This window comes from Phormidium tenue FACHB-1052 (genome assembly GCF_014696675.1).
Lineage (GTDB): Bacteria > Cyanobacteriota > Cyanobacteriia > Phormidesmidales > Phormidesmidaceae > Nodosilinea > Nodosilinea tenuis_A.
Map to the genome: position 1 here is coordinate 57,672 of NZ_JACJQN010000009.1, position 185,545 is coordinate 243,216.

Genomic DNA, 185,545 nt, shown 5'->3' on the forward strand with positions numbered 1-185,545 from the left:
CCGCAAATGCACCCTACAGCACTCGCAGCACACTCGCCACACTGTGAATCTCAGCGTAGTCCCGCAGCTCATCCAACGCCGTCTGAAAGTTCGCCTCCGTCACCTCATGGCTAACGATCACAATCTCCGCCCGCGTCTCGTGCTGACCAATCTGCACAATCGACTCCAGACTCACCCGGTGGCGGCCAAAACACGTCCCCAGCTTGCCAATCACCCCCGGCGCATCCTCCGCCAGCAGCCGCACATAAAAGCGGCTGACGATATCAGCCATGGGGCTGACCTTGCAGTAGTGCTGATGACTACAGGCCAGCAGCGGATTGGTGGCTTTAGGCGTCGTCCCCGCCCGCAAGTTTGCCGCCAAATTCAGCAGGTCAGACACCACCGCGCTCGCCGTCGGCCCCTCCCCAGCCCCTGGGCCAAAAAACATCACCTGACCAACCGGGTCGCCCTCAATCAAAATGGCATTGTAAACATCGTTCACCGACGCCAACGGATGGCTTACAGGCACCAGGGTAGGGTGTACTCGGAGTTGCAACTGATCCAGCGCCTGGTCAGAGGTCTCATCAAACTCGCCATCGCGGCGGGCGATCGCCAGCAGCTTGATCACAAACCCCAGCCGCTCGGCGTAGGCAATATCCGCCGCCGTCACCTGACGAATGCCCTCGCTGTAGACCTCCGACAGCTTGATCCGCCCCCCAAAGGCCAGCGATGCCAAAATCGCGATCTTGTCAGCGGCATCCAGCCCGTCCACATCGGCGCTAGGGTCGGCCTCGGCATAGCCCAACCGCTGGGCATCGGCCAAAATCGCCTCAAAGTCGCCCTTCTCCCGCTGCATGCGGGTGAGAATGTAGTTGGTGGTGCCGTTAATAATCCCCGTCACCGCACGAATGCGGTTGACCCCCAGCGCCTGCTTCAGCGGCTGGATGACGGGAATGCCTCCCGCCACCGCTGCTTCCAGCATCACATAGATCCCTGCCTCATTGGCGGCAGTAAAGATCTCATCGCCGTAGCGAGCAATCACCGCCTTGTTGGCCGTCACCACATGCTTACTGTGGGCGATCGCCTTGAGAATCAGCGATCGCGCCGGCTCCAAGCCCCCCATCACCTCCACCACCACATCGATAGTGGGGTCGCTGACAATGCTCTCTAGATCAGTGGTCAGGCGATCGCCCTCAATCGCCACCGACCGGGGCTTATACAGACTGCGCACCCCCACGCGGGCCAGCTCTATCTGCCCTACAAGGGGATGACGATGGGCCGGATCCAGCAAAATCTTGGCCGTCCCCGACCCCACCGTTCCTAACCCCAGCAAACCGACACGCATCACCAATGGTCTGACTTCCTTAACTGCGATCGCTAGCCCAATTGTAAAGGGATAGTTGTCCCCCCTGGGTGCCGATACCAACGGCCACAAAAAAAGGAAGGGTTTTGCCCTTCCTTTTTTTGAGAGGGCGAACCAGCGATCGCCCTCACCAGATATTGACCGACACCAAGAACCTTAGTAGGTCTCCACGTGCCAGCGGTGCTCTTTCTTCATCTGCTTGCGAAACTCAACCCAGTCAACGCTGTGCTTGCTAGCTTCCGCCGCCATGGCTGAGTCAATGCCATCTTCCATACCCTTCAAACCGCACATGTAGGTGTGGGTATTGGGCTTTTGCATCAGCTCCCACAGCTCGGCAGCGTGCTCGCCCACCCGGTGCTGAATGTACATGCGACCACCTTCAGCATTCTGCTGCTCGCGGCTGATGGCGTAAGTGAGCTTCAAGTTGTCAGGGTACTGCTCCTGCATCTGCTCCAGCTCCTCTTTGTAGAGGACGTTGCCACTGTAGGCCACCCCAAAGATCAGCCAGGCTAGGCCCTTGAACTGGTAGTCGGGGTTTTTCTTGCGCTCAGCTTCCTTAAACATGCGCCACAGGTAGGCACGGAAGGGGGCGATCCCCGTCCCCGTCGCCAGCATGATGATGGTGGCCTCAGGGTCGTCAGGCAGCAGCATTTCCTTGCCTACCGGCCCGGTGATCTTTACACCAGCCCCGGGCTCGATGCCACACAGGAAGGTTGAGCAGGTGCCGTAGACGGTCTCACCACTCTCAGGGTGCTTGTACTCTAGCTGGCGCACGCAGAGCGACACGGTTTTGTCATCCATGTTGTCGCCGTGGCGAGTCGAGGCAATGGAGTACAGGCGCAGCTTGTGGGGCTTGCCCTTGTCGTCGGTGCCATCGGGGATAATGCCAATACTCTGGCCTTCCACGTAGTGCAGGTTGCCCTCAGACAGATCGAAGGTAATGTGTTGCACAATACCCGTTCCGCCTTCTCGAACCAGGGGCTCATTCGACAACACCTTGCCGACATAGGGGGCATTGGGCTTATAGAGGTTGACGGGCACGCTGGCACCGGGCTTGGGCGCGGCTTGAGTCATGGGCTTACCGTTGGTTTGGGTGGGCGCGGTCTCAGCTGGGGCAACAGCTTCGGCGGGCGCAACCACAGGTGCAGCGATCGGCGTGGGCACAGCATTGCTAGCAGTCCCCACTTCTTCAATGGGGCGAATGCTCACAATCTTGCCGCCCATGCGGGTGATCCGCTGCATCTCCTGATTCATACGGGTGTAGGGCACCGTAATGAAGACGCTGCCACTCTTGCGAATGGGGCTGGCCATCTGGTCATTCTCTACGCTCTGGCGCAGACCCTGCACCTCATATAGAAACAAGCGGCTTCCGGCCTCAGTACTGGCGTTGCCGCCGCTCACACTTGGATTGTACATATCTAAATTTCAGTGACTCTCTAGACCCAACTAAGTGCGACGGAGGCACACCGTCATGACCCGTCGCGCGTTCTCTAATGAACCTACTCAGATAACCCTAAGGCCAATCTCAAGGCGGCAGCACTAGAAATACTTTTAGTTTAGGGTATCACTGTAAGACGGTGTAATGCCGTGAGCTAGGAGATAGAGCGCACTGCAACTAATCCCCACGCTCAGCCTTTGCCCCAGTGAACACTTGCACTCTAACCACCTCCGGCGGGAAAGATTGTGTTCTTTGCAGCAGCGGGCGTTAAGTTAATCTAAAATCTCTGCTTAGCTCTAAAAACGTTGGGTTGTTGCCTTGCCACTCCCCCACTGAAAACTGTTGTGAAGGATACTAGCTTCTGATAGGATGAGACTAATTGCGGTAGAAATACTTATCCTCTAGAACGGTTTTGTGCCTAAGGCGGTTTAGCCGCTCCGAGGAGTATAGAAAGAGTCAGCGCTTGGGCTGTAGCTTGTTCTCAGTCAGGCAAGTGGCGGTGACCTGAATGTCAGGGAAAAATTTCGGTACTCCCTCTATTCAGAAGTCCTAAGCTTCACTGGCGCGACATTCGCAAGGTATTCACTCCCTTGGCCGATTGGTTCTGGGATGTTGGGCAACGGCTAAACCAGATTCACGTCTAGGAATGGCTTTCTTTTGCTGCGCTGCAGCGCTGGATTCTATATATACGGTTGTTTTAGGGGGAACTTATGATCAGCAAGCCAGGTAAGGTAGTTCTAATCGGTGTTGCCGGTGACTCCGGATGCGGCAAATCAACCTTTCTGCGTCGCCTGAGCGATCTGTTTGGCGCTGAGCTCATGACCGTCATCTGCCTAGATGACTACCACAGCCTCGATCGCAAGCAGCGCAAAGAAGCCGGGGTCACCGCCCTCGATCCTAAGGCCAACAACTTTGATCTGATGTACGAACAGATCAAAGCTCTGAAGGAAGGCAAGAGCATTGACAAGCCGATCTACAACCACGAAACTGGCGAACTCGATCCCCCTGAGCGGGTTGACCCCAACCGCATCATCGTCATCGAAGGTCTGCACCCCCTCTATGACGAGCGTGTGCGCGACTTGATCGACTTCAGCGTTTACCTCGACATCAGTGACGAAGTCAAAATCGCCTGGAAGATCCAGCGCGACATGGCCGAGCGTGGTCACACCTACGAGGACGTGCTGGCTTCCATCAACGCTCGCCGTCCCGACTTTGAAGCCTACATCGACATTCAAAAGCAGTATGCCGATGTCGTAATTCAAATTCTGCCCACCCAGCTGATTCCCAACGACGAGGAGAAGAAGGTGCTGCGGGTGCGCCTGATGCAGCGCGAGGGCATCGAGGGCTTCGACCCCGTCTACCTCTTCGACGAAGGCTCTACCATCGACTGGATTCCCTGCGGGCGCAAGCTCACCTGCTCCTACCCCGGCATTCGCATGCACTACGGCCCCGATTCCTACTACGGGCACGAGGTGTCGGTGCTAGAGGTAGACGGCCAGTTCGATCGCCTCGAAGAGCTGATCTATATCGAGAGCCACCTCAGCAACACCTCGACCAAGTACTACGGCGAAATGACTGAGCTGCTGCTCAAGCACCGCGAGTACCCTGGTTCGACCAACGGCAGTGGCCTGTTCCAGGTGCTGGTGGGTCTAAAGATGCGCGCTACTTACGAGCGCCTGATCGCCGCCGATCGCGAAGTGGCAGCTACGGCCCAAGCGTAAAAGGGTTTGGGAGTTAGGTCTAAGTAAGCCTTACTTGTACCTAACTCCCGAACCTCAAATCTGTCCAATTGAGTTTATCTGGCTTAATCGGGAGAGGATATCGATCAAGATGTCCTCTCCTTTTTTGCTATGGAACTAACTACCCCGGCGCTGCTTTTCCCCGCGATTTCGCTGCTGCTGCTGGCCTATACCAACCGTTTTTTGGTGCTGGCCCAGCTAATTCGTCAGCTCCACAGCTCTGAGCGCGACTACTTTCAAAGCTTGGTGCAGCGCCAAATCGCTAACTTGCGTCAGCGGATTGCCCTAATTCGCCTGATGCAGGCCCTAGGGGTATCGAGCTTTATTGTCTGCACGCTATCAATGCTGGGGCTGTTTTTAAATCAGCAGCAGCTAGCGGAAGTGCTGTTTGCTCTCAGCCTGCTCTTGCTGGTGGCCTCGCTGCTGACGTCACTTTACGAAATTGCCATTAGCACTCGGGCGATCGAGGTCGAGCTGGCCGACATCGATGCAAAATCTCGCTATCCCAAAAGCTAAGCCGATTGGGGCACAGCAGCTTAGACTGTGCTCAACCAGCAGGAAACTACATGATCGTTGAGCAGAGTCGTTCAGTCATTGTCCTGTGGGGAAAAGTTACTGAGAGGTCAAGGTGAGGGTTTGGTTGGGCTCCACCACCACCACCCGTTGGGCAGTTGTATTGCCGATAATGGCCCCGGCTGCGGCTCCGCCGATGATGCTGCCCACCGAAATGCGCCCGCTGAGAATGCCGCCTACAGCAGCACCGCCCGCTGCCCCAATGCCAGCATCGGTCAGAATGGCACCAGTGCTGGTTTCTCTGGGGTCTTTAATGTCGCGCAGCAGTTCAGAAACGGCGTTGACGGCGTAGACCTGGTTGCCCACCTCTACCGCTGTGGCGACGTAGCGTACGCCACCCTCGGCAGGCTCAAACCGACCGCGCACAAGGGAACCAGCGGGAATGCTGCGCCCGTTGAGGTTGGTGGCGGCTCCCACCCGAAGGGTCTGCTCGACTGTGGTGTCGGTGTTGAGGTAGAGGGGCTTGCTGTTAGGGGTAACGGCCTGAATGGGCGACGACACAAACAGCTGGGCTTGGGCAACGGGAGCCTGCCCCAGGGCTATGACCGGCATGACCGCTAGCGCTAGAGCGGCTAAGTGACTGACTTTCATCACGACCTCCAGAAAAATGCTTGAGAATGTAGGGATACCCTTGTTGCGGGTCGGGCTCAGGGGAGAGTGGTAGGGTGACTTAAGCCTGCGATCGCCCTAATACCTCTAGTTCTTAGAGGACGAGCCGCCCCTTAAGATGTTCCTGTGAGTTCTGAGCCACTGTTACCTATGGAATCTACCGCCGAGTACGCCTGCGCCTTTTGCGGCGAGATCAGCACCACCTTTGTTGATCTCTCCGCTGGGCTTACCCAGTCCTACATTGAAGACTGCCAGGTGTGCTGTCGCCCCAATCAGTTCTACGTCACGGTGGATGATGTCTCGCTGGAGATCGAAATTGCCACTGACTATGTTGAGTAAGCGCGATCGCCCCCCTGTTTCAAAGCACTTCTGTGTTAGCTAAACAGTCCATTGCTACCGCTTTTTAAGCTGAAAAAAGTTTCTCTGGCAAGGGCCTAGGGGGCCTCGTTTTTGCTGCCTTGAGTGGTAAGCATCGACTGGCGCGGTCGAGAAATGCCCTTGCTGAGCAACAGCGCTTCGATTTGCTGGAGCAGTTCAAAATCGGCTGCGGGTAAAGCGGCGCTGGCTTCAGCAGCGGGGTCACCATGCAAAAAATCAAATGCCTCTAGAAACTGCTCTGGGGTAGCGGCAATGGGGGCCGATAAGTGAGCCGGAACAATGCGCTCGAATTGCCAGGTGGCGACTGTTTTTGCCCAGTCTAAAACGGCTTCTGGGCCTCGGTTAAAGATTAAGGTTTTGAGAATCGGCGCTACCTGAAGCTGCCCATTGTTGTGCAGTGCCTCAAAGGATTTGGGCCAGTCAGACCGCCAGCGAAAGGGATAGAAGCCGAAGTAGTGCTGGCGCGATCGCACCGGAGCCTGCTTTGCCTCCTGCCACATGTCCCCCGTGGTGGCCACATCCAGAGTGCTGGGGCGAAAGTAAAAGGCAAACAGGGCAATGCGTTGCCAGCCCTTGCAGCGATTTTCAGGGGTATCGACGATCGCATCGGTAGCCTTGTCTCTAGCGTGAAACAGCAGCGGAAACGGGTCGATCTGCACGATCGCCGGCGGCTCTGCTGGGATGGCCACGATCGCGTCGGTCAGCAGCAGCGTACGACTGGCCCGGTGGTAGCAGGCCGTCTCGCCGAATGGCCCCAGCCCCAGATCGATTGGGGGCAGTAGAGCGTAGTCAACCTGGTCGGCAAAGGGAGCCTGGGAGCTATCAGCGGGGAGAATGTGGGTGCGATCGCGCGGTAGCCCCAGCCACGGCAGCGGCAAGTTGAGCGGAAAACTCCACTGGTTCGGCGTCACATATACCTGCGCCCGGGGAAACTGGCGGGCAAAGGGGCCGACAAACACCTTGTGCTCAATGCCCGTCACGGTAGACATGACGATGTAGGCCACCGGGCCGTAGCGCTCTTCTAGCTCGCGCACTAGAGCCACGCACTCCGGCGTGGGGGCCACTGGGGAATAGACTAGCAGCCCAGCAGGTTCCAGCCGCACCACCGTCATGCGAATCGGCACGACCACGTAGAAAATGCCCTGGAACTGCTCAAAGGTCCACACTTGGTCTTTGACCACCTCTACCCGCTGGGTCGGTCGCTGGCCGTAGGGGTAAAGGGGCACTAGGGGCCAAAAGGGCCAGGCGCGATCGCCCCTACGGGAGGGTTTTGAACCATCGCGGCGAGTAGATGAGACAGAGGTAACAGCTGACATAGGGCTCGACGGCAATCCCTAAAGGGAATCAATCCTAGTCATAGCCTACTAAAGAAAAGGGATTCAGGGGAATTGCCACTAATTCTCGAAGCGCTATCAGCGTTGCCTAGGAGAGATACGTTAAGTTAAATAAAACAAGGTTCTGACCACGGCATGCTTTGCGATCGCCAGTCCTTACCCCCTATCGTTAACCCTGTCATGAAGCGACGCAAGCTATTGGAAGCGGGCACCGCCATTGTCGGCGGCACCTGGCTGTTGAACAATTTCACCGCTGAAGTTTTCTCTAATCAACTGGATACTATGGCTACCACCAACGAACAATTTACCGTCAACAAAACCGATCAAGAATGGCGTGACCAACTCACCCCAGAGCAGTTTCGCGTCCTGCGCCAGCACGGCACCGAGCGGGCAGGTTCTAGCCCTCTAGACAAGGTCTACGAGCCCGGCACCTACAACTGCTCGGGCTGCGGCACGCCCCTGTTTACCTCCGACACCAAGTTCAACAGCGGCACCGGCTGGCCCAGCTTCTACGCGCCTATCGAGGGTGCCATTGCCACCACCACCGATCGCTCCTTCTTTATGACGCGGGTTGAAGTGCACTGTGCCAACTGCGGTGGTCACTTGGGCCACGTCTTCCCCGACGGGCCTGCTCCCACCGGCCAGCGCTACTGCATGAACGGGGTCTCCCTGGAGTTCGTGCCCAAGTCAGCCTAGACCGTCCCTCAGCTCATCTCTGCCCCCGTTGTGAGTCACAACGGGGTTTTCTGTTGCAAATCTTGCAACCCAGATGGTTGCTCCTGGTAGCTTTTCTAGAATGGGGCAACAGTGATAAGAGAATGCCATGAAGACACAGACAGGATTATCGCGGTGGGTTGGGCTAGCGGCTAGCTTCGGTCTACTGGTTACCGGTGGGGCCACCATTTCAATGGTCGCCCAGGCAGAACCAAGCCTGGCTCAACCGGCGGAAGCATCAACCTTGCCAGGGGTGTGGCGACCCGCCAGCGCAGCGGATGAAGCATTAATTTGGCGCTTTGTGCTGCAAAGCCCCATGGGGGTAGCCGCGCTCAACCAGCTGGCCATTGAAGGCTTTATCAGCCCCCTCTGCGAAAAGACGTTTTACACCCACGCAACCTACGAATCGTTTCAAACCCTATTGCAGGTGCAGTGCCCCACGCCAGGCGGCGTCTCTACGGCCCGAGCCTACGACGAAATGCGCATTACCTTTAACCGTTTCGAAGACACCATTGATACCTTCTCGGTAGAGCGTGTTTATACCGACTGACCCCTGCAATCTCGTCATTTGAGCAGATGAGTCGGCATGTCGGCTTAAATCAGCCCTGTCGTGCGGTGTGTTGCGCTGTAAGCCTGTGACACACCGCTAAATCTGAACCGATGCGTTAGCGCGCCAGCTTAACGCATCCTCATAAAAATTTGGACATTTCTATGGTTCGCTAGCTTGCTTAATTACTGATGACAATTGCTTCTTTGAGCGACAAAATATTGCCCAGCTTTTTTCCTAAGAAATACATCTAATGAAGGAAGCCGCTGCTAACTGAGCGCCATACCATTTATTCATGAATCGTTTTTTTAGTATTAGCGCTAAAAGTCTGTTTTTCTTTCCGCCAGTTCAAAAGTTACTGAAGAGTGAATAGGGCGATAAATACAGCATTAAATCAGATAAATGCCTGATCAACCACACGTTGTGTGTCCCAGTTATCTGGTCATACTTTATTGAGTTCAAGGTCATGCTTTTTCAAAATAGAGTTGATGCTGGGCAACGATTGGCCAACCTCTTGCAGCCCTACGCTAATCGGCCCGGTGTAATCGTTATTGCGCTACCCCGAGGTGGCGTGCCGGTCGCAGCCGAAGTTGCCAATGCCCTTGAGGCTCCTCTGGATGTACTGGTCGTTCGGAAGCTAGGTATACCGGGGTTCAGGGAGACCGCTATGGGGTCGATCGCCTCGGGCAAGTTCATATATTTCAACCACGATTTAATTCGACGTTTGGCGATTACGTCTGAGGAAATTGATGTCGTGGTGCAGCACGAACAGGAAGAACTGCGGCGGCGAGAGCAGGCCTATCGCGCCGATCTGGCTCCTCTAGATCTGCGCGATCGCATCGTGATTTTGGTTGACGACGGCCTAGCTACCGGGGCGACAATTCAGGTTGCTATTGAAGCCGTTAAGCAGCAGCGTCCTCGGCAATTGATCGTAGCCGTCCCGGTGGCTGACCGCGAGGTTTGCGATTCGATTGGAACCGTCGTTGACCGCATCATCTGTGCCGAGACTCCCCAACCGTTTTATGCGGTGGGGCTCTGGTATGAGGAATTTGCTCAAACCTCCGATGACGAAGTGCGATCGCTTCTGCACCAGGCCCAACACCGTTCCCTAGAGACCGCCAGCCAATCCCAATAATGCCGAGGCGATCGCTCTTTCTAGGCTGTCCGTTAAAGCCCAAAGCAGCGGAATCTTCGCTAGGCCGCGCTCGGCGTTCACCTGTCGCCCCAACCATAAACGTTGCTGGCCAGCCATTAGACTCAACCGCTGGCGGCGATGCCTTGATCGACAAGGGGCGTTTAGGCCAAAAACGTTTCCTTTAGCTCGGTAGAGTTCCATAAAGCTGTCATAATGGCTTGGCAATTATTAAAATAAGTAACGTGAGGCTGGCCCTCTAAGGCTAATTGTCCGTACCCTCGGCTGCAAAGTTGAGGGGGTTTTGTGCTTCTAATTTTGCCCTGTCGCGCGTCCTATGGCCTTTTCTTCCATTACCCGTGCCCTGCAACGCTCTCCTTTAGCTAAAGAACTGCTGGCTAAGCTCGATCAGCAGGGCCAACTGGTGCTCAACGGCGTGGCTCGATTGCCCAAGGGGCTGGTGTCCTCGGCTCTGGCCCTAGCTCAGCAGCGCCCTCTGCTGGTGATTACTGCCACCCTAGAAGAAGCCGGACGCTGGGCCACCCAGCTCGAAGCCATGGGCTGGGACACGGTACATTTTTACCCTACCTCCGAAGCCTCCCCCTACGACCCCTTTGACCAGGAGTCAGAAATGACCTGGGGGCAGCTCCAGGTATTGGCGGATCTGCTGGCACTGCGGGCTGCCGCGGCAGACTCTCCCCCTCGCAAGCTGGCGATCGTGGCAACAGAACGGGCCTTGCAACCTCACCTGCCGCCGGTTTCTGCCCTAGAACCCTACTGCCTGCGGCTGGAGCTGAAGCAGGAAATTAACTTCAAGGCGCTGGGTCAGCGATTGGCTACCCTTGGCTATGAGCGCGTCACGGTGGTTGAAACTGAGGGTCAGTGGGCACAGCGGGGTGACATTATTGACGTGTATCCAGTGGCGTCGGAGCTGCCGGTGCGGCTAGAGCTGTTTGGTGACGAGCTGGAGCGCCTGCGGGAGTTTGACCCGGCCACCCAAAGATCCCTGGACGCCGTTGACCACCTGGTGCTCACCCCTACTCAGTATGGCCCGGTAATCATCGAGCAGTTGAGGGCGCAGGGCAAGCTGGAGGGGTTGCTGTCCGAAGCCGCCCAGGAAGGTTTGGAAAGCGGCATTCTCCCCGAAGGTACCCGTCGCTGGCTGGGGCTGGCGTTCTCACAACCCGCTTCTCTATTGGACTATCTGCCCGAAACCACCTTGATGGCGGTGGATGAGGTAGATCAGTGCCAGGCCCACAGCGATCGCTGGCTGGAGCATGTTGAAGACCACTGGAACGAGGTCAGGAGTGGAGAGTTAGGTGTAGGGAGTGGGGGAGATGAGGAAGATGGGGAAGTCAAAAGTCAAAAGTCAAAATTCAAAACTTTAGAACTTCCTAAAATTCACCGTTCCTTCCTTGATGCCCTGGGCGATGCCGAGGTATTTCCTCGCATTGATCTATCTGAAATCGCCGAGGCCAACAGTGGCTTAAACCTATCGAGCCGACCAGTGCAGGCGATTCCGCACCAGTTTGGCAAGCTGGCGGAGACGATCCGCAAGGAGTGCGATCGCAAGTACACCGTTTGGCTGGCCTCGGCTCAGCCTTCGCGATCGGTATCGCTGCTGCAAGAGCACGACTGCCCGGCACAATTCATTCCCAACCCCAAAGATTTCAATGCGATCGACAAGCTGCACACCCAGCACGTGCCTGTGGCGGTCAAGTATTCGGGATTGGCAGAATTAGAAGGCTTTGTGCTGCCCACCTTCCGCATTGTGGTGGTGACCGACCGCGAGTTTTTTGGTCAGCACACCCTGGCAACCGGCGGCTACGTGCGCAAGCGGCGGCGAGCCGCCTCCAAACAGGTTGACCCCAACAAGATGAAGCCGGGGGATTTTGTCGTCCACCGCAGCCACGGCATCGGCAAATTTATCAAGCTCGAAAGCCTGGTGCTCAATAACGAAACCCGCGACTACCTGGTGATTCAGTACGCCGACGGGCTGCTGCGAGTGGCCGCCGACCAGGTGGGTTCGCTTTCTCGTTATCGGGCCGCCAGCGGCCAGGCTCCGGTGCTGAACAAAATGACCAGCACCGCCTGGGAGAAAACCAAGGGCCGGGCCAAAAAAGCGATCCAAAAGGTGGCGGTGGATCTGCTCAGGCTCTACGCCCAGCGGGCCAAGATGGAGGGCTTTTCTTACCCCGCCGACATGCCCTGGCAGCAGGAACTCGAAGACTCCTTTCCCTACCAGGCCACCCCCGATCAGCTCAAGGCGGTGCAAGATGTCAAGCGCGACATGGAGAGCGATCGCCCCATGGATCGCCTGGTCTGTGGCGACGTGGGCTTTGGCAAAACCGAAGTTGCCCTGCGCGCCATCTTCAAAGCTGTCACTGCCGGGCAACAGGTGGCCCTGCTAGCTCCCACCACCATCCTCACCCAGCAGCACTACCACACGCTGAAGGAGCGCTTTGCCCCCTACCCAATCCAGGTGGGGCTGCTCAACCGCTTCCGTAGCCTGACCGAGAAAAAAGACATTCTGCAACGGCTCAAGACCGGAGAACTGGATGTGGTGGTCGGCACCCACCAGCTGCTGGGCAAAGGCGTCACCTTCAAAAGCCTCGGCCTGCTAGTGGTCGATGAAGAACAGCGCTTCGGCGTCAACCAAAAAGAGCGGATCAAATCCCTTAAAACCCAGGTGGATGTGCTCACCCTCAGTGCCACCCCCATTCCCCGCACCCTTTACATGGCCCTGTCTGGGGTGCGCGAGATGAGCCTGATCACCACGCCGCCGCCATCACGTCGCCCGATCAAAACCCACCTGTCGCCCCACGACTCCGAAGCGATTCGCACTGCCATTCGCCAGGAGCTAGACCGGGGTGGTCAGGTGTTTTACGTGGTGCCCAGGGTAGAGGGCATCGAGGAAACCTCCGCCAAAATTCGCGAGATGGTACCGGCGGCGAGAATCGCGATCGCCCACGGTCAGATGGACGAAGGCGAGCTGGAATCGACCATGCTCACCTTCAGCAACGGCGACGCCGAAGTGCTGCTTTGCACCACCATCATCGAGTCGGGGCTGGATATCCCTCGCGTCAACACCATTTTGATCGAAGACGCTCACCGCTTCGGCCTCTCCCAGCTCTATCAGCTGCGGGGAAGAGTGGGGCGGGCAGGCATTCAGGCCCACGCCTGGCTGTTTTACCCCAAAAAATCTCTTACCGATAAAGCCCGCCAGCGCCTGCGCGCCATCCAAGAATTTACCCAGCTTGGCTCCGGCTACCAACTCGCCATGCGCGACATGGAAATTCGCGGCGTCGGCAACCTGCTGGGGGCCGAGCAGTCAGGCCAGATGGATGCGATCGGCTTCGACCTCTACATGGACATGCTCGAAGAAGAAATCGCCGAAATTCGCGGTCAAGACATTCCCAAAGTGGAAGACACCCAGGTGGATCTCAACGTCACCGCCTTTGTGCCCAACGACTACATCCCCGACCTGGAGCAGAAGATGGGGGCCTACCGCTCTCTGGCGTCGGCCAACAGTAAGGTCGAGCTAATGCAGATTGCGGCGGATCTGAGCGATCGCTACGGCCCCATCCCCTACGCCACCGAGCAGCTCGTACGCATGCTGCAACTCAAGCTGGTGGCCAAGCACGCCGGTTTCTCGCGCATCAAACCCGAGGGCAAGCAGCACGTGGTGATGGAAACCCCAATGGAAGAACCCGCATGGAAGAAGATCAGCGAGAACCTGCCCAGCCACCTAAAGACGCGCTTTGTTTACAGCGGCGGCAAAGTCGTGGTGCGCGGCCTGGGCGTGCTCAAACCCGAAAAGCAGCTAGAGAGCCTAACGGAGTGGTTGGGGTATTTGCAGGGGGCGATCGCAGAGCCGTTGGCTAGCTAGCAAAGAGTTAAAGGAGATCAGGTCAAAGCCATCCAGCAGAAATTAGGTGCGATCGCATAGCCTCAAAACCGCTGACTTTGTTTATTTCAGCGAGTATTCTGACATTTCGCTCTTGGCTGTGAGCGGCATTTATCCTCCCGTACAACTCTACCTAGGCTAGAGCCAGCAGGCCTTGAGCCTGCCTAAGCTAAAGGGATTACCAGACCAGTACATGCATCGCTGTTGGGCAATGGCTGGTTTGCTCAGCCCAAAACGCAAATGCCCAAAGCTTCGCCTCAACTTATAACTAGTGCCTCTTCAGTCACAATTGTGGAACCAGTTCAGTCAGCTCGGGCTGCTGGGCTGCGCTACGTTTGCGACGATCGCCCCGGTTGGGGACGGCGGCGCAGCGGCAAGGGATTCATCTACTTTGACGAAAAGGGCGATCGCATCTCTGACCGAGACAAGCTCAAGCGAATCAAGGCCCTGGTGATTCCTCCGGCCTGGGAAACGGTGTGGATCTGCCCCTCTGCTAACGGTCATCTGCTGGCTACCGGGCGCGATGCCAAAGGTCGCAAGCAGTACCGCTACCATCCCAACTGGCGCACCGTTCGCAACCAGACCAAGTTTGACCGGCTGATTCCCTTTGCCTATGCCCGCCCCCTGATTCGCGAGGTTACCGATCGCGATCTGCGTCAGCGCGGCCTACCGCGAGAAAAGCTGCTGGCGGTTGTCGTGCGGCTGCTCGATGCCACCGTAATTCGGATTGGCAACGACGAGTACCGCGAGCAGAACCAGTCCTTTGGGCTCACCACCCTACAAGAACAGCATGTGGAGGTGGGAACGAGTAAAATTCGCTTTCACTTTGTGGGCAAAAGCGGGGTAGAGCACGAGATTGAGTTGAGCGATCGCCGCCTGGCCCGAGCGATCAAACTTTGCCAAGATCTCCCCGGTCAACAGCTGTTTCAGTACCTAGATGATGAAGGGCAACCCCAGGCGATCAATTCCGACGATGTCAACCGCTATCTGCAAACCATTACCGGTGAAGACTTTACCTCCAAAGACTTTCGCACCTGGGCCGGTACCGTCTACACGGCTCGGATTCTCAACGAACTTGGGGAGCCCACCTCAAAAACTCAGGCTCAGGCCAACATTCGTGAGGCCATCAAAGGTGCTGCGCAGCACCTGGGCAACCGGGTTGCCACCTGTCGCAAGTTTTACGTGCACCCCACTGTCACCCAGGCCTACGAAGAGGGCTGGCTGTTAGACATTTGGCGAGCAGCAGAACAGGCTCCCAGCGATCTGGATTTAACTGCCGAGGAAAAAGCCATAGTTGCGGTGCTGAGCTATACCCAGCAACAAGAATAAACTGTCAGAGGACGGGATTTAGTTGCCTCTCTTTTAGTTGCCTCTCTTGATGTCGCTAAGCAGACTCATTTTCTAAGCCCCGGCGAGCAACGATTAGGTCTTTCTCCCCTTGATCAAGGGGAGAAAGAGAGATTTTCTAACGTCTTTATGAGTGTAGACGGTGCTCTAAGCGACGCTAGATTAACCGTTGCAAAACCATCAGCGATCGCGCCACTACCGGAATAGTTTCGTCCCCCGTGACGATACGTTTTTCAGTAACAAACCGAGGTTCTGTCGTATCGATGACCACCGACCACTCATAGGGTTGAAATAGCTCAGCTAGCCTAAAATCAATTGTTTCGTAGTGGGCATTGAAAAACATCAAAAAGTCGTTGTCGCTGATGCGCTCTCCCTGCTTGCCGGGACTGGGGATCTTGTCGCCATTGAGAAAGACTGCGATCGATTTGATATAGCCAATTTCCCACTGATCTTGGCTCATCTCAGTGCCATCGGGGCCGTGCCAGCTAATATCAGTGACCCCAGAACCGTGAATGGCCTGCCCCTGAAACCACTTGCGCCGACGAAACACCGGGTGCTGCCGCCGAAAGAAAATCAGCTCTCGGCAAAAATTAATCAGGTCTTCATTGCCTTGGGGCAGGTTCCAGTCAAACCAGGAAACCTCATTGTCCTGGCAGTAGCCATTGTTGTTGCCCCCCTGGGTGCGGCCAATTTCGTCGCCCCCGAGCAGCATGGGCACCCCCTGCGACAGCATTAGGGTCGTCAAAAAGTTGCGGCGCTGCTGCTCTCGTAGCTGCAAGACTTCGGGGTCGTCGGTGGGGCCTTCTACCCCACAGTTCCAGGATGAGTTGTTGCTTTCTCCATCCTGACTGTTTTCGCCGTTGGCTTCGTTGTGTTTGTCGTTGTAGCTCACCAGGTCATTAAGCGTAAAGCCATCGTGGGCGGTGATGAAATTAATGCTGGCATTGGGCTGCCGTCCATTCATCTGAAAATAGAGGTCAGGGCTACCGGTGAGGCGGTAGGCAAATTCGCCCAGGGTTTCATCCTGGCCGCGCCAAAAGTCGCGCACGGTGTCGCGATAGATGCCGTTCCACTCAGACCAGTTGACCGGAAAGTTACCCACCTGGTAGCCGCCCATGCCCACATCCCAGGGCTCCGCAATCAGCTTTACCCCGGCCAGCAGCGGGTCTTGGTGAATCAGGTCAAAAAAGGCCGACAGGCGATCGACGTCATACAATTCTCGGGCCAGGGCCGACGCCAAATCAAACCGGAAGCCATCGATGTGCATTTCGCCCACCCAATAGCGCAAGCTATCCATAATCAGCTTGAGCACCTGGGGGCTACGCATGTGGAGGGAGTTGCCGCAGCCGGTGAAGTCCATGTAGTAGCGCGGATCATCTTCCATCAGGCGGTAGTAGCTGGCATTGTCAACGCCGCGCAGCGATAGGGTTGGCCCCATGTGGTTGCCCTCGCCCGTGTGGTTATACACCACGTCGAGAATGACTTCGATGCCCGCCTTATGAAGAGCTTTCACCATCTCCTTAAATTCCGTCGCTTGCTCCCCTAAATTGCCGCTGGAGCTATAGCCCGAAAAGGGAGCAAAAAAGTTGATCGAGTCGTATCCCCAGTAGTTGCGCAACCCCTTATCAACTAAGTGACCAGGGCGGGAGAGATAGTGGTGAATTGGCATTAGCTCGACGGCACTAATGCCGAGCCGTTGCAGATGTTCAATGGCGACGGGGTGAGCCATGCCCGCATAGGTGCCCCGCAGCTCTTCAGGAATATCAGGGTGCTGTTTAGTAAACCCTTTGACATGCACTTCGTAAATGACGGTTTCGTGCCAGGGAGTGCGTAGTAAAGTGTCGTCTTCCCAGTCAAAGGTTTCGTCGATAACGACCGACTTGGGCATTAGGGCCGCGCTGTCGAGATCAGAAAAGGAGAGATCTTCGTCGGGGCTTTCCCAGTCGTAGCCAAAGATTTCAGGCCCATTTCCCACTTCTCCCGAAATCGCTTTGGCGTAGGGATCGATTAACAGTTTGTTGGGATTAAAGCGGTGACCTTCGTGGGGGGCATAGGGGCCATGCACTCGATAGCCGTATTCTTGGCCAGGGCCGATGCCAGGTAGGTAGCCGTGCCAGACAAAATTGCTGACCTCTGTGAGGGGAATGCGGGTTTCTTTGCCTTCTTTATCAAACAAGCAAAGCTCAACCGCGGTTGCATGCTCAGAAAATAACGCGAAGTTGGTGCCTTTGTGGTCCCAATGGGCACCCAGGGGATAAACGTCACCGGGCCAAACTGCAACGTACATAGAGGTAGAAATTAGGTATAGAGGGGTAAAAGGCGATCGGCTAACCCGGTCTTTCCTAGAGTAGTCAGCTAAAAACCGACATCTAGGAAAAACCTGGACAACCGTACTAGCACACTAGGCCGAGTGCAAATCAGGGAATGCCTTGAGACGCGGTTTTAAGCAGAACAAAACAACCCCTCCTCGCCACTAATTGAGGGAGTCAAGGGCATTTTGGGTCGGCTTTTTAACTGAGTCCGAAGATTATCAGACCTTAGCAAAATCTTTTCGGCTCAGAATCTATCTAGGGAAAGACCGCAGCCTCGGCGATCGCTACCCACCGCACTATTACAAGGGATCCCTGATATCGATGAAACCATTACTAAAAGGGGGACGGCCAACTCAAATCAGCCATCCCCCTCATATGTTTTTTAAATTAACAGGTTGCCCCCAGGTTGTAATTAGGCGGCTATGTCACTGGTTTTGGAGCGGCGTTTGCCCATGGCTTTGAAACGTTCGCCTAGCTGGTCGGCTACGCTCTTGAGGCCGGGGGAGTGGCGGGCGGCGGTTTTAACGTAGTCGTAGACCAGCAGGCTACCGGTCATCGATTCGCTGCCGACGGCGAGCAGGGTGTCGTCGACGGTTTCGGTGAGCTGCTCTAGCAGGCCTAGCACTTCGCTGAGGGCGACGGTGAGCTGGTAGTCGCGGTTAAGCTCGGCGATATCAAAGTTGCTGGGCACAATGCCGGGATTGTTTTGGGTGGTGGTGACGCTGTTGCGAACAAAGGCGAGGCTTTTGTCGCCCATTTTGAAGCGCTTGCGGCGTTCGTCGGGGGTGAGGTTGATGAGGAAGGGCAGATTGTTTTGAATGACGGCGATCGCCCCTTTGATCTCGGCCATGGCCTGGTCTGAAACGGTGGCACTGATGGTGTCGTACGGCATACCCTGATGTCTCCTTATTTAATAGATGCGGGTAATGGTGGTTTGAGCGGGCAGAACGGTTGTATGGTTCGCTCGGTCATAGGTGAAACATGCCCTGCGATCGAACGGGGAGATCGAAATGTGGCTCAGAGCTAGGGCAATTCAGCCATTAAGCTTAGGGGCAACTGGATAAAGCTTGCCTTTGCTTGAAAAGCTGCTTTCGTCGTTCTAGGTGTGTGAGTTCATTGGGAATGTCGAGAGTGACTTGCATGGCTCAGGGCAATGGAGACATGATTCAAGGATAGCGGGCTTAGTTGAGGGCTTCGGCAAATTCGGTTTTGGAGGATCGCTGGGGAATGGTGCACGCCCCTAAAAGCTGATTGAACTGCCAGTAGGCTAGGTTGGCCATAGTTTACTGGCTTGAACCGAACAATAAATATCCTTCCAGCCTGCTGATGTCCAGCTTGAAATTCGAATACATTCTCTCAATATAGCCAAAGATAATTGTGGTTTGGCCTTATCAAATGCAGGAATCCATGAACCCAACTCCTCAAGAAAATCTTCGATAGCCGATGAATGAGTTAACGCAGGTCTTCTCGAAAAGGTGCTTAGAGCTTCTGAGAACTTTTGACTAAAAGCGAGTTCTAAAGCCTCTTGCGTAACTTTTTTATTTTGCTTCACTTCGTTTTGCCAGGAAAATGGGCTTATGTCTAAACCAAGTTTCAGCTCAGTATGTCCATCCACATACTCTTCAAATAAATATTCTTTGTCAGATTCATCCTCGATCTGGTCTATAGCACTTCTGACTTCAAAAAACACATCATCCATTTCACCTTCACAGAAGTCAAGTTTCATCATGGTTTTTGCTAACTCAACCAATGCCATTGACTTATCTATTGGCTTCTCAATGCCTGGAATAATACAATCTCGAATAGTAGATAGAAACAAATACATCTCTTCAATTGGCTCATCATCTATCATTTCATTTGTTAATTTGATAAAAGCCATAGCTTTATGATGACAATCTCCAACAAGATCTATTAAAGATTTTGCATTATCAAAATCTTTAATTTTCGCCAATTCTTCGATCAGTTCAGTTAAAAGTCGATTTCTAAAATCATCGTCCTCAACAGCTTCTATAAGACTTTTAGCATCCTCAACAAATCCGCACTGGGCAAAGACTTTAACTAGATCCCATTTATGCTCTCCCGCTTCAGAAATTTTTCTGATTTCGGAAAAAACTTGATTTGCTAATTCTTTATAATTTGCGCGCGTCAGGGAAATTGCTATTCTTCCCAAGCCCCACATCTTTTTATGCTCTTGAGTAACTGACTGAATAATTTGCATGGACTTGTTAAAGAATAAGTCTGCCTCTGCCAAATAATCATTCTCCACTAATGAAGCCGCAATTCTACTAAGAGTTATTGCTAGCTTAGAGCTTTCATTTGAAGTTGCAATACTATTAATCTCAGTCATTAAGTATCTTGCTTCTGACTCGTGGTTGCATCGAGCCAAAGAAACAGCTAGATCACGTAAAATTGAGAGTTTTATATCGTATATTTCAGTTTGATTAGCAATATCCCTAACTTTGTCAAATATTTCATTTGATTCTGGATCAAGCCCAAGTTGCGCTAAAGTTTCTGCTAAGTCACACAAAACTTTTGTCTTCGATGTATCGCCAATGTCCTCAATCCATGTAAAAGCCTCCTCAATAAAACCTAAGCTTGCTAATGCTTTTGCCCATTTACTACAGACAGAAATAATAGGTTCGTAAAAATCTTCTAAATCAGCAATTTCTTGAGCTACACTCACAGCTCCTTCAAGTACAATATTTGCCTCCTCACCGAAACCAGACAACAGCAGACTAGCTGCTAAATCTCCCATGGCTTCCGACTTAGCCCATCCATCTTGAATATCATGAACGAGGGCAGTTGCTTGTTCTAAAAAGAGCATTTTTGATAGTGCAGAGACGACTTCGGCAAGTGCCTCATTTCGACCAGAACTATAACGTGCTAGATATGCAAAATTCTCAGCTTCAGCGATAACTGACTGAGCTTTAGTCTCTTCCCCTGCCTTGTAAAGTGCAATCGCTAACTCACAAAAATAGCGCGATTTAAGCTCTTCAAGAGTTTTGGCAATTTCATATGCCTCTTCAAGAAGAGAAGAAAGTATGGTATTTCCTTTGTCTAAGGCATTGATTACTGCTAGAAGACCATGAAACCTTCTAAAAGGTAAAGCACGTAGCCGAGCGTGATTGATAGCTTCATCTACATACCCTAATAAAGCTAATGCTTCCAATTCTTCATCACTATAGTTTTGTGCTCTATGGTTGATAGCTTGTCGAGCCGCGTAAAGTTGAGTAAGAGTCAAAATTTCTTTTGAAGTCAAAGGATCATGGAAGTCTTCAATTGCAAAATCCAGATCGAACAGATAAGATGCATCACTTGAAGAAGCGATGAACTTGGCTTGCATCCAATCCTTGGATGTGAGCAGTAAATTATGAAGCTCCGCCTTCCTATTAGACAGCTTTAAATGATACGCTAAATTCCCAAAGAAATAATTGTCTTTTTGAGAGCATGTATGCCAACCATTAGCGCAACAACTAGAATAAGCATCTAAGAATCGAGCATGAAGAGTAGATAAATTAGAAAACTGTTTCCTTACATAATCGTATTGCAGATCATGAAGAACAAGATGACCAGTTTCACTGCGTCTTGCAAGTGAACGTTCCACTAGTAGATCAGTAATATCTTGAATATCATATTTATCTAGTCCCTCTGGCCTCCAAAATATCATTAATGTAGTCTCAGGGATTTCTACATTTTCAGGAAAAACAGCAAAATCTAGATAACGTAGTCGAGTATCTGGCTCTAAGACTTCTAAGCTAACTTGAATTGCCTTAAATAAATCTGGATATGGATAATCAGGGAACTGATACTTAAGCTTATCGAGGTCAGCATTTCTCAATTTTTGTAAAAGGTTATCCCAACGATTAGGTCGAGCTTTCGCGATCGCTCCGATCATAGATAAAGCCAGCGGTAGATTGGCACACTCTTTTGCTACTTCATAAGACTCAGGAGGTAAATTTTCTTTAATATTTCCTGAGCTTATTGCAAGCAAATCCAAAGCTTCATCATCGCTTAAAAGTTTGACCTGGAACTCAATCGCATCAAGGGCTTGAATGATGCCATAATCTCTTGTAGTAAATATAATCTTGCTTTGTTTATCTAAGATATTAAATGCAGAGACTTGATGGACTTTCCAGACATCATCTAGAATGAGCAAACATTTCTTATTTGCCAGTAGACGGCTTAGATATAACTTTCCCTGCTGGATATCTTGGAAAGCAGGATAAGAATCGCCTAGCATTTTTGCAAAGTCTGATTGCCTCAGAGTTAGATTTGGTTCTTGCCCCAAGGAAAACCAAAAAATACCGTCTGAGAATAGAGAATGCACTTCCGAGTCTCGTGCCAAATAATTTGTTAATACCGACTTGCCAATTCCACCCATTCCATATATACCAATCTTGCAAGCAGAATGTGTATCCTTTTTTAGAGGAGTTGAATGAGAAAAGAGTACTTCTTTGAGTTCATCCAGTGCTTCAGGACGAGGAAGGAAATGAGGAGGTAATTTTGGTAGATGGCTTTGAGTGAAAAATATTTTTTCTGGCTTCTGAAAAAATGTTTCTTTTCTAGATAGATCTTCACTCCCAAAATTAGCTTCTAAAATTTCTCGGATTTTAGTTACTCTTTCGATTTGAAAGCTGGCAATCTCCTTAAGCAGGTTTCGATAATCTAAAATATCTCTTCCTATCTCAAATTCAAATCTTTCTTGAATAATCTTCTGAATTGTCTTGACAGGGTAGCTCTGATTCTTTTCTTTCAAGAAAAATATAATTAGGCGATCATATTCAAGAAACTGTTTGTGCTTAATGAACTGCTCTAAAGTATGCTTGACTTTATCAGAGGTGGTGGTGGCAGTAACTTGAATGCAAATCTTAGCTGCTTTGTCCGCTAAATCAATGCCAGGCTTATTGTTATCATTCTCCGCATAGTTTAAATTTTCTAAATTCCAGCCATAAATCTCATTTAGTAAAGGTATTAAAATTGTCTCGGAAGCTTTGTTTAGATCTGTTCGACCCATTGATGCTTCACATTTAATCTCAGTTACAAAGATGGCCATCAACTGGGTGATACGCTGTCTGGAAAGCTCAAGATTCATCAGCAGCTGCAACCTAAAAAATGGATTTGAAAAGACTTACTGGTATATCTAATGGCCTCAAGGATGCTCTTCTTGTATCAGTATGTGCCGATCTGCAATCAGCTCATTCACTAGAGAACCCCCTTCAGGAACATATCCCCGAACTGTTGCCTGAACTCTCGCAATGACGCCTAGTACTTGCTGTGCGCTCTCAGCTATTTCAGGGGGTTGACCTACTTCAGTTTCAAAGGCCAAGTTTTTAGAGATAGCAGCACAATGACATATACATTCAATCCCTAAGGACATTCAGGAGCAATCAACTCAATTTCGCTGCATGCCCCCACATCGACCGTTTGTTGTAGTGCTTTCAGCATGACCATCTTCAGATGCCATCATTTTGGAAGTCTATAGTTTAAACGACTCAAGCCGCATAACGGCGAATTTCAACCTCTGCACCGCTGGTAATGGCCTCTTCTGCCCGTTCTAGCAATTCCCCTGTTACCTCATCACTGAGGTAGTATTCACCGCAGTTTTCACAGACATCAGCAGGCACCCGCTTAAATACGACGATCGCCCCCTCCCGTTCCAAGGTGACCGTTACCAGCCCCGCTTGAGTTTGTCCTTGCTTGCAAATGACACAGTTCATGGTTGCTTCCGAGTTTTAAAGTCAGGTTGCCACAGGTCTAAATCTGGTTCATAAGCAGTAATGACATAGACAGTCAGGGTTTCGTCATCCCTTGCCGCGACCACATGAATGGGCCGCTGATTCACTACCCCCAGCATAAGGTAGCTAGGATAAGGGCGATCATCAGGATATTCAGCGATCGCTTCCCCACTAGCAAGCACTGTCTTCACATCGTCTCGGCTGATGCTGCGCTGAAACATCTGCTTAACAGCATGACCTGAGAAAACAAGCTTTTGATAATCCACCCTGACCGATAGTCCTGAACTTAATTCATCATTACCGAAAAGATCCCTGGATTCTCGAAGAATCCAGGGATCTAATTCACCACTAACCTATCTGTCGATATCGCAGCAGCAAGCTAAACACCTCCCCCTGCTCCGGGGTAATCAAAATCCCCGATTCAGGAATCGTAAACTGGCGGCTCCATTCCAGCCGCTCGGCGTATTGCAACAGATGCAGGTGGTTAATCGCCCCCTGCACCCCCTCCGGCGAACCAATCACCAGATGGCGCAATCGCTCGCGCCCCGGCTGAGCATCCGGATTTGCTAGCAGCAGCGGACTGGTCGTCACACCCCTACGGGCCGACGACGCCAAAAATGGCAAACACAACATGAGGAATTCCTCCAAAACAATGGTGGGTAGGAAATTCCCCAAAAATTTGGCCGCCCCAGACTTTGTGCAGTTCGGGACGGCCTTGGGTAATAATCACCTTAGCCTCCGAGACAGCTTGCTCTGTCGACGGGGTTAGCTGCTGGTTGGTGTTGGCGCACCCTCCAGCGGCGCTTGACCAAATTTTCGGGAAGACAAGCTGCACTCACACAGCCTTAGCTCAGTAGAGTATCCCATTTGGCCCACACAGACAAGTTAAATTTGTTACAGCTTGGGCATTGCGATCGCTAGCAGCAAATTGCACCTGGGTACAGGTACTCGCGAAGATCCCCCCTTGATCCCCCCTTAAAAAGGGGGGTGAAGACACTACCCTAATCTATAGCTCGGCCAAAAAAGACTTCCCCCTTTTTAAGGGGGTGACGGATAGCACTAAGACCACGAGAAACTGGGGGATCCCCTTACCTAGCTGAGTAGTCTCTAAATCTAGGTGAGTAGTCTCTGAACCTAGTGCAAGCTCTCTCCGAGCCTAGTCGAGTAGTTTCTAAACCTAGCTGAGTAGTCTCTGAGTTTAGTCGAGCAAGCTCTGAGCTTAATGCAAGCACTCTTTGAGCTTAGTCGAGTAGTCTCTGAACCTAGCTGAGTAGTCTCCGAGCTTAGTCGAGCAATCCCAAAGCCTAGTCGAGTAGCCTCTGGGCCTGGTCAAGTAATATTTGAGCTTACTGACCAACCAATAGCCGCTATTGCACCACCTGACGCATATAGTTGCCCCACACCGCCGCCGCCTGACCGCTGCTGCCCTGGGTAGAGGTGTTGTCGTCATTGCCCAGCCAGACGCCTGTAGTGAGGTCGCGGCCTGGCACAAAGCCTATAAACCAGAGGTCGCGGTTGTCGTCGGTGGTGCCGGTTTTGCCCGCTTCTCCCAGGCCCAAAAAGGCGCTGCGACCCGTGCCCCCCTGCACCACGCCCTGCATCAGCCCCGTCAGGGTGCTGGCAATGCTAGAGTCGATCGCTTGGCGATCGGCGTCTCCGGCCTGGCCAAACTCGTAGATGACGCGGCAGGTGTTAATGTCGTTGGGGTCAGTGCAGTCGCTGCTGTCAAGCACTCGCAATACGCCATGGGGTCGGTTCCACACGCCGTTGTTGCCCACGGCAGCAAAGGATCCGGTGATTTCCAGCGGGGTGACGACACTTTCGCCCAGGGTGAGACCCGGCGAGGCCACCAGCTCAGACTCGATGCCCAAGCGCTGGGCGACGTTAATGACGTTCCGCAGCCCTGCCTCCTGGGCAATGCGCAGCGCCACCACATTCTCAGAACGGGCCATACCGGCATACATATCCAGTGAACCCGAACCCGACCGGCAGCCCGCAAACCGCTGCCCGCTCCAGTTCATTGGTTCACAGGAGAACGATCGCCCTGGAGAAATGCCCTGTTCTAGGGCTGCCCCGTAGGCAAACAGCTTAAAGGTTGAGCCCGGCTGGCGCAGCGCCTGGGAGGCCCGATTGAACTGGCTTTGGGCAAAATCCACGCCACCCACCAGGGCGCGAATGGCTCCGGTACTGGTTTCAAGGGTGACCACGGCCCCTTGGGAATAGGCCAAGGCGGCTCCCTGGGTGGCGATATCCTGGCTGAGAGTTTCTTCTGCCGCCGATTGGAGATCTAGGTCAACGCTGGTTTCCACATAAAAGTTGCCCTCCCGCGCCAGGGAGGTGCCGAGTACGTTGTCGAGTTCTTCAAAGACATAGCTGTAGAAGTAGGGGGCGCGGGTGCTCTGGAGCTGGCGGGTGGCATCGGGGCTGATTTCAATGCGCGATCGCCGCGCCCGCCGCGCTTCTTCTTGGCTGACCATGCCCAGGGCCACCATGCGATCGAGGACGCGATCGCGGTAAGACACCGCCGCATCGTAGTTTTGCACCGGGTTAAAGGCGTTGGGGCCGGGCAAAATGCCCACCAGCGTCGCTGCCTCCGACAGGGTGAGATCGCTGGCGGGCTTGTCGAAATAAAATTGAGCGGCATCCTCAAAGCCGTAGAGGTTTTCGCCCAGATAAACGCGGTTGAGGTAGGTGAGCAGCAGATAGTTTTTGCTGTAAAACGTTTCTAGCTTAAGAGCCGTGATCGCCTCGCGAATTTTGCGTCCCGCCGAATCGTCAGTGCCCGTATACTCGCGGTAGACGCTGCGGGCTAGCTGCTGGGTAATCGTGCTGCCCCCCTGGCGAATCGACCCATCCTGCACGTTGATCAGCACCGCCCGCGCAATGCCGAGGGGGTCTACCCCCAGGTGCCAATAGAATCGTGTGTCTTCGGACGCGAGCAGAGCTTGGGGCAGGTAGGGCGAAAAGTCGCCCATGCGGCGCAGTTCTTGGTGGGTCTGGGTGTGCTGCTCGCGCAGGGGCACAGCGGCACCACCTTCTTCGCCATAGACGACCACCGGCCCCTGCACCGAGTCGGGCAGAGGCCGCATCGGAATTTTGGGCCACTCCACTCCCACAATCCAGGCACCTACGGCCAAAGAGAGGCCGGTGAAGCCATAGAGGGTGTAGCGGGCGGTTTTGACGTACCAGGGAGGTGGCTCGCTAAACCGCAGCTTAACGGCATCCTCCAGCTCTGGCGGGCCGAGGGTGTAGACATCGCCGTGGTTCATCACCACCTGGGTGAGCCGCTTTTTGCCCCGATAAATGCCGTTGGTGGAGTTGCGATCCTTCATCACGAAGGGCTGGCTGGGGCGGTTGGTGTCGCGGGTGAGGGTGGCATGCACCTGGCTGACGATGGGACTGGGGGCCACAATGTCGCACTGGGAAGTGCTGCGCCCCATGATGTAGTGCTCGCCCAGCAGCGGGTAGGTGGTGGGGTTGCCGTTGACGGTAACCTCTAGCTCGGCAGCGCGAGCCCCCGGCTTGACCGCCAGTTTGCCAAAGTCAACCTTAGCTTGCACGGCCTGAAAGGCCTGAGTAACGGTTTTGAGCAGGGTGCGAGGCGGGGATGGGGGTGAGGGCGACATGGCAAGTGGCAATAAGCCCAACCGAAATACTGCCCTATTGTAGTCATAACCTTCGCGATCGCTCTAGCAAATAGACCACTTTTAAGGATGGCCCCCAAGCCAGAGGATGCTTTTAGCCCAACCAGCCACTATTGTTTCAGGTGCTTGAGAATACAGTCACAATAATCTAGAGGCATGTAGGCACCCCCTTAAACATTGCTGTAGCTTGCTAAAAGTGTTGACACGTCGTTCTTGGCAAGCTGATTAAAGTTGGACGACCATATTGGTTTACTCCAGCGACACCCTAGTTAGAGTTCATAATTTCTTTCACCCGTATATTCACTAGCATAAGCAACTGTTTGTACCATTACGTGCCCGTCCATAACTTGACGCATAGCATCCCAAAGAGATTCAAGCGAAAGTTCTGCCTCGACTTCTACTTCTACATCGGGGAATGGTGAGATATTCACAATAGTGATTTTGTCAATTTTTATACCTAGAACTTGACGTAGTTCGTCAACATCGGGCTGGCGTTCAGCTCTGAAGCGATACAGACAGCTAGTCTTTTCCCCAAAGCACGTTGTAAATCTATTCCTAGGTCGCGACAAAAGAATGGGTGGATGCTCATCAGAATAGCTGAGTAACTGAATAGCATTACAGCCAAAATCAAAGGCTTCATCAATTGATCTTCCCGCACCAAGGGCATCATAAAACCCTACAGAAGACTCAAGAGCGGCCTTATCCGCGATTTCTTTTTCCATTCCAATAACGTACGGAATTCTCTTGGCAATTGCAGTTGCTTGAGCTTCTGAATAACAGGCGTTTAGAAGAACACACTCCAGATTTTCTCTGAAGAGATTGAATAGACCCTCAAGGGCTTCTGGAGAGATAGTAAGGGCTTCACCTATGGAGTTCTCTAATGCAAGACCTTCTGGCGATCCATGTCCACTAAAATGTAAGATGTGCGGCTGTTCATCCAGCAACGTACGTCGAAGGTCCTTCAGGCGTAACGCCCATGCCGACTTTACAGTGAATTGCTCCCAAAGCTTTGAGCGCCGTAAGCCCTCCTCGATTTCTCGAACTTCTTCATCAAGCCGCAAACGGCTCGTATTCTTTGGGTTGGCTGAGACGATGAGGATTTTGGTCTTTTTCATAGTGCAAAAGATTTTTGCCTTACTATGGGCCGCTGGGTGCGACAGTACTGCACTAGGGCAATGAAGATTACTGTTCCTACAACGTACTTAAACTCGTTAGGAATCCAGGTTTGAGGGGAGAAAAACCCCTCAATTAGCCCCGCCAGCACCAGCATGGGGATGATGCCATAGAGCAGTTGGGCAGCCTGTAGACCATACAATTTCAGTGCATCGATGCGGCGGTAGGGGCCGGGCAGCAGAATGCCTCGGGCCAGCAGCAGCCCACCTCCCCCAGCCATAAAAATAGCCGGTAGCTCCAGCGCCCCGTGGGGAAACACAAAGGCCCAGAGGTCGTAGGCCAGGTTGGCCTGGGCCACCAGCACGCCAACGCAGCCAATCATCAGCCCGTTGAACACCAGCATAAACACTGTAAACACTCCTGGTGGTGTGATCAGGGGTACCTCAGGCATAAACATTGTGACGCCCCCCACCAGCGCCCGCAGGGAAACCCCAATGTTGTTGATCATGATGCCGCTAGAGGCAACAGGCTCAATGCCCATGATCGAAACCGTCCACAATTCCTGACTGGTTTTGACCTCTTCGACAAACTCCTGGCCCAGCACCAGTGTCAAAAAAGCCGGGTCTTGCCAGGCAAACCACCAGCCCACCAGTCCACCGATCGCAAACATGCCCGTGGCCACGGCAATGTAAGCCCAACTCCGCTGCACTACCGCCGGAAAGCCGTAGCGGCAAAAATCCCAAAGCGCTTGCCATTCTTGTCGGCGAGAGCCCTGATAAATTTGGCTGTAGCTGCGGCTGGTGAGCCGCTGCAAATCTTTAATGACAGCCTGACCCACGCCGTGCCCCTTGGCCCGAGCCAAATCTGCCGAAACCGACCGATAGAGACTGGCCATTTGCCGCACCTCGACAGCAGAGAGCGACCTGAGCCCGCTTTTCTCGGCCTGGGTGAGCAGGGTTTCGAGCTGTCGCCAGCTGGCTTCTCGCCGGGCCATCCAACGCTGAATATTCATGAAGTAAAGCCAGAAAAACGGGCATTCTACAGAGAAGTGTAGGCTAACCTCGAAATGAACGCACACCGCTGTAATACCTCTAGGAGACAGAGCCGATGACCTCATCTGCACAGCAGGGCAGCCAGCTCGGCCCCCTCAATCCCGGTGACGTGGTGAGCGCTGCGCTGCGGCTCTACAAAGACCGATTCAAAACCTTTTGTCAGCTAGCAGCGATGGCTACCCTATGGCTTGTGGCTGGAATTTTCGGCATGGGTCTGGTCATTGCAATTCTGGCCGGCATCGGTGCTGGGGTTGGCGGTGAGGTAGGAGCTGTGATTGGTGGCTTAGTAGGAGCGCTGGTGGGATTTCTGCCGCTGCTCTATGGTTTTGCCAAGTACTATGCGCTCTCCGGCGTCATCGGCAGGCTGTCGTTTCGAGAGTTGATTAGCCAGCCCGAAACAGCTTTGGATGCCCGGCGTCAGGTGGCCCCTCGCTTAGGGCAGTTTTTGTTCCTGGGCTTCTTGCTGCTGCTGGCTTACATAGCCGCCTACTTGGGGGCAGCTATACTGGCGTTGATTGCCGGAGGTAGCATCGGTTTTTTGACGGCAGGCATTCTATCGGCGCTGATCAACGAAGCGGTCGGCAGTGTAATGGGCATTTTCTTAGGCGGGCTGATCGGTCTGGGAATTTTGCTCGTAGCGCTAATTTGGGTGGCCTCGCGGCTGTTTATCGCTGAGGTGGTGTTGGCCATCGAGCCTCAATCCGATGCTGGCGGCAGCATGAGCCGCAGTTGGGAGCTCACCAAGGACTCAATTGTGCGCATTCAGGTGGTGTTTCTGGCCACGTTTCTAATTCAGCTACCTATTTTGGCTGTAACTAACTACATCCCCAGCATTTTGCTAGAGCTGGTACCCGCCGATGACACGGTCTATGGCATTGCCGCTGTGCTCAGCCTGGTGCTGAGTCTGGTAGGCAGCCTGGTGGTGCTGCCCCTATGGCAAGCGGTTAAAGGCGTCCTCTACTACGATTTGCGCAGCCGCCGCGAGGGCCTAGATCTCGCCCTGCGCCACGATGACGGACTAGGTCTTGATGAGGGGATGTAAACGCGCAGCGGCTTCCCAACGGGTGAGGATGGGGAGTAAATGAATTCATGATTCAAAATTGAGAATTCAAAACTTTGAACTTTGAACTTTGAACTTTGAATTTACTTTCCTCACCCCCTACTCCCTCACCCCCCAACCCCCACTCCTCCATGCCCCTCTTCAACACCGTCACCATTCGCACCCCCGAGAGCATTGAACTAGAGTTTGTGCTGGCTGGGGTGGGCAGTCGGGCGGTGGCGCTCTCCCTCGACTACCTATGTTTAGGCACAGGACTGGTGGGGTTGACGGTGGTTTACAGTTTTTTGCTGGTGCGGCTGCTGGAGATAGATACGCTGCTGACGATTCCGAGCGAGACGGTGCAGTTGTGGATCACGGCGATCGCCGCCGTCTTGGCCTTTGCCCTCTACATCGGCTACTTTGCGCTGTTTGAAACCTGGTGGTACGGCCAAACCCCCGGCAAGCGCTACGCCAAAATTCGCGTCATTCGCGACGATGGCCAGCCCGAGCGATTGCCCCAGGCTACCCTGCGATCGCTGCTGCGCCCCATCGACGATATTCTCTTCATCGGCTTTTTTTGCGTGCTGCTGAGCAAAACCGAGAAGCGGGTCGGCGACTGGCTGGCTGGCACCCTGGTGGTGCAGGCCGACCCCGTGAGCAGTGGCGAAATTCAGGTGTCTGAGCGATCGCAGGCGATCGGCAAAGATTTGCTGGCCCTCATCGACATCACTCGTCTCTCGCCCGACGACTTTGCCACCGTGCGCGAGTTCCTGCAGCGGCGGCAGGCCATGAGCCCCAAGGCCAAAATCCTGGTCAGCGACCAGCTCGCTCGCCGCTTTAGAGACCAGCTGGCCATAGAAACTCTGCCCACCGAAATGACCACCGACACGTTTTTAGAAGCTCTCTATTCTGCTTACCAGCAAGGGAGATAAAGGGGTGGGAGTGGGGAGTGGGGAGTGGGGAGTCGGGTGTGAGGCATGGGAAATGTACCCGGCACCCATCCACTTCCTATTCCTAACTCACTCACTCCCTACTCTCCCAATTCTTAGAAGCACCTTAAAGCCTAGAGAATGCCTACAGCGTGGCTGCTATCATTCCCAAAATACAGTTCGTCAGTCATCCTTACCCCTGGGCCAGGTCATGTTTTTCGACCCCATCTACATCCTCCTGGTTGCTATCCCTACGGCCATTCTCACCTTTTGGGCACAGAACAAGGTTCAAGGCACCTATCGCAAGTATTCCCAAGTGCATTCCACCATGGGGATGACCGGTGCTCAGGTGGCCCAAACCATTTTGGTTAAAAAGGGTGTGCGCGACGTTAAAGTTGAGCCTATTGCGGGCGAACTCACCGATCACTACGACCCCCGAGCTAAGGCCGTCCGGCTTTCCCAGGGTATCTACGGATCGGGTTCTCTGTCAGCAGCGGCGGTGGCGGCCCACGAGTGCGGCCACGTGCTGCAAGATGTTGAGGGCTATAAATTTATGAACCTGCGGGCAGCCCTAGTGCCCGCAGTCAACCTAGGTTCTCGTCTGGGGCCGATGCTGATCTTTGTTGGTCTGTTTTTTAATCTCAGACTCTTTGGAGTAGATTATGGCCTTGCCTGGCTGGGAGTGATTTTCTTTGCCGCAGTGCTACTGTTTCACGTAGTTACCCTACCAGTAGAGTTTGATGCGTCGCGTCGTGCCCTGCGGTTGGTCGATGAGTTGGGCATTCTTCAGGGTGAAGAGAACAAAGGGGCGAGAGCCGTGCTCAGTGCTGCCGCCCTCACCTATGTAGCCACAGCGTTTACCGCGTTTCTCAATCTGCTGTATTACATCGTTTTGATCAATCGCCGCCGCTAGACGCGTACTGTTATGGCCGGGCCAATTCTCACCTAGAATGCACCCTGGTCATCGATCGCAACGATCCCAGCCGGTTTGAATGGACTTTAATAAAGCGTTGCGTCGAGACAAACAACGTGGCCCAGAGTGAATCGTCCTAGGCAGATGGTTTATCCTAGACCAAGCCCGCTTCGATGGCAGGGTCATGCAGCAACCACCCCCAAAGATGGTGCTGTCAGTCTGAACCTCAGGCGATTGGAGCCTGCTAGCTGTCCTGATTTTGGGCAGCGATTCCGGAACGGATCGCCTTGCGAATCGCCCGTTGGCGTCCTGAGCTAGCGGGTCAACCCTATCCTTACCCAAAATCAGGTGCCCATGAAAATTGCAATTACTGGAGCCACAGGTTTCGTCGGTAGCCGCCTGGTAGAACGGCTTCAGGCCGATGGCCATACGGTGGTGGTGCTCACCCGCAGCATCGACCATGGCCGCCGGGTATTCCCTCAAACTGCCTTCCCCAAGGTAGAAGTGGTGGGCTACAGCCCTTTAGAATCAGGCACCTGGCAGACAGACCTACTCTCGGGCTGTGATGGCGTGGTCAACCTGGCCGGGGCACCGATCTCAGAGCGCTGGAGCGATGAGCATAAGCAGGCCATTCTAGACAGTCGCAAGGTCGGCACTGAAAAGCTAGTCGAGGCCCTGGCTAAGGCCGACCCTAAACCCAGGGTGTGGGTAAACGCTTCGGCCATTGGCTACTACGGCACCAGCGAAAGCGCCACCTTCGACGAAACCAGCACCCCCATCGAAGATGACTTTCTCTCTCAAGTTTGTCAGGCTTGGGAAGGGGCAGCCCAGTCAGTTAAAGACCACGGCACCCGCCTGGTGATTCTGCGCTTTGGCATTGTGTTAGGCATGGGCGGGGCGGTGGCCAAAATGCTCACCCCCTTTCGCATGTTTGCCGGTGGGCCGATCGGTAGCGGTCGCCAGTGGTTTTCGTGGATTCACCGCGACGACCTGGTGAATCTGATCGTGCAGGCGCTCAACAACCCGCAGATGGAAGGCGTTTACAACGCTACCGCCCCCAACCCCGTGCGCATGGCCGAGTTTTGCAAAACCCTGGGCAAAGTTCTCAATCGCCCGTCTTGGTTGCCGGTGCCTGACTTTGTGCTCGAAACCATTTTGGGTGACGGAGCCCAGGTGGTGCTAGAAGGGCAGCAGGTCTTACCCAAGCGCACCCAAGCCACCGGGTTTACCTACCACTATGCCCAGGTCAAAGACGCCCTGGACGAGATTGTTTAAGTTAGAAATTCAAAATTCAAAACCCCAACCACGCCATGGATATTGGTGAACTGCGCCGTGACTACAGTCAGCGGGGATTAGACCTAGCGGATCTCAACCCCGACCCCTTTGCCCAGTTTGAGCTGTGGTTTCAGCAGGCCCGTGAGGCTGAGTTGTTAGAGCCCAACGCGCTGGTGCTGTCGACGGTGTCTCCAGCAGGGGCTCCCTATCAGCGCACGGTGCTACTCAAGTATTTCGATCGCGACGGCTTTGTCTTCTTCACCAACTATGGCAGCCGCAAGGCCCAGCACATGGCTGAGAATGCCCAGGTATCGATGCTGTTCCCGTGGTACTCGTTGGAGCGGCAGTTGGCGATCGCAGGCACCGCCAGCAAAATTTCGGCGGCAGAGTCGTTGCGCTACTTTTCGTCGCGCCCCCGTGGCAGTCAGTTAGGAGCCTGGGTATCGCAGCAGAGCAGCATTATCTCCTCGCGGCAGCTGTTAGAGATGCAGTTTGAGAAAATGAAGGAAAAATTTCTCAATCAGGAAGTCCCCCTGCCCATTTTTTGGGGGGGGTACCGGGTCAAGCCCACCAGCTTTGAGTTTTGGCAGGGGCGACCCAGCCGCCTCCACGACCGCTTTTTGTATAGCTGGAAGGATAGTGAGTGGGCGATCGCCCGCCTATCCCCCTAAACCAGCAGGCTAAAATCTACCCGCTCATAGATATCCATCATGGGCAGGCGGGCATCGGTAATTGACAGTTCTACCACAGAGTCGAGCCCGCTCTGGGTAGTCATGCCCCACAGGTGCTCCTCCGCCCGATAAAACTGCTCTACCCGAGCCTCGGTCTGGTGTACAAACAGGTAGGTTTGCAGATAAGGGATCGCCCGGCACTGACGAAACATGCCGCTGCGTTGGCCTTTGGCCAGTCTTTGACTATCGGGCAGCGTAGCGGCTTTTGAGTCATAGCCTGGGGTCGGCTCCGATAGGATTTCAAAGATGACGCAAGGGTTAAGCAGCTTATCGTCCTGACCATCGTGGAGCAGAGGTTCACCAGCTACCACCAACAGGTCGGGGTAAACCCCCTTACCCTGCTCTGGCAGCCAAACCTGCACCCCACGAGGCAAGACTTCATAGAGGCTTTTGCCACAGGTAACATCCATCAGGCGCATCAGATTGCGTAAAATGCGCCCCTGATTCACCGAACTGTCACTCATACTCAACTTCGGCCTCGCCCCCGATCACCACATTGCGAATGCGTAGGCTGGGGCCGCCACAGCCTACGGGTAGCCCGTTCTGCCCACCCTTGCCGCAGCCACCCGACTCATCCCAGTAAAAGTCGTCGCCGATCGCTTCAATATCAGCCAGGGTGCGAAACACATTGCCCGACAGGGTGACATCGCGCACTGGCTCCGCCAGTTTGCCGTTGCGAATCATCCAGGCTTCCCCGGCGGTAAAGGTAAACATTTCGCCATTGGTCATGCCCTCTAGCCAGTTGCGGGCATAGACGCCTTCTTTGATATCGGCAAACAGGTCGTCAACCGGGGTGGTGCCGCGCTCAATCCAGGTATTGGTCATGCGCACCAGGGGCGAATAGTGATAGTTGAGGCAGCGGGCGTTGCCCGTGGGCTGCTCACCCAGCTTGCCCGCCGTTTCACGGGAGTGCAGCCGCCCCACCAAAACGCCGTTCTCAATTAGCTGCGTGGTGGTGGCGGGGGTACCCTCGTCATCGTAAAAATAGCTACCTCGGTGGCCTTGGGGTGCAGCGCCATCAAAAATTTGCAGGCTGTCGGGGCCAAAGCGTCGGCCCAAACTCATCGACTCCAGCAGGTCGGGGTTCTCGTAGGCCATGTCAGCTTCCGATAGGTGACCAAACGCCTCGTGGACAAACAGCCCAGTCAGAATAGGATCAATCACCACATCGTAGGCTCCTCCCCGCACGGAGGGTAAGTCTAGAGCCGCAACCGCCCGTTGGGCGGCTCCCATCACCTGATCATCTAAGGTTTCTAAATCTTCGTAAGCCTTCCGCGAGCCAGTGGTTTCGCGCCCGGTCTGTACGGTGTCGCCGTCGCGGGCGGTGGCGGCAAAGCGCATTTCCATATCTGACCAGGCCTGATCGATCAAAGTGCCTTCGGAGGTGGCCAGCAGCACCCGCTGGGCCACATCGTTGTAGCGCACAGAGGTGGTGGCTATCCGATGGTCGATGCTTTGGAGCAGGTCAGCGTAGTGGTTGCAAAGGGCCTTTTTGCGGGCTAAGGAGATTTGGCGTGGGTTGGTGCCAGTAAGGGGCAATTGGCGAGTGATTTGTACGGGGTCTACGGGTGCCAGTAGGGTTTCGTCATGGCCGACTAGGCGGGCGGCAGCGACGGCGGCTTCTACACAAGGGGCCAAGCTCTCCAGGTCGTTAAAGCTAGCAAAGCCCCAGCCACCTCGGTAGCAGGCCCGCACGTGCCCACCGATCGCGATCGCCTCGCTCAGAGTTTCTGCCTGCCCACCCCGCAGAAAAATATCGGTGCCCTCCGACTGTTCTAGGCGAATGGCTAGGTAGTCTACGCGGGAACCCCAGCGATCGCACAACTCCTGTACCCGAGTCTTTGCCTGGTCAATCGCTTCCACCATATCCATGCCCCCAAGCCTTTCCCCAAATGTATCATTCAGAAGACCTTGCCCCCAGGCTAAAATCACAGGCTAAAATCACAGGTATGACTACAGACTTTGACTACACCTTACCGCCCGCCGTACGGCGGATTTCAGGCTCCTTCCGCGTGGTGGGCTGGATCAGCTTTTGGGTTCAGATCGTGCTAGCGGCAATTTCTAGCTTGGTGCTGATGTTTGCCCTGGTCAATCTGGGGGCGCGATCGGGAGGGACAGCAAATCCTGGCACTGGCGTAGGGCTGCTGTTTGCCGCCCTAGGGTTGGTAGCCGTCTATTTCAGCGCCTTTTGGGCCTTTCGCTACACCCAGCTAGGGCGACGGCTACGCAGCCGCGACATCGCCAAGCGCCCCAGCCCCAAAGACGCGCTTCAGGCTCTGCGGCTGGGCACCGTCGTCAGCATGGTCGGTATGTTAATCACCCTGTTTGGCAGCCAGGCGCTGATTGGCTCACTGCTGGGCAAGGCGCTGTCTCAACCCCAGGGCGGCACCGTGTTTACGCCAGGCAACATCAATCAATACGTTGAAGCCTTCGATATTTTTGTGGTGCAGGCCAACACCAACACGCTGCTGGCCCACTTTGTATCCCTGGCGGCCACCCTGTGGCTGCTGAGAACCGTAAATCGAGCTTAGGTGAGTTTTGAGTTTTGAATTGCTGCCCAAATTCAAAACTCAAAACTCAAAATTAAGCACTCAAAACTTTTGAATCTAAGCCATCACCATGCCGCCATCTACGTTAAATACTTGACCGGTAATGTAGGAGGCCGCCGGATCTGCGGCTAAAAATCGCACCATGCCTGCAATATCTTCAGGCTGGCCAAACCGCCCGAGAGGAATAAACTTGCGGATATCATCGGTGTTAGACAGGTCGTCAGTCATGTCGGTTTCGATAAAGCCAGGAGCCACGGCGTTAACGGTAATGCCTCGGCTGGCCAGCTCTTTGGCCACGGTTTTAGTAAACCCAATTACGCCAGCCTTGGCAGCGCTGTAGTTAGCCTGCCCCGGGTTGCCCATCTGGCCAGCCACCGAGGCAATGTTGATAATTCGCCCCGATCGCTGCTTTAGCATGATCTTAGCCACGGCCCGAGTACACAAAAATACCCCGGTCAGATTGAGGTCAATGACGGCCTGCCAGTCTTCGAGCTTCATGCGCAGCAGCAGGGTGTCGCGGGTAATGCCAGCGTTGTTGACCAAAATATCAACGCGGCCAAATTTCTCTAGGGTGCCGCTAATTAGCGCGTCTACCTGATCTGCCTGGGAGACATCAGCCTGGATGGCTAGGGCGCTGCCACCTGCCTCTGTAATTTGAGTGACCACCTCATCGGCGGCGGTGCTAGAGCGAGCATAGTTCACAACAACTTGAGCCCCTGATGCGGCTAGGGCGATCGCCACAGCCCGACCAATTCCCCGCGAAGCCCCTGTGACAACAGCAACCTGGCCCTCAAGGGATGGGGAAGATGCAACCATGGGATACCTCACTTAGCTCGCAAAACACGGCAAAACATGCCCATTGTTTTTATCACAAAATGAGTTCGGTTCGGTTGCCAGGGGAAAATTAATTAACGGCCACGCTAGGATTGTCGCACTGGGCATTTTTAGCAGTTTTAAGGCTTCCCAGCAGGCTAGCCACAATGACACACTGTTTAGCATTAGCATTTTCAGCATTGATGCTAATGACAAAAGGAAGAGCATCACTAGTAGGGGCAGTTGTTGTAGTGCTTCTCGCAACAGTTGGCATACCGCGATGATCAAAAACCACAGTGTCGAAGGTGGTATCTTGGACGCCGGTAGAACTTACGGAGTAGGTTCTTAGCCTGACGTTACTTGGGTTGTTATTATTTTCGCCTAAAACTTGAGCATTGCCATTGACAGCCAAAGTGGGCAAAGTGGCGGCATTATTGACTACTACTCGTACTGATAACCGTCGCTGAATGGCATCTTGCTGAGCATTTTTCAGGGTTTGAAGCAGATCGCTTTTAACCGCACTTACCCGTTGGCGATTAAGAAAGCCTTGCCAACTTGGGGCAGCGATAGCAGCCAGTACCGCCGCAATAACGATAACGACCAAAACCTCTATCAATGTAAACCCTGCGGCTTGGTTTTTTTTGTGGGAAGTTAAGCGTTTCATTTTGAACAACACCTGCAAGGAATTGAATGCTTAGAATACTAGAGCGTAATTGCTCCAGCTTATTCACTTTTTTCAATAATGCCGCGAACTTGGACTTCGGTATTGATGGTTGGCAAGCGGCTAGCTCGACTACTAGGGCCAAACGTTAAGGTTGTGCCAGAACTGGCCTCAACCGTGCTGCCTCTTAGAAAAACATACAAGCTTTGGTTTAGAGAATCACCAATGTCGCCACCATCTCTAACGCAGGCAAAGAAATTGTTGGAGACATTAGGGCCATTTGCAGGTGATGGCAGTAGTGCTGTCGGGCAGGTGACGGCTGTAGTTGCGTCGTGATTGTCAATAAAATCAGTTAAAACAACCGCCCTGCCTTGAGTATTGCCAGCTCCTTTTTGCCAATCTTCAAAGTCATTACCAGGTTTAGATGGATCACTATAGCCCGATGTTGGGGTCAAATTACCGAGATTAGAATAGTTGGTCAACTCGTAGCGAATGATGCGTCCAGGGCCAGACCAAAAACTGCTGTCTGTATTGTTTCTGTATAGATAAACTACCAAGTTGTAGACGTTGTGCCGTATTTTTAGCGTATTACACTCCTCGGCTGTAGTACCAGCACAAGTGGCTGGTAGAGCGCCAACATTAATGGGTTGAAGCCGCCAAAAAGCCAATATAGGTGTAGTACCTGGTGGCTCATCTGTTAGTTGGTTAATTACGTTAGCGGGGGTTGAATATACGTAGACGGCTTCGCGTACATCTCTGCTGATATAGTCTAATGCTCGTCTGACATCTTGCTGGGATTGGGTGAGTCTCTCTTCTCTAGCATTAGTGCCAAGTAGCTCGACTACTAGGTATAGCAAACTGCCGATGATTACAGAGCCCACTGCGATAGCCACCAGTAGCTCAATCAACGTAAATCCACGATGGGCTGTTTTACTCTTTGCCAAGAACCAGCGGGTGAAGGTGATAGAAACGAGATTGGATGACATGGGAGTACACACCCATAAAAGAACAAAATGGTTAAGGCTAAAAATAGCTTGTTAAGCCGAGGTAGGAATTAGCAGCGACCCTTGTGCTATGGAGCTACCGTACAGATGGTGGGCACATTCTTTCTACTTCCAGAAACAACGCCGCTATTGACATAGGTAATAAGATTGCATAGCGACTCTCCTTGGTTGCTGGCGGCGATGGTTGTATAGAGTGTTGCTAGGGGGCGTTCGTTACGTCTGCCATTGGTGCTAGTCATGACCAAAGATGCTGGGGCAGTAGATAGGTTGCCTGCGCCTGAGGCGTCGCGATCGTAAACCCGCACCCCCATGGCAAATGCCACTGGGGTGCCATTTACGACCTCTCCCACAGCCCGAAACCTCTGCACTAAGAAATCGGGCTGACCATTGCCATCAATATCCACTGGTTGTGCGTAGGCAAAGTTAGTGGGATCGGTAACTCCCAGGTTGGGGCCGAGGGCCATCGCTACATCTTTGTCGGCTCTGCCAGTGTCAAGGGGGGGCAAATCAGCAACAGTGTACTCACCGCGCTCGACCAACACGCGAGTGCTATCGATTTGGCTTTGGGCCAGCGCTAGCGCCTGCTCAGCTTTTTGGCTATGCACCCGCGTTGCCACTGAAAGAACCAAGGCTGGAGCAATGGCGCTAGAGACTAGCCCCACGACAACAATGGCGACTAAGCACTCAATGAGAGTGAGGCCCTGTTCCTGTGCTCTAGGATTTACCTTTTGGGGAGGCATAAAACGGGGGCTAAGCCTGAGAATGCATTGCCTGAACTGGTTGACAATCATGGCGCGTATCCTGGGTGGTGAGATGACTTTGCTGTTCCAAAGAAGCGATGTAGAACCTAGGCAGGGCAGGTGCCTCTGACGGTTGGATCATTGAAGACAAAGGCTCCACCGGTTCTAGTAGCACAGCGCAGATTGACGATATAAGGGTCGTCGGAAGCTAGCTCACGAAAGTACTCACTGCGAGGGGTATCGACCGAGACAAAACGCCGAGCTGCCGCAGCTGGAGGATAGTAGAGCAACCCCGGATCGTAACCCCAGCGCCGAGCCGGTGGGCGGTAATAGCCAAGACCCTCGTCGTTGTTATTAGGGGGGGCAGCGCCGGGTTCCCAAGCATCGTGCTCAAAGGGGCCAGTAGCTGCTGTAGAAAAGTTGAGCTGGAAGAACGCGCCTGCAATTTGTAGGTTGCGGTTGGTGTTGCCGACTGACCACACCTCGTTTAGGCGTGGGAAGTTGTGTAACCCACCGTAGGACTGCCGAGGGCGGCTGGGTACAATGCCCGCGATGACGACAGCATTGACGTAGTCAGTGGTGCCGTCCTCGACGAGACGAGCATTTTGCCGGCGATCGTCTTCGCTATCGCCTAGCCCAGTCCAATCGCTAGCAGCCACCGCTGTGTTGATCGGGTTAGTACCAATAAAAGCGTTGTTGTTGCGGTTGATCCAAACTGGAGAATTTGCTGGAGTGGATGCGCTAACTGGTGGACTTACGTCTCGTACAACGTTTTGAGCAGCGTTGGGGCGGCTCTGGTTCATATACGAGGTTGTGTTTGACGCAGCTGAACCAGGTCTAGGTTGAATGAAGGCATCTTCTACAGCACCATCAAGGAAATTGGCAGTCAGGATGTTGAAGGAGTCGGATAAGATTTCTACCGGTCGCCAGGTATCGGTGGTTGGCTGAGAGAACCTAACGTCAATGCCGTTGGCATTAGTGGGGTCTTCCACTCGGTTGTTGTAGAAGTTGGCCATAGTCCAATCTATGCCGCCGATTTTCGATTTGAACTCTTCAATGATTGTGGCTACTGTACCGCCAGTGCTGTGGAGGTTGAAGTTGCCCAAGACGTAGACGCTGTTGTCGGTAACAAAGGTCATGCCGACATCTCGAGTTAAAAGTTCGCTCATGTCTGCACCATTTAGCAGCCGGAACCCGTTGGGGCGACGATCTGGGTCGCCATAAAAGTCCACAGGCTTGAGGCTGATTCGAGCACCAGATAGCGGTGGGTCTTGCTCAGAACCTGGAGTGGTGATCATCCGGCAGTTAGTGGATATAACATCAGCAACTGTGAGACAGTTGTCAATAGTCTGTCCTGCTCTTGCCGGTCGCACAATTTCTTCTTCGCGAACAGCGTCTTCGCGATAGGCGTAGACAATACCTTCTGTAAATACATCGCAATCTTGAGTATCAGGATCGCAGGCAATGTCTGAGAGCCAGGTGTCGGTGCCACCCCTCACCGTTGTGCTGGTGAGCCGTTTTAGATCAATATCGAGCACTCGAATGCCCATTTGCTCTCGGCCATCAAACATGCCTTTGTCGAGAAAGGCTACTTCCCTGACGTTACCAATGCCACCAATGATGTGGTTTGCTTGGGGGTTGTAGGATGTGGAGGCCAGGGGCGAGCCAGGCGGAGGAGACTGCCAGTCGGCAATTAACCGAGGGGCCAGGGCTATAGTGCCAGGTTCTACGGGTTGGTATCTACTAGCCCCAACGTTGACTCCGGCTGTTCCGGCAGTATCTAAGATATACCCAGTTCTAGTTGGGTTAATGAACTCTTCTGTGAGCGGTTGACCATCTCTTTGGCCGTGGGCGGTTTTAGGGAAAAGGTAGAAGAGGGAGGGGTACTTGGGCCGTGAGGCACAGATGAGAGCTACGCCAGCTTTTTGGTCGGTTGTACCCCCAGAACCAGCGGCGGCGTTGAACAATGGGCCAAGCGTTCCAGCTGTATTGTTGGGGTGACAGTTGTCTGGGAACCTAAAGAGATAGCGTTGGTTGCCTCGCTGAACCTCGTAGGCACCAAAGGTTGTGGATTCTGGTGACTGTTGAAATCCATAAGTTCTATCACGCTCAACTTGAGTCAGATCGCTAAGCATATCTACATAGCGACTTTGATTGGCGTTAAAACCAGCTAGAGCAATGAGCTGTTCTTTCGTTGGTCTGACATTTGTGCAATCGTATCGATTAGCGGCGATTAAATTGCACTGAGCAGCTAGGCTACCAGCGGCAGGGCCGCCGTTACCACCCCCAAAGGCATCCCAAATGGGCGTGCCGATTTGGTTAAAAATCTGACCCTGATTGCTGATTCCGCCTACCGTGTTAGCCCAGGTCAAAAGCTTAGTTGTATCTGAAGCAAATTGTAGATTGTAACCCAGCATACCTAGAGTACAGGCCGCGGAGTGCAGGGTAGCTTTATCCGCTGAACTCAAGTTGGCGTAGGTGACGGCCCCTGTGGTGGCATCTAGGTAGTCATCAAAGATTCTACGCAGGGGGGAAAAGTCGCCCCACATGGCCATGTAGGGGAAAGGATGCACAACGGCATCTTGCACAGGTGGAAAGAACGGGGCACCGCCTCTGGGGTCGCCAGCGAAGTATGCCAGGTTTCTAAGCGCTTTGCCCAGATCGCTAGTCTTATCTTGGACTGAAGCTCCAAAACCAGTCTCTGCATAGAACCCAAACTCCCAACCATTGGTACCGGTACCGGTCAAGAAATTGGGGTAAGGCGCGTTTGTACCCGGAAAATTGCGGAAGTCGCGGCTGTTGCGAATGGTTTGTAGGGTACCAGGGTGGGCCGTCATGGCCATACAGGCAGCTGGATATGCTCCACCAGTGGGATGGTCGTAGTGGTAAACCACCATGCTCTGCACAGCCGCCAGGTTGTCGCGCAGGCTGCGCTTTTGGCGGTACTCGTTAGCACCAATTTTGCTCCCTACCGATGGAGCCGCATTAGGCGGATATAAACGGTCTTGGAGAGTTGTATCAATAGCGTTAGTGGCTGGGTTGTAGTTCCACCCGCTGGGGTTACCCAATTCTAGGCGCTCTCCAACGACGAGGCGCAAACCGTATTCTGTCGCCTGCCGTTCCCAATAGCCATCTAGCCCTTCTACCGGGTCGGTTAGCTGGTCAAGAGAGTTGTCAATTCTGCTACCTACGGTCAAGCCGTTGAGGGTTAGGTCTAGGGCATTGTTGTTGTCGCTGTAGCGAGGCTTAGGACCCCAGCGATTGTCTGCTCTAGAAAAGTCATCCACAAAGGGCTTTGGCACCCTTTGGTTAAAAACGCGACGCTCTGTGGTAATTGGGTTGGTATCCCAGGCATTATCACGATTCCAAGTTGAGTTGTTGGTGTGTACGTGCCTGTCTAGACCAAAGAGGATGATCGGATTTGTTGCCACATCGCCGGGTACACCCCCGCTTACAGAATCATTATCTGTCTCAAGAGTTCGGTTGGCGTTGGGGGCAGCGTTGTCGTTCGTCCAAGTGTGGAAGGTGGTAGTGCGACCGCCGTAGACGTTTCTACCCATGTCGCCCTTGACGATTTGGCCCTGAAAGGTACCACTTGGTGTAGTGATTGTGTCAGCTACGGTGATTTCTGACGACTGTCTGCCATAAACACAGGAATTGTGGGAGCTAATCATGTAGGAGGTAAAGCTGCCACTGCCGTTGCCACCGTTGACAATCAAATTGCCGTCGGTGTGCATAGCCCCGTTGATATTGAATACAGGGCCCGCAAAAATTTCCATATCGTAGCGGAACCAAGCGGCCCACTTGTTGCCCCGGTTGGCAATACGCGACTGCTGAAGCTCAAAGGACTCTACGGTGCGGTTGGCGCTGTTTGCGTTAGGCACAAACACGTTGATCTGATAATTCTTTTGCAGGGTGGCTGAATCGCCATTGTTAACTACCTGCCAGCCGGCCTCAGATCGAGCGTTTGAGCAGTTGGAGGTGGCCTCAGTGGTAGCCAAAGGGCCGGTACGCGTTACCAGGGCATTGGCTTTTGCCTGGTTGACGGGGGATTGTACGACTACTGTATTGCCAGTTCCTGGGCCTTGGTCGTCGGCCAAAATAGAGTAGACAATAGTTTCGCCGTTGGCACTACTGACAAACGACCAGGCATTATCAAGGACGTTGTCGCGGTTAATGTCTAATCGGGTCTCGTCGGGGAGAGTGAAGGGATCACCAGGTAGGGCCACTACCCCTGTTTCGTAAGGCACTGTCAGCATCATGCTGGCCAAAAAATCGCTGGTGGGTAACCCACTCGGCAGGCGAGTATCTTTGTTGAACACAAACTCGATTTTGGCTTTGGCTCGGTCGAGAGCCGGAGTGGCAGCATTAGCAATCACCTGCTGCTCGCGCTGGGAAATGGCCATATCGCTGCGGGTAAAGGAGCGATAGGTAAGAGCGGTGGCGGTAAGCACCACCATAATTACCAACAACACCGTGGTAGGCAACACAAAACCCGACCGGGCTAAGCGGGCCGGTCGGTTAGCCAAAAGCACAAGTTGTAGCAGCCCGGTAACCAAACGCTTGATTGCTGCTTGAGGAAGCCGCAAAGCCTTTCGCAGTAGATGACGACTCATGTTTCTAAGACCGATATGCCGAACAACAAAACTGATAACGCGCATGGGGTAAGGCTTAGCTTGAAGGCTAAACCTTACAGCAACAAATAGATGAGCCTAAAGCGCGATCAAGTGCCTAGTTAGGGCCGCTACGCCTAGGATGAAAACGGGGGTGCTCCATGGGCCTTGGGTAATAGCTAGTCAACGTCGAGGGCACTTCTACGGAAGTGACCAGTGTTTACCTACTAAAATACCCAGCTATTGTAGCCAAGCGATCACGGGTGTAAAGTCGCTGGGACGACTGCGGCGATCGCCTGTGATGTTTTTAACCGTTCTCCAGGTGTGTCGGGGGCTGACAGTAACTATGGGGTGTGCACCTCAGGTTTCTATCTTAGTGAGAACTTCATATTGTGTACTGAGTATTTTTTCGATACTTAACCGGATTTTAGTAACTTTTTTATGCGGGTACTAGCTAAATACTTAGATGGCATTGTCTAGAGCGGCCATCTAAGCTGGGGCTAGTTAAGGGTACAGCCTCCGAGACCGGCGCTGAGGTCGCCGGGTTCCGGGCGCAGGGTTGGTTCTAGCTTTCAGCCTTTTTTATGTAGCGCAGGACTTTTATAAGTTGACGGCGTCAACCGTGATGGGGCGATCGGGCATGTCTAGCCCTCACCCCACAGGGCCGGTTTTGGGCTGAGAGTACGGTGATCATCCGAGCAAGGTCGTAAGCACCGTATAGCTAGCGTTTGGCCCTTCGGTAACTACACCTGACTTAGGGCGTTTTCCCCTCTGGGGCAGCGGTAGCAGGGTGCCTCAGAATCAAGACAGTGAGCGGTCGGCGGGGAGCTTCCCCAGCGCCTCGCACGTTGAACTCGCCCCTATAGGATTTACCCAATGAAAACGGAAACTCCCTTGCAGTCGGCCTACAGCACTTTTGTAGAGCAGGTCAATAATGCCCAGGTGCAGCGGGTGACGATTGGGCGCGATCGCATTGACTATACGCTCAAGCCTGAGTTTGGCCGCCGTCGTTATACGACACAGCCGGTGGGCTCTACAGACGAGGTGGTGAGCCAGCTTAAACGTCAGGGGGTGCAGGTTGCGATCGCCCCTGAACCTTTACCGCCAGCGAGCATCGCCGGGTTGATCATTTCGTCAGGCCTGCTGGTCGGAGCCTTAGCCCTGGCCGCAAAATTTAGCAGTGCGGGTGGTGGGGTCGGCACCGCTGTAGGCATGGGCAAGAGCAAAGTCCGTAGTTATAGCAAGAGCAAGACCGGCGTCACCTTTGCCGATGTGGCTGGAGTAGACGAGGCCAAGCAGGAGCTGCAAGAGGTGGTCGACTTTTTGGCCAATGGCGACAAGTACCGCAAACTGGGGGCAAAAATTCCCAAAGGGGTGCTGTTGGTGGGGCCTCCGGGCACCGGCAAAACGTTGCTGGCCAAGGCCGTTGCGGGCGAGGCCGGGGTGCCTTTTCTCAGCATGGCGGGCTCAGAGTTTGTGGAAATGTTTGTAGGAGTGGGTGCTTCACGGGTGCGCGACTTGTTTAATAAAGCCAAGCGCCAGGCCCCTTGCATTGTGTTTATTGACGAGCTAGATGCTGTCGGTAAAACCCGTGGTGGCAACCCTGTAGGTGGCAACGACGAGCGTGAGCAAACCCTAAATCAACTGCTCACCGAGATGGATGGCTTTGACGGCAATGACGGTGTGATCGTAATTGCTGCCACCAACCGCCCCGAAACCCTAGACCCGGCCCTGCGCCGTCCAGGCCGGTTTGACCGTCAAGTGCTAGTCGATCGCCCCGACAAGAGTGGCAGGCTAGAGATTTTGCAAGTGCATGGTCAGGGGGTGGCCCTGGGTGAAGATGTGAACCTGACAGAGATTGCGGGTCAAACCGCTGGTTTCGCTGGAGCCGATTTGGCCAACCTGGTCAATGAAGCGGCGCTGATGGCCGCCCGCCACAATCGTCAGGCGGTGCTGATGACCGATTTTATGGAGGCGATCGAGCGGGTGATCGCCGGGCTAGAGAAGCGGTCTAGGGTGCTCACGCCGATAGAGCGGCAGACGGTCGCCTACCACGAAGTGGGCCATGCTCTGGTGGGGGCACTGATGCCGGGCGGCAATCGGGTTACCAAAATTTCGATTGTGCCCCGGGGGCTAGGAGTCTTGGGCTACACCCTGCAAATGCCGGAGAATGACCGCTTTTTGATGCTCGAAGACGAATTGCGGGGGCAGCTCGCCACCCTGCTCGGCGGACGTGCCGCTGAGGAAATCGTTTTTGGCAAAGTTTCCACGGGCGCTAGCGACGATATTCAAAAAGCAACCGACCTGGCGGAGAAAGCGGTGACCGAGTACGGCATGAGCGCCAGCCTCGGGCCGGTGGCCTTTGCTAAAGCCTCGGCGCAGTTTTTGGATGGGGGCAGCGACAGGCGGGTGACCAGCCCTGAAGTGGCAACCGAGATCGATCGCCAGGTAAATCTGCTGCTCAATGGGGCTCGCACCGTGGCGATGGCCATCCTTCAGCTCAATCGGGGGCTGTTGGAGTCGGCCACGAAAACGTTGCTGGAGACTGAGGTGCTCGACGGTGAACAGCTTAGGGCAATCTTGGCTCAAGCTCAGGCCCCTGCGGAGCTAGACACCTGGCTGGCGAAGGGACACAGCGTGGTGTAGCAAGGTTCATAGCTGCTAAGGATCACTCATTGATGGGGGCGGCAGGATGATCGTGCCGCCCTTTCCTATAAATCAATCGGGCAGCTTGTACTGGCTGACAATGCGCTTGGCAAATTCGGGCACATGGGCGGCCAGCTTTTGCGGATAGTTGCGCTTGACGTAGAGATAGTTGCGGGTGAAGTGGGAATCGATCGAAAAGCGGGCGTACTCTAGCCCCTTGGGGCCAATGCGCTCGATCACCACACCCATGAGCTTGGCGGCCCACATGGGTAACGTGACGGCCTTGTCGTAGGCGGGAATGCTTTGCTGGACGGCAGCTTTGCGATCGCCCACCGACATTACCGGCTGGGTATCGAGCTGATCCATCACGGTGTCGAGCATGGCCTGGCCGCGATCGTTGCGCACCACGATCCACTGCCAGCCAAAGGGAGCACCCATGTAGCCCACGACTAAATCAGCCAAACCATTCACATAGTCAAAACAGCTCATGCAGGAGGGGGCAAACACGTCCTTGAGCTGGTTGGTCTTGAGGCCAAAGAAGGGCACTGTTTCAGTGGAGCCGTCCTCATGCTTGAAGTGTACGCGGAAGTCCTGCATGAATTCGTAGTGAACCACGGTGTCGGGTGACCGGCTTGTGGTTTCGAGAAACTTTTGTAGCCCAGCGCGGCTGACGTTGTCGACGCAGGGGGTACCCAGCACGTAGAGCTGCTCTAGCCCCAACTGCTTTTCTACCGCCCGCAAGGCCTGAATTTGGCAGCCGACGCCAATCACCAGCAGACGCTTCATGCCCGATCGCTCCACCTGTTCCAAGACGGATAGGTTAGGCGACAGGGTGGGCTTATTGACCCGCGCCGCCAGGATTTCTTCGGGAGTGGTAGCGAGGACGGGCTGGGGCTGGAAGCGATCGCTCTCCGTATTCTGAACGCACACTACCCCTTCCACTAGCCCTTGGGTCAGCATTTCGATGGCAATGGTGCTGACGATGCCGGTCCACTGCGCCCCCTCGATGGGCTGCTGCTTGCGGGCAGCCATCATGTCCTGGTGTACGCCAAAGTAAACGTCGTTCTCAGCCTCTAGATCGCGGCTGCGCCCGTGGGTCTGCTGCTCCAGCGTCGGGAACTGCTGATTGAGAAAGGCACAGGCCTCTTTGACGTAGTGAATGTAGTAGGTATCGCAAAAGCCGCACTCGCTACAGAGTTCTTTGGCGGGGCGGGTGGCCCCTGGGCGGAGGGCTTTGGCTTTGTTGTGGGGAGGCTGGGCCAGGGTCATAGGGACAGGGGTGGATTGCTCAGTAACGGCTGTTCTTCACCATACCGCACGGGTTTGGGCCGATTGGCGCGATCGCCCAATTATTACGAAATATAGCGCCGGTCTCACGGCTCAACAAAACATCAAACGCGCTGGCACCGCAGAGAGAAAAGAGGTGAGACTGCGATCGCCCAAGTTCTCGCTAAAACTTTTGTTTGGCCTAGAAATGGCGCAGTATCTTGAACCCTGTGCCCCTGTTTGAGCAGCGTCACACTACCCCTTGACTGGCTGGGCAAAATCCCCCCTCTCCGACCGATTGCGGGTTAAATGGAAGTAAGCATAAGCAGACGCTATGCCTCCGCTCCCTGGGTTCACCGTTGTGATGATCTGCTGCCTCAATCCCCACTGCACCCAGCCTAATCACGCTACCCTAGCTGCGGTTTGCCCTACCTGCGGCAGCCCTTTAGAGCATCGGCTCAGGGGCCGCTACCGTCCCCTGAAGCTAATTGGTCGGGGCGGCTTTGGGCGCACTTACTTCGCCCTTGATGCTGATCGCCTCAACACGCGCTGTGTGATCAAGCAGTTTGCACCCCAAACCCAAGGCACCAAGTCATTCCTAAAAGCCGTCCAGCTGTTCGAGCAGGAGGCGGTGCGGCTGCACGAACTGGGGGAGCACCCTCAAATTCCCACGCTGCTGGCCTACTTTGAGCAAAACAAATACCTCTACCTGGTGCAACAAATGATTCAGGGGCGCACCCTGTATCAGGAAATTGCGGCCCAAGCGGCCTACAGCGAAGGCAGCCTGCGCCAGCTGCTAGAAGATCTGCTGCCAGTGCTGCGCTTCATCCACGAGCACGGCGTCATTCACCGAGACATTACCCCGTCAAATATCATTCGCCGCAAAATTGATCAAAAGCCCGTGCTAATCGACTTTGGCGTGGCTAAACAGTTTAGTGAAGCGATTCGCTACGAGCAAGGTACACGCATTGGCACCGAAGGCTATGCGCCTATCGAACAGCTGCGCAGCGGCCAGGCTTACCCCTCCAGTGACCTCTATAGCTTGGGAGCCACTTGCCTGCATCTGCTGACTGGCTGCAAGCCAGAAGACCTGTACAGCCCCCAAGAGGGCCGCTGGCTGTGGCAAGAGCACCTGCAAAAGCAGGGACGCACCATTCATCCTGACCTGGCAGCAGTGCTGAACTACATGACCAAAGACTTGGTCAGCGAACGCTACCAGACCGCCCAAGATGTCCTAGAGGATGTGCAACGACTGCCCAAAATTGAGGGGGCAGTGCCGGGCTGGGTTTCAAATCAGTCTGGTCAAAGCCTATTCACCGGCATTGATCGCCCCCCCATCAGCAGACCAGGCCCGTCGGCTGGCCTGGTCATGCCCACCACCTCGCTACCCCCGATGACTGGCCCCTCAGCCCCCCCGGCTGATCCCACCCCCAGTTCTCAGCCGAGGCCGGTTTCAGGCAAACCGGCCTCTGGCCCACCGCAGCCTGTGAGCCGCCCGCCTGTTAGTAACGGCCCTAGCTCGCAGCCGCCAAGTTCTGGCCTGGGCTGGCAGCTCATCACTACCTTGAAGGGTCATCAGTCGTGGGTGACTGCCCTTGCGTTTAGCGCCCAACAGCCCGTGCTAGCCAGTGGCAGCTTAGATGACAGCGTTCGCATTTGGAACTGGCAGACGGGAGACTTGCTTCACACCCTCAAGGGGCACGCCCGAGGCGTTAACGCTGTGGCCATTGATCGGCGCGGGCAATTGCTGGTTAGCTGTGGCGATGATGCGACTGTAAAAATTTGGCAGATGGGCGATGGCTCGCTGCGCCACACCCTCAAGGGCCATTTGCGAGATGTGAATGCGATCGCCCTCAGCCACAGCGGCACATTGGTTGCCAGCGCCAGCGAAGACGGCACCCTAAAGCTGTGGAACCTGAGCCAGGGCACTCTGCTGAAAACCCTGCCAGGTTCGGCGGGCATGCTCAAAACCGTGGCCTTTGCCGCTGCTGACCAACGACTGGTCAGCGGCGGCCTTGACAACACTGTGCGCATTTGGGATGTGCAAACCGCTACTACGCTCAAAGTTCTCGTCGGCCACACCAACACCGTCAACCAAGTCGCGATTAGCCCAGACGGTCGCGCGATCGCCAGCGCCAGCAAAGACCGCACCGTGCGCCTGTGGGATTTAGCTGCGGGTACCCTGCTGCACACGCTCCAGGGTCACACCCAGGAGGTGAATACTGTGGCCTTTTTTCCCGACGGTCAGCGGCTGGTCAGCGGCAGCAGCGACGGAACCCTGCGGTTTTGGCGCAGCCAAGATGGCACGCTCAAACATACCCTGTCGGCCCACATCAATCCTGTGCATCAGGTAGCGGTGCAGGCGGGCGGCAAAGTGTTGGCCAGTGCCAGCACCGATAAGACCATTAAGCTGTGGCTGTGGCAGCGGTAGGAGGAGGGGTAAGGGGGTAAGGGGTTAGATGGGTTTGGAGGTCAGCACTAGACGCAGCTTGGCGTGGATGAGGTTGAGCTGAGCCATACCCAGGTCGACGTCGCCTTCGACGACGACACCAGTGTCGAGGAGGCGATCGAGCAGCTCTAAAATGGTTGGGTTCTGGTTTTTTTGGCCGGGGTAATAGTTGCCCTCTTTGGGCAGCAGGGTGCCTATTTCCCCCAGGTCAATGTTGAGGTCAGCCGGGTCAACATCAAAAATTTCGCACATCGAAACGACCTGCTCTTCTAGCTTGCGCAGGCTGTCGGCGGCTCGTTCGAGGTCATTGTCGTCCAGGTCGCCCGACTCCATGCGGCGAATGACCTGAGCTTCCATCAGCTGCCGCACCAGCTCAATGACGGTGAGCAACAGCGGCGCTAGGCCCGCATCGGTTTTGGCGGGGGGCTGTAGCGCTAGCGTGGTCGACAGGTCTGGCTCGGCATTTTCGGAAGTCATAGCCACAGTCTAGTGCATCCCAAGGCAGGCGATTCTGCCTCTATAGCCCTGGCTATGGCCGATTTCGCCACTGCTGTTGCAGCCACTGGCGACGGGCTTCTTCTGCTTGAGTTCGATGGTGCTGGTAGTCCACGCGCTGGATATCGACTGGGCGCTGGCGATCGCCCTGGCTGCGGCTAGAGGCCGAGCGAAAGCTGGGAATTGTACGGCTAGTGGCAATTTGCCGCAGGGTGCGAATCATCAGCATGGTGGTTCTTTGGGGTGTTGGGTTGCATGGGAAATTCCTGGATTCTTCAAGAATTCAGGGGTTTGTTCATAGCAAATCGACCGGGTTTTGGCCTAGCTCACGGGTTCGGCAGAGCGAAGGGCCTTGAGTTCGGCTTCTAGAGTTTCTAAACGGCTCTGAAGCTGTTGATTGGCTTCCAAAAGCTCGTTGGTGCGACTGCTGAGGTAGGGATCACTTTCCCACCAGTTAATGCCAATTTCGCGAGCTTTATCGACCGAGGAGATAATTAGGCGAATGCGAATGCTCAGTAGCTCGGTAGAACCCACAGAGACCGAGATATCTCCGGCAATCACGATGCCTTTGTCGAGCACTCGCTCAATCACGTCTACCAGGGAAGACCCCTGGGTGGCGGTAGCCATGCTGCGACCGGGTTGGGGGCGGGTCGCGGGGGTGGAGGGGGTCACGACGGATTACCTTCAGTTAGAACTCAGCTGGTAGCCCTGGAGCTGCCCATCAGTTTCCTGTTTTTCTATTAAGCCCTGATCGAGCATTGACTTGACCGCATTAACAGCCTGAAATCGGTTTAAGTCTAGAGCTGCCTCAATATTAACGAGAGATGCAGTACCGGTCGCGTCGAGATAGTCAAAAATGCGGGTTTCGATATCATCGGGGCTGACCTGCACTCGGGCTATCTCTTCTGGCAAAGCCTCGGCCTCAGCGGGCGTTTCCACTACGGTTTCACCCTGAGGCTCAGGGATGACAGCCTCAGGGAGTGTTTCACCCTGAAGGTCTTGGGGTCCGATTACAGGCTGATCTTCGACTGCAACATCGTCTATGTCAGACTCAACCAGCGCCTCAAGGGGCTGGAGGGGAGCATCATCCTCTTCTTCGCCATGGAACCGGGCGGTAGGGTGGGCCTCAGGCTTGAGGCTAAGATCGTTGACCAGCGCGGCCTGGGACACCACAAAGCGGTTAAACAAGTTCCACAGGTGGCGGGTGGCGTCGGGGGCGGGCTCTTTGGAGCGGGCCAGCAGAATGTCGCTACACACGTCACGGAAGTCAGCGTTTTCGGCCAGGGGCAAAATGTCGTGGTCGTGGCAGATGGTAGCAATCATCAGACTGGGGCGCAGACTGGAGACCATGTCTGGGGCAACCGCCGACTGAAAGGCTTTGACCAATTGCACAATTTGCAGCGCCGCTGAGCTGTCGATGCCAACCTTTTGCACCAAAATTTGCTGCTGAGCCAGTTCGTCAGGCTCGGGCATATTGATGGTGATTAGGCGATCTTGCAGCGCATCTTGGGTGCCGTGGACGCCGCAGTATTCTTCAGGGTTGGAGGTGAGAATGGCGCGGAAGTGAGGGCTAACGCGAATGTACTCGGCTCGGTTGTTGCTGGGGGGCAGCACCAGAAGTTTTTCTTCGAGGGCCGATAGCAGCACGTTATTCACTTCGGGGCGGGAGCGGTTGAACTCGTCGTACACCATGGTGAAGCCTTCGCGGCAGGCCAGGGTGAGGCGTGAGTCAGTCCAGTTGTGGCGTAGCTCGTCTTCCACTTTCACCACGCTGTGGATGTAGTTATCGACCACTTTTTTGCGGGTGTAGCCCGACTGGTTGCCGATCAGGTCTGAGGTTTTAAACTCATCATCGCCAAACAGCAGCATGATGGGGCGGGCCAGCAGGTCGGCCAGGTGCAGGGCCAGAGTGGTCTTGCCGGTACCAGCCGGGCCTTTGAGGTGGATTGAGTACCCCGATTGCAGGTACCGCAGGGCTCTGATGCTGGTGCGCTCTAGGGTGGGGGTGGAGACAAAGTTGCGGGGGCGGGCTTGGAGAACGGTGTTCACAGAACGGCTTCCTCTTGGACGAGATAGGTACGGTCTTGCTTGACGATGAGATCTTTTTGGATAAGCGATCGCAGCGCGTCTACGGCCTGAAATCGGTTGATGCCCAGCTCGGTTTCAATTTCGCTGAGGCGGGCACCCTGAGCCAAATGCAGGTAGTTGTAAACCACCTCTTCAAGGGAAGGGGATTCGGGGGCGGGGGGCGATTCCACAGCCACCGCTGCCGGGGCGGGGGCGATGACGGGGGTAACTGGGGCAGCAACCGCACGGGTCGGAGCGGTCTTGGCCACGGTCGAGCGGGACGGAGCAACTTTAGCTGCCGGAGCAACTTTGGCTGCCGGAGCGGCCTTAACAAGCGCGGCTTTGGCTACCACAGGTTGTGGCGCGGCCTGAGGGGCCGCTTTGACTGGCGCTGTGGCCCGAGCGGGCACCGAGGTAACGGCAGGTCGGGTCGCCACTGGGCGAGGGGCTGGAGCCGTCTGAGCGACGGTAGCACCACCCCAGACCACGTGGGAGAGCTGGGCGCGCTGGGCCTGGAGCTGCTGCCGAAAGTCGGCCAGTTCGGCGAACATGGCATCGACGGAATCGGTAAGGGCGGCGCGATCGCTCTGGCGCTGCTCCTGGTTGACCACTGCTGCCTGCTGGCGCACAGCGGTCAGGTCTTTGAGGGTAGCCTGCACCTGCACCTGCAACTCTTCGACGTAGGCCGTGAGCTGGGGCCACAGTTCGGCCCGCACTATGGCCTGATCTTGGCGATAGCCCGCCAACTCCACGGCGGTTTGAGATTGAATGGCAACCACCTGCTGCTGAATTTGGCGCAGCTCTTGGGCAATCTCTAGGCGCAGCTCGCTGACGGTGGCTTGCAGCACTTGGCAGTCGTACTCTAGCTGCTGGCGCACTTCGGCGGCGCTGATTTCGCGATCGGTCTGGTAGTTGGCGAGCAGCAGTTCGGTATCGACCTGGAGCTGCTGAATATAGTCTTGGCGGGCCTGCTGCCGGGGCAAAATCTGGGCGGCGCGATCGGCGGTCGTTTGAGCTAGCCATAGGGTGGTGTTAGCACGCAAGTCGGCCATCAGTTGGTCGAGGTCTTGACGCAACCGCACAGCGTGGGTTAACCGGTCAGCCTGCCAGCGCTCTAGGTCAGCAGAGACTTGATCCCGCCGGTTAACCACCTCGCTCTGGCGCAGCTGTCGGGCGGCTTGCCACTGGTCATAAAGTGCTGTCACAGAACTGCTCTCCCCTTAGTGAAAATGAAATAGGGTGAATTTACGGAGAATATTTGAGGACGGCAAGGAGAGAAAATGGCGCGGAGAGAAGGACGTTGCCAGACCCTAAAACTTAGTTGTGTTTAAGTGTCTTAGTGCAATAACAAAGCGCTGTTCTGAGGCTTGCCGACGGCAAAGTCGCTGCTAATAGATGCTATTTCAAGCATTAGATTTTCTAATTTATGGGGCAGCTAAAAATTGGCTAATCCAGTATTTTGCTGCCCCATTAGGTATCAAGAGCGATGGCGCTCTTAGGCAGCGGGTACAGCAGCTTGAGCGGTCAGACCAACAGCTTCGGCGTACTTCAGGTAGGTGTCAACAGACGCGATAACAACACGGGCTTCGATAGCCAGCAGCTCAATCCCTACCAGAGAAACACGAACCCAAGCATCAATTACGATGCCTTTGTCCAAAATGCGGTCAACAACTTCAGCCAAGCTAGAGGAAGAGTTTACTTTTTCAACAGCCATGGTTTTGAATCCCTAAACAATTAGTGTGTTCAATTAAATTGCAAGGATAATTCCGTTAAATACACCTAGCTGCTAACTGCAAAGAAGCGGTAGAAGCAGACTCAGTGCGTAGGGCTTATTCCTTGCACATTTGTAGTCTGCCCATCTGCTTAGAACAGCTCACAACTTTAGAAAAATCAGTTCACTTATTGTTACCTGTAGGGCCCCAGACTCCAGGGTTTGAAGGCCAGATTGCCTTTGGGCAGCCAATCTTAGCCGGATGTCTGATAATAAAAGGCGCAACGCTAGGGTAGACAACAGCATGATGAATGACTCAACTCTGGAAGTGCTGCTGCAAAGCCTAAAGCAGGAGGATGAGTATCAGCGTGAGCTGGCCACCGCCGCTCTGTGGCAGCGCTGGTTTTGCCAAAAGGGAGAGTTGGGCAATCAGCAACTGCAAGCCGCTCAGGCGTTAGTGGACAGCGGTCGGCTAGATGCGGCGGAGCAGCGGCTCTCAATGCTAGTGGAGGAACTGCCAGACTTTGCCGAGGCTTGGAATCGGCGGGCAGTGCTCTATTACGTTCAGCATCGGTATCGAGAGGCGATGGCCGACTGCGAGCAGGTGATTGAGCTAGTGCCCTACCATTTTGGCGCGCTGCACGGGCTAGGTCTGTGCCATGCGGCTCTGGGGCAGTATGCGGCGGCGATTCAGGCATTTCGGCGGGCGTTGGTGGTGCAGCCCTACGCGCTGGTCAACCAGCGACTGATTTTAGAATGTACAGCGCAGTTGAGCTAAAGACAATCTGATGCCAGAGAATGCCTCGACGATTTTGACCCGGCTGTGGGAGGGTAAGGTGCGTTTTGTGCGGGTGGTATGGTGCGATAACGGCAACGTCATTCGCGGCAAGGCCATTCATATGGATGCACTGACGCGGCAACTGGAAGAGGGAGAAGCGATCACCGTGGGGCTATCGGCGGCGCAGCAGGCGATTCCGGTGGTGGCCGATGCCGTGGCCCCTGGCAGCGGGCTGGGGCCGGTGGGGGAGGTCTGGCTGGTGCCCGACTGGGAAACCTTGCAGATGCTGCCCTACGCGCCTGGCCAGGCGCGGGTGATGGGGGAGATGGTGAGGGATGGCCAGCCCTGGCCCTGGTGTGCGCGGCAGTTTCTCAAGCGCATGGTGCAGCGAGCCGCTGACCAGGGAGTAACGATCAAAGCGGCCTTTGAGCCGGAGTTTTACTTGCTCAGACGGGGCGACAGCGGTATTCTCCCCGCCGACAATCTGCCCTTTGCCGCTACGCTGGCGATGGATCTGCATCGGGAAGTGGTGATGGCGATCGCAGATGCCCTCAGCGCCCAGGGCATCGCCGTAGAGCAGTACTACCCCGAGTCGGGGCCGGGGCAGCAGGAAATTTCGGTGCGCTATACCGATGCCCTCGCCGCTGCCGATCAGCATGTGGTCTATCGCGAGACGGTGAAGGCGATCGCCCACCAGCACGGTCTAATTGCGTCCTTTGTACCCAAGCTGTTTGAGGGCTACGCAGGCAGCGGGTGTCACCTGCACTTGAGCCTATGGCAGGGAGAGCAAAATCTCATGCCCGATGGGGCTGGTGGACTCTCCGAGACTGCTCGATCCTTTACGGCTGGGCTGCTGCATCACTTGCCTGCCCTGATGGCGATCACCACCCCTAGCCCCAACTCCTACCGGCGACTGCGACCCCACAGCTGGAGCGGGGCCTACGCGGCCTGGGGGATGGACAACCGGGAGGCGGCGCTGCGGGTGCCGAGCAATTTTTCGTCACCCAGCCCGACCCATATTGAGCTGAAGACGGTGGATGGGGCGGCAAACCCGTATTTGGCGCTGGGGGGAGCGATCGCCGCTGGTCTCGACGGCATTGCCCGGGGCTATGCGCTGCCGGAGCCGGTGCAGCAAGACCCAGGCAGTTTGTCGGGGGAGGAGAGATGCGATCGCGGCATCGCCCTGCTGCCCCAGTCTCTAGCAGAGTCCCTCGCTGCCCTGGAACAAAGTTCTTTACTATTGGACGCTCTGGGCGCACCGCTAGCTCAAACCTACCTGGCGGTGCGGCGGGAAGAGCTAACCGCTATGGCGGGCATGACCCTAGAGGCCGAGGTTAGTTTACTGTTAGATCGCTATTGAGCCGCACATCCTAAGCAATGGACACCGCTGTCCAGAACCCAAGGGATAGCCTACTCAACAGTTAGTTCATGGATGTTCCAGAGCGCGCCGCCGAGAGCCGTATACTTCACCCCCTGCACTCGGTTGCGCACAGCGGTGAGCGACAGGTTGTTGATCAAGTACATAAACGGCAGATATTCCTGGGTGAGCTTTTGGGTTTCTTTGTACAACTCAAAGCGTTCACCTTCGTCGATTACCTGGGCGGCCTGGATGTAGAGATCGGCAATGCGGCGCTCCCAGTCGGCGGCCTGCCAGCCATCCAGGGGGTCTTGGCCAGGGCCAGCATTCTGATTAAACGCGTGGAGGGCACCGTCAAGCAGCCACACATTGGCACCGCCGTTGGGTTCTATGCCGCCCGTGAGGCCTAGAACCAGAGCCTCCCACTCCAGGCTGTCGGTGAGGCGATCGACCAGCGAGTTAAAGGCCAGGGGCTGAAAATCGACCTGAATGCCCAGCTTGGCCAGGTCATTCTTCACCTGCGACCCGATCGATTCGCGAATTTTGTTGCCGGAGTTGGTGATCAGCGTAAAACGCACCCGGTTGCCCTCGGCATCCAGCAATTGGTTGGCGGCATTGTATTGAAACCCATCGGCCAGCAACAGCTGTTTTGCTTTTTCAAGGTCGTAGTCGTAGGTGCGAATGCCCATCTCAGGCGGGGCAAAGAAGGGGCTGGGCACCGAAATCGGCGAGGTCTGGGGTTGACCGAGGCCCTGGAAAATGTTGTTCACCATGGTCTGGCGATCGATCGCGTAGGAGACCGCCTGGCGAAACGCTACGCTGTTGAACCAGGCCGACTTAACCGGATTGACCAGAGGCTTGCCGTTGCGGCTGGCGCGGTTGAGGTTAAAAGCAAAAAAGTTGGTGCCCAGGCCAGGGCCACCGTTGTAGATGGTGAAATCGCCGCGCGCTTCTTCGCGCTTGAGCAGCGAGAAAAAGTCGGGCGACACGCTCTCTAGGTCTAACCCGCCCGAGCGAAACTGGAAGAAAGCCGTATCGGTAGAGCCGACAATTTGCCAGACAATTTGCTCAATGTAGGGCTGCTGGTCGCCCTGGTCGCCTTTTCTCCAGTAGTAGGGGTTGCGCTCAAAGACCAGTCGCTCCCCGGAAATATATTGGGCTAACTGGTAGGGGCCATTGCCCACAATTTTGCCGGGGGCCGTGTCGGTGCCCCAGGTCGAAAGAAACAGGGGGTTGCCCTGGCCATCGGTGCCCTCTACCGTAGACCGTAAAATGTGGGCGGGGATAATTTCCAAAGACGTGTTTTGCAGCATGGGAGCAAAGGGTTCGGGCAGCGTAAACTGCACCCGGCGGTCATCTACCTTGCTGACTTGAGGAAAGCGCCCTGCGGTGCCAATGCGAAACCCGTCGCGGCTGTTGGTCGGAATGGCTGGATTGAACAGCACATCGTAGGTAAAGACCACGTCGTCTACGGTCAGGGGTTCGCCATCAGACCAGCGCAGCCCATCGCGCAGGGTAAATACTAAGATGGTGCCGTCGTCGGAGATCTCCCAGCTTTCGGCCAGGGCGGGTACGGTTTCGCCGCTAATACCGTCGGTGGTGGTCAGCCCCTCAAAGGTCAACCCAAAAATGTTGGGCGACTCCTGACTGAGAATGGGGTTGAAGGTTTTTGGATCGCTCAGAGCGCTCATTACCAGGCGGGGCACATCGGCGCTGGCTTGGGCAAACCGAGTCGGGTCGCAACCGGCACTGGCTAGGCCAACTAAAATCACCAGCATCAGGGCCACCAGTCGCCTAGCCTGGCTACGCCAGGTGTCACGACTGAGCCAGCCTGGGATTGTACGCGATGCCGTTGTCATGGTTGTGACCTCCTAACCCGCCAAGACAATGCCTCACACACTATAGCGAGTTACCCCTAGAGATTTTCATTCGCTGTTGTTTGAATTGCGATCGCCCTAATCGCAGCCTTTCCCCAATCGTTGGACGGTAGGAGCGATCGCTCCACTGCCCCAGCCGCTCTTGCCACCCTGTCGAAGACACTCAGGGTTTAGGGCACCCTAGGGGCATCCCCCAAGAGACCTGTCCTATGGCTGATCGCTACTATCTCTACGGTATTTTCCCGGCCCCTGGCCCCGCCGAGCTACCCCTGATGGGCTTAGACGAGCAGGTGGTACAGGCTCAACAGCTAGGCGACTTTACCTTTCTCTATTCCCTAGCTTGCCAGAAGCGCTACCTATCGAGCCGCAAGAACCTGCTGGGCCACGAAAAGGTGCTAGAAGCCGCCATGGAGCAGGGCCACCGCACGCTGCTGCCGCTTCAGTTTGGTCTGATTGTCGAAAGCTGGAACCAGGTGCAGGAAGATTTGGTGACTCCCTACGCGGAAGACCTCACCCAACTGTTTGGGCGGCTCAACGGCTGCCGCGAGGTGAGTATTAAAGTGCAGTGGGAACCTTCCACCGAGTTGGAGATGATGATGGCCGAAAATGCCGACCTGCGGGCTCAGCGCGACCAGCTAGAGGGCACCCAGTTGGGCATGGAGCAGGTGATTTTCATCGGTCAGCAGATTGAATCGGCCCTAGAGGAGCGCAAGCAGGGAATTGTTGATCAGTTTCGCCAAGCGCTATCCCCGCTGGCAAAGGACGTGCTCGAAAACGCACCCCAAACCGATGTCATGATCTACAACGCTGCTTTCTTGATTCCTTGGGAGAGTGAGGCCGAGTTTAGCCAGGCGGTGGATGCCATAGACAGCACCTTTGGCGATCGCCTGCGCATTCGCTATAACAACTTCACCGCTCCCTATAATTTCGCCCAGCTCAACTAGGGGTTTAAGGTTTGGGTGCGAGGTGATCCTCGCACCCAAACCTTAAACCTTGCACCTTAATATTCCTCTTTCTATGCTGTTTAAACTTCTCTTTGCCCCGGTGCTCGGCCCCATCGAGGGCATTAGCTGGGTTGCCAACAAACTGCTAGAGCAGGCCGATGTGCCCACCAACGATCTTGAAAGTCTGCAAAAGCAGCTGCTCGCCCTCCAACTCGCCTTTGACATGGGTGAGGTAGCTGAGGCAGATTTCGAAATTCAGGAAGAAGAAATTCTCCTCGCCATTCAAGCCATTGAGGATGAGGAAGACGAAGATGAGTGACTCAAAACTGGGGTGCTAGGATTCGAACCTAGGAATGCCGGGACCAAAACCCGGTGCCTTACCACTTGGCGACACCCCATTGCTTTCGCTTTGATAATATAGCAGGTTGCGTAGCGCTACTGTCAACATTACCTGGAAATTTAGATTGAGCCCGCTTCTATAGACTCGTTTTCACAACTAACTAACCCTCAGCGCCGTATAGCAGCAGTCCTTTCGAAGCGCGAAAATTCGTAGAGCAGGCAACTCGCCTAGACAGCAAGGTGCCCGTCCTGCCGGGATAAAGCAGGTCGGAGACTGTTTCGAAAGGGCTCGATGCCATGGCCTTTGGAGGCCCCTATGATGGCTCAGTCAGGGTCAAAAGGGGTGCTCAAAACCGGCAGCCATACCGCTGGGCTAGGTCGTGTATTCGGCGTTGATCTTGACGTAGTCGTAGCTCAGATCGCAGCCCCAGGCCTGGCCGCTGCCGGGGCCATCGCCAATGCTGACCCCAATGGCAACGGTGTCGGTCTTCAAATAGTCGCCCTGGGTGGCCGCCGTCAGGTAGGCGCTGGCGGCGGGGCGATCGAAGCCCAGGGGTTGGCCGTGCTCCATCAGCAAAAAGTCGCCTAGCTGGATTCGCAGGTCGCTCTGGTCAAAGGTGACACCGGCTCGGCCAGCGGCGGCGGCAATGCGGCCCCAGTTGGGGTCGTGGCCAAAGATGGCCGCCTTGACTAGGGATGACCCGGCAATGGTCTTGGCCACCTGACCGGCGGCAGCGGCGGTAACGGCCCCGGTGACGGTGACTTCGATCAGACAGGTGGCCCCTTCGCCGTCGCGGGCGACGCACTTGGCCAGGTATTGGCAGACGGCGGTGAGCATGGCTTCGAGCTGGTCGGCCTCAGCCCCTTCGTCGGTGATGGCGGGGGTGCGCGACTCGCCATTGGCTAGGGCGATTAGGGTGTCGTTGGTGCTGCTGTCGCCGTCTACGGTGATCTGGTTAAAGCTGCGATCGGCGGCGCGGCGCAGCATATCTTGCCACAGGGTAGGCGACACGGTGGCATCGCAGGTGACAAAGGCCAGCATGGTGGCCATGTTGGGGTGAATCATGCCCGAACCCTTGGCGATGCCGCCGATACGCACGGGGCGATCGCCAATCGTAGTTTCCATAGCCACCGACTTGGGCACCAGATCGGTAGTGATGATCGCTCCAGCGGCAGCATCGGAGCCTTCGGACGACAGACTTTCAACCAGCTTGGGAATGCCTGCCTTCAGCTGTTCCATTTTGATCCGCTGGCCGATTACCCCGGTAGAAGCGATCAGCACGGCCTCGGGGGGCAGGTTGAGAGCCGAGCCGAGGGAGGCGGCGCTTTCGACCGTATCGACCCAGCCCTGGTTGCCGGTGCAGGCGTTGGCCTGACCGGCGTTGATCAGAATGGCGCGGGCGCTGGGGCGAGCTTCGAGGCGCTGGCGGCAGTAGTCAACGCAGGCGGCGCGCACGTGGCTAGTGGTGAAGACCCCCGCTGCGATCGCCTCACAGTCCGAGTAAATTAAAGCCAAATCAGGCGCACCAGAGGGTTTGAGCCCTGCGGTAATCCCTGCGGCCTGGAATCCTTTGGGTGCCGTAATGCCCCCCTCAATCACCCGCCAGTCTGCCATGCTGTTGTTACCCCATAGGTCTGCCGGGGATTATACCAAGCTTCACGGGTAAGGAATCTGCAACTGCCTGGAGGAGCGGGCAACAATACCTCTAACCCGTTCGTTAGTCGCTTTCTCACCATTCACGTTGGGTTGCTATAGGCCAATTAACAATCTGACTGACAGGCGGGATTAAGGGTTGGAGTGGGTGGTTAGATTTGCCGTGAGCCTAGTGCAGGTTTGGCGTTGTTTTTGCTAATTGGTCATGAAAATCCGTTTCTTTTTACTGAGTTTGGCTTTGGTGATGGTGGGCTGCGCGTGGCAGAGCACTGCCGCAGATGAGCCGTCTTCTGCCAGTATCGAGTCTACCCAAGCTCAATGCCAACGGTTTAACACTTCCCTAACTCGTTTTAACGAGCGTTTCACGTCATCAGAACATGATCGCAGCAATAGTCAGCCGGAGCTGGTGGAAAGTCTGGTTGCAGTTTTGAATAGTGAAATTCAACAGTTAGAGGAGCAGAGCTTCGCAGATACTACTCTCCAGGGGCTTTATCAGCAGACGCTGGGTAGCATTATGGTCACTCGTGACTTTATGGTTGACTATCTGGAGGCGACTGAGCGAGGCGATCAGGCGGCAGCGGATGCGGCTCTTGGCAGTTCGCAAGGGATGGCTTACGACGAAATCCATGGACTATATGGATGGGTTGAGCCATTTGCTCAATATTGCGGATACTAGACAGAATCAAAAAACGCATCACTGCCTTTCTGCTCGTTGCAATGATTGTGGTGGTGTCTGGTTGTAGGGAAGCAGCAGCGCAATAAGCGCTAACCGTTGGATCGCCCTACGCAAATCAGGATAACGAATGTATCAGAAACGCAAATTCATCGACGACCTGGCCACCGATCAGGTGCTCTTGAATAATGCGCTCGATTACCGCTGGAGTGGCGCTGTGGTACCAGACGCCGTCGGGATAGACAAGCAAGATAGGGCCTTTGTGGCAAACCCGCAGGCAGTTGGCCTTGGTGCGAAAGACTGAGGTTGGCCGCTCGGCGGTGGGTCGATCTAGCCCCAGTTCCTTTAAACGGTTTTTGAGATAGTCCCAGGCGACAATGCTCTCGGCTTTGTCGCAGCACTTGGGTTTGGTCTGGTCGGCACAGATCAACACGTGGTGCTGAATGGTGTTGAGCGCCAGGGCTTCTACACAGGCGGCCAGAGAATCACAGGCATCGGGAGCATTACTCATCACTGGGGGCAGCAGGTTTGGTGGGATCGGTGAACGGTGGGGGTTCGGTGGATGCTGCGGGATTGGGGGACGCTGTGGGTTCCACAGCCTTGTCGGGTTCAGTTTCAGAGGAGGCAACGCTGGTAGTAGCTTCAGCCGCAGGCGCTGGTTCGGCAGCAGATTCAGGCGCAGTGGCAGGGGGAACAATCGCTTCGACTGGGGGCATCTCAGGGCGCACCCGGCGAATGGGCAGGTTGGCAATCAGTGCCGTCATCCGCTGGTCACTTTCGAGGGTGAATTCTAAATGCTCTTGGTCGAGTTCGACGTAGCGAGAAACGACTTCGAGAATCTCTTTGCGCATTTTTTCGACCATCTCGGGTGTGAGGTCGGCGCGATCGTGGGCCAGCACAAATTGTAGCCTCTGCTTGACCTCGGCTCTGGGGGTCAGATTACGGCTGCGGTTAAACAGCTTATCGAGAAGTTCGCTTAGCATCGGCACTGGCGGCTAGGTAGAAAAAACATCAAACACCATGGCAATAACTGGCCCTAGCCCCGAAAGAAGCGGCGCAGGCGGCTGAACAAGTCGTCGTGGGTAGCGTTGAGGTCGATCAAGGGCACCTCTTCACCCAGTAGGCGGCGAGCCACGTTGTTAAAGGCGACTCCAGCCAGGGAGAGCTGCTTGTCGAGCACCAGGGGCTCGCCCCGGTTAGAGGAGACAATCACTCGCTCGTCGTCGGGCACCACGCCCAACAGGGGCACGGCGAGAATATCGAGCACGTCGCGCACCGACATCATCTGGTCTTCTTGCACCATCTTGGGCTTGATGCGGTTGATCAGCAGCTTGGTGAACTTGACATCGTTGGCTTCAAGCAGGCCGATGACACGATCGGCGTCGCGCACGGCAGAAATTTCGGGGGTGGTGACGACGATCGCCTCTTTGGCCGGGGCGATCGCATTCTGAAACCCCATCTCAATGCCCGCTGGACAGTCGATCAAAATAAAGTCATGGCTGGGGGCCAGACCCGCCACCAGCTGCTTCATCTGGTCGGGGGTGATGGCCTCTTTGTTGCGGTTTTGGGCCGCCGCCAGCAAACCCAGGGTGGGCTGGCGCTTGTCTTTGACCAGGGCTTTTTCGACTGTGCAGTCGCCCGCCAGCACGTCGAGGGCGGTGTAGACGATGCGATTCTCTAAGCCCAGCAGCAGGTCAAGGTTGCGCAGGCCAAAGTCGGCATCGACGACGGCGACCCGCTGGTTACGCTGGGCCAGGGCCATGCCCAGGTTGGCGGTGCAGGTGCTCTTGCCAACGCCCCCTTTGCCCGAGGTCATTACGATAATGCGAGTCATGGACGAACCCAACTTTCCTTAAAGAACCAACTACCCGACGAAAACAACCGTTAATAATACGCTATGGGTGCAGGCTGAGAACTGCGAATTTAGAGGATCCCCCCTGCCCCCTAAAAAAGGGGGGTATGTGAGGTTGTGGCTACAGAAAGATTTGGGGGGAGCGATCCTGAAGTTTCTCACGACACTACGACGCTCTAGAGCCTAGACCTTAAAGGCATCGGTGAGCTGTGCGCCCTGCTCTAGGGTGGCGTTGAAGTGCTGCTGGGCAAAAGCCTGGGCCTGGGCAATGCGAATGCCGTTATCGCCCACGTAGGCCACCTCGGGTAAGTAGTCTCCGGTGGGGCCATCGGGGGCACGGGCTACCAGATCGGCTAGACGCAGCTGAGTAGGGTGCATTTGCAGGGCCATGATGCAGCGGCTGCGATCGCCCCCTGACCCTGCATGAGCCGTCCCGCGCAACCGCCCCCACACCAAAATGTCGCCCTCCGCTACTAGCGAGCTGCCGGGGTTGACATCCCCCATCACCACAATCGTGCCGGGATGGCGAATCTCGACCCCGCCCCGCAGGGTGGTTTGCAGATACAGCGGTTCAGCTAGGGGCTTGCCGGGGGCTGGTGGCGACTGCACCAGGGTATCTTCTGCTTCAAGCTGATCTACGGAGTAGCCTGCGGCCACGGCGGCCATGGCGGTCTGACGGCGGCTGGTGGCAACCCGCTTGAGGGTAAGCTGGGCGGCGGTGAGAATTTCTTCTAACGCCTGGAGCTGACGGGCATCGAGCAGGCGATCGCGGGCAGCCAGGTGCACCACCGTATTGGGCTGCCAAAAGGGTTCACCGCCATTCAGCCGCTGCTTAAAGTGCTGCAGAAGCTCGCCCCACGACAGGGCACCCCCTTCAGCCTCAACCTGGGGACCGTTGGGCATGAGCAGCACCAGGCGATCGCCGTCGTTGCGCAGCCGCAGCTGGGTGCGAGGGTCGATCGGGGGCACAGGTGTAGGGGGCGCAGAGTCCGCCGCATCTGGGGTCTCTGGAGTCTCAAGGGAGCCCATATTAGAGGCCGCCGGGATATTGGAATCGGCCTGGGCCGAGGCTTCGACCGGAGCCGTATCTGGGGCGGCGGCGGCCTCGGTTGTGGCTAGGGAAGCAGAGTCGTCAGGAACCATAGGGGTTTGAGGAGGTTGAAGACACCGGCTTAGGCCCGGTGCTGCCTATGGTAGATCACGGTGGTAGGGATGGCGGGTCGGTTAAGGTCGGTTTTCCCCTTGCGGTTTGCCCCGGGCTGTTGGTTATAGTAGAGGAGGTCTCACTACGGCGTTGGTGACTACCAACAATGTTTGTCGATCTATGTTTGTTCCGAACGGGAGCCAAGTTGCACCGGCGGCAGTAAACCGAGCTTGTACTCGGAAACTTTAAGCCAAATGCCACGGCACCCCCCTGGTTTTCCCAGGTCGGAAACTGAGGTAAGACGGCGTTGCGGTGAGGCCTTCAAGATTTTTGGTATTCCCCTGCCTCTCGTAGGTGGGGGAATTGCTTTTGAAATGTGATTTAGCTTACTTGAGCGCTAGTATTGACAGCATAGCTAGCCTCAAACCCGAATGCTGCGATCGCTTGGCAAGTCAGTTTTAAGGTGGCTTGGTGGTTTCTTGTAGGGCCTGCACCGTTGAATTCGGTTGATTTTCCCGCCAGTGTAATTCGTTTAGAGAACGGGCTGACCCTGATCCACCAGGAGATTGCGGCTACGCCCGTGGTAGTGGCCGATGTGTGGGTGAAAGCCGGGGCCAGTACCGAACCGGCGGAGTGGGCGGGCATGGCCCACTTTTTAGAGCACATGATTTTTAAGGGCACCGATCAGCTGCCGCCAGGGGTGTTTGACTACGCGATCGAAACCCAGGGGGGCATGACCAACGCGGCCACCAGCCACGACTACGCCCACTTTTACATCACCATCGCCGCCGACATGCTGACGCATACGCTGCCCTATCTGGCCGATCTGCTGCTGCACGCGGCGATCCCCGCCGATGAGTTTGGCCGTGAGCGGCAGGTCGTGCTCGAAGAAATTCGTCAGGCCCAGGATGACCCCGACTGGCTGGGCTACCAGGCGATGTCGGAGCTGGTCTATCAAGACCATCCCTACGGTCGGCCAGTGCTGGGTACGGCAGAAATTTTGCAGCAGCGATCGCCTGAAGAGATGCGCTGCTTTCACCAGGCCCACTACCAGCCCAACAACATGACGGTGGTGATTGCGGGTGGCATTCCCTTGGAGCCCACGGTAGCTATGGTAAAGCATGCCTTTCGCGGCTTTGCCGCGCCGCCACCCTGCCCAGCTGCGGCGATCGCGCCCATCCCCTGCCTGCCGGGGGTGCGCCGCGAAACCCTTCACCTGCCGCGCCTTGAGCAGTCGCGCCTGTGCATCGCCTGGCTGGCCCCCGGCATCGCTCAGCTCGAAACCGCCTACGGCTTAGACCTGCTGGCGGCCATTCTGGCGGAAGGGCGATCGTCTCGCCTGGTGCGCGAGCTGCGGGAAGACCGCCAGCTGGTGCAGGACATTAGCGCCGGATTTTCCCTCCAGCGCGATTGCAGTCTGTTTACCATTCAGGCCTGGCTTGACGGTAAGGATGTGGACCGGGTAGAGGCAATTGTGTGCGATCGCATTAGCGAACTGGCGGCTAAACCCATTACCGATGCCGAACTGGCCCGCGCCAAACGCCTGCTCTGCAACGACTACGCCTTTTCGACCGAAGCGCCGGGGCAGCTGGCAGGTCTCTACGGCTACTACGGCACCATTGCCCACGCCGATCGCTGCCTGAGCTACGTTCCCACCCTGAAGCGCTACACCAGCGACCAACTGCAATCGCTCGCCGCTCAGTACCTCACGCCCTTGCGCTACGTGTCCACTATTCTGCGTCCAGCCTGATGCCGCCTGGGCAGACTATAGTTAGACTGGCCAGCGCCGCGATCGCCCAGGCCGTCGGTCCAGATCGCTTCAAAATCGTTCACTGTTCTTTTCATTAACCTCTTGCCCTGTGACAGCTTCTCTTCTTCAAGCGCCGCGCCTGCACCGCACCGTTTTAGACAACGGCCTAACAGTGATTGTTCTCGAAAACCCCGTCGCTGATATTGTCTCCGCTCGGCTGTTTATTCGGGCTGGGAGTGCCTTTGAGGCTCCCCACCAGGCGGGGCTAGTGAGCTTTTTGATGGGGCTGCTGACCAAGGGCACTGAGACGCTCTCTTCGATGGCGATCGCCGAAACCGTCGAGTCGGTGGGGGCCAGCCTGGGCACTGATGCCGCCGCCGACTACAGCGTCATCAGCCTCAAAACCGTCTCCGCCGACTTTCCCGAAATCTTTGCCCTGGCCGCCACCCTGCTGCGGCAGCCCAGCTTTCCCCTCGACGAAATCGACCTGGAGCGGCGACTCACCCTCCAGCAAATTCGCTCCATGCAGGAGCAGCCCTTCACCATTGCCTTCAACCGCCTCCGCCAGGACATGTACGGCGAGCACCCCTACGCCCTGCCCGGCATTGGCACCGAGGCCTCGGTTGCGGCCATTACCCAGCAGGCCCTGAGCGACTTTCATCGCCAGCACATGCGCCCCGACAACGTTGTGGTTACGATTGTGGGCCGCATTAGCCCCGAAGCCGCCCTGGCCCAGGTCGAGAAGGCCCTGGGAGATTGGCAGGCTCCGGCGATACCAGCTCCGGCCTTGACCCTGCCCTCGGTGACTCCCGCCGCTACCTGCTCAATGGTGGCCCAGGACACCAACCAGGCGATTGTCATGGTGGGCTACCCAGCAGCCCCGGTAAAGCACCCCGCCTACGCTGCCCTCAAGCTGATCAACACCTACCTAGGCAACGGTCTCTCTAGCCGCCTATTTGTCGAACTGCGCGAAAAACGGGGCCTAGCCTACGACGTGTCGGCCTTTTACCCCACCCGGCTGGGGCTGTCGCAGTTTGTCGCCTACATTGGCACCGCCCCAGAGAATGCCGCTACGGCCCTAGAGGGGCTGCGCTTTGAGGTAGAACGGCTGCAAGAGACGGTGCTCTCCGACGACGAGCTTCAGGCGGCTAAAAACAAGCTGCTGGGCCAGTACGCCCTGGGCAAGCAAACCAACGCCCAGATCGCCCAACTGCTGGGCTGGTACGAAATTTTGGGGCTGGGGGTCGAGTACGACCAGCAGTTTCAAGACATGGTGGCAGCGGTGACGGTGCTCGACGCCGAAGCCGTCGCTCAAGAATTTTTCCACACCCCCTGCATTTCACTGCTGGGGCCAGAGGAATTTGTTGCTCCCGTGGCTGCTGCCCAGGCTTGAACTATATTCGCGTTGCAACTGGCGATCTAACTGCTTGAGTAAGTCATACTCATAAGACGTTGCCAAATTGAGTAAGTAAGTAAACCTCAGTTGCAGCGCCGAATGAGGGTGGTGGTAAGTGTTTTAGGAGCTGAGCTATGTATGGTGCTGCATTTGCTAAGTGAATTCATGCTGGTGAGGGTTGCAAGGGGATGGCGGACGAGTTGTGCTGAAAGAACAATTTATCAAGGTCAGTAAAATCGTCGGCGGCGAAGCGCAGCCTTTGACTTAGACCACTTGAGAATGCTGCTAGCCAGACTTGCTTGCCTTGCCGAGTTAGTTCTTCTACAAGAGGGAGATAGTCACCATCACCACTAAGTAAGAGCAGTGCATCAAACTTTCTATCGTTGGCATATCGCATCATATCGACGGTGAGATTTATATCCACACTCTTGGTTTTTTTACCTTTCTTTGCTTTTTTGAAGAGCTTTGGATATAGACTGCCTGTACCCTCAAGTGCGGAATCACCTCCACCAGTCGAGTATGAAAACTGAATTTTAGAAATTTCCTGCCTGTACCAATCAAGTTGCTCCTCGGCTCCAACTACGGTTTGATAGAAAGATAGGCGAGTGAAGTCGCAGTAGTACTGCTCTGTTATCTTGGGATGCCAGACCACAAGGTCCGGGATGTGAAACACTTCATCTGTAGGAATACATCCGTTTTCGACCATTTCCTGATATCGGAGTGTGAGGTTTTCGCCGTCAGCGAATCCTAAAACTTTGTGAAACATGGTTAATTAATGTAGAAGAACCTACTTATGAACAAGTGTTAGAGCTACTAGATAAACCCATACAACTTTCGCATTATTCAACACAACTAGGCGATAACAACTAGTTTTGAATGCAATAAATAGGATAATTGTTGGACAAACCCCAGTTTTCTTAATGGTGGCCGGTAGCACTGATGATCAAGCCAGAAAACGAAGTGCTTATCTGCCAAGATTACGAAATAACGCCCTTAATATAAGGATTATCTAGCACCCACAAGACTTATGAGGTCTCTACATGCTATGTTTGGGCGTCCTGCTAGGTGTCGATCAAGGTCTTCATTAAAAATATTGTTACGACTAGACACCCCGCTGATCGTAAATATAGTTCAGAGCTGAATGGCCGGGGAGACTGCTTTGGGAAGTGGATTAATTTTAGCGCTGGCAGGGCTACTCGCCGGGGTGCTGGCGGGGTTTTTGGGCATTGGCGGTGGCACGGTGATGGTGCCAGTGATGGTGGCCCTGGGGCTGTCTGGCGTGCAGGCAGTGGGAACGAGCACCCTGGCGATCGCCCTAATTTCCCTGGTTGGCAGCGTGCAAAACTGGCGTATGGGCTTTCTCAACCTCAGCAACGTCGCCATGCTTGGGCTGCCTGCCCTGATCACCGCTTACCTGGGCCAAAAGCTGGCCACGGCCCTGCCCGAATATGCGCTGCTGGGGATTTTTGGCCTGTTTCTGCTGCTCAATATCTATCTGATTGGCATCAAAAAGCAGGTCATCCGTCAGGCCCAAAAGGCTGAAACCGGCAAGGCGGCTGCGGTGCCCAAGGCGCGATCGCCGCAAATCTCGCCCACGGTATTTCGCCTCGGCATTGGCGGGCTGGCGGGGTTTTTGGCCGGGCTGTTTGGCGTCGGCGGCGGTGTGGTGATGGTACCGCTGCAAATTTTGCTGCTGCAAGAGCCGATTAAAGTAGCCGTGCAGACCAGCCTGGGGGCGATCGTGATTACTGGGCTGTGGGCCTGTCTGTGGCATGCCCAGGCCGGTAACGTGCTGTTGATTACTGGCCTAATTTTGGGGGCGGCGGGGGCGATCGGGGTGCAGGTGAGCACCCGCTACCTGCCTCGCCTGCCCGACCAGACCGTCAACGTCATGTTTCGCCTGCTGCTGGCCCTGCTCTCGGGATACTTCTTCTTCAAAGCCTGGGCCAGCTACACGGCCCTCTCTACCTAACTTGAGCAAAGCACGAAGCTAGCGGTTCAGTGGTAGGCGGGTTTGATAAAGCTGGCTGAAGAATATTCCAAGTCCATGGCAACCAGTGGATAAACGGGCTAGCGTGCGAATGATGTGTCTTCACTAGCCATGCGACCTCTTCTGACCGGCTCCCTGACCGTTGAAAAGGTAACTATCCCCATTCGCGACCTGCCTCAGCGGTTAGAGGGATGTCGCATTGTGCAGCTCTCTGACTTTCACTACGACGGGCAGCGGCTCTCGCCCCGGCTGTTGCGGCAGGTGGTCGATCGCGTCAATGAGCTAGCCCCCGATCTGATTGCTCTAACGGGCGACTATGTGACCCGAGACCCTACCCCTATTTTTGACCTGGTGACTTACCTCAGCCAGATGAAAAGCCGCTTTGGCACGGTGGCGGTGTTGGGCAACCACGACAACGTTACCCAAAAGGGGCGTAAGACAATTCTGCGATCGCTCCAGCAGGCTGGCATTCACGCTCTGTGGAACGACATTGCCTACCCCCTAGGCGACGATCTGCCCGTGGTGGGTCTGGCCGATTTTTGGTCGCGAGAGTTTCACCCAGCGCCACTGCTCGACTCGCTATCTCCCACTCAGCCCCGGCTGGTGCTCTCCCACAACCCCGACACAGCAGAGTTTTTAGCTCCTTGGCGAGTCGATCTCCAGCTCTCTGGCCATACCCACGGCGGGCAGATTGTGCTGCCGATGATTGGCCCTGTGGCTGCACTCATCCAATCCCTGCGGCTGTCGGTGCTGTCGAAGCTGCCCTTCGATCTGCCCTATCTCAAGCGCAAACGCAACCGCTCCAAAATAGTGCGTCACTGGGAATGGGTTTCAGGCCTGCACGCTGTGGGTCAAAACCAGCTCTACGTTAACCGGGGTCTGGGGAGTTATGCGCCGGGGCGACTGGGCTGTCCGCCGGAGGTGACGGTGGTGGAGTTGGTGAGGGGATGAGGAAGGTGGGGGAGACGCTATGCAAAGGACAGTCCTAGAGACTCGCTTGCCCTAGCGGTTTACTAGGACGCAATCGGCTCGCGCTGGATTTCTTCGGCTGACGGTTCCCTATCGATCGCACCCTTGGGCAAAAACCCTACCGCTCCCATGATGGCCCCTAGGTTAACGCCGTCTTCGAGCAGGCTGACGTGACCGCTGTGGGGCAGGGGGTAAATGCGGGAGCTGGGCAGTAACGCAGCCAAACGCTGGGCCTCTTCTAAAGAGGGCAGCAGGCGATCGCCCAGGGAGGCCACCAGCAGAGTTGGTGCCGTCACCCGGTGCAGGCGCAGAGGCTCTAGGCGAAACTGTGACAGCAGGGACAGCCGCCACGCAGCGCTGGCCTGACTCACCCCCCCCATCGCCCGCATGAGCGCCTGGCGGCTGACCTCTCCAATACGGCTGAGGTTGGCCAGCACCGGCAGACTGGTCAAGGCAGAACTTTGATACAGGGGCGGAGCAACCCAGGGGGTGAGGCTGGCCACCCAGTGCAGCCACGGAAAACGGTGGAATGCCGAGGCAGAATTGATTAAGACCAGGTGGCTGGCCAGGGTTGGGGCCAACGCGACCACCCGCAGGGCTAAGCAAGCACCAAATGACTCACCGCAGAGGTATACCGGGGCAGTTCCCGCTTCCTGGCGAATCAGCTGCACCGCCTGGTGGGCTAGACCTTCCCAAGACGACATATCATCGCCCGGAATCACCAGGCAGCGAATGTCGAAGTGAGATTTAAGCCCGACGCTTTGGAGCTCAAATAACTCGCCGCTGCCATCCATGCCGGGGAAATAAATAAACAGGGGATGCTGGGGATTTTTCCCAACGGGGGCATAGAGCTTAAGAATGGCAGGTTCAGGCATGGAGACGTAGGAGTGACGACAGGCTTAACAACAAGCCGACCAATACAGTTATAGCTATTGAGGCCTCAAAAGCACCTTAGTAACACCCCTGCTTGAGCAGCATAGCAACTTCCTCTTGGCAGCACTGGGTCAGCTCTGAAGCCAAAGCGCCTTTGCCTTTGCTGTGGTAGTGCGATCGCAGCCGGTCATCCACCCGCACTGGGCGGCCAATCATCACATCCACCTCGTGGTAAAACACCGCCGGATGCCACCCCGGCTGCTGAAACAGGGGTTCCGCCGAGTCGAACAGGCTGAGCAACCGCAGGGGCACCAGCGAGTTATTGGTCTCGCGGTGGGCGGCGATCGCTACCGGCACAATCGCCAGCTCATCCACCGGTGCCCGCAGAGCCAGTTGGGCAAACCCTCGATGAAAGGTGTTGAGATTATCGGGGGTAGTTTTATGCACCATTGGGGCCGCCCCCTCCGGAAAAATACCCACCGCTTCCCCTTCTTTAAGCGCCTTTCTAGCTCGACGAAAGAAGGCGGTCTGGCCTTTGTCAGGGGCGTCCAAGGGTAGGCAACCCAGAGCGTTAATGACCGTACGTAGACCTGGCACCTGGCTCATGTAGTGGTGGCAGGCAAACCGCACCGGACGCCCCACGGCGCTCATTACCAGGGGCGCATCCATAATGCTGCGGTGGTTGCTCACCACCACCATCGGCTGTTGGGGCGGCAGACGATCTTGTCCATGCACTGACATCCGCACCTGCGACAGGGTCAGCAACCAGTTAGACACATCTAAGGGGTTGGTCGTTAGAGATGTTAGCGGTGGTAGAGGAGCTAGGGCCATGCAAACCTACAGAGACGAAGATGACTCAGCCACCTTTAGCAGCAGGTAGCAAAATCGTATGACTCACAACTTAACAAACTATTCAGGGTTCAGAAGCGCAGAAACCCGCCAATTCGAGCGAGATCTCCCCACCGACATAGCCCTACCGTCGGGAGGCGCGCAGTTGCCCACAGGCGGCGTTTTCCCCTAGCCCGCGCGAGTAGCGCACGGTGACGGCAATTTTGCGCTTCTCTAGCTCGGCGACAAAGGTGCGAATGCTCACTTCGCTGGGGCGCTGGTAGTCGGCCTCATCAATGGGGTTATAGGGAATTAGATTGACGTGGCTTTGAAAGCCGCGCAGGTGCTGAGCCAGCTCAGCAGCGTTCGTGGGTTGGTCGTTGAGCCCTGCCAGCAGAATGTATTCGAAGGTTACCCGTCGCCCCGTTAGCTGCACGTACTCGCGGCATTCGTCGAGCAGCACCTCTAAGGGATAGGCCCCAGCGCTGGGGATCAGCCGCAAACGCTGGGCCTGGTTGGAGGCATGCAGGCTCACCGCCAGGGTGACCTGGAGCTGCTCCGCCGCCAGGGCGCGAATGCGGCCCGGCACCCCGACCGTAGACAGGGTTATAGCCCGCTGGCCAATGCCCACATCCCGGTTGAGACAGCGGATGGCGGCCACGGTGTTGGCGGCATTCAGCAGCGGTTCGCCCATGCCCATAAACACAATGTGGCTGACCCGCTGGCCAAAGTCTTCTTGAACCGTGAGCACCTGGTCGACAATTTCGTGGGTGGCCAGGTTACGCATAAAGCCGCCCTTGCCCGTGGCGCAAAAGTCGCAGGCCATGGGGCAACCCACCTGCGACGACACGCACACCGTCAGCCGCTTGGCCGAGGGAATGCCCACGGTTTCAATGATTTGGCCATCGGCCAGTCTGAGCAAATACTTGATCGTGCCGTCGCTGGCCACCACCCGGTGGTGCAGGGCAGAGCGACCTAGGTCAATGTGAGCCATGGCTTGCCGCCAGGCTTTAGAGAAGACGGTGATGTCTTGGAGCGATCGCGCCCCCTGTTGATAGATCCACTGGTAGAGCTGCTTGCCGCGATAGCTCGGCTGCCCCTGGGCCTGCACCCACTCGGTCAGTTCTTCCAAAGATTTCCCCAGCAAGGGCGCTGGCAATGCTGCCTCTGTTGAAGGAGTTGCCTGGGCAACAGCATCTACAAGAGATGAGTCAGTAGAAGACAGAGGAGAAACAGTCATGGCCACAGGGAATGCACAATTCTCTATGGTAGCGATGTTTTAACCGTAGGGGTGCTACCGACGGCGGCTGGGGAAGTCATCAGAGTCTTTCTTGGGAGAGGCCGTATCCGTATGCATCAGCTCGACTATACCCTCCGTCAACATTTTAGGATCCATAAAGACCACCTTGGAGTTTTCGCTCTCCCCGAGTCTTTGGTTGGCCTCGACATAGCGCTGAGCTAGCAAATAGTTCAAAATCTCGGAGGTGTCACCCTGGTTTTGCAGCGCCTGGGAGAGCATTTGAATCGATCGCACTGTTGCCTCAGCCCGCTTGATGGCGGCTTCCTGTTCCCCCTGGGCTTCGAGCACCATGGCCCGGCTTTTTAGCTCCGCCGCCTGCTGCAACTGCATCGATCGCCGCACCTCTTCAGGGGGAATAATTTCCTGCACTTCGACCCGTGTGACCTTCACCCCCCAGGGCTCGGTGGCTTCGTCGAGCTGGGAGAGCAACGCCCGGTTTAACTCATCGCGAGAGGAGAAAGTTTTTTCAAACTCCATCTTGCCAATTTCCGATCGCAGGGTAGTGGTGACCAGTTCTTGAATGGCCTGCTCGACGTTCTCAATGGCATAAAAGGTCAGCTCTAGCTCCAAGATGCGCCAGTACACCACCGCATCAACTTCTAGCGACACGTTGTCTCTAGTGATCGCCCCCTGCTTGGCCACATCGAGAATCTGCTCGCGCACGCTGTCGCGCAGCACAATGTAGTCGAGCACCGGCACAATGAAATTTAGCCCCGGCTTGAGTTTGCGGTTGTAGCGCCCCAGTCGTTCTACTAGAGCTTCGGTACCTTGATTGATAATGCGTACCGAGCCAACGGTGTAGCCAATAATGATTAACGCCAGAATCCCGATGATTGACGGCACGGCCAGCTCCCGGAGCTAAAGGGTTGAGTAAGCCTGTTCTACTGATAAGTGTACCGATTTCTCTCCAAAATGAGCTAAAACTCCGCCCAATACCAAATTCTGCCTACCCTTTTAGATTGGGTCAGACATTCTTTTCTGGGGCAGCATCAAAGCTAAAAATGAGGGTTTGAGTAGGCTGACAGCCCACTACTAACGGTCAGACAGCTCAGGGCAGGCCACCTGTTTGAGAATTGTCATCGGGCCAAGGGTTTTGAGCAGGTCAAACTGCTCTAAATTTTTGACCAGCAGCGACCCCGCAAACCCCAGCGAATTCACTGGAATCGACCGATAATGCTCCTGCTGGCGAGCCACCATCATCATCCAGTCGCAAGTGACTAGCAGGTTGTAGGGAAACGCCTGGGGCGGCTCGCTGCCGTCGATCCCAAAGTGAGACAAGAGGGTCTGGTAGGCTCTCAACAGCGCCTTACCGGCTGGAGACGGAGTGTTGCCCAGGGGCAGAATAGCGTGGCGAAAGGGTAACTCGGGAGAGGCCACCGGGTCGGGGGAATCGGGATTGAGACCTAGATCAGCGATCACGGTTGCCAGGGGCAGAGGACTGCGATCGGGGCAGAGGGGCGGCGGCACCAGCTGAAGATGTTTGTGGCGCTGGCTGGCCCCTGCCAAGCGGCCACCATTATAAAAGGCCAGCCCGTCAATGTCGGCCATACAGGTGGCTAGGGCCTCAAAATCGGCCAAGGTCAGCCAGCTATCTTGATCTTCGTAGGCGCGGGTGACGATCAAAATGTGGTGATCGACCACGTTGTATTTATTGAGCAGACACAGGTGGGTGGCCGACAGGTTGGCTACAAACAGGTCTGGGTCGTAGGGCAAAAACGGATTGGCGGGTTTGCCCAGCCGTTGCTGGCTCTGCTGGGCCAGGTCAGCTTTTTCTTTGCGGGCCAAGTTGGCCAAAATTCTGACCAAAAACCGCATGCCCTCCTGCTCTAAAAACTCATAGCGGGTGTCGATGGGTTGAAGGGCACCACAGCGCTGGGCGTGGCGCGTCTGCTGCTGAATTTTGATCCAGAGGGCACCAGGCGCTAGCTCAACCTCGGGGAAATGCTCCATGGGGAAGGAAATGGGGAGAGGGTTGCCTTTCCGACTGTAACAAACCGTTGCCCAAGCAGCACCGAGACAAAGCTATAGAAAGCGCCTAAAAAAATCAGGCCGTTGATTTCTTTTAAAACAACAACACCCATTCTCTTGACCAAAGAACTTCCTGTTTTAGGTTGAGCTTTCGTGGAGATAAGGGACAAAACTTACGCCTCAAATGAGGATAAATTTGTCGTGCTTAAGACTCCCATTTGCTACTGAAGGAAGGGTTGGTTGGAGCGTTGGGTGTTGTCGCTTGAACGAGACAGATTAAGAGCTAACAGCGTTTCACTCCTTTTTCTGGGTTGACTTTTGGCTGTTTTATCTGCCAGGGGAGCTTCATCAGCTCCACATTCAATATAGCCCTTGAATCTGTTGATCCCTGTCGCCGAAATGATAGTTAACAGTGGGCCTAATAACCCATACTTTTAGTGAAAACGCCCTTGACAAGATGCTTATTTGCTAAAGAGCTGAATCAGCTTTTTTTCTGCTCAAAGAATATGAATCAGGGGTGGTTAACACAGATTCGGCGGAGGAAAGCCAGCTTTAAACCGAGAGGCGGGGATGAGTCTAGTTTTCTGAAGAGTCGTTGAAGCCACGGGTGCTGAGGATTTGTCGGCCACGTTGACGGGCCAGTTTTTGCAGGTCGATGCTGCGATCGGTCTCATCGACGATCTCGCCCGTCAGCACCTCTAACACGTCTTCCAGGGTGACAACCCCCGACACGCCGCCGTACTCATCGACCACCACAGCCAGGTGCTCGCGGGCGGTTTGAAAGTCTTGCAGCAGTTTGTCGGCCCGTTCGGCCTCGGCAACGAAGCGCACTGGGCGGGCCACCTGGCTGAGCAACTGGTGTCCCTGGCCGCTAATCAGGGCGGTGAGCAGCTCGTTTTTGAGCACTAGACCGACAATGCGATCGATGTCGTTGTCGCTGATCAGAATGCGGCTGTGCTGGGAGTTGAGGATTTGGGCCTCGGCTTCGGCAATGGTGAGGTCGCCAGGCAGGTGGGTGACGGCTACTCGGGGCGTCATGATGTTGACCGACTTCATATCGTTGAGGCGAAACACCCGCAAAATCATCTCGGCTTCGTCGGCTTCGATGATGCCCTCTTGATGGCCGATGGTGGCTAGCAGCTTGATCTCGGCCTCATCGGTGCTAGGGCGGTTGCCGTCACCCACGAGGGGGGCTGTAACTTTCTCAAGCAGCAGCACTATTGGCGTAAACAGCCAGGTTACCCACCGCACAGGCACAGCCACAGCCAGGGCGACGGGGATAGCGTAGCGCTCTCCCAAAACCTTAGGAAAAATTTCTCCAAATAAGATGACGAGTAGGGTCAATACACCAGTAAACAGCCCCAGCAGTGCATCGTTAAAAACCGTAGCGGCAATGCCCCCGGCTAGGACGCTGCCCACAATGTTGAACAGGTTGTTGAGAATCACAATGGTGGCGATGGGCCGGTTGATCTTGCGGCGAATGGCCAGCAAGGTTATGGCAGCGGGCTTTTTTGACTCAGCTAGTTGTTGGGCTTTAAGAACGGGCACCGAGAGCAGTGCCGCTTCGCTACAGGAGCATAGGGCGGAGCCAATCAACATGGTCACAATGGCGATCGCGAGGGTCAGCATGGGTGAGTTAGGGGCGAACGAAACCGGCAGGAGGGAGGCTGTTATGATTCATCTACTATGATCCATTGACGAGATTAATCAAACTTCTCTCGTAGCCGATTCAGTATGGCACTGGAGGTTTGCTCCGGGGTTAACGCTGGATGAGACTGCGCGGAGGGATGCCCTGTTCTGAATCGTCTGTCTGCAAATAACCCATGAGCGATACCATTCTCGACGTTAAGCACCTCACCGTTCACTTTGAGGTCGATGGCCAGCTCATTCAGGCCGTGAATGATATTTCGTTTCAGGTGCAGCGGGGGCAGACCCTGGGCATTGTGGGCGAGTCGGGGTCGGGGAAGTCGGTAACATCGCTGGCGGTGATGGGGCTGGTGCCCAACCCGCCGGGCAAGGTAGTCAATGGCGAAATTTGGTTTAACTCGGGCCACGGCACCCCGACAGATCTTGCGACCCTGAGCGAGGCCCAGCTCCAGGCCTATCGGGGGGGGCAGGTGTCAATGATTTTTCAGGAGCCGATGAGCTCGCTGAACCCGGTGTATACCGTGGGGTTCCAAATGGTGGAGGCGATTCGTCAGCACCAGAATATTTCGAAGGAGGCGGCTCGTCAGCAGGCGATCGCCCGGCTGCAAGAGGTCAAACTGCTGCCCGCCGATGCCGTACTGGCAACCACCATCAAAACCGAGCAGCCTCGCCTCGACGACGAATCGCTGAAGGAAGAGGTCGATCGCCGTCAGCAGGCCATTCTCGATCGCTACCCCCACGAGCTGTCGGGGGGGCAAATTCAGCGGGTGATGATTGCCATGGCGATCTCCTGCAACCCGGCCCTGCTGATTGCCGACGAGCCCACCACAGCGCTCGACGTGACGGTGCAGGCGACGATTCTCGACCTGCTGCGCGAACTACGCGATCGCCGGGGCATGTCGCTGATTTTCATTACCCACGACCTGGGCATCATTGCCGAGATCGCTGACCAGGTGGCGGTGATGTATCAGGGCAAAATTGTTGAAGCTGGCCCAGTGTGGGATATCTTTGCCCAACCCCAGCATCCCTACACCAAGGGGCTGCTGGCCTGCCGCCCCCAGCCCACCCAGCGGCTGCGGTTATTGCCTACGGTGGCCGACTTTATGTCTGTGGAGCTGGCGGGTACCGAGATCAACGCTGCTGCGGCTAATGGCGGGCAGCCGCTGGCGGGTGCGGCCCCCATCCTTCGCGAGCGCGTGCTCGACGCCGAGGCTCAGGCTCGCTTTGCCCCCCTGACCGAGGAGGAACTGACGGCGCGGGCGGCAGCTCTAGCGGCCAATGGCCCCCTGCTGGCGGTGGAAAATCTCCAGGTGGGCTACCCGGTGCGGGGCATCTTTGGCAAAACCCGCAGCCACATGATGGCGGTGCAGGATGTGTCATTTCAAATTCAAAAGGGTGAAACCTTTGGCCTGGTAGGGGAGTCGGGCTGCGGCAAAACTACTCTAGGCCGGGCGCTGCTGCGGCTGGTGCCTACCATGGGCGGCAAGATTTGGTTTGAGGGGCGCGACGTGCTGGCGCTGGGCTCGTCACCCCTGCGGCAGCTACGGCGCGACATGCAGATTGTGTTTCAAGATCCCTACAGCTCGTTAGATCCGCGCATGAGCATTGGGGCGGCGATCGCCGAACCGCTCAAAATTCACGGCGTGATCAAAAGCAGGCGCAACCAGCAGGAGCGGGTTGCCTACCTGCTCGATCGCGTCGGTCTGCCCGCTAGCGCCATGAACCGCTATCCCCACGAGTTTTCGGGTGGGCAGCGCCAGCGGGTGTGCATTGCCCGCGCCCTGGCCCTCAACCCCAAGTTCATCATTTGCGACGAGTCAGTGTCGGCACTGGATGTGTCGGTGCAGGCCCAGGTGCTCAACCTGCTCAAAGAACTTCAGGCGGAGTTTGACCTCACCTACATCTTTATTTCCCACGATCTGGCGGTGGTGAAATTTATGAGCGATCGCATCATGGTGATGAATCAGGGCCGAGTCGAAGAGATTGGCCCCGCCGAGCAGGTCTATCGCCAGCCCCAGACCCCCTACACCCAGGCGCTAATTAACGCGATTCCGGTGGGCAGCCTCGATCGCATTCAGGAGTTGCAGCGCGATCGGGCCTCGGTGGCGTAGCTTAAGTTTGCACCTTCCCAGTTCGCAGCGGCCCTATCAAGATCGAGTTTAGAACATTCACCTCTCCCTCTATATGTAGAGCCGTGAAGCAAACGAGGTTGGGTATTTCTGGTCACCCTACAATGAGTCCATACCTTACCTGTTTGAAGCTATGCCTGTAGAAACCGTTGGCAGCCCACCCCCCGAGGCCGATCAGGTGCGCTCTGTGCTAGAGCAGCAGCTGCCAGAGATTATTGCCAGCTTTAATCAAGTGCTGCGAGAGCAGTACGGGGTTGAAGGCGTTAGCGTGGGTGGGTTCACCGTGGTGCCCGAGAGTGCGGTGGCCTCCAAAGTCACCTGCGATCAAGACAGCTGTTCGATTAGCTAGGGCTGGATCGGGTACGCCATGTCCCCTGTGCCAGCATCCGGCAATCTGTTTCAGCTACCCGATCCGCTACCGGCGGCAGAATTATTTACCGCCCTGTTTGAAACACCCCATCTCCGGGTTGAGCGCATTCTCTCGACTGGGCAGACAACGCCCCCCAACGAGTGGTACGACCAAAGCCAAGATGAGTGGGTTGTCCTGCTACAGGGAAGCGCCACCCTCACCTATGAGGATGGCGCTTCTTTAGTGATGGGGCCGGGAGACTACGTGCTGATACCAGCCCACAGACAACACCGGGTCAGCTTCACCAGCAGCGATCCGCCCTGCGTTTGGCTGGCGATTCACTGTCTTAAGTGAGCAACTGGGTTTCTGGTGAGTACTTTTGGCTGATTGTGACAGGCTCAAACGGCTTAGGGTGAAGGGTTTGAGGTGTCGGGTCTAAGGCTTGCCTTGAACCTAACACCTTGAACTCTAAACCCCCCACTAACCCCTGCAGATGACTAGCTGAGCGCAAACCAGAGGCGCGGCACCGCCGAACCCGATTTTTGAGCCGGCCTAGTTAGCGATCGCATCTACCGTGAGGTCAGAGCGCAGGGTGAGGTCGAGATCGCTGGGGCTGATGACCACAACCGCGCTGTTAGAGGTGACCTGGTTGTCGCCGTTGATGACGGCCCCAACCACGCTGCCCAGACCGCTGTTGCCAGTAATCCTACCTAGGATCGATTCGGCTGCGCCGGTAATGAGTGCCCCTTGCAGGGTGCCGCCGCCGACGCTGTTGGTGGCCGCGATCGCGCTGGACTCAGCGTTGACGCTGTAGGTGCGGCCATTAATCGTGAGATTGTCAGCGACAAACTTGGCCGCTGTGATCGACGAGCCACGAATTTCGACCGGCACAATGCGACCCACGATGGTGCTGCCCGCAGGCACCAGCACCTGACCCTGGCTATTGCGAATCGGCTCGGTAGTTTGCAGACTGGTGGCCACGGTTTGGCCAGGGGCCACCACAATATCCACATCGGCGCTGCTGTTGGGGTAGCGCACCGCTAGCTCAGTGCCGCTGGGCACCAGGCGGGGCGAACTGGTGGGGGTGCCAGTGCCAGTTCCAGTTCCAGTGCCGACTCCCACGATGTAGCTGTTGGCGCTTTGCCCAGATTGCAGCACGGGCATGCGGCCCTGAGCCACTAGAGCTTGATAGATAAAGGCCGCCACATCAGCACGGGTGGCGGTGCGCTGAGGTTGCAGGGTGTCTACGTTGGGATAGTTGACCACCAGCCGGTTTTCGGTGGCAGCGGCCACTGGCCCTTCGCCATAGCTAGGGATTTGACCGCGATCGCGGTAGACGCCCAGCACTTCGTTGACCGAACCCCGAGGGCTGTAGTCAAGACCGTTGGCCAGGGCGACTAGGGCCTGCACCCGAGGAATCTGCTGCTCAGGCTGGAAAGCACCATTGGGGTAGCCCGAGAGAAAGCCTTGACCGTAGGCGTTGGCGATCGCAGCGCTGGCCCAATAGTTGCTAGAGACATCGCTAAACCGAGGTGCGGTGCGATCGAGGGGCTGGTTGAAGGCGTTGCGCACAATGGCGGCAAACTGGGCACGGGTCACTGGCTGGTCAGGCCGAAAGGTGCCATCGGGGAACCCAGCGATAATTTGCTCAGAGGCGAGGCTTTCGATAAAGGGACGCGCCCAGTAGCTCGAACCAACATCATTAAACTCAGCGGTTTGGGCGGTGGCAGGCAGCGCCAGCCCCACAAACGCTACAGAACCCAGGGCCACAAAGGCGGTGGTTTTGGCAGACAGACTCAGTACGGTGCTCATACTCAATGATTCCTTAAAAGCGGGGTGTTAATGCAGGGTGATAAAAGCGAACAGCATCCATAGCAAAATGGCCCCAGAACCAGCAGAGCGAGTCAGAGGCAGTGCTATAGAGATGGGCCGTTCTACCAAGGCAGCTTTGGTAGAACCAACAGCCTGGAGCAAATGGGGGCAAATTTATTCGCTAAACCCTGGAGTGGGGTTTGGTGTTTAGCCGAGCCAAATGGTAAATGCACGGGAACCTATGGGAGAAAAGCTGCGCTTTTAGTGACAAGACCATTAGCACTGGGCTATTGTTCCCCCTTTTCGGGCCTATTTCCCAAAAGATTCGGCAAATCAGCCTTAGGAGATAGGGCGATCGCCCTTTTCCGCCCCTTCAAGCTCAGTGTAGTCACTTCTGCTTTAAAGTGCCTGTGCCAACGGAGAGGCTTTGTCAATCACCACTCCAACCGATGACTAGCGGCTTCTAAACCCAATTTCATCAAAAATAGGCTTACTCTATGGGCTTATCCTGATGAAAGACCTTTTGATCTGCATCTGCGCACAGCGAGCGCTCAATTCACTATGAAAGCTGTTGCCCTGACCCATTATTTGCCCATTAGCGACCCAGACTCACTCTTCGACGCTCGCTTGCCCAAGCCCAGCCCTACAGGCCATGACCTTTTGGTGCGGGTAGAGGCGGTTTCAGTCAACCCAGTTGACACCAAGGTACGTGCCCCAAAAGACAAGGTCGAAGACACGCCTAAGGTGCTGGGCTACGACGCCGCTGGCGTGGTTGAAAGCGTTGGCGATGCAGTGACGCGATTCAAGCCCGGTGATGCCGTTTACTATGCGGGCGACATCACCCGCCCCGGCTCCAACGCTGAATTTCAGCTAGTCGATGAGCGCATTGTGGGTGCCATGCCCCAAACCCTCTCCTTCGCCGAGGCCGCTGCGCTGCCCCTCACCACCCTCACCGCCTGGGAAGCCCTGTTTACCCGTCTGGGCATTGACCGCAACGGGGAAAGCCAGGGTCAGTCGATTCTGATCATTGGCGGGGCCGGGGGCGTGGGGTCGATCGCCATTCAGCTAGCCAAACTAGCGGGGTTAGTGGTGATTGCCACCGCCTCGCGGCCCCAGTCGCAGGCCTGGGTGAGAGAGCTAGGTGCCGACCACAGCGTGGACTACAGCGATGCGCTGATCGAAGAAATGGCCCAGCTCGGCCACCGCGAAGTCGATTTCATCGCCAACTTCAGCAACACCGATGCCTACTGGGGCGTGATGGCCGAGCTGATTCGCCCCCAGGGCAAAATTGTCGGCATTGTCGGCAACACCGACCCCCTAGACCTAAATTTGCTCAAAAACAAAAGCGCCACCTTTGCCTGGGAGTTTATGTTTACCCGCTCGATGTACCAAACCGCCGACATGGCTGACCAGGGCCACTTGCTCGACGAGGTAGCGGCCCTAGTGGATGCGGGCAAGCTGCGCACTACCCTGCAACAGACGCTCTCACCCATCAACGCTGCCCACCTGCGCCAGGCCCACGCCCAGGTGGAGTCGGGCCGCACGATTGGCAAGCTGGTGTTGGCGGGGTGGCGGTAGGGAGTGGATGAGTAGGGGAGTGGGCAGTACCCAACATCCCCATCCTGCTATTTCACCGAGACGCGGCCATCGGCTTCGATGGTGATGCTGCGATCGCTCGGTTCACTGGGCGCGTTATACAGTTCTACCCGCAGGATATTGGGGCTGGGGCGACCGAGGCGAGCACGCACGGGCAGCCGCTCTTGCGACCAGAAGAAAAACGATGGCTTGGGCTGCCCAGCCCAGTTTAGCCGGGTTTCAAAGGTGTTGCCGGTGTAGAGCAAGCGGGGGCCAAGCAGGGGTGGCTGCTCTAGGCTGAGGGGGCGGCTGCCAACGTTGACGACCTGCACCGTGATGCGATCGCCCGGCGTAAACTGAATCTGCCCTGACCGACAGTTGGCGGTGCAGGGGTCAGCGACAGCAGCGGGCACGCTCCACAGCCAGGCCGCTAGGCTAACCAAACATCCCCCAATCAAAAAACGAGTCGGCACCAGCTTCTTCACAGCAACGATCCTCACAGGAAAACGGATCTTTTGTTGTAATCGCTACTGGGGCACCCTGAAACCCGATCTACACATCTTGTAGGAATTGATAGTTTCACTGAGCGCCACCAGAGCGTGATACCCAAGGAGCAGGCTATAGGACACCAGCCGTGGAACGGGACGACCGATCTTGACTCAAGCAAATGGCTCGGTAAGTTAGGCGGCCTGATCTGTAGCTACGGCCTGAGTAGCCAGAGAAATAACTATGGCATCGTCGGGTTGAAGGGTGAAGCTGTTCCACCGATCTAGATATTGGGTGAGGTGATGGTCGCCCTGGGCAATGCGATCGCCCACCATCCCCCGCAGCCGCGATTCCTCTTCCAAGTACTGCTCCTCGCTAAAGAATCCTGCAAACCTTGCTGCCCGCAGCCACACCAGGTAGGTGCTCAGCGCATCGTACTGGCTCTGCGCCACGATCGATCGCAAGTCTCCCTCAACCCACCAATTCACCACATCATGGGGTTGCGCCCCTATCTGACCAGGAATGCCCATCGCCGCTGCCAGTTCGTGCAGAGTAGGTGTAGCAATTCCCCAACCGCTGAGGACGTTTTTCAAATCGACATGGGCGTCGCCGTGGCGACTAAAGTAGTCGCTGCCCCAGCCCTTGTCAGCCCGGCGGCAAAACTCGGCTGCCGAAATGCCGGTTACCAATCCGCGCTGAAGCAAAATTGGCAGGTCAGCCGTTTGAGAATTGAAGCCGACTAGCTGAGGATGGTGTTGCCCCAGATAGCCCAGAAAAGTTGAAATGAGTTCGCCCTCATCCATGGGGCGATCGCCTTGTCTGGGCAAAGTGGTGAGCCGCAGGATAACCTCCCCGTTGGCTTGCTGCTCTCGCACCACTGCCGAAACCGCGACCACACGGCACAGCGCCGTTTTGAGATGGGGCCGAGGTTTCTCTGCCGTGGCTCCAGCCTTAGCCCACATCACCTCAAATACCTCAGCATCCGCTAGCGTTGCGGGCAGACCGTATACGCGCCGTCCCGATGTCGGGTCGGGCACCCACTCCAAGTCAAAGGCGCATAGGTGCCGACTAACGGATTTAAACATGGCTGGCTGCCCCCTGGAAATGCTTAAAAACTGACCCAGGCCGCTGCCCAGGCGCTGTTTTTAGCATTCCCAGCCCAATTAGCTGAGCATCTAGGGAACCTGCCAAGCCCGCTGATGGTAGTCGTCGGGTTCTGGAAAGAGATCTACGGGTTCGCCGTGATGATGCCCGTGATCGTGGCCGTGGCCGTGCCCGTGGCCATGATCGGTGTGAGCATGTCCGTGGTCATGCCCGTGACCGTGCTGACTGCCCCCGGCGGCAAGGCGAAACTTGCACATTTCGCAGTTCATCGCTACCTGGCCCAAATGGGTTTCGATTTCGCGATCGCGCAAAATCTGCATCAACTGAGGATGGCTGCCCATCTCTGGCAGATAGCTCACCAACTGTTCTGGATGCGCCGCCTGCTCCTGCTGGGTAATATCCAAAATCTTCTTGATTAGCACGCCGGTAAAGAGAAAATAAGGCAGCACAATAATGCGTTTGGGTTCATACATCCGGGCGCGGCGAAAGCCCTCTTCTAGGCGCGGATGGGTGATGCCAATAAAGCAAATTTCCACCGTTTTATAGCGGCTGCCCTCCCACACAATACGGGCTAGCTTATAGACATCGCCGTTGGCATCAGGGTCGCTGGCCCCCCGGCCCACAAACAGCAGCACCGTGTCTTCGCGGGCAATGCCATTCGGGTTAAATCGAGGACTATCTAGTTCCGCCAATCGCTCCTGCCAAAGCTGAATGATGGCTGGGGTAATGCCAAAGTGGCGACCATAGTGAAATTTCACCTGGGGGTGGCGCTGGCGAGCCCGATCCAATTCATTGGTGACATCAAACTTGTTGTGGCGAGCCGCAAACAGCAAAATTGGCAGTACCGAGATATCGGTGTAGCCCTGCTCTACGCACCGATCGACCCCGTCTTGAATAGTGGGTTCTGTTAGCTCTAAAAAGCAGGGGATCACCGGGCGAGAAGTGTCGAGTGCTTGGTAGGCGGCGGCAAATTCTAGAACGCGATCGCGCCCCTCCAGATCGCGGCTACCGTGGCCCACCAGCAGCAGCGGTCGCTGGGTCGGCAGCGGCGACCAGGTGCCCGTAGCGCTGGGCGAAAAATCATTGGGGGTAGTGATAATCGGTGCGATCGCCATAGGTGCTCAAAGTGCCGCAGTGATACTAAATCTAACCCTCAAGTCCAGTCCAAAGATATCACTCGTGAAAATCTGACCTATAGCGGCCTGAGCATAGGAGCAAGCGCTAACCTAGACCCAGTTCAACCCTCAAAGCCAAATTGACCACTGGATAATTCGGAGCCTAGGGCAAGATGACTATAAAATCGCAGCCAGATAAAAATCAGTCTGCCTGGCTATCTTAGCCCAGGCTAGAGCGCAGAACCATCCTGGGGGTGGGCATTAACACGATGGAAAAACTCACAGATGAGCCGCAAAAAGCATGGCGCGAAGGTCAGAAACCGGCGCTGCGCGATCGCCTACGCAGCCACCTAGACACCACCGACACCATGCCTGGCCGAGTGGTCAATGGCGCGATCGTGCTGCTGATTTTTATGTCGGCCACTATTTTTGTCATCAAAAGCTACCCCATCTCTCCGGCCCTAGATGAATGGCTAGACATTCTCGACTGGCTGATCGTGTTGGCCTTCACTTTTGAGTACGGTCTGCGCCTCTGGACAGCCCCACGCCCCTGGCAATACGCCTTTAGCCTCTACGGCCTGATCGACCTAATCGCCATTCTGCCCTCTTGGATTGGCGTCTTTGACATTCGGTTTTTGCGCTTTTTTAGGTCACTACGAATTTTGCGCCTAGTGCGCATCTTCAACGACCGGCTCTGGTTTGGCCAAGTCACCAGCACCGACAGCCTAATTTTGATTCGCATTTTGCTTACGTTAGGAGCAATTATTTTTATCTACTCCGGCCTGATTTTTCAAGTCGAGCACCCCAGCAACCCTGAAGACTTTGGCACGTTTTTAGACGCGCTCTACTTCGCCGTAGTCACGATGACCACCGTGGGCTACGGCGACGTTACCCCCATCTCAGAAGCCGGGCGAGGGCTGACAGTAATGATGATTCTCACCGGCATTGCCCTGATCCCCGCCCAAATTAGCCGCTTGATCCGGCAATTGGGCAAGGTCTCCCAGCCGCAGCACCTGCCTTGCCCCGGCTGCGGCCTCACCCTCCACGATGACGATGCCCAATTTTGCAAACGTTGCGGTACTCTTCTAGAGCCCTAGTTGGCGAGCCCTTCAGCCGCGCTGTTATCTCAGTGACGAAACATAACGATTATTGAAAAAACAAATATGCCTTTTGCCGGATACAGTGTTTCCGGTACAATAGCCACCCAAAAGCCCCGTCAGCTCTGTCCTCGGTGCTGGCTGCGCAGTTCATACGTTTTTGTCAGCCTCACCCTTGAGTCTGTCTAGCCCATCTCAGTTAGGACGTTCCATGACTTCTGTGCTCCATCGCCCCACCGACGACGCCAAATTGTCTGGTCTTCCCGAAGACATCAGGGCCAGGCTACAAGACCGCTTCAAGCTTGTAGTGCCTGCCCGCTCCACCGCCGACCCTTCCCCTGCCCCCGTGCTCGACGCCGCTCCCCCCAAAGACCCAACTGTTCAGCCAATCGTTTCTCTCAACAATGTTGAGAAGGTCTACGCCAACGGCAGCAAGGCCCTGGCCGGTGTCAATCTAACTGTCAACCCCGGCGACTTTCTTTTCGTCACCGGCCCCTCTGGTTCAGGCAAATCAACGCTGCTCAAACTGCTCTACGGCTACGAACGCCCCACAGGCGGCAATATTCTCGTGGGCGATGAACCCATTTCTGACTTGCGGGGCAACCGCCTAGCCATGATGCGCCGCCGGATTGGCGTTGTATTTCAAGACTACAAGCTAATTCCTAAGCGCACCGTGGCCGAGAATGTGGCCTTTGTGCTGTGGGCTCAGGGCTTCACCCGCAAAGAAATTCACCGCCGCCTCTGGCCCACCCTCAAAATGGTTGGTCTCCAGGGCAAGGCCCAGTGCTTCCCCGACGAGCTCTCTGGCGGCGAGCAGCAGCGAGTCAGCATTGCCCGTGCCGTGGTCAGCACCCCTCCGCTGCTGCTGGCCGACGAGCCCACCGGCAACCTGGATGCGGAGAACTCCCTTCAGGTGATCAAGATCCTCAAAAAGCTCAACTCCATCGGCATTACTGTCATCGTCACTACCCACGATGAGCATCTAGTCCGCATCTCAAACCACCCAGTGGTGCAGATTAAGAACGGTCGCCTGCATCACCTGCGCCGGTAGTTTACGTTCCTTAACATCAACCGGTGTGCCTTATCCAATCAATAGGATAATGATCAGAGCTAACATTCAGGCGGTCTCACCCTGAGCCGCCGAATGACTTTGGACTCTGAGAGGAACGTGCTTTGGTCAGTACAGCCCCATTTAAGACAGCAAAATCACAAGAAATTTTCTCCGCTGCCCAAAACCTCATGCCGGGCGGCGTCAACTCTCCGGTACGAGCCTTCAAGTCGGTGGGCGGGCAGCCTATCGTATTTGACCGCGTCAAGGGTGCCTACATCTGGGATGTGGACGGCAATCAATATATCGACTACGTAGGCACCTGGGGGCCTGCTATCTGCGGTCATGCCCACCCCGAAGTGCTGGCGGCTCTGGCAGCGGCTTTAGAAAAGGGCACGAGTTTTGGCGCACCCTGCTACCTTGAGAACGTGCTGGCCGAAATGGTGATTCAAGCGGTGCCTAGCATCGAGATGGTGCGCTTTGTGAACTCTGGCACCGAAGCCTGTATGGCCGTGCTGCGGCTAATGCGGGCCTATACCGGGCGCAACAAAATCATCAAATTCTCGGGTTGCTACCACGGCCACGCCGATATGTTCTTGGTGCAGGCGGGTTCTGGTGTCGCCACCTTGGGCTTGCCCGACTCCCCTGGAGTACCCAAATCGGCCACCAGCGACACCCTCACCGCTCCTTACAATGACCTTGAAGCGGTCAAGGCCCTCTTCGCCCAAAACCCTGGAGAAATCGCCGGGGTGATTCTAGAGCCGGTGGTCGGTAACGCTGGGTTTATCACCCCCGATGGCGGGTTTCTAGAAGGGCTACGAGAAATTACCCGCGAAAACGATGCGTTGCTGGTGTTCGACGAAGTGATGACCGGCTTCCGCATTGCCTATGGTGGTGCCCAGGCCAAATTTAACGTCACTCCCGACCTCACTACTCTAGGTAAGGTGATTGGCGGCGGCTTGCCCGTAGGTGCCTACGGCGGTCGTCGCGACATTATGGAAATGATCGCCCCGGCTGGGCCGGTTTACCAGGCAGGAACCCTGTCGGGTAACCCCCTGGCTATGACGGCAGGCATCAAAACCCTGGAGCTGCTCCAGCGGCCTGGCACCTACGACGAGCTCGATCGCCTGACGAAGAAGCTCATCGACGGTCTACTTCAGGTGGCACGGGATGCGGGCCATGCCGTATACGGTGGCCACATCAGTGCCATGTTTGGCATGTTCTTCCATGCGGGGCCGATCAGCAACTTTGAAGACGCCAAGGGAGCTGATCTGGAGAAGTTTAGCCGCTTCCACCGGGGCATGCTGGAGCGCGGTGTTTACCTGGCACCGTCGCAGTTTGAGGCTGGGTTTACCTCTCTAGCCCACACCGATGCCGATATTGACGCTACGATCGCAGCCGCCCGCGACGTGCTGGCAACTCTGTAAGTTGTTCAGTTGGTGCGTCACCCTGAGCGATGACGCACCCCAGGACAGCTAGCCCACCTAAAACAAAACCCCGGATTCTTGAAGAATTCGGGGTTTTAGCTTTCGCTAGGAAGGTTTTGCTAGAACTATGACATCGCTTGGATGATGTAGTCAAAATAGGGCTGAGCTTCAGCAGCGTCTTCGTCAGACAGCAGATTGAGGGAAGCCTCTTTCAAACAGCGAATGGCTTCAGCCATGCCGGGCACGGGCACGTCTAGGGCGTTGTACATTTCGCGGACACCCACGATGCCGATGGCCTCAATGGGGGTCTGGTCGCCCGCTAGCACGCCGTAGGTGACCAGGCGCAAATACCAGCCGTAGTCACGAATGCAGAGGGCACGCTGCTTTTGACCATAGGCATTGCCGCCGGGGGCGATGAAGTCAGGCCGTCGCCGCCATAGCTCTCTGCTGGCCTGGTCAACAATCTTTTTCTCGTTCTCAGACAAGGTAGCGGCAATGCGGGTGCGCTGCTCGCCAGTCTTCAAAAATTCTTCAATGGCCTTGAGCTCGCCGGTGGTTGGGTAGCGCAGCTCGTCGTCGGCATTCAAAATAACTTGGCTAACAACAGACATAGTTAAAAATGACGGGATGACCTTTTTCCATAGCTAGTTTAACGACTTGGGGGTCATCAGGGAAAGTTAAATTCTCATTTAGTTGCCAATGTCAAAGGCGCTTCAGATGGGTTGACTGGGGCGACAAACAAGCTAAAACGTCCATTCTATGGGGAATTTTTAGGGATTACTCAGTGTTCTTCTGGTGAGAATGCAGAGCGTTTTCGTAACGCTTTTGCAACAATTGGCTAGGTGAAAAGGTCAGCGCGGGGGCGGAAGCGTTCGGTTTGGCGGAGTTCTTCGTAGAGGGCTTTTTCGCGATCGCTTAGCCCCGTCGGCACCACCACCTCTAGCTCCACAATTTGGTCGCCTCGGCCTTCTTTGCCAACGGGGTAGCCCCGCCCCGGCAGCTGCAGGACTTGCCCAGTCTGCGCCCCCTGGGGCAGACTGGTGCGCACGGGGCCATCCAGCGTGGGGATATCGATGGCGCTGCCCAGGGCAGCCTCACTGGGGGTGATGGGCAGCCGGCAGTACACATCGTTGCCCCGAAGGGTGTAGAACGGGTGCGGATCAACCTGAATGCGCAGGTACAGGTTGCCACCGCCTACCCCCTGGCCTCGCAGGCGAATGCGCTGCCCGGTAACCATGCCAGCGGGCATGTTGACCTCTAGCGATCGCCCATCCTCTAAACGAATGCGCTCTCGCCCACCCCGAAAGGCTTTTTCGAGGGGCACGGTGAGGTCGGCCTCGGCATCGCGGCGGCCAGCGCTGGTGGACGGGCTGTAGGTAGCGGTGTTGGCAGGGTAGCCATCGTCGTCGCTAGCACTACGGCGGGGCGGGCGACGGTTGAGCAGCTGGTCGACAAAGACGTTGAAGTCAGGAAATTCGCCAAAGCCAAAGTCTTCTAAGGAAATCCGCCCGCTGAAAAGATCGCTAACGACCGATTTGCCCTGACCTTTCTTAAAGCCCTCCTGCTGCCAGTACTCGCTAAATTTCTCGTACTGAGCGCGCTTTTCGTCGTCGGAGAGCACGGTGTAGGCTTCGCTGAGCAGCTTAAATTGATCCTCTGCCGCCTGGTCGCCAGGGTTGAGGTCGGGGTGGTACTGCCGGGCCAGCTTGCGGTAGGCCTGCTTGATGTCGCTAAAGGTTGCTTCTCTGGAAACCCCCAGAATGTCGTAGTAGTTCCGAAAGTTCTCCATGCAGGGTGGATGGGTGGGCGGGTTAGGGGGTTAGGGGGTGGATGGTCTTGTTTGCCGATTCATCCCCCTACTTGGCAGGGTGAGGTGAAGGGTGGTTTAGAGCCACTCGTCGCGATCGCTCCAGTTGTCGCCGTCATAGCGGGGGGCAGGGCGGCGATTGTCTTGGCGCGGGGGCACTGGTCTGGCAGCGTCAGGCCCGCGTTCCGGGGAGGCAGGCCGTGAGCGATTCTCTGGCGCTGGGTTTTCAGCAGGGCGATTCGATGCGGGCTGCCCCCAAAGGTCATCCTCCCAGCTATTGTCTTGGCGAGGGACAGCAGGGGCAGTACTGGGTCGAGTTTCTGGTGGAGACGCGTTGCGAGCGTAAGGGTCATAGCCCTGATTATCGTAGCCACGGTTCCCAGAGCGCTCTGCTCCAGCATCGCGTCCGGCATTACCATAGCCTGACTCAGGGGCGCTAGGTTGGTCGTAGCGGGGATCATCGTAGCCCGATTGACCGTAGTCAGCATCGCCATAGCTGGGGCGAGCAGGTTCAGGGTTTTGCGTTCTGGGGGCGTCCTCCGCAGGGAATCGACCATAGTCTTGCCCATAGTCTTGGCGACCATAGCCGGACTGATCGTAGCCACGATAGTCGTCGGCAGCGGGTTGGGTATCGCCTGACGGTCTGTAGTCTTGGCGATCGTAATCCTGGCGATCGTAGCCAGGTTGCCCGTAGTCTTGGCGGCCATAGTCTGAGGCGGGCGGCTGAGGACGGCTGGGTTCTTGGGAGCGGTCGTAGCCGTTGCCGTAGCCCTGGCTGTCGTAGCCAGAGTTGCCGTAGCTAGAGCCGCCGCTGGGGCGATTCCCTGAGGGGGAGGCTCCGCGATCGCTGTACCCCTGACTCCCGTAGCCTTGATCGCCGTAGCCTTGGCTGCCGTAGCTTGGGTTGTTGTAACCCTGACCGTTGTAGCCGGTCGTACCGTAGGCACGGTTGTCGTAGGCTGGGCTACCGTAGCGCTGTCCACCCGCTCCGCCGCGATTGTCGTAGTCCCAGTCCTCGTCCCAGTTGCCCCAGGAGGTAGAGCCTTGGTAGCCGTAGTTGGGCCGCGCATCCAAGTCGTCGTCGAAGGAGAAGGTCTTCTTCAAGGTGTTGCCGATCTGGCCGAGGATGCCGCCTTCGGGGGCATCCTCAGCTTCGTAGAGGTAGGCCTCGCGGTTGAGGTCGTAGAGTTCGTCTTGCAGCTCGGCCTGAGCCATGTCGATACCGCGCTCATCGCTTTGCTCTAGGTAGTCGCGCAGTTCTTGCACTAACCCTTCAATGCGGCGACGGCGATCGCGGGCAAACTGCATGCCAAAGTCAAGGGCCACCTCCCGCAGCAGTCGCTCGGCTTGGAAGGTCAGGGCTTCAGCCCGGTTGCGCTTCTCGACCCGCTCACGCTGGAGGCGATCGGTTTCGGCAAACTCCTCCGCCTCACGGATCATCCGCTGCACTTCGCCTTCTTCGAGGTTAGACGCGCCCTGCACGGTCAGACTCTGCTCGCGTCCGGTGGTCTTATCCATCGCCGACACCTGCAAGATGCCGTTGGCGTCAATGTCAAAGGACACCAGCACCTGGGGCACACCGCGCGGCGCGGGAGGAATGCCCATCAGCTTGAAGCGGCCCAGGGATTTGTTGTCGGCCCCCATCTCGCGCTCGCCCTGGAGCACATGCACCTCCACCGAGGTCTGGTTGTTTTCAGAGGTCGAGAAAATATCCGATCGCCGCACCGGAATCGTGGTGTTGCGAGGAATCACCTTTTTCATCACGCCGCCGATGGTCTCCAGCCCCAGGGAGAGCGACGTGACATCCAGCAGCATGATGTCTTGCACTTCTTGGGTGATGATGCCCGCCTGCACGGCAGCGCCCACGGCAACGGCTTCGTCAGGGTTCACGTTTTGGCTGGGTTCGAGGCCAATCAACCCGCGCACCAAGTCCTGCACCATGGGCATGCGGCTGCCTCCGCCCACCAGCACCACTTCGTCAATGTCGTTGGGGGTCAGGCCCGCATCGCTGAGCGCTTGCTTGAGAGGAGCGCGCAGAGCGCTGACCAGGTCGCCACAGAGACCTTCGAACTGCGATCGGCTCAGACGCGTCTCAATATGCTTAGGGCCTTCAGGGCTAGCGGTGATAAACGGCAGGCTAATCTCGGTGCTGGCCACGCCAGAAAGCTCAATCTTGGCTTTCTCAGCCGCCTCAGTTAGTCGCTGTAGGGCCTGGCGATCTTTCCGTAGGTCAATGCCTTCTTTTTCAAGAAACTCATCGGCCAGCCAGTCAACGATTTTGGTGTCGAAGTTGGTGCCCCCCAGCTGGGTATCGCCCGAGGTTGATCGCACCTCAAACACCCCATCGCCCACATCGAGAATCGACACGTCAAAGGTGCCACCCCCCAGGTCAAACACCAGGATGGTCTCGTTCTGCACCTGGTCGAGGCCGTAGGCCAACGCCGCCGCCGTCGGCTCGTTCAAAATGCGCTTGACTTCCAGCCCAGCAATGCGCCCGGCATTGCGGGTGGCCTGGCGCTGGGCATCGTTAAAATAGGCGGGCACGGTGATCACCGCCCCGGTCACCGGCTGGCCCAGGTAGCGGCTGGCCTCATCCGCCAGCTTGCGCAGCACGATCGCCGAAATTTCTTCCGGGGCAAAGTCTTTTTCGAGGCGGGGGCAGCGGATCTTAACGTTGCCCAAATCGTCGCGGCGAATGGTGTAGGGCACCCGCTTAGAGGATGGGTCAAGTTCCGCGTAGCGACGCCCCATATAGCGCTTGACGCTGTAGAAAGTGTTTTGGGGATTGAGCACCGCCTGCCTGCGGGCCATCTGCCCCACTAGCCGCTCGCCCTCTTTGCTAAACGCCACTACCGAGGGCGTAGTCCGCATCCCTTCGGCGTTGGCAATCACTACCGGCTTGCCGCCCTCCATTACAGAGACCACGGAGTTGGTCGTACCCAGGTCGATGCCAACTACTTTTCCCATGCGCTCTGGCGTCTCCTTATCTGTCGGACTGCGTGCTCAATGAAGGTTAGCACCGAGGGGGCATTGCTTCTGCCAACCTACTTACATCAACTTTCTTAATGATAGTCTGTCACAGGCTGGCCTTGATTCTACCCCATGGCTTCTGGAGCCTTATTTAAGGGGAGCTGGGGAGGGTAGGGGAGTTGAGGGGTGATGGAGTAAAGGGGGCTCTAGATCGGGATTGGTTTTAGACTGAAGTTATCTTGAGAACGCTAAGCCTTTTTTGGTTTTATGGTGCAGACGCGGCCCAGGTTCTATAGCTTTGAAGAGTATCTGGCCTACGACGACGGCACGGAACACTTTTACGAGCTATTTAATGGAGAACTAATCGAGGTGCCGCCAGAGTCTGGGCAAAACGTGCAGATTGCCAATCGCCTGCTGCTAATCTTTGCACTGCTATTAGGAATAGATCGGGTACGGGGGCATGGCTTGGAGCTTGAGGTCAGGGGCGAACCGAAGAATCGCTACCCTGACCTGACGGTGATTCAGCCAGAACACATTCAGCTATTGGCGAAGCGCAACACCATTCGCCTGACGATGCCACCCCCAGCGCTGGTGGTCGAGGTAGTCAGCCCTGGGGAGTTGCAGTGGGAGCGCGACTACGTGGCCAAACGTGCCCAGTACGAAGACTTAGGCATTCCTGAGTACTGGATTATCAACCCCCAAGACCGTACAGTGCTGGTGCTGGCGCAGCAGGGGCAGGGGTTTGTCCCGGTGGGCACGTTTGCGGGGGAGCAGCGGATAGAGTCGGCTCAGTTTGCCGATCTCACCCTGACTGCCGCTCAGCTATTTGCGGCGGGGCTGCCAGAATAACGCACCATGGTTGGAGGTGCAGGTTTATTGACCGGCGATCGCACCCCTCCCACAGACTTTCAAAGACCATCCTTAGGGTAACCACCCTCCATGCGCATCAACCTGGATATTCCTGACGAAGTCGCCCAGTGCCCAACCTTCTCTAGGGCCGACTGGCTGCGGGAAATGGCCATTTCCCTGTTTGAGCATGAGCAGGTTACCTTGGGCGTTGCCAGCCAGATTGCAGGCATTCACCTGATGGAGTTTCAAAAAATCATCGGCAGTCGCGGTGTTTGTGCCCACTACGAAGCCGAAGAGTTTGCTGACGACATTAAAAACCTGCGCCGCCGGGGTTGGCTATGACCATTGTGAGCGATGCTTCATCGTTGGGCAGCTTGGCCCTGGTTGACTACCTCTGGCTGCTGGAGGCACTCTACGGCACCGTGGTGATTTCAGAGGTGGTGGCGCAGGAGTTGGCGACGGCCAAAAATGCTCGCATTCAGGCGGTACTGTCTGTCAGTTGGGTCAAGGTGCAGGTGCCGACAGAGGGCGCGATCGCCCAGGTTCAGCAACAGGGCAAGCAGTTCGACCTGGGCGAAACCCAAACCCTGGCCCTAGCCCTCCAGCTCCACGCCGACGAGTTGTTGATCAACGAGCGCAGAGGACGGCAGGTCGCCCAAGCGCTAGAGCTGTCAGCCATTGGCATCGTCGGCATTGTTATCGTCGCCAAGCAGCGGGCGCTGATTCCCAGCGTGCGGCGGGTGATGGATGCCCTGGTAGAGCTAGCTGGTTTTCGCATCAGCCACCAGCTTTACCAAAAGGTTCTTAAGTTTGTTGATGAAATCTAAGGCGGCAGCGGATAGGGTTTAGGGTTTGAGGTTCAGGGTTCAGGGCTGCACCTTAGACCTCAGACCAGCCTTAGACCTCAGACCAGCCTTAGACCCTAGACCTGACACCTTAAACCCGTCAGCCCCTGATACCCGGCAACTCCCCAGGTTCCCCATCAAAATGGCAGAATCCCTAGGTACACTGTCTTTAATGCAATAGTCCCCGCGCTCCAGGTTTTGTGATGACGGCCACCGTTCCCGCTCTCTCCGCCCAGTACGACCCCACGCAGACCGAAACCAAGTGGCAGGCCCAGTGGGAAGAGAACCAGGTCTTTAAAGCCGACCCCGACCACCCCGGCGAGCCCTACTGTGTGGTGATTCCGCCGCCGAACGTGACCGGCAGCCTGCACATGGGCCATGCCTTTGAGAATGCGCTGATCGACACCCTGGTGCGCTACCAGCGCATGGCCGGGCGCAACACCCTGTGGCTGCCCGGCACCGACCACGCCAGCATTGCCGTGAGCACGATTTTAGACCGGCAGTTCCAGGCTGAGGGACTGAAGAAGGAGGATGTGGGGCGCGATCGCTACCTGGAGCGCGCCTGGGAATGGAAAGCCGAATCCGGCGGCACCATCGTCAACCAGCTACGCAAGCTGGGCGTCTCGGTGGACTGGTCGCGGGAGCGCTTCACCATGGATGAAGGGCTTAACACTGCGGTGCTGACCGCTTTCACCCGACTCTACGATGAGGGGCTGATCTATCGGGGCAACTACATGGTCAACTGGTGCCCCGCCAGCCAGTCGGCGGTGTCTGACCTGGAGGTGGAGCAGCGCGAGGTGGACGGCCATCTGTGGCACTTCCGTTACCCCTTCACCGACGGCTCGGGCTATCTAGAAGTCGCCACCACTCGCCCCGAAACCATGCTAGGCGACACGGCAGTAGCGGTGAACCCCAACGACGATCGCTACCGCGACATGGTGGGCAAAACCCTGACGCTGCCGATTGTGAATCGCGAAATTCCCGTGATCGCCGATGACTATGTCGATGCGGAGTTTGGCACCGGCTGCGTCAAAGTCACCCCCGCCCACGACCCCAACGACTTTGCCATGGGCCAGCGCCACAACCTGCCCCTGATCACCGTCATGAACAAAGACGGCACCATGAATGAGCAGGCGGGGCCGTTCCACGGGCTAGACCGCTTCGAGGCTCGCCGCCTGGTGGTGAAGCGGCTGGATGTCGAAGGGTTTTTGGTAAAGATCGACGACTATCACCATACGGTGCCCTATAGCGATCGCGGCAAAGTGCCCGTCGAGCCCCTGCTCTCCACCCAGTGGTTCGTCAACATTCGCCCCATGGCCGACAAAGCGCTGGATTATTTGGACAACCGCCAAGAGCCCAAGTTTGTGCCCGATCGCTGGACGAAGGTCTACCGCGACTGGCTGGTGAACCTGCGCGACTGGTGCATCTCTCGCCAGCTCTGGTGGGGCCACCAAATCCCCGCCTGGTATGCCGTAAGCGAAACCGGCGGCGAAATCACCGACAACACCCCCTTCGTGGTGGCCGCTACGGAGGAAGAGGCCAAAGCTAAGGCCACCGAGCGGTTTGGCGAATGGGTGACCCTGACCCGCGACCCCGACGTGCTCGACACCTGGTTTTCCTCCGGTCTGTGGCCCTTCTCCACCATGGGCTGGCCAGATGAATCGGCCCAGGACTTCCAGACCTACTACCCCACCACCACCCTGGTCACCGGCTTCGACATCATTTTCTTTTGGGTGGCCCGCATGACTCTGATGGCGGGGCATTTCACCGACACCATGCCCTTTGAGACCGTCTACATCCACGGCCTGGTGCGCGATGAAAACAACAAAAAGATGTCGAAGTCGTCGAACAACGGCATCGACCCCCTACTGTTGATCAACAAGTACGGCACCGACGCCCTGCGCTACACCCTGATTCGCGAAGTCACAGGGGCGGGCCAAGACATTCGCCTGGAGTACGATCGCAATACCGACGAATCTGTCTCGGTGGAGGCTAGCCGCAACTTTACCAACAAGCTGTGGAATGCCTCCCGCTTTGTGATGATGAATTTGGGTGGGCAGTCTCCCGCCAGCCTAGGCGCGCCCGACTTGGCCAATCTGGAGCTAGCCGATCGCTGGATTTTGTCTCGCTTTAACCGCGTTGTGCAGAGCGTGCGCGACAACCTCGACCAGTACGGCATGGGCGAAGCCGCTAAGGAGCTCTACGAGTTTGTTTGGGGCGACTTTTGCGACTGGTATATCGAATTGGTCAAGCCTCGCCTCCAAGGCGAGGGGTCTTCTAAATTCACAGCGGGTCAGCAAACCCTGGCCTTTGTGCTCGACGGCATTCTCAAGCTGCTGCATCCGTTTATGCCTCACATTACCGAGGAGCTGTGGCACACCCTCAGCCAGGTGGGCGACGACCAGTTTTTGGCGGTGCAGCCCTACCCCACGGCGCAGCCTGACCTCATTGACGATGCCCTAGAGCAGCAGTTTGCCCTGGTGTTTAACACTGTGCGCACCGTGCGCAACCTGCGAGCCGAGGCCGGTATTAAACCCAGCCTGCGCATCGAGACCATTCTCGAAAGCGAGAGCGCTGACGAGCGCCACATTCTCCAGGCCACTGCCGACTACATCAAAGACCTGGGCAAGATCGACACCCTGGTGATTCTAGGCGGCAAGCAGCCGGTTTCCACAGCCCACAGCGGGGAGACTAGCGCTACATCGCTGACTCCCCCAACGAAGCTGAGCGATAACCGAGTGGTGGCTGAGGTGCAAGACTTTTGGCACACCATGCTGCCTCTGTTTGAAGAGCCGCTGTACTATGCCGGGTCGTTCTTTGCCGATATTCGTCGCCCGGCCTTTACCCTGCTGTGGATTTTTGCGGGGGTGGTCTTGCTCAAGTTTGGCGGGGCTGTGGTGTCAGCGGTTGACAGCACTCCCATCTTTGGCACCCTGATGGAGCTAGTAGGGTTCTGGGTTGTGTTTAATTTTGTGCGGCAGAATTTGCTGACGGTGGGCGATCGCGATCGCCTCACCCAGTCCTACCAACAGTGGCGACGCAGCATTTTTGGCCCCGACACAGCGACTCCGCGAGCGACCACTCAACTGCGATCGGTGCCCTCACCCACCGCTGCGACCAGCCCTAGCAGTGCCGCAAAAGACTCTACCGAACCCTCGCAAAAGTTGTTCGCTGGAGTTACGGGTACCGTGCAGGTGCTCATTCCCCTAACCGGCGTAGTGGATATTGAAGCCCTAAGGGCCAAGGTAGAAAAAGACCTAGCCAAGGTGGAGGCTGAGATCAAATCGCTTTCAGGGCGGCTGAGCAACGCCGGCTTTGTGGATAAAGCCCCCGCCGATGTGGTGCAGGGAGCCCGCAATTCTCTGGCCGAGGCCGAGGCCCAGGCGACCATTCTCAAGGCACGGCTGGCGATGCTGTAAGGGATTTTGAACAATCAAATCGATCAGCCTACCGAGGGGGGCGGCGAATCCGGGTTGCGCTGAACCCCAAACTCAGTTTTTGACAGATTTGATTGCCCAGCCCTAGACAATCTCAACTACGGTATACAGCATTCAACTCAACTGGGCTCGATCTTTCGATGCGTACACAGGATAGATCTATCGCCCAAGTCAAGGCCGGGTCAGAAGTACGAGCCTTTCTCGCCCTGGCGGGGCCATTGGCGGGGGCTCAGGTGGCCCAGGCTGCCGTAGGCTTTGTGGACACCTTAATGATGGGGCGATTGGGGGCTAACACCCTGGCGGCGGGTGGGTTGGCTGCGATTAGCTTTCAGCTATTGCTGGCGGTGATTGGCGGGTTTGTGATGACGGTGGGGCCACTGGTGGCCCAGGCCTTTGGAGCCGGGCAAAAAGACCAGATTGAGGCGATCTCCCGCCAGGGGTTCTGGCTTTCGCTAGGGCTGAGTCTGCCGATGATGGTGGTGCTCAGCCAGCTCGATCGGGTGCTGCTGGGGCTAGGGCAGCCCGAGGCGATCGCCACCCTCACCGCCCCTTATTTTCAGACGATTTTGTGGGGCGCGTTTCCGGCCCTGGCCTTTGCCATGCTGCGGGGCTACGCGGCGGCCCTGGCCGAGGCCCGAGTGGTGATTGTGATTGTGCTGGTGGGTACGGCTTTTAACATTGTGGGCAACTATGCCCTGGGGTTTGGCAAATGGGGCTTTCCGGCTCTGGGGCTGGGGGGGCTGGGGCTGTCTAGCGGGCTGAGCTACTGGCTGATGTTTGGGCTATTTCTGCTCTATACCCTCAAGCACCCCAGCTTAAAGGAATACCGCTTTTGGCGCGGGTGGCACCGAGTGCAGCCCCGGCTAGTCGGTCGGCTACTGGGCATGGGGGGCGAGATCGCCGTCACCATCGCCCTAGAATTTAGCCTGTTTGCCGTAGTTACGTTTTTAATGGGGATACTTGGCCCTGAGATGCTGGCTGCTCACCAGACCGTGTACCAGACTATTTACGTAATTTTTATGGTGCCGCTGGGCATGTCCTACGCGGCGACAGCCAGGGTGGGGCTGGCTTTTGGCCAGCAAGATATGAACGCGGCGCGACGGGCGGGGTATGTGGCCATGGCGATCGCCGCCGCCTTTATGCTGCTGGCCACCCTAGGGCTGCTGCTGTTCCGCCAGTCCATCATTGGCCTATATCTAGATCTGCGCGACCCAGCCAATGGCCCGGTATTCGCCCTGGCCCTGCCGATGCTTTTTGTGGCGGCCCTGGCCCAGGTCACCGACGGTGTTCAGCGGGTGGCCTCGGGGGCACTCTACGGGCTGCAAGATACCCGCATGCCCATGGTGCTCAGTGGGCTGGCCTTCTGGGGGGTGGGGCTGACTACGGGCTACATTCTCGGTTTTTGGCTGGGCCTCGGCGGGGTGGGGCTATGGATTGGTCAGTCCATTGGAGTAGCCACCGCTGGAATAATCTTTGTGGCCCGATTCCACCGCTTGACCCGCCCCAGCCGGGCGGTCTGACGGTGGCGGAGCCTAAGCTCTAAGGCCATGGTGAAACAAAGCAGTTTATGGGCGCACGGTTTCGTAGCGAATCAGGCGACGAATGGTGTCTGGAGAAACATTCAGCCGCTGCGCCATTTCTGCCTCAATGGCCGATGGCGATCGCAGCGGTAGGTAAAAGTCGAGGGTGCGCGGCACCGGCTTCACCACAATCACCTCCACCCGAGTCGCCCGGCGATCGCCCCCAGCCGCCGCATCCTGACCCTCGTTGTCGATGACAGCGCGAATGCTGAGAATGCCTTCGTCCTGCGCCGCTCCACTGGTCGCCAAGGCCAGAGGTGCGATCGCCCGGTTTGCCACCCCCAGGTAGTGATGAGTCCAGCCGTAGCCAGCCAGCCAAAATGCGGCCCCCAACAGCCCTAGGGGTAGCCAGAACTCTAGGCCAGATCGGGTAAGAAGACGTTTGAGAGCAGGCATAGGCGATGGGAAAGGTGGGGAAGTGGGCAATGTAGGTGAGTCAGTGATAGGGGTGGGAATGATTCTAAAGCTTAACGTCACCGGCATAACATCCACTCAGCTACCCATCCACTCCCTACTTGCCTTGGGTAAACTCACTAATGGTAAACAGCAGGTTAAGCTAGCAAAGCGAGGGTTGCAGCCTTTAGAATAGCTGCTGCGTTATCCCAGTCAGGTGCTAACCCACAGCTAGCTAGAACACGCCCTTAGCCCCTGGGGCACCGACACCTGGATCGCACCTATCGACGGCAGGGGCGATCGTTTCACCATGGGCAAACTCTGTGCCTAAGTCCGTCTCATCCCCTCGACTCACCTCCCATCCCCTCGTCTCCCCATATCTCCATGTTTACCCGCAGCCGCAAACATCTTACCCAGTGGCTCATGCTGACCATGGGCAGCGTCTTTGTGGTGTTTGGCGGACTGCTCTACGTAATCGAAGTCGAGCGGGAGCTAAACAAACTCGACCAGCAGCTCTACCGCGAAGCGGAGCTGATGATTAGCAGCGGCGGCGCTGACTCGTCGCCCAACCCAACCTACCCCGTGCAGTTTCAGATCAAAACGGTGCCGCTGCTGGGGGGCAGCACCCTGAGCATTACCTCAGATCTGGTCTACGCCCGCTGGTACGACACCAACAACCACCTGCTGATGTTTTTCGGGCCGCTGTCGGGCGATCAGCGCAACATTCAGCCCGGCTACAAAACGCTAATCTACGAGGGCCAACGCCTGCGCCAGATGACAGTGCCCATTGAGTCGGCGGGGCAAACCCTGGGCCACCTAGAACTGGCCACTACCCTGGTGCCAGTAGAAACTGCCCTCAACCAAGTTCGGCTGGTTTTGAGCCTGGGGCTGCCGGTGGGGGTGGGCCTGATTGGGCTGCTGAGCTGGTGGTTCGCGGGCCAGGTGATGCGGCCCATTCAATTGTCATACCAGCGATTAGAACAATTTAGTGCCGATGCCAGCCACGAGCTGAGGACGCCAATGGCCACTATTCTCAGGCAGGCCGAGCTGGGGCTGATGACGGCTTCGCCCCAGGAGCAGGTGGCGCGGCTCCAGCATATTGCCGGGTTGGCCCAGTCAATGGGGCAGTTGATTAACAGTCTGCTGGTGCTGGTGACCGCCGATCGCTGGTCGGGCACCCAGCGGTGCAACCTCACCCTCTTGGTGAAAGAAATCGCCCGCGAGTATCAGACCCAGGCTAAGGCTAAGGGGCTTTGGTGGCGGCTAGAGCTGCCCCAGGCTCCCCTCTGGGTCAATGGAGACGCCAACTTGCTCCGGCAGGCGATCGCCAACCTGCTCAGCAATGCCTGCCGCTACACGGCTACCGGGGGAGAGGTTGCGCTTTCTCTCAGCCATCGCCTCGACCGGATTATGATTACGGTGCAAGACAGCGGCATCGGCATTCCGGCGGCTGATTTGCCCCGCGTGTTTGACCGCTTTTACCGGGTTGACAAGGCGCGATCGCGCGAGACTGGCGGCTTTGGGCTAGGGCTGGCGATCGCCCAGCAAATCATTCAGGCGCACCAGGGCAAACTTACGGTAGTCAGCACCGAAAACCAGGGGTCAACCTTCACCATTACCCTGCCGTTACTCCTGTCTGCCAGTGACCGAGGGCAACCTGCCCCCCCGCAGACCTCGGGCTATAAGGCAGGGTGTTAGACCCAACACTGCATCAATTTCTCGTCGGCTAGATTACTCCGGCAAATGCCTAAAACCCTCGTTCTACCGTTGACCGTCAAAAACTGTCCGGAGTGTTGTTCCTATGATTTTTAATCGCAAAGTAGGGTTAGCGGCGGCTTTGCCCATGGTTTTGGCGATCGCGGCCTGCGGTGGCGGGTCTTCTCCTACCGCCGAGACCAACCGCGATGCTCCCCCGGTGTCCGCTGGCGACGGCAGCGGCACCACGATCGCGATCAGCGGTGCCGGGGCAACTTTCCCCGCGCCGATTTTTCAGCGCTGGTTTGACGCCTATGGCCGGGAAGTTGACTTCGATGTGCAGGTGAGCTACCAGTCAGTGGGCAGTGGCGCTGGCCTAGAGCAATACATCGCTGGCACCGTAGACTTTGGCGCGTCTGAGGCTCCAATTACCGATTCCGAAAAGCACACTCAGGCTTTCGTTGAGGCCTTTGGTTATGCCCCCATTCAGGTGCCGATCACGGGCGGTTTGCTATCGTTCTCCTATAATCTGCCTGGGATTGGCGATCGCGAGCTACGCCTTTCCCGCGAGGTCTACTGCGGCATCGTCACGGGCGAAATTACCCAGTGGAGCGACCCGGCGATCGCCGCGATCAACCCCGATCTAGAAATGCCTGACCTGCCCATCACCTGGGTTCACCGCTCCGACGGTTCAGGCACCACCTTTGTCTTTGTCAACCACATTGACACCGTCTGCGACGGCTGGGCAGGCGGCGTTGGCACCTCCGTTGACTGGCCCGTGGGCCTCGGCGACCAGGGCAATGAGGGGGTAGCCGCTACGATTCAGCAAACCGAAGGCGCGATTGGCTATCTGTCCTACGCCTATGCTGCCCTCAATGACATTGATTCAGCGCTGGTAGAAAACAACGCCGGTAACTACGTCGAGCCATCCCCTGAAACCGCAGGCAATGCCCTGCTCGAGGAAGCAATACCAGACGACTTTGCCCTGCTGGTGCCCGACCCCACTGGCGAAAACGCCTACCCCATCGTCGGTCTAACCTGGATCTTGATCTACAACCGCTACGAAGACGCAGCCCAGTGGAACGCCATGCGCGACGTGTTTGAGTGGTCCCTCGGCCCCGAAGGCCGCGCCATTGCTGAAGAGTTGCTCTACGTGCCGCTGCCTGAGCCGCTGGTGGAGCGCATTCAAGAGGTGTTTGACACCGTCAACGCGGGCTAATTGAGCCTTCATTGCCCCCAGGAGAGACAGGTTTAAAGCACAATTAATCTACTCCCATCACCCAGGGCCATGGTTCAGAATCTCAAGTTTGATGCGGTCAGCGATCGCCTGCCACCCCAAAATATTGAGGCCGAAGAGGCCATTCTGGGCGGTATTTTGCTTGACCCCGAAGCCCTCAGCCGGGTGATGGAGATTCTCACCCCCGACGCCTTTTACATCGGTGCCCACCGCGATATTTATAAAGGAGCGCTGGCCCTCCACGCCAAGGGGCAGCCCGCCGATCTGATGACCATTGCCGTCTGGCTAAAGGACAACGGCAAGCTGGAGCAGGTGGGCGGCCAAACCCGCCTGGCCCAGCTGGTCGATCGCACCATCAGTGCCGCCAACATCGACCAGTACGCCACCCTGGTGATGGATAAATACACCCGTCGCCTGCTGATTCAGACCGGGGGCGAGATTTCTCAGCTGGGCTACGACACGACGCTGCCCATCGAGAATGTGATGGATCAGTCGGAACAGCGGCTGTTTGGCATCACCCAGTCGCGACCCCAGGGAGGGCTCACCTCCACGTCGGATATTTTGATTGAGACGTTTTCAGAGATCGAGCAGCGATCGCTCGGCGTCGTCCTCCCCGGCATCCCCTGCGGCTTCTATGACCTGGATGCCATGACCCAGGGTTTTCAGCGTTCTGACCTAATTATTGCCGCTGCCCGTCCGTCAATGGGCAAGTGCTTGAGTGCAGACGCAGAGATCGTGGTGGCCGACGGCAGCCTCAAAACTATCGGCGAAATTTACCAGGAGAAATCTGCTTCGCTGCTCACCCTGGGGGATAACTGGCGCTTTCGGCTCACTCAGCCCAGCGCCTACGTAGACGACGGTCACAAGCCTGTGTTTCGGGTGAGAACGCGATCGGGGCGAGCGATCGAGACGACCCTGAGCCATCCCTACCTGACCATTCAAGGCTGGCGGCCCCTGGCGGAGCTGGCGGTAGGCCAAAAAATTGCCGTACCCAGAACGCTGCCAGTGTTTGGCACCGAAACCCTGCCTAAGCACCAGATCAAACTGCTGGCTTATCTAATTGGCGATGGCTGTCTGACAGGCACCTCTCCCCAGTTCACCAACGAAAATTCTGCTATTCAAGCCGACTTCACCGCTGCTGCCCTAAATTTTCTAGGGGTGAAGGTGCGCAAGGAAACCTCCCAAGGCACCCGCACGCCAACCTTTTACGTCACCTCAGATAGCGAAGACTTGCAGCAGGCCCGTCAAATCTTTGGTCAACGACTCAAGGAATTGATCAAGGCCAGTGGCCAACCCGCCCGTAGGTTGGCCCAAACTCTAGAGGTTTCTCCCGGCTTGGTGACACTATGGCAGCAGGGCGTCTGTGCGCCCAGCCCAGATATCTTTGAGCGCCTGTGCCAACTACTCCAGGTTCTCCCCGAGACCCTGGCCCCCGGTGGCCTCGCGACCATCCGCTGGATGAGTCAAAACAATCTCACGCTTTGGCTGCAAAAACTGGGCCTTTGGGGCAAATCGGCTCACCAGAAAACCATTCCAGCGACGGTGTTTCGGCTAGAGCGATCGCATCTCGCCCTCTTTCTAAATCGCTTATTCTCCACCGATGGCTGGGCTACCGTCCTCGCCTCTGGGCAGGCGCAACTGGGCTTTGCCAGCGTCAGCGAAACCCTGGCCCGCCAGGTGCAACACCTGCTGCTGCGGTTTGGCATTTTGGCTCAGCTCAGGTTGCGATCGGTGAAGTATCAGGGTGGCCATCGCCCCGCTTGGCAGCTCGACATCACCGATGCCCCCTCGATCAAGACGTTCTTAAGCGACATTGGCATCTTTGGCAAAGAAGCGGCCTTAGATAAGGTTAAGACTGCCTTGACCCACCGCCGTTACCAAACCAACCGCGATCTAATTCCGGTAGAAATTTGGCACACCCTCCATGCCGCTAAGGGGGCTGAGTCTTGGGTGTCCCTGGCCACCCGCGCCGGATTCCAAAGTACCAGCAATATTCACGCTGGCAAACGCGCTCCCACCCGCGATCGCCTCTTTGCCCTGGCCACCGCCCTAGAGCATCTGGAACTTCAGCACATCGCCACTAGCGATGTCTACTGGGACGAAATTGTGGCGATCGAGCCCCAGGGGATAAAACTGGTCTACGACCTCACCATCCCCGACACCCACAACTTTGTCGCCAACGATATCTGCGTCCACAACACCAGCTTTGTGCTAAATATCGCCCGCAACATTGCAGCTCTACAGAAGCTTCCTGTCGCGATCTATAGTCTGGAAATGTCGAAGGTGCAGCTGGTCTATCGCCTGCTCTCTAGCGAAGTGGAGATGGAAAGCAGCCGCCTGCGCACCGGACGCATTGCCCAAAACGAGTGGGAAAAACTGGGCCATGCCATCAGCATTCTCTCCCAGATGCCGATTTTCATTGACGACACTCCCAGCATTTCGGTGACTGAAATTCGTTCTCGCTGCCGCCGCCTTCAGGCCGAGCAGGGCGGTGCCCTGGGGCTGATTTTGATCGACTACCTCCAGCTGATGGAGGGCGGCGGTGATAACCGGGTGCAAGAATTGTCGAAGATGACGCGATCGCTCAAGGGTCTCGCCCGCGAACTCAACGTACCGATCATCGCTCTGTCTCAGCTCAGTCGGGGCGTCGAATCGCGCACCAATAAGCGCCCGATGATGAGCGACTTGCGGGAGTGCGTCACTGGCGATACCCTAGTTGTCCTTGCCAACGGTCGACGAGTACCGATTCAAGATCTGGTAGGTAGCACTCCAGACGTAGTGAGCTTGGATGAACAGGGCAAGTTAACTCAGGCTCAGGCCGATTTAGTTTGGCAGGTGGGTACTCGACCAATTTATGAGTTGACCACAGCCAGCGGACGCAAAATTCGTACGACTGAGAAGCACCGACTATATACCCTCGACGGCTGGCAACGGTTAGAGCAGTTGAAGCAGGGGAGCCGAATCGCTGTGGCTCAGCATTTGCCCGAACCCGCTGTTGCCGAGATTTGGCCTGAGTTAAGGCTGGCATTACTAGGGCAGCTCATTGGCGATGGTAGCTACCTCAAGGGGCAGCCCCTTCGATACACCACCGGCTCTGAAGAGAATAGCCAGATCGTCAAATTAGCTGCCGAGCAAGAATTTAGCTGTGAGGTGAAGCGCTACAAAGGCAGAGGTCAGTGGCATCAGCTTTTGATCTCTGGTAATGGCAATCGCTGGCACCCTGCCGGGGTAAATCGTTGGTTACGGCAGCTTGGCATCTTTAACCAACCTTCTCGGGAGAAACGCATTCCTGCCGAAGTGTTTCAGCTCTCCAATCAGCAGGTAGGTCTGCTCCTCAAACACCTATGGGCGACTGATGGCTGTATCTCGGTACGCAAGGGCAGAGGCGGAGATGCCGTATTTTTCTCCACCAGCAGTGAGGGCTTGGCCCGCGATGTTGCGGCTCTACTTCTAAGACTCGGCATTTGGGCCTCTGTGTTTTGGCAGCCAAGTCAGTGTTTTACCGTCAACGTTCAGGGTAGCGTCAACCAGCTTAGGTTTTTGACTCGGGTTGGGGCTTTCGGCCCTAGGGTAGAACCCGCTGCCGCTCTACGGCTGAAACTTGAGAGCATCATCTCAAATCCCAACCGAGACACCTTGCCCAGAGAAGTTTTTGATCGAGTCAAGGCTGATATGAGAGCCCAGGGCATTAGTCAGCGCCAAATGGCAACCCTGCGAGGCACTTCCTATGGCGGGACAGCACACTTCAAATTTGCTCCTTCGCGGCAGACACTCCTCAGCTACGCAGAGATTTTGGACAATGAATCCCTCAAAGAAATTGCCGCAGCAGACATCTTCTGGGATGAAGTGCTTTCTATTGAGCCTGCGGGGGAAGAACCCGTGTATGACCTGACTGTACCGGGGCCTGCCTCCTGGCTGGCAGACGGCATTGTGTCTCACAACTCAGGTGCGATCGAGCAGGACGCCGACTTGATCATGATGCTCTACCGCGAAGAGTACTACGACCCCGATACGCCCGATCGCGGCATTGCCGAGATCATCATTACCAAGCACCGCAACGGCCCGACTGGCACCGTCAAACTGCTGTTCGAGCCGCAGTTTACTCGCTTCCGCAACCTGGCCACCCCAGGGATGTAGCAGTCACCGTTAAGCCCACTGAAACTGGTGGAGAGCGCTAGTCGTAAACTTTGTAGCTACGACTCAACCTGCGGCGCTTAGATTTTGCTCCTTTGAGAGGTAATCTAGCGATCGCGCAGCCTCTCTTTCAAAGAATCGCACTCAACCTCAGGAGACCTCCCATGGGCGACATGATTAGCTTTAATCGACCCGATGGCCAATCGTGCCAGGGCTACTACGTCGAGCCAGCCAACGGCAACACCGCCCCCGGCATTGTTGTCATTCAAGAGTGGTGGGGCCTCAACGACCAGATCAAGGGCGTGGCCGATCAGCTAGTGCAGCAGGGCTACCGGGTGCTGGTGCCTGACCTCTACAAGGGCGAAGTCACCGTCGAAGCCGCCGAGGCCGAGCACCTGATGAACGACCTCGACTTTGGCGATGCCGCCACCCAAAACATTCGCGGCGCGGTGCAGCACCTCAAGGCCAGCAGCCCCAAGGTGGCGGTGCTGGGCTACTGCATGGGCGGAGCGCTAACAGTACTGGCGGCAGTGTACGCCCCCGAGACTGACGTAGCCATTAGCTGGTACGGGGTGCCCCCCGCTGAGGCTGCCGATGTGAGCACAATTGCAATTCCGTTCCAAGGCCATTTTGCCGAGCAGGATGTATTCTTTCCCCCTGACGCGGTGAAGGCCTTTGAGGCTCAACTTAAGCAAGGTAGTGCGCCCCACGAAACTTACTGGTACGACGCTCACCACGCCTTTGGCAATGAGAACAACGACATCTACGACCCAGAGGCGACAAAATTGGCCTGGGAGCGATCGCTCACCTTCCTCGCCACCCACTTGACCTAGGGTTGGTCTGGATCAATCCCCTGGGCACGGAGTAGAGCGTCTAGGCGATCGGCTCGCTGGCGCTCTGTCTCGGCCCGCTGGCGTTCCATGTCGGCTTGTTCAGAACTCCAGAGCAGCAGATTGCCGTCGGCATCCCACCAGCGCAGCCAGTTGAGGGTTTGGGCCAGGCGTTCTCCTGGCCAAATTCCTAGGAAAAGATTCAGCGACGGAATCCAAAAGTGGCCTTGGGCATTGGGGAGTTGAGATACGTAATGCCCCGCTTCTAGGCACCGGACTTCGAGCTTGGCAACCGCTGGATCGTAGATAACGTAGGTGGGGATCTGCAAAATTTGCTCATAGATGTAGAGCTTGCCGTAGGGCTGAGTGGTTCGAATCGACAGCTCACCATTGTCTGCCGCTGAAAGAAACTCCATGACCACCGCTACAGGGTCTCCCTCCAGGTGAGGAGTGTAGCTCCGGCGCACTAACTCTGGCGGGTATGGGTTGACCCGAGGCACGTAAAACCAGTCGGGCGCTTTGACCACAATTTCACCGTTCATTCTGACCACCAAACCAAAGTTGGAGCCAATTAGCATCTCAGGCCGAATTCGCTGGGCAGCCCCTAGGGCATCGGTGAGGGCGGCGGCTAGGGGCGGCTGTTGAATATTTTCCACTGGGTCATCGGGCAGCTGAAAGTCATCGGGCAGCGGCTTCCAGGTAATCGTAGGGCCAGTGCGGGGCTGAGCTTGAACCATGGTCGTTCCTCAAGCAAAACCGTTTGCGGCGGTTGTCTATCTCTATCCTAATCGGTCGCTTCTCTGCTGCTGAATAAAGGGCGTTGCTTAACGCAAGTATGATTTGCCCCCCAGCCCCCCAATTCTGGGGGGAGCCAGAGTCTCAAAGTCCCCCAGAATTGGGGGATGTAGGGGGCTATGCAGCGTCTAAAGGTTTTTCCGGTTCATTCCTCGATTCAGCAACGCAGAATAGAGGCTATTCCATGATCAGGATGACGCCCTGCACCTGCTTTTTGGCGTTTACCAGGGGGGTGCAGGTAATGTGGCAGCTCAGGCGGCGGCCCTTGCGGTTGACGGCCTCAAGGGTCAGCTCGACGGAGTTAGCGACGGTCGAGGCCAAGCAGTCGCGAATGGGCTGGCGCAGCTGCTCAACCGGCAGGCCGATATCTAGGTTGAGGAAATATTGGCCGACGACTTCTTCGGGGCGCAGACCCCAGAGGTCTTCGGCTTTGGTGTTCCAGATTTGCACTTACAGGTGGCGGTTGACCACCGCCACGCCGCCCTTGAGGCTAGTGAACACGCATTCTAAAAACGTGTTGCTTTTATTTAGTTCACCGCTGCTGCGCTGAAGTTCTTCGTTGGCCGATTGCAGTTCTTCGTTCATGGTTTCCAACTCTTCGTTGGTCGACTGCAATTCTTCGTTGGTGGTCTCTAGTTCTTCATTAGTAAATTGCAGCTCTTCGTTGGTGGTTTCTAGTTCTTCATTGGTAGATTGCAGCTCTTCGTAGGCCATCTCCAGCTCTTGGTTGGCATGCTCTAGCTCTCCCCGATATCCTGCTGGGAGAGACCAAAGAGCGCCTTGACGCGCTGATTGGCCAGCACCAACACACCATCGTGATTGAGTACAATGCAAGCCACTGGGCTGATGTCAAAGGCAGTTTCTAGCAGGCGTAGCTGGTCGGTCAGGGCATCGGGACTGGCTTCGTGGCCAGTTTGAGACATAATCAGCAGGCGATCGCGCCCAGTCAGCCGGGGCACTTTAGTAAAGACGCGCCCCTTGAGCTGCACTGGGCTAAAAAGGTTGCTGTGGGTGAGCAGCATTTCGGCCTTGCCTAAGAACAGGTAGCCGTTGTCACTCAGGCCAAAGTGAAACCGGGTCAAGATTCGGCCCTGGGTTTCAGCGTTGAAATACATCAGTGTGTTGCGGCACAGCAGCAGGTCAATCTTAGAGATGGGGGCATCTTGAATCAGTAGGGTTCTTCTCCAGAGGCGCAGCCAGCGCTCCAGACTCGAATGGGCTCGGTGTCGGCCTTGGCGCTCAAAATCGCCGGTAAAACCTCGGTTCGCAGGGCCTCCCAGCTAGCGGCATCGCGAAAAAATGTGGTGACGTTGATCAGCAGCGTGTTGAACAAATGCTGAAACTCATCGGGATGCACCTCTAGATAGTCGGTGTATTCGCTAAAACTGGTGACACTGACTGCCTGCATGCGGCGGGTGACGCGCCGCCTGAGGCTGGGCTGTTTGTAGCCCGTAAAGTCAAGCCCCGGTGGCTGCGAACGTAGCTTAATAGAGTTCTAAAGTCGGCTGCATCGCCAAAATTTTCCGAATTTGAGGCCACAGACTACATCTTTGCTTGTTGTAGCAGGTTTACCAGGGTTTGAGGAATGGTCTCTAGGGGCAAAACCCGATCTACTTGGTGGGTATCAATGGCGGCCTGGGGCATGCTGGCCACATTGGCGGTCGCGGGGTCTTGCACAATTACCCGCCCGCCGTGCTGCTTGATGGCCCGGATGCCAGCAGCGCCATCGCGACCGTAGCCAGTCAAAATGACGGCGATCGCCCGCTCCCCAAAGCGCTCGGCCACCGACACCAGGGTGCAGTCGGCGGACGGTCGAGAATAATTTACTTTTGCGGTATGGGTCAGGCAGAGGGTGCGATCGCCCCCTCACCGCATTCACCTCACGAAATACCATCAGTGGAGGGATAAGTGGGCAGAGCGTAGGTGTACCCTAGGTTTTAGTTCGAAGCGAAAGCGCTGCTTCCAGGCTGGTGACAGTCTCTAGCGCTAGCATCGCACAGTATTCGCTGAGGTCAAGGCAGTAACCCTGACCTCAGTTGACAAATTAACTCAAGTGTCTACTGCACTGCTGCCGAGACTCGCACCCATTGCAGGCTCTCGGCCAGCTGGCGCACCACAGCAACCATAGCCAAAGCGTTATCGAGCCGGTTGACGGCAGAGCCCACGCCCACGCCAGCAGCCCCGGCGGCGATCGCCATTGGTGCGGTTACATCTGACAAGCCCGACGCGCAGAGCACCGGCACCGACACCGCCCGAGCGATCGCATGGGCAGCAGCCAGCGTCGGCGCAGCCTTCTCAATCAACCCCAGGGTGCCGGGGTGAGTCGGCTGGCTAGAGGTGCCCCCCTCAGTCTGAATAATGTCGGCCCCAGCAGCCACCAAAGCTTCGGCCAGGCTCACCTGCTCATCCAGCGCCAAAATGTGGGGCACCGTGACCGACAGCGTGATCTGGGGCAGCAGGGCGCGGGTGCGGCGGGTCAGTTCGAGCACCTCAGGCGCTTCAAACCGCCGACCCTGAGCGTAGAAAGCATCAAAGTTGCCAATTTCGATCAGGTCGGCCCCAGCAGCCACGGGGGCGAGAAACGCCTCAGCCTCGACGGCAGAAACACAGATCGGCAGAGTCGTTGCGGCCTTGGCCAGGCGTACCAACTCAGCATCGGCGGCGATATCCACAAAGGTAGCACCACCCTGGTCAGCGGCCTTCACCACGGCCACCACCCGCTGGGGGTCAAAGTTGGTGAGACCGCTGATGATTTTGAGGGCGCTGCGGGTATCGAGGGCGCGTTGTAAGTCAGAGCGCATAGGTCTATCTCTCAAGATTGGGCAGTGACCCGCCCAACATAGCTGGGCGGGCGCTAGTTTGACCTATTGTTGCACTGTTGGCCGAATTGCGGATAGCCCCATGTTTTGAGTTTTGAGTTCTCAGTTGTGAGCTGGCTGCCGAATTCAAAATTCAAAATTCAAAACTTAGAGCTCCACCGCATCCACCGCTGCCGCCATAGCCGCTGGGTGATATAGAACGGGCTGATCAAACTGTAGAGATAGAGCCGCATTTCGCAGGCGGCCACCGTATCGCTGACCACATCGCCCTGGTATTTGACCAGGTGGCGCAAAATTTTGCGCACATCGTTGACTAGGTAGGCATGGGCCATCAGCGGACGCTGCCACAGGGGTACGCTGAGCATCCGCGTGCGGTGGCGGCTGAGGCCGATGCCCCGAAACAGTTGCAGCAGGTAGTCACGCTCAAACCGACTGGCCGGAATCTCGTGCTGCATGCGCATAGCCGGGTTATACCAGATCTCCCAACCGTGGCGCTGCATGTGGAGCACCACCTCCAGATCTTCCCCCGCCGCCCGAAAGCCAATGGCATCGGCCAGCGACAGCTGCTCGGGCACGCTGCCGAGCCAGGCCTGCCGCCGCACCACCAGCCCCGCCGCTGGCGGCAGCACCTTCTGTTTGGGTGCATAGAGCAGGGGGGTAGAGCCGCGCTCGGTCAACGCCAACAGAGACCCAATGCGCCCAAAGTTTGGCGGTGGGGTAACTTCAAAATCTCCCCGAATGCGGCTGCCAAAGGCCCCCGCCTGGGGGTGAATCTGGCCAAAGCGGTGGGCCGCCACCACCCAGCCCAGAGCCGGGTGGTTGTCGTCGTCTAGAAACCCGATCAGGGGGCTGCGGGCGAGGGTGATGGCCGACTGGCGAGCATAGCCAGCCCCCTGGCGGGGCTCAAAGGCATAGCGCAGAGGAATATCTTGGGGCCACTGCTGCTGATAGGTTTCGAACACCTGGGCGGTGCCGTCGGTGCTGTTATTGTCAACCACAATCACCTCCCAGGCCAGGTGCTCGGTACCCAGCTGGGCGAGCAGGCAGTCGAGCACCTTGGGCAGGCGGTGCTCACCGTTGTAGGTGCAGATCACCACCGATAGGTCGAGAACTTCTTTGCCAGGGGCGGCATTGGCCAGCTTCAGCCGCAGGCGCCGCAGCAGACGTTGGGTATAGCTGGGCAGCGGTCGATTGGCCATCGCCCGCCGCTGAAGGTCTGAGGCACCCAGTCGTTTAGCGGGCGGAGAGCCTACACCGGTAGAGAACGAGTCAGCGACCGCAAAAAAAGACTCAGCCATCGGTACCAAACCCTTTGCACTACTGGGTGACGCTCCTCAGTGTGCCCGTGGAGAATGGCCCAATATCTCGGCTGGTGGCTGAGTCTGGCAGACATGGCCGCTGGCTTAGTGCAGCCCTGGCTCGATCTGGCTGATGGGGACAAAGCACTCGGTGGGCAGCAGCACGGGGCGATCGCCAAAGATCAGCTTGCCACGATGGGTCTTAGTGCTAATGGCAATGCCGATGGGGCGCTGCACATCGTCGGGGTGCACTTCGTAATAGGTGCGGTAAATTTGCCGGGCTGACTTGAGCAGAACCGGGTTAAGCGCCATGGGCAGGGCACTAACATCTGGCAGCTGACTGGGCAATGGGCTGGAAGAAGGGGGTTGCTGTAGACCGTACACGGCTCACCTGTGCGCTTATGAACAGACTCTAACTCGACTTTTCAGTGGCAGCACATTCTAGAAAGACTTCTAGAAAGAACTTTATGACAGGGCACTCAGCAGGGCTTCGCCCATGGCCTTGCAACCCACCTGGGTCATAGTCTCAGACATGATATCGCCAGTTCGATAACCCTGATCTAAAACTGTAGTTACGGCCTGCTCAATGCGATCGGCGGCGGCGGGCTGGTCGAGGGCGTAGCGCAGCATCATGGCGGCGCTCAGCACCTGGGCCAGAGGGTTGGCCTTGTCTTGCCCAGCGATGTCGGGAGCCGACCCGTGGACAGGTTCATAGACCCCTGGCCCACTGGCCCCTAGGCTGGCCGAGGGCAACATGCCAATGCTGCCGGTGAGCATCGCCGCCGCGTCGGAGAGAATGTCGCCAAACAGGTTGCCGGTGACGATGGTGTCAAACTGCTTGGGCCAGCGGATGAGCTGCATGGCCGCGTTGTCGACATACATATGGGTGAGGGTGACATCGGGGTAGTCGGCAGAGAGAGCGGTGATGCGATCGCGCCACAGCTGCGAGACCTCCAGCACGTTGGCCTTGTCTACCGAGCACAGCTGGCCTTTGCGCTTTTGGGCAGTCTCAAAGGCGACCTTGCCGATGCGGTCGATCTCGCGATCGGTATAGGCCATAGTGTTGACCCCCCGCTTTTCCCCCGTCTCCGTTTCAAACACGCCCTTGGGGCTACCAAAGTAGATGCCGCCCGTCAGCTCTCGCACCACCATAATATCGACCCCTTCCACCACCTCTCGCTTCAGCGAAGACGCGTCGATTAGCTGCGGCAGAATGGTAGCCGGGCGCAGGTTGGCAAAGAGTTCTAACCCCGATCGCAGACCCAGCAGCCCGGTCTCAGGCCGCTGGTGGCGGGGCAATGTATCCCACTTATAGCCACCGATCGCCGCCAGCAGCACCGCATCGCTGGCCTTGCAGGTCTTCAGCGTTGCCTCCGGCAGCGGCTCCCCGGTTTCGTCGATCGCCGCCCCACCAATCAACGCCTCCTCAAACTCAAAGGCCAGATCCATCTGGCCGCCCACAGTCTTAAGCACATCCACCGCGATCGCCATAATCTCAGGGCCAATACCATCACCGGGCAATAGCGTAATGCGATAGGTCGAAGTCATAGCGTTTGAAGAAGGTGAATCGAACGTAGGGTAGGCACTGCTTGCCAGCTTGGGAAGCACACCGATTCAATATCATACCCCCAGGGGTTTCCCCCTTCACCGACTCACTCACCCACCCATCCACCCATCCACCCGCCCACCCGCCTACACACTCACTCCCCCCATGCCCCAATACCTCTACCTCCACGGCTTCGCCTCCAGCCCTCAGTCAGCCAAAGCCCAGGCCATGCGGACCCGCTTCTCGACGCTGGGCCTCGATCTCATCATCCCCGACCTCAACCAGGACGACTTTGGCCACCTCACCCTCAGCCGCCAAATTCAGCAGGTCAGCGCCTTGATTTTGGCCCAGAGTGAACCTACAGTTCTGATCGGCTCTAGCCTAGGGGGCCTCACCGCCGCCTGGGTGGCCCAACAAGCCGCCATTACCGATCGCATCGAAAAATTGGTGCTGCTGGCCCCCGCCTTTGACTTTCTTGCTCAGTGGCTGCCCCGCCTCGGCCCCGACCAACTCGAAGCCTGGCGCACCGGGGGTACCTTCCTCATCTACCACTACACTGAGCAGCGCACCCTACCGCTGCACTACGACTTCATCGCCGATGCCCAGGGCTACAGCGACGATGGCCTCAACGCTCAGATCCCAACCCTGATTCTCCACGGCACCCAAGACGAGACCATATCTATAGAAGCCAGCCGCGCCTACGCAGCCCCCCGCCCCTGGGTGCGACTGGTAGAACTCTTCAGCGACCATGCCTTAACAGATGTGGAGAAAGACATTTGGCAGCACACTCAGGATTTTCTCAAGCTTGGAACCTAGAGTAGTGCTTTAGCTATCGGGTCAGGTAGTTACGGTAGTTTCTCAACCCGTTTCAAGAACTGCAACCCCCATGCCACAATTAGCCCAATCCTCTACGTTAGTAACAGGGCAGCCCGGTGGAACCGTCTTCCCTCAGTGCGTCAAACAGTGAGCCCAATCCAGTTCAGCCGCAGGGGCCACCAACCCCACGGCAGTTGAGCAGCATCAAAGCTCAGCTTGACCTGGTGCTACTAGCCCTAGAAGCCCTCACCGGCCTAGGGTCAGACGCCATGCTGGCAGCGGCAAACGATTTGGGGGTATCGGATTTGCTGAGCGATCGCGTCAACCTATGGCGACTGCGTCAAGCCAGCCCGCTACGCAAGGGGCAGGGCCGCAAAAAGCTCGATGTTGACGAAGCCCGCGCCTTGGTGCTGGTGAGTTGTCATTTAGCGATCGCCCATCGCGATCCGATTCGGCAGGCCGTGGCGCGGTTAGAGAAAGCCCTCGAACAGGGGCAGCCTCCGCACCGCACCGCACAGCTAGGCGACTACCTCGACGCCTTTAGCAATGCCTACCAAGACCGCATGGAGGGCGATCAAACCGCCACCACCGACGAGATCAACGCCCTAGGGCTGAAGCTGCTAGTCGATCTGCTGTTTTACAGTGGCTCCGGCGGCAGCCGTAAGCTGTGGGTGGCGCTGCTTGAGCGGGCTGGCCAATGAGAAGTTTGAATTTTGGTTGGATTGGTTAAGGTGTTCTTGAGCTGAGTGCTATGGCTGCGATCGCCACTGTCACCTCCTACGAATATGCGGCGGGCACCTGTACTCTACGACTGGTGGGAGAGCTTTCGCCCCTGAGTCAGATTACGGGCCGCCCGGTGCTGGGGCGATCGCGGTTCCACCTGCAAGTGCAGGGCGACGATGCGCCTAGAGAAGCTAGAACCCTCGCTAGCCAGGCCATGATTTTGGAGATCGGTGGCCGAGAGCCGCAGTTTTCAGCCCTGGCAGAGTTGGTGCAAACCTACGTTCAGAATCATCTCAATGCCGATGCGCTAGCCGCTGGAGGAGCGGTTGCTCGGGGGGAAAATTTGCTTCAACCCGTCGGCCTAACCCGCCATCGACTCACCCTGGCTATGCCCCCAGAGCCACCTAGAGTAGTTGAACTCTCTACCCTGCAACTGTCTGATCTAGCCGATGCCCTGGAGCAGGCCGATAGCAACCTTCAAATCCTGCCCGACACGGCGATGCCCAAAACTCGTCGCGTGCGCCCTAAGCTACCGCTTTGGCTGGGGTCTGTGGCAGCGGTGGGTATTGCGGCGCTACTGGGTAACCAACTGCTTACCACCGCCCCTAGCTCCGTAGTGCTTTCCCCTGGGGAGTCTCAACCTACCGATGAGTTAGCAGGTCAGAATTCTGCCGATAACCCACCGCTGACCTCAGCAGAACCTGCACCCCCCGCCGCCAATACTCCCACTGCAGAAGACTCTGCCCCTGCTGCCACAGGCGAGGCTTTGCCAGCACCCCTTACAACAGCTCCGACCAGTCCAGCGGTCCTCGCTCCAACCAGTCCAGGGGCTCCCTCAGGCAGTGCACCTGAGCCGGGAACCCCAAAGGCATCGCCCCCACCCTCCACTGCCCCAGCTCAACCATCCCAGACCAGGCATGCTCCGGCTCCCGCCTACCCAGCTCAGGCCGAGGCAAGCGCCGGGGGGCAAGCCTCGCCCGACTCAGAGATAGCCGCTGAACGGGCACCGAATGCTGCCCCACCCGAAGCTCGAATGACCCCGGCCAGCCCCGAAGCCTTTGACACTGGCCCTAGCATTGCCGCTACGACCGCTCCCGACTCTGCGATCGCCTGGATCAGCAACCTTACCCAAGCCCTTGAGCAGCAGTGGCGTCCCCCGGCCAACCTAGCCGCGCCCCTGCGCTACCGCCTGATCCTTGAGCCCGATGGCACCGTGACTGCCTTGGAACCCCTCAACGACTTCTCGGCTAATTACCAAACCAATGCCACTCTGCCTCAGCCCGGTGACATCGTCCCTGGTGTTGTCAAAGACGCGCCAACCACAGTAGAGGTGCAGTTTTTGCCTACCGGAGAAGTAGTCGTGGTGCCGCCCGAAGTTGCAAACCCTTAGGGCTAAGGCCTGCCCCTTAGGAACCAGCCTCGGAGCAGCGCTGGCTCCGGCGCTTGGCCTTACGCATTTGCAGGGCTGACATGGCTTTGTCCACCGGGAACCCAGCTACGGGGATGACCTGGTGCTTGCGATCGCGCTCTAGCTGCTTCAACTCTGTATAGTCAATCCAGTGGATGCAATCTACCGGGCAGGTGTCGATCGCCTCTTGAATCAGATCTTCTGAGTCGCCATCTTGGCGGTAAACGCGCGACCTGCCGTGGTCAGGCTCAATATAAAAGGTGTTGCGGGCCACGTGGGCGCAGTGCTTGCAGCCAATGCAGGTAATTTCATCGACGTAGACGCCCTTTTGGCGCAGCTGACCGCCTAGCTCGGGTTCATAACCGGTACGGTCTTCTGCCTGGCGCAGTTGGCCGCCGAGTTCAGGTTCAAAGCCGGTCGCACCGGGTTGCCCGTCAAACTGTGTCATTGTGGTTGCTACTCGTGCTTTAGAACGCCCAAGGTTGGGCCAATACAAAGAAAGGGGCCAAATAGCCCCTCTCCAAGCTTCAAAAGGTCAATGGGTTAACCGTTCCAGCGCTGCACTACTAGCCGCACAGAACCATCTTCCCGCACCTGCTCTTCAGATAGCTGAAAGCCCTGACGAGAGGTTTCAGCCACTACAGTGTTGTAGGCATAGCGCTGGGTCACTCGGCTGAGAAACCCTTCAACAGTTAGCGGTTGCTGCCAATATTGCAGATCAGCCACCAGTTCATAATCACTGGTTTCGGGGTTGCGGCGAAAGCCAATATCGTAGCCGTTGTCTTGGGCAATCACCACATCTGCGGTCTGGGTTTGGCCCTGGTAGCCACGCACATCACAGGGGCCAGACTTCCAGTCAGTGCCCAGGTCATTCAAAGCCAGCTTTAGGGAATCTAGATTACGAATTTTGGTTTTGATTTGGCTAAAGTGTGACATTTGCTAGGGGTGATAGTAGGGGACTCTAGAATCGAAAAATTACCACTGACTGTAGGCAGTTTGGGCAGCCACAGTTTCGGTAGCCGTTTGCTCGTGCCGCTGAGCAAAATACTCAGAGGTCTGCTGCTGCGCCACTACGGTACCTAGCTGAGCTTCAATAGCCGCAGTTACCTCAGCGCAGGAGGCCCCCACAATGCCAGTCACCGTCTCTTTAACTCGACCGTCAGGGTAAATAATGAACTCTAACGTTTCCATAGGACTGCTCGTTTCAACACCATTAATGGTGATACTAGTGACCTTTAAACATTGTGGGTGTTAACAGCTTCCCCAGCGGCATGTCAGGTTGGCAAGCACCAAATGTAGTAACCCGATTCTAACCAGCAGGGGTAGTGCAATTCGCCACTGTTCGTTACGAAACTCAATCTAGTGCATTGATCCCGGAAGTGGGCACATCCATTAGACGTAGTGTCGCGTAACTTTTAGAGGGCGTCAAGGCAACTTTTGTTACATATCGCAGCGCTTTTGACAACTTACAAACGACAAACAGCCGTTTCAGCCGCATCCCAAGGCGTGGCGAGTATTAAGAAAATTAAAGATCAGCCTCTTGGCTCCATCGCCAAGATCGAAGGAAAACCGTTTTTCACGATCCCATAACTGTTGCCAGACTCAGACGACAACTCCTTAGCTGCGCAACTCTAAAGCCTTGTGCTAGTACATGGCTTTGACACTTTTAAGCAGGCAGCAAAAGCAGCTATCTCTCAGCGTTGCGCCCCGGACGGAGTGTTTAGAACGACCAAATTAGTTGTGGGACACGATCGATCTATCGCCCGTCACAACGTCGGCGAATTACTCACAGAGCATCCTATTTGATGACACTTTAGTAACTGCGATCGCCCCTTAACCAAGCAATCCCACCCCCGCACCAACCGCCTACATCGCTGGAAGTCATACAAAAAGCGCCCCCCATGCGGGGAGCGCTCTTTTGCTAATCAATCAATGGGGTAGTCGATGAGGACTAGCCGATGATTTCAGGTGCCTCAGCCGTAGCCAAGTCGAGGGGGAAGTTGTGAGCATTGCGCTCGTGCATCACTTCCATACCCAGGTTCGCCCGGTTGATCACGTCAGCCCAGGTGCCAATCACACGACCCTGTGAGTCGAGGATGGACTGGTTGAAGTTGAACCCGTTCAGGTTGAACGCCATGGTGCTGATGCCCAAGGAGGTAAACCAGATGCCAATCACTGGCCACGCACCCAGGAAGAAGTGCAGTGAACGAGAGTTGTTGAAGCTGGCGTATTGGAAGATCAACCGACCGAAGTAGCCGTGGGCCGCAACGATGTTGTAGGTCTCTTCTTCCTGACCAAACTTGTAGCCGTAGTTCTGTGACTCGGTCTCGGTGGTCTCACGCACCAGAGACGAGGTCACCAGCGAACCGTGCATGGCGGAGAACAGCGAACCACCGAACACACCGGCCACACCCAACATGTGGAAGGGGTGCATCAGGATGTTGTGCTCAGCCTGGAACACCAGCATGAAGTTGAAGGTACCGGAGATACCCAGAGGCATGCCGTCTGAGAAGGAGCCTTGACCCAGGGGGTAAATCAGGAACACGGCGGTTGCAGCAGCTACAGGAGCGCTGTAAGCGACGCAGATCCAGGGGCGCATGCCCAGGCGGTAGGAAAGTTCCCACTCACGACCCATGTAGCAGAAGACGCCGATGAGGAAGTGGAAAATTACCAACTGGTAAGGGCCACCGTTGTACAGCCACTCATCGAGGGAAGCGGCTTCCCAGATGGGGTAGAAGTGCAGGCCGATAGCGTTAGACGAGGGCACAACCGCACCAGAGATGATGTTGTTGCCGTACATCAAAGAGCCAGCTACGGGCTCACGGATGCCGTCGATGTCAACGGGAGGGGCGGCGATGAACGCGATGACGAAGCAAGCGGTCGCAGCGAGCAGCGTGGGGATCATCAGTACGCCGAACCAGCCCACATACAGGCGGTTCTCGGTGCTGGTCACCCACTGGCAAAACTGCTCCCACAGAGAGGCGCTCTCGCGCCGCTGTAGAGTCGTGGTCATGATGTATTAGTCCTTGGTATTTATCGATTCAAGGTACATGGGCCAACCGTTTAGATTTGTAACCCATGTGAGTAAACCATACCGCAGTTATGGAGTTTTGTAAACAAACATTCTGTCGAAATTTAATTTCTAGGGTCGCTGAGGAGAAGGTGTATATTCTCGCATTAGCCCTGTACCCCTTGATTACATAGGATTTATCAGGGTCACCAGGCTATATAAAGATTCTGAGCTGCGATCGCAGCTCAGCCGCAACCCGCCCATAATTCTCATAAAACTCTGTAACAATCAATCGCTGTAGAAAGTGGTTACAGCTTCTCTAGGTAAATCAATAGATCAGCCATGTCCTGAGGCTCGGGCTGAAACTGAGGCATGGGAGGGGTTTGACCGCTGATGACCTGTTTTATCAAGCCAACCTTGGTTTTGTGGTCAGACACACCCAACAACTTAGGCCCGACTTCGCCGGTAGCTTCAAGGCCGTGGCATACGGCACAGTTCATTTTAAAGATTGCTTCGCCTCGGCTGCCATTGCCCTCTAGGGAGAGCACCTGGTGAACATAGGGATCAGCGGCCTGAGAATAGCGCACGGCTACAACGCTCAGCACAACCGCTGTTACCAAACCCACAGCAATCAAAGCAGCCTTCTTTAGCAGGCTGCTCAGGTCTTCGGTCTGCTTGTCTAGCGTTTCTTGTGCCAAGGGAGGAAATGTATTTTCAACTAAATGTTACGTACTTTTAAGAACCGAAAACCGGTTTGCCACAGAATCTTAAGGATTCTGTCTAGAGAATGCCCATTTTTGCGCCAAGTCATAGCCTACTCACCTCAGTGGTTGATCCTTTGGCCTGAGATAGTACTTGTTAGTAGGTACTCCTCTCGCTGAGACCGCATTCGTCTACTTCAATGGGCCGTGCCGGTCTAGAAGCCAATGATTGGCCTACGGTGCGATGGCCTTGGGGAAACGGCCCAGCACTTGCGAAGAGATTGCGCCAGCGATCGTTGCCTGCTCAACAGCACGCCTGGCCTGTAACGAAGGTCAGCACTACTACCCATGATGCGGTTCAGATGGAGCAAACCTGGGTGGAGCCTCACGTCATTTAGCAGAGTCTGCTCTCGGTTTTGCGGTTAGGCACTTTTTCACTGCTGGGGTTTGCCTTTTCACAATTAAACTGTCATGACCTCGTCTAGTGAAAGTACTCAGGGTTTTCAAGCCTCTCAGAGTTTTCTAGAGGCTCATTTTCACCCCACGTTCATTGTGAAATGTATCGTGCCGGAGCTGAAGGCAGAGGCTTTGTTTCAACAGTGGCATAACCGACTAGCAGAGGCAGCGAGCTAGTTTGAGGGTCATACTCGCGTCGATAGTGATCAATAGTTTGATTCCTTCATCAATTTTGACCTGAGCGGTGATGCCAAGGGTGAGGCAGATCTTGAGCTTTTGGCTACGCCCGGTCTACCGACTGACGGCATTGCAAACTGACCTAATTGGCGCTGGCCTGGTGTTTGCTGCTCTTGGTTTCATGGCCAACGTGTTCACCTATCTAACCTGGGAAAGCGGCTTAGGAAAAGAGTGATAAACAACCGAATTGGCCAATTGCTTTAAAGCAAGTTCCACAAATGGTTACACTACTCGCAGAAAAAAGCGGGTGGAGCTATGGAGTCGAGCTTTTTAACGGCGGTTTTTTTGCCCCTGGCCTTGTTTGCGGTCATGCTGGGCATGGGGTTGGGGCTGAGAATTGATGATTTTACAAGGGTGTTGGTGTACCCCAAAGCAGTGGTGGTGGGGCTGCTGGCTCAGCTGGTAATGCTCCCGATTTTGGGGTTCGCGCTGGCGTCGATTTTTCCGCTGACTCCCGAGCTGGCGGTCGGGGTGATGATTTTAGCGGCCTGCCCTGGAGGGCCAACCTCAAACCTGATTACCTATCTGGCGCGGGGAAATGTGGCTCTGTCGATTACCCTGACGGCGATGAGTAGCTTAATTACGGTGTTTACCATTCCCCTGGTGGTGAACCTGGCGATGGGGGCGTTTTTAGGCGAAGCTACTACTCTGAGTCTGCCGGTGGGGGCAACGGTGATTCAGATCGCCGTGATTACGCTGATTCCGGTAGCGATGGGCATGGCGCTGCACCACTACCGGCCAGGGTTCGCCGCCCAGGTGGAGCGGAGTGTTAAGTGGCTTTCATTGGGGTTGCTGGGGCTGATTATTGCGGGCCTGCTGGTACAGCAGCGGGCGAATGTGGTGGGCTTTTTTGCCCAGGTGGGCCTGGTGACGCTGGCGTTGAATCTGGCGGCGATGGCCTTGGGCTATGTCATTGCTGTAGCAGCTAAGCTCGATCGCCCCAGCGCCACGGCGATTACGGTGGAGGTAGGCATTCAGAATGGCACGCTGGCGATCGCCATTGCCAGCGCCCCCACCCTGCTCAACCAGCCAGACCTAGCGATTCCGGCGGCGATCTATAGCCTGCTGATGTTTGCCACGGGCGGGGCTTTTGCCGGGTGGGCCACCCGGCAAAGCTCAAGGGAACAAACTCCCGTTGGTTAAAGATCGTTTGCCTAGCACAATGCCCTGGGCCGCTATGGCCCAGGGCATTTTTAGTACAAATCAGACGACCTGATTGACCTAAGCGCCAACCAGACCAACAGAACTGAGGATGAAGTTGAGAATTGAACTGATGATGGCCAGGGCGATCGCGCCAAGAATCGCGCTCCAAATCCCGTAGCGCAGCCGGAAGCCCTCGATCAGCCAGGCGGCCAGGCCAAACACAATGATCGCCCCAATCAGCGGAATCAGACCCAGACTGATGACAGCGAACCCAGTGCGCAGGGCGCTGGGAAAGAAACTCCAGAAACCGTTAAACGCACCGATAATCGCGCCCCCCAGCAGCGCCTTGACGGGGCTATCAATTTCGACTCCAATGGGCGGAATCTTAGAAATAATCAGCAGGCTAATAGCCAGTACGACGACACTAATTAAAAATCCAATCAGCATTGGTATTTCTCCTCACACAGGTAAACGATGGGGTTTGTCAGAACAGGAAAATTAGCTCAGAAGGGCGGCTGGCCCATGCACCTGAAATTATCGAGCATAGAATAGCAATTGCTACAGTTTTTCGCTTTATCTCGGGGAAATTGAGGTTAGGTTGGCTCTGGCGCGGTCTTTTACGCTTTAGGGCGCTTGATCTGAAGCTATCTATACCATGAACCTCTAGAGGACAATTGATTTGCCCCTGGTCTGGAGTTGGTTAAACTGCCAGCCCCAGGGCCGTGCCCATTTTGTTGAGCACATCGCTTTCTTTATCACTGATGCGGCTGGAGCCGATGCCTAAAATGCCGCCCTCCCGATGGGCCTCGGCAACCTTGGTGGCTACGCCAATTAGCCATTGCTTAAGTTCGCTGGCTTGCACCCCAGTAACTTTGGTGTCTAGAATGGCCGCGACCGTTTGCAGATGGGCGATCGCATAGTCGCGCCCATCTTTAGCGCTTTTGAAGGTTTGCATCAGGCCCAGCAGTTCAAACTGTTTTTTAAGCAGCAGCTGCTCCCCAGCTAGCAGGTCGGCGGCATCCAGTTCGGCAATGCTGCTGATCAGGGTTGGGGCCAGGTCGCCCACGGCATCGCTTTGCTGAATTGCGTCGGCGACAATGGCGACCCCAGACTTAACCTCCTGCAAAAACAAAATCGGGTCAACCCGATCGGCCAGGCAAACACCCATGACCGCCTGCATTGGAGCCTGAAGCAGCGCTGACCATTCCTCGGCAGTAAAGTTTTCTCGCATAAGAGCGCCCTGTCTTATTGCCTAAAGCTATGCCTAACCATATCGACCAAATATATGAAAACTCTAACGGCTTCCTACGTTACATCTCTGCTGAGGTTCGCCCATGGCCCGTGCTACATCTGCCCTGCTTCAGGTACATGCGTCAGTGTTTTTGTTTGGGCTGGCGGGGTTGTTTGGCAAGTTTTTGGCGCTGCCCGCCACGGTGATTGTGCTAGGACGGACTGGGTTTGCCGCGTTGGCCTTGGGGTTGGCACTCGCCTTGGAGCAGCGGTCGGCTCGCCTGGGCACCGGCAAAGATGGGGTGGGGATGGTCCTGCTGGGGGCGCTGCTGGCCTTTCACTGGGTAAGCTTTTTTCTCAGCATTCAGCTAGCGACGGTAGCAGTGGGGCTGCTAACATTTTCGAGCTTTCCGGTGTTTGTGACGGTGCTAGAGCCGCTGCTGTTTAAGACGACCTGGCGCTGGCGAGATGGGGCGATCGCGGCTTTAGTCGTGCTCGGCGTTGCCCTGGTAATTCCTGAATACCGGCTGGGATCGGCGACGACCCTGGGAGCAGTTTGGGGACTGCTGTCAGGGCTGTCGTTCGCGCTGCTGCAATTGCTCAATAAAGGCTACCGGCAGCGCTACTCGGCAGTGGCGATCGCGTTTTATCAAAACCTGTTTGCCTGCCTCAGCCTGCTGGTGGTCACGCCGGTTCCGAGTCTGTCTCTCACCCCTGAAGAAGTGGGGCTACTGCTGGTGCTGGGGGTGCTATGTACGGCTCTGGCCCACACCTTATTTATCGAAAGCTTGGCGGTGCTGCGTACCCAAACCGCCAGCGTGATCAGCAGCTTAGAGACGGTTTATGGCATTGCCCTGGCGGCACTGCTGCTGGGCGAACGGCCCAACCTCCGTACCCTGGTGGGCGGGGCGGTTGTGTTAGGTACGACGCTCTGGGCGAGCTGGCCCGATCAATCGTCGTCAGAATCGGGCTAACCCAGGCCGCAAAACGGTGAATGAACTCTCGCTAATTGCGGTGCCCTTGTTCATTCAAACCAACTTTATTTTTCTGATCACCTACGTGGCCGGGCAAAAGCTGGGGTTGGCCTACGAAGATGCGGCCCCGGCGGCGCTGATTGGGGCGAGTAACCACTTTGAGGTGGCGATCGCCACGGCAGTCACCCTCTTTGGCCTCAACTCCGGGGCGGCCCTCGCCACCGTCGTGGGGGTGCTGATCGAGGTGCCCGTCATGCTCATGCTGGTGGAATTTTGCAAGCGCACCGCCTTCTGGTTTCCCCGCCATCCCGAGACAGCCACCCTGCGGGATCCGCGCTGCATTCAGCCTAGCGAATAGTTGCCCCTGCGAGTCTGGTTAGAAGACTTCCTGGGGAGTTGCAAGCTCACAGGGGGGCCTCCACCACTCATAGACGGTTCTCTAAACCACCGGCTTAAGCATAGGCATGAGGCCACCCACAACGGCCCTTTCTAGTCAAGCCCAGCAAGCTTTTCACCAATCGGGCGGCCATCTCCGGACACTTTCTTAACCTCAGATTAATCTATAAAAAATCTTTTATTAATGTTCGCTTGACCTTCTCTTGAAGCAGATACCTGATTATTATACCGGGCATCAAATGCACGTTGGCGAATGGTGCATTTGATTATATCTAAAACAGCTAAAGGTTATTTACAGTAATCTAAACGCGGTTACCAAGCCCATTTCATCTATAGATAAAGGTTGCCTTTTGCGGCATCCCATCGGTGATACAGTGTCAACAGACCCCCTTGAAAACGCACATCTTGTCTATCACAAAGCCCATTGGTGCGTTTGACAATTAGACCTTAAAAGCAATTGACAAAGGTTCTAACTATCTGGGTCAATGTAGCTGAAAATTTGCCGAATAAGTTCGTTAACGCGTTGGATTTGGAGTGAGAAGAATCATGGTTTTGAGTAAGAAAGTTTTGCGTGTAGGCTACTCCTCCGCATTGGTAGCAATGATGGCCAGTCTGGCCGCTTGCGGCGGTGGCTCTCAAACCGCAACTCCCGACGCTGGCACCACCGAAACCGCTGCTGGCTCTGAGCTATCGGGAACTGTTTTGGTAGACGGTTCCAGCACCGTTTTCCCCATCTCTGAAGCCATGGCTGAGGAATTTGGCACAGCTAACCCCGGCGTAGCGGTCACCGTTGGCGTATCGGGTACCGGCGGTGGCTTTAAGAAGTTTTGCGCGGGCGAAACCGACATTACTGGCGCGTCTCGCCCCATCAGTCAGGAAGAAATTGACCTCTGTGCTCAGGCCGGCATTGAGTATATCGAGCTGCCCATTGCTCTTGATGGTCTCACGGTGGTGGTCAACCCCGAGAATGATTTTGCGGAATGTCTCACTACTGACGAACTGCTAACCATATGGGAACCCGAGGCCCAGGACAATATCACTAACTGGAACCAGGTTCGCGCTGACTTCCCCGATGCGCCCCTCGGCCTCTATGGTGCAGGCACCGACTCGGGTACCTACGACTTCTTCATGGAAGCGATCGGTGCCGATGGCGAGAGCCGGGGCGACTACACCGCCAGCGAAGACGACAACGTGATTGTGCAGGGTGTCAGTAGCGACACCAACGGCCTTGGCTTCTTTGGTCTGGCCTATTTCATCGAAAACCAAGATAAGTTGAAGGCTGTGGCTATCGACAGCGGCAACGGCACTTGTGTAGAGCCCAGCGCTGAAACCGTTGCCGACGGCACCTACGTGCCCCTCTCTCGACCCGAGTTTATCTACGTCAAGCTAGATAAGGCAGATGACCCTGCTGTGGCAGCCTTTGTCAACTTCTACATCTCCCCCGACAATGCAGGCTTGGTAGATGAAGTTGGCTACGTCAGCGTACCCTCAGAGATCAATACCAAGGTCATTTCTCGCTTCGAGAACAAGACCACTGGCACCGTGTTTGAAGGCGGCTCCCCCATCGGCGTTAAGCTGGACGAAGTGCTCTAGGCCGATCGCTTAAACGCCCTCTGGCTCAGCCTTTTCTGAGGTTTAGCCGATCGAGTTCCTGGGGGCCAGCGTTGACTGGCCCCTTATTTTTTAGAGTTCTGTATCATGACGACAAACTCTTTGCCGCCCGAGCCAAACAACCTCTGGCAACCCAACCGAGGGCTCAACAAATGGGTCGAACGTGCCTTTATCTGGCTATTTGGCCTGTTTGCCCTGATCTCCGTCGCTACCACCTTCGGCATTGTCCTCTCACTGCTGTTTGAGACCGTAGAGTTCTTCAAAGACGTTCCCCTGTGGAACTTCTTCACCGATCGACAGTGGACTCCTCTGTTTTCGAACCCGCAGTTCGGCATCATGGTGCTGCTGAGCGCCACATTTTTAACCTCGCTGATTGCCTTACTTGTAGCGGTGCCCCTGGGCCTGCTCTCGGCCATCTACCTCAGCGAATATGCCTCCCCTAAACTGCGCAAGTGGCTCAAGCCCGCCCTAGAGATTTTGGCAGGGGTGCCCACGGTGGTCTACGGCTACTTCGCGTTGCTCCTGGTTACGCCCTTTCTCCAGACGTTTATCCCTCAGCTGGGCGGGTTCAATGCACTGAGTGCAGGCATCGTCATGGGCATTGCCATTACGCCGCTGATTGCCTCCCTGAGCGAAGACGCCATCTATGCTGTGCCCAGCGCTCTTCGGGATGGCTCCTACGCATTAGGTCTCACCAAGCGAGAGACGATTTTTGGTGTGGTGCTGCCCGCCGCCCTTTCGGGCATTGTGGCCTCGGTGATTTTGGCCGTTTCTCGGGCCGTAGGCGAAACCATGATTGTTGCTCTAGCGGCGGGGCAAAACCCTCGCCTGGGGCTCAACCCCTTTGTGCCGGTCATGACCATGACCGCCTACATTGTGCAGGTCAGCCTGGGCGACACCCCAGCGGGCTCGATCGCCTTCAAATCCATCTTTGCGGTGGGGATGACGCTGTTTTTGCTCACCCTGATATTCAACATCATTAGCTTCTGGTTTGTGCGCAAGTTTCGGGAGACCTACGAATGACGCCCCTATCGTCTCAAACAAAACCTCTCGATGCCGGTTGGGATATTGAACAGAAACAGGTTCTCCATGCCCTAGGCCGCCGCCAGGGTATTGATCAGGGGTTTTCGTGGCTTGCCCTCTCAGCCGTCATTTTTTCGCTGTTTGTACTGGTGGTACTGCTCGCTGACGTACTCATTGACGGTGTACCGGTTCTGAGCTGGAATTTTCTCACCAGCTTCCCTTCTCGCAAAGCCGAGACAGCTGGGGTTGTATCGGCCTTGGTAGGCACCATTTGGGTCATGGTGCTGGTGGCGCTGGTTACTTTCCCGATTGGAGTCGGGGCCGGTATTTTTCTCGAAGAGTTTGTGCCCGATAGCTGGCTGGCTCGGGCAATTGAGATCAACATTTCTAACCTGGCTGGAGTCCCCTCCATCATCTACGGGTTGCTGGGTCTCCAGGTTTTTGTGCGCATTCTGTTTCCGATTACCCAAGGTCGCACGGTTTTAGCGGGGGCACTCACCCTGGCCCTGCTGGTGCTGCCCATCGTGATTATTGCCACTCGCGAAGCTCTGAGGGCTATTCCGGGAAGCCTACGGCAGGCGGGCTTTGCCCTAGGTGCTACTCGCTGGCAAGTGATTCGATCGCACATTTTCCCCCTGGCGCTGCCAGGTATTTTGACTGGGGTAATTTTGGCCCTGTCTCGGGCGATCGGCGAAACCGCCCCGCTGATTACCATTGGGGCGCTGACCTACATTCCCTTCCTGCCAGAGCTGTCGTTGAGGGGGTTACAGAGTCCGTTCACGGTGCTGCCCATTCAAATCTACAATTGGGTATCGAGGCCTCAGGCCGATTTCCATGCCCTGGCAGCGGGGGCCATCATCGTTCTAATGGTGATTTTGTTGCTGATGAATGCCACCGCTATCTATCTGCGGAATCGCTTTCAAAAGTAGGGTTAGCGCAAGTTTTTTAGTTGCAGCGTAGAGTAACGTCATGACTTCACAATCTGTCAGCCCAGTTGCTACTGAGGCTGCCTTGCGGGCTAAGAACGTCAGTGTGTACTACGGATCAACCCTAGCGGTACGGGATGTCAACCTTGACATTTTCAAGAACGAGATCACCGCTTTTATTGGGCCCTCGGGCTGTGGAAAGAGCACCCTTCTGCGCTGCTTCAACCGCACCAATGACCTCATTCCCGGAGCGCGGGTTGAGGGAAAGGCGATGTTCCACGGCACCGACCTATACGCCAAAGATATTGACCCGGTTTACGTGCGTCGCCGCATTGGCATGGTGTTTCAAAAACCCAACCCATTTACCAAATCCATTTACGAAAATATTGCCTTTGCCGCTCGCATCAACGGCTACAAAGGTGACATGGATGAGCTGGTGGAAAACTCGCTGCGTCGGGCCGCCCTGTGGGACGAAGTCAAAGATAAGCTCAAGCAAAGCGGCCTTTCTCTGTCGGGTGGGCAGCAGCAGCGCCTCTGCATAGCTCGGGCGATCGCCATTGAACCCGAAGTGATTTTGATGGATGAACCCTGCTCCGCCCTTGACCCGATCTCGACCCTTCAAATCGAAGAGCTGATGAAGGAGCTAGAGAGCCGCTACACCATCGTCATCGTCACCCACAACATGCAGCAGGCGTCGCGGATTTCTGACAAAACAGCATTCTTTAATGCCGAAGCTACCGAGTCTGGCAACAAAGTCGGCTACCTGGTGGAATACGGGGATACTGAGAAAATTTTCAATGACCCTAGCGAACAGGCGACCCAAGACTATGTGTCAGGCCGATTTGGTTAGTTAATTGAGGCGGTTTCAGGTTTTACTAAGAGCCTGCGGGATTGAAATTTGGAATCCGGGTGCGCCATTGTCCCTCGTGACGCACCCGGACTTTTTAGTTGCAGCTAGGTCAAGTAAGTGTACTGACTGAGGCTGCGCTCGTAGTGCTGAATCAACAGCTGCGACTCTTCTAGGGTGATGCGGCTATCTTGCAGCGCCCGCTCCGATCGCTTGCGAATATTCTCAATCATGTCTTCGGCGTCGTACTGCACGTAGCCCAGCACCTCGGTCATGGTGTCGCCCTTGACCACCTGTTCCACTTGATAGCCCTTGGGGGTCATGTGAATATGGACGGCGTTGGTATCGCCAAATAGGTTGTGCAGGTTGCCCATAATCTCTTGATACGCCCCGCCGAGGAACATGCCCAGGTAATAGGGCTGGTCAAGCTTCAGCGGGTGCAGTTCCAAGACGTGCTTCACGTCGCGCAGGTCGATGAAGGTGGTGATTTTGCCGTCGCTGTCGCAGGTGAGGTCGGCCAGGGTGCCCCGGCAGCTCGGCTCTTCGTCGAGCCGGTGAATCGGCAAAATCGGGAACAGCTGCTCGATCGCCCATGTATCGGGCATCGACTGAAACACCGACAGGTTGATGTAGTAGATCGAGGCCAGGCTCTGGTGCAGCTCCTCAATGTCTTCGGGGATGTAGTCGGCATCGCTGACCACCGACAGCGCCTTGCGACAGCAGGCCCAAAACAGCCGCTCGGCCCGCGCTCGCGCCGACAGACTCAAATAGCCAAAGTTAAACAGGCTGATGGCTTCTTCTTTAAACTGCACCGCGTCGTTGTACAGCTCTTGCACGGTGTTGGGGGTGAGGTTTTGGTAAATCTCGTACAGCTCGCGCAAAATCACGTGGTCGTCGTCACCGGGTACCGTCGGCTCCTCGTGGGAAGGGGCATCGCTGCTGCCCAGCACGTCAAAAACGAGCACAGATTGATGGGACACCAGTGCCCGCCCGCTCTCGCTGACCAAGGTAGGAACGGCGATCCCTTTGATGCGGCAGGCCTCCTGCACTTCGGCCACTACGTCATTGGCGTAGTTTTGGGTGCTGTAGTTTTTAGACGCGTAGAAGGTGGTTTTAGAGCCGTCGTAGTCCACGGCCAGGCCACCACCCACGTCTAAGTAGCGCATGCCCGCGCCCAGCTCCGCCAGCTCGACGTAGATGCGGCTGGCCTCCCGCAGGGCTTCCTTGACTACGCTAATGGCCGAAATCTGCGAGCCAATGTGAAAGTGCAACAGCTGAAGGCAGTCGAGCATGTTGGCCTGGCGCAGGCGATCGACCACCGCGAGAATCTCGGGCACGGTGAGGCCAAACTTGGCGCGATCGCCCGCAGAGATCCCCCAGCGACCGCTGCCCTTAGTGCTGAGCTTGGCCCGCAGCCCGAGAACGGGGCGAATGTTGAGCCGCTGGCTGGCCTCGATGGCAATCTCTAGCTCATTCATCTGCTCGATAACGATGATCGGCTGCTGGCCGAGCCGCTGGCCCAGCATAGCGGTCTCGATGTAGTCCTTGTCTTTGTAGCCGTTGCAAATTAGCAATGCCCCCGGCGTGTCGAGGGTGGCCAAGGCGATCAGCAGCTCGGGTTTGGAGCCTGCTTCTAGGCCAAACTGGTAGGGCTTACCGTAGCGCACCACATCTTCGAGCAGCTGCCGCTGCTGGTTGCATTTGACCGGAAACACCCCCCGATAGACGCCCGAGTATTTGTAGCGGGCGATCGCCTTGGCAAAACAGGCATTGATGCGCTCAATCCGGTCTTCGAGAATATCCGAAAAGCGAATCAGCAGGGGCAGGTTGAGGTTGCGCTGCTTGATCGCTTCCACTAACTCCAACAGATCGAGGGAGCCACCGCGATCGCCCCTCGGCGACACAGTCAAATGGCCATCGGCATTGATCGAGAAGTAGGGCTCACCCCAGCTGTGAATGCGGTAGAGTTCCTCGCTGTCTTCAATCGTCCAGGGCGCGGTGACAGGTTCAGCGGATTGCAGCATATTCTCTAGGGTGGCCCGGTGCAGGCGAGGGGAGGGAGACAGGGAGGACGCCGAAGGCGGTTGCTGGGCCATATTCATAGATGCAGGATGCTCCGCTGGGTAGGTGCAAGGGGGCGGCGGCTGAAGGGTTTGCCAGTAAAAGGCGCGACCCAAATTGTAACAAAGAGCCATGCCGAAAGATTGTGGGAGCATGGGGGAATGGAGTTCTTAGTTTTGAAATTTTAGGGTTGAGTTAAGCTCCCTAAATTCAACATTCGACATTCAAAACTTTTCACTCCTTTGCAAGCCGCAGGTCAAAAGGCTAGGTCATTGCAAAGCCCAGGTTCAGGGGAGGGCGGCGATCGCAACCGACCCTACCCCCGACCAGCTCGCCCAACGGGCCAGGTGATAGGATAGATAAGTACTTTTAGCCTACTCCTTAAACTGCTTGGGCGTTTTCCCGACCAGTTTTAGGTGCGGAGATCGCCCCTTGTTAGGCAGTCTCTATTACGATTGACTAAGATGCAGTACCCTACGCTGATCGCCTGAATTCATGCTGAAGAACCTCCTCGGTGACCCCAACGCGCGCAAGCTCAAGAAGTATCGTCCCGATGTGGTCGAGATCAACCTGCTGGAGGAAGAGATTCAGCAGCTCTCCGGCGAAGCCCTAACGGCCAAAACCGCAGAGTTTAAGCAGCGTATAGAAAAGGGCGAGTCCTTAGACGATCTGCTGCCCGAAGCCTTTGCCGTCGTGCGCGAAGCCTCGAAGCGGGTGCTGGGCATGCGCCACTTCGACGTGCAGCTCATCGGTGGCATGGTGCTCCACGACGGCCAGATCGCCGAGATGAAAACCGGCGAAGGCAAAACCCTGGTGGCGACCCTGCCCTCGTACCTCAACGCGCTCTCCGGCAAGGGTGCCCATGTGGTCACCGTCAACGACTACCTGGCCCGCCGCGACGCCGAGTGGATGGGGCAGATTCATCGCTTTTTGGGCCTGAGCGTCGGGCTGATTCAGCAGGGCATGTCGCCCGCCGAGCGCAAGCACAACTACGGCTGCGACATCACCTACGGCACCAACAGCGAGTTCGGCTTTGACTACCTGCGCGACAACATGGCTACCGCCATGGAAGACGTGGTGCAGCGCCCCTTCAACTACTGCGTTATCGACGAGGTTGACTCTATTCTGGTGGATGAGGCTCGCACGCCGCTAATTATTTCGGGCCAGGTCGATCGCCCCGGCGAAAAGTACAACCGCGCTGCCGAAATCAGCCGCGAGCTTCTAGCCGAAGAGCACTACGAAGTCGATGAAAAAGCCCACAACGTGCTGCTCACCGACGAAGGCTTCATCAAAGCTGAAGAGCTGCTGGGTGTGCAAGATCTCTTCGACCCCAAAGACCCCTGGGCTCACTACATCTTCAACGCCATCAAGGCCAAGGAGTTGTTCGCTAAAGACGTCAAATACATCGTCCGCAACGACGAAGTCATCATTGTGGACGAATTTACCGGGCGGGTGATGCCCGGTCGTCGCTGGAGCGACGGTCTGCACCAGGCGATCGAGGCCAAAGAGCACGTCGAAATTCAGCCTGAAACCCAGACCCTAGCCAGCATTACCTATCAAAACTTCTTCTTGCTCTACCCCAAGCTGTCGGGCATGACCGGCACCGCCAAGACTGAAGAAGCTGAATTCGAGCGCATCTACAAGCTCGAAGTCACCATCATTCCCACCAACCGCACCGCCGCCCGCCGCGACCTCTCCGATGTGGTCTACAAAAACGAAGAGGCCAAGTGGAAGGCGGTGGCGGAAGAGTGCGCCGAAATGCACGAGGCCGGTCGCCCCGTACTCGTCGGCACCACCAGCGTCGAAAAATCGGAGGTGCTGTCAGCGCTGCTCAACGAGCGCGGCGTGCCCCACAACCTGCTCAACGCCAAACCCGAGAACGTGGAGCGGGAGTCTGAGATCGTCGCCCAAGCCGGGCGCAGCGGCGCAGTCACCATTGCCACAAACATGGCCGGGCGCGGCACCGACATCATCCTTGGCGGTAACGCCGACTACATGGCCCGCCTCAAGGTGCGCGAATACCTGATGCCCCGCATCGTCAAGCCCGAGGACGAAGATGAGTTTTCGGTGACGGCGGTACCGGGCACCAAGGGCCGCGCCCCCGCCCAAGGCTTTGCCCCCGGCAAAAAGGTCAAAACCTGGAAGGCCTCGCCCGACATCTTCCCCATCGAGCTATCAACCGCCACGATTGACGAACTTAAGGCCACCGTTGACTTTGCCGTGACCACCTACGGCGATCGCAGCCTCACCGAGCTGCAAGCCGAAGACAAGCTAGCCGTCGCCGCCGAAAAAGCCCCCACTGATGACCCGGTGATTCAAAAGCTGCGCGATGTGTACAACCGCATTCGCCATGAGTACGAAACCCTGACCAGCGCTGAGCACGACCTGGTGATTCAGCGGGGCGGCCTGCACGTGATTGGCACCGAGCGCCACGAGTCGCGCCGCATCGACAACCAGCTACGGGGCCGAGCCGGTCGTCAGGGCGACCCCGGCTCCACCAAGTTTTTCTTGAGTTTGCAAGACAACCTGCTGCGCATCTTTGGCGGCGATCGCGTTGCCGGTCTGATGAATGCCTTCCGGGTCGAAGAGGACATGCCGATTGAGTCGGGCATGCTGACGCGATCGCTGGAAGGGGCTCAAAAGAAAGTCGAAACCTACTACTACGACATCCGCAAGCAGGTGTTTGAGTACGACGAGGTGATGAACAACCAGCGGCGCGCCATCTACGCCGAACGCCGCCGGGTGCTCGAAGGCGACGAACTCAAGGAAATGGTGATCGGCTACGCCGAGCAGACCATGGATGACATCGTCAACGCCTATATCAACCCCGAGCTGCCCCCCGAAGAGTGGAAGCTGCCGGAAATGGTGGGCAAAGTGAAGGAGTTTGTCTACCTGCTCTCCGACCTCACTCCCGAACAGCTCGAAGACCTCTCCGTGGGCGAAATCCGCACCTTCCTCCACGAGCAGGCTCGCATTGCCTACGACATCAAAGAGGCCCAGGTTGACCAGGCCAAGCCGGGGCTGATGCGCGAGGCCGAGCGCTTCTTCATCCTTCAGCAGATCGACAGCCTCTGGCGCGACCACCTCCAGCAGATGGATGCCCTGCGGGAAACCGTGGGCCTGCGCGGCTACGGCCAAAAAGACCCGCTGATCGAGTACAAGAGCGAGGGCTACGAAGTCTTCCTCGACATGATGACGGGCATTCGCCGCAACGTAGTCTACACCCTCTTCCAGTTCCAGCCCCAGCCCCAGCCGCAGGTGAAGGCCTCCCAGCAGGTGGGGTAGATGGGTAGGTAAGTAGGCGGGTGGATGGGTCGGTGGGGCCTATCCACCATTGTTTTGCGCGCTGGGCCTTTGGCTAACTCAGTTTCCTGGCCCAGAGGTCTTTCCAAGAAAGTCAACTACGGTCAAAAATAGCGGGAACACCCTATCGATCGCCCCCCCGCTGTGGTGAACGCCGATCAGCAGTCGCCCTCTGGGCTATAGAACTGCTCCACCACTCCAGAAGAATGTGCCCTTGGCACCTATAGAAAACCCCTGGGGGAGTTAATCCCAGGGGCTGGAGCTTAATGACGATAACTATGGCTAGATAGCAGGGTGCCTAGTAGGCCAGACCCATGCTGCGGGTGGTTTCAGCACCCAGATAGACTCGAATGCTCAGAAAGTCGGTGGGGCAAGCGGTTTCACAGCGCTTGCAGCCCACGCAGTCTTCGGTGCGGGGAGAGGAGGCAATTTGCCCGGCCTTGCAGCCATCCCAGGGCACCATTTCTAGAACGTCAGTGGGGCAGGCGCGCACACACTGGGTGCAGCCAATACAGGTATCGTAAATTTTGACAGAATGGGACATTGAAACAAAACTCCAATGTGGGTCACGACTGGGTTTGACAGCTTGAGGAGGCCCTCAAAGGTAGGTCAAAACGGTCTATGCAGTAAGGGTTTCCTAATCTTTGACCAGTCTATAGCGAGAGATTTCAGCTCTCATCGTCACCCCCCACAAACCTTAACGGATCGTAATATGGGCAAGGGTTGTGGCTCACAAACAGGATCCCTAACGTTTCCTATGTCGAGCGTTGTCATAACTTCGCTCAGGAGGCCCGACGGCTACCGTATCGACCCGCCTGACGTTAGCTCAACAGCGGCTTCGGCGTGGATGCGGGTGGTGGGAAAGAGGGGCACCGCCGCCGTGGCATCGCCCACCAGTAACTCTAGCTCTGTACAGCCCAGTATCACTCCCTCAGCCCCGTTGTTGGCCAGTTGCTCACAGAGCGCGAGTACGGTCTGGCGGGAGGCAGGAGTGAACTGTCCTTGGCAAAGCTCGTCGTAAATAATCTGGTGAACGGCCTCGCGCCCGTTAGCATCGGGCACTAGCACCTCTAGGCCGTGCTGAATAAGGCGATCGCGGTAAAACCCCTCCTCCATGGTGAATCTAGTGCCGAGCAGGCCCACCCGCTGCATGCCCTGGGCCTTGACAGCAGTGGCGGTGACATCAGCGATGTGCAGCAAGGGAATCGAAATGCGGGCCTCGATCGCGTCAGCCACCCGGTGCATGGTGTTGGCGCAGATCAGCACCATGCTAGCTCCGGCCATTTGCAGCTTTTGGGCGGCTTCGACCAGAATGTCTGAAATCTCGGCCCAGTCACCCTGATGCTGAAGGGTGGCCAGATCGGCAAAATCGACTGAGAACATAATGATCTTGGCGGAGTGTAGACCGCCGCACCGCGCCCGCGTAGCCCGGTTGAGAATGCGGTAGTACTCTAGAGATGACTCCCAGCTCATGCCGCCAATCAGGCCAATGGTTTTCATCGGAGGATGGGTCATAGGGCCACGGGTGAAAGTTCGTGCTTACGGTACACCACCTTTCCGGAGTGATGGGTTAAGGTTGCGTAAATCTGCACAAGCCTGGCAGAGTTAAACGGATGGCCTCAGCCGCCGTTTTGACCATTGCCCCCTAAATTTGGCCTATGACCGTTCCTTCTGATGCTGCTCCCTACGCGCCCCTCAGCGTTGAGGCTCTGGCTCAGCGCCTGGCCGAGGCTGACGCTGCGGTGCAGCTAATCGACGTCCGCGAACCTGCTGAGCTAGAGCTGGCCAGCCTGCCCGGCTTTGCCAACCTGCCCCTGAGCGAGTTTGCTGAATGGTCGGAAACCATTCACAGCCGCTTTGAGCGCGATCGCGAAACCATTGTGCTCTGCCACCACGGCGTGCGATCGGCCCAGATGTGCGGCTGGCTGGCCCAACAGGGCTTCACCCAGCTCAAGAATGTGACTGGCGGCATTGACGCCTATGCCATGATGGTCGATCGCACCGTGCCCCGCTACTAGCCTGCTATTCGGGTTATCCCCATGGTGACGACTTTTCTGCGATCGCTGCTGCCTGGACAGCCTCCCACCGTGGCCAGCCTCAAGACCCTGGCCCAGGCGGTCAATGGGCAACTTGCGGCCCAGCGGGCAGGGCTGCCGCTGGTATCGCCGCGCCGCGATATTCCGATGAACTACCGGGTGTGGGGGCTGAAGTTTGGCAGCCAGGACAATGAAGTGCTGACTTCGGTGGAGGCGATCGCCGATCGGTTTCAGCGCGACGGCATCGACGGTCGCCTGCTGATTTTGGGTGAGGCGGGCGTCGGCAAAACCCACACCCTGCTAGCGGTGGGCGAACTACTGGCGAAGCGCAGCGGGCCGGTGCCGGTGCTGGTGGATGTCTCAGCCTGGACTGGGGAAACTATGCGCGAGTGGCTGATGGCCGCTCTGTGGCGCGATTACCGGGTAGCAAAATCCGACGCTCGCTATTGGATTGACAATGCCCAGCTCACGCTTTTGATCGATGGGTTTGACCACCTGCCCACCGCCCAAAAGCGCAGGTGCGCCGCTGCGATCGAAACCCTGCTGCGCAGCAACCCCAACCAAACCGCCCTGCTCTGCTGCCGTCGCCAGGTGCTCGAATCGTCGGGGTTAACCTTTGACCAGTTTAACGGCGGCATCAATATCATTCCCCTGGCGGCTCAGCAGGTCAAAGACTACGTGCTGGCCCAGAACCGGCCCGAGCTGTGGCCGGTGATCAAGGGCAGCAAGCTGCTTCAGCAGTTGGCCAGGCTGCCCCTGGTGTTAAACCTACTGGTGGCGATGCCCACCTTGGCGGTGCCCCCCCTGCGCAGTCGGGCCGACCTGGTACGGCGGTATCTGGATGAGGGGTTGGCTAAGGTAAAGGGCAATTCAGCTCAGCACCAAGCCGCCTTGGGATGGCTGGCCGAGCAGCTCAGCCAGCGTCCTCGCACCTTTTATTTAGATGACCTAGATCGGAGCTGGCTGCCCGAGCCACGCCAGTTGCTCTACCGGCTGCTGGTGGGAATAGCGATCGCCCTGATTATGGGACTGGTAGGGGGCAACCTACTGCTGGGGGTGGCCCTGGGGCTAATGGCCTCTCAGATTGATCTGGAGAGTTTTCCCTATGTGCGGCTGGGAGTGGCGATCGCCCCCCTGGGCCGCCTAATTTCCCTAGCGCTTACCTGCGGCGGACTAGCCCTGGTGCTGGGTCTCGGGTTGGGCAGTGGGGCCGCCCTGGCGCTGAGCCCCTTTGGCCGTGGGGTCATCGGGTTTGGTGGGGCTGGAGCCGTAGGTGCCGTACTGGGTTGGAGCCTAGGTCTAGTCGGGCTGCTCCAGGGCGGAGTGCCTGGGGCGGCTCAAATTCGACAAACTCCCAATCAAGATGTGACCCTGGCCCTGCGGAATACGGTGGTGCTGGTGGCGGTACTGGGCGCGATTTTGGGGCTACTGCTGGTGCTACCGGCCATGGTGAGCGGCCAGCCGCCGCTGATGCTGTTGCCCCTCAGCCGCCTGAGGCTGATCGTAGGGTGCCTGGTGATTCTCGCCCTGTGGTTGTCTTTTAGCTTGCAGCACGGTCTGGTGCGGCTGCTGTTGGGCGGAAAGCAAGGTCTGCCCCAGGCAGCGCGCCCCTGGCTTGAGACCATGGTGACGGCTGGGCTGCTGCGGCGCGTCGGCGGCGGCTACAGCTTTGGCCACGAAGAGCTGCGTCAGGCGATGGTCGAAGACCAGCCCTAGGGGCCAACGCACCGGAAAAAAAGAGAGCGATCGCTAACTCTGTTAGCTAGGCATCATCCCAATAGCGTGCTGACGCGTACAGTAGGCAGGGTTGTGGCCCGGCTGCTATGGGCTTTGTCTTCGACAGCGGTAGATTAGACCCGGGTTCTGGGTGGCTGTTACTGAGTGCTTGCTCTACTCAGGCCACTCTCAGATCCATCGGCCAAAATTTACCAGATAGTGCTCGGTTAGCTGGCCTGAGGCTGCACCCGCCGCTTCTGCTCTTTACCGTCTTTCAGCCATGCCGTCTCTATCGAGATCTGTTTCCCAACCGATCGACAAGGCTACATCGCGCCCGTCGGTTCGCTGGGCAACCTTGATTCTGGCCACCATTGTCGGACTCTCAGCAGCCATGGTGATGGCCTGGTTTGCAGGTGAGGCAAGAATTACCAAAATTTTTGCCCAGCTCCAGGTGTTGCAGAACCAGCCCCCGATGTGGCTTGAAGTACCGATGGTGGCGGCCCAATATCTGGTGGCCCCCACGGTGCTGCTGCTGCTGCTAGCTTTTGCCATTACCCGCATTTCGCCCCGGCCCCAGCCCTGGTCGCGGTGTATAGTGATTAGCATTTTGCTGGTTTTGGTGGCTCGCTATCTCGCCTGGCGCTGCCTCTCAACCCTAAACTTGGCCTCGCCCCTAGAGGGCACCTTTAGCCTGCTGCTGCTGGCAGTAGAGCTATTTGGCCTCGCCATCAGCGTTATTCAACTACTGCTGCTGCTGCGGGTGCGCGATCGCCGCACCCTGGCCGATAGGCTAGAGCACGATGTCAGCCAGGGGCACTATCAGCCCTGGGTAGACGTGTTTATTCCAACCTATGATGAACCAGCTTTTATCCTGCGCCGCACCGTGATCGGCTGCCAAGCGATGGATTATCCCCACAAAACCATATATCTGCTCGACGACACCCGCCGTTCTGAAATCAAAGCCCTGGCCGCTGAATTAGGCTGCCAGTATCTGACTCGCCCCAACAACCACCACGCCAAAGCTGGCAACCTTAACCACGCCCTCGCACTCACCCAGGGAGAACTGATCGCCTCCTTTGATGCCGATTTCGTCCCAACTCGCAACTTTCTCTGCCGCACCGTTGGCTTTTTTCAACACCTCACGGTAGGGCTGGTGCAGACGCCCCAAAGTTTTTATAACTCCGACCCCATCGCCCGCAACCTGGGGCTAGAAGGGGTGCTGACCCCAGACGAAGAGGTCTTTTACCGCCAAATTCAGCCCATGCGAGATGGGTCGGGCAGCGTGGTCTGTGCCGGTACCTCGTTTGTGGTGCGCCGCAGCGCCTTAGAAGACAGCGGTGGCTTTGTCACCGAATCGCTCAGCGAAGACTACTTTACCGCCGTACGCCTATCAGCCCAAGGCAACGAGGTCATCTATTTGGACGAACAGCTCAGTGCGGGCCTGGCAGCGGAGAATATTTCAGCCCATGTCACCCAGCGGCTGCGGTGGGCCAGAGGCACCCTCCAGGCGTTTTTTATCGACTCCAATCCCCTGACTATTCCAGGGCTGACCCCCCTTCAGCGCCTAGGGCATTTAGAAGGGCTAATGAATCAGTTGGGCAGCATTCCTCGACTAGTGCTGTTGCTAATGCCATTGGCCTACTCATTTCTCAATGTGGTGCCGATTCAAGCCAACACCCGCGAAGTGCTGTATTTCTTTTTGCCCTACTACCTAGTGCAGCTCACCGTATTCGCCTGGCTCAACCACTATTCCCGCTCGGCGCTGATTTCTGATATTTACTCGGTGGTGCTGGTGTTTCCCTTGGCGGCCGCGGTAGTGCAAGCCCTGGTCAGACCCTTTTCAAAGGGTTTTGACGTCACCCCCAAGGGCACGTCAAACCAAAGGTTTCAGTTTAATTGGCGGCTGAGCTTACCCCTGATCGTTTTGTTTGGGCTGACCGCCGTCAGCCTGTGGCGCAACCTAGGCCTCTGGCTGATGATCGGATGGGGCAGCGAGAGCTACGATCTCCAGGCCAAGGGGCTGGCCCTAGGCTGGATATGGAGTGCCTACAACCTGGCGATGATCGCGATCGCTCTACTAATTTTGCTCGATGTCCCTCGCCCCGACCCCCACGTGTGGCTCGATCTGCGCCGTGTAGTGAAGCTGTCGCCCCGCCTGAAACAGCCGGGGGCGGGGAGTCGTCCTAACCCCAGGCCCGCCGATCGCCCTGCACCCAAAACCTGGTGGGGCATGACCACGCTAATGTCAGAAGCCGGAGTCGAGGTGGCCCTCACCCAACCGGCGTCTTTGGAGCATCCCCTCAGCGTAGGAATGGCAGTCGATCTAGAAATCGCCGAGGAGGCGATCGCCCTAGAGGGCATCGTCACCGCCATAGACTACCAAGACGAGTTGCCCCATCTGCGAGTGCAGTTTGGCCCCATGGCCCCCGCCACCTACCGCACCCTGGTCACCACTCTGTTTTGCCGCCCCGGCCAGTGGAAGCGGTGGAACAGCCCTGGCGAGCTGCGATCGATCGGGCTGCTGCTGCGGGTGCTGTTTTGGCCAAGATGGGCAAATGACCGCAGTTCCAAAGCGCTGCCGGTGGTCAAAGGGTAAACCATCCGCTCAGAAACACTCTATGATGGCGGCTAACACTACCCACTGCGCCTTTGTCGCCCTGCGCCCCAGCCTATGCAGATCACCTACGACCCCGATCGCGACATCCTGCAAATTGCCTTTAACCAGCGCGAAGTCGGTGAAACCGCCCGCATTTCGCCCAACCTCATTCTCGATTACGACGACGACGGCATGGTTGTGGGGCTGGAGCTACGCGAGGCCTCTCGCCGGGTTGATAGCCCCCTCTCAGTCACGTTTACCGTAGGCGACGCCGATCTCGAAAAGCCGCAGCCGTAGTGGCCCAGCACCTTTACCTGGGCTAGCTCCAAAGTGGATTGCATTTAGGGCCGTTATGAATTCAGTGGCGTAGGGCTGCAATCAGCGCAGCAAAAAAAAAGGGAGGCATGGCCTCCCCAATCATCATGACTTACTCTCAATCGTTAACCGTTAGCGCAGAGACTTCTTCTGCTCTGCACTAGGCTTCGCCCGCTTCAATGGCAGGGGCTTCAGTACCACCCAGACTGATTTTGACCACCTTATTGCGAGCCTCAACCACCTTGGGCAAGGTCAACGTCAGCACGCCGTGGGTAAAGTCGGCCACAACCTTGTCATTTTGCACAGCGTCGGGCAGGTTAACCATGCGCTGGAAGCTGCCGTAGCGGGTGTCGTCGTAGAGCACCTGGGTGCCTTCTTCAGCAGAGGCTTCGGGAGCCTTGCGAACACCAGCAACAGACACGCTGTCAGCGGTTACCTGCACATCGAGGTCAGCAGCGGTGACGCCCACTAGGTGAGCCGTCAACACGAACTCATGGCCGTGGTCAACTAAGCGAATGGCAGGAGCCCAATCGGTCTTGGTCAGCGCTTCACTGGTGAGATCGCCAAAGGCATCGTTAATCTGACGGCGGATGGCGTTGATTTCAGTAATGGGGTCTAGGTAGCGACGAATAATCATGGGTATTTAACCTCCTGGTACTTGCCTTTTCAAACCGTTAAAGTCAATCGGGTCAAGCGTTTGAGCTTTCGCTCTCTACAGTTACTATGGTGCGACAGGATCACCTATATCTAAAGGGGTAGGAACCCTACTGCAATGGCGAACTTCCCTCCCGTACTGGGCTGTGGGGTGAACCGTACCAGGGGCGATCGCGCTCTCAAGTACTGCGGGGGGAGCATTTGCTATTGCCATGGCAAGGCGGTCTGACGCCTCAGAGTCTCCGCGAGTGCCTTAGCAATATGGTCATTAGTTAGTGGGGCGTAGGCAGGTTACGTTGCCAAAATCGTAACTCCGCTCTATCGAGCATAAAACTGAACGGTAGAACCGCCGCGACCCAATGCGGTTGAATGACCGCGATTTTGGGAAGCGAGCAGAGTAAAGTCTCTAGCTAAACTACACAAACGTCTTTGCCAAACCACCGCTTGCTGAAGTGAGGGATAGGGATTCAGGATTAGACGCTAAGCCTCTAAACAGGTTCTCCGAGGAAATGCTGAGTACATTTGCTCATTAGTTTAAGTTATCAAATCAACACACAATCAGTGGAGATTGTGTTAATGAAAATCTGTACTTGTTGTTACAATGGGAGACGGAGGAGATGAGAGCCCTCCAGCGGAAAAATTATCTAACCTCCGACGCTGCAAAAAGCGCTGGGTTTTTGGATGGTTTCTTCCAGATTGAGAGAACAACGTAGATATTTAGTATCACCCACATCGGCTTCCCTAGGGAGCCGATTTTTTTTATTCTTTACGATCGCGATCGCCCTTCACTCTGCCTCTAGAGGTAACTTCACGCAGGACGGGTAAACCGGCCCGTGGGCCAGGGTTACGGTAACAATCTGATGGTCTATTTGGGCGCAGTCCCCCGGCCTCGCCCCGGTACCACTATTCACCGCATAGGCCGGAAAACATGACGACGCTACGCTTAGCCGCAGGCGGTGACCAGGGGCCAGGGTACAGGCGGTGGGCTGTAGGGGCAGCGTCACCTTTTGAGGGCCAGGATTGGCCATATCGGGATTATTAACCCGGCACTGCCCCTGGGTAAGGTTAATTACCCGACCATCGCCATACAATTCTGAAAGCACCACGCTGAGGTCAAAGCTGAGCGCATCGGCCCGGCAGTAGAGGGTAGCGATCGCCGTTCCCACCAGCGTCAGCCCTTCAGTCAAAGGAGCAGTCGTATAGGTCAGTACGTCGGAGCGGCTGTCGATCGCCCCTCGGGCGAAGGGGCCAGAGGGCAAGCCGCAGTGGCCACCCAGGGAGGGCACCGGTCGCCAGGGATCGTGCACAATCACGTCCTCAGTCGGGGATGCAGGTTGGCCCTGGAGCTGAAACAGGTGAGGACTAAGCAGACCGTCATCCTCGCGCATCCCCGCCAAGCCGCTGCTGCTGAGGTAGAAGGGTTGGTTAGGGTTGTCCGGCCAGCGATCGCGCCCCTGCCACTGGTTTACCCCCATCACAAACAGCTGAACAGGAGCTTGATCGACCATTTCCGAGGGAGAATCTTTCAAAAACCGATCGAACCAGCGAATTTGCAGGCGATCGATGGGGCTGTCGGCCTCTGGGCCAAAATCCACCGCTCCCACCCGGCGGCTCCAGGGCAGGTGTCCCCAGGGGCCAATCCACAGGGCTTGGGGGGCGCTGCCTCTGGACACCATTTGCTGATAGAGGCGCAGATCGCCCCTCAGATAAGGGTCGTACCAGCCACCGATGTGCAGCATCGGCAAATCCACCTCGGCTAAATCTGGCTTGAGCGCTTGCCAGTAGTCGTCGGGCTGAGGGCGATCGAGCCACTGGTGAAAGAAAGAATCGGGCGCATAGGTCTTCAGCACCTGGGGCCGAGCAGGAACAGCATCGCCCAGGGGTAGGGCATGGGCAGCCTGTCTCAGCGCCTGATATGCCACTGCATCCTGCTTCAGACGAGCGGTTTCGGCAGCGAGCTGAAGCGCCCAGCCCAGACCAATTTGCAGGGGCAAAGCTCCATTTTCGTAGGCCCAGTCAGCATAGAGGTCGTAGCCCACCATGGCTGGAGCGATCGCCCTTAGCGCAGACGGCTGCTTCGCCGCCGCATATAGCTGGGTCATCCCTTGATAGGAAAACCCATACATACCGACCTTCCCACTGCTTTGGGGAAGGTTTGCCGCCCACTGCACTGTGGCATAGCCGTCGTCGGCCTCGTGGCAAAACAGGTCAAACTCGCCACCGGAGGTACCCCGCCCCCGAACATCTTGAATCACCACAATGTAGCCGTGGCTGGCGTACCAGGTGGGGTGAGCATAGACCACAGTGGAGGCGATCGCCCGACCGTAGGGCTGCCGCATCAACAACACCGGAAATAGCCCCTCGCCAATGGGGTAGTACCCATCGGCATCGAGATGAATTGCCTTCCCCTCGACCTCTCCGTCCGGGGAGGGCAGCACCAGGGTTAGGGGTTGCGGGGGCGCAACAGCGTAGAGGCCGGGGGTGAGCAAGGGTTTACACAACGGTAGGATGCTGGCCCTAACGGGGAATGGTGGGCGGTACCCACCCTACGGTACCGAAAGGAGTGCCCCTAGGGATAGGGGGAATCGTGACGGCCCAAGACAGCCAGATCTTCATCGTCTAGCTCGACGGGGGTGCCGCTGCGAATCAGCTCAGCAAAATCTTCATTGGGCACCATAATGCATAGGGTATAGAGCCGAGTAGAGCCAGTATTTTCAACCACGTGCACGCCGCTGGGAGGCACCAAGATGCTGTCTCCTGCCTGAATAGCAACGGTTTTGCCGTCGCAGGTAGCACAGCCTTCGCCCTTGAGCACAAAGAACATTTCAACGGCAACCTGGTGGCGGTTGGGGGGTGTTTTGCCGCCAACGTCAAAAATTTCGACGCAGTAGGTTAGCGACATATTGGCAACAGTGGGGTCAAACACTAGGGCCAGGCGGTTGCTATCGCCAGGACTTATGCGAAAAGCCTGGTAATCCTTCGGCGACTTGTACACCGGCACGACGCAGCTAGTAGGCAACGAGCAGGTTAGGGAGTCCATAACCACAGTATCCATAACCGGTTGGCCTAACGGAACGGCATGACTATGCTAAACAGACTCCCGCACAGATCACAGTAGCTCACCGTACCGTTCATAAAAAGTTGCCTAACCCAGAGGTTCCCATCGCAGCCAAAACTACACATTTAAGCGGGCAGGAATGGCTCCAGCGGTTGGCGACTCAGCGCTGTAACCTTCGGACTCTAAAGAGATCGCGTAGGTTCTTTATGAAGTCCCTGGCTGAGGCAGTTTAGGGTTACGCTAAACCTCAGTATCCCCATCTAGCTGTGGTGCTAGGCCATCGGGGAAAGCTAGAAACGCCTGGGTTGCTCTACTACCGCTATCGACACAACTCATTCTCCAGGTCTACGGTTACTCCCTTGGTCTAAAGCGCAGCATGATCGACATCCTCATCATTGAGCACGATGCCGCCACAGAGCAGTTTTTGGTTAGCGCTCTCAAGCAGCAGGGTTACAGCATCACCACCGCCCGCAGCGGGGCAGAAGGCCTCACCCTGGCCGAAAAGCTGCTGCCGGGGGTGATTATCTGCGACTGGAATATTCCGGGCACCATTGATGGGCTGGCTATTTGCCAAGCCCTCAAGCATCACCCGGTGCTCTCGATTACGTCTCTGCTGCTGCTGACGGCCCGCTACAGCACCGCCGACCGAGTCAAAGGGCTAGAGATGGGGGCCGACGACCTGCTCTCGAAGCCGGTGGACATCAATGAGCTCAATGCCCGGGTGCGGGCGGGGCTGCGCATCTACCAGCTCACCCAAGATCTGCGCCAGCAAAAGCAGCGGATGGAAGCTGAAATGGCGGAAGCGGAGGGCTATGTGCGATCGCTCCTGCCCGACGATCAAGAGGGTAGAGTGCCCATCCAGTCGCGGTTTTTGCCCTCTCAGCAGCTCGGCGGCGACTGCTATGACTACTACTGGCTCGACCCCGACTATCTGGTGATGTATTTGCTCGATGTCTCAGGCCACGGGCTGGGGTCAGCGCTGCTCTCCACCTCGGTGCTAAATGTGCTGCGCGCTCAGTCGCTGCCCGATGTCAGCTTCTACCGCCCCGAAAAAGTGCTGCGGGCGCTGAACGAAACCTTTCAGATGAGCGATCAGAACCAAAAATATTTCACCATCTGGTACGGTGTGCTCAACTGCGCCAACCGCCAGCTGCTCTACGCCAGCGCGGGCCACCCCCCCGCAGTGCTGGTGTCAATCGATGGCGACCAAAATGTGACTACCACCCGCCTGCGCACCCCCGGCATGCCCGTGGGCATGTTGCCCGAGGCCAAGTACCAGTGGCAGCGCTGCCAGCTGCCCCCCAACAGCAGCCTTTATTTATTCAGCGATGGCCTCTACGAGGTGCTGCAAGACAATCAGCAGTACCTCGGATTAGATAATTTTGTGGATTTGCTGGCCGTGGCCAAGCGCGAGCGCAGCATCGACCACATCCTCGATACCGTAATTAAGTGTCAGGCAGGGGAGGTCGCCAGCGACGATATGTCTTTAATGATGGTCAACTTAGACTAGTCTTCAGCCGCATAAATAATAAAGGGGCTTTCCCAAGGGTGTCAGGTTTTAGGTATAGGTTTGGGGCTAACTCTTATACCTGAAACCTGACACTTTGCACCCCTTATTAGTATCTAAATCTAGGACACTTTGAGCTTGGCATCTTCAAAGGCCTGACGGTTTTCATAAATTTCAAACACTCGATCCATACTGGTCAATTCAAACAGCATACGAACCTGATCGTTCATAGAGCAAATGCAAAAGCTGTGGTTGAGCGATCGCGCCTTTTTAAGCAGTACAACCAGTGTGCCTAGACCCGAGCTGTCGATAAAGGTAATGTCTTTTAAGTCAACTAAAATGGCCTCGACCCCTTCATCGAGCAGTGCCTCCACAGAGGCACGAAACTCTTCGGCTTTGGTGCTGTCTAAAATACCGGCAGGCTCAATAACTTGAACGTTAGAACTCATAATAAAAATCACTATCTAAAATTAACAACTGTTTGGTAGACAGCACTCAGCCCATTAGCTAAATCATAGCCAATGCTGGGGAGTATATAGCCCTGGGGGTGCGATCGCGGTCGATTTCTACCACTAGGTTAACGTGTTCGCCATCGCGCTTGAGAGCTTCAATAAACAGCTCCGGGTGCAGGGCGCACCAGAAATACTCCACAAACGCATCGATGGTGGCATCGCTCATGCCGGTTTTGCCCTGGGCCTTCATTTGGTGTTCGGCGTCTTTGCGCCACTGTTTGCTCAGGCGGTAGTCGGCTGGGCACAGCACCATCAGGCGATCGAGACAGTCCCACAGGGGCAGGTAGGTGGCGAGTTCAGCGTTCATGTCGCGGGCAAACTGGCGGTCGGCAGCAGTGACAATGGGCTCCGGGGCCTGGTCAAACTGAGCCGGATCGATGGGGCGCGCCCCTAAAAACCAGCCCTCAAACAGCAGAATATCTACATCCTGCACCCACTCGGGGTCGGTGCGATCGCCCTCGCCGCCGTGCAGCGATTTGTCGAACCGAGGCAGGGCCACAGCCGCCCCCGCCCCCGCCGCTCGAATCTGGTTCAGGGTAGCCAGGCCTAGGTCGATGTCGTGGGTGCCCGGTGGCCCACGCCACCGCAGCCGGGGGTCAACCTGAATCAGCACCTGGCGATCGCGGTAGGTTTTGTAAATATCGTCGATCGAAAGACCCACTGCCCGGTAGCCCATCACCTGGAGAATGTGCTGCAAAATCAGAGTCAGGGTAGTTTTTCCCGTGCCCTGCCCGCCGAGCACCCCCTGAATTAGCGGGCCAGGCTGAGTGTCGCGGGCCTGTTTGAGGGTTAGGGCCAGGGGTAGCCACAGCCGCCAGTAGAGCCCGAGGTAGTGCTCCATTGGCGCGGCGGGCAAGGGCAATGTGTCGTGGTGGGCTACTAGAGTTCGCAGCCAGCCCAGGCGCTCCTCGATCTGGGCCATGCCATTCTCAGCGGTAATGCCCCAGGCCGCGGCCTGTCTGGGGTCGGCCAGTTCCCAGGCCAGCAGTTGCTGACGCTGGGCGTCGTCGAGGGCGCTGCCCGCCAGGTGGGCGGTGAGCAGGGGCGCGATCGCAAAATCTGTCGCAAAATTCGCTGAAGTTGTCGAGTCTGCCATCACTGCATCGTCACGGTTGGTTGCTGAGCTGCACCAGAATGCTGCCGGTCTGCATCGCATCACTGCGATCGCCACTGACCAGCGTAATCTGTTGTAGATGCTTGAGGGCGGGCTGGGCCGCCGTGCTCCACAGCCGCCACCGGGGCAGCTGGGCGGCTAAGCGAGCCTGAACCTGCGGCCAGTCGATATGCACATAGCCGGTGCTGGGGCCAGACACCTGGGCCACTTGCGACCACCAGGCCGGGCGCTGCCGGGGTACAGCAGCGGGGTGAATGACGGCATCTAGCGTGGCGGGGGAGGCGGCCAGTGCCTCGTACTGATCGACCTGGGCATGTAGACCCGCCACCTCGGCCACCACCTGCAAGGGCTGTGCCCCCCGTGTTTTGGGTAGGGCCAAGCGAGTCCAGGCGATCGCCGGAGTGCCCCGCAGATCTAGCGACCCAACCCCCAGGCCCCTTTCCTGGGCTACAGCAGTCATCCCATCAAGCGCTGCGGCCAGGGTTGCGCTCTGGGGAGCGACCACTAACCAATCGGGCGAGCCGGTTTCAGCCGTCCCTACTCCCACCCCATAGGCGCGATCTACTCCTGTCTGGAGGAGATCCATCGCGCCCTGGCCCAGCGCACCATCAATCAACTTGGCTAATGGAAAGCTGCCGTCCCCCCCAGGGGAGATCAGGGCCAGCAGGGGATCGAGCCGCTGCCCCAGGGTTGCTAAGTCAGTTCCCACGGCGGCTACCGCCAGGGAATCTGGCAGGTAGGGCACAATACCTTCCCAATCGGCTGACCTGGCCCGCTGAGGATGGAGGCGATGCCCCTGGGCGGCCAGCAGCGCCGTGTGGCCCACTAGCCCCTCACGGGAGAGCTGCCACGACATCAGCCCCCAGCCCACTTGGTCATCAGCGGCTCCCAGTTCACCCAGTCCCACTGCCGCCCTAGCAGGCTTGCTCTCGGGGTTGAGCCACTGGCTGACCGCAGGCAGGTTCAGCGCTAGCAGCGCCACCCGCTGACTGGGCAGCTCCCGCAGGGCAGTTTTATAACGGCGATCGCTTTGGAGATTGAGATCGGTAGACTGGGCAGCAGTGAGGGCTTGGCGCAACACGTCGGGGTGATTGGCCGCCAGTACATAGCGGTTGGCCACTAGAGCCGTGGCTAGCTGGGCAATTTCTTCTCTAGAGGATTGCGGAGTTGCCCGCCGCGCGTAAATTAGGCGGTTGCCCGAAAATTCTTCAAAGGTGAGGGCGTCACCAGCGATCGCGCGGTTTTGCCAGTACAGCTCTAGCGCCGCCTGGGCTGCCGCGCTGTCGTTGCAAGCCAGGGCCACCAAGTAGCCAGGAGCGGTGCCATTGGTGGGGTCTTGGTCGAGGTCGGGGGTCACCATGGCGGCGGTCACCTCTTCCCCTAGCCAGGGCTGGATGTCGCGGCTGTAGCTGAGGCCGGTGTTGGCCAAGAGCGCTTGCTCAATTAGTTCTTGATCGCGGCGAGTTTCCTGGCGCAGGCGGGGGGCAGCCAGGTATTCCCACAGGTTGGCGAGGCGATCGGGACGCACCAGCACCGAGGCGACAACGGGCGACTGCTTGGGCACAAATTGCAGCGCCAGCGGCTGAGCCTGGCCACCGCGCTCAATCAGATACAGGGGTGTATTGAGGGTTAACCGCCCCAGCAGGCCCAACCCCAGCACCAGCACCAGCCCGGCGACAATGGCGAGGGGACGAATAAACGAGCGAAACTTCATTGACCTCACGCCTGAAACCCAAAAACACCCACAGCGCGATTGCCCACGCCGACTAATTCTCCCTAGTGTATGGCCCTTCGATACCCGTAATGCCTCGGATGCCAGCGGGCTGTTTAGAAATTAAACAATGTAAATTTTCGGATTTCTAGAATTTAGCGAGAAAATCGCGCCAATTTGCTTGATTATGGCCATTTTAAGCAATTCGCCATCAGCTTAGAAGGGCGATCGCTGCTGCCCTCAACTAAGACAATCCCAGCCAAATGCTGTAGGTAGCCTTAAAACTGGCCAAATCCAGCGGCATTAAGGCCTGTCCTAGCATTATGGCCCTATAGATACAGTTTTTGGGGTAAACTATGCCGCACTCTTCTGACCTACGACGGTTTGCTGCTCTATCGGCCCTGTGTTTCCTTTAGTGATCTGTGCCCTGCTCTGCCTGGCACTCATTCTGATTGGGGGACTTGACCAACGCCGCCACCGTGCCTCCAGCCTCAGCTAACCCTGCTACTCCCAGTTCACCGGCTGAATGCGATCGACGTAATCGAGGTTGGCTAGCTCGATCAGGATGTCTTGGTGGTTGGTCTGGTAGGTGTTGCCAATGGTCAGCACCTCATCCTCACCGCAGCCAATGCGCCCTCGGCTCTGCGGAAAAAACTGCGCTGAAGGGTCGATGGCGCTCACCGCCTGGGTGTAGGCACCGCCCGCAGGAATACAAAACTCATAATCGAGCGATCGCTTGCCGTCAGTGGGGCCAGAGAGTCCATTTTCGTCCAAAGTGCCCAGATCAAAGGCAATTTTGTTGATTGCGCTGCTGTGGTCTGCGGAGGGCGCAGGCTGGCAGGCAAAAGCCAGGGCTAGAACCGCTGCCCCCAGGGATAGGGCGATGCTGGAGCGTGGGCGGAGAAATAGGGACATGGAGCTAACGCTGGTTGAGGGTGCTCAGGCTTGGCTAGGGGCGGTGCCGATAGATTGGCTGACAATGGCTTGAGCCTGCTTTTCAGTCGCGGCCTTGCGCTCGCTGTGGCGATCGGTGAGATAGTCCACTTGGTCGCGCAGCAGCAGAGTGAATTTGTAGAGTTCTTCCATTACGTCGATGACGCGATCGCGGTAGGCCGAGTCTTTCATCGTGCCATCGTCGTCAAATTCCTGGTAGGCCTTGGGCACCGATGACTGGTTAGGAATCGTAAACATCCGCATCCACCGACCCAGCACCCGTAGCGTGTTGACCGCATTGAAAGACTGCGACCCGCCGCTCACCTGCATCACCGCCAGGGTTTTGCCTTGGGTAGGTCGCACCGCTCCTAAACTCAGCGGTATCCAGTCGATCTGGTGCTTCATCAGGCCACTGATATTGCCGTGCAGCTCGGGGCTTGACCACACCTGCCCCTCCGACCACAGCACGAGATCCCGCAGCTATTGCACCTTGGGGTGGTCGTCAGGTACGCTGCCATGAATCGGCAGATCGTGGGGATGAAAGAAGCGCACCTCAGCCCCAAAGCCCTCAATAATTCTGGCGGCTTCTTCGGCTAGCAGCCGACTGTAGGAGCGATCGCGTAACGAACCGTAGAGAAATAAAATCCTCGGCTTGTGGTCAAAGCTCATGGGTTCTCATCTATCTACTTATCTAGGTGAGTGCCGATGAGGCAGGCTCCGGTCAGGCTAACACCATCAAGTCGGGTGCTGGAGAGATCAGCGCAGAGCAGATTGGCACCGCCGAGAGAGGCTCCCGACAAATTGGCCTGACGCAGATCGGCCTCTTCTAAATTCGCGTTGTCTAGTCGCGCCCCTTGCAAGTCGGTCTGGGAGAGGTCGGCCCCCTTCAGGTTGGTATCGCTGAGGTTGGCCCCTCGCAGGTCGGCACCGCGCAGATCAACCCCTTGCAGGTTTACCCCCATCAGGTTGCAGCCACTCAAGAAGGCTCCGGCCAGGCTGACGCCGCCCAAGCGCGCCCCCATCAGATTTGCGCCCCGCAAGTTTGCGCCTCGCAGGTCGGCTCCTGTCATGTCGCACTGCATCAGGTTCGCGCCCCACAGATTGGCCCGCAGGTCGGCCCCCACGAGGCTGGCACCCATCAGGTTAGCCCCTTCTAAGTGAGCTTTGACCAGGGAGGTGCGGCTTAAGTTGGCCCCCACCAGGGTCGCCCCGGCTAGGTAGAGACCCGCCAGGTCAGCACCAGAGAGGTCTTCATCTTCCAGATCAGCCCCGGCCAGGTGACGGAGCTTGCCCGATCGCAGGGCGGCAATATCTATAGAGTCGCTGGGCACAGAGGTCATTCCTGGGAGGGCACTATCGAGGGAGCAGTTCAGAGGAGGCGGGAAAGACCGAAGCTTGGTCAGCCACATCAGGGTTCAACAACCCCGACCCCAAGGTAATTTTAGTCGGTATTGTGGGCAGGCTCATCCCCTGCTGGAGACCCATCACCATTAGCCCTAAAATCTCGACAAGTTTGGGATCCCATCGCTGACCAGCTTCGGCCTGACAGGTGGTGAGCACGTCACTCAGCAGAGACATGTCGGTCTCGGCGGGGTCTTGACCGTGGCGAGCCTGGGCCGCCCGCCGCTGAAATTCTGCCACCAGCGCCAGCATGCGCGACTCTAGAGGCACCGCATCACCGACAAGGCCAGCCGGGTAGCCGCTGCCATCCCAGCATTCGCCCTGGTGGGCAATGATGGCCGCCACCGCCCGCATGCGAGGCATCAGCCGCAGCGCCTGCACCTCAGGAATCAGCGGGCAGCTTGGCCCATCGTCGGCCAGGGCCGCCAGGTCAGGGGCCGGGGCAATGCGGTGCAGCATGCCCGCCAGGCGCAGCCGCTGGAGCTGCCAGGCGGGCAGGTCAAGTAGCTGGCCCATCATTTCTAGCAGCGCCACCACTTCGCTCGCGGCCATGGGGTTGACCGGGTCGCTGAGATCCACCAGTTGGGCCATGCGCAAAAACGCCTGTAGCTCGTTGGAGAGCAGGTTTTGGTCGAGGTCATCAACCACGCTAAAGGCGAGGTTGCCCTGAAGGTCATTGCGGCTGTTTTGCAGGTAGTGCACCACCTGGGCCACGGTATGGCTCACAACCGCAGGCTCGTCACTGCGGAGGGCAGGGTTTTGCTGCTTGAGGGTGGCCAGGTGGTCGGCTAACTGCGCCTGAAGGGTTGGGTTATAGCGACCCACGTGGGCGATCGCCAGCTCCACCGTTTCGCTCACCAGAGCCGAGTCAAAGGTCCAAAACCCGTAGAACTTGCGCTCCAGGTCGTGCTCGGGGATGCCCGTCTTGCCATAGTCTGATTCTGACAGTTCCTGACACAGCACCATGGCAGTGTAGTCGGGAGAAAAAATTATCAGGTGCCATTCTTCGGCCACCGGGTCGTTGTCAGCCAAATCGACAAGGGCCACGTTCTCACGCTGACTGGTGGGGTGGTCGTGGAAGCCAGCCTCGGGTGAGGCCATGATCACAATTTGCTGGGCAACGTCTGCGATCGCGCTGTAGCGATCGGCCTCTTCTAAATACCACTTACCCCGCTGAAAGGCCGTCACCACCAAGGGGGCCGAGCCAGAGGTCAAAATACAGTCTTCTAGGGCGTGGCAAAGAGCGACCAGGGTATTTTTGTAGTAGACGCCATAGTTGAGCGGTGTCGTATCTGGCTCAGTGCGACCATCCACCAACTGCTTTAATATTGACCCCTCCAGCATCGCAATCCCCTATAGTTCTATTGCCTGTAACCCTTGTATTCAGGATGATAACGCAGCCAGTGGGCGGCGGTCAGCCTCGATTGGCGCGCTCAAGGCCTCCTCTAAAGGAGCCAGCCCCAGGCGCTCTTCCAGAATGTCCATCACCTCGCGACCAAAGTCGTCAGGGTTGCGCTGCCACGCCTCTAGACACACCTCGCCAAAAAACGATCCCAGCGGTTCTGGGTTCCACAACAGCTTCTTCGACACCCAGGGCAGGTGGATATCGAGGGGGTTGTAGTCGCGCTTGAGCATGTCTTTTTCAAAGGCATACTCCTCCAGGTGGGTGTGGGGCTGAAGGCCAATGAAGAAAATTGCTGGCTCCACCTTGTCGCGGCCAAACACCGCTTCTAGGGCGCGGTGGTAGGCCAGGGTTTGACGAATGGTTTCGGGCCGCTCGTCAATCACATTAAAGGAGTAGTTGACCGACACCAGGTCGTTAAACCCCGCCGCTTTGAGGTCTTTGCAGTTTTGCAGCACCGTGCGCAGGTTGTAGCCCATGCGCATTTTGCGCACCAGTTCTTGCGAACCGCTGGTGATGCCGATCTCAAAATAGTTCATGCCGGTGTCAGCCATCAGCTTGCAGAGCTTAGGTGTCAGGTTGTCGGCGCGGATGTAGGCGGCCCAGTGAATATCGGTCATGCCCGCGTCGAGAATCTTCTCCAGCAATTCCTCCGCATCCTTCATAAACCGGCGAGCCGGGATGAACTGGGCATCGGTAAACCAAAAATTGCGCACGCCTCGCTTGTAGAGCTGCTGCATTTCGGCCACCACCTCCTCGGCAGGGTTGATGCGCACCTGCTTGCCCTCAACCACCGTATAGACGCAGTAGCAGCAGTTGTGGGGGCAACCCCGCTTGGTCTGCACACCAATGTAGAAATCCTGGTCTTGCAGGTAATAGCCAAACTCGGGCCAGATCGCCTCGATATAGTCGTAGTTGCAGGCGGTTTTTTCGAGCGGGGCGGGCTCTTCGTGGATCAGGCGATCGCGTGGCGTTGTCTCCCCAGCAATGTAGCAGCGCTGATCAGAAAAATCTTCGCCCCTCAGAATTCGCTCTAACAGCATTTCCCCCTCACCCACGGAGATGATCGTGCCTTTAGGTAGCCGGTTGTGGAGCTGCTCATAGAACACGCTCACCGCGCCGCCACCGACGACGGTAGTGACCTGCTGGGAGTAACGCTGGGCACGCTTAAAGCCGCGCTTGATCAACCCCTGGTTGCGCCACAGTTCGGCCAGGTAGGTAGTGGCCATCCGCAGGCCGCCCAGGGCACCCCGCGCCTTTAAAAAGAGGTTACGAGCGTAGAAAAATTCAAAGGCGTTTTGCAGCGGATTGCCCCCGCGACCGCCGACCGGGGCAAAAATCTGAATATCTCGCCAGGAGAACACCAGCAGGGTGGGCTTAAAGTCGTCAATGCAGCGATCGAGGGCAGCGCCATAGTCGAGGGGCGGCACGGCACCGAGATCAAAGATGCGCTGTTCTAAATGGGGAAATAGTTTGTGCACATGGTCGGCCAGGTAAACCACCCCGATGGGGAAGATGGGGTTACAGGGCAGCCGCACGTAGAGCACACGGGCCTGGCTGGCGGTAGTAGAGGGCATGCTTCTCAGGCTTGACATATATCTTCACGATAACACCGTCTTCTTCTCAGGATAGGGGAAGCTGACAAATCTCCTCCTCAGCAAACCGGGAACTCGTCGGGGCGATTCGACCGGTAGCGGCGGCGTAAGCCCCTGCAGGCGAGACCAGGCCGATCTGAGGTCGCAGAATCGTGGTATAAAAACACTGTTAAGATTTTCCGCAACGCTTTACGCTGCCTGTTTCAGACTGCCTTGAAGTTTGAGTTAGGGTCTGGCGACGGACAGCAGCCCTGGGCCAAAGCTCAGCAGTTGCGAAATATAAAGCATTGTGTTCAATTATTTTGAATAGTTAAGGTGCTGCGGGGGTTGGTAGTCGCCTTTACAACAGCCGGGGATCGCTAGGTGTTACGCTTTGCGGGTGATTCTTGCAATATTGCCGTAAAGCATCAATGGCACAAATCCTTGATCCCCTTCCCTCCGATGGCCAGAGCCAGGTGCTCTGCTGCTATGTCAATGCCACCAGTAAAATTCAGGTTGCTCGCATAACCAACGTGCCCGATTGGTACTTTGAGCGGGTCGTGTTTCCGGGGCAGCGGCTGCTTTTTGAAACGGTTCCCAAGGCTCTCCTAGAGATTCATACGGGCATGATGGCTAGCGCCATTTTGTCGGACAGCATCCCTTGCGAACGGTTGCAGATCGATGCTCCAGAACCCGTGGGTTTTGAGCCCGCCTCAAGTGATGAGCTTGAGGCGAGTCGATTAGCAGCCACCCTAGATGAGCCTGCACCGGCAGTAGCCATTTCACCCGCCAGCTAGTTCGGTAGACTGAAGGTGTGGTGCGCTGAGCCCTGGCGATAGCGTTTTGGCGTAGCTTGATAGCGGGCTGAAGGTCGAACTTCTAGCTTCCCTATGCCACCAGGGCACAGCTGTTGGTGACATTTAGGGATGAGCCGTGAATTTACCTTCATTTCTATGGCTATGGCGGATCGCCGCTTGGTCTATGGGCCTTACACTGACGGCCTATTTCTTGCTGGCCGTTACGGGTGGGGTATTGTTTTACACCCGCTCTAATGACCAAGAGCGCTCGTCCTGGCTGCGACCGCTACATATTGTTTTGGGTACAGGGGCAGTCAGCTTGGTTTTAGTGCTGCTCGCCATCGGGGTGGTTGGCACCCTAGGGGAATATGGTCGGCTGGGCCATTCGGTACACCTGCTGTTTGGGCTGACGGTGGTGGGGCTGGTGCTGGCCTCGGCCTGGAGCGCTAGTCGTATTGCTGTAGAACGACCTTGGGCGCGATCGCTCCATGTCACCCTCAACAGTGCCCTGGGGGTAGCGCTGGCTGCTGCCGGGCTCTCCGGTTGGCAGGTGGTGCAAAAGTATCTACCTTAAAGGAGAAAACCCGAAGGTCTAGTCCGTTCAGCGCTGGCCGTAAGGGCCTGTACCCCTTAGCTCAGATCCTGGATTGGTATGGTTGAGTCTTCGCCTTTGGCCCCGTCCTCTACAGCCCCTCAAATCTTTCACATTTCGCCGCTGATTCGCCTGACGCTGCTGCTGCTCTACCTGGCGCTGATGGGGCCTTTGCCATTTTTGGCCCAGGCTACCGACGCAGCGGTGTCGCCTACGGCTTTGGCCGTTGGTATTGGGCTGGGTGGTCTGGGAATTTACGGCGCGCTGGGTCAGCGGGTCGAGGTGGATAGCGACGGCATTCGCGTGGCTTACCCGGTGTGGATTCGCTGGCTGTTTCGCGGTGGGTGGCGTCTGTCGTGGCGCGAGGCCCAGGCTTTAAAGCCCCGCTCGACCGGGCAAGGAGGCATCGTGTATTACTTTGTGGGGGCCGATCAGCAGGCCTACCTGCTGCCGATGCGGGTGGCGGGTTTTGCCCGTTTACTGGGCCTAGTTGAAATCTACACCGATCTCGACACCCAGGATATTAGACCCCTGGCCCAGCCCTGGATGTACTTTATTTTGCTGGGGTTTACCCTGCTGCTGCTGCTGGTCGATGGTTGGACGATTACGACTGCGCTGCAAATGGGCTAGGCGATCGCAGGCGCTGGGCCTGTCGTCGGATAGCGTTACACAGCAAGGCAGTATTTCATGGGGCCGAGCCGCAGTAAACCGGGCGATCGCCCATCGGGCGGTATATTAAACCCAGAGTATTTGCCCATGATTACCGCGCTGTCAGCGGCTCTGCGATCGCTGCACTATCAACCCAGGCTATGACCCCACCGCCTATTCTTCGCCTCGATGCCATTACGAAACGCTATAGCCCTCAAATACCGCCAGCGGTAGACCGGGTCAGCCTCAGCCTAGGGCAGGGAGAGATTTTAGGGTTATTAGGGCCATCGGGCTGCGGCAAAACCACGCTGCTGCGGCTGATTGCGGGGTTTGAGAAACCCGATGGTGGCACCCTCTACCTGGGCAGCCAGCCCGTGGGCGGCACGACCTGGCTACCGCCCGAGCGCCGCGATGTGGGCATCGTGTTTCAGGACTACGCCCTGTTTCCCCACCTGACGGTGGAGCAGAATGTCGCCTTTGGCCTCCAGCGGCGCGATCGCAAAGGACGGTCAGCTACCTCTGATCTCCAGCAGCGCACCGCTGAGGCGATCGCCCTGGTAGGGCTAGAAACCCTAACCCACCGCTTTCCCCATGAGCTGTCAGGCGGTCAGCAGCAGCGGGTGGCCCTGGCCCGCGCTTTGGCCCCGCGTCCGGCGATCATTTTGCTGGATGAGCCCTTTAGCAACCTGGATGTGCAGGTGCGGCTGTACCTGCGCCAGGAGGTGCGCGACATTTTGCGCCAGGTGGGGGCATCCTGCGTCTTCGTCACCCACGACCAGGAAGAAGCCCTGGCCCTGGCCGATCGCGTTGCCGTCATGCACCAGGGTCAGCTAGAGCAAATTGATACGCCCGAGGCCATCTACGGCCAGCCCACCTCGCGGTTTGTCGCGGAGTTTGTCACCCAGGCCAACTTTTTGCCCGCCCAACCCAGCCCCCAGGGTTGGCAGACCGAGGTGGGCTGCTTTGGGTCAGCCAGTGCTGAGGCCAGCCAGGCTGACCTGATGGTGCGCCAAGAAGACATGGCGCTGGTGGAAGATGCCCAGGGCGCGGTGGTGGTGCGCGATCGCCAGTTTCTAGGCCGAGAATATAAGTACTGTCTGCAAACCCCCTCGGGGCAATTGCTCTACGCTCGACTGCCGATGACGAGCGCGATCGAGGTGGGCAGCCGGGTGCAGATCACCGTGCCATCCCAGCGGTTGCGTCTCTACAGCCCCCAGGCGATTGGATCGCACAGCCCGCTTTCGACTCCCTCCCCTCGTCGGTAGCGATCGCCCCAATACCGCCCAGCACCAGCGTTTTGCAGTATGGTTACGCTTAGATTCTGCAAGCGGCTTCCTCGCTGCTCTAGCCCCTGTTTTATCGTTTCAGGTGATTCCATGAATTGGGTTTTTCAACGCGTTTGCCTATCGCTGGCCCCGGTGGCGCTGTTGAGCGCTACCTCTGCCCTAGCCGCAGCCCCAGCCCAGCCCATCGCCGCAACGCCCCTACCGCAAACCTGGCTGGCCCAGGCAGGCACCATCGAAACGGTGCTGCTGTTTGAGACTGAATCGATGGTCGTGCGCGTCTATCGCAGCGGCAGCGGTCTATTTATGAATCTCTATAACAAGGCCACCGATGTGGTAGAACTGCGGGCTGCCCCCACCCAGCTCGTGCCCAGCACCCGCGACCAGACGGTCTACAGAGCCGGAGGCGAGGCCCAGCGCTTTGCCCGCATCAACGTACTGGGCGAGACCGAGCTAGAAATTTTGGCCGCCAATGGCAATGTTGTGCTCAAAGAGCCTGGCTTTAATGCTGTAGTCAGGGTGTCTTCCGGCTCGACCGACTTTCGCGGCAACAACTTTGCCCCCGGCACGTCGGCGATCGTGCTATCGGCAGAAGCGGCTCGGCTGCGATCGGCCCCGCGCTTGGGCAGCACCATTCTGGCCGCAGCTCCCCGTCGCGCTGTAGTGGAGGTGCTCGATCGCGGCGGCAACCCAGAAGACGGCTTTATTTGGTATCAGGTCAACTACGACGGCACCACCGGCTGGGTGCGGGGCGACCTGCTTCAGCCCAGCTAGGACGGCAACTCAGCTGATTCAGCACCGAGTTCTAGGGTCATGCCCTCACGGGCCAGGCTGGCCTGGGCAAACCTGGCCTGCACCTGACGCTCTAGCTGATCGAGCTGATCGTCGCTGTGGCACGGGTTGTGGTGAAACAGCACCAGACGCTTAACCTGGCTCGCCTGGGCTACCTCAATGCCCATATGCCAGGGCACAACGCCAGTCCCACTGGGGTCTGAGTAGGCCACATCGGCGTAGGTGCCGTCAAAGACTAAGACATCGGCCCCGCTGGACAGCATCAGCAGATTGGGATCAACGCTGGTTTGGTTTGGGTCGGTGTCGGTGGCATAGATCAGCACGCGATCGCCCCAGCTGACCCGGTAGCCCAGGGCGCTAGTGTGGCGGTTCAGGCTCCAGGGTTCGACCAAGACATCGCCCAGGGCGATCGCATCTCCCGCCGCAATGTTGTGAAAGGTCATGGCAGCGGCCATCGTTTGCAGTGGCTTAGAAAAGTTAGGCCGCAGCATTTGTTCCGTGAGGCGCTGTTTGATGGAGGCTCCATTGAGGGCTTGGGCACCGTAGATATCGAGCTGAGTCGCCGGGGCAAAGGCCGGGGCAAAGAAGGGAAAGCCCTGAATCCGATCCCACTGGGTGTGGGTAAAGAAAAGATGGGCGGCTACGGGCTGCTCTTGGGCCATGAGGTGGCGACCCAGCACCCAAAGTCCGGTGCCGCCGTCAAAAATCAGCCGGTGACCGCCCACCTGCACCTCAACGCAGGCCGTGTTGCCGCCGTAGCGCACCGTATCTGCCCCCGGTGCCGGAATGTTGCCCCGCACTCCCCAAAAGGTGAGCCGAAAGACCGGCGCTGGAACAGCGACCCCAGGCTGGGACGCGGCTTCAGACTGGGCAGCAAATAGGGCATCGGAAGGGCTAGCGATATTGGCCATGCAAATTCAACGTTTCACCAAGTTTAGACGGCGATTCATTGCGGCGCACCCCGATAGCCAAACGTAGAGGGTGGTTCTTGTCACGCCTGTAGAGGATCCATCGTAAAAGCTTTAATTAGTTTACTCTCCCGATCGAACTTAGCATTCCCCAACCGATTTCCCTGACGGCCCGCCCCTGGGTAACGCTTCGGCCATTTGACCGATTTCAAATCCGGCTGAGGAGAACTCTTGCCCGTTGGCGGCGAGTTCCGGCGTCAAATCGGCGGGGAGGGCAAATCGTCGTTGGGTTCACCAGCATAAAGGTGGTAGGCCTGCCGCAGCCGTTCTAGGGCACGCTGCCCGCGCTTGCGCAGTGTCGCTAGAGAGGCCCACTCTTCACCGGCTGCCACCAGTTTGGTCTGCACCTGGGGCCAGGTGAGGCCTTCAACCACCTTCCACTGAATCAGGTGGCGATCGCCCGGCGACAGAGCGGCGAGGGCTTGCAGCACCAAGGCGATGGCGTTGGCAATCATCTGATCATCCACCGTCGCCGGGTCGCTGGCAGCGGCCTCTTGCTCCATCAGTTCATCAAATGCCACTGCCAGGTAACGCTGGCGATCGCGCTTGCACTCGCGAATGATGTTGTAGGCCGTGCGCCGCATCCACGCCTTGGGCTGGCGAATGTGCTCCTGGTTTTGCTGAGTGTAGCGAACGCCGCGCAGGTAGGCCTCGACGAAAATGTCGATTTCGGTGATGTGGGCTTGCAGCCCAAACTGCTGAATGGTGCGCTTGATAAAGGCTAGTAGCGATCGAGCATGGGGGTTGTTGGGTTTGAGCAGAAGCTGCACATCCTGGTTAAACTGCTGCGTTTCGGACGGGGGGTGAGACGGCATGACTCTGGGTAGATGACCAGCGGTTAAGTTCTAATGTAGCGGCATCAAGTTTTTATGAAGCGTGAAGTTTCCGGACAGAAATTCATAGTTCTCTAAAAACGACTGTGTGACTCTGATTACAAAGCCGACCGCCACCCCATCGACTTACCTGCTCAAGTCAGCCTGCCTCAGCCTGCTAAACCCGTTTTTCTAGTTGTAAGAGTATCTCTGTATGGTGGGGCAAACCCAGAGCAGAGCGAGCCACCCTCTGCGACAATGGGCAGTACTTCCGTCATCGCGATTTGGCTGTTCCATGGCTCATACCATTACCCTGCACGAATCTCACCTGCAAACCCTCGACCTGACCCCCGCCAGGGAGGTAATCGAGCCACTGCTGGCGGAAGGTAAGGTGCTCAACAGCGAGCTTTGCCTGCGGTTTGTTGTCGAGATCAGCCGCGACCCTACTGACCCCCGCGAGCTATCAGAGCTGCCGGAGGTCAGATTGTGGTTTATTCGCCTAGATACCTACTACCCCTGGTTGCCCCTGGTTCTAGATTGGGAGGCGGGCGAGCTGGGGCGCTATGCTGCAATGCTGGTGCCCCATCAGTTCAGCCCGACCGAGGGCATTCGCTACAACCCGGAAGGGCTAGAGATTTTTATGATGACGAAGATTTTCGTCATTGCCGCCTGGCTCAAGGGGCAGGGCATTACCCAATACACCCGGCTAAAGTTTATGACCCAGATGCTGGGCTATGAAATCGACGATGGGTTGTTTGAGCTGCTGGCTTGAGAGAAAAAGGGGAAAGGTTTCGGGTGCAAGGTGCTATGTACAGTCCTACACCCAGCACCTTAAACCCTGACTTACACCAAGATCTCTGTAGGAGCAGATCGCTTGGTTTCGTAATAACGGCAGGCAAAGTAGCCGACGCTGTAGATCAGCGATGTATCGGTGGCAATACCCAGCACAGCACCCAGCCCCGGAATCAGCTCTACAATGCTCAGCCCCGATTTGACCATGCCACCGGTAGTCGATGACAACAGCCAGATCGCTAGCACTTCGCCACGGCGATCGTTGTCGGTGGGCGAATAGCCATAGATGGTGGCGATGCGGTAGATCATGTTGGCCTGAAGGGCGGCGACCGCACCAATATCAACCAAGGTGAGGGCAAAGGCCACAGGGGGCACAAAGTTGGTAGCTAGGCCTACGCCTGCGGCTTTGAGGGCGGTTTCGGCCATCACCCGCTGGGCTAGAGTGCGCTTATTCTCTTGGGGATACTGCTGGCGGAGTTCATCCACCTGCGATCGCACCTCTACCACATTCACCTGACCTAGCGCCGCCAGCAGCACCCTCATGCCGGGTATCGACGTGGCGTACTGAATAAAGGGCAAACTAGCGATCGGGCCAACCACGCTGCCTACGGTGGCTGTCACCGGCTCTAAAAAGGGCTGAAGCCTCGACAACAGAGCATTGCCAGTGTTGGCAGTCATGTTGTCGAGCACCGTGACGACAGCCTGCATCACCTGGGTTACGGCCTGAAAGGTGTCGCGGGTCTGGTCATTCGAGTTGGCGCTGGGGGATGGGGTCGTCACGGAAAGTCGCCTCTAGATCGCGTAGCGTTATATCAATTTGATAGCGGATTCTATCGAGGCGCTGCATCCGTCCTAAGCAAGGTCACAGGGGCGTAATTAAAAGCTCGCCAATTTTGCCTCGACGCCCAGCCCGGGAGTTAATCGCCCGCGCCGCCAGAATTGGATGCATCGTAAACCCCTGGTAAAGCTCGCGGATAAACTCGCAGTCGGAGTTCGACAGCATCACCCGCTGCCCCTGGTTAGCTAAGGTGCGAAACACCATTGCCAGACGCTCTTGGTCGTCCCCGGTAAAGCCGTAGCGGCTGTAGCCCGTAAAGCTGCTGGTAGAGCTGAGGGGGTGGTAGGGCGGATCAAAGTAGACAAAGTCGCCTGGAGAGAGCGATCGCTCTAGCAGCATTTCAAACGAAAACGTTTGAATCTCAGCGGTTTGCAGCGCTGCCGAGGCCGCTCGCAGCAGCGATGGGTCGCAGATGGTGGGGTTTTTGTAGCTGCCTACCGGCACGTTGAAATGCCCCTGGGAATTTTCGCGGTAGAGGCCGTTGTAGCAGGTCTTGTTGAGGTAGATCAGGCGGGCGGCGCGCTCCACGGGCGATCGCAAATTTTGCCGCTGGCGCACCTGGTAGTAGTAGTCGGGGTTGTGGCGACGCTGGTGATCCCACAGGTGACGAATCAGCGTTTCGACCCGGTCGCGCACACAGCAGTAAACGTTGACCAGCTCGGGGTTAATATCCCCCAGCACCGCCCGTCGCGCCCGCCCCACCAAATGAAAGAACATCGCCCCACCGCCCAAAAACGGTTCGTAGTAGGTATCGATCACCGTGGGCAAAAACGGCTCGTACTGACTGAGCAAACGACCTTTACCGCCCGCCCATTTGAGAAAAGGGCGGGGGTGTAACGTCGGGGGTGCAGAGAGGGCAACTGTCACAGAACTGCTTAAGATCAAATGTACTTGTTTAAAGAATCTCCCAACTATAGCAAAGCTCAGCCGGAGCAGCACCCTTTTGTCGTGGGTTAGGCCTTTTGTCGTGGGTTAGGATGTAAAACGAGTTAAATTCAGAGTCAGTGCGCTGGGCTTTGCGCGCATTGGCCCCTAAAGCCCCTAGTCTGACGCCATGAAAGATTTTTTTGACAACATCTCTCGCTATCCGCGCTACTTTATTTCCTTCACCCTGGGCGTTTTTTTTAACGCTGCCCAGCCCCTAGTGCCGCTGCTGAAGCAACCCACCACGGCGATCGCGCTGATTGGTGCCCTGGTGGCCGGCTTTTTGTTTCTCACCTTTACCCTGCGGGCAATGCTGGGCCTAGGTTAATAACGTCACCTTCAGGAGTACAGACCGATGCCAAATAATCGTCGCGTTGAGCGGGTGGCCTCTCTCATTAAACGAGAAATTAGCCAGATGATGATGCTCGACATCAAAGATGACCGCGTGGGGGCGGGCATGGTCAGCGTTACCGATGTCGATGTGTCGGGCGACCTGCAACACGCCAAGGTGTTTGTCAGCATCTATGGCACCCCCGAAGCCAAAGCCGAAACCATGGAGGGCCTCCACGCCGCCACCGGCTTTGTACGCAGCGAACTGGGCCAGCGGCTGCGCCTGCGACGCACCCCCGAAATTATCTTTAAAGAAGATGTGGGCATGGAACGCGGCACCAATGTGCTGAACTTGATCAATCAGCTCAGCCGGGAGCGAGCCGAAAAGGGCATAACCGACGAATTTGACGAAGACCCAACCGCACCGTCTGCCGCCCAGGAGGAGGAGTGAGCGGGGTCATTGCTACCTCCCGGCTGCCCGCTCCCGAACGTCTGTCCCTACCGGAACAGGTTGCTCAAATGGTGGTGGTGCGGGCGTCAGGCCACTTATTTGACCACGAAATTCGCTACCCCGCCTGGGAAGCCGACAGCGCCACCCTCACCCGCTACGTCGAAGAACTGGGCGTGGGCGGGGTGATTTTGCTGGGGGGCAGCGCCGCCGAAGTGGGGCTCAAAACCCAGGCGCTCCAGGCCCAGGCCCGCATTCCGCTGCTGATGGCCGCCGATGTGGAAGAGGGGGTGGGTCAGCGGTTTAGCGGGGCCACCTGGTTTCCGCCGCCCATGGCATTGTCAGCGGTGGCCGATCGCAACACCACCGCCGCCCTGGCCTATGCCGAAGCCTTTGGGGCCGCCACCGCCGCCGAAGCGTTGGCGATTGGCCTCAACTGGGTGCTAGCCCCGGTCGTGGATGTTAACAACAATCCTGCCAACCCGGTGATTAACGTGCGGGCCTTCGGCGCTGGGCTGGAACGAGTCAGCACCCTGACCCAGGCTTTTATTCGCGGCGCACAGACTCAGCCGGTGCTCACTGCCGCCAAGCATTTTCCCGGCCACGGCGACACCGCCACCGACTCCCATCTTGATCTGCCGGTGCTGCCCCACAGCCGCGATCGCCTTCACGAACTAGAGCTAGCACCGTTTCGAGCTGCGATCGCCGCTGGGGTAGACAGCATCATGACAGCCCATCTGCAAATTCCGGCCCTAGATGCCCGCCTGCCCGCTACCCTTTCGCCCGCCACCCTCACCGGGCTACTGCGCCAGGAGCTTGGCTTCGACGGGCTGATTGTGACTGATGCCCTGATTATGGGGGCGATCGCCAACACCTATGGCCCCTATGAAGCGGCGGTGCTGGCGGTGGAAGCCGGTGCCGACGTGCTGCTCATGCCCGGCGACCCTGAAGGAACGATCGCAGCAGTAATAGAAGCCGTGAATTGCGGGCGCATCGACCCAGCGCGCATCACGGCCAGCGTAGAGCGTCTTTGGCGGGCCAAGCAAAAGGCCGCTCCGGCCCTGCTGCCCGACGGGGCTGGCCACGCCTGGGAGCACCTGCCGCCGCCCCCGGTAAACTTAGCCGCCGTGGCCCAGCCCGCCACCCGTCAGCTCGCCGCCGACATCCTCACCGCATCAATGACGGTGCAAGGCCAGATCGTCCCCAGCACCGCCGCTGACCCCGGCCACAATATTGTGGTGGTCGATGATGCGATCGGCTGCCGCTTTTTAGAGCGCACGGCAGCGGCCCTCACCTGGCCCCAGCGCCACCACTACCACCTCAAGCTGGTCGATACCCAGGGTTGCCAGCATTGGCCCCAGGGCGAGGGAGAATTCTCGGTTGAGCAAAACCTGCGGCCTAGCCTGGTGCAGATTTTTGTGCGGGGCAACCCCTTTCGCGGCTCCGCCCAACTCCTACAGCTGGCAACAGCCTGGCTAGAGACTCTGCAATCGGCCCAACTGCTGCGCGGAGTTATTATCTACGGCAGTCCTTATGCTATGGATCAACTTCAGCCCTACCTAAAGCAAGTGCCCCACGGCTTTACCTACGGGCAAATGCCCCTGGCCCAGAGCTTGATTTTGCCCACCCTGCTGCCCGAGCCGTTGGCAATGTCTGACTGCCAAGAGTTCACCGATTAGCAAGAACAAAAAGAAAAGAGCGACCAGAAAATGCGAGTCTCTACCCGTTTTAGCCAGGGTTCGCACCGAGCAGGCATTGTCAGCGGGTTTTTGGCCAAATTTTCGCTCTATATGGCTGTGTCTCTGGCCGCCATTCATCAGCAAACGTGAAGAGCTGTATCAGTTTTTTATAGTTTTATTGCTTTGCATTGAGCAATCCTGGGTAGTTACACCATGCTTAATGTATCGCCTGCTACCTTTTGGTAACGTCATGTTCTCTGAGTCGTCCCTAGCACCCCGCTACTGCCTCGATGATGAGTCACCCTGGCTCAGAGGTATTGACCCGCTGCGTCGCTACTGGATCTGCGTCAACGGCGACCCGCGATCGCTGCGGATGATGTCTGGGTTAGTCACCCAGAGCGAAGCGGCCTTTAAACAGGCAATTCGCAGCTTTAGAAGCTTAGCCATTGGCCAAGAACTGACCCTGCCCGCCGGTCTGAGCGACCGCCTCACCATTCACTGCGTAGCTGAGAACTGCTACGCGATCGCCGATTGCTCGACCGGGGCCGAAGTGTGGCACCTATTCGACACCGAATCGCTAGAGTCACTGCTGCTGACCGCTCACCCCGATTGGCAATGCGCGCCTCAGCATTTGAATCTGGGGCGATCGCTGCTCACCGCCGCCTGGGGGCAGCCATCGGTACCTAGAGCTGCCTAGGGTATTGGTTCTAGCCGCGATCGAGCTGCATCAGCTCTTGCAGCGACGCCATCAGCTTAATCTCAGCCGACTGAATGGTATCTGCCGTCGTCAGCGCAAACGTCCAGCGCACGCCAACAGTGAACAGCAGCGTTTTCACATGACCTCTGACCACCACGCGCTGGGTACCGTCAGCGTCCATTTCGCTCTCAATCTCGACCGGCGTGGCGCGCATAGATACGGCCTCGGCTTGCAGATAGGTATAAACGGCCTCGGCCCCGACAATCGGTTCTTCAAAGGGAGCCAGCAAAAGGCCATCGGCTGCAAACAGAGTCGCTACAGCGCGGTAGTCTTCAGCGTTGAAACCCGCAAAGTAGCCGTCAACGGCAGAGGACACCGTCCTTAGGTTTAGGGGTGCTTCAGCAGTGCGCGTGGCCATAGTCATCCTCCAGAGATGAATGGTTTTACGATACGGGGCAAAATCGGGTAGAGCGTCTATCCCTTGACAGACTAAATAAAAATTGAGTTCCCTGGGGGCACTCTGCGATCGCCCGCAAACGAACGTTCTAGGAGAAAATAGGGAGGCTGATTCGCCGATCTGTCCTTTAGCCCTTAAGCCCAGCCGTGACCCAAGCCATGCCCGTTACCACCGCTCAAGACTGGTCAGCCCTTTTGCAGCGCCTCATCCTGGGAGAATCACTCAGCCAGGATGAGGCCGAAACCCTGATGCGCGGCTGGCTCAGCGAAGCAATTCCCGAGGTGGTGTCGGGCGGGCTGCTGGCAGTGCTCCAGGCCAAGGGCGTCTCCGCCGACGAGCTGGCGGGCATGGCGCGGGTGCTCCAGGGGCAATCCCTCGGCGGTGAAGGCAAAATTCACCATCTCACCCCCTGCATCGACACCTGCGGCACTGGGGGCGACGGGGCTCACACCTTTAATATTTCCACCTGCGTGGCGTTTGTCGCGGCGGCAGCGGGGGTGCGGGTGGCCAAGCACGGCAACCGCTCGGCCTCTAGCAAAGTGGGGTCTGCCGATGTGCTCGAAGCCCTGGGCGTCAACCTGGGGGCCGACCCCGATCGGGCCAAAGCGGCGCTGGATGAGGTAGGTGTCACCTTCTTGTTTGCCCGAGGCTGGCATCCGGCGATGAAAGCGGTGGCCCCCCTGCGCAGCACCCTCAAGGTGCGCACGGTGTTTAACCTGTTGGGGCCATTGGTCAACCCGCTACAGCCCACCGGCCAAGTGATCGGCGTCTATGACTCAGCGGTGGTGCCCGCTATGGCCGAAGCCTTAAATCAGTTGGGCATTCCCCAGGCGATTGTCCTCCACGGGCGTGAGCGGCTGGATGAGGCCGGGCTGGGCGATCTAACCGACATTTCAGTGGTTGAGAACGGCGAGGTGACGAGCACTGCGATCGATCCCCAGGCTCTGGGCTTAGCTGCGGCTCCCCTCAACGCTCTGCGCGGCGGCGAGGTGGCGGAAAACGTGGCGATTATGACAGCAATTCTTCAGGGCAAAGGCACCCAGGCCCAGCGGGATGTGGTGGCCCTAAACGCGGCCCTGGCACTCAAAGTGGGCGAAAAGGTGAAAGGTGAGTCGTTAGAAGCCTCGATCGCCGAGGGCATTACCCTGGCGAAAGACATTCTCGCCAGCGGAGCCGCCTGGGAAAAGCTGCAAGCCCTGGTGACGTTCCTCGCTTAAGGCTTCTGCTGGGCTTCGCCTCGTTCAGTCAACAAAACCCTCAGCCATCGGGAAATTGCCAGCAGGGGATGTGCTCGACCCGGCGGCTGCCGCAGGTGCAAACCAGATTCTCGTCGTCGGAGGCCATCCAGGTCTCGTCGCAGTCGCGGCAGTGGCAGAGAATGTTGTTGAGGTTAGCCTGGGCCAGGCCAAAACGCCAGCGTTCTAGCTCGTCGGGGGTGAAGTGGGAGGGGGAGTCGGCCATGGGGCGAAAGAGAGAAAAGGTAAGAACGAAGAGGGCAGAGCCAGCTTTTGGTGGCAGAGGCTAAAAGCCTGAGTTGTACCGTACCCATTCCAACATGATGTCGAGTTTGCGGGCGACGATCGCACCTGCCAAAAAGCCCATGCCATGGCCCACCCATGACTTGCCGCGCTGGAGTGGCAGCAGCCCCCACAGGGCACTGCCGTAGAGCAGGCCGACGACTACAGCAGCGGCGATCGCCCCTGGACTTCTTTCAAAATAGCCCCGCAGCAGCAGATAGCCGAGGTAGCCAAACACCACGCCGCTGGCCCCCAGGTGGCGAGTGCCGGGGCGGCCCAGCAGCCAAATGCCCACACCGCTAAACACCCAGCAAAACACCGTGACTAACCCCAGCACCTCTAGCCCCTGAAGCAAAATCACGGTGCCCAAGATGACCAGAGGGCCAGAGTTAGCCGCCAAGTGGCCAAAGTCGCCATGGAGTAGCGGGGCCACCGCAATACCCGGCAGCCCGTCTAAACTGCGGGGTGCGATGCTGAGTTTGTTCAATACCCGCCGCCCGGTGACAAAATCCACCACGGCCAGTGCCCACATCAGCACCAGCAGATAGGCCAGCAGCGAAATTCCCTGGCGAAAGCCATCGGGCAAAACGATTTGGTCGAAGGAAAACAAGGCGATCGCAGCCGCAACTAAACTCACGCCCTTCAGGCTAGCACCTGGGCCAGCACCGGATTTAAGTATTGAGCTAACTGGGTGCCATCGACCCCTAGTTCGGTGCGATCGCGGGCAGCGGCACGAGCCCCCTGACCGTGCCACCAGGCTCCCACAAGCGCCGCATCCAGAGCTGAGTTAAAGGAATCGTCGGCATCTGAGGCCATCGCCTGGGCCAGCAGACCGCCAATTAAGCCGGTCAGCACATCGCCGCTGCCGCCCCGAGCCAGCGCCGGGGTGCTTTCGGGAATGTACCAAAGGGTGCCGTTGGGATGGGCGATCGCCGTACAGGCTCCCTTTAGCAGCACCACCGCTCCGCTCTGGGCAGCAGCCTGCTGCACCGCCGCACCGCCGTCCCCAGAATTCTCTAGCTGTTCAGGAAACAGCCGTTTAAACTCGCCTCGGTGAGGCGTTAGCACTGTGGGTGACTGCCGCTGTTTCAAGGTCTCAATCGTGCCTAGATCCGCTAAGCCATTGAGGCCATCGGCATCGAGCAACAGCGGTGTCTGGCTCTGTAAAACGGCCTTCACCACTTTCCCTGCGTGACGGCTCAGCCCTGGGCCACAGGCGATCGCGCTGTAGCGGCTCAGGTCTAGGGTGTCGGGCAGATGGGCGATCGCCCCTTCTGTAGTTTCTGGGCAACCTACCACCAGCGCTTCAGGAATTTGAGCCACCACCATCAACCTTAGCGACTCCGGCACCGCCAGGGTCAGCATCCCCACCCCGCTTGCTCTGGCCCCCAACGCCGCTAACAAAGCTGCCCCGGCGTAGGGCCGCGACCCGGCCACCAGCAGCAAATGCCCCACTCGATACTTGTGGGTGTTGGGCTGGCGCGGCAGGGGTAGTTTCTCGCGGATGGTCGCCAGGGTGGCCCGCCACACCGAGGGGACGTTCTCCAACCCGGCCTCTATGGCCTGGGGGGGAATATCAAAACCAATCAAATGGGGCTGCCCTAGGTAGGCCAGCGATTCCTCTTGGCAAAAGGCCCGCTTCCACATGCCCAGACAGAGGGTATGGGTGGCCTGCACTGCAATACCTAACGCCTCACCCGTATCGGTGTGCAGCCCCGAGGGCAGGTCAATGCTGACCACCGGACGATTTGCCGCATTGATCGCTGCCACCGCGTCGGCCATAGCACCTTCAACCGAGCGCTCTAGGCCGAAGCCAAACAAGCCATCAATGAGCACATCCCAGGGATCTAGCGTTTCCACCGCCTTCACCACTGGAATGCCCAAATACCCTATAAACCGCAGGTGGTCAGCTGTCAGGGGCTTCAGGCGATCGGCAGGGCTGCACACCTGCACCTGATAACTTTGCGCCGCCAATTCCCGAGCTATCACCAAAGCGTCGCCGCCGTTGTGACCTGGCCCCGCCACCACAGCGATCCGAGGATAGCGCTGGAGCGGGAACTGACCCACCACCCAGGCGGCAATGCGGCCCGCCACCTTTTCCATCAGCGCGGCTACGGGCATACCGGCCTCAAACAGGCGGCCTTCAATGGCCCGCATTTGCTCAGCGGTGACAATGCGATCGCGAAATTCACAGCTCATGGGCTTATCAAACAAACAATAGGCGACGGACTTTTAATGCAATCCATCGCCTATTGATCCTATGGGTTTATCGCCTAGCCGTATCTATCGCTGAAAGAAAACCCGGCTGTTGCCCAGGCCTGACTGGTGATAGAAATCGTTCCAACGGTTAGCCAAGCCTCGATCGGCAAAGGGGCCAACTGCGACGTGGGGGCCACGGGGTTCTGTGCGCTGCTGCACGCGATCAGGCGGGGTTCCGAGCTGAATCACCTGACTGCTCACAGTGCCCAAGCTTGAAGCGTCGGTGGGAATGACCACATAATAGGGCGCGCTAGCCGACTCAGTCATTGGCGGAGCCGATGTCGGGGGCGCCATGATTTCCCCAGCGGGAGGCGCAGCCGGCACGCCATAGTTAAGTTCTTGACCAAACTCCACATTCCCCGCAGTCGAAGGCAGCGCGGCGACACCCGGCGGCAGGGCTGGCACGGGCACAGCCGTCACCGCAGCCTGGGGAAACGCCGCATCGGGCAGGGGTGGCAAATCGCCATTGGACGCATAAACGTTGTTGGGCAGCGCAGCCGTTTGAGAATAGTAGGGCACAGCCGCCGCTACCTGGGCCATCTCAGCCCTGACCCCAAGCGCCCCTAGATCGGTAATGCGCTGCTGGGCATTGCCGGTCATGTTAAACCGCCCCGCCTGAATCACCGATCGCCCCTGAAACGAGGTGCGAAAGGCCGTCGGCTCCACCAGACGCACCTGGCTTAGCGTGGCGTCGCTGGTGTCGCCAACGTAGATTAAATACTGCTGGCCACTGCTGGGGGGCACCTGCTGGGGCATAGCCGCCCCAGGCACAGGTACCGCCCCAGCGGGTAGCGGCGGCACAACTTCATAACCCTGGGTCATGCCCTGGGACGCCGTGCTAATTACCGCAGTGACGGCGATCGCTACCACCGCTGCCATCTTTAGGGGCAGCCTGCGCCCGCAGCTACTCCATATCCCCAACCAACTGTTCTGCATTGCCATCACGACTCCTGCCCATTACTCGTATGGTGAACCGGTAGACGGTCAAGCATCAACGACTTTTTGCCCGTCCTCTATATGCCTTGAGGATGTTAGCGCAGATTTGAAAAACCGCATCGTTCCAGCCCAATCTTTTAGCTGGCACAGACTATCCACTGCTTCTGTGATGCAAATCACCGGTTACAAGCTGCAACATCACCGGAACAGATGCCTATGAGTCACCCGTGGGGGTTGTGACATTTCTTACCATAGATGCAACCTGCAACAGTAAGCGCTATGGCTAAGCCCTGCGGCAAACCCCTCAAAACCAATCCGTTTACAACCCAGCGCAATCCACATACGGGGGAATGGCACGTGGTAAAGATTCACCCCAGGAGTCGTCGATAATTCCTGGGGATGACCATAGCAAAAACTCTGATCAGAACACTGTACTGGGTCAGACCCATCCCTCCGCACTCAGTCGTGTATCTGCGATCGAGAAGGAAGTAAGTCTTCAAACCGCTCTAACCAGAGCCAGGACCACTGGGCTATAGTGTGGGCTCATTCCGTCTGCGGAACGCGTTCACACCACTGCCATGCGCCAACTCTATTCCCCCATTGAGCCCTACCATGCCGAATACTTAGCGGTATCAGAACGGCATCGGCTTTACGTAGAGCAGGTCGGCAACCCTAAGGGTAAACCGGTGATATTTTTGCACGGCGGGCCGGGAGGTGGCAGCAACCCGACCTACCGGCAGTTTTTTGATCCCGATCGCTGGCGCGTTGTGCTGTTTGACCAGCGGGGTTGCGGCAAAAGTTTGCCCCACGCTGATCTAGAAGACAACACCACCTGGGCTTTGGTTAGCGACATCGAGAAAATTCGCGTTCATCTAGGTATTGACCAATGGACCGTGTTTGGCGGCAGTTGGGGCAGCACCCTAGCGCTGGCCTACGCTCAAACCCACCCCGATCGCTGCCAGGGGCTAATTTTGCGCGGCATTTTTACCCTGCGCCAGCGAGAGATTAGCTGGTTTTACCAGTCAGGGGCCAGCTTCATCTATCCCGATGCTTGGGAGCAGTATCTCGCCCCCATTCCCGAGGGCGAGCGGCATGATTTGGTCAAGGCCTACTACCGCCGCCTCACCAGCGACAATCTCAAAGAGCGACTGACCGCCGCCCGCGCCTGGGCCGTATGGGAAGCCAGCACCAGTAAGCTCGTGCAAGACCCCGGCCTGCTACACCACTTCAGCGAAGACGAGTTTGCCGTCGCCTTTGCCCGCATCGAGTGCCACTACTTCATCAATCGCGGCTTTTTCGAAACCGACGACCACATCCTCAGCCAGGTACACCGCATTCGCCACATTCCCGGCGTCATTGTGCAGGGTCGCTACGATGTGGTGTGCCCCGCCACCACCGCCTGGGAATTGCACCGGGCTTGGCCCGAAGCCCGATTTGTCATGGTGCAAGAGGCCGGCCATTCAGCTATGGAGCCAGGTATTGCCGATGCGCTGATTGAGGCGACGGATGAGTTTGCGCGGCGGTGAGGAAAGTGAGAGAGGGCAAAGATGAGGAAGTTGAGAAGATAGGGGGATGAGGAACTGTAGATGCTGAGTAGATAAGTGCAAAATTCAAAATTGAGAGTTCAAAATTTTGCACTTTGAATTTTGCACTTTACCCATCCACCTGCCTACCCTCTCCCCCACTATCCCAATACCCGCCGGGCAATCCACCGCTGCACGCTCCACAGCCCTCCGGCGACTATGGCTCCTAGCCACAGCCCCCGGCCTAGCTGGGTTTGCCCGTCGAGCAAGCACCATCCACCCAGAATTGCCAAACCCAGGGTGCTGCTCGCTACGGTGGTCAGCATAGCCCGTAGGGCATCGTGGGTAGCTACCACTTGGCTGGCTAAATCGTCTGAGGGCGCACGGGCCGCTAAGGTCTTCGAGGCGGCCTGAAATGATTCGTAGCTGGCCGCCTCGACCTGATAGTAGGTACCTAGCTCGTCATCCCGCAGGGCGGAGACGGTGTAGAGACCGAACTGTTTGGCCTGGGCGATCGCATCGCGAATTTGCCGCCGGGTAGCGATTGGCCCTAAAGCCTCAAACACTGACTGGCGGTAGACCCCGGTTTTGGCCATGGTCAACACGCGATCTGTGAGGTCTAAAGTAGAGGAAGAGGCGGCATTCACGGGGTTTATCCACTCCTAGGCCAATCTTCGACCAACGCACAACTTGTACTACTTGATAGTACGAAAAAACCAGCGATTAACACATCCTTTACGAAGTGCCAATTGCCCTGACGATATCCGGGTTGGCGTCGGCTAATTCACGCCCTTAACCCATCCAACCCATCAGCCCATAGGCTAGAGCCGCACTCCCCAGCGGCACCGTGAGGTTGTCGAGGCCGTAGAACGAGAGGGTTTCGAGCAGGGTGGCGGCGATCGCCACCACCACCGCCGTTGCCCACACCGCCCCAGTAAACCCCGCCGTCAGCCCCAGCACCAGCAAAACCACCAGCAAGCTAGCCAGGGCCATGGTCAAACTACCCTCCCAACTCTTCTGGTTGCCAAAAATCTTGTAGGGATGGCGGCCAAAGTTTTGCCCCACTAAGGCGGCCAAACCATCTCCCCAAGTCATGACCAAAATGCCAAGGGCAGCGTACTGCGGTAGGCCCAAGGGCCAGAAAACTGCTGTCAGTACCCCAATGCTGACAGCGTAAAAAAAAGTACCCAAACTGTTGCGACCTACACCGTCAACCCCCGGCAAAATTGGCAGCCGGTACGACAGCAGTGCTACGCCGCTAAACACGACAGAGGCCGCTATACCCATCCAAGCGGGAGTATGCAGCCACCACGCCAGCAAAATTACGTGACCTGCCCCAATATGGACGATTTTTCGGGTAATTTCGGTAGCGAAGTGGCCGGTGCGACGCACCCCTTCAGCCACTCCCCCAACTACTGCCAGCCAGGCGGCTACCAGTCCAATTTGCACAAGCGCAGTAGCCATCATGGCAGGGGAAGCAAGTATAGTGGTGTGGGACTTCTAGACCTTACTACACCAACTTCCTATGGATAAACCTTATAAGCGAGTGCTGCTAAAACTTAGCGGCGAAGCCCTTATGGGCGACATGGACTACGGCATCGATCCTAACGTAGTAGAAACCATCGCGGCTGAGATCGCCGAGGTGATTAAAGAAGAGATCGAAATCGCCGTGGTGGTGGGTGCTGGCAACATCTTTCGCGGCATTAAAGGCTCCGCTGCCGGGATGGATCGAGCCACCGCCGACTACATCGGCATGATCGCCACGGTAATGAATGCCATGACCCTGCAAGACTCGCTAGAGCGCATGGGGGTGCCGACTCGGGTACAGACGGCGATCGCCATGCAAGAGGTCGCCGAGCCCTACATCCGCCGCCGTGCCATTCGCCACCTGGAGAAAAACCGGGTGGTTATTTTTGGGGCAGGCTCCGGCAATCCCTTCTTTACTACCGACACTACCGCCGCGCTACGGGCGGCGGAGATCAACGCCGAGGTGGTGTTCAAAGCAACCAAGGTTGACGGCGTCTACGATTCTGATCCTAAAATTAATCCTAACGCCAAGCGCTTTCGCACCCTCACCTACGGGTATGTGCTGCAGAACGATCTAAAAGTGATGGACAGCACCGCGATCGCCCTCTGTAAGGACAACAACATCCCTATCATGGTATTTGACCTGTCAGTGCCGGGAAACATCAAGCGGGCGCTGATGGGCGAATCTATCGGCACGATTGTAGGAGAGTCTTGTGATGTCAGTTGACGATATTTTGCTCGAAACCGAAGACCAGATGCAGAAGTCTATCGAGGCGACCCAGCGCAACTTCAACACCATTCGCACGGGGCGCGCCAATTCCTCGCTGCTCGATCGCATCGAGATTGACTACTACGGTGCCCAGACTCCCCTCAGGCAGATGGCCAACATCTCCATCCCTGACTCCACCACGCTGATGATTCAGCCCTACGACGCCAGCAGCCTCACCACCATCGAAAAAGCCATTTCGATGTCTGACGTGGGTCTCACCCCCAACAACGATGGCCGGGTAATTCGCCTCAACATTCCACCGTTGACCAGCGAGCGCCGCAAAGAATTTGTCAAAACGGCGGGCAAAGTAGCTGAAGAAGGCCGCGTTTCCATTCGCAACCAGCGCCGCAACGGCATCGACGCGGTCAAAAAGCTAGAGAAGGCCAGCGATATCTCCGAAGACGAGTCGCGCGATGCCCAGGATGAAATTCAAAAGCTCACCGACAAGTACATCGCCAAGCTCGACGAAGCCCTAGCCGCCAAAGAAAAAGACATTATGACTGTGTGATGGCTTGTGGAGACGCGATCCCTCGTGTCTCTACGAGGTCGCGCCTTTAGGTCTGACAAAATAGGCAAAGTGCATAGGGTAGCCATCAGCGTAGAGCTTATCGACTTGGTTTTGGGCGATGGCTTGGCTTTGAAACACATCTAAAACGGTCTCTCGACCATTGGCGTAGCGAACGCAAAGTTCCCAAATCATGGTGATTTCCCTAATGGCGGTCTGAAGCGTTGGTGCGTTGACAGGCCTGACTTTACGATGACTTCATGCAGGCCAAGTGTCCTCATCCTAGGTTTATCAACTGAGGATGTACTCCGAGAAATCCACGAACTTAGACCGGCAACCTGCCGGAGATTCTGGGCTAGGCACAACTGAATTTTCTCACCCCGGTTGACGCTCCCTGGCAGCCCTGTTAGATTGCAGATACGTTTCAGTCTTTCTCCAGCAATGACCGCGACCGTAAGAGCATTTTATTTTTGGTGGCAGCCGTCGGTTCACAGGTCGTGAGCACCATTTGTGTTGCCAACCTTGTGAACCGCAGAGCTTACCCTCTGCGGTTTTGTTTTTTGTTTGATCCCTTAGCCCTGTTTTCTTTAACCGCTATGCAAATCTCCATCACCAATTGGTACTACGGATTTTTTTACACCACCGGGTCAGGCTTGTGGTGATAGGTCTTCCTATGCCCTTTACCTGACCCGGAGCCGCAAGCTTCGGGTTTTTTGTTTTCTACTGCGACCTGTTCTTCAACCCCCAAACCGTTCTTTACCCTTTTTTCACTATGAAAGACGCCGTTTTGACCCGTAAATCTAGCCCTGACCACCGCTCGGTGGTGGCCCTCACTGATACCGTCGCCATTGGTGGCGACACCCTACTGATTGTGGGCGGCCCCTGCGCTGTCGAAAGCGCCGAGCAGATGGAGCAGGTGGCCCACCATCTGGCCCCCACCCCCGTGCAGGCGCTGCGGGGCGGGGTCTTCAAGCCGCGCACGTCGCCCTACGCCTTCCAGGGCATGGGAGAGGCCGGGCTGCGGATTTTAGACGACATTCGGCAGCGGTTTCAGATGCCGGTGATCTCTGAGGTGATGGCCATGGATCAAATTCCCGCGATGGTGGCCCAGGTGGATGTGTTGCAGGTGGGCAGCCGCAACATGCAGAACTTTGACCTGCTAAAGGCCCTGGGCCGCATCGACAAGCCGGTGCTGCTCAAGCGCGGGCTGGCCGCCACCGTCGAAGAATTTGTCATGGCGGCGGAATACATTCTCAGCCACGGCAACCCCAACGTGATTCTCTGCGAGCGGGGCATTCGCAGCTTTGATACCTACACCCGCAATGTGCTTGACCTGGGGGCGGTAGTGGCCCTAAAACAACTCACCCACCTGCCGGTGATGGTAGACCCCAGCCATGCCGCCGGTAAGCGCGAGCTAGTACCTGCTCTGGCGCGGGCGGCGATCGCCGCTGGGGCCGATGGGCTAATCGTCGAGTGCCACCCGGTGCCCAATAAGTCTGTGTCAGATGCCCGCCAAGCCCTTACCCTAGAGGAGATGGTTTTGCTAGCCCGCAGCCTCGACCCCATTGCGGCAGCTCTGGGTCGCCGCTTAGCCACCGATGGTGACGCGATCGCTGGTGCCACTGCTTTCAAGGCGTCAGATCGGCCTCTGGCAGGAACTGCGATCGCCGCCTAAATCAGCCTCATCAGCATTCGCAATAGGTGCCATTAGCAAAGACCGCTGTCATTGGGCTTCATATTTTGTTACAACATAAGGGGAATTAGGTTGGTAATAACCTCTATGTTTGGTGGCTTTACCGGGTTTCAGTCCAAAGGATCCAATGACTTTGGCGAAAGGATGATTAACTCTGTGGCTACCCAGTCGCTGCGTCACCTATTTAGCCGCAGCGATGCTGTGGAAGTAGCGGTGCGCTGCTCTCCCTCCAGCAAGCTGCTTCAGGGCACCATCGATAGCTTTCGCATGGAAGGTCGCGGCCTCGTCATTCGCAAAGAATTTGAGGCGTCCGAGATGATGTTTGAGACCGATACGGTGTCGATTGACGTCGGCTCAGCGATCGGCGGCAAAATTCGCCTGCGCCAGCCCACCCAGGCGGTGGCCCAGGTGACGCTAAACGAAGACGCCATCAACCGCGCCTTTGAGGCCGAGCTGGTGCGTCAGCACCTCGAAGGGGTCACTGATGAGGCGGTCACCTCCCTCTCGGGGGGCGACCCGGTCACCTTTCGGGATATCAACATCACGCTGCTGCCCAACCAGGCCGTCAAGATTACGGCTAAGACCGATTTGCCCAACCACAAGGATGTACCCATTCAAATGTCGGCCCAGGTCACGGTCGAAAAGCGGCGGCGAATTATTTTCGCCAACGCAGAATTTTTGCCCGAGGGTGTTCCCGAAGCGCTGACATCCATCTCAGAAACTTTAACCAAAGGCTTTGCAGAGGTGCTCAACCGCATGGTCGACCTAGAGCGCTTTAACCTCGACGGGGTGCTGCTGCGGGTCAACCGCTTAGAAACCCAGGGTAAACAGCTAGTATTTAGCGGCTATGCCCAGATTGAACACTTTCCCGGCACAGTGTAGGGGATGAGGGTTTTAGGTCTGTGGTTCAAGGGGTAGCCTTGTGCCCTTTACCTTGAACCGTAAATCGACCAAGGCCAGTATCATAGTTGGGTTCTTGGGTTAGGGCAGCGGCGCTATGGGTAACTGGTTTGCGGCAGGGGGCGTTGTCATGTGGCCGCTGCTGCTGTGTTCGCTGCTGACCCTGACCCTTGCTGTGGAGCGAAGCTGGTTTTGGCTACAAATTGGCCGCGAGCAGCAAGGGCTGGTGCCCCAGGTACTCAATACGTTTAACCAGAATCCCCAGCGGGCGATCGCTAAACTCAAGCAGCACCAGCAGTTGCCCATTGCCCGCATTTTTCTGGCCGCCCTCACCCTGAGCGATGCCACCCCCGAAGAATTTCGCCTGGCCCTAGAGAGTGCCGCCCAGGCCGAGTTGCCGGTGCTCAAGCGCTTCCAAACCCTGTTTGAAACCGTGGTGGGGATTGCACCGCTGTTGGGGCTGCTCGGGACGGTGCTCGGGCTGATGCAGACGTTTTCGACCCTGAAACTGGGCGATACCGGTGGCCCCGCCGCCAGTGGCGTTACCGCTGGGGTGAGCGAAGCCCTGATCTCTACGGCGGCGGGGCTGGTAGTTGCTCTCGTCGCGCTGCTGTTGACCAACCTGTTTCAGGGGCTGTATCGCCGCCAGCGGGCGTTCATTCAAGAGGCGGGGGGCAAGCTAGAGATTCTTCATCGCCGCGCCCAGCGCCAGGGGTCGATAAGTTCCAATGTCTTTTTGCCGGGGAGCCTGCCATGAGGGATGGTGGTCTTAGGCCGTCGGGATCAGCCCAGCGTGCGGCAGTGATTGTAGTAGGGGCTGGGGCGGCGGGGCTGTTTGGGGCGATCGCCTGTGCCGAAGCCAACCCTGGCCAGTCTATCCATATTTTTGAGGCGGGGCGCGCCCCCCTGGCCAAGGTGAGAATTTCGGGCGGCGGGCGCTGCAACGTCACCCATGCCTGTTTTGACCCAGCGGTGCTAGTGAACCACTACCCGCGCGGCGGCAATTCCCTGCGCGGCCCCTTCAGCCGCTTTCAGCCCCAGGACACGGTGGCCTGGTTTGAGCAGCGGGGGGTGCGGCTCAAAACCGAGGCCGATGGCCGCATGTTCCCGACCACCGACGACTCGGGCACCATCGTTGACTGCCTGCTGGGGGAAGCCCACAGATTAGGCATCAAAATTCACACCAGCCAGGCGATCGCCCAAATTCACCACGACGACGAGGGCTTTTGGCTGACGACACGGGCTGGGGCCGAGTGGCACTGCGATCGCCTGCTGTTGGCCACCGGCAGCAGCCCTGGTGGCTACCGCCTGGCCCTCAAGCTGGGACACGACTTGGTGCCGCCCGTGCCCTCGCTATTCACCTTCAACATCCCTGACCCGGTGCTGCACGACCTGGCGGGAGTTTCGGTTGAGACCGTCCACCTCAGCCTGGGGCTGGAAAATTCCCCGGCGCTTACCCAGAGCGGGCCGCTGCTAATTACCCACTGGGGCATGAGCGGTCCGGCGGTGCTCAAGCTCTCTGCGTATGGGGCGGTGGGGCTGCACCGCCAGCGCTATCGAGCGACGCTGACGGTGAACTGGCTACCGGCCCTCAAGCAAGACCAGGTGCGGCAAAAGCTAACCAGCCTCAAGCAAGAGCAGGGCAAGCGGCAGGTGGCGGCGTTTTCACCGTTTCCAGAACTGTCGCGGCGGCTGTGGCAGTATTTGGTTCAGCACCGGGCCAAGGTGAGCACTCAGCTAAACTGGGCCGACCTGTCTAAGGGGCAGGTACAAGCGCTGGTGACAGAGCTAACGCGGGGGGAATATGCGATCGCAGGCAAAGGCGTCTTCAAAGATGAATTTGTCACCTGTGGTGGCATTCCTCTACCTGAGGTCAACTTCAAAACCCTGGAGAGCCGTCGCTGCCCAGGGCTCTACCTAGCAGGTGAAATTCTCAACATCGACGGCATCACAGGCGGTTTCAACTTTCAAAACGCCTGGACTACGGGCTGGCTAGCGGGGCAAGCCATGGCCGCAGCCCAGCGTCAGTAGACTAAGCACTACTTCAGCAGCAGAGAGTTGGTCATAACCGGCCCATTAGAGTTTCGAAATAGCGGTTCGTAGGTGTAGTCAACATTTGCGGAGAGGGCCAAGATGTTGAGTTCCGCCTGGTCACCCCTTAAGAAAAACGGCTAAGTGCCATAAGTTTAGTACACGTGACCTGAATCAACCATAGAACACAAAATGAGTGGTTGATAAGATACTTGAGGTGGCAAAGCCCCAAGCTGGGAATAACTATACTAAAGCTTGAAGCCTTGATCATTAACTATGAGATGTGAAGGCCCCTAGCTCTGCCAAGACCTGCAAGCTAAGATTTTCACGCCTGAATAAGGCTCTTATTCATTCAAATTACACAAACATATGACCATAGAAATCATAAGCTAACTTGATTCATTTCAAGGCTTCAAACTTTGTTTAAACATAGCAATATTTTTACGGCCATTTTTCAATCAGGATCATGACATACCTACTTTTACTTCTTTCAATTGGACTCATTGCAGCCTTAATCCTAACGCTCAAAAAGCTTCAAAATCAGAGATATCAAACTTTCATAGCCGAACATGAGTTAGTAGAATCTAATAAAAAAATCAAAACCATTCAACAAAAATATAATGCTTTTGCTGAACACGAAGAATCGCTTAGGCAATCAGATCTCCGAATTAGACATCTTCAAGAACAGTTAAAATTTTCTCAAAAACAGCTTGATAGCCTACAAGTCAATTCGTTTGCCGAATCAAAATCAGAGATAGATAAAACTAAAGCAGACTGTGAAGACATAAACAAATCAAGACAAAAAGAAGCGAGCTTAATACAGGAAGCCAACCATGAAATCGAAGCCCTAAGGCAAGAAGCTAGATATCTAAAGCAAAAAGCCAGGAAAGAATCAGAAGACATAAAAAAGCAGGCTGAACAAGAAATTGAGGGTTTAAGACAAGAAGCTGATCGAGAGGTTAAATACTTAAAGCAAAAAGCTGAGCGAGAAGTAGAAAACCTAAGAAAAAAATACAAACAGAAGTCTGAAGCTTCAAAGCGAGAGATTCAGCAGTTCAGACAAAATGCCAAGCAGGACATCGAAATCTTAAGGCAAGAAGCCGAACTAGAAGTTGATCTCTTAAGGGAAGAATCCGATGAGCTAAGGCAAACTATAAAAGAAAAGTCTGAGGAACTGAATCAATTAACCAACAAATTGCATGAAATTCTAGAGAATAAAATAGAAGAATTTCAAGAAAGTGGGAAGGGAAGGAGAAGGAAAGAAGGTTTCAATCAGTCATTCAGGATCGAAGCTCAAAACATGGTGATGACTGATTTGATTGTGGATCAAGAAAATAGAGTCATCTTCCAATCATTAGAGGAAGATTTCTATCCGCAAGAGAGAAGGGAAATAATTATTGCCACCCTCAGAGGCTCTCGTGAAAATATTCGTCAAAATAGCCGAAGTCAACACATAATAGATGACATTATTTCTAATAATATTTGCTGTGACAATGGAAAGGCTATCAAGACGGAAGTTCAAAATCTATTCCGAAACTACACACGCATGAATTCGAGAACAAGAAAGTCGCTCGAAAGCATGGGTTTTGAGATAGTTTCCGAAAAAAATCACTACAAAATTGTTTTTCACGGGGATAATCGATACACGATTAGTTTTGCTAAAACTCCTAGTGATTGGCGTACAGGAAGAAACATAGCAAGAGACATTTGCAACCTGCTGCTGTAGCATTCAGATTAAAATGGCTGTGCAGATCACGGCCCTTAGATAGTTTTTTGCTCAACCGAGTAGATAAAAGTATAGGGTGCATCCCAGTCTTGCGAGACTCATTTTGAGAAGTAATTGTTTAGATACGCGCACCGCTGTCGCAGCACTTGTTGCACGTTGTCTTCGTCCCACTGAG

The 185,545-nt window shown here is 56.8% G+C and carries 167 protein-coding genes, 1 tRNA gene, 1 other RNA gene and 3 pseudogenes; 80 read left to right on the top strand and 92 right to left on the bottom strand.

Annotated elements, in window-relative coordinates:
* Window positions 1–13: 13 nt before the first annotated feature.
* Window positions 14–1,330 (bottom strand): homoserine dehydrogenase, encoded by a 1,317-nt coding sequence (locus tag H6G07_RS13460; RefSeq protein ID WP_139297044.1) that lies wholly within the window; start codon window positions 1,328–1,330, stop codon window positions 14–16.
* 168 nt (window positions 1,331–1,498) lie between these two features.
* Complete coding sequence (gene cpcD/petH / locus H6G07_RS13465; protein WP_073608679.1) at window positions 1,499–2,758, bottom strand: bifunctional rod-capping linker CpcD/ferredoxin--NADP reductase PetH; 1,260 nt, start codon at window positions 2,756–2,758, stop codon at window positions 1,499–1,501.
* 732 nt (window positions 2,759–3,490) lie between these two features.
* On the opposite strand from cpcD/petH, the gene H6G07_RS13470 reads away from it, so the two are divergent.
* Entirely contained in the window at window positions 3,491–4,501 is a 1,011-nt protein-coding gene (locus tag H6G07_RS13470; protein ID WP_073608680.1) for a phosphoribulokinase, read from the top strand.
* A 129-nt stretch (window positions 4,502–4,630) separates the two neighbouring features.
* On the top strand, window positions 4,631–5,035 hold the full coding sequence (locus tag H6G07_RS13475) for a DUF2721 domain-containing protein (protein WP_073608681.1): 405 nt from the start codon (window positions 4,631–4,633) through the stop codon (window positions 5,033–5,035).
* Window positions 5,036–5,131: 96 nt separating this feature from the next.
* Here the strand turns inward: H6G07_RS13475 and H6G07_RS13480 are convergent, their stop codons facing one another.
* Window positions 5,132–5,683: a hypothetical protein gene (locus H6G07_RS13480; RefSeq protein ID WP_073608682.1), complete on the bottom strand. Its 552-nt coding sequence runs from the start codon at window positions 5,681–5,683 to the stop codon at window positions 5,132–5,134.
* Between the two features lie 168 nt (window positions 5,684–5,851).
* Between H6G07_RS13480 and H6G07_RS13485 the strand changes: the two genes are divergently transcribed.
* Entirely contained in the window at window positions 5,852–6,040 is a 189-nt protein-coding gene (locus H6G07_RS13485) for a CPXCG motif-containing cysteine-rich protein (RefSeq protein WP_073608683.1), read from the top strand.
* Between the two features lie 95 nt (window positions 6,041–6,135).
* On the opposite strand, the gene H6G07_RS13490 is transcribed toward H6G07_RS13485, so the two are convergent.
* Window positions 6,136–7,395: a DUF4336 domain-containing protein gene (locus H6G07_RS13490; RefSeq protein ID WP_073608684.1), complete on the bottom strand. Its 1,260-nt coding sequence runs from the start codon at window positions 7,393–7,395 to the stop codon at window positions 6,136–6,138.
* A gap of 198 nt (window positions 7,396–7,593) precedes the next feature.
* Here H6G07_RS13490 and msrB point away from each other — a divergent pair, with 198 nt between their 5' ends.
* From msrB to H6G07_RS13515, 5 genes are all read left to right on the top strand, one after another.
* Window positions 7,594–8,109, top strand: coding sequence for a peptide-methionine (R)-S-oxide reductase MsrB (msrB, locus tag H6G07_RS13495; RefSeq protein WP_171973019.1), 516 nt, complete (start codon window positions 7,594–7,596; stop codon window positions 8,107–8,109).
* A gap of 127 nt (window positions 8,110–8,236) precedes the next feature.
* Entirely contained in the window at window positions 8,237–8,677 is a 441-nt protein-coding gene (locus H6G07_RS13500; RefSeq protein WP_073608685.1) for a hypothetical protein, read from the top strand.
* A 463-nt stretch (window positions 8,678–9,140) separates the two neighbouring features.
* The gene (locus H6G07_RS13505) at window positions 9,141–9,809 is read left to right on the top strand and encodes a phosphoribosyltransferase (protein ID WP_073608686.1); all 669 of its coding nucleotides are present in this window, start codon (window positions 9,141–9,143) and stop codon (window positions 9,807–9,809) included.
* 334 nt (window positions 9,810–10,143) lie between these two features.
* On the top strand, window positions 10,144–13,695 hold the full coding sequence (gene mfd / locus H6G07_RS13510) for a transcription-repair coupling factor (protein ID WP_073608687.1): 3,552 nt from the start codon (window positions 10,144–10,146) through the stop codon (window positions 13,693–13,695).
* A gap of 309 nt (window positions 13,696–14,004) precedes the next feature.
* Entirely contained in the window at window positions 14,005–15,042 is a 1,038-nt protein-coding gene (locus H6G07_RS13515; protein WP_199312081.1) for a DNA topoisomerase IB, read from the top strand.
* A gap of 175 nt (window positions 15,043–15,217) precedes the next feature.
* Here the strand turns inward: H6G07_RS13515 and glgX are convergent, their stop codons facing one another.
* The 9 genes from glgX to H6G07_RS13560 form a co-directional block, all read right to left on the bottom strand.
* Window positions 15,218–17,347, bottom strand: a complete 2,130-nt coding sequence (glgX, locus tag H6G07_RS13520; RefSeq protein WP_073608688.1) for a glycogen debranching protein GlgX — start codon at window positions 17,345–17,347, stop codon at window positions 15,218–15,220.
* 437 nt (window positions 17,348–17,784) lie between these two features.
* Entirely contained in the window at window positions 17,785–18,264 is a 480-nt protein-coding gene (locus H6G07_RS13525; RefSeq protein WP_073608689.1) for a hypothetical protein, read from the bottom strand.
* Between the two features lie 375 nt (window positions 18,265–18,639).
* A complete protein-coding gene (locus H6G07_RS13530) occupies window positions 18,640–22,464 on the bottom strand; it encodes an SMEK domain-containing protein (RefSeq protein ID WP_073608690.1) in 3,825 nt (1,274 codons plus the stop codon).
* A 400-nt stretch (window positions 22,465–22,864) separates the two neighbouring features.
* Window positions 22,865–23,089 (bottom strand): type II toxin-antitoxin system MqsA family antitoxin, encoded by a 225-nt coding sequence (locus tag H6G07_RS13535; protein WP_073608691.1) that lies wholly within the window; start codon window positions 23,087–23,089, stop codon window positions 22,865–22,867.
* Window positions 23,086–23,373: a DUF4258 domain-containing protein gene (locus H6G07_RS13540; RefSeq protein WP_073608692.1), complete on the bottom strand. Its 288-nt coding sequence runs from the start codon at window positions 23,371–23,373 to the stop codon at window positions 23,086–23,088. The genes H6G07_RS13535 and H6G07_RS13540 overlap by 4 nt, the downstream gene beginning before the upstream one ends.
* 82 nt (window positions 23,374–23,455) lie before the next feature.
* Window positions 23,456–23,740 (bottom strand): hypothetical protein, encoded by a 285-nt coding sequence (locus tag H6G07_RS13545; RefSeq protein WP_073608693.1) that lies wholly within the window; start codon window positions 23,738–23,740, stop codon window positions 23,456–23,458.
* A gap of 734 nt (window positions 23,741–24,474) precedes the next feature.
* On the bottom strand, window positions 24,475–26,733 hold the full coding sequence (locus tag H6G07_RS13550; RefSeq protein WP_073608694.1) for a transglycosylase domain-containing protein: 2,259 nt from the start codon (window positions 26,731–26,733) through the stop codon (window positions 24,475–24,477).
* Window positions 26,734–27,020: 287 nt separating this feature from the next.
* Window positions 27,021–27,866, bottom strand: a complete 846-nt coding sequence (locus H6G07_RS13555) for a CHAT domain-containing protein (protein WP_073608695.1) — start codon at window positions 27,864–27,866, stop codon at window positions 27,021–27,023.
* Window positions 27,863–28,876, bottom strand: coding sequence for a stage II sporulation protein M (locus H6G07_RS13560; protein ID WP_073608696.1), 1,014 nt, complete (start codon window positions 28,874–28,876; stop codon window positions 27,863–27,865). The genes H6G07_RS13555 and H6G07_RS13560 overlap by 4 nt, the downstream gene beginning before the upstream one ends.
* A gap of 95 nt (window positions 28,877–28,971) precedes the next feature.
* Between H6G07_RS13560 and H6G07_RS13565 the strand changes: the two genes are divergently transcribed.
* The 5 genes from H6G07_RS13565 to pdxH all read left to right on the top strand — a co-directional run bounded on the left by H6G07_RS13565 (window position 28,972) and on the right by pdxH (window position 33,743).
* The gene (locus H6G07_RS13565) at window positions 28,972–29,958 is read left to right on the top strand and encodes a hypothetical protein (protein ID WP_084173179.1); all 987 of its coding nucleotides are present in this window, start codon (window positions 28,972–28,974) and stop codon (window positions 29,956–29,958) included.
* 149 nt (window positions 29,959–30,107) lie between these two features.
* Window positions 30,108–30,887 carry an RDD family protein gene (locus H6G07_RS13570; protein WP_073608697.1) on the top strand — a complete coding sequence of 260 codons (780 nt, stop codon included), beginning with the start codon at window positions 30,108–30,110 and terminating at the stop codon, window positions 30,885–30,887.
* A 208-nt stretch (window positions 30,888–31,095) separates the two neighbouring features.
* Complete coding sequence (locus H6G07_RS13575) at window positions 31,096–31,797, top strand: zinc metallopeptidase (protein ID WP_073608698.1); 702 nt, start codon at window positions 31,096–31,098, stop codon at window positions 31,795–31,797.
* A 354-nt stretch (window positions 31,798–32,151) separates the two neighbouring features.
* Entirely contained in the window at window positions 32,152–33,072 is a 921-nt protein-coding gene (gene thyD, locus H6G07_RS13580) for a thylakoid membrane protein ThyD (protein WP_073608699.1), read from the top strand.
* A 35-nt stretch (window positions 33,073–33,107) separates the two neighbouring features.
* The gene (gene pdxH, locus H6G07_RS13585; RefSeq protein WP_073608700.1) at window positions 33,108–33,743 is read left to right on the top strand and encodes a pyridoxamine 5'-phosphate oxidase; all 636 of its coding nucleotides are present in this window, start codon (window positions 33,108–33,110) and stop codon (window positions 33,741–33,743) included.
* Here pdxH and H6G07_RS13590 read toward each other — a convergent pair.
* Together H6G07_RS13590 and H6G07_RS13595 are read right to left on the bottom strand one after the other, a co-directional pair.
* The gene (locus H6G07_RS13590) at window positions 33,740–34,267 is read right to left on the bottom strand and encodes a Uma2 family endonuclease (protein ID WP_073608701.1); all 528 of its coding nucleotides are present in this window, start codon (window positions 34,265–34,267) and stop codon (window positions 33,740–33,742) included. The genes pdxH and H6G07_RS13590 overlap by 4 nt on opposite strands.
* The gene (locus H6G07_RS13595; protein WP_073608825.1) at window positions 34,260–35,669 is read right to left on the bottom strand and encodes a TldD/PmbA family protein; all 1,410 of its coding nucleotides are present in this window, start codon (window positions 35,667–35,669) and stop codon (window positions 34,260–34,262) included. Before H6G07_RS13595 ends, H6G07_RS13590 begins: the two co-directional genes overlap by 8 nt.
* Window positions 35,670–35,752: 83 nt before the next feature.
* On the opposite strand from H6G07_RS13595, the gene H6G07_RS13600 reads away from it, so the two are divergent.
* Entirely contained in the window at window positions 35,753–36,334 is a 582-nt protein-coding gene (locus tag H6G07_RS13600) for a DUF3611 family protein (protein ID WP_073608702.1), read from the top strand.
* A gap of 75 nt (window positions 36,335–36,409) precedes the next feature.
* Here H6G07_RS13600 and fabG read toward each other — a convergent pair whose 3' ends face one another.
* The 5 genes from fabG to hpsA all read right to left on the bottom strand — a co-directional run bounded on the left by fabG (window position 36,410) and on the right by hpsA (window position 44,231).
* Window positions 36,410–37,168, bottom strand: coding sequence for a 3-oxoacyl-[acyl-carrier-protein] reductase (gene fabG / locus H6G07_RS13605; protein WP_073608703.1), 759 nt, complete (start codon window positions 37,166–37,168; stop codon window positions 36,410–36,412).
* Window positions 37,169–37,256: 88 nt separating this feature from the next.
* A complete protein-coding gene (locus H6G07_RS13610; RefSeq protein WP_139297045.1) occupies window positions 37,257–37,829 on the bottom strand; it encodes a pilus assembly FimT family protein in 573 nt (190 codons plus the stop codon).
* A gap of 59 nt (window positions 37,830–37,888) precedes the next feature.
* On the bottom strand, window positions 37,889–38,812 hold the full coding sequence (locus H6G07_RS13615) for a PilW family protein (protein WP_073608705.1): 924 nt from the start codon (window positions 38,810–38,812) through the stop codon (window positions 37,889–37,891).
* An 86-nt stretch (window positions 38,813–38,898) separates the two neighbouring features.
* On the bottom strand, window positions 38,899–39,621 hold the full coding sequence (locus H6G07_RS13620) for a prepilin-type N-terminal cleavage/methylation domain-containing protein (protein WP_084173180.1): 723 nt from the start codon (window positions 39,619–39,621) through the stop codon (window positions 38,899–38,901).
* A gap of 56 nt (window positions 39,622–39,677) precedes the next feature.
* On the bottom strand, window positions 39,678–44,231 hold the full coding sequence (gene hpsA / locus H6G07_RS13625; protein WP_338420702.1) for a hormogonium polysaccharide biosynthesis protein HpsA: 4,554 nt from the start codon (window positions 44,229–44,231) through the stop codon (window positions 39,678–39,680).
* Window positions 44,232–45,059: 828 nt separating this feature from the next.
* Here hpsA and ftsH point away from each other — a divergent pair.
* Window positions 45,060–46,829 carry an ATP-dependent zinc metalloprotease FtsH gene (ftsH, locus tag H6G07_RS13630; protein ID WP_073608708.1) on the top strand — a complete coding sequence of 590 codons (1,770 nt, stop codon included), beginning with the start codon at window positions 45,060–45,062 and terminating at the stop codon, window positions 46,827–46,829.
* A 72-nt stretch (window positions 46,830–46,901) separates the two neighbouring features.
* Here the strand turns inward: ftsH and H6G07_RS13635 are convergent, their stop codons facing one another.
* On the bottom strand, window positions 46,902–48,098 hold the full coding sequence (locus H6G07_RS13635; protein WP_073608709.1) for a Coenzyme F420 hydrogenase/dehydrogenase, beta subunit C-terminal domain: 1,197 nt from the start codon (window positions 48,096–48,098) through the stop codon (window positions 46,902–46,904).
* A gap of 331 nt (window positions 48,099–48,429) precedes the next feature.
* Here H6G07_RS13635 and H6G07_RS13640 point away from each other — a divergent pair, with 331 nt between their 5' ends.
* A complete protein-coding gene (locus H6G07_RS13640; protein WP_242026768.1) occupies window positions 48,430–50,526 on the top strand; it encodes a serine/threonine-protein kinase in 2,097 nt (698 codons plus the stop codon).
* Between the two features lie 24 nt (window positions 50,527–50,550).
* Here H6G07_RS13640 and H6G07_RS13645 read toward each other — a convergent pair whose 3' ends face one another.
* The 6 genes from H6G07_RS13645 to gvpA form a co-directional block, all read right to left on the bottom strand.
* A complete protein-coding gene (locus tag H6G07_RS13645; RefSeq protein WP_073608711.1) occupies window positions 50,551–51,021 on the bottom strand; it encodes a gas vesicle protein K in 471 nt (156 codons plus the stop codon).
* Between the two features lie 52 nt (window positions 51,022–51,073).
* Entirely contained in the window at window positions 51,074–51,268 is a 195-nt protein-coding gene (locus tag H6G07_RS13650; RefSeq protein ID WP_073608712.1) for a hypothetical protein, read from the bottom strand.
* Window positions 51,269–51,360: 92 nt separating this feature from the next.
* Window positions 51,361–51,666: a gas vesicle protein gene (locus H6G07_RS13655; protein ID WP_073608826.1), complete on the bottom strand. Its 306-nt coding sequence runs from the start codon at window positions 51,664–51,666 to the stop codon at window positions 51,361–51,363.
* Window positions 51,667–51,723: 57 nt separating this feature from the next.
* On the bottom strand, window positions 51,724–53,088 hold the full coding sequence (gene gvpN / locus H6G07_RS13660) for a gas vesicle protein GvpN (RefSeq protein WP_073608713.1): 1,365 nt from the start codon (window positions 53,086–53,088) through the stop codon (window positions 51,724–51,726).
* Window positions 53,085–54,311, bottom strand: a complete 1,227-nt coding sequence (locus H6G07_RS13665) for a hypothetical protein (protein ID WP_073608714.1) — start codon at window positions 54,309–54,311, stop codon at window positions 53,085–53,087. The genes gvpN and H6G07_RS13665 overlap by 4 nt, the downstream gene beginning before the upstream one ends.
* 290 nt (window positions 54,312–54,601) lie before the next feature.
* Window positions 54,602–54,820, bottom strand: a complete 219-nt coding sequence (gene gvpA, locus H6G07_RS13670; protein WP_073608715.1) for a gas vesicle structural protein GvpA — start codon at window positions 54,818–54,820, stop codon at window positions 54,602–54,604.
* Window positions 54,821–55,124: 304 nt separating this feature from the next.
* Between gvpA and H6G07_RS13675 the strand changes: the two genes are divergently transcribed.
* Both H6G07_RS13675 and H6G07_RS13680 read left to right on the top strand, forming a co-directional pair.
* Entirely contained in the window at window positions 55,125–55,595 is a 471-nt protein-coding gene (locus H6G07_RS13675; protein ID WP_073608716.1) for a tetratricopeptide repeat protein, read from the top strand.
* A gap of 10 nt (window positions 55,596–55,605) precedes the next feature.
* On the top strand, window positions 55,606–56,955 hold the full coding sequence (locus H6G07_RS13680; protein ID WP_073608717.1) for a glutamine synthetase family protein: 1,350 nt from the start codon (window positions 55,606–55,608) through the stop codon (window positions 56,953–56,955).
* Between the two features lie 50 nt (window positions 56,956–57,005).
* Here H6G07_RS13680 and H6G07_RS13685 read toward each other — a convergent pair whose 3' ends face one another.
* Entirely contained in the window at window positions 57,006–58,811 is a 1,806-nt protein-coding gene (locus H6G07_RS13685) for an ABC transporter substrate-binding protein (protein ID WP_084173182.1), read from the bottom strand.
* A 227-nt stretch (window positions 58,812–59,038) separates the two neighbouring features.
* Here H6G07_RS13685 and gvpF point away from each other — a divergent pair, with 227 nt between their 5' ends.
* On the top strand, window positions 59,039–59,773 hold the full coding sequence (gene gvpF, locus H6G07_RS13690; protein WP_073608718.1) for a gas vesicle protein GvpF: 735 nt from the start codon (window positions 59,039–59,041) through the stop codon (window positions 59,771–59,773).
* Between the two features lie 73 nt (window positions 59,774–59,846).
* Window positions 59,847–60,092 carry a gas vesicle protein GvpG gene (locus tag H6G07_RS13695; protein WP_073608719.1) on the top strand — a complete coding sequence of 82 codons (246 nt, stop codon included), beginning with the start codon at window positions 59,847–59,849 and terminating at the stop codon, window positions 60,090–60,092.
* 7 nt (window positions 60,093–60,099) lie between these two features.
* Here the strand turns inward: H6G07_RS13695 and H6G07_RS13700 are convergent.
* Window positions 60,100–60,171 (bottom strand) — tRNA-Gln (locus tag H6G07_RS13700).
* A gap of 314 nt (window positions 60,172–60,485) precedes the next feature.
* A complete protein-coding gene (gene argJ / locus H6G07_RS13705) occupies window positions 60,486–61,727 on the bottom strand; it encodes a bifunctional ornithine acetyltransferase/N-acetylglutamate synthase (protein ID WP_073608720.1) in 1,242 nt (413 codons plus the stop codon).
* 244 nt (window positions 61,728–61,971) lie between these two features.
* On the opposite strand from argJ, the gene H6G07_RS13710 reads away from it, so the two are divergent.
* A complete protein-coding gene (locus H6G07_RS13710; protein ID WP_073608721.1) occupies window positions 61,972–62,442 on the top strand; it encodes a hypothetical protein in 471 nt (156 codons plus the stop codon).
* A 115-nt stretch (window positions 62,443–62,557) separates the two neighbouring features.
* Here the strand turns inward: H6G07_RS13710 and H6G07_RS13715 are convergent, their stop codons facing one another.
* The 4 genes from H6G07_RS13715 to minC form a co-directional block, all read right to left on the bottom strand.
* Window positions 62,558–62,950: a (2Fe-2S) ferredoxin domain-containing protein gene (locus H6G07_RS13715; RefSeq protein WP_073608722.1), complete on the bottom strand. Its 393-nt coding sequence runs from the start codon at window positions 62,948–62,950 to the stop codon at window positions 62,558–62,560.
* Window positions 62,943–63,422, bottom strand: a complete 480-nt coding sequence (gene minE, locus H6G07_RS13720; RefSeq protein ID WP_073608723.1) for a cell division topological specificity factor MinE — start codon at window positions 63,420–63,422, stop codon at window positions 62,943–62,945. The genes H6G07_RS13715 and minE overlap by 8 nt, the downstream gene beginning before the upstream one ends.
* A 53-nt stretch (window positions 63,423–63,475) precedes the next feature.
* Window positions 63,476–64,273 carry a septum site-determining protein MinD gene (minD, locus tag H6G07_RS13725; RefSeq protein WP_073608724.1) on the bottom strand — a complete coding sequence of 266 codons (798 nt, stop codon included), beginning with the start codon at window positions 64,271–64,273 and terminating at the stop codon, window positions 63,476–63,478.
* A 201-nt stretch (window positions 64,274–64,474) separates the two neighbouring features.
* Entirely contained in the window at window positions 64,475–65,434 is a 960-nt protein-coding gene (minC, locus tag H6G07_RS13730; RefSeq protein ID WP_073608725.1) for a septum site-determining protein MinC, read from the bottom strand.
* Window positions 65,435–65,571: 137 nt separating this feature from the next.
* On the opposite strand from minC, the gene ssrS reads away from it, so the two are divergent.
* From ssrS to H6G07_RS13745, 3 genes are all read left to right on the top strand, one after another.
* Window positions 65,572–65,755: non-coding RNA, 6S RNA (gene ssrS, locus H6G07_RS13735), on the top strand.
* A gap of 176 nt (window positions 65,756–65,931) precedes the next feature.
* Window positions 65,932–67,185 (top strand): M16 family metallopeptidase, encoded by a 1,254-nt coding sequence (locus tag H6G07_RS13740; protein ID WP_073608726.1) that lies wholly within the window; start codon window positions 65,932–65,934, stop codon window positions 67,183–67,185.
* Between the two features lie 109 nt (window positions 67,186–67,294).
* A complete protein-coding gene (locus H6G07_RS13745; RefSeq protein WP_073608727.1) occupies window positions 67,295–68,578 on the top strand; it encodes a M16 family metallopeptidase in 1,284 nt (427 codons plus the stop codon).
* A gap of 166 nt (window positions 68,579–68,744) precedes the next feature.
* Here H6G07_RS13745 and H6G07_RS13750 read toward each other — a convergent pair whose 3' ends face one another.
* Window positions 68,745–69,347 carry an NYN domain-containing protein gene (locus H6G07_RS13750; RefSeq protein WP_073608728.1) on the bottom strand — a complete coding sequence of 201 codons (603 nt, stop codon included), beginning with the start codon at window positions 69,345–69,347 and terminating at the stop codon, window positions 68,745–68,747.
* Between the two features lie 375 nt (window positions 69,348–69,722).
* On the opposite strand from H6G07_RS13750, the gene H6G07_RS13755 reads away from it, so the two are divergent.
* Window positions 69,723–70,553, top strand: a complete 831-nt coding sequence (locus H6G07_RS13755) for a sulfite exporter TauE/SafE family protein (protein WP_171973021.1) — start codon at window positions 69,723–69,725, stop codon at window positions 70,551–70,553.
* 129 nt (window positions 70,554–70,682) lie between these two features.
* Window positions 70,683–71,522: a metallophosphoesterase gene (locus H6G07_RS13760; RefSeq protein ID WP_073608729.1), complete on the top strand. Its 840-nt coding sequence runs from the start codon at window positions 70,683–70,685 to the stop codon at window positions 71,520–71,522.
* A 62-nt stretch (window positions 71,523–71,584) separates the two neighbouring features.
* Here the strand turns inward: H6G07_RS13760 and H6G07_RS13765 are convergent, their stop codons facing one another.
* From H6G07_RS13765 to H6G07_RS13790, 6 genes are all read right to left on the bottom strand, one after another.
* Complete coding sequence (locus H6G07_RS13765) at window positions 71,585–72,415, bottom strand: alpha/beta fold hydrolase (protein ID WP_073608730.1); 831 nt, start codon at window positions 72,413–72,415, stop codon at window positions 71,585–71,587.
* Window positions 72,416–72,491: 76 nt separating this feature from the next.
* Window positions 72,492–73,244, bottom strand: coding sequence for a lysophospholipid acyltransferase family protein (locus H6G07_RS13770; protein WP_073608731.1), 753 nt, complete (start codon window positions 73,242–73,244; stop codon window positions 72,492–72,494).
* A gap of 142 nt (window positions 73,245–73,386) precedes the next feature.
* Window positions 73,387–74,481 (bottom strand): dual-specificity RNA methyltransferase RlmN, encoded by a 1,095-nt coding sequence (rlmN, locus tag H6G07_RS13775; RefSeq protein ID WP_199312082.1) that lies wholly within the window; start codon window positions 74,479–74,481, stop codon window positions 73,387–73,389.
* 54 nt (window positions 74,482–74,535) lie between these two features.
* The gene (locus H6G07_RS13780; protein ID WP_073608733.1) at window positions 74,536–75,384 is read right to left on the bottom strand and encodes an SPFH domain-containing protein; all 849 of its coding nucleotides are present in this window, start codon (window positions 75,382–75,384) and stop codon (window positions 74,536–74,538) included.
* Window positions 75,385–75,573: 189 nt separating this feature from the next.
* Window positions 75,574–76,491, bottom strand: a complete 918-nt coding sequence (locus H6G07_RS13785; RefSeq protein ID WP_073608734.1) for an ATP adenylyltransferase family protein — start codon at window positions 76,489–76,491, stop codon at window positions 75,574–75,576.
* 594 nt (window positions 76,492–77,085) lie between these two features.
* Window positions 77,086–78,138 (bottom strand): hemolysin family protein, encoded by a 1,053-nt coding sequence (locus tag H6G07_RS13790; RefSeq protein WP_073608735.1) that lies wholly within the window; start codon window positions 78,136–78,138, stop codon window positions 77,086–77,088.
* Between the two features lie 194 nt (window positions 78,139–78,332).
* Here H6G07_RS13790 and H6G07_RS13795 point away from each other — a divergent pair, with 194 nt between their 5' ends.
* The 3 genes from H6G07_RS13795 (at window position 78,333) to H6G07_RS13805 (ending at window position 80,988) form a co-directional block, all read left to right on the top strand.
* Window positions 78,333–80,267, top strand: a complete 1,935-nt coding sequence (locus H6G07_RS13795) for an ABC transporter ATP-binding protein (RefSeq protein WP_073608736.1) — start codon at window positions 78,333–78,335, stop codon at window positions 80,265–80,267.
* Window positions 80,268–80,418: 151 nt separating this feature from the next.
* Complete coding sequence (locus H6G07_RS13800) at window positions 80,419–80,634, top strand: hypothetical protein (protein WP_073608737.1); 216 nt, start codon at window positions 80,419–80,421, stop codon at window positions 80,632–80,634.
* Between the two features lie 18 nt (window positions 80,635–80,652).
* A complete protein-coding gene (locus H6G07_RS13805) occupies window positions 80,653–80,988 on the top strand; it encodes a cupin domain-containing protein (RefSeq protein ID WP_073608738.1) in 336 nt (111 codons plus the stop codon).
* A 198-nt stretch (window positions 80,989–81,186) separates the two neighbouring features.
* Here the strand turns inward: H6G07_RS13805 and H6G07_RS13810 are convergent, their stop codons facing one another.
* Complete coding sequence (locus H6G07_RS13810) at window positions 81,187–82,446, bottom strand: S-layer homology domain-containing protein (RefSeq protein ID WP_073608739.1); 1,260 nt, start codon at window positions 82,444–82,446, stop codon at window positions 81,187–81,189.
* Between the two features lie 561 nt (window positions 82,447–83,007).
* Here H6G07_RS13810 and H6G07_RS13815 point away from each other — a divergent pair.
* On the top strand, window positions 83,008–84,024 hold the full coding sequence (locus tag H6G07_RS13815; protein ID WP_073608740.1) for a zinc-binding alcohol dehydrogenase family protein: 1,017 nt from the start codon (window positions 83,008–83,010) through the stop codon (window positions 84,022–84,024).
* A 47-nt stretch (window positions 84,025–84,071) separates the two neighbouring features.
* Here the strand turns inward: H6G07_RS13815 and H6G07_RS13820 are convergent, their stop codons facing one another.
* From H6G07_RS13820 to H6G07_RS13830, 3 genes are all read right to left on the bottom strand, one after another.
* Window positions 84,072–84,506: a hypothetical protein gene (locus H6G07_RS13820; RefSeq protein ID WP_073608741.1), complete on the bottom strand. Its 435-nt coding sequence runs from the start codon at window positions 84,504–84,506 to the stop codon at window positions 84,072–84,074.
* A gap of 195 nt (window positions 84,507–84,701) precedes the next feature.
* Window positions 84,702–85,592 carry a hypothetical protein gene (locus H6G07_RS13825; protein WP_073608742.1) on the bottom strand — a complete coding sequence of 297 codons (891 nt, stop codon included), beginning with the start codon at window positions 85,590–85,592 and terminating at the stop codon, window positions 84,702–84,704.
* A gap of 90 nt (window positions 85,593–85,682) precedes the next feature.
* Window positions 85,683–86,726: a sirohydrochlorin chelatase gene (locus H6G07_RS13830; RefSeq protein WP_139297047.1), complete on the bottom strand. Its 1,044-nt coding sequence runs from the start codon at window positions 86,724–86,726 to the stop codon at window positions 85,683–85,685.
* 269 nt (window positions 86,727–86,995) lie between these two features.
* On the opposite strand from H6G07_RS13830, the gene H6G07_RS13835 reads away from it, so the two are divergent.
* The 3 genes from H6G07_RS13835 to hemL all read left to right on the top strand — a co-directional run bounded on the left by H6G07_RS13835 (window position 86,996) and on the right by hemL (window position 90,298).
* A complete protein-coding gene (locus H6G07_RS13835; protein WP_073608743.1) occupies window positions 86,996–87,823 on the top strand; it encodes an ion transporter in 828 nt (275 codons plus the stop codon).
* Between the two features lie 211 nt (window positions 87,824–88,034).
* The gene (ftsE, locus tag H6G07_RS13840; RefSeq protein WP_084173183.1) at window positions 88,035–88,874 is read left to right on the top strand and encodes a cell division ATP-binding protein FtsE; all 840 of its coding nucleotides are present in this window, start codon (window positions 88,035–88,037) and stop codon (window positions 88,872–88,874) included.
* A 122-nt stretch (window positions 88,875–88,996) separates the two neighbouring features.
* Entirely contained in the window at window positions 88,997–90,298 is a 1,302-nt protein-coding gene (gene hemL / locus H6G07_RS13845) for a glutamate-1-semialdehyde 2,1-aminomutase (protein WP_073608744.1), read from the top strand.
* A gap of 125 nt (window positions 90,299–90,423) precedes the next feature.
* Here the strand turns inward: hemL and H6G07_RS13850 are convergent, their stop codons facing one another.
* The 3 genes and pseudogenes from H6G07_RS13850 to dnaK all read right to left on the bottom strand — a co-directional run.
* On the bottom strand, window positions 90,424–90,909 hold the full coding sequence (locus H6G07_RS13850) for an allophycocyanin subunit alpha-B (protein WP_073608745.1): 486 nt from the start codon (window positions 90,907–90,909) through the stop codon (window positions 90,424–90,426).
* 227 nt (window positions 90,910–91,136) lie between these two features.
* Complete coding sequence (locus tag H6G07_RS13855; protein WP_073608746.1) at window positions 91,137–92,087, bottom strand: DnaJ C-terminal domain-containing protein; 951 nt, start codon at window positions 92,085–92,087, stop codon at window positions 91,137–91,139.
* Between the two features lie 1,131 nt (window positions 92,088–93,218).
* Window positions 93,219–95,072, bottom strand: a pseudogene (gene dnaK, locus H6G07_RS13860) (molecular chaperone DnaK); the annotation flags it as partial.
* Between the two features lie 270 nt (window positions 95,073–95,342).
* Between dnaK and H6G07_RS13865 the strand changes: the two are divergent.
* The 5 genes from H6G07_RS13865 to H6G07_RS13885 all read left to right on the top strand — a co-directional run bounded on the left by H6G07_RS13865 (window position 95,343) and on the right by H6G07_RS13885 (window position 101,726).
* Window positions 95,343–95,924, top strand: coding sequence for a Uma2 family endonuclease (locus H6G07_RS13865; RefSeq protein ID WP_073608748.1), 582 nt, complete (start codon window positions 95,343–95,345; stop codon window positions 95,922–95,924).
* A gap of 90 nt (window positions 95,925–96,014) precedes the next feature.
* Complete coding sequence (locus tag H6G07_RS13870) at window positions 96,015–96,266, top strand: UPF0175 family protein (protein WP_073608749.1); 252 nt, start codon at window positions 96,015–96,017, stop codon at window positions 96,264–96,266.
* Complete coding sequence (locus tag H6G07_RS13875; RefSeq protein WP_073608750.1) at window positions 96,263–96,751, top strand: PIN domain-containing protein; 489 nt, start codon at window positions 96,263–96,265, stop codon at window positions 96,749–96,751. The genes H6G07_RS13870 and H6G07_RS13875 overlap by 4 nt, the downstream gene beginning before the upstream one ends.
* Window positions 96,752–96,972: 221 nt before the next feature.
* Window positions 96,973–100,188: a valine--tRNA ligase gene (locus H6G07_RS13880; protein WP_073608751.1), complete on the top strand. Its 3,216-nt coding sequence runs from the start codon at window positions 96,973–96,975 to the stop codon at window positions 100,186–100,188.
* A gap of 158 nt (window positions 100,189–100,346) precedes the next feature.
* Window positions 100,347–101,726: an MATE family efflux transporter gene (locus tag H6G07_RS13885; protein ID WP_073608752.1), complete on the top strand. Its 1,380-nt coding sequence runs from the start codon at window positions 100,347–100,349 to the stop codon at window positions 101,724–101,726.
* A 45-nt stretch (window positions 101,727–101,771) separates the two neighbouring features.
* On the opposite strand, the gene H6G07_RS13890 is transcribed toward H6G07_RS13885, so the two are convergent.
* Complete coding sequence (locus H6G07_RS13890) at window positions 101,772–102,182, bottom strand: hypothetical protein (protein WP_073608753.1); 411 nt, start codon at window positions 102,180–102,182, stop codon at window positions 101,772–101,774.
* 381 nt (window positions 102,183–102,563) lie between these two features.
* Between H6G07_RS13890 and H6G07_RS13895 the strand changes: the two genes are divergently transcribed.
* The 4 genes from H6G07_RS13895 to H6G07_RS13910 all read left to right on the top strand — a co-directional run bounded on the left by H6G07_RS13895 (window position 102,564) and on the right by H6G07_RS13910 (window position 110,078).
* Entirely contained in the window at window positions 102,564–103,877 is a 1,314-nt protein-coding gene (locus tag H6G07_RS13895) for a sensor histidine kinase (RefSeq protein ID WP_073608755.1), read from the top strand.
* A 103-nt stretch (window positions 103,878–103,980) separates the two neighbouring features.
* Complete coding sequence (gene pstS / locus H6G07_RS13900) at window positions 103,981–105,093, top strand: phosphate ABC transporter substrate-binding protein PstS (RefSeq protein WP_073608756.1); 1,113 nt, start codon at window positions 103,981–103,983, stop codon at window positions 105,091–105,093.
* Between the two features lie 69 nt (window positions 105,094–105,162).
* Window positions 105,163–109,248 carry a replicative DNA helicase gene (dnaB, locus tag H6G07_RS13905; RefSeq protein ID WP_073608757.1) on the top strand — a complete coding sequence of 1,362 codons (4,086 nt, stop codon included), beginning with the start codon at window positions 105,163–105,165 and terminating at the stop codon, window positions 109,246–109,248.
* 161 nt (window positions 109,249–109,409) lie between these two features.
* Window positions 109,410–110,078 carry a dienelactone hydrolase family protein gene (locus H6G07_RS13910; protein WP_084173184.1) on the top strand — a complete coding sequence of 223 codons (669 nt, stop codon included), beginning with the start codon at window positions 109,410–109,412 and terminating at the stop codon, window positions 110,076–110,078.
* Here H6G07_RS13910 and H6G07_RS13915 read toward each other — a convergent pair.
* From H6G07_RS13915 to leuB, 10 genes are all read right to left on the bottom strand, one after another.
* Window positions 110,075–110,812 carry a Uma2 family endonuclease gene (locus H6G07_RS13915; protein WP_073608758.1) on the bottom strand — a complete coding sequence of 246 codons (738 nt, stop codon included), beginning with the start codon at window positions 110,810–110,812 and terminating at the stop codon, window positions 110,075–110,077. The two genes, H6G07_RS13910 and H6G07_RS13915, sit on opposite strands and share 4 nt — an antisense overlap.
* 235 nt (window positions 110,813–111,047) lie before the next feature.
* Window positions 111,048–111,320 carry a PAS domain-containing protein gene (locus H6G07_RS26420; protein ID WP_244901926.1) on the bottom strand — a complete coding sequence of 91 codons (273 nt, stop codon included), beginning with the start codon at window positions 111,318–111,320 and terminating at the stop codon, window positions 111,048–111,050.
* Complete coding sequence (locus H6G07_RS26425) at window positions 111,321–111,584, bottom strand: hypothetical protein (protein ID WP_242026770.1); 264 nt, start codon at window positions 111,582–111,584, stop codon at window positions 111,321–111,323.
* 23 nt (window positions 111,585–111,607) lie between these two features.
* Complete coding sequence (locus H6G07_RS26430; protein ID WP_242026772.1) at window positions 111,608–111,985, bottom strand: PAS domain-containing protein; 378 nt, start codon at window positions 111,983–111,985, stop codon at window positions 111,608–111,610.
* A gap of 53 nt (window positions 111,986–112,038) precedes the next feature.
* Complete coding sequence (locus tag H6G07_RS26435; RefSeq protein WP_422393866.1) at window positions 112,039–112,359, bottom strand: CheR family methyltransferase; 321 nt, start codon at window positions 112,357–112,359, stop codon at window positions 112,039–112,041.
* A 53-nt stretch (window positions 112,360–112,412) separates the two neighbouring features.
* Complete coding sequence (locus H6G07_RS13925) at window positions 112,413–112,715, bottom strand: chemotaxis protein CheB (RefSeq protein WP_084173185.1); 303 nt, start codon at window positions 112,713–112,715, stop codon at window positions 112,413–112,415.
* Between the two features lie 212 nt (window positions 112,716–112,927).
* On the bottom strand, window positions 112,928–113,671 hold the full coding sequence (locus H6G07_RS13930; protein WP_073608760.1) for a DUF561 domain-containing protein: 744 nt from the start codon (window positions 113,669–113,671) through the stop codon (window positions 112,928–112,930).
* Window positions 113,672–113,829: 158 nt separating this feature from the next.
* Window positions 113,830–114,987, bottom strand: a complete 1,158-nt coding sequence (gene hpsE / locus H6G07_RS13935; RefSeq protein ID WP_084173186.1) for a hormogonium polysaccharide biosynthesis glycosyltransferase HpsE — start codon at window positions 114,985–114,987, stop codon at window positions 113,830–113,832.
* A gap of 105 nt (window positions 114,988–115,092) precedes the next feature.
* On the bottom strand, window positions 115,093–115,299 hold the full coding sequence (locus H6G07_RS13940) for a hypothetical protein (protein ID WP_073608833.1): 207 nt from the start codon (window positions 115,297–115,299) through the stop codon (window positions 115,093–115,095).
* A 153-nt stretch (window positions 115,300–115,452) separates the two neighbouring features.
* On the bottom strand, window positions 115,453–116,535 hold the full coding sequence (leuB, locus tag H6G07_RS13945) for a 3-isopropylmalate dehydrogenase (RefSeq protein ID WP_073608761.1): 1,083 nt from the start codon (window positions 116,533–116,535) through the stop codon (window positions 115,453–115,455).
* A 163-nt stretch (window positions 116,536–116,698) separates the two neighbouring features.
* Here leuB and H6G07_RS13950 point away from each other — a divergent pair, with 163 nt between their 5' ends.
* From H6G07_RS13950 to H6G07_RS13960, 3 genes are all read left to right on the top strand, one after another.
* A complete protein-coding gene (locus H6G07_RS13950; protein ID WP_073608762.1) occupies window positions 116,699–117,349 on the top strand; it encodes a YqiA/YcfP family alpha/beta fold hydrolase in 651 nt (216 codons plus the stop codon).
* 116 nt (window positions 117,350–117,465) lie between these two features.
* The gene (locus H6G07_RS13955) at window positions 117,466–118,050 is read left to right on the top strand and encodes a DUF3038 domain-containing protein (protein ID WP_073608763.1); all 585 of its coding nucleotides are present in this window, start codon (window positions 117,466–117,468) and stop codon (window positions 118,048–118,050) included.
* Window positions 118,051–118,100: 50 nt separating this feature from the next.
* A complete protein-coding gene (locus H6G07_RS13960) occupies window positions 118,101–119,462 on the top strand; it encodes a DUF4335 domain-containing protein (protein ID WP_073608764.1) in 1,362 nt (453 codons plus the stop codon).
* A gap of 16 nt (window positions 119,463–119,478) precedes the next feature.
* On the opposite strand, the gene H6G07_RS13965 is transcribed toward H6G07_RS13960, so the two are convergent.
* From H6G07_RS13965 to H6G07_RS13985, 5 genes are all read right to left on the bottom strand, one after another.
* On the bottom strand, window positions 119,479–119,928 hold the full coding sequence (locus H6G07_RS13965) for a ferredoxin (protein WP_073608765.1): 450 nt from the start codon (window positions 119,926–119,928) through the stop codon (window positions 119,479–119,481).
* A gap of 95 nt (window positions 119,929–120,023) precedes the next feature.
* Window positions 120,024–120,416, bottom strand: a complete 393-nt coding sequence (locus tag H6G07_RS13970) for a DUF1257 domain-containing protein (RefSeq protein WP_073608766.1) — start codon at window positions 120,414–120,416, stop codon at window positions 120,024–120,026.
* Between the two features lie 39 nt (window positions 120,417–120,455).
* Complete coding sequence (locus H6G07_RS13975) at window positions 120,456–120,671, bottom strand: DUF2997 domain-containing protein (protein WP_073608767.1); 216 nt, start codon at window positions 120,669–120,671, stop codon at window positions 120,456–120,458.
* 760 nt (window positions 120,672–121,431) lie between these two features.
* Window positions 121,432–122,493 (bottom strand): photosystem II reaction center subunit D1, encoded by a 1,062-nt coding sequence (gene psbA / locus H6G07_RS13980; RefSeq protein WP_073608768.1) that lies wholly within the window; start codon window positions 122,491–122,493, stop codon window positions 121,432–121,434.
* A 305-nt stretch (window positions 122,494–122,798) separates the two neighbouring features.
* Window positions 122,799–123,188, bottom strand: a complete 390-nt coding sequence (locus tag H6G07_RS13985; protein WP_073608769.1) for a c-type cytochrome — start codon at window positions 123,186–123,188, stop codon at window positions 122,799–122,801.
* A gap of 727 nt (window positions 123,189–123,915) precedes the next feature.
* On the opposite strand from H6G07_RS13985, the gene H6G07_RS13990 reads away from it, so the two are divergent.
* Together H6G07_RS13990 and H6G07_RS13995 are read left to right on the top strand one after the other, a co-directional pair.
* Complete coding sequence (locus H6G07_RS13990; RefSeq protein ID WP_171973022.1) at window positions 123,916–124,059, top strand: hypothetical protein; 144 nt, start codon at window positions 123,916–123,918, stop codon at window positions 124,057–124,059.
* Window positions 124,060–124,139: 80 nt separating this feature from the next.
* Window positions 124,140–125,027, top strand: a complete 888-nt coding sequence (locus H6G07_RS13995) for a bile acid:sodium symporter family protein (protein ID WP_073608770.1) — start codon at window positions 124,140–124,142, stop codon at window positions 125,025–125,027.
* A gap of 78 nt (window positions 125,028–125,105) precedes the next feature.
* On the opposite strand, the gene H6G07_RS14000 is transcribed toward H6G07_RS13995, so the two are convergent.
* Complete coding sequence (locus H6G07_RS14000) at window positions 125,106–125,474, bottom strand: phage holin family protein (protein ID WP_242026775.1); 369 nt, start codon at window positions 125,472–125,474, stop codon at window positions 125,106–125,108.
* Between the two features lie 253 nt (window positions 125,475–125,727).
* Window positions 125,728–126,258 (bottom strand): hypothetical protein, encoded by a 531-nt coding sequence (locus tag H6G07_RS14005; protein ID WP_073608771.1) that lies wholly within the window; start codon window positions 126,256–126,258, stop codon window positions 125,728–125,730.
* Window positions 126,259–126,361: 103 nt separating this feature from the next.
* Between H6G07_RS14005 and H6G07_RS14010 the strand changes: the two genes are divergently transcribed.
* The 6 genes and pseudogenes from H6G07_RS14010 (at window position 126,362) to pstB (ending at window position 132,037) form a co-directional block, all read left to right on the top strand.
* Entirely contained in the window at window positions 126,362–127,231 is an 870-nt protein-coding gene (locus tag H6G07_RS14010; RefSeq protein WP_073608772.1) for a DMT family transporter, read from the top strand.
* 31 nt (window positions 127,232–127,262) lie between these two features.
* Window positions 127,263–127,589: pseudogene (locus H6G07_RS14015) on the top strand (arsenic resistance protein); the annotation flags it as partial.
* A gap of 584 nt (window positions 127,590–128,173) precedes the next feature.
* The gene (locus tag H6G07_RS14020) at window positions 128,174–129,220 is read left to right on the top strand and encodes a PstS family phosphate ABC transporter substrate-binding protein (RefSeq protein ID WP_073608773.1); all 1,047 of its coding nucleotides are present in this window, start codon (window positions 128,174–128,176) and stop codon (window positions 129,218–129,220) included.
* 105 nt (window positions 129,221–129,325) lie between these two features.
* Window positions 129,326–130,261, top strand: coding sequence for a phosphate ABC transporter permease subunit PstC (gene pstC, locus H6G07_RS14025; protein ID WP_073608774.1), 936 nt, complete (start codon window positions 129,326–129,328; stop codon window positions 130,259–130,261).
* Window positions 130,258–131,190 (top strand): phosphate ABC transporter permease PstA, encoded by a 933-nt coding sequence (gene pstA / locus H6G07_RS14030; RefSeq protein WP_073608775.1) that lies wholly within the window; start codon window positions 130,258–130,260, stop codon window positions 131,188–131,190. The genes pstC and pstA overlap by 4 nt, the downstream gene beginning before the upstream one ends.
* Before the next feature lie 40 nt (window positions 131,191–131,230).
* Window positions 131,231–132,037, top strand: coding sequence for a phosphate ABC transporter ATP-binding protein PstB (gene pstB, locus H6G07_RS14035; RefSeq protein WP_073608776.1), 807 nt, complete (start codon window positions 131,231–131,233; stop codon window positions 132,035–132,037).
* Between the two features lie 104 nt (window positions 132,038–132,141).
* Here the strand turns inward: pstB and speA are convergent, their stop codons facing one another.
* The gene (speA, locus tag H6G07_RS14040) at window positions 132,142–134,058 is read right to left on the bottom strand and encodes a biosynthetic arginine decarboxylase (RefSeq protein ID WP_242026795.1); all 1,917 of its coding nucleotides are present in this window, start codon (window positions 134,056–134,058) and stop codon (window positions 132,142–132,144) included.
* Between the two features lie 532 nt (window positions 134,059–134,590).
* Between speA and secA the strand changes: the two genes are divergently transcribed.
* On the top strand, window positions 134,591–137,380 hold the full coding sequence (gene secA, locus H6G07_RS14045; RefSeq protein ID WP_073608778.1) for a preprotein translocase subunit SecA: 2,790 nt from the start codon (window positions 134,591–134,593) through the stop codon (window positions 137,378–137,380).
* A gap of 316 nt (window positions 137,381–137,696) precedes the next feature.
* Here the strand turns inward: secA and psaC are convergent, their stop codons facing one another.
* Both psaC and H6G07_RS14055 read right to left on the bottom strand, forming a co-directional pair.
* On the bottom strand, window positions 137,697–137,942 hold the full coding sequence (psaC, locus tag H6G07_RS14050; RefSeq protein WP_006515950.1) for a photosystem I iron-sulfur center protein PsaC: 246 nt from the start codon (window positions 137,940–137,942) through the stop codon (window positions 137,697–137,699).
* A 254-nt stretch (window positions 137,943–138,196) separates the two neighbouring features.
* On the bottom strand, window positions 138,197–138,913 hold the full coding sequence (locus tag H6G07_RS14055) for an aspartate/glutamate racemase family protein (RefSeq protein ID WP_242026777.1): 717 nt from the start codon (window positions 138,911–138,913) through the stop codon (window positions 138,197–138,199).
* A gap of 143 nt (window positions 138,914–139,056) precedes the next feature.
* Here H6G07_RS14055 and H6G07_RS14060 point away from each other — a divergent pair, with 143 nt between their 5' ends.
* The 4 genes from H6G07_RS14060 (at window position 139,057) to H6G07_RS14075 (ending at window position 144,043) form a co-directional block, all read left to right on the top strand.
* Complete coding sequence (locus H6G07_RS14060) at window positions 139,057–139,416, top strand: rhodanese-like domain-containing protein (RefSeq protein WP_073608779.1); 360 nt, start codon at window positions 139,057–139,059, stop codon at window positions 139,414–139,416.
* A 21-nt stretch (window positions 139,417–139,437) separates the two neighbouring features.
* On the top strand, window positions 139,438–141,150 hold the full coding sequence (locus tag H6G07_RS14065) for an NACHT domain-containing protein (protein WP_073608780.1): 1,713 nt from the start codon (window positions 139,438–139,440) through the stop codon (window positions 141,148–141,150).
* Window positions 141,151–141,430: 280 nt separating this feature from the next.
* On the top strand, window positions 141,431–143,746 hold the full coding sequence (locus H6G07_RS14070; protein WP_073608781.1) for a glycosyltransferase family 2 protein: 2,316 nt from the start codon (window positions 141,431–141,433) through the stop codon (window positions 143,744–143,746).
* Window positions 143,747–143,821: 75 nt separating this feature from the next.
* A complete protein-coding gene (locus tag H6G07_RS14075; RefSeq protein ID WP_073608782.1) occupies window positions 143,822–144,043 on the top strand; it encodes a DUF2283 domain-containing protein in 222 nt (73 codons plus the stop codon).
* Between the two features lie 178 nt (window positions 144,044–144,221).
* On the opposite strand, the gene H6G07_RS14080 is transcribed toward H6G07_RS14075, so the two are convergent.
* From H6G07_RS14080 to H6G07_RS14090, 3 genes are all read right to left on the bottom strand, one after another.
* Window positions 144,222–144,698: an Hsp20/alpha crystallin family protein gene (locus H6G07_RS14080; RefSeq protein ID WP_171973023.1), complete on the bottom strand. Its 477-nt coding sequence runs from the start codon at window positions 144,696–144,698 to the stop codon at window positions 144,222–144,224.
* A gap of 802 nt (window positions 144,699–145,500) precedes the next feature.
* A complete protein-coding gene (locus tag H6G07_RS14085) occupies window positions 145,501–147,204 on the bottom strand; it encodes a CocE/NonD family hydrolase (protein WP_084173188.1) in 1,704 nt (567 codons plus the stop codon).
* Between the two features lie 80 nt (window positions 147,205–147,284).
* Window positions 147,285–147,770, bottom strand: coding sequence for a cupin domain-containing protein (locus tag H6G07_RS14090; protein WP_242026779.1), 486 nt, complete (start codon window positions 147,768–147,770; stop codon window positions 147,285–147,287).
* 379 nt (window positions 147,771–148,149) lie between these two features.
* Between H6G07_RS14090 and H6G07_RS14095 the strand changes: the two genes are divergently transcribed.
* Window positions 148,150–149,283 carry a SpoIIE family protein phosphatase gene (locus tag H6G07_RS14095; protein ID WP_073608783.1) on the top strand — a complete coding sequence of 378 codons (1,134 nt, stop codon included), beginning with the start codon at window positions 148,150–148,152 and terminating at the stop codon, window positions 149,281–149,283.
* Between the two features lie 119 nt (window positions 149,284–149,402).
* Here H6G07_RS14095 and H6G07_RS14100 read toward each other — a convergent pair whose 3' ends face one another.
* From H6G07_RS14100 to H6G07_RS14135, 8 genes and pseudogenes are all read right to left on the bottom strand, one after another.
* Entirely contained in the window at window positions 149,403–149,729 is a 327-nt protein-coding gene (locus tag H6G07_RS14100; RefSeq protein ID WP_073608784.1) for an STAS domain-containing protein, read from the bottom strand.
* Between the two features lie 58 nt (window positions 149,730–149,787).
* Window positions 149,788–150,888 carry a glycerate kinase gene (locus H6G07_RS14105; RefSeq protein WP_242026781.1) on the bottom strand — a complete coding sequence of 367 codons (1,101 nt, stop codon included), beginning with the start codon at window positions 150,886–150,888 and terminating at the stop codon, window positions 149,788–149,790.
* Window positions 150,889–150,898: 10 nt separating this feature from the next.
* On the bottom strand, window positions 150,899–152,620 hold the full coding sequence (locus tag H6G07_RS14110) for a DUF3352 domain-containing protein (RefSeq protein WP_073608785.1): 1,722 nt from the start codon (window positions 152,618–152,620) through the stop codon (window positions 150,899–150,901).
* A gap of 501 nt (window positions 152,621–153,121) precedes the next feature.
* The gene (locus H6G07_RS14115; RefSeq protein WP_073608786.1) at window positions 153,122–153,532 is read right to left on the bottom strand and encodes a hypothetical protein; all 411 of its coding nucleotides are present in this window, start codon (window positions 153,530–153,532) and stop codon (window positions 153,122–153,124) included.
* 24 nt (window positions 153,533–153,556) lie between these two features.
* Window positions 153,557–154,219: pseudogene (arsH, locus tag H6G07_RS14120) on the bottom strand (arsenical resistance protein ArsH).
* 14 nt (window positions 154,220–154,233) lie between these two features.
* On the bottom strand, window positions 154,234–154,890 hold the full coding sequence (locus tag H6G07_RS14125; protein WP_199312083.1) for a pentapeptide repeat-containing protein: 657 nt from the start codon (window positions 154,888–154,890) through the stop codon (window positions 154,234–154,236).
* 13 nt (window positions 154,891–154,903) lie between these two features.
* Window positions 154,904–156,295: a DICT sensory domain-containing protein gene (locus H6G07_RS14130; protein WP_073608787.1), complete on the bottom strand. Its 1,392-nt coding sequence runs from the start codon at window positions 156,293–156,295 to the stop codon at window positions 154,904–154,906.
* A gap of 39 nt (window positions 156,296–156,334) precedes the next feature.
* Window positions 156,335–157,930 carry a photosystem II high light acclimation radical SAM protein gene (locus H6G07_RS14135; protein WP_073608788.1) on the bottom strand — a complete coding sequence of 532 codons (1,596 nt, stop codon included), beginning with the start codon at window positions 157,928–157,930 and terminating at the stop codon, window positions 156,335–156,337.
* A gap of 428 nt (window positions 157,931–158,358) precedes the next feature.
* Here H6G07_RS14135 and H6G07_RS14140 point away from each other — a divergent pair, with 428 nt between their 5' ends.
* The 6 genes from H6G07_RS14140 to H6G07_RS14160 all read left to right on the top strand — a co-directional run bounded on the left by H6G07_RS14140 (window position 158,359) and on the right by H6G07_RS14160 (window position 162,021).
* Window positions 158,359–158,724, top strand: coding sequence for a DUF1830 domain-containing protein (locus H6G07_RS14140; RefSeq protein WP_073608789.1), 366 nt, complete (start codon window positions 158,359–158,361; stop codon window positions 158,722–158,724).
* Between the two features lie 136 nt (window positions 158,725–158,860).
* Window positions 158,861–159,298 (top strand): DUF4079 domain-containing protein, encoded by a 438-nt coding sequence (locus H6G07_RS14145; RefSeq protein WP_073608790.1) that lies wholly within the window; start codon window positions 158,861–158,863, stop codon window positions 159,296–159,298.
* 78 nt (window positions 159,299–159,376) lie between these two features.
* Entirely contained in the window at window positions 159,377–159,946 is a 570-nt protein-coding gene (locus tag H6G07_RS14150; protein WP_073608791.1) for a hypothetical protein, read from the top strand.
* 57 nt (window positions 159,947–160,003) lie between these two features.
* Window positions 160,004–160,129 carry a hypothetical protein gene (locus H6G07_RS26710; protein WP_277882072.1) on the top strand — a complete coding sequence of 42 codons (126 nt, stop codon included), beginning with the start codon at window positions 160,004–160,006 and terminating at the stop codon, window positions 160,127–160,129.
* Window positions 160,126–161,229: an ABC transporter ATP-binding protein gene (locus H6G07_RS14155; RefSeq protein ID WP_073608792.1), complete on the top strand. Its 1,104-nt coding sequence runs from the start codon at window positions 160,126–160,128 to the stop codon at window positions 161,227–161,229. The genes H6G07_RS26710 and H6G07_RS14155 overlap by 4 nt, the downstream gene beginning before the upstream one ends.
* A gap of 111 nt (window positions 161,230–161,340) precedes the next feature.
* Window positions 161,341–162,021, top strand: coding sequence for an SH3 domain-containing protein (locus H6G07_RS14160; RefSeq protein ID WP_073608793.1), 681 nt, complete (start codon window positions 161,341–161,343; stop codon window positions 162,019–162,021).
* Here the strand turns inward: H6G07_RS14160 and H6G07_RS14165 are convergent.
* Window positions 162,018–162,950: an MBL fold metallo-hydrolase gene (locus H6G07_RS14165; protein ID WP_084173190.1), complete on the bottom strand. Its 933-nt coding sequence runs from the start codon at window positions 162,948–162,950 to the stop codon at window positions 162,018–162,020. The genes H6G07_RS14160 and H6G07_RS14165 overlap by 4 nt on opposite strands.
* Before the next feature lie 254 nt (window positions 162,951–163,204).
* Complete coding sequence (locus H6G07_RS14170; RefSeq protein WP_073608794.1) at window positions 163,205–163,822, bottom strand: RNA polymerase sigma factor; 618 nt, start codon at window positions 163,820–163,822, stop codon at window positions 163,205–163,207.
* Window positions 163,823–164,114: 292 nt separating this feature from the next.
* Here H6G07_RS14170 and H6G07_RS14175 point away from each other — a divergent pair, with 292 nt between their 5' ends.
* Window positions 164,115–164,591, top strand: coding sequence for a CRR6 family NdhI maturation factor (locus H6G07_RS14175; protein ID WP_073608795.1), 477 nt, complete (start codon window positions 164,115–164,117; stop codon window positions 164,589–164,591).
* 71 nt (window positions 164,592–164,662) lie between these two features.
* Here H6G07_RS14175 and H6G07_RS14180 read toward each other — a convergent pair whose 3' ends face one another.
* Together H6G07_RS14180 and H6G07_RS14185 are read right to left on the bottom strand one after the other, a co-directional pair.
* Window positions 164,663–165,391, bottom strand: a complete 729-nt coding sequence (locus tag H6G07_RS14180; RefSeq protein ID WP_073608796.1) for an EcsC family protein — start codon at window positions 165,389–165,391, stop codon at window positions 164,663–164,665.
* A gap of 82 nt (window positions 165,392–165,473) precedes the next feature.
* Entirely contained in the window at window positions 165,474–166,316 is an 843-nt protein-coding gene (locus tag H6G07_RS14185) for a DNA adenine methylase (protein ID WP_073608797.1), read from the bottom strand.
* 187 nt (window positions 166,317–166,503) lie between these two features.
* On the opposite strand from H6G07_RS14185, the gene H6G07_RS14190 reads away from it, so the two are divergent.
* The 4 genes from H6G07_RS14190 to H6G07_RS14205 all read left to right on the top strand — a co-directional run bounded on the left by H6G07_RS14190 (window position 166,504) and on the right by H6G07_RS14205 (window position 169,527).
* Window positions 166,504–166,701, top strand: a complete 198-nt coding sequence (locus H6G07_RS14190; protein ID WP_073608798.1) for a DUF751 family protein — start codon at window positions 166,504–166,506, stop codon at window positions 166,699–166,701.
* 27 nt (window positions 166,702–166,728) lie between these two features.
* Complete coding sequence (gene rbfA, locus H6G07_RS14195) at window positions 166,729–167,154, top strand: 30S ribosome-binding factor RbfA (protein WP_073608799.1); 426 nt, start codon at window positions 166,729–166,731, stop codon at window positions 167,152–167,154.
* The gene (locus tag H6G07_RS14200; RefSeq protein WP_073608800.1) at window positions 167,151–168,830 is read left to right on the top strand and encodes a glycoside hydrolase family 3 N-terminal domain-containing protein; all 1,680 of its coding nucleotides are present in this window, start codon (window positions 167,151–167,153) and stop codon (window positions 168,828–168,830) included. The genes rbfA and H6G07_RS14200 overlap by 4 nt, the downstream gene beginning before the upstream one ends.
* A 250-nt stretch (window positions 168,831–169,080) precedes the next feature.
* Window positions 169,081–169,527, top strand: coding sequence for a hypothetical protein (locus tag H6G07_RS14205; protein WP_073608842.1), 447 nt, complete (start codon window positions 169,081–169,083; stop codon window positions 169,525–169,527).
* A gap of 10 nt (window positions 169,528–169,537) precedes the next feature.
* Here the strand turns inward: H6G07_RS14205 and H6G07_RS14210 are convergent, their stop codons facing one another.
* Entirely contained in the window at window positions 169,538–169,945 is a 408-nt protein-coding gene (locus H6G07_RS14210) for a nuclear transport factor 2 family protein (protein WP_084173191.1), read from the bottom strand.
* Between the two features lie 185 nt (window positions 169,946–170,130).
* Between H6G07_RS14210 and trpD the strand changes: the two genes are divergently transcribed.
* Window positions 170,131–171,201, top strand: coding sequence for an anthranilate phosphoribosyltransferase (gene trpD, locus H6G07_RS14215; RefSeq protein ID WP_425320107.1), 1,071 nt, complete (start codon window positions 170,131–170,133; stop codon window positions 171,199–171,201).
* Window positions 171,202–171,241: 40 nt separating this feature from the next.
* On the opposite strand, the gene H6G07_RS14220 is transcribed toward trpD, so the two are convergent.
* The 4 genes from H6G07_RS14220 to H6G07_RS14235 form a co-directional block, all read right to left on the bottom strand.
* Entirely contained in the window at window positions 171,242–171,445 is a 204-nt protein-coding gene (locus tag H6G07_RS14220; RefSeq protein WP_073608802.1) for a hypothetical protein, read from the bottom strand.
* A 60-nt stretch (window positions 171,446–171,505) separates the two neighbouring features.
* A complete protein-coding gene (locus tag H6G07_RS14225; RefSeq protein ID WP_084173192.1) occupies window positions 171,506–172,138 on the bottom strand; it encodes a rhomboid family intramembrane serine protease in 633 nt (210 codons plus the stop codon).
* Between the two features lie 5 nt (window positions 172,139–172,143).
* Window positions 172,144–173,700: a bifunctional ADP-dependent NAD(P)H-hydrate dehydratase/NAD(P)H-hydrate epimerase gene (locus H6G07_RS14230; RefSeq protein ID WP_073608803.1), complete on the bottom strand. Its 1,557-nt coding sequence runs from the start codon at window positions 173,698–173,700 to the stop codon at window positions 172,144–172,146.
* Between the two features lie 84 nt (window positions 173,701–173,784).
* Window positions 173,785–174,639 carry a hypothetical protein gene (locus H6G07_RS14235; protein WP_073608804.1) on the bottom strand — a complete coding sequence of 285 codons (855 nt, stop codon included), beginning with the start codon at window positions 174,637–174,639 and terminating at the stop codon, window positions 173,785–173,787.
* On the opposite strand from H6G07_RS14235, the gene H6G07_RS27095 reads away from it, so the two are divergent.
* Window positions 174,581–174,916 carry a hypothetical protein gene (locus H6G07_RS27095; RefSeq protein WP_422393865.1) on the top strand — a complete coding sequence of 112 codons (336 nt, stop codon included), beginning with the start codon at window positions 174,581–174,583 and terminating at the stop codon, window positions 174,914–174,916. The two genes, H6G07_RS14235 and H6G07_RS27095, sit on opposite strands and share 59 nt — an antisense overlap.
* Before the next feature lie 358 nt (window positions 174,917–175,274).
* The gene (gene pip / locus H6G07_RS14240) at window positions 175,275–176,222 is read left to right on the top strand and encodes a prolyl aminopeptidase (RefSeq protein ID WP_073608805.1); all 948 of its coding nucleotides are present in this window, start codon (window positions 175,275–175,277) and stop codon (window positions 176,220–176,222) included.
* A 158-nt stretch (window positions 176,223–176,380) separates the two neighbouring features.
* On the opposite strand, the gene H6G07_RS14245 is transcribed toward pip, so the two are convergent.
* Together H6G07_RS14245 and H6G07_RS14250 are read right to left on the bottom strand one after the other, a co-directional pair.
* Complete coding sequence (locus H6G07_RS14245) at window positions 176,381–176,866, bottom strand: hypothetical protein (RefSeq protein ID WP_199312085.1); 486 nt, start codon at window positions 176,864–176,866, stop codon at window positions 176,381–176,383.
* Window positions 176,867–177,011: 145 nt separating this feature from the next.
* The gene (locus H6G07_RS14250) at window positions 177,012–177,683 is read right to left on the bottom strand and encodes a diacylglycerol/polyprenol kinase family protein (RefSeq protein WP_242026783.1); all 672 of its coding nucleotides are present in this window, start codon (window positions 177,681–177,683) and stop codon (window positions 177,012–177,014) included.
* Window positions 177,684–177,744: 61 nt separating this feature from the next.
* Here H6G07_RS14250 and pyrH point away from each other — a divergent pair, with 61 nt between their 5' ends.
* Window positions 177,745–178,473: a UMP kinase gene (gene pyrH, locus H6G07_RS14255; protein WP_073608808.1), complete on the top strand. Its 729-nt coding sequence runs from the start codon at window positions 177,745–177,747 to the stop codon at window positions 178,471–178,473.
* Entirely contained in the window at window positions 178,463–179,023 is a 561-nt protein-coding gene (gene frr, locus H6G07_RS14260; RefSeq protein ID WP_073608809.1) for a ribosome recycling factor, read from the top strand. The genes pyrH and frr overlap by 11 nt, the downstream gene beginning before the upstream one ends.
* Window positions 179,024–179,053: 30 nt before the next feature.
* Here frr and H6G07_RS14265 read toward each other — a convergent pair whose 3' ends face one another.
* On the bottom strand, window positions 179,054–179,215 hold the full coding sequence (locus H6G07_RS14265) for a family 2 glycosyl transferase (protein ID WP_139297048.1): 162 nt from the start codon (window positions 179,213–179,215) through the stop codon (window positions 179,054–179,056).
* Window positions 179,216–179,792: 577 nt separating this feature from the next.
* Between H6G07_RS14265 and aroF the strand changes: the two genes are divergently transcribed.
* The 5 genes from aroF to H6G07_RS14290 all read left to right on the top strand — a co-directional run bounded on the left by aroF (window position 179,793) and on the right by H6G07_RS14290 (window position 185,370).
* Complete coding sequence (aroF, locus tag H6G07_RS14270) at window positions 179,793–180,695, top strand: 3-deoxy-7-phosphoheptulonate synthase (RefSeq protein ID WP_073608811.1); 903 nt, start codon at window positions 179,793–179,795, stop codon at window positions 180,693–180,695.
* 105 nt (window positions 180,696–180,800) lie between these two features.
* Window positions 180,801–181,595 (top strand): LmeA family phospholipid-binding protein, encoded by a 795-nt coding sequence (locus H6G07_RS14275; protein WP_073608812.1) that lies wholly within the window; start codon window positions 180,801–180,803, stop codon window positions 181,593–181,595.
* A 115-nt stretch (window positions 181,596–181,710) separates the two neighbouring features.
* A complete protein-coding gene (locus H6G07_RS14280; protein ID WP_073608813.1) occupies window positions 181,711–182,370 on the top strand; it encodes a MotA/TolQ/ExbB proton channel family protein in 660 nt (219 codons plus the stop codon).
* A complete protein-coding gene (locus H6G07_RS14285) occupies window positions 182,367–183,644 on the top strand; it encodes a BaiN/RdsA family NAD(P)/FAD-dependent oxidoreductase (RefSeq protein ID WP_073608814.1) in 1,278 nt (425 codons plus the stop codon). Before H6G07_RS14280 ends, H6G07_RS14285 begins: the two co-directional genes overlap by 4 nt.
* 466 nt (window positions 183,645–184,110) lie before the next feature.
* Complete coding sequence (locus H6G07_RS14290; protein ID WP_073608815.1) at window positions 184,111–185,370, top strand: hypothetical protein; 1,260 nt, start codon at window positions 184,111–184,113, stop codon at window positions 185,368–185,370.
* Window positions 185,371–185,545: the final 175 nt, after the last annotated feature.

Bases quoted from the DNA above. Each gene is read 5' to 3' on its own strand.
- glgX (WP_073608688.1), bottom strand. From the start codon at position 17,347: ATGTACGTTGCAGTTTGGCCCGGTGACGTTTATCCCCTGGGTGCCCAT.
- pstS (WP_073608756.1), top strand. From the start codon at position 103,981: ATGATTTTTAATCGCAAAGTAGGGTTAGCGGCGGCTTTGCCCATGGTT.
- H6G07_RS13815 (WP_073608740.1), top strand. From the start codon at position 83,008: ATGAAAGCTGTTGCCCTGACCCATTATTTGCCCATTAGCGACCCAGAC.
- H6G07_RS13675 (WP_073608716.1), top strand. From the start codon at position 55,125: ATGAATGACTCAACTCTGGAAGTGCTGCTGCAAAGCCTAAAGCAGGAG.
- H6G07_RS13915 (WP_073608758.1), bottom strand. From the start codon at position 110,812: ATGGTTCAAGCTCAGCCCCGCACTGGCCCTACGATTACCTGGAAGCCG.
- H6G07_RS13475 (WP_073608681.1), top strand. From the start codon at position 4,631: ATGGAACTAACTACCCCGGCGCTGCTTTTCCCCGCGATTTCGCTGCTG.
- H6G07_RS14175 (WP_073608795.1), top strand. From the start codon at position 164,115: ATGGCTCATACCATTACCCTGCACGAATCTCACCTGCAAACCCTCGAC.
- H6G07_RS13835 (WP_073608743.1), top strand. From the start codon at position 86,996: ATGGAAAAACTCACAGATGAGCCGCAAAAAGCATGGCGCGAAGGTCAG.
- H6G07_RS13485 (WP_073608683.1), top strand. From the start codon at position 5,852: ATGGAATCTACCGCCGAGTACGCCTGCGCCTTTTGCGGCGAGATCAGC.
- minD (WP_073608724.1), bottom strand. From the start codon at position 64,273: ATGACTCGCATTATCGTAATGACCTCGGGCAAAGGGGGCGTTGGCAAG.
- H6G07_RS13620 (WP_084173180.1), bottom strand. From the start codon at position 39,621: ATGATTGTCAACCAGTTCAGGCAATGCATTCTCAGGCTTAGCCCCCGT.
- hpsE (WP_084173186.1), bottom strand. From the start codon at position 114,987: ATGGCTGAGTCTTTTTTTGCGGTCGCTGACTCGTTCTCTACCGGTGTA.
- H6G07_RS14075 (WP_073608782.1), top strand. From the start codon at position 143,822: ATGCAGATCACCTACGACCCCGATCGCGACATCCTGCAAATTGCCTTT.
- H6G07_RS14070 (WP_073608781.1), top strand. From the start codon at position 141,431: ATGCCGTCTCTATCGAGATCTGTTTCCCAACCGATCGACAAGGCTACA.
- H6G07_RS13750 (WP_073608728.1), bottom strand. From the start codon at position 69,347: ATGTTTCACAAAGTTTTAGGATTCGCTGACGGCGAAAACCTCACACTC.
- pyrH (WP_073608808.1), top strand. From the start codon at position 177,745: ATGGATAAACCTTATAAGCGAGTGCTGCTAAAACTTAGCGGCGAAGCC.
- H6G07_RS13535 (WP_073608691.1), bottom strand. From the start codon at position 23,089: ATGAACTGTGTCATTTGCAAGCAAGGACAAACTCAAGCGGGGCTGGTA.
- H6G07_RS13770 (WP_073608731.1), bottom strand. From the start codon at position 73,244: ATGGCCCTAGCTCCTCTACCACCGCTAACATCTCTAACGACCAACCCC.
- H6G07_RS14220 (WP_073608802.1), bottom strand. From the start codon at position 171,445: ATGGCCGACTCCCCCTCCCACTTCACCCCCGACGAGCTAGAACGCTGG.
- H6G07_RS13560 (WP_073608696.1), bottom strand. From the start codon at position 28,876: ATGAATATTCAGCGTTGGATGGCCCGGCGAGAAGCCAGCTGGCGACAG.
- pstA (WP_073608775.1), top strand. From the start codon at position 130,258: ATGACGCCCCTATCGTCTCAAACAAAACCTCTCGATGCCGGTTGGGAT.
- H6G07_RS14290 (WP_073608815.1), top strand. From the start codon at position 184,111: ATGACATACCTACTTTTACTTCTTTCAATTGGACTCATTGCAGCCTTA.
- H6G07_RS13505 (WP_073608686.1), top strand. From the start codon at position 9,141: ATGCTTTTTCAAAATAGAGTTGATGCTGGGCAACGATTGGCCAACCTC.
- H6G07_RS13865 (WP_073608748.1), top strand. From the start codon at position 95,343: ATGGTGCAGACGCGGCCCAGGTTCTATAGCTTTGAAGAGTATCTGGCC.
- ftsH (WP_073608708.1), top strand. From the start codon at position 45,060: ATGAAAACGGAAACTCCCTTGCAGTCGGCCTACAGCACTTTTGTAGAG.
- H6G07_RS13765 (WP_073608730.1), bottom strand. From the start codon at position 72,415: ATGCCTGAACCTGCCATTCTTAAGCTCTATGCCCCCGTTGGGAAAAAT.
- H6G07_RS13550 (WP_073608694.1), bottom strand. From the start codon at position 26,733: ATGTCGCCCTCACCCCCATCCCCGCCTCGCACCCTGCTCAAAACCGTT.
- H6G07_RS14150 (WP_073608791.1), top strand. From the start codon at position 159,377: ATGGTTGAGTCTTCGCCTTTGGCCCCGTCCTCTACAGCCCCTCAAATC.
- H6G07_RS26430 (WP_242026772.1), bottom strand. From the start codon at position 111,985: ATGTATTTCAACGCTGAAACCCAGGGCCGAATCTTGACCCGGTTTCAC.
- frr (WP_073608809.1), top strand. From the start codon at position 178,463: ATGTCAGTTGACGATATTTTGCTCGAAACCGAAGACCAGATGCAGAAG.
- H6G07_RS14100 (WP_073608784.1), bottom strand. From the start codon at position 149,729: ATGAGTTCTAACGTTCAAGTTATTGAGCCTGCCGGTATTTTAGACAGC.
- H6G07_RS13830 (WP_139297047.1), bottom strand. From the start codon at position 86,726: ATGGCGATCGCACCGATTATCACTACCCCCAATGATTTTTCGCCCAGC.
- H6G07_RS14160 (WP_073608793.1), top strand. From the start codon at position 161,341: ATGAATTGGGTTTTTCAACGCGTTTGCCTATCGCTGGCCCCGGTGGCG.
- H6G07_RS14135 (WP_073608788.1), bottom strand. From the start codon at position 157,930: ATGCCCTCTACTACCGCCAGCCAGGCCCGTGTGCTCTACGTGCGGCTG.
- H6G07_RS14275 (WP_073608812.1), top strand. From the start codon at position 180,801: ATGTTTGGTGGCTTTACCGGGTTTCAGTCCAAAGGATCCAATGACTTT.
- H6G07_RS13810 (WP_073608739.1), bottom strand. From the start codon at position 82,446: ATGAGCACCGTACTGAGTCTGTCTGCCAAAACCACCGCCTTTGTGGCC.
- H6G07_RS14080 (WP_171973023.1), bottom strand. From the start codon at position 144,698: ATGATTATTCGTCGCTACCTAGACCCCATTACTGAAATCAACGCCATC.
- H6G07_RS13885 (WP_073608752.1), top strand. From the start codon at position 100,347: ATGCGTACACAGGATAGATCTATCGCCCAAGTCAAGGCCGGGTCAGAA.
- H6G07_RS13545 (WP_073608693.1), bottom strand. From the start codon at position 23,740: ATGTTGTGTTTGCCATTTTTGGCGTCGTCGGCCCGTAGGGGTGTGACG.
- H6G07_RS13565 (WP_084173179.1), top strand. From the start codon at position 28,972: ATGACCTCATCTGCACAGCAGGGCAGCCAGCTCGGCCCCCTCAATCCC.
- H6G07_RS14230 (WP_073608803.1), bottom strand. From the start codon at position 173,700: ATGAGCTGTGAATTTCGCGATCGCATTGTCACCGCTGAGCAAATGCGG.
- H6G07_RS13895 (WP_073608755.1), top strand. From the start codon at position 102,564: ATGTTTACCCGCAGCCGCAAACATCTTACCCAGTGGCTCATGCTGACC.
- H6G07_RS14285 (WP_073608814.1), top strand. From the start codon at position 182,367: ATGAGGGATGGTGGTCTTAGGCCGTCGGGATCAGCCCAGCGTGCGGCA.
- H6G07_RS13650 (WP_073608712.1), bottom strand. From the start codon at position 51,268: ATGCTGATGATTCGCACCCTGCGGCAAATTGCCACTAGCCGTACAATT.
- pip (WP_073608805.1), top strand. From the start codon at position 175,275: ATGCGCCAACTCTATTCCCCCATTGAGCCCTACCATGCCGAATACTTA.
- gvpA (WP_073608715.1), bottom strand. From the start codon at position 54,820: ATGGCTGTTGAAAAAGTAAACTCTTCCTCTAGCTTGGCTGAAGTTGTT.
- H6G07_RS14130 (WP_073608787.1), bottom strand. From the start codon at position 156,295: ATGCTGGAGGGGTCAATATTAAAGCAGTTGGTGGATGGTCGCACTGAG.
- leuB (WP_073608761.1), bottom strand. From the start codon at position 116,535: ATGACTTCGACCTATCGCATTACGCTATTGCCCGGTGATGGTATTGGC.
- hpsA (WP_338420702.1), bottom strand. From the start codon at position 44,231: ATGCGCGTTATCAGTTTTGTTGTTCGGCATATCGGTCTTAGAAACATG.
- msrB (WP_171973019.1), top strand. From the start codon at position 7,594: ATGAAGCGACGCAAGCTATTGGAAGCGGGCACCGCCATTGTCGGCGGC.
- H6G07_RS14280 (WP_073608813.1), top strand. From the start codon at position 181,711: ATGGGTAACTGGTTTGCGGCAGGGGGCGTTGTCATGTGGCCGCTGCTG.
- H6G07_RS13995 (WP_073608770.1), top strand. From the start codon at position 124,140: ATGGAGTCGAGCTTTTTAACGGCGGTTTTTTTGCCCCTGGCCTTGTTT.
- H6G07_RS14065 (WP_073608780.1), top strand. From the start codon at position 139,438: ATGGTGACGACTTTTCTGCGATCGCTGCTGCCTGGACAGCCTCCCACC.
- H6G07_RS14115 (WP_073608786.1), bottom strand. From the start codon at position 153,532: ATGTCCCTATTTCTCCGCCCACGCTCCAGCATCGCCCTATCCCTGGGG.
- H6G07_RS14000 (WP_242026775.1), bottom strand. From the start codon at position 125,474: ATGCTGATTGGATTTTTAATTAGTGTCGTCGTACTGGCTATTAGCCTG.
- H6G07_RS13760 (WP_073608729.1), top strand. From the start codon at position 70,683: ATGCGACCTCTTCTGACCGGCTCCCTGACCGTTGAAAAGGTAACTATC.
- rlmN (WP_199312082.1), bottom strand. From the start codon at position 74,481: ATGACTGTTTCTCCTCTGTCTTCTACTGACTCATCTCTTGTAGATGCT.
- H6G07_RS13800 (WP_073608737.1), top strand. From the start codon at position 80,419: ATGCCTGTAGAAACCGTTGGCAGCCCACCCCCCGAGGCCGATCAGGTG.
- H6G07_RS26425 (WP_242026770.1), bottom strand. From the start codon at position 111,584: ATGGCCTACGAAGAGCTGCAATCTACCAATGAAGAACTAGAAACCACC.
- H6G07_RS13880 (WP_073608751.1), top strand. From the start codon at position 96,973: ATGACGGCCACCGTTCCCGCTCTCTCCGCCCAGTACGACCCCACGCAG.
- H6G07_RS14060 (WP_073608779.1), top strand. From the start codon at position 139,057: ATGACCGTTCCTTCTGATGCTGCTCCCTACGCGCCCCTCAGCGTTGAG.
- speA (WP_242026795.1), bottom strand. From the start codon at position 134,058: ATGCTGCAATCCGCTGAACCTGTCACCGCGCCCTGGACGATTGAAGAC.
- ftsE (WP_084173183.1), top strand. From the start codon at position 88,035: ATGACTTCTGTGCTCCATCGCCCCACCGACGACGCCAAATTGTCTGGT.
- pstC (WP_073608774.1), top strand. From the start codon at position 129,326: ATGACGACAAACTCTTTGCCGCCCGAGCCAAACAACCTCTGGCAACCC.
- H6G07_RS13805 (WP_073608738.1), top strand. From the start codon at position 80,653: ATGTCCCCTGTGCCAGCATCCGGCAATCTGTTTCAGCTACCCGATCCG.
- cpcD/petH (WP_073608679.1), bottom strand. From the start codon at position 2,758: ATGTACAATCCAAGTGTGAGCGGCGGCAACGCCAGTACTGAGGCCGGA.
- H6G07_RS13640 (WP_242026768.1), top strand. From the start codon at position 48,430: ATGCCTCCGCTCCCTGGGTTCACCGTTGTGATGATCTGCTGCCTCAAT.
- psaC (WP_006515950.1), bottom strand. From the start codon at position 137,942: ATGTCCCATTCTGTCAAAATTTACGATACCTGTATTGGCTGCACCCAG.
- H6G07_RS14165 (WP_084173190.1), bottom strand. From the start codon at position 162,950: ATGGCCAATATCGCTAGCCCTTCCGATGCCCTATTTGCTGCCCAGTCT.
- H6G07_RS13500 (WP_073608685.1), top strand. From the start codon at position 8,237: ATGAAGACACAGACAGGATTATCGCGGTGGGTTGGGCTAGCGGCTAGC.
- psbA (WP_073608768.1), bottom strand. From the start codon at position 122,493: ATGACCACGACTCTACAGCGGCGCGAGAGCGCCTCTCTGTGGGAGCAG.
- H6G07_RS14265 (WP_139297048.1), bottom strand. From the start codon at position 179,215: ATGATTTGGGAACTTTGCGTTCGCTACGCCAATGGTCGAGAGACCGTT.
- H6G07_RS27095 (WP_422393865.1), top strand. From the start codon at position 174,581: ATGCCCTGGGACGCCGTGCTAATTACCGCAGTGACGGCGATCGCTACC.
- H6G07_RS13480 (WP_073608682.1), bottom strand. From the start codon at position 5,683: ATGAAAGTCAGTCACTTAGCCGCTCTAGCGCTAGCGGTCATGCCGGTC.
- H6G07_RS13970 (WP_073608766.1), bottom strand. From the start codon at position 120,416: ATGTCACACTTTAGCCAAATCAAAACCAAAATTCGTAATCTAGATTCC.
- H6G07_RS14205 (WP_073608842.1), top strand. From the start codon at position 169,081: ATGTTCTCTGAGTCGTCCCTAGCACCCCGCTACTGCCTCGATGATGAG.
- H6G07_RS14170 (WP_073608794.1), bottom strand. From the start codon at position 163,822: ATGCCGTCTCACCCCCCGTCCGAAACGCAGCAGTTTAACCAGGATGTG.
- H6G07_RS13960 (WP_073608764.1), top strand. From the start codon at position 118,101: ATGGCTGCGATCGCCACTGTCACCTCCTACGAATATGCGGCGGGCACC.
- H6G07_RS13615 (WP_073608705.1), bottom strand. From the start codon at position 38,812: ATGTCATCCAATCTCGTTTCTATCACCTTCACCCGCTGGTTCTTGGCA.
- H6G07_RS13930 (WP_073608760.1), bottom strand. From the start codon at position 113,671: ATGCGCTCTGACTTACAACGCGCCCTCGATACCCGCAGCGCCCTCAAA.
- H6G07_RS13600 (WP_073608702.1), top strand. From the start codon at position 35,753: ATGACTACAGACTTTGACTACACCTTACCGCCCGCCGTACGGCGGATT.
- pstB (WP_073608776.1), top strand. From the start codon at position 131,231: ATGACTTCACAATCTGTCAGCCCAGTTGCTACTGAGGCTGCCTTGCGG.
- H6G07_RS13645 (WP_073608711.1), bottom strand. From the start codon at position 51,021: ATGACTTCCGAAAATGCCGAGCCAGACCTGTCGACCACGCTAGCGCTA.
- H6G07_RS13685 (WP_084173182.1), bottom strand. From the start codon at position 58,811: ATGACAACGGCATCGCGTACAATCCCAGGCTGGCTCAGTCGTGACACC.
- H6G07_RS13785 (WP_073608734.1), bottom strand. From the start codon at position 76,491: ATGGAGCATTTCCCCGAGGTTGAGCTAGCGCCTGGTGCCCTCTGGATC.
- H6G07_RS14155 (WP_073608792.1), top strand. From the start codon at position 160,126: ATGACCCCACCGCCTATTCTTCGCCTCGATGCCATTACGAAACGCTAT.
- H6G07_RS13680 (WP_073608717.1), top strand. From the start codon at position 55,606: ATGCCAGAGAATGCCTCGACGATTTTGACCCGGCTGTGGGAGGGTAAG.
- H6G07_RS14190 (WP_073608798.1), top strand. From the start codon at position 166,504: ATGAAAGATTTTTTTGACAACATCTCTCGCTATCCGCGCTACTTTATT.
- H6G07_RS13715 (WP_073608722.1), bottom strand. From the start codon at position 62,950: ATGAGTAATGCTCCCGATGCCTGTGATTCTCTGGCCGCCTGTGTAGAA.
- H6G07_RS26710 (WP_277882072.1), top strand. From the start codon at position 160,004: ATGGGGCCGAGCCGCAGTAAACCGGGCGATCGCCCATCGGGCGGTATA.
- H6G07_RS13710 (WP_073608721.1), top strand. From the start codon at position 61,972: ATGAAAATCCGTTTCTTTTTACTGAGTTTGGCTTTGGTGATGGTGGGC.
- minC (WP_073608725.1), bottom strand. From the start codon at position 65,434: ATGGTTCCTGACGACTCTGCTTCCCTAGCCACAACCGAGGCCGCCGCC.
- H6G07_RS13575 (WP_073608698.1), top strand. From the start codon at position 31,096: ATGTTTTTCGACCCCATCTACATCCTCCTGGTTGCTATCCCTACGGCC.
- H6G07_RS13855 (WP_073608746.1), bottom strand. From the start codon at position 92,087: ATGGAGAACTTTCGGAACTACTACGACATTCTGGGGGTTTCCAGAGAA.
- H6G07_RS13530 (WP_073608690.1), bottom strand. From the start codon at position 22,464: ATGAATCTTGAGCTTTCCAGACAGCGTATCACCCAGTTGATGGCCATC.
- minE (WP_073608723.1), bottom strand. From the start codon at position 63,422: ATGCTAAGCGAACTTCTCGATAAGCTGTTTAACCGCAGCCGTAATCTG.
- H6G07_RS13555 (WP_073608695.1), bottom strand. From the start codon at position 27,866: ATGAAAAAGACCAAAATCCTCATCGTCTCAGCCAACCCAAAGAATACG.
- H6G07_RS14010 (WP_073608772.1), top strand. From the start codon at position 126,362: ATGGCCCGTGCTACATCTGCCCTGCTTCAGGTACATGCGTCAGTGTTT.
- H6G07_RS14095 (WP_073608783.1), top strand. From the start codon at position 148,150: ATGATCGACATCCTCATCATTGAGCACGATGCCGCCACAGAGCAGTTT.
- H6G07_RS14105 (WP_242026781.1), bottom strand. From the start codon at position 150,888: ATGGCAGACTCGACAACTTCAGCGAATTTTGCGACAGATTTTGCGATC.
- H6G07_RS13950 (WP_073608762.1), top strand. From the start codon at position 116,699: ATGCCCCAATACCTCTACCTCCACGGCTTCGCCTCCAGCCCTCAGTCA.
- fabG (WP_073608703.1), bottom strand. From the start codon at position 37,168: ATGGTTGCATCTTCCCCATCCCTTGAGGGCCAGGTTGCTGTTGTCACA.
- pdxH (WP_073608700.1), top strand. From the start codon at position 33,108: ATGGATATTGGTGAACTGCGCCGTGACTACAGTCAGCGGGGATTAGAC.
- dnaB (WP_073608757.1), top strand. From the start codon at position 105,163: ATGGTTCAGAATCTCAAGTTTGATGCGGTCAGCGATCGCCTGCCACCC.
- H6G07_RS13570 (WP_073608697.1), top strand. From the start codon at position 30,108: ATGCCCCTCTTCAACACCGTCACCATTCGCACCCCCGAGAGCATTGAA.
- H6G07_RS13525 (WP_073608689.1), bottom strand. From the start codon at position 18,264: ATGCCGTACGACACCATCAGTGCCACCGTTTCAGACCAGGCCATGGCC.
- H6G07_RS13695 (WP_073608719.1), top strand. From the start codon at position 59,847: ATGCTGTTTAAACTTCTCTTTGCCCCGGTGCTCGGCCCCATCGAGGGC.
- H6G07_RS13790 (WP_073608735.1), bottom strand. From the start codon at position 78,138: ATGCTGACCCTCGCGATCGCCATTGTGACCATGTTGATTGGCTCCGCC.
- H6G07_RS13910 (WP_084173184.1), top strand. From the start codon at position 109,410: ATGGGCGACATGATTAGCTTTAATCGACCCGATGGCCAATCGTGCCAG.
- H6G07_RS13635 (WP_073608709.1), bottom strand. From the start codon at position 48,098: ATGACCCTGGCCCAGCCTCCCCACAACAAAGCCAAAGCCCTCCGCCCA.
- mfd (WP_073608687.1), top strand. From the start codon at position 10,144: ATGGCCTTTTCTTCCATTACCCGTGCCCTGCAACGCTCTCCTTTAGCT.
- H6G07_RS13890 (WP_073608753.1), bottom strand. From the start codon at position 102,182: ATGCCTGCTCTCAAACGTCTTCTTACCCGATCTGGCCTAGAGTTCTGG.
- H6G07_RS14235 (WP_073608804.1), bottom strand. From the start codon at position 174,639: ATGGCAGCGGTGGTAGCGATCGCCGTCACTGCGGTAATTAGCACGGCG.
- H6G07_RS13795 (WP_073608736.1), top strand. From the start codon at position 78,333: ATGAGCGATACCATTCTCGACGTTAAGCACCTCACCGTTCACTTTGAG.
- H6G07_RS13655 (WP_073608826.1), bottom strand. From the start codon at position 51,666: ATGGCTACCGCCACCCAGGGGTCTTCCCTGGTAGACGTGATTGAGCGA.
- H6G07_RS14020 (WP_073608773.1), top strand. From the start codon at position 128,174: ATGGTTTTGAGTAAGAAAGTTTTGCGTGTAGGCTACTCCTCCGCATTG.
- H6G07_RS13470 (WP_073608680.1), top strand. From the start codon at position 3,491: ATGATCAGCAAGCCAGGTAAGGTAGTTCTAATCGGTGTTGCCGGTGAC.
- H6G07_RS13825 (WP_073608742.1), bottom strand. From the start codon at position 85,592: ATGTTTAAATCCGTTAGTCGGCACCTATGCGCCTTTGACTTGGAGTGG.
- H6G07_RS13595 (WP_073608825.1), bottom strand. From the start codon at position 35,669: ATGGTGGAAGCGATTGACCAGGCAAAGACTCGGGTACAGGAGTTGTGC.
- H6G07_RS14125 (WP_199312083.1), bottom strand. From the start codon at position 154,890: ATGACCTCTGTGCCCAGCGACTCTATAGATATTGCCGCCCTGCGATCG.
- H6G07_RS14250 (WP_242026783.1), bottom strand. From the start codon at position 177,683: ATGGCTACTGCGCTTGTGCAAATTGGACTGGTAGCCGCCTGGCTGGCA.
- H6G07_RS13975 (WP_073608767.1), bottom strand. From the start codon at position 120,671: ATGGAAACGTTAGAGTTCATTATTTACCCTGACGGTCGAGTTAAAGAG.
- gvpF (WP_073608718.1), top strand. From the start codon at position 59,039: ATGGCTGATCGCTACTATCTCTACGGTATTTTCCCGGCCCCTGGCCCC.
- H6G07_RS14005 (WP_073608771.1), bottom strand. From the start codon at position 126,258: ATGCGAGAAAACTTTACTGCCGAGGAATGGTCAGCGCTGCTTCAGGCT.
- H6G07_RS13940 (WP_073608833.1), bottom strand. From the start codon at position 115,299: ATGGCGCTTAACCCGGTTCTGCTCAAGTCAGCCCGGCAAATTTACCGC.
- H6G07_RS13490 (WP_073608684.1), bottom strand. From the start codon at position 7,395: ATGTCAGCTGTTACCTCTGTCTCATCTACTCGCCGCGATGGTTCAAAA.
- H6G07_RS13965 (WP_073608765.1), bottom strand. From the start codon at position 119,928: ATGACACAGTTTGACGGGCAACCCGGTGCGACCGGCTTTGAACCTGAA.
- thyD (WP_073608699.1), top strand. From the start codon at position 32,152: ATGAAAATTGCAATTACTGGAGCCACAGGTTTCGTCGGTAGCCGCCTG.
- H6G07_RS13850 (WP_073608745.1), bottom strand. From the start codon at position 90,909: ATGTCTGTTGTTAGCCAAGTTATTTTGAATGCCGACGACGAGCTGCGC.
- secA (WP_073608778.1), top strand. From the start codon at position 134,591: ATGCTGAAGAACCTCCTCGGTGACCCCAACGCGCGCAAGCTCAAGAAG.
- H6G07_RS14055 (WP_242026777.1), bottom strand. From the start codon at position 138,913: ATGACCCATCCTCCGATGAAAACCATTGGCCTGATTGGCGGCATGAGC.
- H6G07_RS13875 (WP_073608750.1), top strand. From the start codon at position 96,263: ATGACCATTGTGAGCGATGCTTCATCGTTGGGCAGCTTGGCCCTGGTT.
- aroF (WP_073608811.1), top strand. From the start codon at position 179,793: ATGAAAGACGCCGTTTTGACCCGTAAATCTAGCCCTGACCACCGCTCG.
- H6G07_RS13870 (WP_073608749.1), top strand. From the start codon at position 96,015: ATGCGCATCAACCTGGATATTCCTGACGAAGTCGCCCAGTGCCCAACC.
- H6G07_RS14090 (WP_242026779.1), bottom strand. From the start codon at position 147,770: ATGGATACTGTGGTTATGGACTCCCTAACCTGCTCGTTGCCTACTAGC.
- H6G07_RS14140 (WP_073608789.1), top strand. From the start codon at position 158,359: ATGGCACAAATCCTTGATCCCCTTCCCTCCGATGGCCAGAGCCAGGTG.
- H6G07_RS13755 (WP_171973021.1), top strand. From the start codon at position 69,723: ATGGCCGGGGAGACTGCTTTGGGAAGTGGATTAATTTTAGCGCTGGCA.
- argJ (WP_073608720.1), bottom strand. From the start codon at position 61,727: ATGGCAGACTGGCGGGTGATTGAGGGGGGCATTACGGCACCCAAAGGA.
- H6G07_RS13590 (WP_073608701.1), bottom strand. From the start codon at position 34,267: ATGAGTGACAGTTCGGTGAATCAGGGGCGCATTTTACGCAATCTGATG.
- H6G07_RS14110 (WP_073608785.1), bottom strand. From the start codon at position 152,620: ATGAAGTTTCGCTCGTTTATTCGTCCCCTCGCCATTGTCGCCGGGCTG.
- H6G07_RS14210 (WP_084173191.1), bottom strand. From the start codon at position 169,945: ATGGCCACGCGCACTGCTGAAGCACCCCTAAACCTAAGGACGGTGTCC.
- H6G07_RS13610 (WP_139297045.1), bottom strand. From the start codon at position 37,829: ATGAAACGCTTAACTTCCCACAAAAAAAACCAAGCCGCAGGGTTTACA.
- rbfA (WP_073608799.1), top strand. From the start codon at position 166,729: ATGCCAAATAATCGTCGCGTTGAGCGGGTGGCCTCTCTCATTAAACGA.